We start from the raw sequence: 228,020 nt of genomic DNA on the forward strand, positions 1-228,020 counted from the left end.
CCATCTGCGATATTAACTGTACATTCGTACAGTATCTGTAAAAGGCTGCGTCATGAGCTTCTCAATTTTAGGTCCTATCGCCGAGGGTGGCACGAAGCTGCCCTTTTGCTCTTTTCGGGTACCCGCCGGCTTTCCATCGCCGGCGGCCGATCACATCGAGCAGCACATCTCATTGGATGAGGTCTTAAATATCAGGGCTCCGCACGTCTATCTGATCGCCATCACTGGCGAGAGCATGCAGGGCGCGGGTATTTTTGAGGGTGACTTGGCGGTCGTGGACCGATCTATTGAGCCGGCCCACGGGCACGTGGTCGTGGCGCTGCTGAACAATGACCCCATCTGCAAACGCCTGTGTAAGCGCGGGAAAGAGGTGATCCTTCTGTCGGAGAACCCGAAATACCCGGCGCGGTACATTTTGGAGGGCGACGAGCTGTCGATCTGGGGCGTAATCACCAGCACCGTGCGCAGCCATGTCTGAGTCGCCACCTGTCTTTGCGCTAATCGACTGCAACAGCTTTTATGCAAGCTGCGAGCGTGTGTTCCGCCCCGACTTGGCGAAGGTGCCCATTGTGGTGCTCAGCAACAACGACGGCTGTGTCATCGCCCGAAGTTACGACGCAAAGCCTTTCATTAAGATGGGCGAGCCGTATTTCCAGATCAAGCACAAGCTCAAGCAGCACGGCATTGTCCCATTTTCCTCAAATTACGCCCTGTACGGGGACATGAGTGAGCGGGTCATGACGCTGATCGAGAGCATAGTGCCCGCCGTCGAGATCTACAGCATTGATGAGGCCTTCGCCGACCTGACCGGTATTGGTGGCCTGGATGTCCTCGGGCGCCAGATCCGCGCACGGGTCTTTCAGTGCACTGGAATCCCGGTGGGCGTCGGAATCGCCCATACAAAGACCTTGGCCAAGCTGGCCAACCACACAGCGAAGCACCTGCAGGCCCAGACCGGCGGCGTGGTGAATATCACCGACCCGGTAAAGCGTGACTGGGTATTGCGCAACACCGACGTTTCGGAGGTGTGGGGTGTCGGCAGAAAGATGAAACTTCACCTGGACACCATGGGCATCAAGACAGCGATGGACTTGGCCAAGGCCGACCCCTGGACGCTCCGCAAAAAATTCAGCGTGGTAATCGAGAAGACCGCCCGCGAACTGGCCGGCACCTCATGCCTGGAGCTGGACGAGCCCGACCCACCCAAGCAGGAAATCTGCTGTAGCCGGATGTTCGGAAAGCGCCTGACCGAGCTGCCGCCGATCAAGGAGGCGGTGGCTACCTACATGATGCGTGCCTCTGAAAAGCTGCGAGCCCAAAACTCGCTGTGCAAAAAGGTCCGTGTCTGCATCCGCACAGGCATGTTTAACCCCGAAGAAGCCAAGTATGCCAATGGGGTAGTGGTGGACATGCCGTACCCGACCGACGACGTGCGGCTGCTGACCAAAGCAGCCGTCGATGCGCTCGACCACATCTACCGCCCAGGATTCAAATACAGCAAGGCCGAGGTGATGTTGCTCAATCTGTGCCAGCCAGGCGAATACACAGACGATCTATTTGCGGTGTCTCAGCCAGAGGAGGCCACCCGGGTGATGACCGTGCTGGACCAGATCAACGACAGGTGGGGAAGAGGAACGCTGCGGTCGGCCAGTGTGCCGACGAACCCCGACTGGGGGATGCGCCGGGAAATGATGAGCCAGAGCTACACCACGAAGCTCGATCAGCTGTGGTCGGTTGCTTGCAAGTAGTGAAGCGCTCAGCGCCAGATCAACTTCACTCGGGCGACATGAGGACGGCCAGGATCAGCTTTATGAACTCTTCATTCTCGTCGATGGTGTGCAGAGCGCCGCGCACGTTCTCGGCTACATCGGCGGAACCACGCTGCTCGACCCAGTTAGATAGCTCCATGATGGAGGCTTCGAGGGCCAGCTGGTTTTCGTAGAGCTTGGAGAGCAGGGAAGGGAGCAGGTCTGAGTTGGGCATCGGCGTTCCTCTGGTGGAGTGAACAGCGTAGCAGCAGGCGAACTATGCTTTACCTTCTAAGCTCCATGGCCATACGACGGGCGGCTACGATGCGTGAACCACGTCTCAAAAACTAAACTAACATGTACTAACTTGAACGTTTTTACATTTAGGGTCCCTAAGCCACATCGCCGCGCCGAAAGGCCTCTATCCATTGGTTTAAAGGGTCACCTGATGATCTCTACCTTAGAGTTACGCCATATAATTGAGACGGCGTTCCTTCCCACCAGGTGCGTGTGCTCGATCAGGTATGACTCACTCAACATTCAGCTGATCGACCCTATGACTCAGCAGGAATTGTTGACGGTCGCCGGGGTTGATCCAAAAACGTTGGGATCAAGCCGCGCAATCGCCAGGCTCGTTGCGGAGATAAAAGAAGAGGTCAGACTTCGAGGGGATGCTGCGCTGGAGGAAGTTGGCCAAGCCTGAAAAGGCAGCCCGCTCTTGTTCAGAGTTTTTGGGTATGTGTTCGATCGGCAGGACGCCGGGGAGGGGTTAATTCCTTTCCGCAAAAAAATGCCGGCCCTTGAATTTGCTGGGCTGTAGAGGGTCATTTTTATCTCTGATGCGGAAAGGAATTTCTTCTATGTCTATGTATTTAAAGGATTAGTTTCCGGACTTAAAATCCCCCGCTCGTAAGGGCGTGCCGGTTCGATTCCGGCTTCGGGCACCATCTAAAACCAAGGGTTTGCGGGCGAAAGCTGATGCAAGCCCTTGTTTGTTTCCGGTCGGCAATTGTTCAACAGGTCCGCAATCCACTTCGTTTGCGAGGCTTCCTTGCCTTCTGCGTTGCAGATGCACCGCCCGGTCATCGCAACAGTACTGCGCTACCTCAACCTCAGTTCTTCGCGCGGTTCAATAGAAATTCGTACCGGCGCTTATCGATAAAGATCGAATAACGTAATCCTCCGTCGCCGCTCGGCTGAAGAATGCTGTGGGTCTTGGATTTATGGAAAGGGTGGCTGTAAAGAGAGGGAAGGTCTGAATAGGCATAGCTTTCAAAATGCAGTTCGTCGCCTACCCAATGCACCTCGTTGTACAGGAAGTGCCAGTTTTTGCTGGAAGCCATGTAGAGGTAGGCACTGCCGTTGGGACCCATGATGACTTCTACCTCCAGCTCACCTTTGTCATTTGCCCACTTGCCAATATATTGCTCCATACCGGAGTGGGCAGGTATCCCGGGATCCGCTACAAAATCACTGGCCTTGAAAGGGGTTTTGCGCGCAGCTTCAGCGGCGGCGTTTGGATAAAGGGCACACAGCGGTGCGACGTTACTGACTTTTACGTAGTTGAAGGTCAGGCTCGTATCCGAAACATCCATGCTCAGCGTCATGGTCTGCGGGTCGAATGCCAGGACCTTCAGGTCGAAGTTGTCTGAAGGTGATTTGAGATGGATGACCTTTCCATCGTCGGACACCTTGAAGTCGCTCACTTCCTTTTCCTGGTGCTTCCCGGGTTCAGCGCAGTTGAATGGATGCAAGGTGGCTTTGGCATCAGCGCTGTATTCGACCACGTTGGCAATTCCGTTGCGCAGAGGAACCATGGCCCAGATGCCAACTACGTTATCTTGAGTCGCCAGCGCGTGCGTCGAAGGCTTGGCGCCATGGTTGGCACACCCGGTCATCATCAAGGTGGCCAGGGAAATTGTCAGAACGTTGATCCGCATCGGGCTTATCCATAAGAGTGTTCGCATTGATCCATCTGTCGCGGTTGGCGACCTTCTGGCAGGCAAGCATCATAAGGGATCGTTACGCCACAGTGCAGACCCAGAGGTGATTCTGCCGATAGGGCGCGCGGGTGAAGTGAACATCTGAAACCAGATGCATGCCTCGCTCTTGCAGGGCTTCGGTCAGTTGTACGAGTGTCTCTGCCTGGATAGTCATTGCTGTTACCTCGTCAGATTTACTGCGTTCATAATTCTTGACCGGCCGGGCAACTGGCTAATTCAAATTTTCTACAACGTTGATTGACGTGTGGTTGCTTCAGTTCTTTTGCTCCCGATCCCAGGATAAGCGCGACCTGAAAATACGCGGGCAGTGGTGCTCACGCACTCGAGGTGACCTACAGTGAAACATCGCGCCGGTATGACATGAGGAGATCCTATGTCCACTTTCAAGCTGACTTCGCGCATCTTCAGTACGCCCCGTCACACAACGCATTATCTGGAATCGGGACCTGCCGATGGGGCATTGATGATGTTCCTGCATGGCTGGCCCGAACTCGGTTTGATCTGGCGTGCACAGATGGAAGCGTTCGCTGCCCAAGGCTGGCACTGCGTCGCACCCGACATGCGCGGCTATGGCGGCTCTTCGGCGCCGGCCGCGATCAATGCGTACACGATTGAAAACATCGTGGCAGACATGACAGAGCTGCATGACCATCTCGGTGGAACGCCCGCCATCTGGGTGGGCCACGATTGGGGCAGCGTCGTGGCCGGTGAACTGGTCGCCCATGAACCTTGGCGCAGCCGCGGCGTTGTGCTGGTTTCGGTTCCGTACTTTCCTTCCACGAACGCGCTGGCGACGCTCATACCGCTGGTTGACCGAGGGATTTACCCGGTCGACCAGTATCCAGACGGCCAATGGGACTATTACCGCTACTACAACACGCATTTTGCGTCCGCCGTGGCTGATCTTGACGCGGACAAAGCAGCATCGCTGGCGTCGATTTATCGAAGAGGCGACCCTGCAAGCATCGCCAGGGTCGCCTCCAATGCCGAAGTGACCCGCAAAGGCGGGCGGTTTGGCGAAGCGCACCGGGCTCCCCCGACCCCACCAGACTCGGCGCTCTGGCCCGAGACGGACTTCGCGGCACTGGTGCGCACGTTCGAGGAGCATGGTTTCCGCACGCCCTGCGCGTGGTATCTGAACGACGATGCCAACATCGAATACGCCCATCGCGCACCCAATGGCGGCCGCCTGTCCATGCCCGTCCTGTTTGTGAACGGTGATTACGACCCGATGAATACCATCAACGGCAATCAGTTGGGCGATCCAATGCGCGCGGCCTGCGCAGACCTCACAGTGACGAGCCTGCCTGGCGGGCATTGGCTGCCGGTGGAGTGCAAGACCGAACTCGTTGCGGCCATAAGTCGCTGGCTGATGCTCGCGAAATTCGTGCCCCATCAGTAAGCCCGGATCACACCTTGGGATGGGTGAGTCGGGTACCGGCACGTGTGCCGGTAGTCAGCGTCGTGGCTTGTGATCAACTGCGTTTTGGCTTCTTTCTTGACCGGGTTTGCCGTGATGAGATCTCGATCCACGTCGGCGCATGATCACTGGCATGCTCTTCACCCCGTACCCATGCATCTACGCCGACGTTTTTCAGGTACGGGGCGAGTACCGGGTTGAGCAGCAGATGGTCGATGCGCAGCCCGGAATTCTTCTGCCAATGCTGACGGAAATAATCCCAAAACGTGTACACCCGCTCTTCCGGGTACAGGTGCCTCAGCGAGTCGATCCAGCCCTGGGAAAGCAGCCTTTGAAAGCACTCACGGCTTTCTGGCTGGAGGAGGGCATCCTTGAGCCATGAGCGGGTGTTGTAGATGTCCAGGTCGGTGGGCACCACGTTGTAGTCACCCGCGAGGACCACCGGATGTTCGCTGGCCTGCAGTGTTGCAGCGTGGGAGATCAGGTGTTCGAACCACGCGAGCTTGTAATCAAATTTTGGCCCGGGTTGCGGGTTTCCGTTGGGCAGGTACAGGCATCCGACAATCACGCCATGGACAGCCGCTTCCAGGTATCGAGACTGCGAGTCGTCCTTGGCTCCCGGCAGGCCCTTATGGATCAAAAGGGGTTCGGAATCCCGCGCGAGAATTGCCACTCCGTTCCAGGATGCCTGGCCATGGTGCAATGAGCCATAGCCCGCCGCCTCAAGTTCTCCAGCGGGGAACGCGTTGTCTTGCGCCTTCAGTTCCTGCAGGCAGACGATGTCCGGGCGCTCCTTTTCCAGCCACTGCAGAAGGTTGGGCAGTCGCGTCTTTATGCCGTTGACGTTGAATGTCGCGATCTTGAGGTTCTGCATGGCGTCGGTCCTTCAATGTGCCGGGTGCGCCGGGTGTTCGGCCACCGTGGGGGTAGGGGGCCTACCCTTGCTCATTTGGCGATGTCCCCTATACCGGTTTAGTCGCAAAGCCTCTTTTCGACTACACCAAACCTGTGTTGCTCCATAAATAACAGGAACCGGTCTTTGAACGACCATTGGTGTCATTCGTGAACCGCCTGGGCAAGTCCCGCAGCAATCACCTGCCTGTGTGAAACGCCCGGCGGTCGACTTTACCCGACCTTGATGACCACTTTGCCAAAGGCGCCCCTGGCCAAGTGTTCGTATGCCTGGCGCGCTTGATCGAAGGCGTACACACGGTCGATTACCGGGCGAATCCTGTGCTCGCTCAGGAACGCGTTCATGCGGTCGAACGATGAGCGCGGCGCTACGGCAATGCCGCGAATGGTTGTTTGCCGGAATATCATCGGCATCAGGTTCAATGCAGACGTCTGGCCCGTCAGGAATCCGATCTGGGCGATACGTCCACCGACCCTGGTCGCGGCGATCGATTGATTGATGCCATCTCCGCCTGCGACGTCCAGGAGCAGGTCCACGCCCTTGCCATCGGTGAGTTTCAGGACTTCCTCTGCCCAGCCAGGATGCGTGCGATAGTTCACACTGGCGACCGCCCCCAGTTTTTTCATAGCCTCCAGATTTTCATCCCGACTGGAGGTGACAATAACCTTGGCGCCGAGGGCGGTTGCGATTTGCGCAGCGAAAACCGAAACCCCACCGGTACCTTGAACCAGCACCGTTTGGCCCGCCTCGACCTGGCCGAAATCAACCAGCGCGTACCAGGCCGTCAATGCGGCAATCGGAAGAGTCGCGGCTTCCTCATCCGACAGGTTGTCGGGGACACGTACTGCGCTGTCCTCATGGATGATCATGTATTGCGCCAGGCCGCCGGGCAAAGGCGAGCCGAAGCAGTAGTCGGGTTCATCCGGCCCAGGCATGCCGTCCAGCCAGCGGGAGTAGAGATGCGAGTTGACCCGGTCGCCAATAGCGAAACGGCTGACACCGTCACCTGTTGCTACGACAACGCCTGCCGCGTCGCTGACGGGAATCAATGGCTTGGGCACCTTGTGGGGCTCGTAGATGCCATCGACGATGGCCTTGTCCCGGAAGTTCAGCGAAACGGCCCCCACCTTTACCAGCAGCTCTCCCGCCTTGGGGACGGGGGTCTCGGCGTCCCCTTGTACCAGGTTGTCCAAACCGAAATCTTTCAGAAGCCACGCTTTCATTTTCTGTCTCCAGCAACGGTGAATGGGCAGGGGAGGCAAGTGCCTCCTTGTTGTTGGGGCCATTGTTGAGGTTTCGCAGCGCGGCATAAATGGGCAGAATCCAACAGCATTGTTATTCTGGAGAGTAACAATCAACCCTTCACCGGCTTCCCGGGGACAGACGTATGGCGCTTCTACAGTCGATGCAGGTATTTGCCAAGCTGGCGGAGTTGGGCAGCTTCACAAAAGTCGCGGAGGCGACGCAGACCGGCCGTCCCTATGTCACGCGCACTATTCAGGAACTGGAGGCGTCCCTGGGTGTGCGCCTGTTCCAGCGCACGACGCGTAAAGTCAAGCTGACGGCTGAGGGCGAACGATTTTACGAGCGTGTCAAAGAGATTCTGGCCACCATCGCAGAAACCACTTCCATGTTCGACCGCAGTGGCTCGACGCTGAGTGGGCGGCTTCGGATTGATATTCCCACAGCGTTTTCCCAGCACGGGTTCATGGAAAGCCTCAGGCAATTTACCGAGGCATTTCCCGAGATCGAACTGGCACTCGGCGTGACCGACCGCAGGGTAGACCTGGTGGCGGAAGGCATCGATTGCGTATTGCGAATCGGTGATCTCCCGGATTCCAGCCTGGTAGCCAGGGAAATAGGCAGCGCAATCATGGTGACCTGTGCATCTGCAAGTTATCTCCAGGCCTACGGGGTACCGGAAACCCTGGCGGACCTTGCCGGCCACCGGTGCGTCGGCTTTCTTTCGGGTCAAAACAACAGGCCGCTGCCTTGGCACTTCTCGATGGCGGGCGAGGACCATCCACACACTCCACGCGGCGGTATCACCGTGAACGAGTCCAACGCATACGTTCAATGCGGCGTTGCAGGCTTCGGCATTATTCAAGCACCGGGGATTACCGTCGGGGCGTACCTCGCCAGTGGAGAACTGGTTGAAGTACTCGGCGCACTTCGTCCGACACCGCGCCTGGTTTCCGTGCTTTACCCCAGCCGATCCCATCTTGCACCCCAGGTGAATGCATTTGTGGATTGGCTGAAAAAGCACTTTCCGGTTGTGCACCCCGACTGGTTCAACGCTCACTGATCCTGCAGAAGCACTTCGCGGCAGACCGAGAGGGGGCAGGTTGTTCAGGCGGGCTGTCGGAACGTATGATCGCAGCGAGCGCTCTTTTCCGGGCGCTGAGACTCACCCTTTGAAGGACATGAGCATGGAAAAGCACTTCGGTAATTCAGGCCTGTTCAAGGCTGCTTCGTATCACTGCATCACGCTCCTTGGCAGCGGCATTGCTCGCTGGGAGCTGAAAAATATTGCGTTGAATACGAAGGAGTTTTTGATATGTCCAAAGAACTACTCGGAGTTTCTGCTCTAGGGTTGATGGTGGTGGGGGAGTTTTGTGCAATCTACAGCGAGGTGGTAACCGCCAGGCTTGCCCAGACAGGGCATGGTTCATGGGAGGCGTTCGTCCTTCCCGTTGTGCTGATGTGTTTTGCCGGGCTTTGCCTGTTGGGTGCGTATTGGCTGGGGTACGTGGCGGTCGGTGATATCTGGGTCGTCACCGTGGTCTCAGTCACCTCCCTGTTGCTGCTTGAGCCCGTGGTGGTCTGGGCGCTGTTCCATGAAGCACCAGGGCGTGGCGCACTCATCGGGTTTGTCCTCGGCGCCTTGGGCATGCTTGCTACTGTATTGCTTTGACTCCGCCCTCTGGCCCGCCATCAAACGCCGGGCCAGCTCGCCTCAAATGGTCACAGCTTCATCTTGAAGCCTGTGTGGGTTGGCAAGAACCCCAGGGACTCATAAAACCTATGAGCATCTGGCCGCGTACGATCACAGGTAAGCTGGATCAGTTGGCAGTGGCGCTGACGTGCTTGCTCAAACGACCATTCGAAGAATTGCCGGCCCAATCCGCTCCCACGCATTCGCTCGTGCACGCGGACGGCTTCGATTTGAGCTCGCCATGCGCCCCGATGAGAAATATTCGGAATGAAAGAAAGTTGGAGAGTACCGACCACCTCTTCATCAGCCACAGCGACGGCAAGAAACTGGTTCGGGTCTGCGTCGATGGCCTCAAACGCTCGTGTGTAGGAACTCTGAAGCGGAAGACTGCTATCTTCTCGAACAGCCCCCAGGGAGTCATTTGCCAGCAGCAAAACAATGAAAGGCAAGTCGTCGATACTGGCGCGTCGTATGGTCAGATTCGTCACAACGGTTTCCTGAGGTGCGGTGGTATAGAGGAACCCAGCCGATGGGGGCATTCGCATCCAAACATAACATTCATCCACGGAGCAACGAGCCCATGTCAAATACCGCTGGCATGTTCATCCGTCAGTTCTTTCACGGCACCCGGGCCGACCTGGAGCCCGGCGATCTGATCCGCGTCGGCTACCCGTCCAACTTTACAGAAGGTAAAGCACTGTCCTGGGTTTACTTTGCGGGCACGCTGGATGCCGCCATCTGGGGGGCTGAGCTGGCGCTCGGCAGTGGGCGGGAACGGATTTATGTTGTGGAGCCAACGGGGGCAATCATGGATGACCCCAACGTGACGGATAAGAAGTTTCCCGGCAATCCCACGCTTTCCTATCGCTCCACTGACCCTTTGCGCGTCGTGGCGGAGGTCACGAAATGGCACGGGCATCCGCCTGAACGGTTGCAGCAGATGAAGGACAACCTCGCGCGCTTGAAGGCCGAGGGGCGCGATGTGATCATCGACTGATATCATCGGGAACAAGCCGGCGTCACCCGATCGCCAAGTGGCTTTCCTTAACTGTTCCAGCAGGTGCTCCCATGCAGAATTCCCCTCCTGAAGGCCTACCTACCTATCGGATCCTGACAGGCAAGGACGATGCCTCCTTCTGTCACCGGGTCTCTGAAGCGCTTGCGCTGGGTTACCAGCTTTACGGCTCGCCAGCGGCAACCTTCAATGGCGAGTACGTGGTGGTGGCACAGGCTGTCGTTTGGAACGCCGATAACAACGCTACTGTCAGGAACTGACGCGGGCTTGAATTAAGGTGAGTTCCCTCACTCCTGTCAGGTCAAATGATGAAATTCTCGTCTGTTCGCCTCGTTACCAACCACTTTGAACGGCTCGTTCAGTTCTATCACAACCTCTCGACTGTCGAGCCAAGGCACCTGGCTGACGGGTTCGCTGAAATTCACCTCGACGGCGTCGTCCTGGCCATAGCCGATGAGCGCCTGGTCCGCCTTCACAACGATGGACTGGCAGTCGCCGCCAGCAACCGTTCGGCGATCCTGGAGTTTCAAGTGGATGATGTGGAGGCCGTCCTGCTGCGTATCGGTCGGGCTGATGTGGTGATGCCGGTGACAGTCATGCCATGGGGCAACACTTCGGTATTGCTGCGTGATCCGGATGGAAGCCTGGTCAACGTCTTTTCGAGACCTCGCCGCTGAATCGGTCCGTCGCTGTAGCAAGGTTCGGTAGGGTCGATAACGGGTTAAAGTAATCAGCTTAAGCGCCGATCAATTAACATCGATACCGGAATTGGATATTTGACATGATCACTAACGTCAGCAGTCTCGCTTCAGTACCCGCCAACCCAAGTCCGGCCAGCGTCAGCGATAGCTCCAAGACCGAAGACTCTGGAACCCTGAGTCTCAACCCGGACACGGGTGCCAAAAGTGCGCCCGCTGCAGGTGGCGGCCAGGCGGCATCCACGTCGCAGGAGTCCGACACCGTCAAGGCGCTGAAAAAGCAGATTGCGGAGTTGCAAAAGCAGCTTCAAGAGCAACAGCAAAACATGCAAAAGGCCCAGGCCAGCAATCAAAGCGCAGACGCCAAAGCGGCCGCCGTGGCTGCCGCCCAGGCGCAGATTGCCGCAACGGCAGCTGCATTGCAGTCTGCGTCTTCGGCGTTGTTGCAGGCACTGACTTCCGACGGTGGAAGCGGTACCGGTTCCATCGTCAGTACCACCGCCTGAGAGGCAGATTTGGTTTTCCACAAGAAGCATTCGTGTACCCACGGGCCATTCTGTTCGACCTGGATAACACGCTGACGCACCGAGCCTTGATTAGCCTCACCTTGCACACCAAACGTCAACGGAACTGCGTTTATGAAATACAGCTGGATCGCACTTGTCTTACTGCTTTGTGCCTGCACGAGCGGCCCCACCCGGGAACAACTGGCAGAACAACGCTTATGGGAATACCAGTTGCTCACTCACCTCAATCACTTCAAGTCGTACCCCGAAGAAGCTCGCCTGCAAGGATTGACCGGCCTGGTCAGGGTTGAATTCGTGGTCGACGCTAAAGGCAACCTGATACGCCACAAAGTCATCAGCCATACAGGTTCGGATCTGTTCGTCAGCGCCGTGGAGCGATTCGTTCCGGCGGCGTCGCCAGTGCCTGCGCCTCCACCCTCAATGCTGCTCAAAGGCGAAATTCAAGTGGTAGCCCCGTTTGTATTCTGCCTGGAGGGCGTGGCCTGCGCCGGCGCACCGCCACGCCGGCTGTAGATGACCTGCGGATAAATTCCGGGCAAAGAAAAGCCCGCGATGGGGAGCGCGGGCTTAAAGGTTTTCACCAGGAGCTGAGATGACCATAGGCGCCCGACTGTGAAAGGGTTGTGAAAGGGCGCCAGCGCTGCACTCAACTCAGTAGGCGCCCGCGGCCGCCTTTGCGCCGCTGACGATGGCGATCCCGGAGCTGCTGCCCAGGCGCGTAGCACCGGCTTCGATCATCGCCTGGGCCGTCGCCAGGTCGCGCACGCCGCCCGACGCTTTCACGCCTATCTGCGCCCCCACCACGCCGCGCATCAGGCGCACATCCGCCAATGTCGCGCCGCCATGGCCGAAACCGGTGGAGGTCTTGACGAACGCCACGTTCAGCTCGCGGCACAGGCTGCAGGCATGGGTTTTCTGCTGGTCATCGAGCAGGCCGGTCTCGAGGATGACTTTCAGCGGTACCGCGCCGCAGGCCGCCAGCACCTGGGCAATATCGTCGCGTACCTGGTCCAGCAGGCCATCCTTCAGCCAGCCGATGTTCAGCACCATGTCGATCTCGCCTGCACCGGCCTCGATCGCAAGCTTTGCCTCATAAGCCTTGGCCGCACTCAAGCCCGCACCCAGGGGGAAGCCGACGACGGCACAGACCAACGGCGCGGCGTCGCGCAGGCATTCGGCGGCCAGCGGCACGTTGGCGCTGTTGACGCACACGGACTTGAAGCCATGCTCGCGGGCCTCGGCGCACAGTTGGCGAATGCTCGCCTGGGAAGCATCGGCGGCCAGCAGGGTGTGGTCGATATAGGCCGCGAGCGGCAACGGGTCAGTCGGCATGGCAAGTGTCCTGTAAGGATGAGGTGCTGGGAAAAGGCGGTTTGTGTTAAGTTGGATGCATTAAATGTGAAATAAATAACATTGTAAATGGAATTTGTGACTGCCCTGATCAAGGGCACGCATTCAACGAGGGTTGGAACGCAGTGGATTCAAAGAAAAGCGAAAGATTTCGGGCCATGCACAAGGCCTTGCAGGGCGAGTCGGCGATTCACTTGCGTGACATGGCCGCATTGCTGGGCGTATCGGAAATGACCCTGCGCCGCGACCTGGCAGACAGCCCCCAGGGCCTGCGCCTGTTGGGCGGGCACGTAACCCGCAGCGGGCCGCCGGAGCCCGATTACCAGGTCGCCGAACAGGACCAGCGCCACGTCGCCGAGAAGCGTCAGATCGGCGTGCTGGCCGCCAGCCTGGTGCGCCCCGGCGACACGGTGTTTATCGATTGCGGCACCACCACGCCGTTCATTATCGAGGCGTTGCCGGATGACCTGGAGTTCACCGCGCTGTGCAATTCCCTCAACGTATTGCTCAAGCTCCAGCAAAAGCCCCACTGCACCATCATCCTCTGCGGTGGCACCTTTCATCGGCGCAACATGGTCTTCGAGAGCCATGCCGAGGCGGGCATCCTGGATGGCATCCGTGTGGCGTGGGCGTTCATTTCCGCGGCCGGCGTCAGCGCCGCCCACGGTGTGACCTGCTACAACCTCAACGAAGTGGAGGTCAAGCGCCGGGTCATGGCGCGGGCGCAGACCTGCGTGCTGGTGGCCGACCACAGCAAGTTCGACGAAGTACGTGCGGCACACTTTGCCGAGCTGTCGGACTTCCAGCGGGTGATCAGCGACCCCGGGCTCGAGGCGGCACAGCAGCAGGTGATCAGGGACAGCGGGGCGATCCTGCTGATCTGACTCAAACAGCATTGTGATTTTTATTTCATTTGTTTGGAATTTAACAAATTGGCCTTGACACTCTCGGGAGCAAGGCATAGTTTTTCAAATGTGATCGCGGTTCACATTTGTGAGCACGGCCTCCCTGAAGGCCGTGCCCGAATCCTGACAACAATAAAAATAGGAATCACCATGCTCCAGATAGCCCGTAAACCTGTTCATGTGCTGGCCCTTGCACTGGCTGTCGCGGCCTCGGCGCTGGCGCTGAACGCCCAGGCCAAGGATCTGAAGATCGGTTTCAGCCAGGTCACCCTGCAATCTCCCTTCTACGTACAACTGCGCGACGGCGCCAAGGCTGCAGCGGCCAAGGGCGGCGACGAGCTGATCTTCCTCGACGCCAACGGCGATATCAGCAAGCAGAACAACGATATCCAGGACCTGCTGACCCGCAAGGTCGACATCCTCATCATCAATGCCGTGAACCCCGACGCCGTGGGCGCGGCCCTCGACGCCGCCAAACGCGCCAAGGTGCCGGTGATTGCCGTCGACCGCGCAATCAATGCCCCGGTCGCCACCACCATTGGCCGTAACAATGCCGAGATGGGCGAGCTGTCCGGCAAGGCGCTGCTCGCCGCGCTCAAGCAGCGCGGTGTGACCAAGGGCAAGATCATCGAGATCCAGGGCGACGCCGGCGGTACGGTAATGAAAGAACGCCGCAAGGGCTTCCACACCGCTTTGGCCGGCACCGACTTCAAGATCATCGACGGCCCCTACAGCGAGTACATGCGCGCCAACGCAGTCACGGCAATGCAGGATTTGCTGCAAGCGCACCCGGACCTCAAGGCGGTGATCGCGCATAACGACGACATGGCCATGGGCGCGCTGCAAGTGCTCACCGAAAGCGGCAAGAAAGACGTACTCGTGGCCGGGATCGACGGCTTGTCCGAGGCCTTGAATGCCATCCAGAGCGGCGATCAATACGTGGCCACCGCCCTCAACGACCCACGCTACCTGGGCGAGGTCGCCATCGAGGCGGCGCGGGCCCTGGCGGCCGGCAAGTCGGTGCCGAACTTTGTCGACGCCGGCACCCAGGTGGTGACCAAGGCCAACGTGGCCGAGGTCAAGCATGACTCTACCTTCGGCGAATACCGCCCCGGCGCGCTCTGACGGATCTGCGCCGCCACGCTATGGATTTTTGCGGGCACCTCTTGCGGGAGGTGCCTGGTCGAACGCACTCGTCACTCAACAGAGGAATTCACTGTGAAAGCTGCCGTCATGTACCAACCGGGCGATATCCGGGTCGAAGATGTTCCAAAACCTGCGGTCAAGGCCGGCCACGCGCTGGTTCGGGTCGCCGCCTGCGGCGTGTGCGGCTCGGATATCCCGCGCATGCTGAGCAAGGGCGCCCATGTGATGCCTCTGATTTGCGGCCATGAATTCGCAGGCTTTATCGAAGAGATCGGCAGCGGCGTCGACGGCTATGCCATCGGCGAACTGGTGACTGTGCCGCCGATGATCCCGGACGTCAGCAGCGACCAATATGCCCGTGGCTTTCCGTCCCGCTCGGAGCGCTACGATTACTTCGGCAGCCGGCGCGACGGCGCGTATGCCGAGTACGTCAATGTGCCCCTGAGCAACCTGATCAAGGTGCCCCAAGGCATGGACCCGATTGCCGCGTCCCTGGTGGACCCGGCGGCGATTGCCCTGCATGCGATCTGGAAAGCCGACTTCAAGGCCGGGCAGAGCGGGGCAGTGGTAGGTTGCGGGCCGATCGGCCTGTTTGCGATCCAGTGGCTGCGGATCATGGGGGCCAAGGACATCGTCGCCATCGACATCGCCGAAGAGAAACTCGCCATGGCCCGCGAAGCCGGCGCCACCCACACCCTGCTCAGCGGCGCGGCGGATGCCGAGTTGCCCCGTTGCCAACTGGTGATTGAAGCGGCAGGCCATCCCAGCTCGATCAACCAGGCCGTGCAACTGACCAAGGCTGGCGGGCATGTGGTGTTTATCGGCATTCCCACCAGTGACGTGGCCCTCAGCACTGCGACGTTCTCGCACTTCCTGCGCCAGGAAATCTCCCTGCACGGCGCCTGGAACTCGTTCTCGGCACCGTTCCCGGGCGATGAGTGGACGGCCTCCATCGACAAGCTGGCTTCCGGTGAATTGCAGTGGCAGTTCATGATTACCCACGACTTGCCGCTGGATGAATTGCCGGCGATGTTCAAGCGCTATGCCGATCGCAGCGAAGTCGCGGCCAAGGTAATTTTCCGTCCCTGAGCCGCGTCAGCTGTGTGTCGCCAAGCCCGACGACGCTGTGCGTTGCCGGGCTTAAAACAAAAAGCGTTGTTACAAGACGCAGGAGAACTACCGATGACCTTGTTGTTGGGACTGGATTTCGGAACAGGTGGGGTGCGGGCTGGTTTGTATGACCTGCACAGCCACAAACTGGTACACGTCGCCGAGGCGCCGTATGCCACGCAATACCCGCAGTTGGGTTGGGCCGAGCAGGCGCCGGCGGACTGGTGGTCGGCGCTGGGCAAGGCCTGCCGGCAGTTGATGGCCCAGGCCGGGCACCCGCAGGTGGCGGCGGTGTGCGTCGCCACCACAGCCTCCACCGTGGTGGTTGCCCAGGCGGACGGCCAACCCCTGGCCCCGGCGTTGTTATGGATGGATTGCCGCGCCGCTGCCGAGTCGGCGCGCACCGCCCACGTCAGCCACCCGATGATGAACCAGGGCGGTGACGCGGTGGAATGGCTGGTGCCCAAGGCCATGTGGCTGGCCGAGCACGAGCCTCAGGTTTACCAGCGCGCCGAGCGTATTTGCGAGGCCGTGGACTGGATCAACTTTCAGTTGACCGGGCGCTGGGTCGCCTCCCAATTGAATGCCAGTTGCAAGTGGAATTACGACACCCTGCAGCAGCGTTTTCCGGTGGAGTTGTACGCCGAACTGGGCGTGCCTGAACTGGCGCAAAAACTCCCTCAGGAAGTGATCAAGGTTGGTGGGCGGATCGGCCCATTGAGCGCCGATGCCGCCAATCATCTGGGCCTGAGCCGCGACACCCTGGTGGCTCAGGGCGGAATCGACGCCCACATGGCAATGCTCAGTGCCGGCACCACTGGCGCCGGCGAGCTGTTGTTTATCGGCGGTACCTCGGTGGTGCAACTGATGCACACCCCGCAACGCATCGACGTACCGGGCATCTGGGGCCCGTACCCCGGCGCCTTGCTCGACGGCCAATGGTTGATGGAAGGCGGGCAAGTCTCCGCCGGTTCGATCCTCAACTGGCTGGCGCAAAAGATGTTCGGCCTCGACGATGCCGGGCACCAGCGCCTGATCCGCCAGGCCGCAGAGCTGCAGCCCGGCTCCACCGGCTTGCTGGTGCTCGATTACTGGATGGGCAACCGCACACCGTACCGCTCGCCGGACATGCGCGGGGCGATCATGGGCCTGTCGCTTAACCATGACCGGCATGACCTGTACCGCGCCTCGGTGGAAGCGATTGCCCTGGGCTCGGCGAACATTTTTCACACCTGGCGCTCCGAGGGCATCGAGATCACCCGGGTGGTCGCCGCCGGTGGTTTCCAGAAGAACCCGTTATGGTTGCAGGCCACGGTGGATGCCACCGGTGTGCCGTTCGAAATGGTGCCCCACGATAACCTCACCCTGATCGGCACTGCCGCCGCTGCCGCCTGCGCCCTCGGCGAGTTCGGCACCTTGCAGGAAGCCGCTACCGACTTCACCACCATCGGCCGGCTGATCGAGCCCGACCCTTACGCCCACGAGCAATACATCGAGCTGTTGGGCCGCTACCGCGCCGCCACCGACAGCGTCGCGCCCATCAGTTGCAAGCCACCGGCGAACCGCACGCTCGGCGTAAGGCCGGCAGCATGAGCGCCCATTCTGAAGAAACGTTTGCCACACGGTTGTCGGCCGATTCCCAGCGCGATGACTTGATGGTCCAGGTGGCCAAGCTGTATTACGACCTGGAAAAGACCCAAAGCGATATCTCCCGAGAGACCGGCCTGACCCGCTGGCAAGTCAGCCGCTTGCTGCGCGAGGCGCGGGATTGCGGGGTGGTGCGCATCGATATCGTCGCCCGCTCGGCGCGCTTGCCGCAGCTGGAAGTAGCCTTGCAACGGCGTTTCGGCCTGCGTGAAGCATTGGTGCTGGATGTGGAAGATGCCGACACCGCGCTGAACGTGGTGACCCAGGCCGCCGCCCGTTACCTGTGCAACTTGCAGCCGATGCCGGCGCTGATCGGCGTGTCGTGGGGCCGCACCCTGACCAAAATGGCCCAGTGGCTGGTGCCGCGCTGGAACGAGGGGGTCAACGTGGTGCTGCTGAACGGCGCGATCAATACCCGTTCGATGGGCGAGTCCAGCCATAACGTCGCCGAGCGCTTCGCCCAGGCTGCCCGTGGCCAGGCCACGTTGCTGCCGGTGCCGGCGATTCTCGGGCATGCGCATACCCGCGAGGCGCTGGAGCAGGACCCGGTGATCGCCCAGGTATTGCGCCTCGGGCAACAGGCGCCGGTGGCGTGTTTCAGCCTGGGGGAGTTGTCTGATCATTCGGTGTTGATGGAGTCGGGTTACATCGACCGGCCATTGCTCGAAGAGCTGGAACGCCTGGGCGCCGTCGGCGACATCATGGGCCGCTTTATCGGCATGGACGGTGAACCGGTGATGCCCGAACTCGACGCCCGCACCCTGGGCCTGCCGTTGGCCGCCTTGCGCGACAAGGCCTGGTCCATTGCCGTGTGCGTCGGCGCGCAGAAGCACCGCATCGTCCACGCCAGCGTCAAGGCCGGCTATGTCAATGTGCTGGCCACCGACGCGGCCACCGCCCGCTATTTGCTGGAGCAGGATCATGAGTGAGTTGGCCCTGGATATCCGTCATGTCAGCAAGCGTTTTCCTCCCAATGTGGTGGCGCTGACCGATGCCTCCCTCGACGTTCGGCCCGGTGAGGTGCATTGCCTGCTGGGTGCCAATGGCGCGGGCAAAAGTACCCTGTTGAAAATCGTCGCCGGCGCCCATCGCCCGGATGGCGGCGAAATGTCGGTGGCGGGCCAGCGGGTGGAACTGAAGAATCCGCAACAGGCGCGCCAGGCCGGGATCGCGATGATCTATCAGGAGCTCGACCTGATCCCGCAGATGACCGTCGAAGAGAACCTGATGCTCGGCTATGCGCCCCAGCGCTTCGGGATTATTTCCCGGGGCAAGCGCAGTGCGTTGGCCAAGGCCGCACTGTTGCGGGTCGGGGCCAACTTCTCGAGTTCCGACCGGGTGGGCAGCCTGTCGATTGCCAACCAGCAATTGGCGGCCATCGCCCGGGCACTGACCTGTGAGGCCCGGCTGGTGGTGATGGATGAGCCTTCGGCGGCGCTGAACGAGACCGAACTCAAGCGGGTGTTCCAGGTGATTCGCGAGATCACTGCGGCGGGTGTGGCGGTGCTGTATGTCAGCCACCGCTTGAATGAAATTCGCGAGATCGGCGACCGGGTCACGGTGCTGCGTGCCGGGCGAACCCTGCAAACCCACGAGCTGGCGCAGATCGACGACCAGGCGCTGATCGCCGCCGTGGTCGGCGAGCACCGCGACCTGCTGGAACGCAGCCCGCGTCAGGCGCCGCGGGACAACCTGGCGCTGAATATTCGCCGGCTGCAAGGCGAGCAGGGCCTGGACGTGCAGGGGCTGGAAGTGCGTCAGGGCGAAATTGTCGGGCTTGCCGGGCTTAACGGGGCAGGGCGCAGCACGTTGCTCAAAGCCTTGTTTGGCGTGGGGCGCAACGACAGCGATGTTGAACTGTTTGGCCAGCCTTATCAGCCGCAAACCTCGCGCCAGGCGATCCGCCAGGGCGTCGGGTTGGTGCCGGAAAACCGCAAGACCGAAGGCCTGCTGCTGGATGCGCCGATCTACCGCAATGCCTGCCTGGTGCACACCCGGCACTTGAACTGGTTTTCCCATCGCCAGGCCAAGGACCGCGCCGGCCCGGTGCTGCAGCGCTTGCAGACCAAGCTCGACAACCTTGAGCAACCGGTACGCCAGCTCTCCGGCGGCAATCAACAGAAGGTGGTCATGGCCAAGTGGGTGATCGACGGCGCGCGCCTGTTGCTGCTGGACGAGCCCAGTCGTGGCCTGGATGTCGGCGCCAAGGCCGACCTCTATGCCCTGGCCCGCAGCCTGGCGCAGGAAGGGGCGGCGGTGCTGGTCGCCAGCAGCGAGCTGGACGAGTTGTACGTCAATTGCGACCGCATCTGGGTGATGCATGAGGGGCGCAACGCGCTGTGTTTCGACCCCTTGACTGCCAGTCGCGACCAGATCGACCAGGCCATCCTTATCGGTAGAACGAGTGTAGAACCATGACTATTGCAAGCAACCCAAGCCCGGTTTTCGATAAGCCCGTCACCCTCACCAGCCGCCGTCGCAGTGCGGTGCTGGAGTGGGTGATGCGCTACAACTTTGTGTTCATTTTTCTGTTTGCGGTGGTGGTGGCGACGTTCCTGTCGGACGACTTCCTGACCTTCGGCAACATCGCCAACCTGTTCCAGCAGGGGGCGATTGTCGGGATCATCGCCATCGGCATGACCTTCGTTATCCTTACGGCCAATATCGACCTGTCGGTGGGCAGCCTGTGTGCCTTCGGCGGGATCCTGGTGGCGGTGCTCCTGCAGCAGCAGGTCAGCGGCTGGCTGGCGGTGCCGGCCACGTTGCTGGTGGGACTGGCCATCGGCACCTTGATGGGCAGCCTCACGGTCTTTGGCAAGGTGCCGAGTTTTATCATCACCCTGGCCGGGCTGGTGTCGCTGCGCGGGGCCACCTTCCTGGCATCCGACGGTGCGCCGATTGGCGGATTGCCGGCCAGCTTCACCTCGTTCGGCTCGGCCATGATCGACATCTGGCCCAGCGCTGGCATTGCGTTTCCGGTGCTGGGGCTGATCTTTATCCTGATCACCGTCATCGCCTGGCTGGTGCTGCGCTACACGGTGTTTGGCGAGTATGTGCTGGCCACCGGCGGCAACCTGGAGGCTGCGCGGCTGTCCGGCGTGCCGGTGCGGGCGGTGACGATTGCGGTGTTCGCCATCTGCGGCGGCCTGGCAGCATTCGCCGGCTTGTTGATGACCTCACGCCTGCACGTCGGCCAACCGACCGCTGCCCAGGGCCTGGAACTGGATGCAATTGCCGCCGTGGTGCTGGGTGGCACCAGCCTGTTCGGCGGGCGCGGCAGCGTGGTAGGCACGGCGGTGGCGGTGATGCTGCTGCAGGTGTTGCGCAATATCTTCAACCTGCTGGGGCTGGGCTCGTTCTACCAGATGGCGATCACCGGGGTGATCATCGTGCTGGCGATTTTGCTCAACCGCTTGATCGACCATTACGCCGGGCGCACCTGAGGACACCGTGATGAATGCACCGCTACCCGCGCCGATCAAGGCCGTGATCTTCGACATGGACGGCCTGCTGCTCGACACCGAAGGCATCTACACCGAAGTCACCCAGCTGATTGCCGACCGCTACGGCCGCACGTTTGACTGGAGCATGAAGCAGAACACCATCGGCCTGGGGGCTTATGAACTGGCCAGCTATATCGTGCAGGCCGTGGGCTTGCCGATGAGCCCCGAGACGTTCTTGCAGGAACGCACACCATTGATGAATGCGCGGTTCCCCCAGGCGGCGGCCATGGCCGGGGCCCAGGCGCTGGTGCGGCATTTGTCGGCCCACGGTGTGCCGATTGCGGTGGGTACCAGTTCGTCGCGGCACTATTTCGAACTGAAAACCACCTTGCACCGCGACTGGTTCTGCTTGTTCGATGCCATCGTCACCGCCGATGACCCTCAGGTAGGCGCTGCCAAGCCGGCGCCGGATATCTTCCTGGTGGCTGCCGAGCGACTGGGAGTGACGCCCGCTGAATGCCTGGTGTTCGAGGATTCGCCATTTGGCATCACTGCGGCCAAGGCGGCCGGGATGTACGCCGTGGCCATCCCGGACCCGGCGATGCCGCAGGAGAAGTTCCTGCATGCGGATGGAAGACTGCTGAGCCTGGAGGCGTTTGACCTCGCGCGATGGGGGTTGCCAGCCTACCGCTGACTCGACGTTCGGTAGGCTGCCTCGTCGTCAGCGGGTGTATGGTAGACCGGGCAAACACCTGGATTATCTCTGGAGAGAGAGGTGACTATGAGCACTCCCATGCTGAACAAGCTGCATCTCAACGGTTATGACATCGTGCAGGTCAACAGCGGCCCGTGGCGCGTCTGTACCAAGGCTGATCGCCTGGCATCCTTCGGTTCCCGTGAGCAGGCGCTGGCGTATGCCGCGGCGCTACCGGGTTACAAGGCAGGGTCTAGGCCGGTCGCCAATGATGCATGAGCCCTCAACAGCCTCGGTCAATCCGGGGCTTTTTATTGGCACCCAATTGAGCAATACATTACCGGTGGCGAGGGAGCTTGCTCCCGCTGGAGTGCGAAGCGCTCCCAGGATTTTGGGGCCGCTACGCAGCCCAACGGGAGCAAGCTCCCTCGCGACACAGAGGATATTTTGGGATGATTCGCAGCTGATCAGCCCGTAGGAACCTGTCATGTCCCTGGCAACCTTATTTCTGTTCGTCATGATGAGCGCCGCGATTATCGCGATACCTGGCCCGACGGTTCTGTTGGCCCTGCAAAATGGTTCGCGCCATGGTTTGCAGGCGGCGCTCTGGGGCATGGCCGGGGCGGTGTTGGCCGACGCGTTGCTGGTGACGGCGGTGGCGTGTGGCCTGGGATTGCTGCTCGCGGCCAGCGAAGGGTTGTTTCAGGCGCTGAAATGGATCGGTTCGGCGTACCTCATCTGGATCGGCTGGCAGATGTTGCGATCACCCCAGGCGGCGTTGCCATCGGTGGGCGAAGGTGAGGACGGCGGCACCCGCTCGGCGAGTATTTTCACCCGCAGTTTCCTGGTGGCGATTTCCAATCCCAAGGCGTTGTTGTTCATGTCGGCATTCCTGCCGCAATTTGTCGACAGCACCCAGGCGCAACTGCCGCAGTACGCGTGCCTGTTGCTGGCGCTGTGCGTGCTCAATGTCAGCATCATGATGTTCTACGCGGTATGCGGGGCACGCTTGCTCAGTCGCCTGCGGCCCGCACATTTGCAGCATTTCAACCGTGGGGCGGGTGGGTTGTTGATGACGATGGGCGTGCTGTTGGCCGCTTACCGTCGTGCCCCGGCTGCGTAACTTAAACGAATGGCTGGCCGTGGAACCCGCGTGGCAGGCGCTGACGGCCTGGCAGGTCGGTCAGGCGCTGGGTCCAGGCACTGCGCCAGTCACCGGCGGCATGGGCGGTTTTGGACTTGCGCGCGGCACGCCGAGCGGCGTTGCGTTGGGTGCGGCGGGCTTCCTTGAAGACTTCGGTGTTACGGCAGGTACGGCACTTGACCCGATTCAGCTCGGTGCTGGAAGGGAGGTTGTTGCCGTGATGACCGCAGGCAAGATGCCCGGCGACCTTGAAGTGAATGACCATGTAAGCGTCTCCTTCTTGGGGGATGCGTCGCATCGGTAATCTGCTGATGCGCGCGGGCAGGGCGGGGCAGCCATTGGCTGATGTTCACCGCTCTGTCTTTTATGACAGTTCGCTGCTCCATGCGTTCGTTTGAGGGTATTGCGCCTCCGTCGACACCCGTAGCGCCTGCTGGTAATGCAACGGCGAGCGCCCGATCTCACGTTTGAAGGCATGGCTGAATGCGCTCTGGGAGTTGTAGCCCAGCGAGAGCGCGAGCTCGATCAACGAGCGTTTGCCCTCAGCCAGCGCCCGCGCTGCCAGACGCATGCGCCACTGGGTGAGGTAGGCCATCGGCGAGACCCCGGCGACGTCCTTGAAGTAGGCCGCAAAGCTGGCTCGCGACATTGCACACGCCTTGGCCAGTACCTCCAACGGCCTGGTTTCGCCCGGCTCGCCATGGATAAGGCGCAGCGCCGGCGCCAGGCGTTTGTCGGTCATGGCGCGCAGCCAACTGCCGGACAGCGGCGGTGCGGTTTCGAAATGCAAACGCAGAATTTCGATGAACATTAGGTGCGCCAGTTGCGATGAGGCCACTGCTGCACCCGGACGATCATGCTCCCGTTCACGCACCAGTTGATTGAGCAACCAATGCAGTGTTTCGAGCGCATGGGTCCTGGCATTCAAATGGATGAAGGGCGCCAGTGCTGCACGTAGCAGGTGTTCGGAGTCAGGGCTGAGTTCCACCTTGCCGCCAATCATGAAGAACTCATCCCCATCGCCGTGATACGCCAGGGCACCCACTCGCTTGTCGAGGATCTGTTGCAAATCCACCGGTGTTGCACTCAGGTCGCTGGCCATGACATGGGGCCTTTCGGCCGACAGTAGAAACACATCGCCTTCGTTTACCGCAATGGGCGTGCTTTCGCCTTTGATCTTCAGCCAGCACGTCCCTCGCAACACGCCCCAGAACTTCAATTGGGTAGCCGGTGGAAAGGCGATCGCCCAGCGTCCGCCCGCCACCAGGCCGCCGGACATCACGGAGCGGGCTTGCATGAAGGTGAGCAACTCGGAAAATGGATCAGTCATGATTTAGACGATTGCTTATAAAAATTGGAGTCTAGCGCATTCATCGTCTAGGTCGGATGGATATGCTGGGGTCTCCAACGTCACTACAGAGGGTTTGATCATGACATCACGCACTTGGTTGATCACCGGAGCCAACAGTGGCTTTGGACGCGAGATGACCGAGCAATTATTGGCACGGGGGGAGCGCGTTGCGGGCACGGTCCGGGATTTGGCGAGCATGGCGGACCTGCGAGCGCTTCATGGCGAAAGGCTGTGGCTGGCCGAGTTGGATCTGACTGATACCCCGGCGATTCGCCGGGTGGTCGATCAGGCATTCAAGGCGCTGGGGTCCATTGAGGTGGTGGTCAGTAACGCAGGCTACGGCCTTTTCGGCGCCGCAGAAGAGATGACCGATCAGCAGATCGAGCATCAATTGGGTACCAACCTGCTGGGTTCCATTCAATTGTTGCGCGCCGCGCTGCCCCGCCTCAGGGCCCAGGGTGGCGGGCGGATCCTGCAACTGTCCACCATGGGCGGGCAGGCCGTTTTCCCGGGTGGTTCGCTGTACCATGCGAGCAAGTGGGGAATTGAAGGCTTTGTCGACGCCTTGGGCGAGGAAGTGGCTTGTTTCAACATCGGCTGCACCCTCATCGAACCCGGTAGCGCCCGCACCGGTTTTCGCTACCGCAGCGCGCAACTGGCGCCACGCCTGGAAGACTACGACCGTTCTCCTTCCAGCCACGCACGGCGGATGATCGAAGGCGGCACGACGGTGTCGTCGGGTGACCCGGCCAAGATGGTTGCGATCATGCTTGCCAGCGTCGACCAGCACCCTGCGCCCAAGCGCATTGCCTTGGGGCCAGACGCCTACACCGTGATGCACAAGCAGCTCAGCGACCGTCTGGCAGCACTGGAAGCGCAAAAGGACCTGGCATTTTCGACGGACTTCTTTGTGCCGTAACGAAACCGGCATCGCTGTTCGCGACGCACCCGCTCGTTTATCCTCCGGTCACACACACAATGTGACTGGAGTGGAAGATGAGCAATCAAGAGTCCCAGGAAGGCGGCTGCCGTTGTGACCGGGTGCGTTTTACCGTAACCGAAAAACCATTGATCACCATGGCGTGCCACTGCACCGGGTGCCAGAAGATGTCATCCAGCGCGTTCTCGCTGAGCGCGCTGATCCCCAGCCACGGATTCACCATCACCCAGGGCAACCCGGTGATCGGCGGGTTGCATGGCGTAGACCGCCACTACTGCTGCCCCCACTGCATGAGTTGGATGTTTTCCCGCCCCAATGGCGTGGAAGATCTGATCAACCTGCGTCCCACCATGCTGGATGACGCCAGCGGTTATGTGCCATTCATTGAAACCTGGACCAGTGAAAAGCTGCCGTGGGCGACTACCCCGGCGCAGCACAGCTTTGCGCAGCTCCCGGAGAGGGAGAATTTCCCCGCGCTGATACAGGCGTACGCCGAGTACAGCGGCGGTTGAACTAGTCCATCAGTGCCAGCAGGTCGGTGTCGCCCACGTCGCGCCCGGCCTGGGTCAGCAGCGTTGTCACCTGGCCCCGGTGGTGGGTCTGGTGATTGAAGAAGTGCACGAGCAGTGCATGAAAATTCTTGTTCATGGGCGTGCCCGCCATGTTGTGGTACTGCAGGGGCTGATCCAGGTCCGGCTCACTGATCGACTGCACCCAGTCGATGATGAGCTGGTCGAGCCAGGCGCGGTGGGCCGACAGTTCACGGATATCGGCGAAGGCCAGTTGATTCAGGCGTGGCGGCAACCCCAACGCGTCTAACGGTACCAGCGCGGCAAAGCCTGCCGGATGCTCGGCGAAACGCTTGAGCCAGACGCGATCACCCAGGGCGAGGTGGTTCAGCGTGCCAAGGATCGATCCGAAAAACGCGCCACGGTCGGCAATCAAGTCTTCGTCGCTCAGGCCGTGGGCCGCTTCATACACCTTGCGGTTCATCCACTGGTTATAGGTCGCCATCAAGGCAATCTGCTCGGTACGGGTCACGTGAGGTTCCTCGATGGGGGCGCGTCGCCATGATAATGCGAGCCTGCCGGGCGGTCATGGTGTTCTCGCGCAGCGCAGCTATTGTTGTTGATCTGGAACTCTGCGCCCTGGGAGGGTGACACCATGAATACCGGCGATCTACTGGAACAATTGCTGCGGGCGGGCCAGGCCTCGTCCAGCCAGCAGGGCGGCGCTGCACCCGGGTCTCAGGGCGGGCTCGGTGGTTTGGGCGGCTTGCTTGGCGGTTTGCTGGGCGGCAGCGCTGCTTCGGCTTCCGGCGGTGGCGGCCTTGGTGGCTTGCTCGGTGGCCTGGGCGGCATGCTCGGCGGAACCCGTGCGGCGCCTCAGGGGCGCACCGGCGGCACCAACTACGCGGCGCTGGCGTCGTTGGGGATGATGGCGTTCCAGGCGTATCAGGCCTGGCAGCGGCAACAGGCGTCGGCGCCGCAGCAGGCGTTGCAGACGGTTGACCAGTTGTCTGGCGCGCAGGTCGAAGAACACAGCCACGCCGTGCTGCGTGCATTGATCGCGGCAGCCAAGGCGGATGGCGAGATTGATGAGCGGGAGCAACAGATGATCTCGGCCGAGATCGGCAAGCACACCGATGATCCGCAATTGCAGGCGTGGCTGGATGCCGAGGTGGCCAAACCGCTGAATGCGGCGGATTTTGCCGAGTTTTCCGGCGATCCGGCGGTGGCGTCGGAGGTGTACCTGGTCAGTGTGCTGCTGGTGGATGACCAGCGGGACGCGGAGCGCAATTATCTGGATGAGCTGGCGGCGCAGTTGAAGATTGATCCTGCGTTGCAGGTGCACCTGGAGCAGCAGGCCAAGGGGCAGGTTTAAATCGCTATTACGGTCATACCAAGCCTGTGGCGAGGGAGCTTGCTGTGGCGAGGGAGCTTGCTCCCGCTGGGCTGCGTAGCGGCCCCGGAAATTTTGGGAGCGCTTCGCACTCCAGCGGGAGCAAGCTCCCTCGCCACAGCAAGCTCCCTCGCCACTGGGATCATCGTCTGCGGGTTAGAACCGCAGTGTGGCCCCCGTCGTGAGCCATTGATGCTGATCCCCGATCAAACTGCGTCCTACCACCAGGTCCACGTCCACATTCTTGCCGATATGCATCCTCGGCCCGGCTTGCCAGGCCTGGTCACCGCCTTGTTGGCCGTAGCGTTCGGCGATCAGTGTCAGTGAGTCCATCAGGCTGTATTCAAACCCGGTGCCCCAGGTCGGCCGATGGGTCTGGTCGCCGTCGTTATAGGCGTGGCTCCAGCCGGCGTTGAAGTTAAGCCGCAGGGCCTCCATGGGCTGCCAGGTAAACGGCACATTCAAGTCCGCGCCATCAAACGAGTGCCGGCGGTTCAGCGCGTAATGTACGCCGGCAGACGCGGCCAGTTCCAGGCCCAGGTCTTCCCGGGCCCACAACTGCGCCTTGAGCTGCGGATTCACTTGGGTTTCGCCGTCGCCATCATGGTTGGCCCGGGACACGGCGGCAGTCCACTGCAACCACGCAATGGCAGCGGAGGTGCAGGCCGGCGCCAGGGTTTCACTGTGGGTTGAGCCAGCGTGCCGGTTGGCGGTGAACCAGGCGTCGACATTGCATTCGCCCGGGGCGTTGATTGCGCCGTCATCGACCACGTAGGAGCCGCCGGCCGCATGGGCATTCGACATCAGGCTGAGCACCAGCACGATGCCCGCGGTCACACCGACGAAAATCAGGTTGCGCCGCACTGCCCGAAGCTTGGAGGCGGGCAGGGGATGGAAGGTAACGTGGGTGGTGCGGTTGCGGTATTTGGCGAAACCGTCAGGGGTGTGTTTCTTGTACATGGTGAACCTCGATCAACAGCCGGTGGCGCGCCCCGACCGGACTTGGCAGGGACGCGCCGTGTTTCAAATAGAAAAAAGTGTGCAACGGGGTACCGCTACAACGGGGTTCTTCGTTCATGCCTGGATACTCCAATAAGGGTTGATTCAGCTGTCTACAGTCAGCACATGGATGCCACTGGCCCTGGCCTGGCTCACCAGTTCCGAGGTGTCGTCGCCACCGGGCAGCGCGATGATCACGTCGGGCCGGCTGTCGGTGAGCATGAACTGGTTGCGATGGCGTTCGGCCTGCTTGCCATGGCGTTGCCAGTTGGGTGGGTAACGCACCACATCCACTCCGGTTTCCCGGGCCCAGTCTTCCACGTCGCTGCCCAGGAACTGGCTGCCACCGTGGATCAACACCTGCACCGGGCGCAGGCGGTGGTAGGCGTCCAGCACCTGGCGGGACATTTTTGTATCGGCGTAATGACGACCTGCACAGATCAAGACGCGCATGGTGATCTTTCCTTGTAGTGCGTATTGCCATTTATCGACGCGGGCGCAGCAAGCGGATGCACGTACTGTTCAAGCTGCTGGAAAAACCCAGCATGAAGCGCATTTCCACGGCGCTGAGCACGTTGCGCACGTACAGCCGTACGCCCAGCACCATCACCGCCTTGGCCGCCTGGGCGAGGGCGAACACCAGCAGCGCGCGAGCAGCGTTGTCGAGGTAGCTCATAAGTGTGTTCATTGTCTGTCTCCGCGTGCGCTGGCTATCTACCGATAGCCAGCGCTTTCAGGGGCGGTTGATCAGTACCACTGCTTGAAGCGGCGGATGTAGAGGGTTTTCATCAGTTGTGCCACGCAGCAGTAGGCGACCAGGGTGCCCACCAGCCATGGGAAGTACGCAAGTGGCAGCGGCTCCAGGCCAACCATCGCGCCCAGCGGCGAGAACGGTACGTAGATGCCCAGCCCGATCACGATGCAGGTCATCATCATCACCGGCCATGCGGCGTTGCTCTGGAAGAACGGGATCTTGCGGGTGCGCAGCATGTGCACCACCAGGGTTTGCGAGAGCAGCCCCTCGATGAACCAGCCAGACTGGAACAGGGTCTGCATTTCCACGCTGTTGGCCGAGAACACGTACCACATCAGGGCAAAGGTGGTCATGTCGAAGATCGACGAGGTCGGCCCGATCCAGATCATGAAGCGGCCAATGTTTTTCGCGTCCCACTTGCGTGGCTTGGCCAGGTATTCCTTGTCCATCTTGTCCCACGGCAAGGCCAGCTGGGAGATGTCGTACATCAGGTTTTGCAGCAGCAGGTGGATCGACAGCATTGGCAGGAACGGGATGAACGCACTGGCCACCAGCACCGAGAACACGTTGCCGAAGTTGGAACTGGCGGTCATGTTCAGGTACTTCATGATATTGCCGAAGGTCTCGCGGCCTTTCAGCACGCCTTCTTCCAGCACCATCAGGCTCTTTTCCAGCAGGATGATGTCGGCGGATTCCTTGGCAATGTCCGTCGCGCTGTCCACCGAGATGCCCACGTCGGCATCCCGCAAGGCCGGAGCGTCGTTGATGCCGTCGCCGAGGAAGCCCACGGTATGGCCGTTGGACTGCAAGGTCTTGAGCACCCGCGACTTCTGCAGCGGCGTCAGCTTGGCGAACACCGTGCGCTCCTCGACCCGCAGCTTGAGGGTGGCGTCGTCCATCGCTTCGATTTCCGTCCCCAGCAACGGTACGCCTGGCTCCAGGCCGACCTGGCGGCAGATCTTGCTGGTGACGATGGCGTTGTCGCCGGTGAGCACTTTGACCGCCACGCCAATTTCGCGCAGGGCAGCGATCGCCGGGCCAGCGGTTTCCTTTGGTGGATCAAGGAAGGTCAGGAAGCCACGGATCACCAGGTTGCGCTCATCGGCCGTGGTGTACTGCTTGCGGGCGAGTGCCTGGGGAATGTTGCGGGTGGCCAGCACCAGCACCCGGAAGCCGTCCTCGTTGTAGTCCTGGGCAATCGACAGCAACTCGTTGCGACGCCGATCATCCAGCTCGACGGCCACGTCGCCTTCCATCACGTGGGTGGAAATGCTCAGCATCTCCTCGACCGCACCCTTGCACACCAGCAGGTGATCGTTTTGCGCGTCCTTGACCACGATCGACAGGCGACGGCGAATAAAGTCGAACGGCAACTCATCCACCTTGCTGTAGGCAAACGGCACCTGGAACTTCGGATTCTGCTCGGAGAACTGTACGACCGCCTGGTCCATCAGGTTCTTCATGCCGCTCTGGTGATGGCTGTTGAGCCAGGCGAGGGTCAGCACCGAATCATCACGGTTGCCAAAGGCGTTGACGTGGTGCTCGAGGATGATCTTGTCCTGGGTCAAAGTGCCGGTCTTGTCGGTGCACAGCACGTCCATCGAACCGAAGTTCTGGATCGCGTTGAGGCGCTTGACCACCACCTTGCGCTTGGCCATGGCGGTTGCACCCTTGGCCAGGTTGGCGCTGACGATCATCGGCAGCATTTCCGGGGTGAGGCCTACCGCCACTGCCAGGGCGAACAGCAACGCGTCGCTCCAGTCACCCTTGGAGAAGCCGTTGAGGAAGAACACGATCGGCGTCATTACCAGCATGAAGCGGATCAACAGCCAGCTGACGCTGTTCACCCCGCGGTCAAATGCGGTTTGCACCCGGGAGCCGACAATCGCCTTCGCCAGGGAGCCAAAGTAGGTGCGCGGGCCGGTGGCAACCACCACGGCTTTCGCCCGGCCGCTGACCACGTTGGTGCCCATGAAACAGATGTTCGGCAGGTCCAGCAGGTTGCCCTGGTCGGCCGCCGTGGACGTGGCGGATTTTTGCGTCACATCCCCGAGGGTGTCGTACTTCTCTACCGGCAAGGCTTCGCCGGTCAGCACGGCCTGGCTGATGAACAGGTCACGGGACTCGATCAGGCGGATGTCGGCCGGGATCATGTCGCCGGCAGACAGTTGCACGATATCGCCGGCCACCAGGTCGCGCATCGGCACTTCCCGCAGGGTCGGCTTGGAGCCCACTTGCTCGCGACGCAACACCGTGGCGGTGGTGCGCACCATGGCCTTCAAGGCCTCGGCGGACTTGGCCGAACGATGCTCCTGCCAGAAGCGCAGCAGGCTGCTGAGCATGACCATGGTCATGATAATGATGACCTTGGTCAGGTCGGCTTCTTCACCGGCCTGCAGTGGCAGCCAGTAGTCAGTGAAGAAACTGATGGCGCCGAGGGTCAGCAGCACATAGATGAACGGGTTGTTCAGGGCCTGGAGGAATTGCACGATGGCGTGAGGCGGCTTGTCGTGGGCCACCTCGTTGTAGCCTTCACGTTGCAGGCGAGCAGAGGCATCCAGTTCGGTCAGGCCATCCTTGGTTGCCCGGACATTGGCGAGGGTTGCCGAGAGGCCGTTCTGGGCTTCGCGGGCGGCACGCATCGACAGCTTGGTGTCGGTATCCGTGCCGTTTTTCTTGTGCAGTTTCGGGTTTTTTACTGCGCTCATTGTGTGTACTCCTGTCGCCAATTTTTCGACAAAACATACCCGGTACTTACCTGATGACAGGCGAGCGAAAGCATGCCGAGTCGCTGACTTCGCGATCGGTTTAAATAAAGTGTTGGGTAACTTTCTACAGGCCCGCTAACAGCGCGTTAGTTAACTAGCGCGCAGCGGGCTACTACTGGCTTCGTCCATAGAGAACTCCAGCTAATCAATCAACGGATAATCAGGAAGTTGCTGTTTCCAGCTGGCTTATGCCGCGCGAGCGTCCACGTAGAGGCTCAGCATCAGGCTCGCTTGCGCGACCAGGCTGGAAACGTCCCGTCTCTGTGGGTCTTGAGGGTCGGCGTGATCCCATTGCTGGACCAGGTGGCCGGTGGTGGGGCAGATACGCCAGTGTGCTCGGGGAGTCGGGCACACGCGGGGGGATGAGGTCACAAAGGTGCTGCGGGTAGGGGAGAAGCCTACGGGCTCGCGGCACAATTTGGCACGCAGGGCGTTAGCCAGCGTACGCAGATCAGGTAAAACAATCAGTTGAAAGGTCATAACACACCTCGGGACCGGACTGGCATCCGGTGAGGCAGTTACGTTGGAGCGTCAGGCTCTAGCGCAGCTTACTCGGCCGGAAAGGCGAGTCCCGTCATTTTTTCTGGGTTTGGCGCCCGATTCGCCGCATTCACGGTGATCGGACAACGACTAGATACTGTGTCCATTGGCTTCTTTTGTGAGGTTGAAAAATGGCCCTGAGTTGCAGGCACGGGGAATTTACTCAGGCAGTTACCGGATGTCAACGTTTAATGACTTAAATTGTTACTGGTTCAGAGTTTGTTCAGATAGAAGGTTGGGGGAAGTTGCAATATCAAGTGTGCTTATTGATAAGTGGCCGGTGTGTGGAAGGTAGGTGAAGTAACAATAGCCGGATAACTTATCGCGGGGTTCCAAAGCCTGCGTTCGGCCAGCGTGGTTTAACGGGGCGCCCAAGATCAACAGCAAGAGCACAGCGGCCTACCGGCCGGCTTGAGTGTTGAAGAGCAAAATCAAAAGCTAAAGCGGGCACGGTTCAAATGTGGGAGCGGGCTTGCTCGCGAAGGTCGTTAACGATGACGTGGGTATTCTGGATGAACGCGGCGCTCTCAGGTTTTTCGCGAGCAAGCCCGCTCCCACAGAAAGCAGATCTGTTTTCGCTCTGGTCTTTGCTTTTGCTTTTAACACTCAGGTCGGCTTTCAGGCCGCCGTGCTCTTGCTTTTGATCTTGATCTGACTGCCCCAATAAGCCCGAGGCCGAACGCAGGTATTGCGGAGCCCTTTGCCCACTTTGGGCTGGGCCGGCATTCCGGCTTTTCCAAAGTGAGCCGCTGTAAGAGCGGAACCAAAGGCCGCCGTTACCCAAATAACGGATATGCCCCCTCAAATCCCCCGCAACGCCAAAATCGCCAAATACAGCAGCACCACCCCACAAGCCCCATAGCTAACCCTCTGCCACATGGGCGAAGCATTCCGCCGCAGCAAATTGACCAACCCCGCAATCAAAAAACACGACAACACCGAAGCCAGCATAAACCCCGCAAAAAACATCAACGTCTGCCCATGGCTAGGCGCCGCCCCGACTATCCCCGATAACGCACTCCCCAGCGCCCCCCAATAGACAATGTTCTTCGGATTGGCCAGGGAAATCGCCGCCCCCACCACCAGCGCATTCTGCCCGGACCTGGCCGGCGCACTCCCGGCCTCTGGCAAGCGCCAGGCATCCATCAGGCTGCGAATCCCGAGCCAGGCCAGATACAGCCCACAAACGGCCGTCAGCGGCACCCGCACCGACTCATGCTGGATCAACAACGCCATGCCCGTAAGCCCGATCACCGCCCACACGGCATCGCCCACCAGCGAACCGATCTGCACCAACAGCGCAGGGGTAAACCCATGCAGCAGCCCACGGCGCAGCGTCTCCGCCAGCACCGCCCCCGGCGACAGGCAAAACACAAACCCAAACACCAGCGCCGAAAAAAAGATCGTCAACATGCCTGCCTTCCTTCAAGTGATGGCCGGCATTTTAGGGAAGGGTGTGTAAGTCGTCTTGAACCAGATTGCGCTTTTCAGCCCTTGAGCACGCGTTGATAGCGCCCCGGTGTGATCCCGTAGGCCGCCCGGAAATGCCGATTCAGATGGCTCTGGTCAGCAAACCCCAAGGCATGGGCAACCTGCGACGCCGCAACGCCTGAGCGCAACAGCCCCTTGGCGCGCCGGGTACGCAGTTGCATCGCCCACTGGCGTGGACTCAGCCCGGTTTCTTTCTGAAAAGCCCGCAGCAGATGGAATTTCGACAGGCCCAACTCGTCACCAAGGGTCTCGAGTGCCACCGCCTGGTGCAGGTTTTCAGCCAGCAATTCCTGGGCCTTGATCACCAACCCGCGTCCCACCGCAGTGCTGCCAGGCAAGCGGACGCCGCTGCAACCGACGACTTCGCCGAGCAGCACCACCAGGGCTTCCTCACTCAGCTCACGGGCCAGCGGATCGGCACTCAACGCACCTTCAATCGCCCCGGCGAGTTTCATCGCCAACGCCGGCTGGAAGCACAGCGAACGGTCGAACTCCAGGTGCGCCAGACCCAGATCAGCCGCCAATTGCTCGGCAGTCGCATACAAGCTGACAAACCGCCACGGCTGCCCTTCGGCCGCGCCGCCGCCTTGAATCTGCCCCGGGTTGTACAGGGTGATGCTGCCTGGGCCGGCCTCGAAGGTGCGACGATCCAGCCACACCTGTTCCTCGCCGAGCAGGTTGACGCCGATCACGCATTCATCATGGCTGTGGCGGGCAAATGTCAGGCCGGTGCAGGTGGTGCTGCTGACTTCGTAGTTGCCCAGCCAGGCGTGCTGCATGGAACTCATTGAGGGGGCTCGCTGTGACCGTTGCCCGCGAGCATACGCCGGAAAAGGGCTTCAGATCGACTACTCGCCCGGCTCTTCGGTTACGGCGTGGCGATGCGATCAAGCTCGGCCTTGATTTCGATGGGACTGAGGCTGGCGAACGGAATCTCGAAAAAAGCCCGGCAGCGCCGTTCAATGATTTCCAGGGTGGCGCGGAACGCGGCGTCGACCTGGGCTTCATCGCCTTGAACATCCGACGGGTCCTCCAACCCCCAATGTGCCTTCATGGCCGGGCCGAAATACACCGGGCAAGCTTCTCCAGCAGCCTTGTCGCATACGGTGACGACGATGTCTGGCGGGCTGCCTTCAAAGGCGTCGTTGCCCTTGCTGTACAAGCCTTCGGTGCTGATGCCGGCGGCTTTCAGCGTGGTCAGGCTGCGTGGCAGCACCTGGCCCTTGGGGAAGCTCCCGGAGCTGATGGCCTGGAAACCGTCCGGCGCCAGATGGTTGAACAAGGCTTCCGAGAGAATGCTGCGGCAGCTGTTGGCGGTGCACATGAACAGGACTTTCATCAAGCGAACTCCGTCAGAAACTCAGGCGCAAGGCCAGGGCGGCGAGGGTGATCAACAGTACCGGCAGGGTCAGCACGATCCCGACCTTGAAGTAGTAACCCCAGGTGATGGTGATGCCTTTGCGTGCCAGGATGTGCAGCCAGAGCAAGGTCGCCAGGCTGCCGATAGGGGTGATTTTGGGGCCGAGGTCGCTGCCGATCACGTTGGCGTAGATCATCGCGTCCTTGACCACGCCCACGGCGTGGCTGGCCTCGATGGAGAGCGCGCCGATCAGCACGGTTGGCAGGTTGTTCATCGCCGAAGACAGCAGCGCGGTGAGTACACCGGTGCCCAAGGCCGCGCCCCATACGCCATAGCTTGCGAAGGTGTCGAGCCAGGTCGCGAGGTAGTCGGTCAGCCCGGCGTTACGCAGGCCGTAGACCACCAGGTACATGCCCAGGGAGAAAATCACGATCTGCCAGGGCGCTTCCTTCAGCACCTTGCGGGTGGAGATTTTGTGGCCCTTGGCGGCGATCACCAGCAGTAATATGGCGCAGGCGGCAGAAATTGCGCTGATGGGAATACCCAGCGGTTCCAGGGCAAAGCAGCCCACCAGCAGGATGCCCAGCACCCACCAGCCGGCGCGGAAGGTGGCGCGGTCGTGGATCGCACTGGCAGGGTCGTCGAGGTCGGCCGGGTCGTAGGTTTGCGGAATGTCCCGGCGGAAAAACCATAGCAATACGGCGAGAGTCGCGGCGACGCTCACCAGGTTCACCGGCACCATCACTGCGGCGTATTCGTTGAAGCCGATCTTGAAATAGTCGGCCGAGACGATGTTCACCAGGTTGGAGACTACCAGCGGCAGGCTCGCGGTGTCGGCGATAAACCCGGCGCCCATGACGAACGCCAGGGTGGCTGCCGGGGAAAAGCGCAACGCCAACAGCATCGACATCACGATGGGCGTGAGGATCAGCGCCGCGCCGTCGTTGGCGAACAAAGCCGATACCAGCGCGCCCAGCAGCACCATGTACGCGAACAGTCGCCGACCGCGCCCACGGCCCCAGCGCGCCACATGCAAGGCAGCCCAGGCAAAGAAGCCCGCCTCATCCAGCAGCAGGCTGATGACGATCAACGCGACAAAGGTCCCGGTGGCGTTCCAGATGATGTGCCACACCACCGGGATGTCGGCCAGGCTGATAACCCCACAGGCCAGGGCCAGGATCGCACCCATCGTGGCGCTCCAGCCCACGCCCAGGCCCTTGGGCTGCCAGATGACCAAAATGATGGTGAACAGAAAGATAGCAACGGCAACAAGCATGAAAAGCTCTCCGCAGGATCAGCAGCAGGCGCTGGCCCGTTGTGGTCGGTCACCCATGGTTTCCAGACGCTGGGCGTCTGTTTTTAACCAGGCTTGGTTGGCTTGCAGGGTGGTGTCGAGCACTGCCGTCACCCACTCCGGCAAGGCCGGGTTGAGGCGGTAATAAATCCACTGGCCCTGGCGACGGTCCAGCAGCAACCCGCAACTGCGCAGTTGCGCCAGGTGGCGGGAGATTTTCGGCTGGCTGTCGTCCAGAGCATGGATCAATTCGCACACGCAAAGTTCGCCTTCACGCAGGATCAACAACGTCAGCCTGGCGCGGGTGGCGTCGGCCAGGCATTTGAAGACGTTGGGCGGGGAGAAAAGATCTGACATGGTCAGTGCCTTGATACATATGGAAATACGAATATACGGATTTCCATATATATTAGTCAAACCTTGTTTCGATTGACCTGCGTCAAGTGCCCGACAATCGATGACAAGTGGTTGAAATTAAACTGAAACACAAATGTCCTAAAGTGCCTGCCCATTGGTGATGAAGGAAGAAAACGTGTGACCCGTGCCACTCGCAACCTGCGCAAGACCCTGGATTCCGTCGCGGACAATAACGAAACCGCGGCGTTTGACCTGATGCGCGCCGTCGAAAAGCTCAGCGATGAAGTGCTGCGCCAGCGCCTGCTCAATACCATCCACCGGCTCAACCAGGACGCCCACGAACTGCGCGAAGCCCGGGACGCGGTGGAGCGGGTGTCGGTCAAACTGGCTTGAGCACGATCGTTCAAGACAATCCCTGATACCGCTGGCATGCTTGTCGACTGACTGTCGATGAGCTTGTTGTGTATGCCTAACGCTCTGCCTCTGAATGCCTTTTCCCGTGGCGCGATTGCGATCATTCCATTGTCCCTGGCGTGTGCGCCGTGGGGATTGCTGGCCGGTTCGACTGCAATTGATGCCCAATTCACGCCGCTGGAAGCCCAGGGGCTGTCGACCATCGTGTTTGCCGGTGCCGCACAATTGGTGGCCATCGGTATGGTCAAGAGCGGCGCCAGCCTGATTTCGATCCTGCTGACCACCTTGCTGCTGACCTCCCAGCATTTGCTCTACGGCATGCACATGCGTCCCACGCTGTCGCCGCTCAAGCCAAGGTGGCGCATGAGCCTGGGCTTTTTGCTGACCGACGAATTCTTCGCCCTGGTCAGCCAGTACGACCGCCAGACCTTCAATCGCTGGTACGCCCTGGGCGTCGGCCTGACGTTCTATATCATCTGGAACGTCTTTACCTTCGCCGGCATCGTGCTCGGCAAAAGCATTCCCGGGCTGGATCAACTGGGCCTGGAATTCTCGATCGCAGCGACCTTTATCGCCCTGATCACCCCGGTAGTGCGCGACGTGCCGACCATCGTCTGCGTAGCCGTGTCGTTGCTGTGCTCGGTTTGGCTGAGCTACCTGCACTGGGAATCGGCGGTGGTGGTGTCCGGTGTGTTGGGGATGAGCGCAGGGTTTGCCTGCAAGCGGCTGGGAGTAGGGCAGCAATGATCTTCGTGATGATTTTTGGCATGGGTTTGATCGTGTTTCTCAACCGCTACCTGTTTCTCGAGCCGCGCCTGCCGGTGCGCCTCAATCGCGGGGCGCGGGAGTTTCTCGGGTTTGCCGTACCGGGGATGCTCACCGCCATCTGCGGCCCGATCATTTTCCTGGCTGATCACAAGCTCAACCTGAGTGTGGGCAACCCCTACCTGCTGGCCGGAATCAGCGCCGTGGCGTTGATGTTCTGGACCCGTAGCGTGCTGATCACCGTGTTGCTGAGCATGGCGCTGTTCTATCTGTTCCGCTGGCTGCTCTGACCAACAAACTCCTGCTACGGGGGGAGCAAAACCAAGGCAAAAAAAAGCCTGCGGGAGGGCAGGCTGGAAGGGAGACTTCTTAAAAATGAGCCTGCCGACTATAGGCGGCGAGGCCTTCCTTCACAGTGAAACAAAGTTCATGAATCTGTCAGCTATTCGATAACCGGGGCGGCGGCTTTCTTGTTGGCTTTCGCCTCGGCCGCCAGGCATTCCAGGGCAAATTGCTCGGTGTAGGTCATCTGGATCGGGGTGCTTTCGCCCTTCACGGTGCGCTCGCCGTCAAGGATGTAGCGGATGCGCTTGTCGGTCACGCCGATGCGTTTGGCGATCCACGAAGGCGTCTGGCCGATGCGGCTGATCAGCTTGTCGGCGTAGTCGGTGGAGGGGTTGTAGCGCTCGGCATTGGGTGTCATGGGGTTTCCGGGTAAAAGCGGGTTCGTAAGTAGGCGGCAGGGTGACGCAATAATCCTTCGGTGTCGCCTGCTAATGGTACAGTCGCGTTTTTTCCAAGGAAGCTTCGGTATGCGGATGGTGGTAATTGGCGCTTTGGTCCTGGCATCGCTGGCCGGTTGCGCGGGCTCGAAGATGAAAGAGGCGCGTACCGGCGCGCCCTACAAAACCCTGGCCTCGGACAAGGCTCCGCTGGTGGTTGCCCAGTGCATCCAGTTCGGCTGGCAGGATGAAGCGGTGTTCGGGGTGGATGCCGGTGGTTTCATGGAGCCTGCACAGGCTGGTGGCTTCACCATCTACACCACGGCAGGTGACTATTTTGTCGACGTGCGCAGTGCCGGCGCCGGCGCCTCCGTCAACTATTACGCGGCCCAGGATGACTATCCGGCCAAGCGCCGCCTGGCGGCGCTGGCGACCTGCCTGTAATCCATTCCGTTAGAAAAGTTCAGAAATGCCCTGCGGACAGTCCCGCAGGCATTGTTTTAGTATTTTCCCGCTCACCCGGCGTGACGGCTCTTTACCGGTACAGGGATGTCGAGGCCGGAGCGTCGGGAGGGCAACTGTTTTCTAGCGGGGCATGTACCCCAGGTGCCAGCGCCGCGGAATCTTCAGCGACACCAGCCCCAACAGCGCCGACAGCACCCCGCTGACCAGCAGCGCACGAATCCCCATGTGGTGCTCCAGCAACGCACCGATCACCGCACCCACAAACATCCCGGCCCACGGGATCAGTTGCACGCGCCAGCCGTTGCGGCGTTCACCGAGCATCCAGCGGCCCAGTCCGCGACCAAAGCGTGACAGCGCCCCGGTGACATAGGTAAGCCCCACGGGCAACCCGTTCACTTCTTCGACGGCGGCATTCAGCATGCCCATGGCGATGATCGCTGCCAGCAACGCCGGCAATTGATCGGCAAACGGCCAGGCCGCAGCCCCGCACAGCAGGGTGGCGATGCACAGCAACAAGGGCAGGGCGTGGCGCCGGCTGACGCGGCTGACCATCACGCCCAGCGCATTCCCGGCGATAAACGTCGCCACCAGCAACGTCAGGCGCCCGGTAAGGCCCAGGTCGCCTTCGCTGATCGCCACGGCGAGGCGCGTGGTGTTGCCGCTCATGAACGACACAAAATCCCCGCTGGCCATGAAACCAATCGCATCGGTCATGCCCGCCAGCACGGAAAGGCTGGCCACCAGCAGCAACCCGACACGCCCGCGCCATTTGTGGCGATGCAGCAAGGCGGCGTTGGTGTAGGGCTTCAGGGATGAAGGCAGCATGGGGCCGGGTTCCTCGGTGAGATTATCCGGCCACTACCGTAGGGCGCTTCGTGCTCCGCTGCAATGACTTGGCGCACTTACAGGCGTTCGGCCAGTTGCTCCAGAAACATCGCCAGCCCGACTTCCTCGGCCTTCAAGCCTTTGCGCACTCGGGGCTTGGGCAGTTTCGCCAGTTCGCCCAGGCTGAAATGCTCCAGCACCGCCGGGTGGATGTAGCACTTGCGACACACCGCCGGCGTGTTGCCCAGTTGCTTGGCAACGTTCTTGACCATCTCCACCACATGTTTCCTGGCGTCGGATTCCGGCTGCCACTCAAGCTCGCGCAGCACTGCCAGCGCCAGGGCGCTGCCGGCCCAGGTGCGGTAGTCCTTGGCGGTAAAATCCGCGCCGGTCAGGGTGTGCAGGTAGGCATTCACATCGGTGGAACTGACGGTATGGCGCTCGCCGTTCTCGTCCAGGTACTGGAACAGGTTCTGCCCCGGCAACTCCAGGCAACGCTTGATCACCGTGGCCAGGCGCCGGTCCTTGACGCTGATCTGGTGCTCGATGCCGCTCTTGCCACGAAACTGGAACAGGATCTCGCTGCCCTTGATGTCCACATGGCGGGTGCGCAGGGTGGTCAGGCCGTAGGAGCGGTTGTCGCGGGCATATTGGGTATTGCCGACGCGGATCAGGGTGGCGTCGAGCAGCAGCACCACCGTGGCCAGGACCTTTTCCCGATTGAACCCTGGCGCCTCGATCTGTGCTTCCAACTGTTTGCGCAACTTGGGCAGCGCGCTGCCGAACTGTTGCAGCCGGGAATACTTGTCGGTGTCGCGCACCTCGCGCCAGCGCGGGTGGTAGCGGTACTGCTTGCGCCCCCGGGCATCCCGCCCGGTGGCCTGCAGATGGCCGCGCGGGTCGGCGCAGATCCACACATCGGTATAGGCCGGCGGCACTGCCAGTGCGTTGATGCGTTTGATTTCGTCGGCATCGGTTATGCGTGTGCCGTCGGCCTTGAAGTATTGGAATTTGCCCCGCAGCTTTTTGCGGGAGATCCCGGGCTGGGTATCGTCGACGTAATGCAGGTCGCGGGGCAGGTCGGCAAGCAACGCAGGATCGGGCATGGCGCAAATTCCTTGGCAGGTATTTCTGATTGACCGCAGGGTTTTGCGGTCGTGCCAACAAGTTTGCTCCCCCGTAGCAGCTGTCGGGCAGTCAGGCCAGTACCGCCACCGCCTTGATTTGCGCCCACAGCGTCTGGCCGGGATGCAGCTGCAACTGGTCCCGCGAGTAACGGGTGATGCGCGCCAGCAGCGGCGTGCCGGCGGCGTCCAGGCTTACCAGCACGTGGGCTGCGTTGTCCGCCGGGATTTCCTGGGTCACCGTCACCGGCAGGCGATTGAGGATGCTGCTGTGTTCCTCGGCCTGCAGGCTCAAGCTGACGTCCCGCGCCTGGATCTTGAAACGCAACTGTTTGCCCAGCGCCAATGGTGCATGGGCCACGCGCATCTGCAATTGGCTCGCGGGCAATTGCAGGGTGAGCAACTGGTAGTGCGCGTCGTAGGCGCTGACGGTGCCGTTGATCACCACACCGGCGTCGTCGCCCAGGGCCATGGGCAGGTCCAGCCGGGCCAGGGTTTCGCCGATAGGACCGCTGGCCAGGGCCTTGCCGTCGCTGAGCAACACGATGTGATCAGCCAGGCGCGCCACTTCGTCCTGGGCATGGCTGACGTACAGCACCGGAATCTCCAGTTCGTCATGCAGGCGTTCGAGATACGGCAGGATCTCGCTTTTGCGTTTGCTGTCCAGCGCGGCCAACGGTTCATCCATCAGCAACAGGCTCGGGCTGGTGAGCAGGGCGCGGGCGATGCCGATGCGCTGGCGCTCACCGCCGGAAAGGTGCTGCGGATGGCGCTCCAGCAGGTGGCCGATGCCCAATAGTTCGGTGGCGTGGCTCATCTCCACCCGGCGTTGCTGGCGCGGGATGCGCTTGAGGCCGAACTCCAGGTTGGCCAGCACCGACAAATGCGGGAACAGGCTGGCTTCTTGAAACACGTAGCCCAGGGCGCGTTTGTGGGGTGGCACGAACAATCCTTTGCGGCTGTCTTGCCAGACCTCGTCGTTGATCTGCACGAAACCCTCTTCAGCCCGCTCCAGCCCGGCGATGCAACGCAGGCAGGTGGTCTTGCCGGAGCCGGAGTGGCCGTACAGCGCCGTCACCCCGCGACCGGGCAGTTGCAGGTCGACATCCAGGGCAAACCCGGAATACTTCAGTTGCAGGCGTACCTCGATCATCGACATCAGCTCCAGCCCGCCTTGGTTTTACGGCTGGAGTAGAGCGCCAGCAACACCAGGAAAGAAAACACCACCATGGACCCGGCCAGCCAGTGGGCCTGGGCATATTCCATGGCTTCGACGTGGTCGTAGATCTGCACCGAGACGACCCGGGTCTTGTTGGGAATATTGCCGCCGATCATCAGTACCACGCCGAACTCGCCGACGGTGTGGGCAAAACCGAGAATCGACGCGGTGATAAACCCCGGGCGCGCCAGGGGCAGGATCACCGTGAAAAAGGTGTCCCAGGGATTGGCCCGCAAGGTCGCGGCCACTTCCAGCGGGCGAGTGCCAATAGCGGAGAAGGCGTTTTGCAACGGCTGCACCACAAACGGCATCGAATAGATCACCGAGCCAATCACCAGCCCGGCGAAGCTGAAGGTCAGGGTGCCCAGGCCCAGCCATTGGGTGAACTGGCCGAAGTAGCCGTTGGGGCCCATAATCAGCAGCAGGTAGAAGCCGATCACCGTGGGTGGCAACACCAACGGCAAGGCCACCACCGCGCCAATGGGGCCGCGCCACCACGAGCGGGTGCGCGACAGCCAGAGGGCTATCGGAGTGCCGATGATCAGCAGGATGACCGTGGTCAGCGATGCCAGTTTCAGGGTCAACCAGATCGCGGAAAAATCGGCACTCGACAGCGGCATTTACAGCTCGTAACCGTAGGACTTGATCACCGCGGCGGCTTTCGGACCTTTCAGGTATTCAACCAGGGCCTTGGCGGCGGCGCTGTCCTTGCCCTTGTTGAGGATTACCGCGTCCTGCTTGATCGGGTCATGCATCGAAGACGGTACGATCCAGGCCGAACCGCTGGTGACTTTGCCGTCCTTGTAGATCTGCGACAGCGCTACAAAACCCAGTTCGGCGTTGCCGGTGGAGACGAACTGATAGGCCTGGGTGATGTTCTGGCCTTCAACGAGCTTGTCCTTGACCTTCTCGGTCAGGCCTTCCTTCGCCAGCACCTGGGTGGCGGCCAGGCCATAAGGCGCGGCTTTCGGGTTGGCGATGGACAGGTGCTGGAACTGGTTTTTCTTCAGCACTTCGCCCTTGGCATCGACGTAGCCTTCCTTGGCCGACCATAGCGCCAGGGTGCCGATCGCGTAGGTGAAGCGCGAGCCCTTGACGGTGTCACCTTCGGCTTCGAGCTTCTGCGGGGTGGTGTCGTCGGCGCTGAGGAACACTTCAAACGGCGCGCCGTTCTTGATCTGGGTGTAGAACTGGCCGGTAGCGCCGTAGGCAGCGACCAGTTTATGGCCCGTATCTTTTTCAAAGTCGGCGGCAATCGCCTGGATCGGTGCGGTGAAGTTGGCAGCCACGGCCACCTGTACTTCATCGGCATTCGCCGAGGAGAAGGCAAACGCGGCGATCAGGGTAGCGAGGGCCGTGGGGGCCAGGCGTGAGGCGCGAATCATCATCAAGAAGCTCCTTGGGGTTTGCGGCTTGTTAGGCAGAGGGGGGCTACCGCTATGTATGGGAATATATAGCGGTTGGCCACTGCCGGTACAGCGCAAAGTTGTCCCGGGAGTTCAGGTTCAGCGTCGGCCGAGTTTTTCCAGGGTTTGCGCGGCCAGTTGCAGCGTCAGGTCATAGCTGGAGATGTCTTTGCCGAGGCGCAGCGCCTGGCCCGACCACAAGTTGCTGAAGCCGGCTTCGTCCTTGGCCTTGAGCGGCATCAACGCACCGCCGGACAGCGGGAACGCCGGCGCCGTGGGGTTGATCGCGCCCAACTCACGCATTACGCGGTTGATGATGCCCCGCGCCGGGCGCCCGGTGAACAGGTTGGTCAGCGCGGTTTCACTGGCCTGGGCAGTGCGCAAGGCGTGGTGGTGTGACTTCGAGACGGTGGCCTCGGGGGTAAACAGGTACGCGGTGCCAATCTGCACCGCTGACGCGCCAAGGGCGAAGGCCGCGACAATGCCCCTGGCATCCCCGATGCCGCCGGCCGCAATCACCGGCACGCGCACGGCATCGACAACCTGTGGCACCAGCGCCATGGTGCCGATCTGGCTATTCAGGTCGTCGCTGAGGAACATCCCGCGATGGCCACCGGCTTCGCTGCCCATGGCGATGATTGCATCGCAGCCGTGCTGTTCCAGCCAGATGGCTTCTTCGACGGTGGTAGCCGACGACAGCACTTTCGCCCCGGTGGCCTTGACCCGGTCCAGCAGGGATTTTTCCGGCAGGCCGAAGTGAAAGCTCACCACTTCCGGGCGGAACTCTTCCACCACTTCACAGGCGGCGTTGTTGAACGGTGCGCGGTTGGAGACGGGCGTCGGCGCGTCAAAATCGGCGCCCAGCTCGCGGTAGTAGGTTTCCAGCAGGTTCTTCCACTGAAGGTCGCGGTGAGCATCCGGCGTCGGTGGCTGATGGCAGAAGAAATTTACGTTCAGCGGCCGCGAACTGGCTTGGCGAATCGTGGTGAGTGCTTCGCGCAGTTGCTCGATGCTGAGCGCCGCCGCCGGCATTGAACCGAGGGCGCCGGCCTGATTGGCCGCAATCACCATGGCCGTGCTCGTGGCATTGGCCATGGGCGCCTGAATGATCGGTAACTCGATGCCCAGCAGGTCAAGAATTCGGGTGTCTGGCCAGGTGCTCATGGGACGCTTCTCCAACGGTGGAATGCTGTTCCGTCGTTTTAGCAGGGCCAGGCAGCACCAGGCCAGTCTGTATTATTCACTGGACGAATCCAGTGTTTCATGGGCGGTTATCAGTTGATGGCGTCACCCAGTACTGCATGAATCCGCTGGGCAATATGCGCGGCGTGGGTTTCCAGGGCGAAGTGGCCGGTGTCGAGTGATTCCACCACGGCATTGGGGTTGTCGCCTTTGTAGGCATGGGCGCCCGGCGGGATGAAGAAGGGATCGTTCTGGCCCCAGATCACCAGCGCCGGCACTTGCGTGGCCTTGAAAAACGCCTGGAACGCCGGGTACAGCGTCAGGTTGTTGCGGTAGTCGAGGAACAGGTCCAACTGGATCTCGTCATTGCCGGGACGCTGCATCAGGAGCACGTCGAGCATGTAGGACTCCGGCGCCACCAGCTCCGGTTGCGACACGCCATGCAGGTACTGATAGCGCGTGCCTTCCAGGCTGATGACCGCGTTGCGAATCACCTCGCGATTGGCCTGGCTTGGCTCGGCCCAGTAGGCCCGGATCGGATCCCAGGCGTCACCCAAACCTTCCAGGTAGGCATTGCCGTTTTGCGATATCAGCGCGCTGACCCGTTCCGGGTGGGCCACGGCGAGGCGCAGGCCCACCGGTGCGCCATAGTCGAACACATAGAGGGCATAGCGACTGAGGTTCAGGGCGTCGACGAAGTGGCCGACGGTAACCGCCAGGTTATCGAAGCTGTAGTGGTAATTGCGTTCGGCGGGGACTTCGGTGAAGCCGAAGCCTGGCAAGTCCGGGGCGATGATCCGGTAACGGGTGGCAAGCAGCGGGATCAGGTCACGGTACATATGGGACGAACTGGGAAAGCCATGCAGCAGCAACAACACCGGCGCGGAGGGGTCGCCGGCTTCACGGTAGAAAATGCGCACACCATCGGCATCAACGTGCTGATAGCGAACAACCGGGGCTGAAATCGACATGATAGTAGTCCTCTTTGTAACTGGTTAAATTGATTTGTTGGGTTACTGGTTTTGCAGGCTGCGCTTGAAAATGTAACCTGTCAAATTAATTTAATGGGTTACGGATCGGCGAATTTAGTAACTATTCAAAAGCGAAATCAGCGGTTACGATGGCGCGGACTTGAAGAGGATTTGCCATGCCCGCCATCACCCCATCCCCGTTGGAACCCTACGTTCTGGCTGATCATCCCGTGCTGGACATGCTCAATACCCGGGCGAATGTCGACGGTGTGCCCTTTGAATTCTGGCAAGGCGATGCCGATGTCGAGCGCTGGCTGGTGCGGCTTGGCTGGGCCGAGGAGGGCGCAGTACCGGTATTCGAGGAGGGGGCACTGCTGGGCGCGGCGCGGGGATTGCGGGAAGTGATCCGCGTGTTACTGGAACAGCGCAAGGCCGGCCAGCAGGGCGATCCCGGCGCGCTGAATGCGTTCCTGCGCAAGGCGGTCAGTCACCCGCAACTGGCTTGGCCGGCGCCTGGCGAGTTGCGGCTGGAGCGCCAGCGCAAGGTGCAGACTGCCGAGCAGTTCCTGGCGCCGATTGCCGAAGTCGCCGCGACGTTACTGGTGGAAGGGGATTTCGGCCTGGTCCGCACCTGCGAACATCCCGAGTGCGTGCTGTGGTTCTACGACCGCACCAAGGGCCACAAGCGCCGCTGGTGCAGCATGGCGCTGTGTGGCAATCGGCATAAGGTGGCCGAGTTTCGCAAGCGCAAACTGGTGTAGACGTCCTCAGGATTCTGCCGGGCTTTCGCGCTCCAGCAACTGCCGCTTGCGCTCGACACCCCAGCGGTAGCCCGACAGATTGCCGTCGGCGCGCACCACGCGATGGCAGGGAATCGCCACCGCCAGGCTGTTGGCACCACACGCCTGGGCCACGGCGCGATAGGCGGTCGGCGCGCCGATGCGCTGGGCGATCTCGGCGTAGCTGGCGGTGCACCCCACCGGGATTTCCCGCAAGGCTTGCCACACGCGTTCCTGAAACGCAGTGCCGCGCAAGTCCAGGGGCAAGTCCAGGCCCAGGGCCGGCGCTTCGATGAAGCCCACCACCTGGGCGATCAATTGTTCAAAGTCGTGATCGGCACCCAGCAGATTGGCGCGGGGAAACTGGTCCTGCAGGTCGCGCACCAGTTTGTCCGGGTCATCCCCCAGCAGGATCGCGCACACACCGCGATTGCTCTGGGCCACCAGAATGGCGCCCAACGAACATTGGCCAACGGCAAAGCGAATATCCGTGTTGGTGCCGCCGGCTTTGTAGTCGCGGGGCTTCATGCCGAGCAATTGGTCGGCAGCCTCATAAAAGCGGCTGTTGGAATTGAAGCCGGCGTCGTACAGCGCATCGGTCACCGAGTGCTGGTCCTTGAGGCCGTCGCGCACCTTGCGCGAGCGATGAGCGCTGCCGTAACGCTTTGGCGTCAGGCCGGTCACCGCCTTGAACACCCGATGAAAATGGAACGGGCTCAAGCCGGCAAGGGCGGCCAGATCTTCAAGGGGCGGCAGGGTTTCGGCCTGTTCGATGTGCCGACAGGCCGCTGCCACCAGTTGCGCATGGCGTGCGGCCACCTGGGTCTGGTCCCCCGACGCGCGCTTGTTGGGCCGGTAGCCCGCCGCTTCAGCCTGTTGCGGGGTGTCGAAGAACTCGACGTTCTCCGGGCGCGGGCGCCGTGCGGAACTGCTGGGGCGGCAGTACACACCGGTGGTTTTCACACCATAGACGAAGGTCAAGTCGGCCTTGGCGTCACGGGCGACAATCGCGGCCCAGCGCGGGTCTTGTTCGGTGGCGTGGCGCGCGGTCATGGTGGTGGCTCCTGGTTGAAGAATGCCAGGTTAGTCCCGTGGGGCATTCCCATCACTCCGATGCTTGCGGTCAAATTCATCCGGCCGTGCGAAACGTCAGGTTGATGCGCTGCGGCCCCATGACCGGATGCGTGCCGGGCTTGATCGGCATCACGCCGTGAAAGCGCAGGCGGTCCACGCCGCCCCATACCACTACGTCGCCATGGAACAGCGAGACTTTTTGCGTCTTGTCGCTGCGCTCATGGCCGCCGAACAGGAAGATCGCCGGTAAACCCAATGACACGGAGACCACCGGGGCCGCATAGCGCCGCTCGTTCTTGTCCTGGTGCAGGGACATTTTCGCGCCTGGCACATAGCGGTTGATCAGACAGGCATCCGGCTCGAAATCGTCGAAACCTGCATCTGCTGCGGCCATCATGGCCAGTTCGCGCAATGCGGCCGGCAGGGCTGGCCAGGGTTGTTGGTTATTCGGGTCAATCGGGGAGTAGCGATAACCGGTGGAGTCGGTCGTCCAGCCCAATTCACCGCAACTGCTTAACGCCGCCGACATGGTAAAACCACCGGGCGTGACCATTTGCCGGAAGGGCGATTGAGCCAATACCCGTCGCAGTTCCGGTAGCAAACGCTCGAGCCAGGGCAGGGCATAGCCCCTGAGGACGTAGGATTGTTCACCGATTTGCTCGCGCCCCGGGGGCTGTTGCAGCGCCTCATCGGCGAACAAATCGGCGGTTGATCCGGGAAGGGTCTTACTGCGCATCGTGAAAAATCACTCCCAAGGTATGCCGGGTACCACTGTGCAGAACACTGACCCCATGGCGCAAGGTCACCCGATGAAACCCCCTCACACTCGGCATGGGTCGCTGATTGACCGCGAAGATTACCGCGTCACCCTGGTTAAGAGGGACGACCTGAGCCCGGGATTGCATTCTTGGCCGCTGCTCCGTCAGCACCAACTCCCCGCCACGAAAGTCCTCTCCCGGCTGCGACAACAGGATGGCTACTTGTAGGGGAAACACATGTTCCCCGTACAGATCCTGATGCAGGCAGTTGTAGTCGCCTGGGCCGTATTGCAGCAATAACGGGGTAGGGCGTTGCTGCCCGGCAGCGTGGCAGCGGGCAATGAAGTCGGCATGGTGCGCCGGATAGGTGATCGGCAGGTTCATCTGTTCGTTCCAGCGATTGGCCTGGGGCGCCAGGAACCCATACAGCTGTTCACGCAGCGCGCAGATCGGCGCTGGCAGCGGGTAGCGGAAATATTTGTATTCGCCGCGGCCAAAGCCGTGCCTGGCCATCATCACATGGGAGCGAAACAGTTCGGGTCGGGGGTAGTGGCCGCTCAGTTCAGCGCATTCCTGCTGATCCAGCAGGGCTGGAATCAGTGCGTTACCCTGTTCATCAAGGGCTTGCTCGATGGCGGCCCAGTCCAGCTTGGCCAGGCGTTCATGCAGTGGAGTGGAAGGCATCGACAAGTTCCTGTGGCAGCGCATTAGGGCTGCCAGTCTAGAAAGTCGTCAGGGTCAGAACACTCCGATACTTGCGCTCGAATTACAGCGCCTTGCTCACATTGATGTCGGTAATCTCATCGCTGGCATCGTGGATTTTCGCCAGGGCTTCCTTGGCTTCCTCCACGCTGCCTGCTTGCAGTTGGGCGAACTCGAAGCGGCGCTCACCGTTGAGTTTGTACTTGATCACATATTTGGTGGTAGTCACGGGCATTCCTGTCAGCTCAGTTTCGAATTGGTGCGGCGCACAATGCGGATCTTGTGGGACAACGTCGGCTTTTTGGTCACGCTGATGGCGCGGCGGGTCACGACGTCCAGGGTGATGTTCCAGAACCCGGTGCTGGGCGCAGTGATTTTTGCCGGGAACTTGTCGAACGCGCCGCCGTGGTAAGTATGGCGGCCGCCGTTCTTGAAGCTGCGAAAGTTGGCATCGCTCATCAGGCGGATGTTGCAGGTTTGCGAGCATTCAATGACGACAATATCTCCTTCATTGAGGTGCTCACGCTGGTGGATGAATTTCATAAGGTGTCTCCAGAAGGGCTTTTTCTGAAAAATCAGAACGATACGTAGGTTAAGATGGAGTTTATCAGCCCCAGCACGTTTATTATCGGACCGTCGTCGACGACTTCGACAATTTAAAACAGTTATTTACCGAGTTATCAGGGATAAATCCTACGTGGGCGGGAGAAAAATACCTTCTTCGCTGTCGTAGGGTCTTTATCGGAGGTTTTTATATGAAGTGGAGTGTGTTGGTTCTGGCCCTGGCGTTGGGTGGATGTGCTTCGGTGGCGGATATCAAGCAGACCCCACCAACGCTGGCAGTGATCTCCGGGAAAAAACCACAGGAATACGCGGCGTGCGTTGTCCAGAAATTGTCTAAAACCCGCAGGCCTTCGCAGATCGAGCCTCACAAGGATGGTGTTCAAGTTATCGTACCGCAGAAGTTTTCTGCCGACCCGTCGGCCATTTTTGAAATTGAAGAGCGCTCCAGCGGGAGCAGTATCAAGCTCTACGAGAGCATGTCCAATGTGCCTATTCGTCCAGGTGACGTGAAGGCTGCGGGGGAAGCGTGCATTTCCGGCTGAGTCTGTAGCCGCCCACCTCGAATCCGATCAAGAAGCTCGACCCTGCTGCCGCAGCGTCGGGCTTTTTTGTGCGCGATGTTCAGTACACCGTCCTTTTGCTCGCGGATGAGTGTTGTCGCGACCGGGCCATTGCCCTACCATTTGTAGGCTTATGCCTAATTCGCCTAAGCATATAACTATAAAAATGGAGTCGTGATGATGTCTCTGGAACGAGTTCTGATGGGTAGCGCGTTGTTGCTGATGTTGGGCAATGCCCACGCGCTGGAGGGGAAAAACGTTTATATGCAGGGCGGCTCGCAGCCGGGAGCTGCGCCGTGCGTGGCCTGCCACGGGGCTGATGGCCTGGGGCTGGCAGCCGCGGGTTTTCCGCGTTTGGCCGGTTTATCGGCGGGGTATTTGCGTAAGCAACTGCACGATTTTAAAAGTGGCGCCCGGAACAGCCCGGTGATGCAGCCACTGGCCAACGCCCTCACGGAAGAGGAAGTCAGCGCTGTAACCCGGCAGCTGGCGGCAATGCCTGCGCCCGCACCTGTGCCGGTGCACCGCAGCGAGATGCCTACTGACGCTGCGCAAAAGATTGCCCTGCAAGGTGCGTGGGAGCGCCAGATTCCGGCCTGTGTCAGCTGTCATGGCCCCGCCGGCGTGGGCGTCGGCGACGGGTTTCCACCCCTGGCCGGACAATCTGCGGCCTACCTCGCGGCGCAGTTGAACGCCTGGCGCAGCGGCACGCGCCATAACGATCCGAATGCTCTGATGGGCCATATCGCCAAATCCCTCAGCGCTGAAGAAGTGCAGGCCGTGGCCACCTATTTTGCCTCGTTGAGCGGCCAGGAGGCCAAGCCATGAAGCGCTTCTTGTTTGCTCCGCTGCTGGGAAGCCTGATCGGCGTACCCGTCCATGCCGCCCCTATTGCCATGGAAGACCAGTCACAGTTGCAGCCAGCCGGCGCTCATGGGGCTGCCGTGCAGTTCCAGCCGCCCAAAGAAAGCGAGCTGCCGGACAACGCCTACGGCAAGCTGGTGAAACAGGGCTACGCGCTGTTTGTCGACACCAAGCGCCTGGCGCCGCAATTTGTCGGTAATGGCCTCAATTGCAGCAATTGCCACCTGGACCAGGGTCGCCTGGCCAATTCGGCGCCGCTGTGGGGTGCCTACCCGATGTACCCGGCGTATCGAAAAAAGAACGACAAGGTCAACACCTTCGCCGAGCGTTTGCAGGGCTGTTTCCAGTTCAGCATGAATGGCGGCACGCCACCGGCTGCAGACAGCCCGGAGATTACCGCGCTGTCGGTGTATGCCTACTGGCTGGCGAGCAAGGCTCCCTTGGGCGTCGAACTGCCGGGCCGTGGCTACCCGGACGTGCCGGCACCCGCCAAGGGTTACGACCTGGCCCAGGGCGCAGAGGTCTACAAGGGCCAGTGCGCGGTGTGCCATGGCGCCGAAGGCCAGGGCCAGAAAGTGGGCGACAACTACGTGATGCCGCCGCTCTGGGGTAAAGACTCCTACAACTGGGGCGCCGGGATGCATCGAATCAATACGGCAGCGTCCTTCATCAAGCACAACATGCCCCTGGGCCAGGGCGGCAGCCTGACCGACCAGCAAGCCTGGGACGTGGCGGCCTACGTCAACCGTCACGAGCGTCCTCAGGACCCGCGCCTGGTGGACGGCTCCGTGGAGAAAACCCGGGTGAAGTTCCACGCCAATGACGGCGTCAATCTTTACGGGCAGACGGTCGATGGCGTACTGATTGGCCAAGGCATCCGTTAAACTGTCGATAACCCATAAAAAATGCCGCTGAATCAGCGGCATTGTCTTTTCGGAAACTCAGTCATGAAACGTGAGCAAGTCAGGGAACAGCATGCAGGGGGGCATATTTCTGCGACCCATGTGATTCAAAATCCCGCGGATACGGGCGAGTGGATCGTGTTCTTCAAGAAGAGCGGCGGTCGCAGTTACTTCCTGGTGGATGACCAGGATGAAGTCGAATCCTTCTCCCGCCTGGACGACTTGATCGAGACCATTCGCGGCCTGGGCATCAAGTTCGCCGAAATTCACATGTAATTATTTGCAGACCACCGTCACGCTGCGGGTCTTGTAGTTGCCGACATCCTTGCCCAGGGTCTTGTCGCTTTCTTTCAGGGCCGGTGTGCCTTCGGTGCCGACAATCCGGTAGCCGGTGCCCGCGCAGGACGCATCAGCCTTTTCATAACAGCTGGCCCAGGAGTTGGCTTCGCCGGAGCAGTCGATGGCCAGTCCTTGTTCGCCGTTCTTCAGGACCGTGTCGGAAGTGGTGGTGCAGCCACCGGTAAGCGCCAGTACCGCAATCAGTGCCAGGATCTTGTTCATGTAGGAGTCGTCATCAGGGTGTTGGAGGGGAGCGCTGACACTGTCGTGGGGCGTTACAGGCGAGATTATAGCGAACCGCCATCAACGTACAGACAAACACAAAAAAGCCCCGTCAAACGAGGCTTGATTGGCGTTACCGCGGTGTTACTTGGTTTTCGGACGCTTGCTCGACGCGTGGCCGGCCTCATCCACAAACACTTCGGCCACGGCACAGGCTTGAGCTTCGGTAGCGAATGCGCCGGCAACGCTGTCGCCATGGAAGTTGATCAAGTGCCAGCCGTCCGCTCGCTTGGTGATCAGGTAGCCGTTCACGCCTTTTGGTTCTGACATCTATCAATCTCGTTGTCTGGTTCAAGGGCGTAATGATAGCGCCAAACGGCGTGGGGCGGCGCAAGTTGTTGCAGGTCAGTGCCGATCGCGATAAAGCATGCTAAAAAGGTTGGAGCCCTTTGAATGACGGGCACAAGCCGACGATTTCTAACAGCGGCGAAGGTACTTGATTGAATGCCGGCGGAACTTACGCCGACATTTTTTCTCTATGTTGACATCGCAACGCCAGCAGGACCCATTGTAAGGTGACTGCGGCCTGATTAGACTGCGCCGAATTTCGTACGCACAGCCCTTTGTAAGGACTCATATGATCAAGAAATGCTTGTTCCCAGCAGCCGGTTACGGCACTCGCTTCCTGCCAGCGACCAAGGCCATGCCCAAAGAAATGCTGCCGGTGGTGAACAAGCCACTGATCCAGTATGGCGTGGAAGAAGCACTGGATGCCGGCCTGAACGAAATCTCGATCGTGACCGGCCGTGGCAAACGCGCCCTGGAAGACCACTTCGACATCAGCTACGAGCTGGAAAACCAGATCAAGGGCACCGACAAGGAAAAATACCTGGTCGGCATCCGTAAGCTGCTCGACGAGTGCTCGTTCTCCTACACCCGCCAGACCCAAATGAAAGGCCTGGGGCACGCGATCCTGACCGGTCGTCCGCTGATCGGTGACGAACCGTTCGCCGTTGTACTGGCCGATGACCTGTGTGTAAACCTGGAAGGCGACGGCGTCCTGACCCAGATGGTCAAGCTGTACCAGAAGTACCGTTGCACCATCGTCGCGGTTCAAGAGGTCGATCCTCAGGAAACCAACAAGTACGGCGTGATTGCCGGCGACGATATCGGTGATGGCCTGATCCGCGTACGCGACATGGTTGAAAAGCCAGCGCCGGAAGATGCTCCGTCGAACCTGGCGATCATCGGCCGCTACATCCTGACCCCTGACATCTTCAAGCTGATCGAAGAAACCGAGCCAGGCAAGGGTGGCGAGATCCAGATCACCGACGCCCTGCTGAAGCAGGCAAAAGACGGTTGCGTGATTGCCTACAAGTTCAAGGGTCGTCGTTTTGACTGCGGTGGCGCTGAAGGCTACATCGAAGCGACCAACTTCTGCTACGAGCACTTCTACAAGACTGGCAAGGCTTACTGATTCATCGTTGCCAGCCCGTTGAAAAAGCCTGCGAGTCGAAAGACCGCAGGTTTTTTTATGCCTTGCCCAAATAGCGGCTGGGGGCTTCGCCCAGTACCCGCTTGAACATTGCACCAAACGCATTGCCGTTGGCATAGCCCATGTCCCGTGCAATAGCCCCCAATGGTCGGCCTTGGGCTAACTGGCAAACGGCTTCGGCAATCCGTAGCTGCTGGCGCCATTGGTTGAAGCTCAGCCCGGTTTCATCCCGAAACCGCCGGCGCAGGGTGCGCACGCTGGCGCCGATGGATTCACTCCAGTCTTCCAGGGTGGCCGGGTTCGCCGGGTCTTCCAGAAGCATTTCACACACACTGAGCACGCGTTTGTCCCGGGGCAATGGCAGGCTGCAGCCTTCGGTTTGAGTCGCGGATATCAACTGGTGCAGCAGCAATGGCGTGAGCAGGGCAGTGTGGGCGTCGGGTGCGAGCATGCCCAGAATCAGCTCCCGCAGCAGCGGCTCTACCCTGATCAATCGGCAGGATTGCCACGCCGTGGGTAATTGATCGCTTTCCACGTACAGTGCGCGCATCGCAACCTCACCGACCATGTGCAATTCATGGTCGACACCCGGCGCAATCCAAAAGCCGTATGCCGGCGGGACGGTCCAGGCGCCCATGCGGGTCAACACCCGGATCACGCCTTGGGTGGCGTGCACCAGTTGGCCATATTCATGGCTGTGCCAAATCTCTCGTGCGCCATCGACATAGTCATGGGCCCGAACCCGTAATTCCTCGCTGGTGCTGCGAGCGGGCGCCCCAAAGCGTTTACGCCAGATGTTGTCCAATCAAGAATGATTCCTGAGATGTAGGTTGGAACGGTCATTAATTGACCCGTGCGCGTAGAAGAATGACCGGATCTTTAACGCGATTCAATATTAAATAAGAACGATTAACAAAAAGACTTTTCAAGGAATCGTCATGTCCGGTGCGTTGTCTTCTCCTCCGTTTTACCTTTCCAGGCTGGCGCTGGTGGTGTTGGCGCTTGCTCCTGTTGTGTGGGCCGATGACGCGCCCATCGTGTTGAAGGACACCGCGGTGACAGCCGCCGAGGCCGAGCCGGCAGACGGCGTGGTGCCAGGCTATGTGGCGCGCAACACCACCGTGGGCACCAAAACCGGCGCGCCGATCGTGGAGACGCCGCAATCGATCTCGGTGGTCAGCCGCCAGCAGATGGATGACCAGGCGGCGCAAACCGTCGACCAGGCATTGCGCTACACACCAGGGGTTTACTCCCAGGATAACGACCTGCGGTTTGACCAGTTGAGCATTCGCGGCTTCGATGCCGACTCCTACCTCGACGGGCTCAAGCTCAATCGCACGACCTGGTTCGCTACGCCTCGGGTCGACCCTTGGTTTCTGGAGCGCATCGACGTGCTGCGCGGGCCAGCTTCCGTGCTGTACGGCCAGAGCGGGCCGGGCGGCCTGGTGGACATGCAGAGCAAGCGGCCGACGGATGAGCCACTGCACGTGTTGCAAATGAGCGTGGGCAATGACAACCGCTATCAGGCCGGCTTCGATTTTGGCGGGCGCCTGGACGAGCAGGGCGATGTGACCTATCGGCTGACCGGGCTGGGCCGCATGGCCGATACCCAGACCGATCACATCAAGGACCAGCGCATCGCCATCGCGCCGGCCATCACCTGGAACATCGACGACGACACCAGCCTGACCCTGCTGGCCAACTATCAATACGACCCGGAAGGTGGGCTGTTCAACCCGGTACCCGCGTATGGCACCGCGCTGCACAACCCGAATGGGCGCTTGCGCCCCGATGATTACCTGGGCGACCCGGACCGCGATCGCTTCAAGCGCAATCAGTTTTCCCTGGGCTACGCGTTCAGCCACCGGTTCAACGACACCTGGAGCTTTCGCCAGCACCTGCGCTATATGCATGATGACGTCGACTACTACCAGACTTCCCTCACCGGGCCGCTGGACGCCAACCTTGCCACCGCGCCGCTGTGGGCCAACGTCAATCATGAGCACCTTGGCCAGTTCGCCCTTGATAACCAGTTGCAGTCCGACTTCAGCACCGGCCCGGTCAAGCACACTGTGCTGATGGGGGCGGACTTCCAGCGGCTGTTGCAGACCATCAACCGGGGCGCTCAGTATTTCCCGAGTGCGATCAATATCTACAACCCCGACTTCAGCGCCTTGCCGAGGGTGCCGGTGTCCATCAACCAATACACCACCCAGAGCCAGTTTGGCGTGTACCTGCAGGACCAGCTCAGCTTCGACCATTGGCGCTGGCTGATCGGTGTGCGGCAAGACTGGGCGCGTACCTACGACAATCAGGACAGCGCGTTGACCGGCGCCAACCTGAGCAACACGCGCCAGCACGACGAGAAACTCACCTGGCGTTCGGGCCTGAGCTACGTGTTTGATAACGGCGTTGCGCCGTATGTCAGCTACAGCGAATCGTTCCAGCCGCAACTGGGCACTGACCGGCTGGGCGCGACATTTGTGCCGACCACCGGCAAGCAGTACGAAGCCGGCGTTAAATACCAGCCTGTGGGCTCCCGCAGCCTGTACAGCGCGGCAGTGTTCGACCTGCGTCAGCAAAACGTCCTGACCACCGACGATGTCGACCCCAATTTTGCCACCCAGAAAGGCGAAATCCGCTCCCGCGGCATCGAGCTGGAAGCCCATGCCGAGGTCACCTCGAACCTCAGCCTGATCGGTTTTTACACCTGGATGGACCAGCGCATCCTCAAATCCAATGACGGCGACCAGGGCGAACACCCGACCGGCATCCCGGGCAAGAGTGCCTCGCTGTGGGCGGACTACACCTTCCACGACGGCCCGCTGCAGGGCGTCGGTTTCGCGGCGGGTGCGCGCTATTTCGGGCCGAGCTACGGCAGCGCCGACAACACGCTGGAGGTGTCATCGCGCACGCTGTTTGATGCCGCGGCGCACTATGACGTGCAGAACTGGCGCCTGGCCCTCAACGCCAGCAACCTGTTCAACAAGGAATACCTGGCCTACTGCAGCAACGGTTTCCTTTGCTACTGGGGCGCAACCCGTTCGTTGCAGGCCAGCGCGACGTATCGCTGGTAAGGCGCTGACCTCTGGCGCGGCAGCAGGTATGCTGTTGTCCTGCCGAGGAGAGTGAAATGGCCTACGATTTTGACCTTTATGTAATTGGTGCCGGTTCCGGCGGTGTGCGCGCTGCACGATTCGCTGCGGGTTTTGGCGCCAAAGTGGCAGTGGCTGAAAGCCGCTACCTGGGCGGTACCTGCGTGAATGTGGGCTGCGTGCCGAAGAAGCTGTTGGTATACGGCGCGCATTTCGCCGAAGACTTCGAGCAGGCCAGCGGTTTTGGCTGGTCCCTGGGTGAGGCGAATTTCGATTGGGCGACCCTGATCGCCAACAAGGATCGTGAAATCAACCGTCTCAATGGCATCTACCGCAACCTGCTGGTCAACAGCGGCGTGACCCTGCACGAAGGGCATGCGCGGCTGGTGGACCCGCACCAGGTAGAAATCAACGGCGAGCGTTTTACCGCCAAACACATTCTGGTAGCCACCGGTGGCTGGCCGCAGATCCCGGACATCCCGGGGCGCGAGCACGCCATTGGCTCCAATGAGGCGTTTTTCCTCAAGGAGCTGCCCAAGCGTGTGCTGGTAGTCGGCGGTGGCTATATCGCCGTCGAGTTCGCCGGGATTTTCCATGGCCTGGGCGCACAGACTTCGCTGCTGTATCGCGGCGACCTGTTCCTGCGCGGTTTTGACGGCTCGGTGCGTACGCACTTGAAGGAGGAGCTGACCAAGCGTGGCCTGGACCTGCAGTTCAACGCCGACATCGAGCGTATCGACAAGCAGGCCGATGGCAGCCTCAAGGCCACCTTGAAAGATGGCCGCGTGCTGGAAGCCGATTGCGTGTTCTACGCCACTGGCCGACGCCCGATGCTCGATAACCTGGGGCTGGAAAACACTGGCGTCAAGTTGGACAAGCGCGGCTTTGTCGAAGTGGATGAGCTGTACCAGACCGCCGAACCGTCGATCCTGGCGATTGGTGATGTGATCGGCCGCGTGCAACTGACGCCAGTGGCCCTGGCTGAAGGCATGGCCGTGGCACGTCGCTTGTTCAAGCCTGAGCAATATCGTCCGGTGGACTACGCGATGATCCCGACGGCGGTGTTCAGCCTGCCGAATATCGGCACCGTGGGCCTCAGCGAAGAGCAGGCCCGTGAAGACGGGCACAAGGTGCAGGTGTTCGAAAGCCGCTTCCGGCCGATGAAACTGACCCTGACCGACTGCCAGGAAAAGACCCTGATGAAGCTGGTGGTCGACGCCGAGACCGACAAGGTCCTGGGTTGCCACATGGTCGGCCCCGACGCTGGCGAGATCGTGCAGGGCCTGGCGATCGCGCTCAAGGCGGGCGCGACCAAGCAGCATTTCGATGAAACCATCGGCGTGCACCCAACAGCGGCGGAAGAATTCGTCACCATGCGCACGCCAGTGGCGCAGTAATCAGCCCTCGGTAGTTGCTTCCGGCACCGTCGCAACGACGGCTGCCAGGCGCAGCGCATCAATACTGGCCTGGGCCTTGACCAGGTCCAGTTCCAGGGTTTTGTTGGCCTTCTGATGCTCGGCCAGCGTTTCCTGGCGCGCCTGATTCTCCAGTTGGGCAACCCGCAAGCGCTCCTGCAGCAGGGTGCGCTCGCTGTCGATCACACTCACTTGTTCGCTTAATTGGCGCTGCTGTTCACGGTCCTGGCGAGCCTGTTCCTGCAGTGCGCTCAATTCCTTCACGGTCACCCGATGCTCGATCAGCAGGCGCTCATTATCGCGGTGCAACTGAGTGATTTCATCCTGGCGCACCATCGCGCTCTGCTGGGCCTGGCGCAGCTCTGCCTGGACCTGCTGCAACTGGCCTTCATGGCGACGCTGTTCCTGCTCACGCTGGTCCTTGATCGCATTGCGGTAATGCTCCAGGGCGTCCCGGGCATGCAGGTGCTTTTCTTCCAGTGAGCGAATCTGCTCGTCCTTGTCGTTGATCCGCAACTCGTAATCGCTGCACGCCTGGCTCAGCCCGGCGTTGCGGGTTTGCTCGGTTTGCAGGCTGGAGCGAGTGCTTTGCAAGGCCGCGCTTTCATCGGCCAGGGCGGCGGACTGGATATCGAACTGCTGCTTGAGCTGGGAGTGGGCCGCTTCCAGCTCCTCAACCTGGGCGAGCAGGGCGGTTTTCTGTTGCTGGAACTGCGCCAGGGCCAGGTCGATAGGCTCCTGGGCCTTCTCCTTCAGGCGCTGGGCCAGTCGCGCCACCAGTTCACCCAGTTCGTCGTCAATGGGCGCTTCGGTGATGGTCTGGCGGGTTTCGCTTTCGTCCAGCTCCTTCAGATAGCGATGAATCGTGGTTTTCGAGCCGGTATTGCCCATCTCGATGCGTACTGCATCGATGCTCGGGTTTTCGCCACGGGCAAGGATCGCCAGGCGTGCCGTTTGAACTACTGCTTTATTGATGCCGCCGCGAGCCATGGAGTCTCCGTCGATTTAGTACTGTGGTACGTAGTATGTATATACGTACTATATCACGATTATTTTAAAGTCGAAATTGATGATTTATCAGATGGGATATTGGCGTATTATCCCGTGTGATACAGGTTTTGAAATGGACAACAGCCAATGGCAGTACAGGCATGAGTGAGCTGGACCGTTATCTGAATGCGGCCACCCGCGATAACACCCGCCGCAGCTATCGAGCGGCAATCGAGCATTTCGAGGTGAATTGGGGTGGATTCCTGCCGGCGACCAGCGACAGCGTGGCGCGCTATCTGGTGGCGCATGCGGGCGTGCTGTCGGTCAACACGTTGAAGCTGCGGTTATCGGCGCTGGCCCAGTGGCACACCAGCCAGGGGTTTCCTGATCCGACCAAGGCGCCAGTGGTGCGCAAAGTCCTGAAAGGCATTCGCGCCCTGCACCCGGCTCAGGAAAAACAGGCGGAGCCATTACAGCTGCAGCACCTGGAGCAGGTCATCCAGTTCCTCGAACAGGAAGGCCACGACGCCCGAGGCGCAGAAGACCATCCCCGATGGCTGCGGGCCAAGCGTGACGCAGCGTTGATCCTGCTGGGTTTCTGGCGTGGCTTTCGCAGCGATGAGTTGTGCCGGCTGAATATCGAGCACGTGCAGGCGGTGCCCGGTTCGGGCATCACCCTGTATCTACCGCGCAGCAAAAGTGATCGGGAAAATATCGGCCGCACCTACCAGACGCCGGCGCTGCTGCGGCTGTGCCCGGTGCAGGCCTACAGCGAATGGCTCAGCGCTTCAGCGCTGGTGCGCGGCCCGGTGTTTCGCGGCATTGATCGCTGGGGCAACCTGGGCGAGGAGGGCTTGCACGCCAACAGCGTGATCCCGCTATTGCGCCAGGCGCTGGAGCGCGCCGGGATTGCGGCCGATCAGTACACCAGCCACTCCCTGCGCCGGGGCTTCGCTACCTGGGCTCATCGCAGTGGCTGGGACTTGAAGTCGTTGATGACTTACGTCGGCTGGAAAGACATGAAATCGGCCATGCGCTATGTTGAAGCGACGCCCTTTCTCGGCATGACCCGGGCATCCCTCGAGTGATTCAAGGTTTCTTCTATTAATACAGTCTCTTGATAGTGAAAACCAATCGTCAGCATCAGGTTTGCCAATGAGCCATCGGCCAGGAGAGTGGGTAGGATTCACCTCATCAACTTACTAAGCCCTTCTACAAACCTGACGGAGAGTCAACGATGCCTATCATCAACAGCCAAGTAAAACCGTTCAAAGCTACCGCCTACAAAAACGGCAACTTCGTAGACGTGACTGATGCTGACCTGAAAGGCAAATGGTCTGTCGTCTTCTTCTACCCAGCCGACTTCACCTTCGTCTGCCCAACCGAACTGGAAGACCTGGCTGACAACTACGCCGAATTCCAGAAACTGGGCGTCGAAATCTACAGCGTTTCCACCGACACCCACTTTGCCCACGCTGCCTGGCACAACACCTCGCCAGCCATTGGCAAAATCCAGTACACCATGATCGGCGACCCGACCCTGACCATCTCCCGCAACTTCGACGTGCTGATCGAAGAAGCTGGCCTGGCAGACCGTGGCACCTTCGTGATCAACCCTGAAGGCCAGATCAAAATCGTTGAACTGAACGATGGCGGCGTTGGCCGTGACGCTTCCGAGCTGCTGCGCAAAATCAAGGCGGCCCAGTACGTTGCTGCTCACCCGGGCGAAGTCTGCCCAGCCAAGTGGAAAGAAGGCGAGGCCACCCTGGCTCCGTCCCTGGACCTGGTCGGCAAGATCTAAGTCTGTGAAATGCCAAGGGCGGGTTACCGCACCTAAGTAAGCTGCATCCGCCCTCGAAACGCCCGGGCGAGATTCGCTCGGGCGTTTTTTTGTCTGCAATAAACCGAATTAATAGGAAATCGCCCGTATGTTGGACGCCAATCTTAAAGCTCAGTTGAAGTCATACCTGGAACGGGTCACCCAGCCGATCGAGATCGTCGCCTCCCTCGATGACGGTGCGAAATCCCAGGAAATGCTTGCCCTCTTGCAGGATGTAGCCAGCCTTTCGACGCTGATTACCCTGAAAAGCGATGGCAATGATGCGCGCAAGCCATCGTTCTCCATCAACCGCCCGGGTGCCGATATCAGCCTGCGTTTTGCCGGCATCCCAATGGGCCATGAATTCACTTCGCTGGTGTTGGCGCTGCTGCAAGTCGGCGGCCACCCCTCGAAGGCCAGTGTCGAAGTGATTGAACAGATTCGCGCCCTTAAAGGCGAGTTCAGCTTCGAGACTTACTTCTCGCTGTCGTGCCAGAACTGCCCGGACGTGGTCCAGGCGCTGAACCTGATGGCAGTATTGAACCCGAACATCCGCCACGTCGCCATCGACGGTGCGCTGTTCCAGGCAGAAGTCGATGATCGTCAGATCATGGCCGTGCCCAGCGTTTACTTGAATGGTGTGAACTTCGGCCAGGGCCGCATGGGCCTGGAAGAAATCCTCGCCAAGCTCGACACCAGCGGTATCGAAAAAGCCGCCGAGAAAATCAGCGCCAAAGATGCGTTCGACGTACTTGTCGTCGGCGGTGGCCCAGCGGGTTCGGCAGCGGCTATCTACGCTGCACGTAAAGGCATCCGTACCGGTGTTGCAGCCGAGCGCTTCGGCGGGCAGGTGCTGGACACCATGTCGATCGAGAACTTTATCTCGGTACAGGAAACCGAAGGGCCGAAACTCGCCAGCGCCCTGGAGGCCCACGTGCGTCAGTACGACGTGGACATCATGAACCTGCAGCGTGCTACTGCGCTGATCCCGGCGAAAAACAACGGTGAGCTGCACGAAATCCGTTTCGAAAGCGGTGCGACCCTCAAGTCCAAGACCGTGATCCTGGCCACCGGTGCCCGCTGGCGCGAAATGGGTGTACCGGGTGAGCAGGAATACAAGGCCAAGGGCGTGTGCTTCTGCCCGCACTGCGACGGCCCGCTGTTCAAGGGCAAGCGCGTGGCGGTGATCGGCGGCGGTAACTCCGGCGTTGAAGCAGCCATCGACCTGGCCGGTATCGTCAGCCACGTGACCTTGCTTGAGTTTGACAGCAAGTTGCGCGCCGACGCCGTGTTGCAGCGCAAGCTGTACAGCCTGCCGAACGTTGACGTGATTACCAGCGCGCTGACCAGTGAGGTCAAGGGGGATGGCCAGAAAGTTACCGGCCTGGCCTACAAGGATCGCGACAGTGGCGAGTTCAAGACTATCGACCTGGAAGGCATCTTTGTACAGATCGGTTTGCTGCCCAACACCGACTGGCTCAAAGGCACTGTGGAGTTGACTCCACGTGGCGAGATCATCGTCGATGCACGTGGTGAGACTTCGCTGCCAGGCGTTTTTGCCGCCGGCGACGTAACGACTGTGCCGTACAAGCAGATCGTGATTGCAGTAGGCGAGGGCGCCAAGGCTTCCCTGAGTGCTTTCGATCACCTGATCCGCACTTCCGCCCCGGCGTAAATTCCGGCCCGGAAATGAAAAACCCCATGAGTGATCATGGGGTTTTTTATTGCCGGCGGAACCTTACAGCGGCGTTGGCTGAATGATTTCAACCCAGTACGCATCCGGGTCTTTCACGAAGGCCAGGCTTTTCATGCGGCCGTCACTCAGGCGCTTCTGGAAGTCGCAGCCCAGTTCTTCAAAGCGCGCGCAGGCAGCAACGATGTCCGGCACCGAGATGCAGATATGGCCAAAGCCACGCGGGTCGGTGTTGCCGTTGTGGTAGGCAAAGTCCGCGTCGTTTTCGGTGCCGTGGTTGTGGGTCAGTTCGAGGATGCCCGGGATCGACTTCATCCACTGGGTGCGGGCGGCAGCGTCGGCCGGGATCTGGGCCTTGTCGACCAGGGCCAGGAAGTACAGGCTGAATTCGGCTTCCGGGAAGTCACGTTTTTCAACCAGGGAAAAACCCAGTACGCGGGTGTAGAAATCCAGCGACTTGGTGATGTCCTTGACCCGCAGCATGGTGTGGTTGAATACGAAGTTCGTGGTGGCGGCGTCAGGCTGGGCGGTGACGCCCGGGAAAGTGTTCAGTTCGTGCAGGCTCATGGGCCCTCCAGAGAAAAATGGGGCAAACGTGGCTCCGGTTGGAGCATCCCTTGGCTTGCGGCTGGCATCCGTGCAGCCGGTCCATGATACGCAGCCCTGCCGGTTGCGCCAAATGAAAAAGGTCACGCAACCCTTGCGGCCAGCGGGTGCAGGGGCCCAAACTTTGTCGCTTGAACCTTGAGTGTTTTTCGTAATGACCGGATTTCGCGCACCGTTGTTGAGTACCCTGGGCCTGTTGCTGGGCAGCACCGCTGCATGGGCGGCTGACCCGGAAATTCATTGGCCCAGCGGCTGGCAGGTAGAGGAAGTGGCGCCCGACGACCAGGCCCCGGCGCAACCGTCGGCGGTGTCCCGCCAGCGGGCCATAAAGAATGATGAGAATGGCGCGACCTTGATGGTCATGGAGTTGACGGGCACGCCAATCGAAGCGGGGCATACGGTCAACCTGCAAGGCGTGCTGCTGGAAATGCGCAAATCCATCCAGAAGGACTTTGCCCAGGGTGGTTATCAAAGTGTGTGCACCAAGATGCACCCCACAACATTGAGCCGGCTTGAGGCATTGGAAACTACCTGTGTAATCACCGAGAACGGTCGGCATGTGCTGTCGCAAACGTTGGTGGGGGCTGTCGATACCGATAAGGCCTATGTTTTTTCATACGCAGGCCAGGCCGACGCTTACGAATCAAGCAAGGATGAAGTCAGTTCGGTGCGTGACAGCCTTAAACTTTGAGCGTTGTAGGCATCGCGACAAATAAGTCGATTTGAACAAAGTGAAATGTTTTTTAAAGTTCGCTTTTGAAAGTGCCAGCGTCCTGATTTGTTTCACTATCGATGCCTGTAAACAAAAAAGCCCTGCATGTGCAGGGCTTTTCTTAGTGCGTTTGTACTAGCCGCAAAGCATTAGCCGCGAAGCCAGGAGTCTACAGTGGCTGCGCCGTACTGTTCTTTCCACGCCTTCAGGCCGCGATGGTTGCCGCCCTTGGTTTCGATCAGTTCACCCGTGTGCGGGTTGTGGTAAACCTTGACGACGCGGGCACGGCGCTGTTTGGGTGCGGCAGCGACGGAAGCGCCGGACTTGCCCGGGTTAGGATCCAGGATGGAGATGATGTCGCGCAGGCTTTTGCCGTAGGTCTTCATCAGCCCTTGCAGCTTTTCTTCGAATTCGATTTCTTTCTTCAAACCAGCATCGTTCTTCAGGGATTCCAGCTGGGCAAGCTGCTCTTGAAGGGCTTTTTCTGCTGCGCGAAATTCGGCGAGTCTGGACAAAATCTATACTCCAATAGTGTATTTGGCTGATATCTACTGCAAACAAAGCGATAAGCCAAGAGCCTTAAGGCGACTCAATGAAAGTGGCCTTCCTGCCAATTCAGCACAGGCAGGAAAAATTGTAGTAGTTAATCAGTCATGAGTAAATCATGTCTTTTGTATAAATAACAATATTTCCGTTGAAGTGGCTGGCTATTCAATGGCTGTTCAGGAATCTAATGAACTCGTCGCAAGGTACAGGCTTGCCAAACAGGTAGCCTTGCAAGAAATCAACGCCTTGGGCCGCCAGATAGTCGCATTGTTCTTGTGTTTCGACGCCTTCGGCAACGATGCCCAGGTCCAGCTTGGCAGACAGTTCAATGATGCTGTCGAGTATATGCCGCGAGAGTGCATCAACACCGATCATTGCCACGAAGCTTTGATCTATCTTCAAGTAATCGACATTGAAGTTGCGCAAATAACCCAGGCTGGAGTGGCCGGTGCCAAAGTCGTCGATCGCGATCATTACCCCCATTTCATGCAGCGCCTGGAACAGCTGGCGGGTGATATCCGTGGGTTCGATCAACTCGCGCTCGGTCAACTCCAGGACCAGGATCACCTTGCCCGGCGGGAAGGCAGCGAGGAACTCCCGGCAGTCCTCCACCAGCTCCAGGTCGTGACAATGGCGAGCGGTAATGTTGATGCCCACGTGAAAATTGTCGGCAAACTGCGCGGTGTGGGGCGCCAACTGTGCGGCGGTCTGGCGCATCAGGGCGCGGGTCATCGGTACGATCAGGCCCGAATGTTCGGCCAGGGGAATGAACAGGTCCGGGCGCACCAGACCTTCCCTGGGATGATTCCAGCGCATCAGCACTTCACAGCCGGCCCACTGCCGGATGTTGTCGCCACGCACCACTGGCTGGTAATAGGGCACAAATTCATTGGCGCCCAGGGCCCGTTGCAGTTCCAGGGTCGGTGCCGATGAGCGCTTTTGCAGCCAGTGGGCGAGGATGCCTGCCAGCACGCCGAAAAACACCACCAGAACGAACAGCGCGGGATACCGCGCCCGCATGTAGCGCCAGGTTTCACCCTCCGGCATCCCGGCTTCCACGCTGTAGGTATACCGCGTGGAGTCGAGATGATGATGCGCGACGGAAAATGTCGGCAGCGCTGTGCTGTGCACCTTGCCATCCGCCGCCAGCCAGTTAGGCCCCACCTGCAACACCAGGTCGGTATATCGGCTGATCAGGCGCAACGCGTTGGTCAAGTGGTAGCCATCAATGGAGGCGAAGGCCCCCCGGTCTCCCTCGGTGAGGCGATACACCAGCAATGCGGTGTCGGGTGTCACCGGGTTGCCTTTCATCAGCCAGAGACGACCGCCGACGTAGTCCTCAGGGTTGACCGGTGACTGGTAGTTGCCACCAAACAACGAGCTGCAATAGATGTTGCGCTGCCAGGACAAGGTGGTGGCGCGCACGAACGGCCGGCGGGTGACCTGTTCCCGCAGCTTCAGTTGAGTCGGGTTATCACATTCATGGCCGGCCAGTGGCAGCAGGTCCTGGGCGGCGAGGGCGGTGTTGTCGAGCATCAGGTCAAACTGGCGCACGGCCTCCTGGGCGGTTTGCGCGGTGCTGTGCTCGAGGGTGCGCCCGGCTTGCCAATACAGGATAAGCACACCCAGCAAAATGGGCAGCGCGCCACTGAGCAGGGTGATCAGATGGCGAGTAGAGGCCTTTCGGGGGCCTTTGACGGTCAGTGGCATTTGCGCAGCCTGTAGCGGGAGAGGGCAATAGGACGCTCAAATGCGGTCGGGACAACCTCGGTGGCCTTCCAACAAAGCGTATCGGTATTGGCCATGATAGATGGCGGCAGGCGTCTGTGCATGTTCAATAAAGCTTCAACCGTGTGGCCAGTTGAATAAATGCCAGGGTTGCCGGCGAGGACTGCCGACGGTCCAGTACCGCCAGCCCCACCTGGCGTTTGACGGCAGGCTTGAGCGGTTTGATCAGGTAATCCGCCTGCGTGGATTCAGGCAGCGACAACTCGGCAACAATGGTCACGCCGTCGCCCCGGCGCACGGTGTCCAGGGTGCTGAGCAGCTGTGAGCAGCGGTAACGCACATCCGGCTGCAACCCTGCACCGACGAACAGCCTTGAGACCAGTTCGGCCGAACCGGCCTGGGTCAGGATAAAAGGTTCACCACACAGCGCTTTCAGGCTGACACTTGGCTGCGCGCCCAAGTGATGCCCCAAGGGCAGCAGCGCGACCAGTTGGTCCTCAATCAACGGGAACGTATCGAAGCGCTCTTCAGGCAGCACCACAAACCCAACGTCGACGCGCCGCTCTTCCAGCCACTGCGTCACCTGGCGATCGGGGCCTTCGTCGACATGCACCTCGATGCCCGGATGCTGCTCGCGAAAATGCTGCAGGATCGCGGGCAACAAGCGAATCGATGAGGTCGGCCCGAACGAGCCGATGCGCAGCGTGCCGCGCTTCATCCCGCGGGCATCGGCGGCTTCCTGTTGCAGCGTGTTGGCCAACCCGAGCATGGCCCGGGCGCGCAACAGCAGTTGTTGGCCGATATCGCTGAGTTCGACCTGGGACTGATGACGTCGGATCAACTCCACACCCAGTTCCTGCTCCAGGGATTTGATCGCATGGGACACCGCCGATTGGCTGATGCCCAGGCGATTGGCGGCGCTGGTGAAACCTTGCAGTTCGGCCACCAGGGAAAAGATTTCCAGTTGGGTAAGGGTCATGAGTATTTACTCATTTTACGATGATCGGGGATTAGCCAAACAATAAGCCAATCCCGTGTCTTGTGAGTAGAAATCTGATGAACCCGAGCCCTGACCGTCTGACATATCTGAAGCTGGCGGCCGTGACCATGATCTGGGGCGGCACCTTCGTTGCCGGGCGCTATCTGGCGGCAGGCCTGGACCCACTGTTGGCGGCGACCGTGCGCTTTGCACTGGCCAGCCTGGCGCTGCTGGCCTTCCTGGGCGCCGCGCGTATTCGCCTGGTGCGTCCGACCACCGCGCAATGGGTGCAATTGATGGTGCTGGGCTTTTTCGGGATCTTTTTCTACAACCTGTGTTTTTTCTACGGCCTGCATTACATCAATGCGTCCCGGGCGTCGTTGATCGTGGCGCTGAACCCGGCAGTGATTGGCCTGGCCTCGTGGCTGCTGTTCAAGGAACGCCTGGGCTGCTTCAAGCTGGTGGGGATCGCGCTGTGCCTGGGTGGCGCAGGGCTGGTGATCGTCAGTCGCAACCCGCAGTTGCTGCAGGGCACGGCAGATGCGTGGGTCGGCGACTTGCTGATTTTCGGCTGCGTGGTGGGGTGGGGCGTGTACTCGCTGTTTTCCCGGGGTCTGAACCAGCGCCTGGGGCCGTTGCAAACCGTGACCTGGTCGATCCTGCTGGGCACGCTGATGCTGACGATCACCACGCTGGTGACGGGTCGGCTAACGATGGCCGCATTGGGCCGGATTGATCTGCCCCAACTGATGAGTTTGCTGTACCTGGGCGTGCTGGGCTCGGCACTGGCCTACATCGGCTACTACGATGGCCTGCGCCGCATCGGCGCCACCCGTGCGGGTGTATTTATCGCCCTCAATCCGCTCACGGCAGTGATCTGCGGCGCATTGCTGCTTGGCGAGCAACTGACCGTGCCGATGCTGCTGGGTGGGGCGGTCATCCTGCTGGGCATCTATCTGTGCAACAAACCCCTTGCGCGGGCCAGGGCAATGGGGATTTGATAAGAGTACGGACAAATCTGTTTACGCTGTGTAGAATCGATTTACGCATACAAGAATAAGGACTTGCGCTAACGCAAGCCTCGCCCGTCAGAGACTGATGTAACCATGAAGCTACTCGGGTCCCCCCTCATCTTTGGTGACTTCCTCGCCCGCAGCGTGCGGGGTATCTCCTGTGCGCCACCCGCTGACCTCATCCTTGCTCGCAAATAAACATTTGTTAATTACAAGAATGATGATGAGGCACCGAAAATGGCAGACCTGTACGAAAACCCAATGGGCCTGATGGGCTTTGAGTTCATCGAATTCGCATCGCCAACCCCGGGCACCCTGGAGCCGATCTTCGAGATCATGGGCTTCACCAAGGTCGCGACCCACCGTTCCAAGAACGTACACCTCTACCGGCAGGGCGAGATCAACCTGATCCTCAACAACGAACCCAACAGCATCGCCTCCTACTTTGCGGCCGAGCACGGCCCGTCGGTGTGCGGCATGGCGTTTCGCGTCAAGGACTCGCAACAGGCCTACAACCGGGCCCTGGAACTGGGCGCCCAGCCTATCCATATCGAAACCGGCCCGATGGAGCTGAACCTGCCGGCGATCAAGGGCATTGGCGGCGCGCCGCTGTACCTGATCGACCGCTTTGGTGAAGGCAGCTCGATCTATGACATCGACTTCGTGTACCTCGAAGGTGTCGAGCGCAACCCGGTGGGCGCGGGCCTCAAGGTCATCGACCACTTGACCCACAACGTGTACCGCGGCCGCATGGCCTACTGGGCGAACTTCTACGAGAAGCTGTTCAATTTCCGTGAGGCGCGCTATTTCGACATCAAGGGCGAATACACCGGCCTGACCTCCAAGGCCATGAGCGCCCCGGACGGCATGATCCGCATCCCGCTGAACGAAGAATCGTCCAAGGGTGCCGGGCAGATCGAAGAGTTCCTGATGCAGTTCAACGGCGAGGGCATCCAGCACGTTGCCTTCCTCACCGATGACCTGGTCAAGACCTGGGATGCGTTGAAGAAGATCGGCATGCGCTTCATGACCGCGCCGCCAGACACCTACTACGAGATGCTCGAAGGCCGCCTGCCGAACCACGGCGAGCCGGTGGATCAACTGCAGGCACGGGGCATCCTGCTGGACGGCTCGTCAGTGGCGGGGGACAAGCGCCTGCTGCTGCAGATCTTCTCGGAAACCCTGATGGGCCCGGTGTTCTTCGAGTTCATCCAGCGTAAGGGTGACGACGGCTTTGGTGAAGGCAACTTCAAGGCACTGTTCGAATCCATCGAGCGCGACCAAGTGCGTCGTGGTGTGTTGACCGCTGACTGATCGCCTGGGCGACACACAAAAAAGCCCGACCGGGATTGCACCCGGCCGGGCTTTTTGTTGCCCGGCAGAAACATCGGGACACAGGCGGTTGCTAGCGGCCAGGAACGGAATTCACTGCCAGCGTTACTCAGTGTCATATGCCCAGTTGAGGTTCATGTATGACAGTCATTGCGCACACCGGTAGTCCACCTCCAGGTTTGAATCAGGCAGCAGCCGTCAACGACGAACCGGCCATCAGTCCCTTGGCCCCAACTGTTCCCTCCCCATTAAGTCCTGCCACTGTCGCCCGCGTGACGTTTTCCTCGAACGTGGAATGGAGCAGTGCGCAGGGCGAGCTGACCGCCGCAGGCGTCGAACTGGCCAATGCCGTATTGGCCCCGGGTACCTCATCAACCGTCGGCGCGCAGGTCTGCACGTTCGCGGTGGACGGGATCCAGTCGAGCGACATTCTGGTGGTCAAACGCGTACCCGCCTCTGAAACCGGAACGAATGTCCTGTTGTATATTCCTGACGTTGAGGGCAATTCGTTCTTCGAATTCAATAACCTTGGAGAAATGAACGCCTGGCTCAAAGAGGTCGCCACCGACCCTGACAAGTTGGATGTATTTGCCGGGCATTTTTCCCGCAATGCACCTGCCGATCAGACAAAGCGGGTAAAAGACACGATGACGCGCTTCGCAGCAGGCGATATCAATGCCGTGGTCGGGCCTTTTGGCTACGAAAAGGGCGATATCTTCAATCGCCTGGACAAGCACACAAGCGTGCCGCCGGTACCGGTCAACGGGCTGACGGGGACCTACCTGAAAGTTGAGACCCGTGATGGCCGGGTGACTTTCGCAGGCACACGTCCGGACGGAGAAACCGTACTCTATCAGTACGATGCCTACGGCAACTTCCATGGAGGAGGTAACAAGGGCAACTTCTACTTTGTGAAAAACGGCCTGAACAATGACCAGCCGCTGTCGCCTGTCTCGCGAGAGCAATACTTGAAAACGGTCGTCAGTGTCAGCCTGGATAATGTAGGTGCCAACGATTTATGGGGGCTGTTCGACGAGTTCATCCGCCAACTGAAGAACCCGGGTTCAGGCATTGGGACGGCCTTGATCGCACTGGGCGTGCCTGCGGATGTGGCGCAGTCCATCGAAAAAATCGTCAAAAACCCCGTCACCGGCACCTTGCTTGAACTCAACCATGGCAACCGGCTCGGTAAGCTGTTTGGCGTTGAAAAGGCGCAAATGGACGCCGCACTGACGCAAATAGGCGACGAAATCCAAGGCAGGATTCCGTATTACGGGGCCATCCGAGGGGGGTTGTCGCAAACGGCTGTAATGCTCGAAATGGCAGCAAAAAAAAGCGCTGTCAGGCCTTCTGCTGACGCACCAAATGCTTGAAGCCTTCAAACACCAGCACCATCACCGCGAGCCAGATCGGAAGATACGTCAGCCATTCCCCCTCCTTGATGCTTTCGCCCAACAACAAGGCCACGCCGAGCAGCAGCACCGGTTCTACATAGCTGAGCAGCCCGAACAGGCTGAAGGCCAACAAGCGGCTGGCGACGACGTAGCACACCAGCGCCGACGCACTGATCAAGCCCAGCATCGGGATCAAGGCGTACAAGCCCTTGTGGGCGTCGAGCACGGCAAAACCCTGTTCGCCGCTTTGCACGAACCACAGTGCCACCGGCAACATCAGCGCCATATCGAGCCACAGCCCGCCGAGGTGGTCGGTCTTCAGGCGTTTGCGCAGTACGAAGTAAACCGGGTAGCCGATAATCACTACCAGGGTTGCCCAGGAGAATCCGCCCACCTGATACAACTCGTTCAGCACACCAGCACCGGCGAAGAACACCGCAATCTTTTGCAGGCGTGACAATTGTTCGCCATACACCAGCCGACCGGTCAGCACCATCGTCAATGGCAGCAGGAAATAGCCCAGCGATACATCCAGGCTGCGACCGTTGAGCGGCGCCCACATGAACAGCCACAACTGCACCCCCAGCAGCGCCGAAGACACCACGACCCCGCCGATCAGCGCGGGTTTGGCCGCAACCAGCCGAACCAGTTCCCACACCCGTCGCCACTCGCCGCTGACAATCATGAACACGGTCATGCAGGGCACCGTCAACAACATGCGCCAGCCGAAGATCTCCAGGCCGCTCAAGGGCGTCAGCAGCGACGTGAAGTAATACATTACGGCAAACAACACCGAGGCCAAGACCGATAACACAACACCTTTAGACACACTGTCCTCACGAAAGCCGATTGATACAAAAGAAGGGGGGATTTCAGGGAGGGAATATAGTGCTTTTGAGGTGAGATGTTTGCTCTGTTTTGGAGCGGTTTATGGGAGGATTTCTCAGGTCCCCCCATAAAAGGGACTTATGGCCGGGCAACTCGCCCCGACACAAAGTGGCTCACATCATTGAACCCTGGCGTCGACGCATGCCCTGGCGTGACCAGCGAGTCGATGAATGCTTCGTCCTCCGCCGTGATCTTCACCTCCAGCGCGCCGGTGTAGGCATCCCACTGCGCCTCGGTGCGCGGCCCGACAATCGCCGAACTGACCGCCGAGTTGTTCAGGACCCAGGCAATCGCGAACTCGACAATCCCCACGCCACGGCCCTGGGTGTATTGCTGGATCTGCTGGGCGATGCGCAGGGATTCAACGCGCCATTCGGTTTCCAGGATGCGCTTGTCCTGGCGCCCGGCACGGCTGCCGGCTTCAGGCGTTACGTCCGGCGCATATTTGCCGCTGAGCACGCCACGGGCCAGCGGGCTGTAAGGCACCACGCCCAGGCCATACGCGGCGGCGGCGGTGATCTGCTCCACCTCGGCCTGACGGTTGACGATGTTGTACAGCGGCTGGCTGATGATCGGTTTGTCCACCCCCAGGCGCTCGGCCACGCGGATCACTTCGGCGATCCGCCAGCCGCGGTAGTTGGACAAGCCCCAGTGGCGGATCTTGCCCTCGCGGATCAAGTCGCCAATCGCTGAAATCGTGACTTCCAGTGGCGTGTTGTGGTCTTCGCGGTGCAGGTAATAGATGTCCAGGTAATCGGTGTCGAGGCGCGTCAGGCTGGCTTCCAGCGCATTGAAAATCCGCTTGCGACTCAGGCCGCTGCGGTTCGGCAGGCCATCCGCCGGGCCGATGCCGACCTTTGAGGCCAGCACCCAATCCTGGCGCTGGCGGGCGATGGCTTCGCCGACGATTTCCTCGGAGCGCCCGCCGGTGTAGACGTCGGCGGTGTCGATAAAGTTGATGCCTTGATCCCAGGCCTTGTCGATGATGCGCAGCGAGTCCTCGGTGTTGGTCTGCTCGCCAAACATCATGCTGCCCAGGGTCAGTGCGCTGACCTTCAACCCGGACTGGCCCAGTGTGCGGTAAATCATCGTGAACACCTCAAAAGGGGGAGACAGGCCCTATCCAATACCAGAGAGCAAGGCTCTGGAACAAGCCCCGCGACGGTTATTGCGGTAATAGTTCGGCGCAGCGCAGTTGCAGGAAGCGGTGCAGTACCTTGACCCGCTCCGACACCTGCAACCGATGGGGACACATCAGATTGAACGGGGTCGGTTCGCCTTGCCAATCGGTGAGCAACGGCACCAGGCGCCCGGCCTTGATATCGCGCGCTACATCCAGCCGCGCTTTATAGGCGATGCCGTGCCCGGCCAATGCCCAGCGCCGCACGATCTCGCCGTCATCACTGAGGTAGTCGCCGCCGACCTCGACTTCCTGCAACACCTCGCCCTGGCGAAAGTACCAGGTGTTGTTCGCCCGACCCTGGCGCATATAGCGCAGCGTGCTGTGTTGTGCCAGGTCCTGGGGGAGGCGTGGCGTACCGTGGCGCGCGAGGTAGTCGGGGCTGGCGCACGCCACCCGCGTGTGGTCGGGCACCACCGGCAACGCGACCAGGCTGGAGTCCCGTGGTACGCCGAAGCGCAGGGCGATGTCGACGGTTTCGCGGAACAGGTCGGCATTGCTGTCGTTGAGCAGCAACTGAAGGCGCACGTTCGGGTGTTCGAGCTTGAACTCATCCAGCCAGCCCAGCAGCACATTGCGCCCGAAATCCGAGGGCGCGGCCAATTGCAGTAACCCGCTCAGGCTCTGGCCTTGCTGCTTGACCGCCTGTTCGCCTTCCGACAGCGCCTCCAGTGCCACGCGCACACTGTCGAGGTAGCGCCGGCCTTCTTCGGTCAGGCGCATGCTGCGGGTGGAACGCGCCAGCAGCCGGATGCCCAGGCGGGTTTCCAGGCGCTTGAGGGCAATGCTCGCTGCGGCCGGGGTCAGGCTGAGGCTGCGGGCGGCTGCCGACAGGCTGCCGGTGTCAGCAGTGCGTACGAACACTTCAAGGTCGAGGATTGAGCTCATTTGTAAAAATCCTTTAAAGATCTTGTCGTTTTACCGGGATTTTTCAACGATTGCCAAGCTGGGAAGATGAAAGCTCATTTTCTCAGCCAGGTATTTCCCCATGACATCTCCCCTCAACGGCACAACCATCATCGTCATTGGCGGCAGCAGCGGCATTGGTGCCGCGGTGGCCAAGCAGGCCGTGGCACGCGGTGCCCATGTGGTGCTGGCCGGGCGGCGCTTGTCTTCAACCGTGGAGAACGGGGTGCGCAGCGAGCAGGTGGACGTGACCGACGCAGCCTCATTACAGCGCTTGTTCGAAACCGTGGGGCCGTTTGACCATCTGGTCTACACCGCAGGGCCTGCGGTGCAGGCCAAGGCGTTGATCGAGACCGACCTGAACCTGGCGCAAGACAACTTCAACGTGAAGCTCTGGGGTTCGCTGCGGGCGATCCAGTCGGCGCTGCCATTTCTCGCCGAGCGCGGCAGCATCACCCTGACGTCGGGGCAGTTGGGGCGCAAAACGGTTGCGGGGCAATTCATCAAGACCGGCATCAATGCGGCGACCGAAGCGCTGGGCAAGCAACTGGCCAAGGAACTGGCGCCACGGCGGGTCAATGTGGTCAGCCCGGGGGTGATCGACACCGAGGCGTATGCCGGATTGTCCGATGAGCAGCGACTGGCAATGTTTGCCAAGGCGGGCGGGGCGTTGCCGGTGGGGCGCGTGGGGCAGGCCGAAGAAGTGGCTGCCGGGTATGTGCTGGCGATGGAGAACGGGTTTATCACCGGTAGCGTGATTGATGTCGACGGCGGCGGATTACTCTAAAGGCAGCTGAATAAAAAAGGTCCCGCTTTCAGGCGGGACCTGCATTATCAGTAATAGGGCCGTGCTTAATAACGTGGCACCGGAACCGGTTGTGGCGGGTAGTAATAGCCTGGAGGCGGCGCCTGGTAATAGACCGGCGGCGGCTGTTGGATGTACACCGGCTGCGGTTGCACGTAAACCGGTTGCTGCTGCACATAGACCGGAGGCTGGGAGTTGGCGACCACCGAACCCACTACGAGACCGCCGACAACCGCACCCAGCAAAGCCGGGCCACCCCAGCCCCAACCACCGCCATGCCCGTACCCATAACCGTGACCCCAGCCATAGCCATATCCTCCACGGGCTTCTGCTTGCCCTGCGATGGCGAGGGTGGCAATGAGCAACATGGCTACTTTCATTTTTGAGAGTCGACTGATCATGATAAGTCCTCTACGTATGCACCGAACCGGTCTTGATAATATCCCCGGGCATAGGCTTCAGACAGCGGTTTCGGACGGGATGATGGAGTACGAAAGTAAAGGCTGGGTAAAGGTTGTAGCCTATTTGTTACCTGGAATGGGCGTAGAGGTTAATACGGCTGTCAGGCAGTTGTTTGCCTATAAAAACACGCCTTTATATGAGCAGATAGATGACCGGCGCCGCCCTTGATATCACGGCACCGGTCAGCGCTGATTCAAGCCTTGAGTGTGCGCGTCATGCGCAACGCCAGCACACTGCCCGCGACGATCACCGCCGCCAGCAGGTACAGCGCCAGGTCCGTAGACCCGGTGGCATCTTTCACAAACCCGACGATATACGGGCTGAGGAACCCCGCCATCTGGCCCATGGAGTTGATCAACGCCAGACCACCCGCTGCCGCACCTGCGCTGAGCATCGCGGTTGGCACCGGCCAGAACATCGGCAGGCCGGTGAGGGCACCCATGGTGGCGATGGTCAGGCCGAGGATCGCAATGGCCGGCGTGGTTGCAAAGTTCACCGCAATCACCAGCCCGATCGCGCCCATCAGCATCGGCACCACCAGGTGCCAGCGACGCTCCTTGCGCAAGTCGGCAGAGCGGCCCACCAGCAGCATGAACACCGCCGCCAGCAGGTACGGGATCGCACTCAGCCAGCCAATCACCAGGTTATCGCTGAAGCCCATGTTCTTGATGATCGATGGCAGCCAGAAGTTGATGGCGTACACACCGCTCTGGATGCAGAAGTAGATCAGGCCGAACGCCCAGATCGCCGGGTTCTTGAACACTTCCAGCAGCGAGTCGCTGGTAGTCTTCGGCTTGTTGGCCAGGTCGGTCGCCTGGTCGGCTTCCAGCACCGCGCGCTCATGGGGCGTGAGCCACTTGGCGTTGGCAAAGCTGTCGCTGAGCAGGAAGTAGGCGAGGGCGCCGAGGATCACCGTCGGCACGCCTTGCAGCAGGAACATCCACTGCCAGCCCGCAAGCCCGCCCTGGCCGGCGGCGAAGTGGTTGAGGATCCAGCCGGAGAACGGGCTGCCGAGCAGGCCGGATACCGGAATCGCCGACATGAACAGCGCCATGATCCGCCCACGGCGGAAGGTCGGGAACCACTGCGAGAGGTACAGCACCACGCCCGGGAAGAACCCGGCTTCAGCGGCGCCGGTCAGCAGGCGCAAGCCGTAGAAGTGCGTCGGTGTGGTAACGAACAACAGGCAGGTGGACAGGGCGCCCCAGACGATCATCATCAGCGCAATCCAGCGCCGTGGACCGAATTTGGTCAACGCCAGGTTGCTCGGCACGCCGCACAGCACGTAGCCGATAAAGAAGATCCCGGCACCGAGGCCGTACACGGTCTCGCTGAATTTCAAGTCGTCGAGCATCTGCAACTTGGCAAAGCCGACGTTGACGCGGTCGAGGTAGTTGAACAGGTAGCAGATGAAAATGAAGGGGATCAGGCGCAGGGTGATGCGCTTGTATACGGCGTTTTTATCGTCATCGGTGGCCTGGGTAACAGCGGCGCTCTGTGACATGGCAGTCTCTCTTTATTATGATTTTTTGCGATGCGAGGGTAACGTTGATCGCCCAACGAGTCTCGGCCACCTCAAGGGGTGCTGTCTTTGTGCTCGCGCACAGTGAAGCATGGTTTGCGCTGTGCCTATGAACAACCGGTTTTTTTCAGGAATTTAGCCCCATGTTCGAGCTGGATCATGACCTGGCGCAGGATATCGTCAATCGCACCATGGCGATCCTGCCCTATAACGTCAACGTCATGGACAGCCAGGGCCTGATACTGGGCAGCGGCGAACCCGAGCGGATCAACACCCGCCACGAAGGCGCGCAGTTGGTGCTGGCCAACGGGCGGGTGGTGGAGATCGACGGCCAGACCGCCAAGCACCTCAAGGGCGTGCAACCCGGGATCAACCTGCCGCTGCTGCACGACCAGCGCCTGATCGGCGTGCTGGGCATTACCGGTGAGCCGGAATTGCTGCGCACCTATGCCGAACTGGTGCGCATGACTGCCGAAATGCTGGTCAGCCAGCGTCACCAGCAAGCCGAGCAGCAATGGCGGCGCCAGCGCTGCGATGATCTGCTGGCACTGCTGCTGGCCGAGACCGGTGATTCGCCGCGCCTGGTGGATGAAGCCCAGCAACTGGGCCTCAAGCCGCAGCTGGCGCGCACGCCGTACCTGTTCGAGCTGGGCAGCGGCCAGTCGGCCGAGGCCTTGAGCGCCTGGCTGACCTCGCGCTACCCCGACAGCTGGTGCGTCAGCTCCGCGCAGTTTTCCCTGCTGTGGTGCCGGCCTGCGTCGGTGCAGGTCGATAACCCGCGCCTGCTGGAAAAGCTCGACGGCCTGGGCTGGAACATCCTGCGGGTCGCCGTCGGCGGGCAAGCGGACGGGTTGGCCGGCCTGCGCCGTTGTTACCGGCGAGTCGGCGACCTGCTCGCCTATGGCCGTGATGTGCTGCCCGAATCGCGGTTGCTGACCCTCAATCGCTACCGCCTGCCGGTCATGCTCTGGCGCCACCGCAACGACGACGCCCTCGACGAACTGCTCAACCCGCTGCGCAAGGTACTGGCCAAGGACAGCAACGGCCAGTTGCTGGCGACCCTGCGCAGCTGGTGCGACCACGACGGCCAAAGCCAGGCGTGCGCCGATGCCCTGGGGATCCACCGCAACAGCCTGCGCTACCGCATGGAACGCATCGCCGAGCTGAGCGGCGTCGACCCGCTGACCCTCGACGGCATGCTCGCGTTGTACCTGGGCGTGCAGCTATTGCCGCAAGCTTTGTCCAAATGAACAACAAACCCCAGCCACTCTTGTGCAATGGACCGGCGTTATTGCCGGTGCCAACTGGCAGCATGGGCGTTATAAAAACCGGAGAAAGCCCATGAAAATCATCATCGCCCCTGACTCGTTCAAGGACAGCCTGAGTGCCGAGGGCGTGGCGAATGCCATTGCCGAGGGGTTGGCCAGCGTGTGGCCCGACGCCGAGCTGATCAAGTGCCCGATGGCGGACGGTGGTGAGGGCACGGTGGAGTCGGTACTCGCCGCCTGCCAGGGCGAGCTGCGCACCAGCCGTGTGCAAGGGCCATTGGGCGGCAGTGTCGACGCGCATTGGGGCTGGTTGGCCGAGAGCCACACCGCAATCATCGAAATGGCCGAAGCCAGCGGCCTGCAACTCGTGCCACCGGGTCAGCGAAATGCGTGTTCCAGCAGCACCTTCGGCACTGGCGAACTGATCCGCGCCGCCCTGGATGCCGGCGCCCAGCGCATCATCCTGGCCATTGGCGGCAGCGCCACCAACGACGGCGGCGCCGGGGCGATGCTAGCCCTGGGTGTGCAGTTGTTTGATGCCGAGGGAGCAGCGCTGCCCCTTGGCGGCCTGGCGCTGGGCAAGCTATCGCGCATCAGCCTTGAACAACTGGATCCCCGCCTGAACGAAGTGCGCTTCGAAATCGCCGCCGACGTGAACAACCCTTTATGCGGTCCTCACGGGGCCTCGGCGATTTTTGGCCCGCAAAAGGGCGCCAATCCCCAGCAAGTCGAACAACTGGATGCGGCCCTCGGCCATTTCGCCGATCACTGCGCCAAGGTATTGCCCAAGGATGTACGTGACGAACCCGGCAGCGGCGCCGCCGGTGGCTTGGGTTTCGCCGCCAAGGCGTTCCTTGGCGCGCAGTTTCGCGCGGGTGTTGAAGTGGTCGCAGAGCTTGTTGGGCTTGAGCAAGCCGTGCGTGGCGCCGACCTGGTGATCACCGGCGAAGGCAGGTTCGACGCCCAGACCCTGCGCGGCAAGACCCCGTTTGGCGTGGCGCGAATCGCCAGGCAGCACAACGTGCCGGTGATCGTGATCGCCGGCACCCTGGGGGATGGCTACGAGCAAATGTACGCCCACGGTGTGGATGCCGCGTTCGCCTTGCCGTCCGGCCCGACTACCCTGGAACAGGCCTGCAGCGACGCACCGCGCCTGTTGCGCGAGCGCGCCTCGGACATCGCGCGGGTCTGGAAATTGGTGGCTTCGCGTTCCCGATGAGTGCAGTGCAGGGCTCGCCATTCTGAGGCTTTGCCGCCTACACTGGTCGGCCACGTGTTTTTCAAAGGACGAAACACCATGCACACACCTGAACCCAAGATCGTTATCACGCGCTTCACCGAGGCCCACCTTGAAGGCGTCGCTGCGCTCTACAACGACCCGGCTGTCTGCCGTCAGGTGCTGCAAATGCCTTTCCAGTCAGTCGAGGCCTGGCGCAAACGCCTGGTGCAGGACAACGAGCGGCGGCTACAGCTGGTGGCGCTGCATGCCGGTGAAGTGATCGGCCAGCTGGGTTTGGAACAGTATTTGCGCGTGCGCCAAAGCCACGTCGGTTCATTCGGCATGGGCGTCGCCACCGCCTGGCAGGGCAAGGGCGTGGGCTCCCGGCTGCTGGGCGCGGCGCTGGAGGTGGCGGATAACTGGATGAACCTGCACCGGGTGGAACTCACGGTGTACGCCGACAACGAAGCCGCCCACCGGCTGTACCACAAGTTCGGCTTCGAGACCGAAGGCCTGCTGCGCGACTACGCCGTGCGTGACGGCGCATTCGTCGACACCCTGACCATGGCGCGCATCCGCAAGCCGGCCTAGTCGTCCTGCAACGCAAACGCCACCGCAGCCTGCGCATGCAGCTCGGTGGTGTCCAGCAAGGGCAGGTCGCTGTGCTGCGGCTTGATCAACAGGCTGATTTCCGTACAGCCGAGGATGATGGCCTGGGCGCCACGGGCGGCCAAAGACTCGATCACCCGCTGGTACACCTCGCGCGATGCGTCGCTGATCACCCCGACGCACAACTCTTCGTAAATGATCCGGTGCACGGCCTGGCGCTCTTCAGCGTCCGGCACCAGCACGGTCAGCCCCTGTGCCGCCAGGCGTGACTTGAGAAACTCCTGCTCCATGGTAAACGCGGTACCCAGCAGGCCAACGCTCAGGGTGCCAGCTTCCACGGCCGCCGCGCCGGCAGCGTCTGCAATATGCAGAAACGGTATCGACACCGCCGCTTCAATCCGCGGCGCTACCAGGTGCATGGTGTTGGTACACAGCACGATGCACTCGGCGCCCCCGGCTTGCAGGCGGCGGGCGGCGTCTTCGAGGATCAGCGCCGCATCGTCCCAGCGCCCGGCGTGCTGGGCCTGCTCCACCGGGCCGAAGTCGACGCTGTACATCAACAGTTGTGCCGAGCGCAGCGGCCCGAGCTGGTCGCGCACGTTCTGGTTGATGATGCGGTAATACTCGGCGCTGGACTCCCAGCTCATGCCGCCGATAAGGCCGATGGTGCGCATGCGATGCTCCTGAATTGGACGGGCGAGGGCACCACATTACCCGCGCGCTGCGCTTTAGTCATACGCCGGTGTGCGGCATCTGCCATGATCAAGGCTCGCAACATGGGTCACCCAAGGAACACGGCAATGGACGATGTACAACAACTGGGCGAGATGCTGCGTCATTACGCCGACAGCGAAGCCCACAAGAAACAGCAGTTCGAAGTGCAGTCGGCCCATTGGGCGCAGAAGATCGGCGAGTTGTTCGGCCAGATCGAGCAGTGGCTTGCGCCTGTGAAGACGGTCGGTTTGCTGGAAGTGCAGCGCGAGGCGTACGTGGCTTCCGGCCCCAGCGTGCCGGTGGAGACCTCCACCTTCAAGACCGAGAAACTGACCATCCATATCGCCGGCAAACCGGTGGAGTTCGTGCCGGATGTGATGGGCGCCGGCGGTTTGATTTCGCTGTCGGTGATGGGCTTGACCGCCGCCCGCTACGGCAGCATTTCCCTGGTATTGCTGCCGGGGAAAAACGACTGGCTGTGGAAGAAAACCAACGGTTTGAAAGACCCGGATACGTTCGGCTTCGATGCCAACTTCCTGGCGTTGCAGTTGCAGAGCCTGATTCCCCGCGAACGCGGCTAGTCGCTCAATGTGGTGCTTGTGTGGGAGCGGGCTTGCTCGCGAAAGCGGTGTGTCAGTCGCTGTATATGTTGACTGAACCACCGCATTCGCGAGCAAGCCCGCTCCCACAATTAGATCTCTATATTGCCCCAGTCCTGCTTTGTTTCCTCAGGCGCCACCGCGTTGACCCGCTTGCCCGTGGCCAGCTCCACCCGCCGTGCCACTTCCGGGTCATCGGCGAACGGCGTCAGGCTGGCCTCATCCAGGCTCTCCTTCGACTGGCCCCGCAGGCAATACTCCACCGCGCCATACAGGCCGATCACCGCCGCCAGGTTCAGCGCTATCTCCCACATCAGGCGATCTGCGCGTCAAGCTGCGCTACCATCAAATCCGCCACACGCACGGTGCGCCAGGTGTTGTACGCCATCAGCAACATGCCGCTGAGGAAGAACACCCCGCCGACGAATCGCACCACAAATCCCGGATGGCTGGCCTGTAACGCTTCCACAAACGAGTAGGTGAGGGTGCCGTCATCGTTCACCGCCCGCCACATCAGGCCCTGGGTGATGCCGTTGACCCACATCGACGCGATGTACAGCACCGTGCCGATGGTCGCCAGCCAGAAGTGCATATTGATCAGCCCCACACTGTGCATCTGCGCGCGCCCGAAGATTTTCGGGATCATGTGGTACAGCGAGCCAAACGTGATCATCGCCACCCAGCCCAGGGCGCCGGCGTGGACGTGGCCGATGGTCCAGTCGGTGTAATGGGAGAGGGCGTTGACGGTCTTGATCGCCATCATCGGCCCTTCAAAGGTCGACATCCCGTAGAACGCCAGCGACAGCACCAGGAAGCGCAGGATCGGGTCGGTGCGCAATTTATGCCAGGCCCCGGAAAGCGTCATCATGCCGTTGATCATCCCGCCCCAGCTCGGCGCCAGCAGGATCAGCGACATCGCCATCCCCAGCGACTGCGCCCAGTCCGGCAGCGCGGTGTAGTGCAGGTGGTGCGGACCGGCCCAGATGTACAGGGTGATCAGCGCCCAGAAGTGCACGATGGACAGGCGATAGGAATACACCGGTCGCCCGACCTGCTTCGGCACGAAGTAGTACATCATCCCCAGGAAACCGGTGGTCAGGAAGAACCCCACGGCGTTGTGCCCGTACCACCACTGCACCATCGCGTCGGTGGCCCCGGAATACACCGGGTAGGACTTGAACCAGTCCACCGGGATCGACAGGTGATTGACCACGTGCAGCATCGCGATCACCACGATAAATGCACCGAAGAACCAGTTGCCGACGTAGATGTGCTGGGTCTTGCGCTGCACCACAGTGGTGAAAAACACGATCGCATAGGCCACCCACACCACGGTCATCCACACCGCGCCGCTGAACTCGATCTCGGCGTATTCCTTGGTGGTGGTGTAACCCAGTGGCAGGCTGACCAGCATGATCACGATCACCGACTGCCAGCCCCAAAAGGTAAAGGCAGCGAGCTTGTCCGAGTACAGCCGTACCTGGCAGGTGCGCTGTACTGCGTAGTAGCTGGCGGCGAATTGCGCGCTGCCGGCAAAGCCGAAAATCACCAGGCTGGTGTGCAGCGGGCGCAGGCGGCCGAAGGTGGTCCACGGCAGGTCGAGGTTCATCTCGGGCCACACCAGTTGCGAGGCGATCCACACGCCCATGGCCATGCCGACCACGCCCCAGACGATAGTTGCAATGACGAATTGACGCACGACCTTGTAGTTGTAGGCCTGTGCGGTTGATGGTGGTTGCATGCTTAGTCCTCCCACGGTTCCAAGTGGGCGGCACTGTAGGAAGTATGGGTAGAACAATACAGACTCAGACCCGGGTCATTAATACGGATCAGCCACTAACCTGCATTTTTCGCACGTTACCCCCGTCAATAAATCGTTTGTCCAACCCCCGCCCAATGACAAAACTGCAAGTCACTCGCAAAACAACAACGATTGGGCAAAAAACCATATGCAAATCGAGCGCAACTTTTACAACGGCCACTTCGCCGAACCTGCCAGCACCGCCCAAATCGCGGTCTACAACCCCGCGACCGAGGCCCAGGTAGGCCGGGTGTCCGCCGCCACCCCTGATGAAGCCATTGCGGCCGTCGATGCCGCCGCCAGCGCACAGAAAACCTGGGGCAAGCTCACCAGCATCCAGCGCGCCGAACACCTGCGGGCTTTCGCCGCCGCCCTCGAAACCTGCGCTGAAAGCATAGGCCGGGCGCTGGCCAGCGAATCCGGCAAAAGCCTCGACGACGCCAGCAACGAAGCGCGCTACGCCGCCCAGATCACCCGCTACCACGCCGAATGGGCGCGCCGCATCGAAGGCGAAATCATCCCCAGCGACACCCCGGACGAAAACCTGTTCCTGCAACGCGAGCCCATTGGCGTCGTGGCTTGCCTGATTCCGTTCAACTACCCGGTCTATACCCTGCTGCGCAAAATCGCCCCGGCGCTGATTGCCGGCAACACCGTGGTGGTGCGCCCGAGCAACAACACGCCGTTGTCCGCCTTTGAAATCGCCCGCGCCGTCGAGCAGTCGGGCATGCCGGCCGGCGTGATCAACATCCTGACCATGGACCACGCCACCGCCGCCGCCCTGTGCACCCACAAGGCCGTGGGCCTGATCACCCTGACCGGCAGCGTCAACGCCGGGCGCATCGTGCTCGACTACTGCAAGGCCAACATCGCCAAGCCGTCCCTGGAGCTGGGCGGCAAGACCCCGGCGATCATCGAGGCCGACGCCGACCTGGAAAAAGCCGCCAGCGACATCATCGCTTCCAAGACCACCCACTGCGGCCAACTGTGCACGGCCGTCGAGCGGGTGTATGTGCAGGAAAGCGTCTATGACCGATTCCTGGCCCTGCTCAAGGCCAAGATCGGCGCCGTCAAATTCGGTGACCGTGCCACGGATGCGGGCCTGATGGGCCCACTGGTCAACGCCAGCTCCCGGCAGAATATTCACGCCATGGTCGAGCGCGCCATCGCCGACGGTGCTGTACTGGAAACAGGCGGCGTACTCCCCGAAGGTCCGGGCCATTTCTACCCGCCGACGCTGCTAAGCGCCTGCCGCCAGGACATGGAAATCATCCAGGAAGAAATCTTCGGCCCGGTGCTGCCGGTGCTCAAGTACCGCGATATCGACGAAGCGCTGGCCATGGCCAACGATCACCAGTTCGGCCTGTCGTCGGTGCTCTATACCGAGAACTACCGCACGGCCATGAAAGTCGCCAACGCCATCGAGGCCGGCGAGTTGTACGTCAATCGCACCCCGGCCGACCCTTACCAGGGTTTCCACGCCGGCTGGAAACGCTCAGGGCTGGGCGGCGATGACGGCAAGCACGGGATGCTTGAATTCACCCAGACCCGTTTGGTGGTCATGAAGTACTGATTCACCGACCACCGGCTTCACCTCAATAAAAACAATTATCGGGGCACCTGCTCAGTGGGTGCCCGAGGTCTACAAGATGTCCAAGCCTGCACCCGTTGCCCAGGGTTTCGATGCCGTGTCCGCGGCTAAAAGCGACAAGGCCAGTCGCTACTTCCAATTGATGTTGCTGGTACTGGCTGCCGGGGCGATCTACCCGATCCTCTACCTGCGCCAGGTCTACCAGACCACCATGCTCGAGGTGTTCCAGATCAACCACAGCCAGCTGGGTTATCTGTACTCGATGCTCGGTACGATCTTCCTGCTCAGCTACCTGCCGAGCGGCTGGTTGGCCGATCGCCTGCCGCCACGCTTCCTGATCTTCTTTTCGTTGGTGGCCACCGGGGCCCTGGGTATCTGGTACTCCACTGTGCCGTCGATGACCGGCCTGATGATCATCTTCGGCTGCTGGGGCCTGACCACCGGCCTGACCTTCTGGGCTTCGGTGCTCAAGCGGGTGAAGATGATCGCCCATCACAGTGAGCAGGGCCGCTTCTTCGGCATCCTCGACGGCGGCCGTGGCCTGGTGGAAGCCTTGCTGGCGACCGTGGCCCTGGGGCTGTTCGCCTACGCCACCGAGACCCGCAGCCAAACTGCGGCCGAAGGCTTCAAGCACGTGGTGTACCTGTATTCGTTCGTGTGTATCGCCATTGGTTGTGTGCTGGTGCTGCTCAAGGACCCCAAGTCCATGGCCGAAACTGCGGCGGTCGAGAAGGGCAAGTTCAACCTGATCGCCGACCTCACCACCCTGGTGAAAATCCCCGAGCTGTGGCTGGTGACCGCCATCGTGTTCTGCGGTTACCACATGTTCTGGGCCACCTACAGCTTCTCCGATTACCTGCAAGGCAGCGGCATGACCGCCGTGATGGCCGGCACCATCACCACCATCAAGTTGTGGATGCGACCCATCGGCGGGATCGGCGGCGGCTGGCTGGGGGACAAGTTTTCGAACATCTCGGTGCTGATCGTCGCGCTGATGCTGGTGACCCTGGCGATGGTCGGCCTGATCGTGTTCCCGGCCATTGGCAGCCTCGGCTTGCTGATCGGCACGGTGATCTTTATCGGCCTGATGACCTACGCGATTCGCGGCCTGTACTGGGCGATCCTCGACAGCTGCAACATCCCGCTGCGCATCACCGGCCTGGCCATCGGCATCGTCTCGGTGGTGGGTTACCTGCCGGACACCTTTATCCCGCTGATCAATGGCTACCTCACCGACACATACCCGGGGCAGGTCGGCTACAACCTGTACTTCGGCTACATCGCCTTCATCGGCGTGCTCGGGACCCTCGCGGCCCTGACCTTGCGCGCCCGGATCAATCGTAAAAAATTCAACCAGACAGGTGCCTGAGATGAAAATCGTCGCCCTTGAAACCCATATTGTCGCCGTACCGCCGCCGCACATCGGCGGCATGTACTGGCTGTTCGTCAAACTGAAAACCGACTGCGGCATCGAAGGCGTGGGCGAGATCTACGCCGCCACCTTCGGCCCCAAGGCCATGCTGCCGATCATCGAGGACGTGTTCGAGCGCTACCTGCTCAACCACGACCCGCACCATATCGAGCGCTTCTTCCGCCAGGCGTACTCCAGCGGTTTCACCCAGCGCCCCGACCTGACCATGATGGGCGTGGTCAGCGGCCTGGAAATGGCCTGCTGGGACATCATCGGCAAGGCCGCCAACAAACCGGTCTATGAGTTGCTGGGGGGCAAGGTCAACGAACGCCTGCGTTCCTACACCTACCTGTACCCGGTCAACAGCAAGGGCGAGTACGACTACGACGACCCGGACCTGGCCGCCGAATGCGCGATCGAGAACATGAACAAGGGTTTCACCGCCGTGAAGTTCGACCCGGCAGGCCCGTACACCGCGTACTCCGGCCACCAGATCTCCCTGGAAGTGCTGGAACGCTGCGAAACCTTCTGCCGCAAGATTCGCGAGGCGGTGGGCGACAAGTGCGACCTGCTGTTCGGCACCCACGGGCAGATGGTGCCGTCGTCGGCGATTCGCCTGGCCAAGCGCCTGGAGAAATACGACCCGCTGTGGTTCGAAGAACCGGTGCCACCAGGCCAGGAAGAGGCCATGGCCCAGGTCGCGGCGAAGACCAGCATTCCCATCGCCACCGGCGAGCGCCTGACCACCAAGTACGAGTTCTTCAAGCTCTTGCAGGCCGGTGGTGCATCGATCCTGCAAATGAACGTGGCCCGCTGCGGCGGCCTGCTGGAAGCCAAGAAAATCGCGAGCATGGCCGAGGCCTACTACGCGCAGATCGCCCCGCACCTGTACAACGGACCGATCGGCGCAGCGGCGAGTTTCCAGTTAGCCACGTGCACGCCGAACTTCCTGATCCAGGAAAGCATCATGACCTGGGGCGGCTTCCATGCCGAAGTGCTGACCAAGCCGCTGCAATGGGAGGACGGCTACATCATCCCGTCCACCGAGCCGGGCCTTGGGGTGGAGCTGAACATGGACGTGGTGCGCAAGCACACGCCGTACACCGGCGAGCGGCTGCACCTGCAAATGGCGCCCACGCCTGCTGACGTGAAAGACACTTCGCCCGCCAAGGGCTAAAAAAAACGACTTATGCGGTAACCGTGAATGACATACGACTACATCATCGCCGGTGCCGGCGCCGCAGGTTGCGTCCTGGCCAACCGACTCTCCGCCTCGGGCGAGCATTCGGTATTGCTGCTGGAAGCCGGCGGCAAGGACAGCTCCTGGTGGTTCAAGATCCCGGTCGGTTTCGCCAAGATGTACTACAACCCGACCTTCAACTGGATGTACTACAGCCAGCCGCAAAAACAGCTGGCCGACCGTGCCATCTATGCCCCGCGGGGGAAGGTGCAGGGCGGTTCCGGCTCGATCAACGCCATGATCTACGTGCGCGGCCAGGCCCATGATTTCGATGACTGGGCGGCCAATGGCAACGACGGCTGGGGCTTCAAGGACGTGCTGCCGTACTTCCGCAAGCTGGAAAATCACCCCCTGGGCGACACCGAATACCACGGCAGCAGCGGCCCCATCAGCATCACCCCGATGAAGGGCCAGACTCACGCCATCTGCGATGTATTTCTCAAGGGCTGCGAGCAATTGGGCTATGGCCTGAGCGATGACTTCAACGGGCCGAACTTCGAAGGTGCGGGCCTCTACGACGTCAACACCCGCAACGGTGAGCGCTGCTCCAGCAGCTTTGCGCACCTGCACCCGGCGTTGGGTAGGCCGAACCTGACCGTGGAGTTGCATGCGCTGGTAGACCGCGTGCTGTTCGACGATCAGCAGCGCGCCACCGGCATCAGCGTGACCCAGCACGGCGTGGTTCGCACCTTTACCGCGCGCAAGGAGGTGATCCTGTGCGCCGGGGCGGTGGATACGCCGAAGATCCTGCAACTGTCGGGTGTGGCGGACAAGCAATTGCTCGCCGAACACAACATCCCGCTGGTCAAGGACCTGCCTGCAGTGGGGCAGAACCTGCAGGACCACCTCTGCGCCAGTTATTACTACAAGGCCAATATCCCGACCCTGAACGACCAGCTCAGTTCGCTGTTTGGCCAGTTCAAACTCGGCCTCAAATACCTGCTGACCCGCAAGGGCGCGCTGGCCATGAGCGTCAACCAGGCCGGCGGGTTCTTTCGCGGCAACGAAGGGCAGGCGCACCCCAATCTGCAGCTGTACTTCAACCCGCTGTCGTACCAGATCCCGAAAAACAACAAGGCCAGCCTCAAGCCCGAGCCGTATTCAGGCTTCCTGCTGTGCTTCAACCCGTGCCGGCCTACCAGCCGCGGGACGATCCGCATCGCCTCGAAAAACCCACGGGACGCGGCCTTGATCGACCCCAACTACCTGAGCACCCAAAAGGACATCGACGAGGTGATCCAGGGCAGCCGGCTGATGCGCAAGATCATGCAGGCGCCGGCGCTCAAGGGCGTGACGGTGGCCGAGGTATTGCCGGGGCCGGCGGTGCAAACCGATGAGCAGATGCTGCAGTACTTCCGCGAGAACAGCGGCTCGATCTATCACCTGTGTGGCTCTTGCGCCATGGGCTCGGACCCGCTGGTGTCGGTGGTGGACAAGCGCCTGAAGGTGCACGGGATGCAAGGGCTGCGGATTGTCGATGCGTCGATTTTCCCCAACGTGACCTCGGGCAATACCCATGCGGCGGTGTTGATGGTGGCGGAGAAGGGTGCGGATCTGATCCTGCAGGATGCCTGAATTGATCGTTCCCACGCTCTGCGTGGGAATGCATCCTGTGACGCTCCGCGTCACGACTTCAAGAGCAGACGCGGAGCGTCCAGGGCGGCGTTCCCACGCGGAGCGTGGGAACGATCATAGAGAGACCGTGTTCTGCCACTGGGCAACCGTTTCGGCACTGATGCTTACCCCACCACACACAATCACCACCACATCCTCAACCCCGGCAATCGCCCCATGCTCCAGATACGCCACGGCCAACGAAACCCCACATGCCGGTTCCACCAACTGGCGTAAATCATCGGCGTACCGCGCCACGCCTATCATCGCGTCGGCATCACTCAACACCACGCATTGATGGGCAAACCTGCCGATATGCTGCACCGGCCACGTCGCCACCTGGGTCGCGGCCAACGACTTGGCCACGGTATCGATCTTCGCCAGCCGCACGGGCTTTCCAGCCTCTACGGCAGCAGCAAACGAAGCCGCGCCCGCCGTTTCACACGCAATCACCTTGCAGCCGAACCGCCCATGACGCTCCAGGCCCGTCAGAACGCCCGCGAGCAGTCCACCGCCGCCCACCGAGGTCACGATGGCGCCCACCTGAGGGCAGTCCTCGAGAATCTCATCGATCATGCTGCTGTGGCCTTCCCACAACAGCGGGTGATCAAAGGCCGGCACATACAGTGCCTCAGGTGATTCGGAGAGTTGCAGCGCCAGCTCATTGGATTGATCCCACAGATCACCGTGCACCACCACCTCGGCCCCGGCCTGGCGGATGCGTGCGCGGGTGGCTTCGGGGGTGGTGGTCGGCACCACGATCCGCGCCTGTAACCCCAGGCCGCGCGCCGCGAAGGCCGTGGCCAGCCCGGCATTGCCGCCGGAGGGGCATACCACCGTGGTCTTGCCCTGGCTCGCCGCGTAGGCGCACAGCGTGGTCATGCCGCGCAACTTGAACGAGCCACAGGGTTGCAGGTTCTCGAGCTTCAGCCAGACCCGCCGGGTAGCGGTAGACAAGCCGGGGTGCAGGATCAACGGGGTGCGAATCGGCAGCATTTCACAAGTTCCTTTTGGGTGAGGCTGCCATCCTACCTCAGCTCGTGGCTGCCACCAGGGGTTCGGCCGGTGTCCTGCGGCGCGTCACATGGCTGATGCCCATGATGATCAACGGCGTGAACAGGGCGATGTAGGCGTTGTCGATGCCCCACGGATTACCGGCGAGGAACCAGCCGACGGTCGCGAGCAACGAGGCAATGATGCTCAGGAATGCCCCGGCCGCCGTGCCGAATTTCGGCGCGTAGAACACCATCAACACCAGCACGGCCAGGGAGGCGCGTAACGCCTTGCCGAGGAAGGCGATCATCAGCACCTTGTCCGAGGTCAGTGCCATGGCAATCGGCAACAGGCCGACAGCGATGGTCGCCAGGCGCACGAAGCGCAGGGACTTGGCGTCGCTTTTTTCCGGGTTGAACCATGGCTCGTAGAAGTCTCGCAGCAACAACGTCGCCGAGCCCATGCTCACCGCCGAAATGGTGCCGAACAGCGAGCCGGCAAGGCCTGCCACCACCAGCCCGGCCGTCAGTTGGTCCATGCTGGCGATCAGGGTGGGGAAGGCTTGCAGGGAGTCGACATGGGGGAACAGCACCGCGCTGCACATACCGATCAGTGCTGCGCCGATGCCGAACGGCACCATCAGCACCGCCACGTAGAAGCAGGCGCGCTGGGCCTTGCCTGCGTGGCTGACGGTGTTCACCGCCTGGATTACGTATTGGGTGGAGAAGATCGAACCGATCCCGGCGATCATCCAGGCGATGATCTGGCCCCAACCCACGGCGGTCCAGTCAAACATGCTGGCAGGCAATTGCGCTTGCAGCTGGCCGATGCCGCCCACCTGCTTCAGGCCGAACCACAAGGCCAAGCCGACGCCCAGGTATTTCAGGGCGGCGTGGACGAAGTTGGTGTAGATCACTGAGCGCATGCCGCCGATGCTGACGTATGCCACCGAGACTACGCCGACGATCACGATCGCCAGGGTTCGGTCTACTTGCATCACGCTGGCCAATACGGCGCCGCCGCTGGCGTAGATCGAGACGGCGACGATCTCCAGGGCAAAGATGGTGATGATCGACGTGGCGAAGCGGGTGCGTTGGCCGTAGTTGCGCGCGAGTACGCCGGAGATGGTGTTGTCGCCCAGGTCCTTGTATTTGCGCGCCAGTAGCCAGGCGAAGAGTACGAAGCCCAGGGCCAGGGCGAACAGGTTCCAGGCGGCGGAGATGCCGACCTTGAAACCGGTTTGGGCGGTGCCGATGCTGACTGCGGTGCCGATAAATTCCGAGAGCATCAGGAAGCCGATCAGGAACGCCGGGAAGTGGCCGCCGCCGGTGGTGTAGTTGTTGGCGCTGCGGGAGTGGCGGCGGACGCCGTAGCTGATCAGTGCCAGGCTGAGCATGTACAGGCCGGTGATGGACAGTACGATCCATGAGGAGTGGGTGGGCATTTTTTATACTCTTTAGGTATTTTTGTAATTGTGGGTAGTTTCCTCTGCTGGTTTTGCTTTCGTCTAATATCGGGTTGGTATGGTTTGATACTCTTTTGGTATGGGTGTATATCCGTTATCTGGGTAACGGCTACCTATGGTTTCGCTCTTACAGCGAGGGCCGCTGCGCAATACCTGCGTTCGGCCTCGGGCTTATTGGGGCAGTCAGATCAAGATCAAAAGCAAGAGCACGGCGGCCTGAAAGCCGACCTGAGTGTTAAAAGCCAAGCGCTTTTCTGTAGGAGCTGGCTTGCCGGCGATGCAGACACCTCGGTGCATCAGGTACACCCAGTTGATGCCATCGCCGGCAAGCCAGCTCCTACAGTGGACCGTGCCCGCTTTAGCTTCTGATTTGGCTTTTAACACTCAAGCCGGCTTTCAGGCCGCTGTAAGAGCGGAACCAATATCGGCCATCACCCAAATAACGGATATGCCCCCGATCTACCACCCCCGCAACCGCTCCCAAACCTGCACCTCACCATTCTCCAGCAGCGCGCCATAGCTGCCGAACTGCGTCCCCGTAGCACACGCATGGTTAGGCAAAACCCTCAGCCGCGTCCCCAGCGGAAACCGCTCAACCACATCCACCGCCACCCCGTCGAACCAAGCCACCCCATGCTCCTGATTCGCGCTGCCCACCAGCAACCCCTCGATCACCTCACCACCCTCGGTACACACCTGCCCATAACCAAAATCCCGCTTCTGCGACTGCGTCCCACGATCCCGACTCATCGCCATCCACCCCGCGTCGGTAATGATCCAGCCCTTTTCCACCTGATGCCCGATCACCGTAGTCAGCACACTCAACGCCAGCTCATCAATGCGGCACACCCCAACGTTATGCATCACCAAATCAAAAAACGCATAAACCCCAGCCCGCAGCTCAGTCACACCCTCCAGGCTCACCGCCGACAGCGCCGTGGGCGTCGAACCCACACTCACCTGCAAGCAAGGCAACCCCGCCCCCCGAATCACCTCGGCCGCTGCAACACAGCGCGCCCGTTCCTGCTCGGCAATCGCCCGCAACGCCTCAGGCGTATCCAGCCCGTAACTTTCCCCGGCATGAGTCAACACCCCGGCAAGCATCCCGCCGCCATACAGCAGCCTGGCGATCTCCAGCAACAGCGGATCCTGAGGCTTCACCCCGGACCGGTGCCCATCACAGTTAATCTCAATCAGCACCGCAAAAACCTCACCCTGCAGCGCACCAAACTCGACAATCGCCCGGGCCCCGGCAAGGCTGTCGGTGATCAGCGTCAGCGCACACCCCTGACGACGCAACGCCAACGCCTGAGGCAATTTATGCGGCGCCATCGCCACCGCATACAGAACGTCCCGAATGCCGAGGTCGAAAAAATACTCGGCCTCCTTCAACGTCGAAACCGTAATCCCCGTGGCCCCGGCGGCGATTTGCGCCGCCACCACCTCGGCACATTTATGGGTCTTCACATGGGGCCGCAAGCGCACACCCAAGTCATCGGCACGCTGCTGCATACGCAGGATATTGCGCTGCATCCGGCTCACATCCAGCAAAGCTGTCGGGGTTTCCATCGTGCACACTCCAAAAGGTAAATTGACGGTCTATCCAGTACTGGATATGTTGTCTGAATGAAAAAACACACTCCCGAACAAGCGGCCTTGATCAGCCAGCTCGAACAGATTGCCGAAGGCCTGAGCAAGACCTTCAGCCCGTTTTGCGAGGTCGTGCTGCACGACCTGCGCGACCCGCAGCACGCAATCATGGCCATCCACAACAACCTCTCCGGGCGCCAGCCGGGTGACCCGGCCACCGAGCTGGGCCTGGCGCGGATTGCCGATCCCGAGTACCCGCAGGTGATCGCCAACTACCAGAACCAGTTCGCCGACGGGCGTCAGGTCAAGAGCACTTCCATCGGCATCAAGGACTCCACCGGCAAGTACGTGGCGGCCTTGTGCATGAACGTCGACCTCTCGTTGTTCCGTGGCTTGCAGGGCATGCTGGAACAGTTCGGCTCGGTCAGCGGCGATCGGCCCGCCGAGTCTCTCGACCCGTCCGGTGCGGACGCCATTCGTGCGCGCATCGACCAGTTCGCCGCACGCCTGGCGACCACCCCACGAGCCCTCAAGGCCGCCGACCGGCGCCTGCTGATGCAAGAGCTGAAAGAAGCCGGCGTGATGGACATCCGGCGTGCCATGGAAACGGTTGCCTCACACCTTGGGGTCTCGCGGGCGGCGGTCTACACCTACGCCAAATGACCTATGCCGAGCGCGCCACGGCTTCGATTTCAATCAGATAGCCGTGGTGCAGTTCCGGCACCGGCACCACCGCGCGGGCGGGGCGGTGATCCCCCAGCGCAGCGGCGTACAAGCCATCAAATTCAGGCCAGTGTTTTACCCCCACCACGTACACCGTGACTTTCACCAGGTCTGCGGGTGAGCCGCCTGCGGCCTTCAAAATCGCCAACAGATTGTCCAGGGCCACTTGAGCCTGTTCGGCAAACGAAGCCTCGAGGTTATGACGCCCGTCAGGGCTCACCGGCAATTGACCGGAGATGTACAGCGTGCCCTGGTGGCTTACGGCCTGGGAGTAGTGACCGGCAGGCGCCGAGGCCGCGGGGGTGTGGACGAAGTTCATTGTGGAGCGCTCAGCAACTGCGCATACGTTTGGAGGTCGACGTTGCCGCCGGTCACGATGACGCCCACGCGCTGGCCCCGGAACTGATGCTTGAGGTTTCGCAGGGCCGCGAGGCCAAGGCAGCCGGTGGGCTCCACGACCATCTTCATGCGCTGCATGAAGAACTTCATCGAGGCCACCAACTCGGCGTCCGAGACAGTGAAAATGTCAGTGACCTGCTCGCGAATGATCGGGAAGGTGTGCTGACCCAAATGCTGGGTCTGGGCGCCGTCGGCGATGGTGACGGGCGTGTCGATGTGCACGATGCTGCCGCTCTGGAAGGAGCGCTGGCCGTCGTTCCCGGCTTCGGGCTCGACCCCGTACACGAGGCAATCGGGCGCCAGCGCATGGGTGGCCAGCGCGGTGCCGGAGAGCATGCCGCCACCACCCAGGCCGACAAACAGCGCGTCCAGCGGGCCGGTGAACTCCAGCAGCTCCTTCGCGGCAGTGCCCTGGCCGGCCAGCACGTCCGGGTGGTCGAAGGAGGGGATCAGGGTCATGCCGTGTTGCTCGGCGAGTGTGCGACCGATCTGCTCGCGGTCTTCGGTGATGCGGTCATAGAACACCACGCTTGCACCGTATTCCCGGGTAGCGGCGACCTTCGCGGCGGGGGCGTCGGTGGGCATCACGATGGTTGCCGGCATCTGCAACAACCGCGCGGCCAGCGCGATGCCTTGCGCATGATTACCCGAGGAAAACGCCACGACGCCAGCCTTGCGCTGCTGCTCATCAAAACGCGACAGCGCATTGAAGGCGCCGCGAAACTTGAACGAGCCGGTGCGTTGCAGGTTTTCGCACTTGATAAACACCTGGGCGCCGGTCTCGGCATCGAGGGTACGCGAGGTGAACACCGGCGTGCGGTGGGCGAAGCCTTCCAGGCGCTCGGCGGCTTTGATTACGTCATGGTAGGAAGACGGTGGCATGGGAGGGACCTCTCGAATGTCGTTAGATGGATAAAATATCCATATCTATACAAACTGTAAAGTTGCATTTCATGCTAGCGTTTCGGGCTTCTCTGATCTGTAGAGGGCTCGACGTTGATTCGACTGACCGATTACATCGCTGATTTTTCCCGTTCGCCGCTGGCACCCTGGGTGGATCTTGCGCCGTGGGAGTTGGTGACCCAGGCGCCGGAAATCGTTCGCAAATTGCTGGCGGGGCTTTCTGATGATGACTATGAGATTCATGACGAGATTGCCGTGCACCGTACTGCGGTCGTGGAGGCGGGCGCTGTTTTGAAATCGCCGCTGATCATCGGCGCCCACTGTTTTATCGCTGCCGGTGCCTACCTTCGCGGCGGTTGCTGGGTGGATGAATATTGCATCTTCGGACCGGGTGCAGAGCTCAAGACATCCTTTGTCTTCAGCGGCAGCAAGTTGGCGCATTTCAACTTTGTCGGTGATTCGGTATTGGGCCGCGGGGTTAACCTGGAAGCCGGCAGTATCGTGGCCAACTACCGGAACGAGCGTGACGACAAGGAAGTGCAGGTGCGCATTGACGGGCAGTTGCAGCGCACCGGCTGTGACAAGTTTGGCGCGCTGCTTGGGGATCAGTGCCGGGTGGGAGCCAATGGCGTGCTGGCGCCGGGTGCGGTGCTCGGTTCAGGTCGTGTGGTGGGGCGCGGTCAACTGTTCGATGGAGAAGTGGGCAACGGTTAGTCGAAAAGAACGTGGTACGCCGGCAGGTTATTAAATAGAATGAATCTCATTTGAGACTGACTCGCGCCGCGCAGGTTACTTGCCATGAATGATGCTGTAGTGCCGACGCACCTCGCTGAACCCAGCCTTCACACGTTCTATCGCGACCACCGCAGCTGGCTCGAAAGCTGGCTGCGGCGCCGCTTGGGCAACGCCTGGGATGCGGCCGACCTGAGCCAGGACACGTTCCTGCGGGTGCTGGCCAGCGCGCAGCCGATTGCGCAATTGCAGGAGCCCCGGGCCTATCTGGTGACGGTGGGCAAGCGCTTGCTGGTGAATTTTCACCAGCGGCGCAGTCTGGAACGGGCGTATCTCAATGCGTTGATGCAGTTGCCGGAGGCTTGCGTGCCGTCGCCGGAGCAACGCTGGTTGCTGCTGGAAACCCTACAAGCCCTGGATGAATTGCTCGACGGTTTGCCGGCGGTGGTGCGCCGCGCGTTTCTCTGGAGCCAGCTGGAAGGACTCGGCTATCGGGAGATTGCCGAGCGGCTCAAGGTGTCCGAGCGTACGGTCAAGCGCTACATGGCCCAGGCTTACGAGCATTGCCTGCTGGTGGAACTGTGAGCCGTGCTGCGCCGGATCTCGCCCGGGCGGCGGCGCAATGGCTGGCGTTGCTGGAATCCGGCAGCGCCACCGAACGTGATCACGCCCGCCTGCAGCAGTGGCGTGACAGCCATCCCCAGCATGAGCAGATCTGGCAAAAAGCCCAATCGCTGCGCCAACGGTTTACCGACTTGCCGCCAGCGTTGGCCATGGCCAGCCTTGATCGTCCGCAACCGGGACGGCGTGCAGTACTCAAGCGTGCCTTGGGTGTCGCCGCGTTGTTGCCAACCGCGTGGTTGCTCAGCCGGCAATTGCCTATCGACGTGTGGCGCGCCGACCTGCACACCGCCACTGGCGAACGCAAGCGAGTGCCGCTGTTGGATGGCAGCAGCCTGCAACTGAATACCGCGAGCGCGGTGGACGTGGATACGGCCCGGCGCCGTGTGACGCTGGTGGAAGGGGAGATGGCGTTGACGGTGCCGGGGGCTGGTGCGCTGACGGTGCAGACGCGTTATGGCCAGGTGATCGTCAGCCAGGCTGAAGTGTGTGTGCGGCAGTTGTCTTCCGGGTGTTTGGTGTCGGTGTTGAAGGGCGCGGTGCAGGTGCAGGACCTGCGTGGGCAGGTGGCGACATTGCAGGGGGGGCAGCAGGCACGGTTGCAGGCGTCGGGGATGGGCGCTGCGGTGGGGTTTGATGCGTTGCAATTGGGTTGGCGCGACGGTGTGCTGACTGCGCAGAACCAGCTGTTGGGTGATTTTTTGCGGGAGCTGGAGCGGTATCGGCCGGGTGTGCTGCGCTGGGACCCGAGCCTTGAAGCGCTGCGGGTCACTGGGAGTTTTCAGTTGGCCGATACCGATCGAATTCTTGCGTTGCTGGCGTCGACGATGCCGCTGCAAGTGCAGTCCCGTACGCAGTATTGGGTGACGTTGACGCCGCGTAAATCGGCTGCTTGATGCGATCCTTGTGGGAGCGGGCTTGCTCGCGAAGAACCTGAGAGCGCCGCGTTGAATCAGGATGCCCGCGTCATCGTTAACGACCTTCGCGAGCAAGCCCGCTCCCACATTTGAACCGTGCCCGCTTTAGCTTTTGATTTTGGGCGGACTCAACACGTGCCTTTCAGATCACATGCGCCCGCTGCAGCTCAGTCAACGCCAGTGCCTTGAGCCGCGCCAACTGCGGATCCCGCCGATCCCGCGGATGCACCAGCTCCACCGCCAGCTCCTGGCGAATACTGCTCGGCCGGTTATCCATCACCAACACCCGGTCACTCAGGTACAGCGCCTCGTCCACATCGTGAGTCACCAACAGCAGGGCGATCCCGTGGTGCTCGGCCAATTGCAGCAGCAGGTCCTGCAGCTTCATGCGGGTAAACGCATCCACCGCGCTGAACGGTTCGTCCAGCAACAGCACCTGCGGCCGTGAATACAGCCCGCGAGCAATCGCCACCCGTTGCGCCATCCCGCCAGACAACGCCTTGGGCAACGCCTGGCCAAAACCCGTAAGCCCCACCTCATCGATCAACTGCGCGACCCAGGCCTTGTCATAGCCATCGTCATCGCTGAAACCAATGTTTTGCTCCACCGTCAGCCACGGCATCAGGCGTGGCTCCTGAAATACAAACGCGACCTCACCACCGCCTTGCAACAGTTCCCCCTGATAGTCCTTTTCCAGCCCGGCGACGATCCGCAGCAAGGTGCTTTTGCCGCAGCCACTGGGGCCCAGCAAACTGACGGCTTCCCGCGGCTGCAAGGCCAAATGGACGTTGGTCAGCACCGTCGTTGCGCCGAAGTTTTTCCGCTCGACGCGAATGTCCAGTAGCGCTTCACTCATGCTCAATTCTCCGGGCCTTGGCCGTTGAAGGTATCGCGCCAGGCCAGGCAGCGTTTTTCCAGGGCCGCCAACAGGCCGTCGCTGATCTTGCCCAGCAGCGCCAGCACGATGATCGCCGCCAGCACAATGTCAGGCCGTGAGGTTTCCCGGCCGTCGCTGAGCAGGTAACCCAGGCCCTTGGTCGCGGCGATCAACTCGGCCGCCACCAGGAACATCCACGCCAGGCTCAGGCCGCTGCGCAAGCCGGTGAACAGGCCGGGCAGGGCGGCAGGCAACAGGATGCGACGCACCAGGCGCGTGCGGCTGAAGCCATACATCTGCCCGACTTCCACCAGCTTGCGGTCGATGTCGCGAATGGCCGCGACGCCATTGAGGTACACCGGGAAGAACGCGCCGATGGCAATCAGCACGATCTTCGAGGTCTCATCAATGCCCAGCCACAGCAGCAACAGCGGCACCCAGGCCAGGCTCGGGATAGAGCGCAGGCCGGCGAAGGTTGGTTCCAGGTACGCCTCGGCCTCGCGGCTCAAGCCGACCCAGGCGGCAAACACCAGAGCCAGGCCGGCGCCGATGGTGAACCCCAGCAGCACCCGCAACAGGCTGGCGCTGATGTGTTTCCACAGCGCGCCTTCGGCGAGGTCGGTGAGGGTCACGGCGATCTCGCTGGGCGCCGGCATCTGGTAGGACGGCAGCCAGCCGATGCGCACCACCACTTCAAGGATCACCAGGATCAACACCGGCAACGCCAGGCCCTTGAGCCGCCGCGGCCAGGCGCTGCGCTGCACGGTGAGCGTTGGCGCGAGTGCGACGGGCAGGGTTTCGCTTTTGCTGCTCATGACGCTCCCCTTATGGACGAGGCAAAGCCTGGCCAAAGCTTGGGTCGATCAACTGGTCGATCACCTGATCCACATTCACCCCACGGCGCACCAGTTCTTCCGACACCAGGATCGGCGCGGCCGCCTTGGACGACACCACGTCCTGGGCAGTGAGCAATGGGCTGCTAAGGTCGGTACGCGACAATTGCAGCTTGGCCACGTCCAGGGGCAGGCCGGATTCGTCGGCCAGCAGCTTGGCGAATTCGTCGGGGTGTTTCACCGCCCAGTTGCGGGCTTTTTCATAGGCACCGAGCACCTTGGCGACGGTCTGTGGATGCTCCTTGGCGTATTTGTCGGTCACGCTGACCACGCCGTAGCTGTTGAAGTCCTTGTTGCGGTACAGCAGGCGCGAACCGGCCTGGATTTCGCTGGCGGCCATGTGCGGGTCGAGACCGGCCCAGGCATCCACATCACCTTTCTCCAGCGCGGTACGGCCGTCCGGGTGTTGCAGGTGCACCAGCTCCACGTCGTCCTTGCTCAGGCCGGCTTTCTGCAGGCTGCGCAGGGTGAACAGGTACGGGTCGGTGCCTTTGGTGGCGGCGATTTTCTTGCCCTTGAGGTCGCTGACGCTGTTGAACGTCGAGTCCTTGCGCACCACCAGTGCAGTCCACTCGGCGCGGCTGTACACATACACCGACTTGATCGGGCTGCCATTGGCCCGGCTGAGCACCGCCGACAGGCTGGCGGACGAGGCGAAGTCGACGCCGCCGCTGTTGAGGTATTCCAGGGAACGGTTGCTGCCCTGGCTCAACACCCAGCCGACCTTGGTTTGCGGCAGCGCTTCTTCAAGCCAGCCGAAGTGCTTGAGCACCAGGCTCACCGGGGAGTAGTAGGCGTAGTCCAGGTTGACTTGCGCAGGGTCGGTTTCCGCTGCTTGGGCCAGGGGTTGCAGGCTGAAGGCGAGGGCGCAGGCGCCCAACAGGGTATTGAAGAAGGGTTTCATGGAACAGCTCCGGACAAGGCGGGATAAGAGAAGGCTTTTCTTATATTTAGAAAATTCATATGGCATGTTCCATCATGCGTTATAGGAATATGCAGTCTCTGTGCCAGCGTCTTTGCAGGGCAGGGCAACACCCTGGCGTAGCAGCTGTCGAGCCCAAGCGAGGCTGCGTTCGCGGTGTGTCAGACAGACCGCTGACGCAGTATCGCTTGGGCTCGACAGCTGCTACGTGGGGAGTGGTTGGGAGTGGGGAGGCGGGCACTTTGTTGAATCACTGTTGGCTGTGCAACAGCTTGCATATGTTTTTATGGAATAAATAAAGAGTTATATATTCCTTTTGTTGGTTTCACGAATAGGGCACTTTGAGTGCCTGCGCATTCGTGCGGATTGACCCAACCGACCAAAGGAAAGCCGACATGACCATTAAAGCGATCAACGTGCGCAACCAGTTCAAAGGCGTGATCAAGGAAATCCTGATCGGCGAAGTGGTGTCCGAGATCGACGTGCAAACCGCGTCGGGGATCGTGACGTCGGTGATTACCACACGCTCGGTGCGTGACCTGGAATTGAAGGTGGGCAGTGAAGTGATTGCCTTTGTGAAGTCGACTGAAGTGTCGATCGCCAAGCTGTAAACCCGAGTCCAGTTGTGAACCCAATCCAAATGTGGGAGCGGGCTTGCTCGCGAAGGCGGTGTGACAGTCGACATCTACAATGACTGATCCAGCGCTTTCGCGAGCAAGCCCGCTCACACATTTTGTTTTGCATACAGCCGTTGGAGGGTTAGTTGAGCCGAGGCCCGCCTCCCGATGGCCGGGACCCAGGCTTCTCATCCGAAGCATCCGGCAGTGCCTTGGGCGTTTCGCTTGGGTCCTTGTAGTCCTTGTGCAAATCCCCATCCAGCCGGTTGCTCGACGAGCCGCCGCTTTGTGGTGTGGAGTCGAAATGCTCCCACTCCGATTGCTGGAAGCGGAACAGGCTGTCATCGGTCGGCGTGTCGCGGCCGTGGTAGTGGTGGATCTCGTAGTGGGCGTATTCGACCTTGTCGGCCCAGTTGTCCTGCAGCAAACCGTCGCCGGCCAGGTCGCGGTACCAGTCGTTTTCCTTCTCGGTAGCCTTCTGTTTTTTATTGTGGTCGACGAAGTAACCGATGATCCCGCCTACCACCGCCAACACCACGCCCACCAGGAACAGCGGCCCGGTCAGCGCCGCCGCCGTGCCTGCGCCAAACAGCGCCGCCGCACCCAATACCCCGGCCGACGCGCCGAACGCACCGCCCGCCACTTGCAAGCCACCTGCGGCCTGAGCCAACGGGTCTTTGCTGTCCACGCCGCTTTTGATCGCCAGGGCGCCGAGCACAATGTCGGCAAAACCACCGGCAATGTCCGTCGCCGGGCCCAACACCTTGATCACGGAACCGGCGATCTTCGCCGATTGGGAGGCGCCAAGCTTGGCCGCACCGGCTGCCTTGAGGCCGTCATCCAGGTGAGTGGCGAGGCCTTCGGTGGCTTCGGTTACCGCCTTGTCGCCCTCGCCAAACAGCTTGGCCACGCCGTCGTACTGGCTGTCGGGAACCGCGTCCAGGGCCGCAGCGATTTCCTTGCTGACCTTTGAGTCGATTTCGGTGGGCTTGCTGAAGTCGATGACTTTGCCGGCCGCACCTTCCTTGCCCCAGATTTCCGGCAGGGTCTTGTCCAGGCCGAGGAAGTCCACCAGGCCGCCCTTGCCCAGGGCTTCGCCGATCTTGTCACCGAGCTTGACGAAGTGGCTGGCGCCGCCGGCAAAACTCAGGAAGTCCTTGGCGATGGTCATGCGTTGGGCCGGGGTTTCGCCGAGCTTGCCGCCTTTGCCCACCAGTTGGTAAATCCCCGAGAACAGGCTGACGCCGGCGCCCATCGAACCGAGGATGCCTTTGCTGTTGAGGGTGTTGAACACCTCGCCGAGCATGCCGCGATCCGCCACCGGGATATACGGTTTGCTCAGGGCGGTTTTCACGTCGGCTTCGCTGATGGTGCCGCTGTTCTTGTAGACGTCGCCGAGTTCTTCCAGGGCCTTGGTCACGGCCGAGGATTTCTCCTTGCCTTCCAGGCCCTCGTTGAGGAATTTCTCCAGCACTTCCTGGCTGCGGCGCGGCAGGTCCAGCAGGTTGCCCTTGAGCACGCCCTTGAGCAGGCCGAACAGGTCCTTGGTGGCCAGTTCCTTGTTGTCGTCGGAGATCTTGCTCGGGTCCGAGAGAATCTCGTTGAGGTCGGTGGTGAGGCCGTCGGCCTGGATATTCTGCGCGGCCTTGGTGGCGGCTTCCGGGTCGAACAGCGACAGCGAGGTCAGGGTGTTGCTCAGGTCTTGCTGGGCTTCGTGGCTCTTGCCCTGTTTTTGCAGGTCCTTGAGGTACAGCACATAGTCGGGGTTGCTGGTCAGGTCGAGAAGCTTCTGCTTGATCTCGTCCTTGTTGGGCAGGTGACTGATGGCGTCGTCCATCTTGGTCTTGTAGTCGGCCTGCACCGTCGGGTCCTTGAACAACTCGCCGATCTGCTCCTGCACCGCCTTGCCGTCGATGATGTCGTGCATGTCGGCGGAGGTGAGCTCGGTCTGCTTGTCATCGAACTCGCGCCAGGTGGTGTTGAACGGGCGCTTGGATTCTTCGTAGCCGGTGATGCCATGGCCGTTCTGGTAGGCGGCCTGGGCTTCCAGGGCGCGGACCAGTTTGGCCCGTGGGTCGTCTTTGGGAATCGAGCCGTCCTTGACGCCGGCGCGGTAGGTGTCGATCAGTTCGGTGGTGGCCAGTTCGCTGACGCTCTGGGTCGGCGACTTGTCGTCGTCCTTGTCGGCATGCACGCCGGTGTCGAGGTTGAGCACGTCGAGCTCATCGTTGCTCGGCAGGTTGTACTTGGCGCGGGTCTCGTCGACGGTGCCGGCGCTCCAGGCTTCCCATTTCGCCACCACTTCGTCGTAGAGCTGCGGGCTGAGCTCCTTGGAGACGATGACCTTGCCTTCGCTGGTTTCATAGCGGATCAGGCCGTCCCCCAGCTCGTCGGGGGAACCGAAGGTGATCTCGGTGTTCTTCAGGAAGTCATTCGGCCCGGCCAGCTTGTAGCCGGCGTCTTCACTGGAGTGGATCTTGCTCCAGGTGTCCTGGGCGGTGGCCACGCTCTTGAATAGTTCCGGGCTGACGTCGGCCGATACGACGACCTTGGTGCCGTCTTGGGTTTCATAGGTCAGCACATTGCCTTGCTGGCCTTCGATCCAGCCGAAGCCCTTGTAGTCGTTCAGCTCCGGCGCCTTGGTATTGGCGTCTGCCAGGGTCGAGCCGTCGTTGAGCGCGGACTCTACGGCGGCCTTTTTGTCGGGGTTGGTGTAGACCTCGTGCAGGCCTGCCAGGTAGTCGAACAGCTTGGGATTGTCGTCGCGGGCCACGACCATTTTCTGACCGTTGCTTTCAAAGCGGATCAGGCCGGGGCCGACTTCATCCTTGGGGCCGACGGTGGTGCCGGCGTAGGGCGGCCACACTTCGTTGTCGCTGGCGCGCTTATAGCCGGCGTCTTCGCTGCTGCCCAGGCCGGTGAAGCTTTCATAGGCTTCCTTGGCTTTCTGGAAGGCCTCGGGGTTGTCGCGCTGGCTGATGACGAATTTGTTGCCGTCCTGGGTCTCGTAGCGAATCACGCCGGGGCCGGTTTCGTCGGGCGGGCCGAGGGATTTGTAGTCGCCGAGCTTTTCCGGGGCCGTGGCGTCGCCGCCCAGGCGCTGGTAGCCGGCGGCTTCGCTGGCGTTGACGCCGGAGAGTGCCTTGAAGTCGGCGCTGACTTGCTTGAACAGCTCGGGGCTGTCTTTTTCGCTGACGATGACTTTCTTGCCGTCCTGGGTTTCATAGCGGATCAGGCCGGGGCCGACTTCGTCCGCCGGGCCGATGGCCTTGTAATCCCCCAGAGTGGTGGGCGGTGCGGCGTCCTTGGCGGCCAGTTCATAGCCTTGTTCCTTGCTGGCAGCGAGCCCTTGCGCGGTTTTGTCGCCGGCCTCCACCTTCTTGTTGTTGGCGCTGTTCTTGAGCAGCACGTGGAACGCCGCGCCGGACTTGGGCGGTGTGAGAGGAAGGGCTTTGGGGGCGGTCGAGCGGTTGAGCGGCTGGGTCGTCATGCCATGGAACTCCTGCTGTTACCGGTGGGACGAATCGGCAAAAACAGTAACAGCAGGGGTTCGGCGGTCGTTGCGAAAAGTTGTGAATTGCGCCTTAACGGTGACGCAGGCTGCGTTCCAGGCGGGCGATGCCTTCTTCCAGCATGGCCCGTGGGCAGCCGAAGTTCAGGCGCACGAATTGCTGGCTGTCATCGCCGAATTCAATCCCGGCGCTCAAGCCGACCCTGGCCTGTTCGAGGAAGAACCGTTGCGGGTCGTCCAGGCCCAGGGCGCTGCAATCCAGCCAGGCCAGGTAGGTGCCTTGAGGCGCATGCATGACCACGCCGGGCAGGCGGGTTTGCACGGCGTTCAGCAGGTAATCGCGGTTGGCTTGCAGGTAGGCCACCAGCGCCTGCAGCCAGTCGCCGCAGTCGCTGTAGGCCGCACGCGTGGCTTCCAGGCCCAGGGGGCTGACGCTGTCGACCATGCCGCAGCGGGCTTGGTTGAAGCGCTCGCGGATCTCGGGATTCTGGATCACCGCGAAGCAGGTCTTCAACCCGGCGACGTTATACGCCTTGCTCGCCGACATCAGGGTGATGGTGCGCTGGGCAATCTCGGGGCTGAGGCTGGCGGTGGGAATATGCCGGCGGCCGTCAAAGCACAGCTCGGCGTGGATTTCATCGGAGACGATCAGCGCACCCTGGTCCAGGCAGGCGCTGGCCACGGCCAGCAGTTCCTCACGGGGGAAGACCTTGCCCATCGGGTTGTGCGGGTTGCTCAACAGCAGCGCCCCGGCGCCGGTGAGGGCTTCACGCATTGCCGGCAACGGCGTGAGGTACTCGCCTTCGGCGCTCAGCTCAAATGGCACTTCGATCTTCGGCAGGTTCCAGTGGCCGGGCGCCAGGCGGATCGGGCGATAGTTGGGGGTTTGCAACACCACCGGTTGGCCGGGCTGCACAAATGCGTGCAGCGCCATGTTGAAACCAGGCTCGACCCCCGGCAGGAACAGCAACTCATCCGGCTGTACACGCCAGGCGTACTTGGCCCACAGGTCGGCGACGATCGTCTCGCGCACGCCATCGCAGGCCACGCTGTAGCCGAGGATCTGTTGACCGAGGCGCTGGTGCAGCGCCTGAAGCACAGCCGGTGGTGCGGCGATGTCCATGTCGGCAATCCACATCGGCAGAACGTCTTGCGGGTAACGACTCCACTTGGTGCTGCCGGTGCCGAGGCGGGAGTGGATCGTGTCGAAATCAAAGCTCATGGGTGGCTCGTATCAGGGAGGCGGGCGTAGAAATGGCGCTGATTCTAGCGCCATTAATTTTACGCGCCAGCGCTGATTGCCGCCCGGGCGCCCGCTTGCCGGTCAAATGCCTCGGCCAACTGCGTGTGGGCCTGTTCCAGGCTGCGCTGCACGGCGGCTTCGCCACGCACCATGGCCCCCAGATAGACGAAATCCACCGCGTGAATGCCCACGGTTCCAAGGATCGCCTGCAGGTAGGGCGTGAGGAAGTCGGGCTCGCGGTTTTTTCGCGAACTGCCGGAGCTGACCAGTACAAAGGTGCGCCGGTCCTTGAGCAAGCCGACTTTCTCAAACTGCGGATTCACCGTGAAACTGCGGTGGATGCGCACCACATGGTCGATCCAGCACTTGAGGGCCGCCGGCACCGTGAAATTGTGCACGGGGGTGCAGATGATCAACAGGTCACAGGCTTCCAGCTCGACAATCAGTTGCTCGGAGCGCTCGGTTGCCGGGCCGCTCAGGCCGCCGGGCGTGGTCAGGGCGTTGGCGTATTCCCGGGTCAGCGCCGGCAGGGCCTGGCCGCTGTAGTCGCGTTCGACCACTTCGGCCTCGGGTGCCTGTTCGCGGAGCAGGGCGCGGGCCAGGCGGAAGGTCTGGGCGGCCTTGCCGTGGGGGCTGAAGCTCAGTAGCAGGGCGCGGGTCATTGGCCGAGGTCCTGTGAAAAGTGCATCCCCAGTGGCAGCAGGCCCTGGCGAAAATAGAAGCGTTGGGCCAGGGCCATGTGCATGCCGGTGTCCAGCACCAGGTAGCGATAGCCCAGGCGGCGGGTGTGCTGGCGTACCTCGTCCAGCAGGTGCGCACCCAGGCGTCGGCGTTGCAGGGAGGCGTCCACCACCAGGTCATCGACGTAGATAAAGCGCCCATACAGCAGGTTTTCCGTCAGGCGATAACCGGCCAGGCCCAGCACCTGGCCGTTTTCCCGGGCGGCCAGCAGGCGGTAGCCGGTTTCGCGCTGGCGCTGGATCTGCTGGACGAAGGCGTGCGGGCCTTCGAGCTTTGGCCGCAGTTGCTGCATAACGGCAAAGCAGGCCAGGCAGTCGGCGTCGCTTTCGATGTGCACAAACTCAACAGAGTCATTCATGGTTGCCGTGCTCCATGTGCGCTTTTACGGCGGCAGGGACTTTGCGAAAGCTGATGGCGACGCGGTTCAGGGCGTTCATCAGGGCGATAGCCAGGGTCAGGTCGGCAATTTCCTTGTCATCGAAGAGGGCCTTGGCCTCGGCATAGTGTTCGTCCGGCACCTCGGTTTGTGCGACCTGGGTGACCGACTCGGCCCAAGCTAACGCGGCGCGTTCACGCGGGCTGAACAACGGCAACGCTTCGCGCCAGGCGGCCAGCAGCATCAGCTTTTCCAGGCTCACGCCCTGTTTGAGCAGGTCGCGCGAATGTGAGTCCAGGCAGTAGGCGCAGCCGTTGAGTTGCGAGACCCGCAGGTACACCAGGTCAATCAATTCCTTCTCCAGGCCGCAGCCGTGGATGTAGCTGTGCACCGAGCCAAGGGCCTTGTAGCCGACGGGCGCCGCCAGGGCGTAGTCGAGACGGTGTTGCATGGGGTGCTCCTTGTTTCGTGAAGTGATGCCGTCAGTGTGGCGGCCGGGTCGCCGGCTCAATAGGGCCAAGAATGGACAAGCGGGTTGGGACAAGATCAGACTTCAGGGCTGATTCACTGTGAGCCGGATAACCATGTCGTCACTGCCCAAATACCAGGAGATCTACCGGCGCTTTCGCCAGGCCATCGACCAGGGCCAACTGCGCCCCGGTGAGCGGGTGCCGTCGGTGCGCAGCCTGGCCCAGGAACTGAAGGTGGCCCGGGGCACGGTGGAGACGGCCTACCAGTTGCTGGTGAGCGAAGGGTTCTTCCTGGCGCGGGGCCAGGCGGGAACAGTGGTGGCCGAGGCGCTGCCGCAGCGCTCGATCAAGTCGTTGCCGGTTGAACCCGAACCCGTGGCGCCGGCGTCGGCCCCGCGCCTGTTGCAGTTGGGCTTGCCGGCGCTCGACAGCTTTCCGCGCAAGCTGTGGGCGCGGCTGGTCACCCGGCAAGTGCGCCGAGTCGATGTGAACAGCCTGGCCATGGGCGATGTGCGTGGCGCCCGCTCGCTGCGTGTGGCGATCGCGCAATACCTGGCGCTGTACCGGGGCGTGGAGTGTTCGCCGGAGCAGGTGTTCGTGTGTGCCGGTTACTCGGCGTGCCTCGCGCTGGTGTGTGATGCGCTGCAGATGGCCGGCCAGCCATGCTGGTTCGAAGACCCGGGCTACCTGCATGCGCGGCAACTGCTGCTGCACCTGGGGGTGCAGTTGGTCCCGGTGCCGGTGGACCACGACGGGCTTGATGTGGAGGAGGGCATACGGCGTGCGCCCGGCGCCCGGCTGGCGATTGTCACCCCGGCCCACCAGAGCCCGCTGGGGGTGGCCCTCGGTACTGCGCGGCGCCATCGCTTGCTCGATTGGGCACAGGCCCACGGCGGCTGGGTGGTGGAAGACGACTACGACAGCGAGTTCCGCTATAAGGGCCAGCCCCTGGCCGCGCTCAAGAGCCAGGACACGGCCGACCGGGTGATCTACTCCGGCAGTTTCAGCAAGATGCTCTTCCCGGGGCTGCGCCTGGGTTATCTGGTGGTGCCTCGGGCGCTGCTCCCGGCCTTTGAGGCCAGCGCCGGCGTGCTGCAAAACCGCAGCGCCGAATTGTTGCAAGCCACCACGGCGGACTTTCTCGACCAGGGCCATTTCACCCGCCACCTGAAAAAAATGCGCCAGCTCTACACCGTGCGGCGCGGCTTTCTGGTGGAGGCACTGGCCAGTCATTGCGGGGCGCTTTTGCAGGTGGATGAGCAGTCCGGCGGGATCAACCTGCTGGCGCGGCTGCGGGTGGACGTCTGCGATCAGGCCGTCGCTGCGGCCGCCGCACGTGCCGGGCTGGGGATACAGGCCGTGTCGGGCTGGAGCATCGAGCCCGGCGGTCAGCAAGGCCTGTTGATGGGCTTCACCAACCTGGCGACTCGCCAGCAAGCGGTGGAAGCGGCGCTGGTGTTGCGCGAGGTCATCGACGGCGCTTTATGAACACCGGTTGAACATCTTCATTCGCCACATCGGCCCCGAGCTTCTACCCTGAAGGCATAGCCCTCAGGACGCCAAGCGCTCATGTACAAAGACCTGAAGTTCCCGGTTCTGATCGTACACCGCGACATCAAGGCCGACACCGTTGCCGGCGACCGCGTCCGGGGCATCGCCCGGGAGCTTGAGCAGGAGGGCTTCAGTATCTTTTCGGCGGTGGACTACGCCGAGGGTCGCCTGGTGGCTTCGACCCATCACGGCCTGGCCTGCATGCTGATTGCCGCCGAGGGGGCCGGGGAAAATACCCATCTGATGCAAAACATGGTGGAGCTGATCCGCCTGGCGCGGGTGCGGGCGCCAAACCTGCCGATCTTCGCCCTCGGTGAGCAGGTCACCCTGGAAAACGCCCCGGCCGATGCCATGAGCGAGCTGAACCAGTTGCGGGGCATTCTTTATCTGTTTGAAGACACCGTGCCGTTTCTTGCCCGGCAAGTGGCCCGTGCGGCTCGCGCCTACCTGGATGGCCTGTTGCCGCCATTCTTCAAGGCCCTGGTGCAGCACACGGCGGATTCCAATTATTCCTGGCACACCCCCGGTCACGGCGGCGGCGTGGCCTATCGCAAAAGCCCGGTGGGGCAGGCGTTTCATCAGTTCTTCGGGGAAAATACCCTGCGTTCGGACTTGTCGGTGTCGGTGCCGGAGCTCGGCTCGCTGCTGGACCACACCGGCCCGTTGGCCGAAGCCGAGGCGCGGGCAGCGCGCAACTTCGGCGCCGATCACACCTACTTCGTGATCAATGGCACTTCCACCGCCAACAAGATCGTCTGGCACTCGATGGTGGGCCGGGATGACCTGGTGCTGGTGGACCGCAACTGTCACAAGTCGGTGTTGCATTCGATCATCATGACCGGCGCCATCCCGCTGTACCTGTGCCCGGAGCGCAATGAACTGGGGATCATCGGGCCGATTCCCCTGAGCGAGTTCAGCCCCGAGTCGATCCGCGCCAAGATCGACGCCAGCCCGCTGACCCGAGGCCGACCGGCCAGGGTCAAGCTGGCGGTGGTCACCAACTCCACCTATGACGGCCTGTGCTACAACGCCGAGCTGATCAAGCAGCAACTGGGCAACAGCGTCGAGGTGCTGCACTTCGACGAAGCCTGGTACGCCTACGCGGCGTTTCATGAGTTCTTCGCCGGGCGCTACGGCATGGGCACCTCGCGCACGGCCGACAGCCCGCTGGTGTTCACCACGCACTCCACCCACAAGCTGCTGGCGGCGTTCAGCCAGGCGTCGATGATCCATGTGCAGGATGGCGGCGTGCGCAAGCTGGACCGCGACCGCTTCAACGAAGCGTTCATGATGCATATTTCCACCTCGCCGCAGTACAGCATCATCGCCTCCCTGGATGTGGCGTCCGCAATGATGGAAGGGCCGGCGGGGCGTTCCTTGCTGCAGGAGATGTTTGACGAAGCCCTGAGCTTCCGCCGTGCCCTGGCCAACCTGCGCCAGCACATCGCCGCTGAAGACTGGTGGTTTTCCATCTGGCAGCCGCCGCTGGTGGCGGGCATTGACCGGGTGGTGACCGCAGACTGGCTGCTGCAACCCCAGGCCGACTGGCATGGCTTTGGCGATATCGCCGAAGACTACGTGCTGCTGGACCCGATAAAAGTCACCCTGGTGATGCCTGGCCTGAATGCCGGCGGGGCTTTGAGCGAGTGCGGAATTCCCGCTGCGGTGGTCAGTAAATTCCTCTGGGAACGTGGGCTGGTGGTGGAAAAGACCGGGCTGTATTCGTTCCTCGTGCTGTTTTCCATGGGCATCACCAAAGGCAAGTGGAGTACCCTGCTCACCGAACTGCTGGAATTCAAGCGCAGTTATGACGCCAACGTGAGCCTTGCTGTGTGTTTGCCATCGGTGTTTCAGCAGGGCCCGGCGCGGTATCAGGGATTGGGTTTGAAGGATCTGTGCGACCAGTTGCACAGCTGTTACCGCAGCAATGCCACGGCCAAGCACCTGAAGCGGATGTACACGGTACTGCCGGAAATCGCGATGAAACCGGCCGACGCCTATGACCTGTTGGTCAAGGGCGAAGTCGAGGCGGTGTCCATCGACGCTTTGCCAGGTCGGGTCGCAGCGGTCATGCTGGTGCCTTACCCGCCGGGCATTCCGTTGATCATGCCGGGTGAGCGCTTTACCGAATCGACTCGCTCGATCATTGATTACCTGGCGTTTGCCAGGACGTTCGATAGCAGTTTCCCCGGCTTTGTTGCCGATGTTCATGGACTGCAACACGAAGATGACGGCAGTGGTCGTTGTTACACCGTCGACTGCATCAAGGGTTAAGGATGTTTATGCAAGCTGTAATGAACCCGAAGTACCCGGGCCTCAGTGTTCGGGTGGCTGACGAAGGATTTGACGCCTACGTGTGGGGGAACGACTTCAGCTTTGAAGTCAACGCCTACGGCAAGCCGGAAATGGGCAAGCGCGTCGACCAGTGGGCGGTGGAGCGTATCGTGCCGTACCGCAAATGCTACGGCATCGACCCCGAGGAGTTCGCCAGCTTCCGTGACGCGGCCGACAGTGCGGTGTTCATGGCCTACCTCGATGACCGGCCCGTGGGGCATATCGTGGTCAGCACCAACTGGAACGGCTTTGCCCACGTGGATGAACTGGCGGTGGTCTTGCCCGCGCGGCGCCACGGGGTGGCCAAGGCGTTGCTGGACGTGGCGCAGTTCTGGAGCCGCAAGAAGAACCTGCCGGGGATGATGCTGGAGACCCAGAACAACAACCTCGGTGCCTGCCGGCTGTATGAGCGCTGCGGGTATGTGATGGGCGGGATCGACCACCTGCGCTATCGCGGGATTGATCCGCAGACGCGCGAAGTGGCGATTTTCTGGTATCGGTTGTTCAAGACAGAATTGGAAGCAGTCTGAGCTGCACCGATCAACTGTAGGAGCCGTCGAGCCCCAGCGAGGCCGCGATGGCGGTGTGTCAGGCAACCTCTTTATCGACTGTGCCGCCGTCTTCGCAGCCTCGCTGAAGCTCGACAGCTCCTACATTCGATTTGCGCAACCCAAGTACTTGCGACCGAACACACAACTCCCAGACTTCCCCCGATCCCCTGTGGGAGCCGTCGAGCCCCAGCGAGGCCGCGATAGCGGTGTATCAGGCAACCTCTTTATCGACAGTGCCGCCGCCTTCGCAGCCTCGCTAAAGCTCGACAGCTCCCACATTCGATTTGCGCAACCCGAGTGCTTGCGACCGAGCACACAACTCCCAGACTTCCCCCGATCCCCTGTGGGAGCCGTCGAGCCCCAGCGAGGCCGCGATAGCGGTAGGTCAGGCAACCTCTTTATCGACTGTGCCGCCGCCTTCGCAGCCTCGCTGAAGCTCGACAGCTCCCACATTCGATTTGCGCAATTCAAGTACTTGCGACCGAACACACAGCTCTCAGACTTCCCCCGATCCCCTGTGGGAGCCGTCGAGCCCCAGCGAGGCCGCGATGGCGGTGTGTCAGGCAACCTCTTTATCGACTGTGCCGCCGCCTTCGCAGTCTCGCCAAGGCCCGACAACTCCCACATTCACGGCAATGTGCTTGTCAGCAGGTTTTCAGCCTTCTCGGTGACAATCTCAAGCAGCGCATTCAAGGCGGGCGATGGCTCGCTGCCCTTCAGGGTCAACGCATACAAGGTCACCACAATCGGCGGTGACAACGGGCACGCATCCAGCCCGGCTTCCCGTGCTCCGCTGGCGGTGAACGGGTCGACAATCGCCAGGCCTTCCCCGGCTTCTACCATGCTGCGCATCATCTGGTACGTCTGTACCCGCGTTTGCACCACCGGCAGCGGGCGCAGGGCTTGCAGTTTGCTGTCCAGCAGGCGACTCAGCGGGTCCTGGCCTTCAAGGCCGATCATCGACTGCCCGGCCAGCTCCTGTAGCGCAATGTATTTCTGCCGCGGCTTCAGCCAGCCATGGGGCGCGAGCAATTGCAGCTTGCCGTGGGCCAGCGGTTGGCTGTGGATTTGCGGATGGTCCGGGTCGTGCAGGCTCAGGCCGAGGTCGGCTTCGTGCAGCAGCAGGCTTTTGACGATATCCCGGGTGGAATGGCTGGAGAGGTTGCACGGCGTGTCTTGGAAACGTCGGCGCAGCACGGCGATCGCCTGGGGCAGCAGTTGATTGGCCAGCGGCGGGGTGCACAGTGCGCGCAAGGGCGGGGCATGGTGGTGCTTCAGGCTGCTGGCCAGGCGTTGCACCGGCTCAAGGGCTGCATAGAGGTGGGCGATTTCGGCCTGCAGCTCAAGGGTTTCCCGGGTGGCCTGCAAGCGTCCGCGCACACTGGCGAACAGCATGAAGCCCAATTGCAGCTCGGCATCCTTGAGGGTAGCGTCCACATCGGCCACGGGCAGTTGCAACCATTCGGCGGCGGTGCCGAGGTGTCCGGTCTGTAAAATCGCTTGAATGACTTCGATATGACGTAAACGCATGGCCGGAGTCTATGTTCAGCGCGACGTGGATTCAATGGCTCAGGCCCGGGCGTGGAAAAAAGACCCGCCACGGCAGCGCCCCAACTAGACTTGCACGATCAAGTCCCTTGGCGCCTGCAACCAGCAGGTCATACAAAGGGCGTATCAACCAGAGGATCCACGGGGGAGCCTTATCGATGCTCGGTAAAACAGACACGCGCGGGTTTTCGTTGTGGGACCTGCTGGTGGTGGTGCTGGTGGTCGGTGTGTTGGCGGTTGCGGTGGGGCCGCGGATCTTCGGCGACGTGACCCAATCGGAAATCGCCACGGCCAAGGTCCAGTTGAAAGAGCTGGGCAAGGCGGTCGAGCAGTTTCATCAGGATGTAGGGCGTTATCCTACCGACGACGAGGGTCTGGCGGTGTTGACGGTTCAGCCAGCGGGAGAAGGGAAGTGGCGGGGCCCCTATCTCAAGGATCAGGACATGCTGACGGACCCTTGGGGCGTGGCCTATCAGTACCACTATCCTCCCAGCCAGGCCAAAACCAACTTTGATCTGTTCTCGTTCGGCAAGGACCGGACACTGGGAGGCGTCGGCGATAATGTTGATATCGCCTATGGGGAATAACGTTTTATGAAGCGTGGATCGTGGCGGATTCGCGGGTGATGATAGTGCCCGACTGAATCAGCCTGAACTCATCGCCATCCAGTTTTTCTACGCGGTCGCCAATGGCCAGCTTGTAGGTGGTGGTGGGCGCCGAGCCAGCCAGGCCGTCGAGGGGCGGGTTGGATTCCTGGAACTCATGCACCGAATAAACGCGACCTTCCGCGTCTCTGGCATGGAACTGTCCGACAAGTACTGCTGCCATCTGTTTAGAACCTCTGGAGATAAACACTCGATTTGCGGTTCTGTAGACCGTAGGAGAGCGGGGTAGTTTACCTATTGAAAAAAAATACTATTCGTTGACTTTTTCAGACATTACTTACAAATCCATCTGCGGTGTAAACGTCCCTGGGGATTGCAAAAACGCGCTGGTGATAGCGTCGCGCAGGCTCTATAACTACAAACTCCTTAAGTCAGAAATCGGGAAACCCCAATGAGCAAGGTCTACACGATTGCCGTACTGGTCGGCAGCTTGAGAAAAGAGTCGATCAACCGCAAGGTCGCCCTGGCACTGGCCGAGTTGGCGCCCGCCAACCTCAAGTTGAACATTGTCGAAATTGGCGATTTGCCGCTCTACAACGAGGACATCGACGGTGCTGCACCGCCGGCAGCCTACAGTACTTTCCGTCAACACGTGCGTTCATCCGACGCGGTGTTGTTTGTGACCCCCGAATACAACCGCTCCGTGCCGGGTGTATTGAAGAATGCGATTGACGTCGGTTCACGTCCTTATGGCCAAAGTGTCTTCAGCGGCAAGCCGGGTGCGGTGATCAGTGTGTCTCCCGGAGCCATCGGCGGTTTTGGGGCCAATCACCATTTGCGCCAGTCGCTGGTGTTCCTCGATGTGCCGTGCATGCAGCAGCCGGAAGCCTACCTGGGCGGTGCGGGCAGCGTGTTCGATGAGTCGGGCAAGGTCTCGGAAAAGACCAAGCCGTTTTTGCAGGCGTTTATTGATGCCTACGGCAAGTGGGTGGAAAAGCAAAGCGCATAAGTAACCTGTAGGAGCGAGCTTGCTCGCGAAGAACGTCCAGGCGACGCGAGCTTTCAAATAGCCCGCGTCATCGTTAACGATCTTCGCGAGCAAGCTCGCTCCTACAGTGGCGGGACTTATCTGAGCCAGTTGGTTTTCGCCAACTCGATCACCTCATCACCGCGTCCGCTCATCACCGCCTTGAGCATGTACAGGCTGAAGCCCTTGGCCTGCTCCAGCTTGATGCTCGGCGGCATCACCAGTTCCTGGGTGGCGGTGACCACGTCCACCAGCACCGGGCCGTCGTGGGCCAGTGCGCGGCGCAGGGCCGGTTCAAGGTCTTCGGACTGCTCTACGCGAATACCGAGGATGCCCATGGCGTTGGACATGGCGGCAAAGTCCGGGTTTTTCAGCTCGGTGCCGGTATCCAGGTAGCCCGCCGCTTTCATCTCCATGGCGACGAAGCCCAAAGAAGAGTTGTTGAACACCACCAGCTTCACCGGCAGGTTCAGCTGCGCCAGGCTGATGAAATCACCCATCAGCATGGTGAACCCACCGTCGCCGGACATCGAAATCACCTGGCGCCCGGGAAACGCGGCTTGCGCCCCGATGGCCTGGGGCATGGCGTTGGCCATCGAGCCATGGTTGAACGAGCCGATCAACCGGCGCTTGCCGTTCATTTTCAAGTAACGCGCCGCCCAGACTGTCGGCGAGCCAACGTCGGCGGTGAAGATTGCGTCGTCGTCCGCCAGTTCGCTGAGCAGGCGCGCAACGTATTGCGGGTGAATTGGCCGGCCGGCCTTTGACGGTTCCGCCAGGTCATCCAACCCTTGGCGGGCTTTTTCATAATGCTTGAGCGAGGTTTCGAGGAAGCTGCGGTCCGTCTTGCGGGTCAGGCGCGGCAGCAGCGCCTGGATGGTCTCGCTGACGTCAGCTGCAATGCCCAGGTCCAGCGTGGCACGCCGGCCCAGTGCCTGTGGGTTGCGGTCGACCTGGATAATTTTTGCGTCGGTCGGGTAGAACTGGCGATACGGGAAGTCGGTGCCGAGCATGATCAGCGTGTCGCAGTTGAGCATGGCGTGGTAGCCGGAGCTGAAGCCGATCAGGCCGGTCATGCCGACGTCGAACGGATTGTCCCACTCCACATGTTCCTTGCCGCGCAGGGCATGCACCACGGGCGCGCCGAGGGCGTCAGCCAGGGCCACCACCTCATCGTGGGCGCCGGCACAGCCGCTGCCACACAGCAGGGTGACTTTGCCGCTGTGTTCGAGGATGTCGGTGAGGCGTTGCAGGTCCTGTTCCGCCGGCAACGTGCGCGGTGCCAGCAGGGCCGGCCACGGTTTGAATTTATCTTCTACTTCCAACAGTGACACATCCCCCGGAATCACCACCACCGCTACGCCGCGATTGAGGATCGCCGAGCGCATGGCACGGTGCAGCACGTGAGGCATCTGCTCGGGGTTGGTCACCAGCTCGATAAAGTGGCTGCACTCCTTGAACAGCTCCTGGGGATGGGTCTCCTGGAAGTAGTTCAGGCCGATCTCGGAGGAGGGGATCTGTGCGGCAATGGCCAGCACCGGCACGTGGTTGCGATGGCAATCGAACAGGCCATTGATCAAGTGCAGGTTGCCGGGGCCGCAGCTGCCGGCGCATACGGTCAGCTCGCCGGTGGCGGCGGCTTCGGCACCGGCGGCAAACGCGGCCACTTCTTCGTGGCGCACATGCATCCACTCGATGCTGTCCATGGTGCGCAGGGAGTCGGTCAGGCCGTTGAGGCTGTCGCCGGTCAGGCCCCAGATGCGCTTGATGCCCGCCTGTTCAAGGGTGGTCGCCAATTGCTGGGCCAGGGTGATTTTCGCCATGAAGAACTCCAATCGTCAGTGAGGGTAAAAAGCTGCTGATCAGTTAAGGACAGTTCCATGGCGCTGAATGCTCCCCGCTCAATGTGAAGAATTGGTCATCGCGGCGCGATATTGCCGAGTGCGGCGGGCGATAAACAGTTGGTCTTTTATCAACGCCAGCAGCGGCGTCACCCCGGGTTTCGGCTGGCGGCCACGGCTCAGGCGGCGAAGCTGATAGCGCACCACTGCCATGCTCGCCAGGCTGGCCAGGGGTTTGCGCTTCCAGCGGATCGGCGGCAGTTGCGGGTTGAGATCGCGGCCAGCGCGCCACTGCTTGATCAGGTGCGGCTCCAGGGTCAGCGCGGTGGCGATCCCGGCCATGGCGATGCCGCTGTCCAGGACTTGCTGCACGATCGGCAAGCGCCGGATGCCGCCGGTGACCATCACCGGCATGTTGGCGACTTTCGCCAGGTCGCTGGCCATCTCGATGAAATAGGCTTCGCGGGCCAGGGTGCGTCCGTCGCGAGCCTCGCCTTGCATGGCCGGGGCTTCGTAGCTGCCGCCGGACAGTTCCAGCAGGTCGATGGCCAGCGGGTTGAGCAGCTCGACCACGGCATGGGCGTCGGCGGCGTCGAAGCCACCGCGCTGGAAGTCGGCGGAATTGAGTTTCACCGCCACGCAGAAATCCGCGCTCACGGCGGCGCGCACGGCTTTGATCACTTCCAGCAACAGCCGCGCGCGGTTTTCAACGCTGCCGCCCCAGCGGTCTGTGCGCTGGTTGCTCAAGGGCGAGAGAAACTGGCTGAGCAGGTAGCCGTGGGCCGCATGTATCTGCGCACCGCTGAAGCCGGCCTTTTCGGCGAGACGCGCGCTGGTGGCGAAGCGCGAGATGACGTCCTGGATATCGTCCTCGGTCATGGCCTTGGGTTGGGCGAACATCTTCGAAAAGCCGCCGAGATCGAGGGCCACCGCCGAAGGTGCCAGGGCCTGCTGGCCGAGGTTGGCCATGGTCTGGCGACCCGGGTGGTTGAGCTGCACCCAGAACTGCGCGCCCTTGGCCCGGCCAATCGCGGCCCATTGGCGAAACTTGTCCAGGTGACGTTCGTCTTCCAGCACCACGCCGCCGGGGCCGGTCATGGCGTGGCGGTCGATCATCACGTTGCCGGTCAGGATCAGGCCGGGCTCGCCGTCGGCCCAGGCTTGATACAAGCGCATCAGGGCCTCGGAAGGCGCCTGGTTCGCATCCGCCATGTTCTCTTCCATCGCCGCCTTGGCGATGCGGTTACTGATGAGCTGGCCGTTGGGCAATTGCAACGCTTCAAAGGGCGACATGCTTGACTCCTCACATTGGGAGCGCTCAGGCTAAGCTTAAAGGTCACTTTAAGGTCAATGGGGTTGGCGATGAATATTGGTGAACTGGCGGGACGCAGCGGCTTGGCAGCCTCGAAGATTCGTTTTTACGAAGCCCAGGGGCTGATCCAGGTCGAGCGACAAGGTAATGGCTATCGCCGTTATCCCATGCAGACGTTGCAGACGCTGCAATTGATCCAGGGCGCTCAGCGCGCCGGTTTCAGCTTGCAGGAGTTGAAGGCGCTGATGCCCGACGATTCGCCGAGCGAGGCGAAACGCGCCGATATCGTCTTGAGGCTTGAGCGCAGGATTGCGCAGATAGAAGAGCTTCAAGCCCGAATGGACCAGAGCAAGGCAGAGTTACGCGCGGTGATCGCCACGATCCAGGCACACCCGGAAGGCACGCCGTGCACCCAGGCGCAGGACAAGGTCTGGGCCTCAATCGAGGCGCATAAAAAAACGCCGCGTATCTGACGATACGCGGCGTTCGTTTACAGCAACAAAACCTTAGGCTTGAACCACAGGGATGTTGGCGCTTGCAGCAATTTCACGGAACTCGGCGATCTGGTCAAAACTCAGGTAGCGATACACGTCGCTGGCCATGGTGTTGATCTTCGCGGCGTATTCCATGTACTCCTCGACGGTCGGCAGGCGACCCAGGATGGAAGCCACCGACGCCAGCTCGGCCGAAGCCAGGTAGACGTTTGCGCCGTCACCCAGACGGTTCGGGAAGTTACGGGTCGACGTCGACACAACGGTCGAGTTCGGCTCTACACGTGCCTGGTTACCCATGCACAGCGAGCAGCCCGGCATTTCCATGCGCGCGCCAGCCTTGCCGTAGATGCCGTAGTAGCCTTCTTCGGTCAGTTGGTGAGCGTCCATCTTGGTCGGCGGCGACAGCCACAGACGGGTTGGCAGCTGACCCTTGACCTGATCCAGCAGTTTACCGGCAGCGCGGAAGTGACCGATGTTGGTCATGCACGAACCGATGAACACTTCGTCGATCTTCTCGCCAGCAACGCTGGACAGCAGACGGGCGTCGTCCGGATCGTTTGGCGCGCAGAGCACAGGCTCCTTGATGTCGGCCAGATCGATCTCGATGATTTCCGCGTATTCGGCGTCAGCATCGGCAACCATCAACTCAGGGTTGGCAACCCAGGCTTCCATCGCTTGGGCACGACGTTCCAGGGTACGCGCATCGCCGTAGCCTTCACCGATCATCCAGCGCAGCAGGGTGATGTTGGAGTTCAGGTACTCGGTGATGGATTCTTTCGACAGCTTGATGGTGCAACCGGCAGCCGAACGTTCAGCCGAGGCGTCGGACAGCTCGAAGGCTTGTTCGATGCTCAGGTTGTCCAGGCCTTCGATTTCCAGGATACGGCCGGAGAAAGCGTTCTTCTTGCCTTTCTTCTCTACGGTCAGCAGGCCAGCCTGGATCGCGTAGTAAGGAATGGCGTGAACCAGGTCACGCAGGGTGATACCAGGCTGCATTTCACCTTTGAAGCGCACCAGGATCGATTCCGGCATGTCCAGCGGCATGACGCCGGTGGCGGCGGCGAACGCTACCAGGCCGGAACCGGCCGGGAACGAAATGCCCATCGGGAAACGGGTGTGGGAGTCACCACCGGTACCGACGGTGTCTGGCAGCAGCATGCGGTTCAGCCAGCTGTGGATGATGCCGTCGCCCGGACGCAGCGATACGCCGCCACGGGTCATGATGAAGTCAGGCAGGGTGTGGTGGGTGGTCACGTCGATCGGCTTTGGATAGGCCGCGGTGTGGCAGAACGACTGCATTACCAGATCGGTGGAGAAGCCCAGGCACGCCAGGTCTTTCAGTTCGTCACGGGTCATGGGACCGGTGGTGTCCTGGGAGCCGACGGTGGTCATCTTCGGTTCGCAGTAGGTGCCTGGACGAACGCCAGCCACGCCGCAGGCCTTGCCGACCATTTTCTGCGCCAGGGTGTAGCCCTTGTCGCTTTCAGCCGGGGCTTCCGGCAGCTTGAACAGGGTCGAAGGTGGCAGACCCAGTTCGGCACGTGCCTTTTCGGTCAGGCCACGGCCGATGATCAGCGGGATACGACCGCCGGCACGGACTTCATCCAACAGGACCGGAGTCTTCATTTCGAAGGTGGTCAGGACTTCATCGCTGTTGTGCTTGGTGACTTTGCCAGCATGCGGGTACAGGTCGATCACGTCGCCCATGTTCATGTTGGTAACGTCGAACTCGATTGGCAGTGCGCCGGCATCTTCCATGGTGTTGTAGAAGATTGGAGCGATCTTGCTGCCGAAGCAGAAGCCGCCAGCGCGCTTGTTCGGCACGTAAGGCACGTCGTCGCCGAAGAACCACAGTACCGAGTTGGTGGCCGATTTACGCGACGAACCGGTACCGACCACGTCACCGACGTAGGCGATCGGGAAGCCCTGGCCGCGCATTTCTTCGATCTGCTTCATCGGGCCGGTCTTGCCTTGCTCATCCGGCACGATGCCTTCACGGGCCATTTTCAGCATGGCCAGGGCGTGCAGCGGGATGTCAGGGCGGGACCAGGCGTCCGGGGCAGGGGACAGGTCGTCGGTGTTGGTTTCGCCGGTGACCTTGAACACACGCAGGCTGATCTTGTCGGCCAGGGTCGGGCGGTTCTTGAACCACTCGCCGTCGGCCCAGGACTGGATCACGGCTTTGGCGTGTTCGTTGCCGTTCCTGGCTTTTTCCGCGACGTCGTGGAAAGCATCGAACATTAGCAGGGTGTGCTTGAGTTGGGCGGCTGCGACGGGGGCCAGGGTGGCGTCGTCCAGCAGCTCGACCAGGGTCACGATGTTGTAGCCGCCTTGCATGGTGCCGAGCAGTTCAACAGCGCGTTTCTTGTCGATCAGGGGAGAAGTGGCTTCGCCCTTGGCCAGGGCAGACAGGAAACCGGCCTTGACGTAGGCAGCTTCGTCAACGCCTGGTGGAATGCGGTTGGTGATCAGGTCAACGAGGAATTCTTCTTCGCCAGCCGGGGGATTTTTCAGCAGCTCGACCAGGCCTGCGGTTTGTTCGGCGTTAAGCGGCTGGGGAACGATACCCAGGGCTGCACGCTCTTCGATATGTTTGCGGTAGGCTTCAAGCACAGTTATTACCCTCATCAGTGGTCCCACGGGACGCTCATCCAGAAATGCACGGCACGCATGCGCTCAGGGGCTTTTTGGGCCGTAGAGCCAGCGCTGCCGGCAATCCTCACAGAAGCTGCTTTCAAAGTTTTACGCCTGCAGAACGGAGCTGATGAGGGTTGGCGCTGGCTATTTACCGGGTAAATAACCATCGCCAACACCGTTCTTTAGGAACGACTGTGCTCGTGACGCTTTGAAAACAGCTTCCAACGGATTATTGGCGCCTTACAAGGCCGGATGATTCTACGGCAAAAAAATTCTAAACGTAAGTTGCCGCGCCAAGTTTGCAGGGTGATCAACCTTAGACAAAGGGCTAACATGTGCAACTGTTTCGCTGATTTGTGCGTTGTCGACCATGTCTAACCAAACCATCAAGACCCCCTGCGTAGGCCTGTGCTCCACGGTTTACGGCGATCTTGTGTGCCGGGGGTGCAAGCGGTTTCACCATGAGGTGATTCAGTGGAACGGGTATAACGAGGAAGAAAAACGTGCGGTGTGGCTGCGGCTGGAGCAGTTGTTGGTGCAGGTGATGGCCGGGAAGCTTGAGGTGTTTGACCCTAAAATGCTGCGGGGGCAGCTGGAGCAGCGCAAGATTCGGTTTGTGCCGCATCAGTCGGAGTACTGCTGGGCCTATCAGTTGATTGCCCGGGGGGCGCGGGTGATCAGCAATCTTGAGGCTTACGGGATGGTGTTGATGCCGGAGTTTCGGGAGTGGGGTTTGCCTGAGTTGCGGGATGCGATTGATCGGGAGTTTTTTATTTTGTCCGAGGCGCATTATCAGCGGTATATCGCTCCGGGGTTTCTCAGGGATGCGTTTGGGGGGTGATTGAGTACATATCCGTTATTTGGGTAACGGCCGCTTATGGTTCCGCTCTTACAGCGGCTCACTTTGGAAAAGCCCCAAAGTAAGCAAAGGGCTCTGCCCCGCCTGTCGGCACCTCGCCTAGGCTCGGTGTTCCCTCACTCCGGCACCGCGAAGCGGGCCGCCGCGACGGGCCATCCATGGCCCGGCGCGGGTAAACCGGCGTCCTGCCGGTTTACCCGCTCCGCACTGCCTGCGTTCGGCCTCGGGCTTATTGGGGCAGTCAGATCAAAATCAAAAGCAAGAGCACAGCGGCCTCCCGGCCGGCTTGAGTGTTAAAAGCCAGATCAAAAGCCAGAGCGAAAACAGATCTGCTTTTCTGTGGGAGCGGGCTTGCTCGCGAAAAACCTGAGAGCGCCGCGTTCATCCAGAATGCCCGCGTCATCGTTAACGACCTTCGCGAGCAAGCCCGCTCCCACATTTAGACCGTGCCCGCTTTAGATTTTGCTTTTGCTCTTCAACACTCAAGCCGGCCGGTAGGCCGCTGTGCTCTTGCTTTTGATCTTGATCTTAGGCGCCCCGTTAAACCACGCTGGCCGAACGCAGGCTTTGGAGCGTGGGTAACCCGGCAGGACGCCGGGTTAGCCGCGCTGGGCCAAGGATGGCCCATCGCGGCGGCCCACGGTCCAAAGCCGGAGTGAGGGCACACCGAGCCTAGGCGAGGTGCCGAGTGGTGGGGCAAGAGCCTTTTGGTTACTTTTGGGCTCCTTTCAAAAGTGACCCGCTGTAAGAGCGGAACCAATACAAGCCATCACCCAAAAACGGATATGCCCCCAAAAAGAAGCATCACCCATTAGCCAGCTCTTCCAGATGATCCATCAACTCCTGCGGCTTAAGCACCAACACATCACTGTCCACCGCATCCAGCACCACCTCCGCCGTATTCCCGATCAACGCCCCGGTAATCCCCGTACGCGCCACGGTACCGATTATGGTCACCGCCGCCTGCCACTTATGCACCGCATGAGGAATCAACACATCCGCCGGCCCTTCCTCGATATGCAGATGCGTGTCGTCAATATCAAACTCCGCCTGAAACGCCTTGCACTGCTCACGATAGCGCGCCTCGATCGTCTCCTTGAGCTGAAACACCGGATCCGCCGCCGACAACATCGGCGACGGATGCGCACTGATCACATGCAACTGCGCCTTGGCCAGGCTCGCGATATCAAACCCGTGATCAATGATCGAGTTATGCAACGCCTGATGCTCCGCATCGGAATTCCCTACATCAATCGCTGCCAGAATCACCCCGCCAGCCCACGGCGTGGACGTCTTCACCAACAACACCGGAGTAGGGCAGTAACGCATCAGCTTCCAGTCCGCAGGCGTCAACAGCGCTTTTTTCAGCGGACTATCAGCAAAGTGCTGCTTGACCACCAACCCACACCCCTCTGCCTGCTGCACGTCGATGATGGTTTCATGCAGGCTGTCATTCCACGCCTGTTCGGTGGTGACGCTGTAGCCATCCTCCTGCAAACCGGCCTTCAGCAGGCTCAACATCGCCGAATGCTCATGCCGCTTGTCACACACCAACAAATGCAAATGTGCCCCGGTGACGCCGGCAATCAGCTTGGCGCGCTTGAGGGCCAGGCTTTCCGAATGCTCAGGCTCGATGACCACCAGGATGCTGCGTATGGCTTGCATGGTCGGGTTCTCCAAAAAAGGGTGGGCGTGGAACAACTATAGTTGCTGCCCGGCACACGTCATGTTGATGCACATCAAGCCCGGTAGCTGGCGGTCTGCGGCGCGGTCGGTATAATCGCCGGCCTTTTGTGAATCTTTGCCCGTGAGCCCGATGAACCTGCCAGAAATCCACGAATTCCTCGGTTGCCGCACCCCCGACGGCTGGGTCCAGGCCGCGTTGGCCGACCAGGAAACCCTGCTGATCGACCACAAGAACTGTGAATTCAAGGCCGCCAGCACCGCGTTGAGCCTGATCGCCAAGTACCATTCCCACGTCGACCTGATCAACCTGATGTCACGCCTGGCCCGGGAAGAACTGGTGCACCACGAGCAAGTCATGCGCCTGATGAAGAAGCGCAAGATCGAGCTGCGCCAACTGTCCGCCGGCCGCTACGCTTCGGGTTTGCGCAAGGTGGTGCGCAGCCATGAACCGGTCAAACTGGTGGATACCCTGGTGGTCGGCGCGTTTATCGAAGCCCGCAGTTGCGAGCGTTTCGAAGCGCTGGTGCCGCATTTGGACGAAGAACTCGGCAAGTTCTATTTCGGCCTGCTTAAAAGCGAGGCCCGGCATTTCCAGGGTTACCTGAAACTGGCTTACCAGTACGGCGACGCCAAGGACATCGCCCAGGTCATCGACCGTGTACGCGCCGCCGAGCAGGAACTGATCGAGTCACCGGACGTCGAGTTCCGCTTTCACAGCGGCGTGCCAGCCTGACGCAACCGCTGCACCGAGCAACGCGGTGATCCCGGCGAGTATCAGGATCACCGCCTGTGTCCCCAGCGGCGCCGCCAGCAGTGCGATCAGCAACCCGGCCAGCGGCTGCGAGAGGTTGTTGAGCAAGGTCAGCACGCCCACCGTCTTGCCAAAGTCCCGGGCCGGGATTACCCGTTGTCGGACACTGCGGATGTACACGTTGAACATCTTGTCGAAACCGGTCAGCAGCAGGAAACCCACGGCATAAGCCCACACATTCGGGCTGATGGCCGTGATCAACGCTCCCACGGCAATCATCGAATACGACAAACCGCCCAGCACCTTGAGCGGCAGGGACGCGCGCGCCAGGAAAAACAGGATGGCGATGGTCACCAGCGCGCCGGCCGCCTGCAACCCGGCGTAGGTGTCCTTGCCGGCGGCGTATTGGCCAATGACCATCGCGGCGGAAGTGGCGAGGGTGACGCCGATGATCAGGTTCACACCCACCGCCAGGGCGATAATCCTTTTCAGCTCCGGCAGGTCGCGGATATGCCCGAAGGCAACGCGCAACGGCTGCAGCCAGATGTCGTTGTGCTGCTCGAAGGTTTCAAGATTGACCGTGGTGTGGCGTTGCCAGATGCGCATCGTCAGGTCCGCCAGCAGGAACAGCCCGGCAACCCCCAGCACGACCCAGTGCCAGGCCCAGACGCCCAACATCAGCGCGGCCACCAGTGGGCCCAGCACCAGCCCGGTCTGGTCGGCAATCTGCGAGTAGGACAAGGTCTTGGCGTAGGTGTAATGCTTGAAGATATGCGGCAGCAGCACTTCCCGGGCCATGATGCCCTGGGTGGTCAACACGCCGCACAGCGCCGAAAGCATGACAATCCAGTAAATCCCGTCGAACATTCCATACAGCAGCACCGCCGCCACACACGCCAGCGCCCGGTACACCTGGCTGATATGCAGGACGCGCACGGCGGGATATTTGTCGCACAACGCCCCGCACACCGGGAACGACAGGTACCGCGGCAAGGATTCGACAAAAAACGCCAGGCCCGCCCACGACACACTGTTGGTGGTCTGGAACACGATCAGCGGCACGATGAACAACAGAATCTGGTCGGCCAGGCGTGACAGAAACAACGAAATGAAGAAAGCCAGGTAATCCTTGCGCATGGTGTGCTCGTGTCCGTGAGTCAAATCGTCGTCAGTAGCCGGAGCCGGATTTATCCGTGAGATTGTGGCGCTCGTCGCCCTTGAGCGGCGGGTTGAATACGCTGACCAGCACCAGGTCCTGCTCCTTTCCGCCTCTTAGATAATGGCAGTCGTGTTGGTCCAGCGCATAAATATCTCCGGGGCGGATCGGGTAGACGTTACCGTCCATATCTTCGACTTCACCCTCACCGGCGATGCAGTAGCAAGCCTCCAGGTGATTACGGTATTGCAGCAGTGACTCGGTGCCGGCACGCACGACGGTGTGGCAGACGGTATAACCCATCCCGTCCTTTTCCGTCAGCAACCGATGGCTGGTGCCAGCGCCCCATTCGACAAAGTGCGCGGTGTTTTCTATGTCTGATTTGTGACGAACGAACATGGTTTTCTCCCGCTATGTAGGTAGAGGGCCATGATTCTCTTGTGTTTGTGGTGTTGTCATCAGCGACACTTCCGAAAAGCGTGTGGGGCGCATCTGGCGGACGGTACCGAGTTAAAGACTGCGGTGAAACTGTTAAAAACTCTTAAAAGCATGAAGCTTCGTCGGCCAGTGATGGCCAGCTGCTTTAGTCTGCCGGCTTGCCACCTATAATGCGCACACTTCAATCCGCGCGTGCACTGGAAATTTATGGATAACTTGGGTCTCGGCAAGGTCTTGCTCGTGGAGGACGATGAGAAGCTGGCAGGGCTGATCGCCCATTTCCTGTCCCAGCATGGCTTCGAGGTGCTGGCCGTGCACCGCGGCGATCTGGCGCTGGCGGCGTTCCTGGAGTTCAAGCCGAAGATCGTCGTGCTCGACCTGATGCTGCCCGGCCAGAGCGGCCTGCATGTGTGCCGTGAAATTCGCAACGTGTCCGACACGCCCATCGTGATCCTCACCGCCAAGGAAGACGACCTCGACCACATCCTCGGCCTGGAGTCCGGCGCCGATGATTATGTGATCAAGCCGATCAAGCCGCCTGTGCTGCTGGCTCGCCTGCGCGCCCTGCAACGTCGCCAGGCGCCGGAACCCACGGTGCGCGGCGCCCTTGAGTTCGGCCGCCTGGCCATCGACCGCAGTTGCCGGGTGGTGAGCCTGGGCGGGGAGAAGATCGACCTGACCACCATGGAATTCGAACTGCTGTGGTTGCTGGCCAGCGCCGCCGGGAAAATCCTCTCCCGCGATGACATTCTCAACCGCATGCGCGGTATTGCCTTTGACGGGCTCAACCGCAGCGTCGACGTGTACATCAGCAAGCTGCGCGGCAAGCTCAATGACAACCCCCGGGAACCGGTGTGCATCAAGACCATCTGGGGCAAGGGCTACCTGTTCAATCCGTTCGCCTGGGAGGTCTAGATGTTAAGGCTGTTTCTGCGTCTGTATATCATCCTGGCCATTGGCTTGGCCGGGGCGATCTGGCTGGTGAACTACACCTTCGATGAGCTGTTGCCGGAAGCCAACGAAACCTACAACCGCGAAGCCCTGCGCGGCCCGGCGTATGGGGTGGTGGAACAATTGCGGCCGGTGACGGGGGAAGCGCGCGCCGCCCGCCTGGCCGAGTTGCAACCGCACTATGGGCTGCGCCTGGCGCTGGTGCAGCGGGACAGGCTGAAACTCACCGAGCGTGAACAGCAACTGCTGGCCAGTGGCGAGTTGGTGGTGCGTGGGGATTTCATGGAGTTCATCTCCAACATCGACGGCGGCCACCAACTGCTGGAAATCAAACTGCCGGAAGAGCCCAAGTGGCTGTACATGTGGGCCTATGGCTTTCTCGGCCTGTGCCTGGCGATTGTCCTGTACTTCTGGGTTCGGCCCCATTGGCGTGACCTGGAGCATATCCGCCTGGCCGCGCAACGTTTCGGTGACAACGATCTCGGCTCGCGCATCCTGCTGCCGCGCCGTTCTACCGTGCGCGAGCTGGCGGGGCACTTCAACCAGATGGCCGAGCGCATTGAAAGCCTGATCGCCAACCAGCGCGAGTTGACCAACGCCGTGTCTCACGAGCTGCGTACGCCGATTGCGCGGCTGTCGTTTGAGCTCGACCAGCTCAAGCAACAGGCCGATCCACGGGAGAGCCGCGCACTGATCGCCGACATGTATGCCGACCTCGGCGAGCTGGAAGAAATGGTCTCGGAACTGTTGACCTACGCCAGCCTGGAACGCGGCGCCACGCAGATCACCCGTGAAAGCATCGAGGCCCACAGCTGGCTCGACAGTGTGATCGGCAGCGTCGCCCTGGAGGCCGAGGCGGCAGGCGTGCAGTTGCTGCTGCGCACCTGTGAAGTCGATTACATCCGTATCGAGCCGCGCTTTATGGCACGGGCGGTGATCAACCTGTTGCGCAATGCAATTCGCTACGCCGACCGGCGTGTGGAAGTGTCGCTGGTGAAGTTTGGCACCGGCTATGAAGTACGGGTCAATGACGACGGGCCCGGTGTGCCGGTGGAAGGGCGAGGGAAGATTTTCGAGCCGTTCCTGCGCCTGGACGCCAGCCGTGACCGCCGCACCGGTGGCTTCGGCCTCGGCCTGGCGCTGGTGCGGCGGGTGTGCCAATGGCATGGCGGGCAGGTTGAAGTGCTGGATTCGGAGTGGGGCGGGGCATCGTTCCGGATGACCTGGGCGTATGCCGAGTAATCATCCAGGAGCCATGGAGATCAAATGTGGGAGCGGGCTTGCTCGCGAAGGCGGTGAATCAGTCGCCGGATACATTGACTGAAACACCGCCTTCGCGAGCAAGCCCGCTCCCACATTTTGATTGGGTTACCAAAGTTAGAACGTGTACTCGACCATCCCCATCACCGACGTCTGCAAGCGTCTCTCCACAATCGGGCTTTGCCCGGCCTTGTCTGCCAGGTACTGCACATCCAGCAGCGTCGAAAACTGTGTGTGCTCGCTGATCGGCAAGCTCCACACCAGATTCATCCCGTTGCTGATGTTGCCGCCGCTGGCCTTGTAGGCCTTGAAGCGACTCTGTGCGGCCTGGCCGGTGGTCACGCCGTACCAGGTCTGCAGGTAATTGCTGTCGCCAAAATGGCTGCTGAGGCTGGCATCCAGCGAACCGTAGTCGCCGTCGTACAGGTTGGTGCCCAGGCTCAGTTCCAGGTGGGTGAACGCCTTGCCGGAATCCTTGTGATCATCTTCCTCAAGCGCATGCTCCAGGGTTGCGCCGAGAATCACCCCGCCCAGGTTATAGCTGCCACTGACACCCACCTGGGCGCGAGTCTTGATCTCGCCCATACCCTTGAGTTTCTTCGAGCCCGGGCGCCCGGTCTTGCTTTCGTCCTTGCGTGAGCCGCTGGCGCCGACGTAGGCGCTGAAGCTCGCGCCGCCGCCGTCATAACCCCAGCCCAGGCCCTTGTCGGTGTCGAGGAAAATCCCCCACGGGCTGACGATGGCCACCCCCAGCACCGGCGCGGTGACTCGCTCGTCGCTGCCGCTGTAGCGGGGCAGGTTGGCCACGCCGGCCTTGAGGGTGTATTCCCAGTCGTCGGCCAGCAGGGTGTCGGCGCTGGCCAGCAGGCACAGCGACGTCAGGGACAGGCACAGGTGTTTTGAACGCATGATGGTCTTCATGTGAGGTCAGAGACTCAAGGGGTTGTGGGGAGAATCGGTACGTTTGAAGTGGTAGCCGGAGGCGCTCAGGCCATTGACCTGGCGACTCACGGTATCGCCCAGGCCATAGCCGTTGCCGGCCAGCACCGCGTGGGCGTTGTCCACGGGCAGCAGGATGTAGTCGGTCAGCGGCTCGTCGTGCAGTTGGCCGCGGATCACCAGGAAGCCGTTCTCCAGGCGCACGCTGATGCCGCTCAGGGGCGCGTCGGGCTCATGGGTGTTGAGCACTTGATAGGTACCGATGGTGTCGGCCCAGGCATTGCTCAGCGGGGTCGGTTCGATGCGTTCGCCCACCGGGACGCGTTGGCCGTGGCTGCGGGCGGTGAGCATCTGGCGCCCTTGCACCGTTACCACATCCAGCTGCACACGGCCCAGTTCGCCGAGGTCCTTGAGCCAGAAGCCGAGGAATTTCTGTTGTGCCCGCAGCCAGCCCTGGCCGTCGCGCAGCAGTTCGAAACGGGTGTCGGCCAACTCGCCATACAGCTGGCCGTTTTCGTCCTTGATACGGAAGACACCCCAGGCCGTGGCGTAGAAACCCGCCAGGCGCCTGCGGTCGATCGCGGCGGGCACCTGGCGGATTTTCAGGCCGTGGGCGGGCGCCTGGCAGTTGTCGGCACACACCGGGTCGCCGGTCTGGGCCTGGAGCATCAGGCGCAGAGTGTCGGTGGTCAGGGACACCACCATCTCTTCGGCGTTGCTGTCGTTGGCCATCACGATCACGGCCAGTTGCTGGTCCGGCAGCATCGTCAGTTGCGCCGCGAAATCATCTCCGCCACCGCTGTGCTGGAAGGTGCGAATGCCGGGGCCCACCGGCTCATCGCCGCAAGGGGCGAGAAACCACCCCAGGCCCATCTGGCAGTCGAAGTCCAGGGCGTTGCCGGTGTTTTGCTGGGTGAACATCTCATCAATCGACTGGCTGCCCAGTAGCTGTCTGTCTTTATAGAGGCCCCGGGCGAAGAGCATGCGCACGTAGTGGCTGAGGTCCTTGGGGCTGCTCCACAAGCCACCGGCCGCAAGGTCGCGCACCTGGGCGTCGGCGCTGACGGTGCCGTCTGCATAACCCCGGGCGCGAAAGCCCGGTTGCGCGCCGGTGCCGACGAAGCTCGACTGGTTCATCTCCAGGGGCTTGAGCAGGCTGCTTTGCAGTCGGGTTTCGAAATCCTGCCGACTGCTGCGTTCGATGGCGGCGCCGACCAGGGCGTAGCCGAGGTTGGAATAGGCCACCTGGGTCCCCGGTGGCGTGCTCAGCCAAACCCCTGAAATACGCATTGGCATCTGGCCCATGGCGAAGGTGTTGCGCACGTCCCGCAGGTGTTCGCTGGGCAGGCCGGACTGGTGGCTGAGCAGGCGGCGCAGGGTGATGTCGCGGTCGGCGGCAGCCTGGTCGGAATGAAAGCGCGAGCGTACGTAGAACTCCCGCAGGGTGTCCTGGATCGGGGCGTCGAGGGCCAGGCGCTGTTGCTCCACCAGTTGCAGGGCGGCGGTGGCGGTCAGCAGTTTGGAGAGGGCGCCGGCGCGGAATGCGGTGTTGGGGGTGACGGGTTTGCCCAGGGCCTTGTCGGCCAGGCCAAAGCCCTGGGCCCAGATCAGTTCCTGGCCGTTGACCAGGGCGATGGACAGGCCGGGTATGTTTTGCCTGGCCATTTCGCTGGGAATGCGTTTTTGCAGGTAGCGGATGATTGCGCTGTAGTCGCCCTTGGGAATGGGCGGCGGGGCCGGCGGCTGGCCGTGGCAGCCGAGGCTGCCCAGCAGGCAACCCAGCAGCGGAATACTGCGCAATGTGCGAAACATGATGAGCACCCGAGGGGTGGTTTGGATGCTCGAATGCTAGGGGCGGGCCGTCGATGAGTCTTTGTGAGCTTTGTCGGGAAACTGTCAAAGACTGTTAATACAGGCCGCCCCTAGCGGGTTTGCTCCATTGCCGCAGCTCCAGCATCAGCTATACCTAATGCTCAACGCTTCCTCAACGTCAGCCAAGGAGTCTCGCGATGAAACTGGGAATAATGATCAGCACCGTGTGTATTGCCACGATCGGGGTGATGGGGTGTTCCAGCAAGGTGACGCAGCCGGACGAATACTCCGGGTTTCTCTCCGACTACAGCAACCTCAAGGAAGCCAAGTCGCCATCGGGCGCGCAGGTGATGCGTTGGGTGGACCCCAACCTGAGTCTGAGCCGCTATAACGCGGTGTACATCGAGCCCACCCAGTTCTACCCCAAGCCGCAAGCCAGCACCAGGATCCCTGAAAGCACCTTGCAGGGCATCAGCACCTACTACAGCCAGGCGCTCAAGCGCGAACTGGAAAAGTCCTTGCCGCTGGCCGACGGACCAGGCCCGGGCGTGATCGTGGTGCGCGCGGCGATCACTGCCGTCAGCAGCAAGACCGAAAGTCTCAAGCCCTATGAGTACATTCCTGTCGCCCTGGTGGTCGCCACGGTCAGCACGGGCGCCGGGATTCGTGACCAGGAAACCACCTTGGGCACCGAAGCCCAATTCCTCGACGGTGCCAGTGGCAAGGTGGTCGCCCAAGTCGTGCGCAAAGGCACCGGTAAACCGTTGGCAAACGACTCCCAGGTGATGAAAGCCGATGACGTGAAAAGCGTCATCGACGGCTGGGCGTCGGACCTGCATCAATCGTTTTTGAAGCTTAAAAAGGGCTAAGCCTCAAACGGTGCGCGACTTGAGCGGGTGCTATTTGATCGGTGTGAGCGGTGGCTGCTTCCATTGCCCGTTACCCACTTCAGGCTTGGGCAGGTAAATGCGCAATAGGGCATAGAACGGGCCGGGTGGTGCTGGCAGCCAGTTGCTTTGTTCCGCCTTCGGTGGCTCGTGGTGCGCGACCAACAGCGTCAGGCCGCCATCGGCGTCGAGCTTGAAGTTGGGCAACATCCCCGACGTGAGCACGTAGCGCTTCTTCAGGTTGGGGGTCAGCAGATTGGTCTTGGCGTTGTACATGGTCAGTGACCAGAATGCGTCGGTCGGTGGCAACTGGTCCTTGGCGAAGTGCAGGGTGTAGCTGTGGCGTGCGCCGTTGGCGGGTTTGCCCTCGCTGTCCACGGAGTAGCGCAGGTAGGCCGTTTCATCGCCGGAGTTGCCAAACAGGTGCAGGTTGGCGCCAGCGTAGCGGTACAGGTAGTTGTTTTGAAGGTGGTCGCGATTGCCGAACAGGTCTGCACTGGATACTTGATGGGTATCGATCTTGTCTTTTTTGAAGGCTGCATACTCGGCTTTGCCGTCGGCGATGCCGTCATCCAGCGCTTTGCGTTGCTCAACCGTCAGGGCCTTGAGGTCGAACGGTTTACCCGCCTCGACGCCGATCCTGGCAAAACGCGCGAGCACGTCTTTCTCACTGTCCTGCGGTGCTGCGTAGGCCAGCATGAAGTTCAGATAGCGGAACAGATGCACGCTGTCGCTCATGTTCGGCGTAGGCTTGGGCCAGGCAATTTTCGGCGGCTTGATGGGTTTGGGCTGCTTCACGTAGCTGCTCAGGGTCTGGACCTTATAGCCGCCCTGGATCTGTCTGACTTTGCCCAAGTCCTTTTCATCGAACAATTGAGTGCGGTACAGGGCGTAGGCGATGTTGCTTTCGCTGTACACGACGCGGTCGATATCGGTTGGCTGCTGGCCTTTCCAGCCCGGGCCGGCAATCATGTAGTGGCCACCGTTGTTACCGGTGCTGCGGGTACCCAGATAGCCGAAGTTCTGCGTGTAGAGGTCGACCAACTGCACGGCGTAGTAGCGGTTGTCTTCGATCCTGGGCAGGGTCAACACCACGGGCTCGGCCCGCAGATCGAGCCAGACAAAGGAGTTGGGCGTGTCCGGGTTGGGGGTGGGAATCGCTGTATCTTTAGGGGTTATCGCCTGCGCGGTGTTCCCGATGTGGTTGAACGGCGCCTTGAAGTTCGCCCCGGTCTTGTCGACAGCCTGGGTGTAGAGAGTCTTGTACATCTCCACCACCGGGAAGCCATAAAGATAGGCTTCCTTGGCGATGGCCCGGGCTTCACTCGGCGTGGCGGTGAAATCGGCCCAGGCGCCGGTACTCATGAAAATCGAGAGGCTCGCCAACAGCAGGCGCGTCGGTGTTCGAATCATGTTGTTGCGTCCTTACTGAGTCAGTCGGATATCGTCGAGTTTTCAGCTGTTATAAAAGCAGGCTCCGGTGGGCGCGTACAGTCGCAACTAGCTGAACCTTTGCGTGTCAGGCAGAGTTTGCACTCAGTTGCTCGGGAAGTCTTTTGGCACGTGAGGTTCAACGCAAAGATCTATCGATCAGTTGACATCAACGAGATCAAGTGCCGCCTGTGAAAGGCGGCATCGGGGGGCAGTCAAGGCAGTATGGACTTTACCTTGTCACGCAACTGATCAATCGAGAACGGCTTGCCGATCACCTGCATGTCGGCTGGCGAATCGATATTTTCGGCATAACCGCTGGCGAACAGGATGGGCAGGGCGGGGCGTATTTCACGGGCCTTGAGGGCCAGTTGCTTGCCGTCCATGTCCGGCAGGCCGACGTCGGTCATCATCAGGTCGATGGTCTGGTCGGTGTCTTGAACTATTTTCAAGGCTTCTTCGGCATCGGCCGCTTCAAGCACTTGGTACTCCAGCTCTTCGAGGACATCGACGATCAACATGCGCACGATGGCGTCGTCTTCGACTACAAGGATGGTGGAGGGGGCGGCTGACATAGTGGAGGTTCCCGAACAGTGGAAGGGGCAGGTCTTGGGCGATGGGAAGACCGTTTTCATCCTGAGTATTGTCGGTCCCGGCAAGTTCCCCAGATAAGCAAAACATTGTGCCGGTAACGGCTACAAATGTCGCGTATCACCGCCACTCACTTGCCAGGGGCTTGCTGGAACAACCAGCAAGCCCCGGCCATGGTCTCAAGCTGCCGGTTTTATCGGTTAAAGGGATCCGTACACCAACCCATGTACCCGGCTCTGGTTCTCGCTTGCCTTGAAGGTGCTGACCGTATATTCCGGGTTTGTCGGCGTCCCAAACGCTCCCGGGATGAGCGGCGTCTTACTGTTGGCCAGCGATTCCTTCATTCCTTTCTTCATGGCGTCCTCGGTCGGAAAATTGACCAATCCGAAATTGGGGTCGAAATAGAACCATTTTCGCGTGCCGCCTTCCACGATCACTCCCGCTGTCATCGCGTGGACGGGCGTGGCGATGATGAGTGTCTTGGACGTCGTCGCGTTGGCCAGGTCATCGATGATGGCCTGATAGGACTTTTGCGTGACGACTTCAGCCGAGTGCGGTCGCTTTCTGAAGTGATCCTGGGCTTCGCTCATGTCCTTGATGAACCTCGCCGATTTTGGGTTGGTTTCCTTGGTTGCCGCTGCAATGAAAAGCTTGTCGATGTACTCGTCCTGTTTTCCAACGGACACGGCGTAGGCCATTGCGTTGGCTAACACGCCACATTCGCCTCCGGTCACCGTGTCCACCTGGCTCAAATAGAAATTCTGGGGCATGCCCCGGAGCTTGATGCCGGGGATGCGCTCAATTTCGGCTTTGTAGAACTCATAGTTTTTAAGGCCGACTTCTGATCGCTTTTTGCCTATTGACTGTGCCAGGGCGCCGATTTCTTCGGGGCTTCGATTCGGCTTAAGTGCCAGTTCCATGAGCTCTGCGATATCCATGGAGCCCGAGTAGCCCGGGATGTCATCCACTACCCCGTTGTTATAGCCACGCATATACGCATCGTGGCTCGTTGTTCTGGCGTGTTCCTGCGTAGCCTTGAATGAGTTGGATAATTGCTTGGAGGGTGTGTTTTGCGCCTTGGTGGCCGGCCCTCCGACAAAGTACTCCCAGAAGCTTTCAACGTTGTCCTGGACCGACACGGTCTGTGGCGTGAACCCCTTCAGCGGTGGGCCATAGGGTTGTTTCTTGAGGGCGTCGTACGCGTACCATTCGCCCTTGTTCAATACAGCGGAGGCTTCGACGGTTTGATCCGCCAGCTTGATGGTGCCGATTGCCGCGACGCCATGTTCCTTGCCGGCGGCTTTCAACAGGTCATGGCTGCCGGCTGCCCCCTTGAGTTTGTTTAGCCCGTTAATGCTTTTTTCGACTACAAACTTGCCGCCCCGGTTAATCAGTCCTGCGCCTCCCAGAAGCAAATCGCCCAAGCCGCCCACCGGGTTCAAGGCGCCGATGGTGGCGACACCGATCTTTTTGGCAACATTCAGCGCCTTGGCGCCTGCACTGAGGGCTTTTGTGCCCGCCTGTGCCGCTTTGGACGAACTCAGGCTGACAAAGCCCAGCAGGTCCAACTGGAGGTCAATCGCCCCCTCCAGGTAATTACCCTTGGTAAAGTTGGCAATCGCTGACTTGAAGGGAATGAGGTCGAGGAAGAAATGGGTCACCTTCAACTCGGTTTCCATTTGCTTGTCGTAGGTCGTGGCGCCTTTGGCTTGCTTGACGACATCCTCGTTGCCCAGGTCGAGGTTTTCGACAAATGCCTCCGCGATGTACTGGGTACGGGCGGTGGCAAAGCTGTTGGGAGGCAGTGGGTTCGTGTCTGTACTGGCTGAGCGCTCGGGCTCACTGGCCTCTGAAGCGTCGAATTTTTTTATTCTGTTTTCCTCGATCGCCAGTTCCCATGTACTCGCAGAGAAATCCTGGGGCGTTACTTTTTTGATGCTGCCGTTTTTTATGTCCAGCCTATAGGTAACAGGTTCCGTGCCACCCTCTACCTGTATCAGCAGCTCATTTTTAATCGGTTTGAAAAGCGAGGTGACCAGGTTTGGGCCCAATTGATAAACAGAGGGCTGGTAAAAAGTGAGGTTGCCCTGCTCGATGTTTTTTCGATCTTCCAGCGGCAGGCTGGCGATCAGGTGCTTTACGGTGGTGGCAACCCCGTCGTTCAACGACTTGATCGACGCTTCAAACTGCTTTTGAAATGTCGCGTTTACGTCGAACTTGAGCGACTGGCCTTCCAGTGCCTGGGTGATGTCTGGATCCTTGGATTCCCAGGTGTAATCGCCCAAGCCACTCATGGCGATGTCCAGCAACGAATGCAGGCCCGCAGGTGCGCGGTTTGGGTCGTAGAGCGGTACGCCAAACTGTTGTTGGCGGGTGTCCTTCACCGTCAGGGCCTTTTTTTCAAACGGCACATCCTCGCCAAATCGCTCTTTGAGCTGGGCCAGTGCAATGGCCTTGCGGCTCGGGATATCGGTCTCCAGCAGGGTGGAGGCCTTCATGCGTTCATCCACCTGCTGAGTGAACTCGACGCGTATCGCTTCCAGCTGGTCGGGGCTGTAGGCATCGTTGGGTTGTTTGCTGATAACGCCGTTGGCCACTGCCCAATCAATCAGCGCTGCCCTCTGTGCGCTTTGGGTCACGGCGGGCTCGGCGAGTGCAGCGCTTTCGGCCTTGAGCATCACTTGTGCGAAAGTCATGTTCGGTACCGAGCCCGGCGACTGCGCTTCAATCGACGCCGCCGCAACCGCCAGGTTGACCCAGGCCGGGCTGCCATAGGTCACGCTGGCCGGGATGTCTTTGATCAGGAACTCCGGGGATGTTCTTGCCAGCAATACGTAAGCACCCGCCTGGGCCATTTCGGGGCTCGTTCTGCCCTTGCTCGACAGGTGTGCGCTCAGCCCGTTGACGATGGCAGAGGCCGGCTTGCCCCAATGTTCTTCACTGGCCACGTCGAAACCGGCCAGTTTGTTCCGTTGAGGCGCCTGGATTGACTCGGGATCCATCTGTGCACTGATGGCGGCCAGCAGGTAGTCGTAATGGCTGTTCTTGGTCTCGATACCATTGAGCCCGCGCTGCAGGGCCTGGCCCATCAGTTGGCCTTCGGGCGAGCTTAAAAGAAACTCGAGGATCTTCGCCGGGTCGTTCAAGGCGGCCACAGGAATGGGATTCTGGTACGCGAGAAAGTCCAGGACGCTCTTTGTCTGCGTGACTTGCGGCTGATCGCCGAGGTGGTGGGCGTGGTTCATCGCAAGCAGGCGCAACTGAGTTTGCTGGTTCTGGTCCAGCGGTGCAGGCCAGGACAAGGCACCGCCCAGGTCACCGAAAGGGTGGGCGGCGATCCTGACGGTCGCTTCCAGTTTCAGCTTGAGCAACTCGGCCTTGGAGGTTGGCAGAGGCACCCCGTTGGCATTCAGGAATGCCTCCAGGCTTTGGTTGACCCTGGTCCCCATGTCCAGGGTGTTGTGATGGGACGAGTCCGGATGAATGGCCATTTGTGTGAGCTTCAGGACGGACTGTACATAGGGGGCGGTGTCGTAGTCTTGCAGGGCCGGGGCTGCGAGGTTGATGGCGTCCAGCAGGTTCTGCCAGTTCTGCCGGTCGGCCATGGGCTGTTTCAGCACATCGGAGCGGCTGGCGGCTGATGCTGGCGCTGCTGCAACGGCAGGGGGCGTGGCTGGCTGGGGGCTCAGGGACGATGCCCCGGAAGCAGGGGAGGAAGAGAATTGGGGCGCAGGCTGTTGCACGGAGAGGTGGCTGACATTTTGCATCGGTGGGTACCTGTTTTATTAGGAGATACGCGCCTTTTCCGAGGAGGTTCCCTGTTCCCCACGGCACCCCTTTGGGTGGGGCGGCCCACACACAACGTTCCAGGCTCACTTCGGTTCCCATGTAAGAAGGAAAGTCAATTGCCGAGTGTTAAAAACACATCCATTCGTCTATTTATCAATGGGTTATGTAATCCATGTCGCTACGGGTAGCAGAAAAATAGCGCTCAGGCGCAACTTTGGGGCAAACTCCTCGTTTTTCCGTATTGGCCAAGGCATGCCCATGACTCCCGCGTCGTCTGTCGATGAGAAAAGCTTCCGTAAATTGCTGGGCCGCAACGTCGCACTGCCGTTGGGCGTTGGCGTGCTCAGCGCGGTGTTTTTCGTCGTTCTGATCACCTACCTGTTGTCGGTGATCCAGTGGGTCGAACACACCGACCGGGTAATCAACAATCTCAACGAAACCTCGAAACTGACCGTGGACCTGGAAACCGGCATGCGCGGCTTCCTGATTACCGGTGACGAGCATTTCCTCGACCCGTACGAAGTGGCCAAGCCGCGGATCATTTCCGACTTGCGCAACTTGCAGGCACTGGTGGCGGACAATCCGGAGCAGGTGGACCGGCTCAAGCGTCTGGAATCGTTGCAACAGGCGTGGAACACCTACGCCCAGTCGATGATTGACATGCAGCGGCAAAACGGCGATTACCGCACCGCCGTGAAAGCCGGGCGTGGCAAGAGCCTGACGGACGAGATTCGCAAGGAGTACGACCGGGCGGTGGCGATGGAGCAACAGTTCCGCATCACCCGCAATGAAGACGTTACCCGTACCACGATCATCAGCGTCACCTTGTACCTGGTGTTTGTGCTCGGCCTGAGTGGCTTCCTGGCGTATGTCGGCCGAAAGAATCTTTTAGAACTTTCAAACAGTTACAGCGAAAACCTGATGTCGCAGCAGAGGATCGCCAAGCGCCTCGAGCAGCAAGCCTGGTTGCGCAACGGCCAGACCGAGCTGGCCGAGCAGGTCCTTGGCCAACTGACGCTGAACCTGCTGGGGCGCAACATTTTGCAGTTCTTTGCCCAGTACATGGGCTCGGCGGTGGCGGCGTTGTACGTGCGTGAAGAGCACGGCGGCCTCACACGCGTGGCGACCTATGGCTTCTCCCGCGAGCAGGAGCAGCAGGAACAGTCGATCTACAACGACGAAGGCATCGTCGGCCAATCGGCCCGGCAGGACCGCCTGATTCGCCTGGACGATGTGCCGGTGGATTACTTCAAGGTCAGTTCCGGCCTCGGCGAAGGTGCGACCCGCAGCGTGCTGGTGGTACCGACCAGCGATGATGGCCGGGTCAACGGGGTGATCGAACTGGGTTTCCTTCGTGCACTCGATGACCGTGATGTCGAACTGCTGGAGTTGATTGCCGACAACATCGGCACCTCCATCGAAGCCGCGCGTTATCGCCAGCGCCTGCAGGAAGTGCTGGCCGAAACCCAGCAGCTCAATGAAGAGCTGCAAGTGCAGCAGGAAGAGCTCAAGACGGCCAACGAAGAGCTGGAAGAACAGTCGCGCATCCTCAAGGAGTCCCAGGCCCACCTGGAAACCCAACAGGCGGAGCTGGAGCAGACCAACGAACAATTGGCCGAACAGACCCAGACCCTGGCCGAGCAGCGCGATGCCATGGACCAGAAGAACGTCCAGCTCAACCGCGTACAGATCGAGCTGGAAGAGCGTGCCGACGAGTTGCAGCGCTCCAGCAAGTACAAGTCCGAATTCCTCGCCAACATGTCCCACGAGCTGCGCACGCCGCTGAACAGCTCGTTGATCCTGGCCAAGTTGCTGGCGGAGAACCCCCAGGAAAACCTCAGCGCCGAACAGGTCAAGTTCGCCGAGTCGATCTACTCGGCCGGTAACGACTTGCTCAACCTGATCAATGACATCCTCGATATCTCCAAGGTCGAAGCCGGTAAGCTGGAAATGCGCCCGGAGAACACCAGCGTTGCGCGCCTGGTGGATGGGCTGCGCGGCATGTTCGAGCCGCTGGCGGCCGACCGCAAGCTCGGGTTCCAGGTGGAGGTGCAGGAAGGCTCGCCACACATGCTGTTCACCGACCGCCAGCGCCTGGAGCAGATTCTGAAGAACCTGCTGTCCAACGCCATCAAGTTCACCGAGAAAGGTGAGGTCAGCCTGTCGGTATCCCGGGCACCGGGGGAGGGCATCGCCTTTACCGTACGCGACTCGGGGATTGGCATCGCTCCGGACCAGCAGGAAAGCATCTTCGAGGCCTTCCGCCAGGCCGATGGCACCACCAACCGTCGTTACGGCGGCACCGGCCTGGGCCTGTCGATTTCCCGGGACCTGGCGAACCTGCTGGGCGGCTATATCAGCGTCACCAGCGAACCTGGCCAGGGCAGTATCTTTACCCTGGTGGTGCCTGAGCACTATGTAGAGCGTGACGAAGACACCCCGGCGCTGGAACAGCCGCGCGCGGTAGTCCCTGTGCCTGCACCGGCGCCGATCAAGGTGTCGCCGATGCCGATCGCCCACGAAGCGCAGATCCCGCGCTTTATCGATGACCGCGACAAGGCTCCGTTCGCCACGCGTTGCATCCTGGTGGTGGAAGATGAGCCCAACTTTGCCCGCATCCTCTTCGACCTCGCCCATGAACTGGGTTACCACTGCCTGGTGGCCCATGGCGCAGACGAAGGCTACGCCCTGGCGGAACAGTACATTCCCGACGCGATCCTGCTGGACATGCGCCTGCCGGACCATTCCGGCCTGACCGTGCTGCAACGGCTCAAGGAACATGCCGGGACCCGCCATATCCCGGTGCACGTGATTTCCGTGGAGGACCGCGTCGAAGCCGCCATGCACATGGGCGCCGTGGGCTATGCAGTCAAGCCGACCACCCGCGAAGAGCTCAAGGACGTGTTCGCCCGCCTGGAAGCCAAGCTGACGCAGAAGGTCAAGCGTGTGCTGCTGGTGGAAGACGATGACCTTCAGCGAGACAGCATTGCCCGCCTGATCGGCGACGATGATATCGAGATCACCGCCGTAGGCTTCGCCCAGGAGGCCCTGGACCTGCTGCGCACCCACATCTACGACTGCATGATCATCGACCTCAAGCTACCGGACATGCTCGGCAACGAGCTGCTCAAGCGCATGTCCATCGAGGACATCTGCTCGTTCCCGCCGGTGATCGTCTACACCGGGCGCAACCTGACCCGCGATGAAGAGGCCGAACTGCGCAAGTATTCGCGCTCGATCATCATCAAGGGCGCGCGTTCCCCCGAGCGCCTGCTGGACGAGGTGACACTCTTTCTGCACAAAGTCGAATCGCAGTTGTCCCATGAACGCCAGACAATGCTCAGGACTGCCCGCAGCCGCGACAAGGTGTTCGAGGGCCGCAAGATCCTGCTGGTGGATGACGATGTACGCAATATCTTCGCCCTGACCAGTGCCCTGGAGCACAAGGGCGCGATTGTCGTGATCGGCCGTAATGGCCGCGAGGCGATCGAGAAACTCAATGAAGTCGATGACATCGACCTGGTACTGATGGACGTGATGATGCCGGAGATGGACGGGTACGAGGCCACCGCCTTGATCCGCCAGGACCCGCGCTGGCGCAAGCTGCCGATCATCGCGGTGACGGCCAAGGCCATGAAGGACGATCAGGAGCGCTGCCTGGCGGCAGGCTCCAACGATTACCTGGCCAAGCCCATCGACCTGGACCGGTTGTTTTCATTGATTCGCGTGTGGCTACCCAAGATGGAACGGATTTAATTGGAACGAAGCACTGACATCGAACTGCGCTTGTTGATTGAGGCGATTTACCTCAAGTACAGCTACGACTTTCGCGACTACTCCGGCGCTTCGGTCAAACGCCGCGTGGCCCATGCGTTGCGTCAGTTCGACTGCGCCACCATCTCGGCCTTGCAGGAACGGGTGCTGCATGACCCGACGGCGTTCATGCAGTTGCTGCAGTTCCTGACGATTCCGGTCAGCGAAATGTTTCGCGACCCCTCGCACTTCCTGGCGATTCGCAAGGAAGTGGTGCCACTGCTCAAGACCTACCCGTCGATCAAGATCTGGATCGCGGGCTGCAGTACCGGGGAGGAGGTGTATTCCATGGCCATCCTGTTGCGTGAGGAAGGCCTGCTGGAACGCACCATCATCTACGCCACCGACATCAATCCCCGGTCCCTGGAAAAAGCCAAGCAGGGGATCTTTTCCCTCGAGAACATCCGCGCCTACACCCACAACTACCAGCAGGCCGGTGGCCAGCGTTCGTTTGCCGATTACTACACGGCGGCTTACGATCATGCGATCTTCGACAAGACCCTGCGGGAGAACGTGACGTTTGCCGATCACAGCCTGGCGACCGACAGCGTATTCTCCGAAACTCAATTAATTTCCTGTCGCAACGTATTGATTTACTTCAATAAAAAGTTGCAGGATCGGGCGTTTGGACTGTTCCATGAGTCGCTGTGTCATCGCGGCTTCCTGGTGCTGGGCAGCAAGGAAACCCTGGATTTTTCCGCCTACAGCAAACAGTTCGAACCCCTGGTCAAGCAAGAACGGATCTACCGAAAATTATGAATGAAGCTACTGCCAGCCCGGTATCCGGGATCGAGGCCATTGTGATCGGCGCTTCCGCGGGCGGTGTCGAGGCATTGCTGAGCATTTTTGGCGAGCTGCCGGCGAGCTTCGGCCTGCCGATCATTACCGTGCTGCATTTGCCGGACGAGCGCCGCAGCCAGTTGGCGGAAGTGTTTGACCGACGCGTATCGATGAAGGTGGTGGAGGCCCGCGACAAGGAAGTGATCCAGCCCGGTACCCTGTATTTTGCCGGCCCCGGTTATCACCTGTCGGTGGAGCACGACCGCAGCCTGTCACTGAGCCAGGAGGACCGCGTGCACCATTCCCGCCCGGCAATCGACTACCTGTTTGATTCAGCCGCCGATGTCTACGGCAAGGGGTTGCTGGCGATTTTGCTGACGGGGGCCAACCAGGACGGCGCCCGGGGCCTGGCCCACGTCAAGCAGAGCGGCGGTACCACGGTGGTGCAGGACCCTTTGGAGGCCCGCGTCGCCGTGATGCCCCGGGCCGCCCTGGCGCTGCATGAACCTGACCATATCCTCACCTTGAGCCGCATCGGCACCTTGCTGGCTTCCCTGGAATCCTCCCCATGTTAAGTACTGTCCAGGCCAAACTGCTGATCGTCGACGATCTGCCGGAAAACCTGCTGGCCCTTGAAGCGCTGATCAAGCGCGAGGACCGCCAGGTCTATAAGGCATTGAGCGCCGACGAGGCCTTGTCGCTGCTGCTGGAGCACGAGTTCGCCATGGCCATTCTCGACGTGCAGATGCCGGGCATGAACGGATTCGAGCTGGCCGAGCTGATGCGCGGCACCGAAAAGACCAAGAACATTCCCATCGTGTTTGTCAGTGCTGCCGGCCGTGAGCTCAACTATGCGTTCAAGGGCTACGAAAGCGGCGCCGTGGATTTCCTGCACAAGCCGCTGGATATCCACGCGGTCAAGAGCAAGGTCAACGTATTCGTTGACCTGTACCGCCAGAGCAAGGCGATGAAGCAGCAGGTTGAAGCCCTGGAGCAAAGCCGGCGCGAGCAGGAAGCCTTGCTCACGCGCTTGCAGGCCACCCAGGCCGAACTGGAGCAGGCCGTGCGCATGCGCGATGACTTCATGTCGATCGTCGCCCACGAAGTGCGCACGCCCCTCAACGGGCTGATCCTGGAAACTCAGCTGCGCAAGATGCACCTTGCCCGGGGCAACGCCGCGGCGTTTACCCTGGACAAGATGCACGCCATGGTCGACCGCGATGAGCGGCAGATCCAGAGCCTGATTCGCCTGATCGAAGACATGCTCGACGTGTCGCGCATTCGCACGGGCAAGCTGTCGATCCGCCCCGGTCGCTTTGACCTCACGCAACTGGTGCACAACCTGCTGGAAAATTTTGCGCCGCAGGTGGCGGCGGCGGAGTCTTCGGTGGCCTGGGTCCAGGAAGGGCCGGTGGTAGGCAACTGGGATGAATTCCGTATCGAGCAGGTGGTGTCCAACCTGTTGACCAACGCCTTGCGCTACGGGGCCAAGAGCCCGGTGGAAGTGCGGGTGTACGCCGAGCATGGCGAAGCGCGGGTAGAAGTACGTGACCACGGGATCGGCATCAGCGAAGACAACCAGAAACGTATTTTCCAGCAGTTCGAGCGCGTGTCGGCCAACCATGCCGTGGCGGGCCTGGGCCTGGGGTTGTTTATCTCCGAGCAGATTATCGCGGCCCACGGCGGGACCATTGAAGTGGAAAGCCGGATAGGCGAGGGCGCGTTGTTCCGCGTCTGCCTGCCCCTGGAGGCCGGGGCATGAAATCAATCGCAAATCCGACGCAACCTCTGCGTGACCCCATGGTCGTATCAGCAGCAATTGACCGGACAAAGGCTTCCCATGAGTGAAGATGCACAAGATGTTGTACTGATCGTCGAAGATGACGAATCGATTATGTTTGTGTTGGGCGAGTACCTGGCGGGCCTGGGGTATCGGGTGTTGAAGGCGATTGACGGTGAGCAGGCGTTTGAAATCCTGGCCACCAAGCCGCACCTGGACCTGATGGTGACCGACTACCGCCTGCCTGGCGGCATTTCCGGGGTGCAGATCGCCGAGCCTGCGATCAAGCTGCGACCGGAATTGAAAGTGATCTTCATCAGCGGTTACCCGCAGGAGATTCTCGACTGCAACAGCCCGATCACGCGCAATGCGCCGATCCTGGCCAAACCGTTTGACCTGGATACGTTGCAGGAACATATCCAGCGGCTGTTGGCTTAACGTCTTGAGAAGAGGGAGCACACTCCCTCTTCAAGCCTTGATCATCTCCCTCACCTTTGCCGTCAACAGATCAAAGGTGAACGGCTTGGTGATCATCTGCATGCCCGGGTCCAGAAAACCGCCCCGTACAGCCGCATGCTCTGCATAGCCGGTAATAAACAACACCTTCAACTCGGGCCGCACCTGCCGGCCGATCTCCGCCAGTTGCCGGCCGTTCATGCCGGGCAGGCCAACGTCGCTGATCAGCAGGTCAATGCGCTGGCTGGACTCGATGATCGGCATGGCACTGTCGGCATCACCGGCTTCGACGAAGGCATAGCCCAGTTCACTCAGCACGGCGCTGACCAGCACCCGCACGGCCGGGTCGTCCTCGACGATCAGCACGGTCTCGCCGGCGTTGGCGAACGGCAGCAATGCCGGGTTGAGCGGTTCATCTGCAATGACCTCGCCGACATACCTCGGCAGGAACAGGCTGACGGTGGTGCCTTGGCCCACCACACTGTGGATCGACACATGCCCGTGGGATTGGCGCGCAAACCCGTAGATCATCGACAACCCCAGCCCGGTGCCCTGGCCGATGGGTTTGGTGGTGAAGAACGGGTCAAATGCACGGCTGATCACGCTCTCGGGCATGCCGCAGCCGGTGTCGCTGACGCTCAGTTCCACATAGTCGCCAGGGGTGAGGGTGCCGTAGGCTGCGGTAAACACACTGTCCAAGTGGCGGTTGGTGGTTTCCACCACCAGTTTGCCGCCGTTGGGCATCGCATCCCGGGCATTGATGGCGAGGTTGAGCAGGGCGCTTTCCAGCTGGTTGGGGTCGGCTTCGGCGGTCCAGAGTTGCTCGGTCAGGCGGATATCCAGGGCAATGCTTTCATTCAGGCTGCGTTGCAGCAGCTCACCCATCGAACTCACCAATTGATTGATCTGTACCGGTTTTGAATCCAGCGACTGGCGACGGGAAAACGCCAGCAAGCGGTGGGTCAGGGCGGCCGCGCGGTTGGCTGAAGTGACACCCAGGTCGATCAGGCTGTCGAGGTCTTCGGTGCGGCCTCGAGCCACGCGCCTGCGCAGCAGTTCCAGGCTGCCGATGATGCCGGTCAGCATGTTGTTGAAGTCATGGGCGATGCCGCCGGTCAATTGGCCGACGGCTTCCATTTTCTGTGACTGGCGCAACGCTTCTTCGTTATTGCGCAACTGCGCCGTACGTTCTTCCACCTGTTGCTCAAGGGTTTCCAGGGTGCTTTGCAGGCGCTGCTCGCTCTGGCTCAGGTCGATCAGCCGGTCGCGGGCCTCGTATTGCCGACGACGTCCGCGCAGCGCCGTGGTCACGAGGCTGATCAGGGTGATCGGGTGGAACGGGCGCTCCAGGAACGTCACGTTGCCCAGCAAGGTGCTCAGGTGCGACGAGCCATTCTGTTCGCTGCCGCCGTGGTGCGTCATCAGCACAATCGGCAGGTCTGACCACGCCGGTTGTTGATGCAGGTGCGTGAGCAGGGGTTCCAGGTCGATACCGCGCAGGGCTTCGGCAGCAATGACCAGCAAGCCGGCACCGTGCTCCAGCTCCTCGCAGAGCATCTGCAAATGGCTGGCGATGATGCCGTTGAAACCAGCCTCATTGAGCATCATCAACGCCAGGGAGCTGTCGCGACCCAGGGGCGCCAGAATGATCGCCCGTTCGAAAATGGCCGGCAGGCCACTCATGAACTTTCATCCTTGAGCAGCGGGTTGTCGGTGCCCATGTAGGTCGGTACGCCGCGCAATACACCCTGGAACGCATCAAGCGGTTCGCCGATGGTCATGCCACGACTGCCGATGCGGTATTCGCGAATGGTCGATTCGTGGCTGCCGGTGCGTTTCTTGATGATCGAAATCGCACGCCGCACCTTGCCCAGCGCTTCGAAGTAACGCAGCAGGATCACGGTGTCGGCCAGATAGGTAATGTCCACCGGCGCCTGCATGTCGCCCACCAGCCCGTGCTGGGCGACGGTCATGAAGGTCGCAGCGCCACGGCGGTTGAGGTACAGCAGCAGTTCGTGCATGTGCAGGATCAACGCGTTCTCTTCCGGCATCGCGGCCTGATAGCCATTGACGCTGTCGATCACCACGGTCTTGATCCCGCGTTCGTCCACACAGCGGCGTACCCGATGGGAGAACTCGCCGGGGGACAACTCGGCGGCGTCTACCTGTTCGATCAGCAGGTTGCCGGTGGCTTGCAGGGCCTCCAGGTCGATGCCCATGTTCTTCATGCGCTCGAACAGCAGGCCCAGCTCTTCGTCAAAAATGAACAGCGCGGCTTTTTCGCCCCGGGAGACGGCTGCCGCGGCAAAGATCATCGATATCAGCGATTTGCCGGTACCGGCCGGGCCCAGGATCAAGGTGCTGGAACCTGTCTCGATCCCGCCGCCCAACAGGGCGTCCATCTCGCGGATGCCGCTGGTGAGGGTCTGGCGGTTGTAGCCGCCACGGTGCTCGGCTGCCACCAGGCGCGGGAACACATGTACGCCGTCTTCCATGATGGTGAAGTCGTGAAAACCGCCGCGGTATTTCTGGCCACGGTACTTCACGATCCGCACGCGGCGGCGCTCGGCGCCGTAGTTGGGGGTCAGTTCTTCGAGACGAATCACGCCGTGGGCCACGCTGTGTACGGTCTTGTCGAGAGACTCGGTGGTCAGGTCGTCCAGCAGCAGCACGGTGGCGTCGTAGCGCACGAAGTAGTGCTTGATCGCCAGGATCTGCCGGCGATAGCGCAGGGAGCTTTGCGCCAGCAGGCGGATTTCCGAAAGGCTGTCGATCACGACGCGGGTAGGCTTGACCCGTTCCACCACTTCGAAGATCTGCCGGGTGGCTTCGCCCAGCTCAAGGTCCGAGGAATACAGGAGGCTTTGCTGGTGCTCGGCATTGAGCAGGCTTTCGGGGGGAGTCAGTTCAAAGATGTGAATGTGTTCGTCCAGGTCCCAACCATGGGACTTGGCACCCTGGCGCAACTCGCGCTCGGTTTCCGACAGGGTGATGTACAGCGATCGTTCGCCGTTTTTTGCGCCGGCCTGGAGGAAATGCAGGGCCACGGTGGTTTTACCGGTGCCGGGTTCACCTTCCAGCAGGAACAAATGGCTACGGGAAAGCCCTCCGGCAAGAATGTCGTCCAGACCTTCAATACCGGTGGCCGCCTTTGCTGTGAACAGCTCTTTGGATGTAGACAAGAAGTGCCCTCGGGTCACAAATAAGTAGTCGGCAGCGCCGTCTGGGGCGCGCCATATTTACTTGACCTTGCCGCCGTGTGGCGGTTCAACGTTTTGTATCAAATACCGCTTTTACAGACCCTGTTGCAGCGCCGGGTCGTCCGGATTCTGCTGTTCAAGCTGTGCCAGCAGCACCTGCACATTCTGCAACTGGCCGGTTTCCTTCCAGTAATTGACCAGCAGCACCCTGGCTTTGCGATTGGCCGGGTTGCGCTGGATGATTTCTTCCAGCTGGCGCTGGGCGGCCTCCAGTTCCTGCTGGGCGTGCAGGGTGGTGGCCAGGTCGTAGCGGTAATCCTGGTTGTTCGGTTCGAGCTCCACCGCTCGGGACAGGCTGAGCAGGGCAAAGGCGCGCTCGCCATGGTGCAGCAGCCACATGCCCAGGGCATGTTGCAGGTAGGCCGAATCGGGGTGGGCCTGCAACTGTTTGGCCAGGAGTTGGCGGGACTCGTCGACCTTGCCCTGCTTGTCCAGCAGTTCAATTTGCGCGACCACGGCTTGCAGGTTGTCCGGTTGCAGGCGCATCGCCTGCTCCAGGGCGTTTTGTGCGTCGGGCAGCAGCGCGCTGTGAATGTACAGGCGTGCCAGCTGGATCCAGCCTTCGGGGCTTTCGGGTTGGCCCTTGAGCAGCTTTACGTATTCGTCGAGCACTTGCTGCAACGGGCCGAAGTACAGGCCCAGGGTATCCGGGGACAGCCCGAGCAAGGCATTGGCCGCGGCAAACCTGACGCTTTGCTCGGGGTCATCCAGCAGTGGCCCGAGCAACAGCGTGCGCTGGCCGCTGGGCACCAGGCCGACAATGCTGTGAATCGCCGCCTCGCGCACCATTGGCGCGTCGTTGGCCAGGTCCTTGTCCGCCAGCTTGAGGGCCTGGGGGCTGGGGTAGTTGGGCAGTTCGGCATGCAGGGCGGCGCGGCGCACATCGGAGAGGTCCGGGCGGCCCAACTGTTGATACAGCACCCGGGCAGCGCCGGGTTCACCGTTGTGCGCCTGTTTCAAGGCCTTGGCGTAACCATGGGCGATGGCCGGGGGTACCACCACCGGCGTGGTGCGGGTGAAATACCAGGTGATCAGCACAATAAACAACAGGGCGCACAGGCCGACGATGGAGTAACGGCGTGACTTTGACATGCAGGCGTCCGAAAGCTGGGCAGCTAGTGCAAAGCCATCAGCTTCGGTCAGGTTATCGCGAGTGTCAAACCCGCATCACGTCAGCACGAACTCAATCGGCTCAAGGGCCGGCGGCAGCGTGGTTTCGCCGAGGGCGGCGAGAATCTCGCGCTCCAGGGTGCGCACGATGGCGTTGCAGGGCAGGTCGTTTTCGTCGAAGCCGAACGGGTCTTCGAGGTCGTCGCCGATTTCGTCCAGGCCGAAGAAGGTGTAGCTGACGATGGCAGTGAACAGTGGGGTCAGCCAGCCCAGCGGCTCGGCCATGGCGAAGGGCAGCAGGATACAGAACAGGTAGATGGTGCGGTGCAGCAGCAAGGTGTAGGGGAAGGGCAGCGGGGTGTGTTTGATCCGCTCGCAGGAGGCCTGGACCTGGCTCAGGCCGTACAGCCGGGTTTCCAGTTGGGTGTAGCGCCAGTCGCTGATGTGGCCCTGTTCGGCGAGGTTCGAGCAGCGGGCGCCGAGGTCTTGCAGGATGCTGTCGGGCAGGTTCGGGTGGCCGGGTTCTGGGTTGGCCCACGGTTTGATCGCCTGGCTTTCGTCTTCCAGGCGCAGGCGGGCGATCAGGCCGTGGGCGAAGCCGCACAGGCTGCGCAGGACGTGTTTGCGCTCGGCAGGGTTGAGGACCTGGGTTTCGCGGATCAGTGAGCGGATCTCGATGATCATCTGGCCCAGTTGTTTGCGGCCTTCCCACCAGCGGTCGTAGCAGGCGTTGTTGCGAAAGCTCATGAAGATGGACAGTGACAGCCCCAGCAGTGTGAAGGGTGTGGCGTTGACCTTGGAAAAGTAGGCCGGGTGCAGGGTTTCTACCAACACGATGACTGAGGCCAGGAGGGTGACCAGCAGGCTGCGCAGCGCAATGCGTTTGGCGATCGAGCCCTTGAGGGAGAACAGGATGCCGAGCAGGTTGGGTTTGGGACGGACGATCATGGGCGGGCTTCTTGGGTGGCGCAGGCTGTCAGGTTAGAAGCATGTTTGCGTTGCGTCCAATTGCTTGGGCTGACTGGGTGATTGGTGGGGTCTATCGGGATTGAGTACATATCCGTTTTTTCGGTGACCAGAGCGAAAGCAGATCTGCTTTTCTGTGGGAGCGGGCTTGCTCGCGAAAAACCTGAGAGCGCCGCGTTCATCCAGAATGCCCGCGTCATCGTTAACGACCTTCGCGAGCAAGCCCGCTCCCACATTTGGACCGTGCCCGCTTTAGCTTTTGATTTTGCTCTTCAACACTCACACACACCAAACAGCGCCCCCCCATTGGCCAAACCAGTCAACCAAGTTGAAAGCTTTGACCATTGCCCCCCCACCGCTCTAGAGCGACTATTTCACCGGTCTACGTACCCATCCTGAAAATAAAAAACACACAGGGATTTGAAGCGATGCGTGATTACTCGGCTGCCACCACCCAGTTCAACTACCAACACACCGTCGACGCTGCCTTGTCGGGCAACCTGCAGGCCCTCAACGCCTGCGTCGAATGCTGCGACCGCCACGCATTACCTGGCCGCATCGCACTGTTCTGGGAGGGCAAGGACGGCCGCAGCGCCACCGTCACCTTCACCCAACTGCAAGACCAGGCCGCACGCTTCGCCAACTTCCTCCTGGCCCAGGGCGTCAATCGCGGCGACAAGGTGGCAGGCCTCCTGCCACGCACCGCCGAGCTGCTGGTGGTCGTCCTCGCCGCCTGGCGCATCGGCGCGGTCTATCAGCCGCTGTTCACCGCCTTCGGCCCCAAGGCCATCGAACACCGCCTGAACAGCTCCGGCGCCGCGCTGGTGGTGACCGATGCAGTAAACCGTCCCAAACTGACGGAAGTGGCCGACTGCCCGACCATCGTCACCGTCGCCGGCCCCAACGGCGAAGGCATCGTGCGCGGCGATTTCAGCTTCTGGGCCGAGTTGCCCAACTATGTCAACCTCTGCGAACCCGTATTGCTGGGCGCCGACGACCCGTTCCTGCTGATGTTCACCTCAGGCACCACCGGCCCGTCGAAAGCCCTGGCCGTGCCGCTCAAGGCAATCGTTGCGTTCCAGAGCTACACCCGCGACGCCGTCGACCTGCGCCCCGAAGACGCATTCTGGAACGTCGCCGACCCGGGCTGGGCCTACGGCATCTATTTCGGCGTGACCGGCCCCTTGTCCATGGGCCACCCGATCACCTTCTACGATGGCCCGTTCACCCTCGAAAGCACATGCCGTGTCATCAACAAATACGGGATTACCAACCTCACCGGTTCTCCCACGGCCTATCGCCTGCTGATCGCCGGGGGCGAGCAGTTCGCCAAGTCGATCAAGGGCAAGCTGCGTATTGTCAGCAGCGCCGGCGAGCCATTGAACCCGGAAGTGATCCGCTGGTTCGCCGATAACCTCGGCGTGACCATCCACGACCACTACGGCCAGACCGAGCTGGGCATGGTGCTGTGCAATCACCATGGCCTGGAGCATCCGGTGCACGTCGGCTCCGCAGGCTTTGCCTCGCCGGGCCATCGCATCGTGGTGCTGGACGACAACCATCAGGAGCTGCCCGCCGGCCAGCCAGGCATCCTGGCTATCGACCGCGAGCAATCGCCGATGTGCTGGTTTGCCGGTTATGACGGCGTCAAGACCAAGGCCTTCGTCGGCAAGTACTACCTCAGCGGCGATACGGTGGAGCTGAACCCCGATGGCAGCATCAGCTTTGTCGGGCGCAGCGACGATGTGATTACCACTTCCGGCTATCGCGTGGGGCCGTTCGACGTAGAGAGCGCCTTGATCGAGCATCCGGCCGTGGTGGAGGCCGCCGTAGTGGGCAAGCCATGTCCGGAACGCACCGAGATCGTCAAGGCGTTTGTGGTGCTCAGCGAGCAGTACCGCGCCGAGCCGGCCCTGGCCGAAGAGCTGCGCCAGCACGTGCGCAAGCGCCTGGCCGCTCACTCGTACCCGCGGGAAATCGAATTTGTCAGCGAGCTGCCCAAGACCCCGAGCGGCAAGCTGCAACGCTTCATTTTGCGTAATCAGGAAATTGCCAAGGCCCAGGCGGCCACGGCGTGACCCATTCTTCAAGGAAACAATGATGCAGATTGAGAACAAGGTTTTTCTGGTCAGCGGTGGCGCTTCAGGCCTCGGCGCGGCAACCGCCGAGATGCTCGTGGCGGCCGGTGCCAAGGTGATGCTGGTGGACCTGAACGCCGACGCAGTGGCCGCCCAGGCGCAAAAGCTCGGCGCGCAGGCCCGCAGCGCGGTCGCCGATATCAGCCAGGAAGCCGCTGCCGAAGCGGCGGTACAGGCCACCGTCGCCGCCTTTGGCGGTTTGCATGGGTTGGTCAACTGTGCCGGTGTGGTGCGGGGCGAGAAAATCCTCGGCAAAAATGGCCCGCACGTGCTGGCCAACTTCGCCCAGGTGATCAACGTCAACCTGATCGGCAGTTTCAACCTGCTGCGCCTGGCTGCAGCGGCTATCGCTGAAACCGAGGCGAATGCCGATGGCGAGCGCGGTGTGATCATCAATACCGCTTCAGTGGCAGCGTTTGACGGCCAGATCGGCCAGGCGGCCTATGCCGCTTCCAAGGGCGCGATTGCCAGCCTGACCCTGCCGGCGGCCCGCGAACTGGCGCGCTACGGGATTCGGGTGATGACCATCGCCCCCGGTATTTTCGAAACTCCGATGATGGCAGGCATGACGCCGCAAGTGCGCGAATCCCTCGCCGCCGGCGTGCCATTCCCGCCGCGCCTGGGCAAACCGGGCGAGTACGCCGCGCTGGTGCGGCATATCATTGAAAACAGCATGCTCAACGGCGAGGTGATCCGTCTCGACGGGGCCTTGCGCATGGCAGCCAAATAAGGAGATTTTCATGACTGATCCAATCGTTATTGTCAGCGCGGTACGCACCCCGATGGGCGGGTTCCAGGGCGATCTCAAAGGCCTCACCGCTCCGCAACTGGGCGCTGCGGCGATTCGTGCAGCGGTCGAACGCGCCGGTATCGCTTCCGATGCCGTGGATGAAGTGCTGTTCGGCTGCGTGCTGCCCGCCGGCCTCGGCCAGGCGCCGGCACGCCAGGCGGCGCTGGGTGCTGGCCTGGACAAGTCCACGCGCTGCACCACCCTCAACAAGATGTGCGGCTCGGGCATGGAAGCCACGATCCTGGCCCATGACGCGTTGCTGGCAGGCAGCGTGGAGGTGGTCATCGCCGGTGGCATGGAAAGCATGTCCAACGCGCCGTACCTGCTGGACCGCGCCCGCAGCGGCTACCGCATGGGCCACGGCCGGGTGCTCGACCACATGTTCCTCGACGGCCTTGAAGACGCCTACGACAAGGGCCGCCTGATGGGCACCTTTGCCGAGGACTGCGCCGAGCACAACGGCTTTTCCCGCGAGGCCCAGGACGCGTTCGCGATTGCGTCCCTGACCCGTGCGCAACAGGCGATCACCGACGGCAACTTCATCGCCGAAATCGTCCCGGTGCAGGTCACCGTGGGCAAGGAACAGAAAACCATCATCCACGACGAACAGCCGCCGAAAGCCAAGCTGGACAAGATCGCCACCCTGAAGCCGGCCTTCCGTGAAGGCGGTACGGTGACGGCAGCCAACTCCAGTTCGATTTCCGACGGTGCGGCGGCGCTGCTGCTGATGCGCCAGTCCGAAGCGCACAAGCGCGGGCTCAAGCCTCTGGCGGTGATCCATGGCCACGCGGCGTTTGCCGATGAGCCTGGCCTGTTCCCGGTAGCGCCGGTGGGGGCGATCCGCAAGCTGATGAGCAAGACCGGCTGGAACCTCGACGAAGTCGACCTGTTTGAAATCAACGAAGCCTTTGCCGTGGTCAGCCTGGTGACCATGAGCAAGCTGGAGATTCCCCACAGCAAGGTCAACATCCACGGCGGTGCCTGTGCCCTGGGCCATCCGATTGGCGCGTCCGGCGCGCGGATCCTGGTGACCCTGCTTTCGGCCCTGCGCCAGAAAGGCCTCAAGCGCGGCGTTGCAGCGATCTGCATCGGCGGCGGTGAAGCCACGGCCATGGCCGTTGAATGCCTGTACTAAGGAACACCTATGCTGCCGAATGACGAACAACTGCAAATCAGCGAAGCCGCCCGGCAATTTGCCCAGGAACGCCTTAAACCGTTCGCTGCCGAGTGGGACCGCGAGCATCGCTTTCCCAAGGAAGCCATTGGTGAAATGGCCGAGCTGGGCTTTTTCGGCATGCTGGTCCCGGAGCAATGGGGCGGCTGTGATACCGGCTACCTGGCCTACGCCATGGCCCTGGAAGAGATCGCTGCCGGTGACGGCGCCTGCTCGACCATCATGAGCGTGCACAACTCCGTGGGCTGCGTGCCGATCCTCAAGTTCGGCAATGATCAACAGCGCGAGCAGTTCCTCAAGCCCCTGGCCAGTGGTGCGATGCTCGGTGCGTTTGCCTTGACCGAGCCCCAGGCCGGTTCCGACGCCAGCGGCCTGAAAACCCGTGCCCGGCTGGAGGGCGATCACTACGTCTTGAATGGCTGCAAGCAGTTCATCACCTCCGGGCAAAACGCCGGGATCGTGATTGTGTTTGCAGTCACCGATCCGGCTGCCGGCAAACGCGGCATCAGCGCCTTTATCGTGCCCACCGACTCGCCGGGCTACAGCGTCGCGCGGGTCGAGGACAAGCTCGGCCAGCATGCTTCCGACACCTGCCAGATCCTGTTTGAGGATGTGAAGGTGCCGGTGGCCAATCGTTTGGGCGAGGAGGGCGAAGGCTACCGGATCGCCCTGGCCAACCTCGAAGGCGGGCGTGTCGGCATTGCTTCGCAAGCGGTGGGCATGGCGCGGGCGGCATTTGAAGCGGCCCGGGACTACGCCCGCGAGCGGGAAAGCTTTGGCAAGCCGATCATCGAGCACCAGGCCGTGGCCTTCCGCCTGGCGGACATGGCGACGCAAATCGCCGTGGCGCGGCAGATGGTGCATTACGCCGCCGCCCTGCGTGACAGCGGCAAGCCGGCGCTGGTGGAAGCGTCCATGGCCAAGCTGTTTGCTTCGGAAATGGCCGAAAAGGTCTGCTCGGCAGCCTTGCAAACCCTCGGCGGTTACGGTTACCTGAGCGACTTTCCCCTGGAGCGGATCTACCGCGATGTGCGGGTCTGCCAGATTTACGAAGGCACCAGCGATATTCAACGCATGGTCATTTCACGCAATCTCTGAGGAGTCTCTATGAGTTACGAAAGCATTTTGCTGGACGTGCAGGGCCGGGTCGGGCTGATCACCCTCAATCGCCCGCAAGCGCTGAACGCCCTGAACGCGCAACTGGTCAGCGAGCTGAACCAGGCGCTGGACAGCCTGGAAGCCAACCCGGAAATCGGCTGCATCGTGCTAACCGGCTCGAAAAAAGCCTTTGCCGCCGGTGCCGACATCAAGGAAATGGCCGAGCTGACCTACCCGCAGATCTACCTCGACGACCTGTTCAGCGACAGCGATCGCGTGGCCAACCGCCGCAAGCCGATCATCGCGGCGGTCAACGGGTTTGCCCTGGGTGGCGGTTGTGAACTGGCCTTGATGTGCGACTTCATCCTGGCGGGCGACAACGCCAAGTTTGGCCAGCCGGAAATCAACCTCGGCGTGCTGCCGGGCATGGGCGGCACCCAGCGCCTGACCCGCGCCGTGGGCAAGGCCAAGGCCATGGAAATGTGCCTGACCGGGCGCTTTATCGATGCGGTGGAAGCCGAGCGCTGCGGGATCGTCGCGCGCATCGTGCCGGCGGATGAGCTGTTGGACGAAGCATTGAAGGTCGCGACCCTGATCGCCGGCAAGTCGGTGCCCATCAGCATGATGGTCAAGGAAAGCGTGAACCGTGCGTTTGAAGTGAGCCTGTCCGAAGGCGTGCGCTTTGAGCGCCGGGTGTTCCACGCGGCGTTTGCCACGCTGGATCAGAAGGAAGGCATGGCGGCGTTTGTGGCCAAGCGTGCGCCGGAGTTCAAGGACAAGTAAACACTGTCCTGTAACGCTGAAGATCAAAAAATGTGGGAGCGGGCTTGCTCGCGAAGGCGGTGTTACAGTCACCCGATGTATCGACTGATCCACCGCCTTCGCGAGCAAGCCCGCTCCCACATTGGTTCTGCGAAATACCTGTTACAGCTGGTAGTTTTTCAATTCTCTGGCAATCACCATCCGCTGAATCTCGCTGGTGCCCTCGTAAATCTGGGTAATCCGCGCATCCCGGTAGTAACGCTCCACCGGGTAGTCCTCCAGATAGCCATAACCCCCATGAATCTGCATGGCTGAAGAGCACACCTTCTCGGCCATTTCCGAGGCAAACAGCTTGGCCTGGGAGGCCTCCGACAGGCATGGCTTGCCCGCACTGCGCAATCGGGCGGCGTGCAGGATCAGCAAGCGCGCCGCATTCAGGCGGGTTTGCATGTCGGCCAGCAAGTTGGCCACGCTCTGGTGCTCGATGATCGCCTTGTCGAACTGCACCCGGTCACGGGCATAGGCCAGCGCGGCCTCAAAGGCGGCACGCGCAATACCCAGCGCCTGGGCGGCAATCCCGATGCGTCCGCCTTCGAGGTTGGACAGGGCGATGGCCAGGCCCTTGCCGCGTTCACCCAGCAGGTTGGCTTCCGGTACGGTGCACTGGTTGAGGGTGACGGCACAGGTGTCCGAGGCACGAATGCCCATCTTGTGTTCGGTACGGTCCACCACGAAGCCCGGGGTGCTGGTCGGCACCAGGAACGCCGAGATGCCTTTCTTGCCCAGGTCAGGGTCGGTCACTGCAAACACGATCGCCAGCTTGGCGCGCTTGCCGTTGCTGACAAACTGCTTGGCGCCGTTGATCACCCACTGGCCGTCCCGCAGTTCGGCACGGGTGCGCAGGTTGTGCGCTTCGGAACCGGCCTGGGGTTCGGTAAGGCAGAAGCAACCGATGGCCTGGCCGCTGGCCAGTTCCGCCAACCAGGTTTCCTTTTGTGCTTGTGAGCCGTAGTTGAGGATTGGCCCGCAACCCACTGAATTATGGATACTCATCAGTGCGCCGGTAGCGCCGTCGCCAGCGGAAATCTCTTCCACTGCCAGGGCGTAGGCCACGTAGTCGACGTAGGTGCCGCCCCATTCTTCGGGCACCACCATGCCCAGCAAACCCAACTCGCCCATCTTGGCGACCAGGGCATCATCGATCCAGCCGGCCTTTTCCCAAGCCTGGGCGTGGGGGGCGATTTCGCCACGGGCAAAGTCCCGCGCCATGTCGCGGATCATCACTTGTTCTTCTGTAAATTCAATATCTTGCATGACTTAGTTCCCGTTCTTGTCGAAGTCGCGGAAGAAGCTTTCGACATGATCAGCCTCCAACGCCTGCAGGGTTGGAGGGTTCCAGCGAGGGGTTTTGTCCTTGTCGATCAGCAGGGCGCGGACGCCTTCGATCAGGTCGCCACGGGCAAACCATTGGCGGTCCAGGTGCAGTTCCAGGGCAAAGCATTGCTCCAGCGGCAGGTGGCGCCCGCGACGCAGCATCTGCAGGGTCACGGCCATGGCCAGGGGGGAGCGCGTCTGCATCAGGCTGGCGGTGGTCAATGCCCAGTCATGGCTGTCGGCGACGGTGACTTGCTGCAATTGCTCGACGATGCTCGGCACGTCCGGCAAGGCAAAGAAGTGATCGATGGCTGGGCGTAGCGCCGCCAGGGGGGCGTCGGGCAATTGTTGCACCGCGAGGCTGGCCAGCAGGCCTTGCAGGTCCTTGAGGGGAGAATCGTGCCATTCCAGGCGGTCCAGGCGCTGGTCGAGGTCGGCGAGCCGGGCGCTGTCGAGGTACCAGTCCGCCAGGCCGCAATACAGGGCGTCGGCGGCACGAATCTGCACGCCGGTCACCCCGAGGTAGATCCCCAGTTCCCCGGAAATGCGCGGCAGGAAATAGCTGCCGCCCACGTCAGGGAAATACCCGATGGCCACCTCGGGCATTGCCAGGCGGCTGCGGTCGGTGACCACCCGCAGGTCGGCGCCTTGCACCAGGCCCATGCCACCGCCAAGGACGAAGCCGTCCATCAGTGCCAGGACCGGTTTGCGATAGTTGTGAATGGCGAGGTCGAGGGCGTATTCCTCGACGAAGAAGTCTTCGTGGAGGGTGTCGCCGCTCTTGAAGCTGTCGTACAGCGAGCGAATGTCGCCGCCGGCGCAGAAGGCTTTTTCACCGGCACCGCGCAACACCACGGCATGCACCTGGGGATCGTCCGCCCACGCCTGCAAATGCCGGCTGAGGCTGCGGACCATGTCCAGGGTGAGGGCGTTAAGGCCTGCGGGGCGATTGAGGGTCAGGTGGCCAATATGGTTGCGTACGTGCGCCAGGACCTCGTCTTGCACAATCCCGGCGCTGCTTGCCTCGGATGAAACCTGAGCAGTCATCTCTAACTCCCTGCTTTTATTGTTCTTTATCAAGATGTTCGCGGGCGAACCATCTCGCGATCGTACCAGTGCAAATTTGCCCAGTACAAGTCGGAATCATGCAGGTCGTTTTTGCATTTTTGCCTTATGGAGGAGGCTGGCCCTGGTGCTGGAAAACCGCGCCGATGGTGCGCCGCCGGGCATACCGCTCGCTGGCCTGGATCAGCTCTTCCAGCTCCTGCGGGGTAACGTCCAGGAACTGCTCGCGCTCGGCGAGGGCCTGCTTGAGGTCCTCGGCGCTGATCCCGGGGTTTTCGGTGGCGATTGGCATAAAGATCGGCGCAGCCGGTTCGCGGGTGCCCTTGGGGTAACGCGTGCGCGTGGCGTTGTTGTAGGCCAGCGCGCAGGCCAACAAGGCTGTGGCTCCCAGCATGACTGCGGCAAGTTCGTGCCAGCCCATGGCAATCGAGGCAGGGTCAGCCAGCACCAGGCTCATGGCCAGGCCGCCCGCCGGTGGATGCAGGCAGCGCAGCCAGCAGATCAGGATCACGGTCATCCCGGCAGCCAGGCATGCGCTGCCCAGCGTTCGGCCCAATACCCGGGCCACCAGCAGCGCAACGATCCCGGCACACAGGTAGCTGCCGATGATCGACCAGGGCTGGGCCAGCGCGCCGGAGGATACGGCAAACAGCAGCACCGCCGAGGCTCCCAGCGGGCCTATCAGGTGCAGGGCCACCTCGGTGCCGAACACCTGGGCGCACACCCAGACGCTGAACAGTGTGCCCAGGGCCATGCCGATGGCGGCACGACTCCATTCGGCAGGGCGGGTATTGATGGCAGCGGGTAACCAGCGAGCGAGCATTGACAGACGATCCGTGAAAAGCGGGCGAAAAAAAAGGCTTGCCTGGTTTCCCGGAAAAGCCCTTTAAAGAAGTTCCTGCATTTGGGGGAGGAACCTGCGCAGTGTGCCAATCGATGAAGACTGCTGCCAATGCATATTAATGCAGGTCAAGTGCAGTATTTTTGCAGTAAAACGTGTCAGCCAAACGGTATCAGGCGGGTTGGCGGTGGCATGGGGTTGCTGATCTTGCCCAGCACACGGTCATCGGTTTCCTCGTTGATCAGCAGGTTTTGTACATTTTCCCGCAGCGATGGATTGTTGGCCAATGGCCCCTTGAGCACCACCAGTGCATCACGCAGTTCCATGAGCCGATCCAGTTTTGGCAGCGGGATGTAACCCGCATTCACTCTGTCGCGGGACAAAGGCGCGACAGCGTCAGAGGTTGAGGGGGCGGGCAATCGACGGTCGGACACAAAACATTCCTCTAAATGAAATAAACGGCAGCGCTGAATGCTGTTTAAAACGTCTTTATTGTTATTTCGACTGTTCGTTTAAGCGGGGCATGTCTTGATTGATGGCTTGCTGCTACGTTCGTCGAGTTTCTTTCGAAAGTAACAGGAATGCCTTACACCGCACCTTTGGAACTTCTGAAAATAGTTAAAAGGTATTAAATAATTAACTCGCTTGGCAGGCGAGTCTACAGTCGAGGGCTAGGGGCGGGAAGAGGGCGTCTTATCGGTAGCAGCGTATAGATGCGTAGGATGTTTCTCGATAGTTGCTACGCTAAAAGTTTCGAAGTTGAAGGGGCAAAGAAGTTTCTTACATACACTTGGATTTATAACTACTGAATGTACTGGCGCGGGATAAGCGGTTGGTTCCGCTTATCCCGCGCCCTGTATCAAGGTTGTGCGGGTTTGATCAAATGCAGCAGTACGTAGGGGTTCTTGTCGAACTGGCCGGTCAGTACCGGCTGCAGTGAACGAAAACGCGGGTCGCTCAACGCTTCATAGTCCGACTGGCTCATGATCAGCCATGCAGGAGCCTGGATCGGCGCCAGATCGGCAGGCAACTGGGTAAACAACGGCACCCGGTCGCAATCGAGGTTGACCATGAACTTGATGGCTTTTGCGTCCTTGCCCAGTGCGTGCAATACCAGCGGCGCCGGTTGTTGCTGGGTCAGCGCATGGGCCTGGAGGGTAAAGGTGCGCGTGTCATACAGCCGGCGCTCCAGCGGCTCGACCATCACGATATACGCCAGCCACACCGCCAATACCGCGGCGAAGGCCGGGCCCACGTAGCGAAGCCGCCGGTTGAACAGCAAGCCCAGCACCAGTACCTGGATCGCGATCAGGATCCCGAACACCGGATTGAGGCTGCCAATCTGCTCGGGGAAGCGGTGACGCGCCACGAACAAGCCTGCGATCAGCAGCCCCGGAATGACCGTCCACAACCCCAGCATCAGCCAGCGCAGCCCGGCGAACAGTCTGCCCCGCGACACCTGGAACGGATACGCGGCGATGATCGCGGCCAGGGGCAGCATCGGCAGCACATAGCGCGCTTTTTTCGCCTGGGGCACCGACAAGCCGATCATCACGATCAAGCCGGCGGCGAGGCAGTACAGCACCAGTTTCAGCGCCGGGCCCTTGTCCTCGCGGCCACCGGCGACAATCGCAATCAGCGCGAGTATTGCCAACGGATACGCCGGCGCGTAGTTACCCAGCGAACTGCTGAAGTAATACAGCGCGCTGCCGGAGCCTTCGGTGCCGTCCATGCGACCCAGGAACTGCATGCGGATCACGTCCTGCATGAACGTTTCACCGCCACTGAGCTTGGCCAGCAGCAACAGCAGGCCCACGCACGCCGCCAGTAACGCCAACGCGAGCAGGCCGAAACTGAAGAGCTGGCGCCATTGCCGGTTGATCAGGTAATAGCTGCACAGCATGCCGGTGGGGATCACCAGGCCGATCGGCCCACGGATCGCGAACCCCACGATCAGCAGCGCAAACAGCCAGTGCAGGCGCTTGCCGGCGCCGAAGTGGTCGTGGGCGTAACCCAGGTAGAAGACTGTCAGGGCCACTGCCGCCAACATCTGGTCGAGGGACACCGCGCGGGTTTCGCTGATGAAGGTGCTGCTGAGCAGCATCACCGCGATGCTCAGCAGCGCCCAGCGCCGGGAGTAGGGCGCGGTCAGCCGGTAGACCAGCACCACGAGCAGCGCCGAAGCGATGGCCGTGGGCAGCCAGGCCGTCAGGCTGGTGACCTGCCCCAGGGGCAGGGACAGCAGCCAGGTCAGCAGCGTCGAGGTGGCCAGGTAATCGGCATAAGGTTGCCCGTACGTCGTCGGGAAGAACCCCGGCCCATGGCGCAGCATCTCCTGGGCGAACAGCACGAAGCGCGAGTCAAAGCCGATGATTGCCTGGTTCCAGTTGCCTGCGATAAACAGGACCAGTGCCAGGAGCCCCAGCACCCATGAGTGTCGGCGGATCGTCGGGCTGAGCAGGGGCCGATGAGCTTTGTCCACGTCTCAGGCTTCCTCGGCCTGAGGCGCCCAGTTTTGCTGGGGGATCGGCAAGTTGCAGGAATCGCCACGGCCCATCGGGAAGTACTGGATGCCTTTGCGTGCCAGGCGTTCGCCGTCGTACAGGTTGCGGCCGTCGAAGATCACCGGGGTTTTCAGGCGTTGCTGGATCAGGTCGAAGTCCGGTGCCTTGAACTGTTGCCATTCGGTGCAGATGATCAAGGCGTCAGAGCCACTCAGGGTGGATTCCGGGGTGCCCATCAGCATCAGGCGCGGGTCATCACCGTAGATGCGCTGGGTTTCCTGCATGGCTTCCGGGTCAAACGCACGTACATTGGCGCCGGCCGCCCACAAGGCTTCCATCAGCACCCGGCTTGGCGCATCGCGCATGTCGTCGGTGTTGGGCTTGAACGCCAGGCCCCACAAGGCGAAGGTCTTGCCACGCAGGTCGCCCTTGAAGAATGCATTGGCGCGTTCGAACAGCTTGCTCTTCTGGCGCTGGTTGATGGCTTCCACGGCTTCCAGCAGGTCGCTGGAGCAGTTGGCGGCCTTGGCGCTGTGGATCAGGGCGCGCATGTCCTTGGGGAAACACGAGCCGCCATAACCGCAACCTGGGTAGATGAAGTGGTAGCCGATACGCGAGTCGGCACCAATGCCCAGGCGCACGGCTTCGATGTCGGCGCCCAGGTGTTCGGCCAGTTCGGCGATCTGGTTGATAAAGCTGATCTTGGTGGCCAGCATGCAGTTGGCGGCGTACTTGGTCAGTTCGGCGCTGCGCAGGTCCATGAAGATGATGCGGTCGTGGTTGCGGTTGAACGGTGCATACAACTCACGCATCACCTCGCGCACTTCCTCACGTTCGCAGCCGATGACGATCCGGTCCGGGCGACGGCAGTCGGCAACGGCCGAGCCTTCCTTGAGGAATTCCGGGTTGGAGACGATATCGAACTCCAGGTGGCGGCCGGCAATGCGCAGGGCTTTTTCCATGTGCGCACGCAAGGTGTCGCCGGTGCCTACGGGTACGGTGGATTTTTCCACGAGGATCACCGGGTCGATACGGTGGCGAGCCACTGCATCGCCCACGGACAGCACGTATTTCAGGTCGGCCGAACCGTCTTCATCGGAGGGGGTGCCCACGGCGATGAACAGCACTTCGCCATGTTCGACGGCGAGTTTTTCATCATAGGTAAACGTCAGGCGTCCGCCTTCGAGGTTTTCCTTGACCATGGCCGCCAGCCCCGGCTCGAAGATGCTCACGTGGCCCTGTTGCAGCAGCTTGACCTTGTTCTCGTCAACGTCCATGCAGATGACATCGTGACCGACTTCGGCCAATACGGTGGCCTGCACCAGACCGACGTAACCACTACCAAATACACTGATTTTCATGGGGCATTCCTGGGACTTGTGGTGCTAGCACGACGAGAGTTGATAGTCAGGACTCCGAGGATGACCAAGGCCACTCCCGCAGTTTTTGAAAGCGAAAAATGTTCGTTGAACACCGGCAGGCTGGCGGCCAGCAGGTAGACCAATGCGTAGCTGATGCTGAGCAGCGAGTAGGCACGGCCCAGAGGCAGGTCTTTCAGTGCGCCAAGCCAGCAGAGCATCGACAGGGCATAGGCGATGATCGCCAGGATCACCACGCCCAGTGCGCCGAGGTCGATGGCACCCGTGTCGAGTGCTGTCAGCCATTCGGTGGGCAATGGCAGGCGCGTCATGCTCCAGCGCATGCCCAACTGGGCACCGCTGACCAGTGCCACGCTGCCCAGGGCCAGGGCAAAACCGCGAGCGCGACTCATACCTGACGCCCCAGCAGCACCACACCGGCAATCACCAGCAGCACGCCGAACCAGTGGCGACCATCGATGTGTTCATGGAACACAAAGCGCGCCACCAGGGTGACCAATACAAAGTTGAGGCTCAGCATCGGGTAGGCGATGCCGACTTCCAGGCGTTGCAGCACCAGCAGCCACACCAGCAAACCCAGGCCCAGGCACACCAGCGCCGACCACAGCCACGGCGAGCGCAGCTTCAGGGCCCAACCGTCGGGCTGGTCACGCCAGCCTTCCACGGCAAACTTCTGGGACACCTGGCCCATGCAGGTCAGCAGGCAGGCACCTAACAACAGCAACAGAGTGGTCATGGCGCGCTCTGCGGGAAGATCAGAATCACGATATTGCCCTGCTCGTAACGATTGCCGTCTTTGGGCAGCAGGTCCACTTCCTGGCGTTCGTCGTCACCCTTGACCCGCATCACCACGCCCACCGAGCCTTGCTTGCGCGCCTCGCTCATCCATTGCTGGACGCTGGCGGCATCGATCTTGCGGTAAGCGGTGTCCGGGAAGGCGATGCCGTATTTCACTTCGCCAACGGTGTTGTAAAGCATCACTTCAGGACGCTGCAGGCGCCATGACAAGGCCGATGCGGCGCCGAGGTCGTTGCTCAGCAACGCAGTGGCCGGCTGCAGCTCCTGGAGGTGGTCGATGATGAACTGGTCGGGGGTCTTGTTATAAACCACCGAGTGCGGCAACGCGGCCGGCACCAGCGCCACCAGCAACCAGCTGCCCATCACCGGTGCGGCCCACATGTGCAACGGGCGGGCGGCTTGCAGCAGGTTGGCGATGATCCAGCCGAACAGGAAGACGAACACCAGCACCAGGCTGAGTGTTTCCTGGCCGTGCTCGTACACCGGTTTTTTCAGCTGGAACCAGGTCAGGGCCAGCAACGCCAATATGCCAATGACCAGATTCACCCAGCCGTTGATGCGCAGTACGCGGCCACGGGCCTGGGCCAGTTTGTCGGCGAGGGTATGCCCCATCAGCAGCGCCAGTGGCAGCAGGCACGGCATGATATACGACGGCAGCTTGCCCTTGGCCAGGCTGAAGAACGCCAGCGGCATCAGCAGCCACAGCAGCAGGAAGGCGACCTTGCTGTTGCGTTTTTCCAGCCATGCCTGCTTCACGGTGGACGGCAGCAACGCCATCCACGGCAGGGTGAACGCAACCATCAGCGGCAGGTAATACCAGAAGGGCTCGGAGTGCTGGGCGTCGTCGCCGGCAAAGCGCTGGATGTGCTCGTGCCAGAAGAAGAAATTCCAGTAGTCCGGTTCCTGGGCATGCACCATCAGCGCCCAGGGCAGGCTCACGACAATCGCCACCACCACGGCCACCAGGCCATAGGTGAGCAGTTCACGAATGCGTTTTTGCCAGAGCACGTAGGGCAGGGCGATCAGCACCGGCAGCAACCAGGCAAGGAAACCCTTGGTCATGAACCCCATGCCGCAGGCGAACCCGAGTAAGGCCCACGACCACAGCCGGCCGCGGGTGGTGGTGCTGTCGAAGCAGAACCACAGCGCCGCCCCGGTCAGGTTGACCCAGAAGGTGAACTGCGGGTCGAGGTTCGCATAGCCCGCCAGGAACGCGACGCTGACAAAACTCATGTACAGCACGGCGCTGACCAGGCTCTTGCGCGGGTCGTTCCACAAACGCCGGGCCACGAAATACACCAGCAGGATGCTCAAGCCGGTGCTCAAGGCCGAGGCAAAACGCACGCCGAACAGGTTCTGCCCGAAAATCGCCTGGCCCAGCGCGATGATCCAGTACCCGGCCGCCGGTTTCTCGAAGTAGCGAATCCCCATGAAGTGTGGCGAGGCCCATTTGCCGGTCAGCAGCATTTCCTGGCTGATCTGCGCATAGCGGGTTTCGTCGGGGATCCACAGGCCGTGGGTGGCCAACGGGATCAGGTAGAACACCCCGAAGGCCAGCAGGAGCAGGGGCAGGGCCCGGCGCCGGATCATGCCTTTTGCACTCCGAGCCAGCCTTCACGGCCGCTCAACGCACCACGCACCAGCTGTTGCTGGGGCAGGGTGGTGAGGTCGGCGGGCAACAGGTCGCCCAACGGTTTGAACGCGATGCCGCGCTGCCCTGCCTGGGCGAGCAACTGGCGAAAATCATTGGCCATCAGAATCCCTTCTACTTCTGCGTGGATCGTATAGACGTTGAGCTTCGACGGCTTGAAGCGGTCGAGGATGTAGCTATTGAAATCCTTGGCGGCCACCACCGGTCCCACGACTTCGTCGAAGGTCGGCATGTCCACCGGAATTTGTGGTGTGCCGGCACTGCCATCCGCCAGGGTCGGCCGGAACAGGCTGGTACCACGGCAATCGCTGTTGTAACGGAAATTGAACTGTTGCTTGGCTTGCACCACGCGCTCATCGGCACGCCAGCCCGCGGCGGCTGAGCAGTCGATGGGTTCACCGAGGATGTCGCTCAAGGTGTCGACGCCACGGCGAATCTGCTCGATCAGCTGTGCATCGCTCCAGCGCCCGGTGTTGGCTTGCCAGCCGTGATGATCCCAGGCGTGCAGCCCGACTTCATGCCCGGCGGCCTTGGCCTGGCGCATCAGGTGCCCCAGGTCGCGGCCAATGGGTTTGCCCGGCCAGGCGGTGCCGGCCAGCAAAATGTCCCAGCCGTACAAACCGGCCGCGTTGGAGCGCAGCATCTTCCACAGGAACTGCGGGCGGATCAGGCGCCACAAGTGGCGCCCCATGTTGTCCGGCCCGACGCTGAAGAAGAAGGTCGCCTTGACCCCGGCTTCATCAAGCGACTCCAACAACCTTGGCACCCCTTCACGGGTGCCTCGGTAAGTGTCGACGTCGATGCGTAGACCCGCTTGCATCAGCGCTTGTCCGCGATTTCGAGCATGGCTTCACGCAGGAAGAAATCCAGGGTGTTGCCGATGGTTTCGCTCATCTCCACGGTAGGCTCCCAGTTCAGCAGGCGCTTGGCGTTGTCGATGCTTGGCTTGCGGTGCGCCACGTCCTGGTAACCGGTGCCGTAGAACGCCTTGCTCTCTACGTCGCGGAAACCGGCAAACGGAGGGAAGTTGCTGCGCAGCGGGTGAGCTTCGAACTGGCGCAGCAGTTCTTCGCCCAATTGACGGATGCTGGCTTCGTTTTCCGGGTTGCCGATGTTGATGATCTGGCCGTTGCAGTTATCGTTGTCGTTATCGATGATGCGCGCCAGGGCTTCGATACCGTCGGCGATGTCAGTGAAGCAACGCTTCTGCTCGCCACCGTCGAACAGACGGATCGGCGTGCCTTCCACCAGGTTCAGGATCAGCTGGGTGATGGCGCGGGAGCTGCCGATACGGGCCGAGTCCAGGCGGTCGAGGCGCGGGCCCATCCAGTTGAATGGACGGAACAGGGTGAACTTCAGGCCTTTGTCGCCGTAGGCCCAGATCACGCGGTCCAGCAGTTGCTTGGAGACCGAGTAGATCCAGCGCTGCTTGTTGACCGGGCCCACCACCAGGTTGGAGGTGTCTTCGTCGAAGTACTGGTCCTGGCACATGCCATACACTTCGGAGGTCGACGGGAAGATCACGCGCTTGTTGTACTTCACGCAGTAGCGAACCAGTTTCAGGTTCTCTTCGAAGTCCAGTTCAAATACGCGCAGCGGGTTGCGGGTGTATTCGATCGGGGTGGCGATGGCCACCAGCGGCAGGACCACGTCGCACTTCTTGATGTGGTACTCGATCCACTCGGAGTGGATGCTGATGTCGCCTTCCACATAGTGGAAATTCGGGTGGCTGCGCAGGCGCTCGATGGCGTCGGAGCCGATGTCCAGGCCGTAGATTTCGTAACGGTCGTCACGCAGCAGGCGCTCGGACAGGTGGTTACCGATGAAACCGTTCACACCCAGGATCAGCACGCGGGTACGACGGGGCTTGCGGCCAGACTCGGCGCCGCGCAGTACGGAACCGTCCACCAGGCCCAGTTCATCCGCCAGGGACGGGCCGGCCAGGTACAGGCCGTTCTCGTTGCGCTGGCCGAACTTGACCACCAGGGAGTCTTCACCGCAGGCGATGCGCAGCGGGTTGACGCTGATCACGCGGCCTGGCGCCAGGCCTTCGTTGCCCTTGACGACTTCGGCGTTCCAGACGATCAGCTTGTGCTCGCCCACGGCGCAGAAGGCACCCGGGTATGGTTGGGTAACGGCGCGAACCAGGTTGAACAGCTCTTCAGCCGGTTTTTTCCAATCCAGTTTGCCGTCAGCGGCGGTGCGACGACCGAAGTAGGTGGCCTTGCTTTCGTCCTGGGCGGTTTCGGCCAGCTTGCCTTGAGCCAGTTGCGGCAGGGCATCGCGCAGCAGGTTGGTGGCGGCGTCACGCAGTTTGGCGTGCAGGGTCAGGCCGGTGTCGGTGCGCTCGATCACGACTTTCTGCTGGGCCAGGATCGCGCCGGCATCGGCACGCTTAACCATGCGGTGCAGGGTCACGCCGGTTTCGGTTTCGCCGTTCACCAGCACCCAGTTGGCCGGTGCGCGGCCACGGTACTTAGGCAGCAGGGAGCCGTGCAGGTTGAACGCGCCTTTCTTGGCGGTGGCCAGCAGGGCTTCGCTCAGCAGGTTGCGGTAGTAGAACGAGAAGATGTAGTCCGGGTTCAGCTTGGCGATGCGCTCGATCCACAGCGGGTGGTTGGCGTCTTCCGGGGCGTGCACCGGGATGCCATTGCGGGCGCACAGCTGGGCGACGGAACCGTAGAAATTGTTTTCCTTGGGATCATCGGCATGGGTGAACACGGCAGCAATTTCGTAACCCGCATTGAGCAGGGCTTCAATGCCAGCACAGCCAATATCGTGGTAAGCGAAGACAACAGCTTTTGAATTCATGACGAAACCTGATCGGAAGGAGAAGTAGAGGTGTGGGAGGACGTTAGGCCGTCGACCGTAAAGGTCTCGGCCGGTGCTGCCGGTTGGTTGCGCAGCACTTTTTCGATAAAGAACCGTGGGCGGGCCCGCACATCGCTGTACATGCGGCCCAGGTATTCACCCAGGAGGCCCATGCCGATGAACTGGCCACCGGTGAACACGAACAATACGGCGAACAGCACGAACATGCCGTCGCCAGCCCAGCCGGAGCCGAAAGCGATACGCAGCACGATCAGTGCAAAGGCGAAGAGCATGCCCAGGGCCGCCAGGCTGAAACCGACGATGCTCAACAGGCGCAATGGCGTGGTGGTCATGCAGGTCAGCAGATCGAACATCAGGCTGATCAGGCGCATCGGGCTGTATTTGGACTCGCCGTGTTCACGCTCGGCGTGATGCACCAGGATTTCCGTGGTGTGGCGCGCAAAGCTGTTGGCCAGGATCGGGATAAAGGTGCTGCGCTCGCGGCAGGCCAGCATGGCGTCGACGATGGTGCGGCGATAAGCACGCAGCATGCAGCCGTAGTCGCTCATGGCCACGCCGGTGGAGCGTTGCACGGCGAGGTTGATCAGGCGCGACGGCCAGCGGCGGAAGGCCGAGTCCTGGCGGTTGTTGCGCACGGTGGCAACCACGTCATAGCCCAGGGCGGCCTGTTCGACCAAACGCGGGATTTCTTCCGGCGGGTTTTGCAGGTCGGCGTCCAGGGTGATCACCACGTCGCCCCGGCAATGCTCGAAGCCGGCCATGATCGCGGCGTGCTGGCCGTAGTTGCGGTTGAGGATCACCGCCACCACATTGCTGCCTTCGAGCGCGGCGGCGTCTTCCAGCAATTGCGCGGAGTTGTCGCGGCTGCCGTCGTCCACCAGGATGATTTCGTATTCGTAAGCCAGTTGTTTGCAGGCGGCCATGGTGCGGCGCAGCAGTTCAGGCAGGCTTTCTTGTTCGTTGTAGACCGGGATAACGATCGACACGCAATGAATTGGATAGGGTTTCAAAGATTCATTACCTCGGGGGTTAGAGCAACTTGGAGCGTAAAGACAGCAGTTATCGTCAGCCTCGGATGCCGGGCATCCGATCAAAGATAGCGTTGATTTGTGGCATTCATTCGACAGTCCTGACAGGTCACAGTGGGTCTTCCATGGCATACGTGAGTAAAGACTAAAATGCTCAAAGGTAAAGCGGAATCAACGAGTTAACCTGCAAAGTACGGTTCGTTCTCAAGTCGTGCCGCCAAGATTAAGCGCAAAAATGTTCAACGAATATGAAACGCAGATGAAAAAGTCGTTTTTTTGGCAGGTAGACAGCTAGGGTTCAGGTAAACAGCAGAAGCACGGACAACGCCGTGCCGATGAGGGGAGAAGGGCCGGTAGGCTTTTTCCGCGCGCGGGCAGGTTCCTGAAGAATCTTCTCTGCAATGCCACGCAAGTGCCGGTAAAGTAAGCCATCTCTTGCCAGGGCAGTCGGATGAATAGCGTGCAGCGTTTACGGCCAATGTTGATGGTGTTGTTGATGACGGTGGCCTGGGCCACGAGTGTGCGGGCCGATGACGGCGTGGCACTGACGTCCATCGACCAGGTGCCCGATGGCGTAGAAGTGCGGGGTAAACAGGTCGGCGCCTTCGTCTGGAGCGACAAACAGGGCAAGAACCTGTTGGTACTCGCAGAGCAAGTCAGCGAACGCGACGACGACGGTGCGCAGTCGGCCTTTGTCTACGCCGCCCAGTACCTGCTCGACGGTGACCGGCCCAAGCGCCTGTGGATGCTCTACGACGACGTGCAGCATTGCGAGTTCGATGCCGGCGCGCACTTCAACAGCGACGCCACCCGGGTCACCGACCTGCTGGGCGATGGCATCAGCCAGGTCACCGTGGGGTATAGCCGCACCTGCACCAGTGACGTCAGCCCCAATGATTTCAAGCTGATCATGCACATCGGCAAGTCGCAGAAGTACCGCCTGCGTGGCATCGACCGCTATGGCGCCAGCTGGTGGGATGAAGACGCCGGCGCCCTGCAGGGCATGCCGTTGCCCAAGGATTGCAGCATCGCCGCCCAACAGGCGCTGGTCAGTCAGTACAAGGAGCAGGGTACCGAGCTGCCGCTTCCTGGCTGTTACGGCGACGAAGAAGATTTTGCCAAGGCGCCCAAACCGTACCTGGAGTTCATGCGCCAGCACTGGTTTGCCTTGATGCAGAAGCAGGACACCGACTGGAGCCAGCAGCAGACGCCAGCCCCGGCGGAAGACGATCAGGAATAGCCCCGGGGATTGACCTGCGCTAGACTCGGCGCTCGCCAATTCACTAAATATGTCGATTAAACAGATGGTTAGCCGATATATTTAATCCAAAGGCTGATCTACCTTGACTGAGTCTACCCGCAACCCGCTGACCCTCTATCTCACCCGCCTGGCGCCCTCCAGCCAGCTGACCATGCGCTACGTGCTGCAGGACGCCGCCGACCGCCTGGGTTTTGAAGACATCAACCTCGAAGACATCGACTGGCACCTGCTGCAGCCCGAACACGTCATGGCCCTGGTGGCGGTGCTGCGGGAAGACGGGTATGCGCCGAATACTTCATCGCTGTACGTCAACGCCGTGCGCGGGGTGATGAACGAAGCCTGGCGCATGAGCCTGATCAGCCAGGACCACCTGCTGAAGATGCGCTCGGTCAAGGCCATGGCCGGCACCCGCCTGAGCCAGGGGCGCAACCTGCGGCGTACGCTGATTCGTGAGTTGATGGAAGTCTGCGCCGCCGATCCGCGCCCGCAGGGCCTGCGGGATGCAGCGGTGATCGGGATTCTGTATGGCTCGGGCATGCGCAAGTCGGAATCGGTGAACATCGAGCTGGGCCAGGTCAACTTTGACGAGCGCAGCCTGCAGGTTACCGGCAAGGGCAACAAGCAATTGATCAAGTACGCACCGGCCTGGGCCTTTGCCAAACTGGAGGCATGGCTGGAGTTTCGCCGCAGCCAGCTGAAACCGGGGGAACAGGACGACGGTTTCCTGTTCAACCGGATTCGCCGGGGCAGCCATATCACCCGCGAGCGCATCACCAAACACGCGATTTACTACATCGCCCGCCAGCGTGGGGAACAGGTCGGCGTGAAAATCATGCCCCATGATTTCCGCCGTTCGTTTATCACGCGGGTCATTGAAGAGTACGACCTGTCGATCGCCCAGAAGCTGGCGCACCACACCAATATCCAGACCACCGCCACCTACGATGTGCGCGACGACAATGAGCGGCGCAGGGCCGTGGATCGGTTTGACCTGTAGGGCCGCCCGTAACCTGGCCCGCCAACTGCCTTGAACTCTGCCCGGCAGCCGCGCTCGCAATAGTAGGGCGCGGGTTTTGCCGCGTGCCGTGTTTATTCAGTCGAAGGAGCAGACCATGGATACCTACAACATCAACAAGACCGGCACCGGTTGGGCGTTGACCAAGCAGGGCTCGGCACGGCCGTCGAAAACGGCAGAGACCAAGGAGGCGATCGTTGAGTTGGCGAAGGAGTTTCTCAGCGACAAGACGGCGTCGCTGAGGATTCACAGCATGGATGGGCGGATTCAGGAAGAAAGAACCTACCCCGCAAGGCTGACCCGACACGATCTAAGGGCTGACCGAGCACCCAATGTGGGAGCGGGCTTGCTCGCGAAGGCGTTGGATCAGTCACAGATGCATTGCCTGACACTCCGCCTTCGCGAGCAAGCCCGCTCCCACACTGGATTTGCATCCGACCCTAGAGAATCGGCTTGCCGCCCGTCACCGCATACCGCGAGCCCGAGATGTAACTCGCCTCATCCGACGCCAGCAACACATAGATCGGTGCTACTTCCACCGGCTGGCCGGGGCGGCCCAGCGGTGTTTCGCTGCCAAAGCTGTTCACGTCTTCGTCCGGCATCGTCGAGACAATCAATGGCGTCCAGATCGGCCCCGGCGCCACGCTGTTCACGCGGATGCCCTTGCTGCCCAGCAGTTGTGCCAGGCCACCGGTAAAGTTCGCAATCGCGCCCTTGGTGGCGGCGTAAGCCAGCAACGTTGGCTTGGGCATATCGGAATTCACCGAGCTGGTATTGATGATCGACCCGCCGGCCTTCATATGCGGCAGCGCCGCCTTGCAGATGCGAAACATCGCGGTGATGTTGATATCGAAGGTCTTGACCCATTCCTCGTCGGGTATCTCTTCGAGGGTCTCGTGGGTCATCTGGAATGCGGCGTTATTGACCAGCACGTCGATCCGCCCGAACTGCTCGACGGTCTGGTCGACAATCGCCTGGCAGTTGGCTTTTTGCGCGAGGTCGCCGGGCAGCAACAGGCATTGGCGGCCGGCTTCTTCCACCCAGCGTGCGGTTTCCTTCGCGTCCTCGTGTTCGTCCAGATAGGCGATAGCGACATCGGCACCTTCGCGGGCAAAGGCAATCGCCACGGCGCGGCCGATACCGCTGTCGGCGCCGGTGATCAGGGCGATCTTGTTGGCCAGGCGGCCGGAGCCGGTGTAGCTCTTCTCGCCGCAGTCGGGATAGGGGTCCATCTTCTTCTGCGAACCGGGAACGGATTGGGCCTGGCTGGCGAAAGGTGGGCGTGGGTAGTCAGTCATCTCAATCTCCATAGATCACAACGGGTTCTATGGATTAGTGATTTTCAGCTGCCGGATAGTTGTAATCGATGCCGGCCGAGCCCGACGAATGGTTTGCGCTCAACCGTGCTGGCAGGCATCGCCCAGGCGCATGTAGTCCAGTTCATGGCGCACGCCGTGGCTGTCGATGTAGACCATGTGACCCTTGACCGGCCCGCACTCGGTGGAGGATTCGGTACTGACGCGCACCACCTTGGCGATGTCCAGGTCCTGGGAATAGTCGTACGCCTCGCTGGCGGGGGTGTTGGCACTCACAGTGGGTACCGGGGTTTCGCCCTGGGCGAAGGCAAGTGTGCTGAACAGGCCCAGCACGGCGATAAGCAGATAACGCATGAGAACCTCCGACACCACGAAGGTGGTGGCTTGACTGTGGGGTTCATTCTACAAAGCACCTGGCGCGGGGATGAACGCTTGCGGGCCAATAGAAGACATCAGCCAAATCGATGCAGCAAGCCTCTTATAACCGGTTATAAACTCATAGCATCTTCGCCTAAACGCAGCCCTATAAATATCCGTCTGCCGTTGCTCATCCCTGTAGACACATACAACAGGGAGTTCCTCGATGTTTTTATTCAAACAACAACTACCAAGGCTGACGCTGACGGCGGCGCTGGCGATGGGAGTGTGCACGACATCGGTGATGGCCCAGGAAGTGGCCGGCCAGGTGTTCACCTTCGATATCGCTGGCGGCCCGCTTGATACGGTGCTGCTGGATATCTCCCGGCAGACCGGGGTGATGATTTCGTTCAATCAACAGTGGGTGCAGGGCAAGCGCAGTGCCGCCATCCGCGGCGATTTGGGCAGCCTGCAAGCGGTGGACAAGGCGTTGCAGGGCAGCGGCCTGCAAGTGAGCGACAGCGAACAGGGGCTGACGGTGCATCCAGCACCCGTGACGTCCACCAGCGTCGCACCGGCCGAGGGCAAAAGTACTGATTACCGCCTGGAAAAAGTCACGGTGACCGGCTCGGCGATTCGCCGGGTGGACGCGGAAACGGCAGTGCCGGTAACCATCCTGCGGGTCGAGCAATTGCGCGAGCAGGGTGTGAGCACCACCGAGGAGTTGATCAACCGCATTTCGGCCAACCAGTCTGCCGTTGGCTCCGGGCGTTCGGTGGGCTCCAGCAGCGGCGGTGCGGCGTATGCCGACTTGCGCGGGATTGGCGCGAACAAAACCCTGGTGCTGCTCAATGGCCGGCGCCTGAGCAACAACGCCGTCAACACCACCAACGGTTCCGGGGTGGACTTGAACACCATCCCGTTCGCCGCCATCGACCGCGTGGAAGTCCTGCGCGATGGCGCCTCGGCACTGTACGGCACCGATGCGATTGGCGGGGTGATCAACTTCATTACCAAGACCAGCCTCACCGGTGGGCAACTTTCCACCAACTACGATTCGCCCACACGCTCCGGGGGCGGCGACAGCCATAACTTCAGTGGCAGCTACGGTTTCGGCGACCTTGAAGAGGACCGCTTCAACGTGTTCGGCGTGGTCAGCTACGACAAGCAGACGCGCCTGGCGGCCAAGGACCGTGACTTCACCTACAACTACCAGCCAGGTCGCGGCCTGGATTTCACCTCCGGCACCGCCGCGCCGGCCAACTGGAGCCAGGGCAGCAACGCGACCAACCCGCTGGCCGGCTCCGGTTGCAATTCCCCCGGGCTGCTGTCACGCAATGGCATCTGCCGCCAAAGCCTGTGGAGTTACCTGGACCTGGTGCCGGAAACCGAAAAAACCTCGGCCTTTGCCAAAGCCACCGGCAAGCTGGCCGATGACCATACCGTCAGCCTCGAATACTTCTGGGCGCGCAACGAAAACCGCACGCAGATTGGCCCAGGCACCCTGATGGGCGCCCAGGTCAATCCGGGTACGCCTTTCTATCCGGGCAACGGCATCACCCCGGGCCCCACGGGTTTCGCCCTGGACCCGACACAGCCGGTAGACGTGAACTGGCGTGAAACCGATGCCGGCGCGCGCAAGCACGAAGATGACAACACCAGCCAGCGGCTGCTGCTGAGCTTTGAAGGCAATGTGGCGAACTGGGACTACAACGTCGGCGCGTCCTACAACCAGAACAAAGTGGTGCAAACCATTCTTGACGGCTATGTAAACGACCAGACCATCAGCCAGGGGATTGCCAACGGTGTGATCAACCCGTTCGGGCCGCAGAGTGAAGCGGGCAGGGCGTTGCTCGCCTCCAGCCGCGTCGATGGCGATTACGCCACTGCCGTGGGCCGAGTGAAGAGTATCGACGGGCGCGTAAGCCGTGAAATCGGTGACTGGTTCGGTGCGGGGCCGACGGGCCTGGCGCTGGGCGGTGAATATCGCAAGGAGGATTTCCACCAGGATTTCGCCCAGTTTGCCGAGACCGTGCAGAGCCTGGGTGTAGACCCCAATGGCGCGGTGCGCGGCAATCGCAGCGTGTCGGCCGAGTACGCCGAGGTCAACGTGCCGGTGCTCGAAAGCCTGGAACTGTCTGCCGCCGTGCGTCATGACAAATACAGCGACTTTGGCAGCACCACCAACCCGAAATACTCGTTCCGCTTCCAGCCGTTCAAGGAACTGGTGGTGCGCGGTGCCTACAGTGAAGGCTTCCGTGCGCCGTCGCTGTACGAGTTGTACAACCCGACCTACACCAGCTACACCGTGGCCAACTACAACGACCCGCGCCTGTGCCCGGGCGGCACCCCGGCCAATGGCGGGATCGGCAACCGCGACTGCGCCCAGCAGTTCCGCCGGCAAAGCGGGGGCAACGGCAGCTTGAGCCCGGAAACCGCACGTAACGTGACCTTTGGTTTCGTGTTCCAACCGATCGAGCGCCTCAGTGCCGGCCTGGATTTCTGGTGGATCACCATCGCCAACCAGATTGCCGAATTTCCTGAATCGTCGGTATTCGACGACCCGGATGCCTACGGCGACCGCCTGATTCGCAAGGCGGATGGCTCCATCGATCACATCGTTACCGGCCTTGCCAACCTGGGTAAGACCAAGACCAACGGCGTGGATGTGAGTTTCGACTACCGCTTCCCGAGCACCGCCATCGGTGACTTCGGCATCGGCCTGCAAGGCACCTACGTCAACGAATACAAATACCAGCAGGAGCTCAAGGGCGACTACATCGACAAACTCGGTGATTTCCGTGGCGGCGAGTTCTCCACCGCGGGCGCCGTTGCGCGTTGGCGCCACAGCCTGACCGGTACCTGGGCGCGGGGACCGCTGGGCGTCAGCCTGACCAACCGCTACACCAGTGGCTATCACGACTCGGACCCCGACACTCACGACTCTGTAGGCTCTTACAACGTCTGGGACCTGGCGGGTACCTACAACTGGAGCAAGTCCCTGGCCGTCACGCTGGGCGCGAAAAACCTGTTTGACCGCGCGCCGCCGTTCAGCAACCAGACCTATGCGTTCCAGAGCGGGTACGACCCGAAATACGCCGACCCGTTTGGCCGCATCCTCTATACCCGAGTCAGCTATAACTTCTGATTGTTCATCCGCTTCAGACACTGCGCTATAAAACCGACGGATCCGCTGCGCCTGCCTCGCAGGTGCAGCGGGTTTCGCCGGTCCATAACCTTATTCCAAAACGGTATTTCCAGGCTTTTCATAAGACTCCTTATGATCACGTCATAACTCGTTATGACAAGTGGTCCTGATGAACGAATCAACCGTCGCCTTATCCCCTCTGTCCAGCGTTCCGCTGCATGCCCAACTGCGGGACCTGCTGCGCAGCCGCATCCTTGATGGTGAGTACGCGCCGAACACCCAGATGCCTTCCGAGAGCGAACTGGGCACGCGCTTCAAAGTCAGCCGCATCACCGTGCGCCAGGCCCTGGGTGATCTGCAAAAGGAAGGCCTGATCTACAAGATCCACGGCAAAGGCACCTTTGTTTCCAAACCCAAGGCTTATCAGAACGTCAGCACCCTGCAGGGGTTGGGCGAGTCCATGACCGAGCGCGGCTATGAAGTGATCAACCGCCTGCGCAGCTACCGCTTCGTGCCCGCCGACAAGCTGGTGGCCGAGCGCCTGGGCGTGGAGGAGGGCAGCACTGTCGCGCAGATCAAGCGGGTACGGCTGATCAACCGCGAGCCGGTGTCGCTGGAAATCACCTACCTCAGCCAGGCCCTGGGCGAACGCCTGGAAAACGCCGACCTGGTGACCCGCGACATCTTCCTGATCCTGGAGAACGACTGCGGCTTGCAACTGGGTCACGCCGACGTGGCGATTGACGCGGTACTCGCCGACAGCGAGCTGACCCAGGCGCTGAACGTCGAGGCCGGCTCGCCGATCATGCGCATCGAACGCCTGACCCACACCGCAGGCGGTCAGCCCGTGGACTTCGAACACCTGTATTACCGTGGCGACGCGTTTCAGTATCGCCTGCGCATCGACCGTCAGCGAGGTAGCCGCCCGTGAGCCGCCAAACCCTGGAACTGGAATACGACATCGTGGTGATCGGCGGCGGCACTGCCGGCCCCATGGCGGCGATCAAGGCCAAGGAGGCCAACCGCGATCTGCGCGTATTGCTGATCGACAAGGCCAACGTCAAGCGCAGCGGCGCCATCAGCATGGGCATGGACGGCCTCAACAACGCGATCATTCCCGGCCACTCCACGCCGGAGCAGTACACCAAGGAAATCACGATTGCCAACGACGGCATCGTCAATCAGGCGGCGGTGTACGCCTACGCGACCCACAGTTTTGAAACCATCGAGCAGTTGGACCGCTGGGGCGTGAAGTTCGAGAAGGACGAAACCGGCGATTACGCGGTGAAAAAAGTCCATCACATGGGCGCCTACGTGTTGCCGATGCCTGAAGGGCACGACATCAAGAAGGTGCTGTATCGCCAGCTCAAGCGCGCCCGGGTCAGCATCACCAACCGCCTGGTGTGCACCCGCTTGCTGACCGACAGCGAAGGCGCGGTGAATGGCGTGATGGGTTTTGACTGCCGCACTGCGGACTTCCAGGTGATCAAGGCCAAGGCGGTGATCCTCTGCTGCGGCGCGGCCGGCCGCCTGGGCTTGCCGTCCTCGGGTTACCTGATGGGCACCTATGAAAACCCGACCAATGCCGGCGACGGCTACGCCATGGCCTACCACGCCGGAGCCGAACTGGCGAACCTGGAGTGCTTCCAGATCAACCCGCTGATCAAGGATTACAACGGCCCGGCGTGCGCCTATGTCACCGGCCCCTTGGGCGGCTATACCGCCAACAACAAGGGTGAACGCTTCATCGAGTGCGACTACTGGAGCGGGCAGATGATGTGGGAGTTCCACCAGGAACTGGAAAGCGGCAACGGCCCGGTGTTCCTCAAGCTCGATCACCTGGCGGAGGAAACCATCCAGAACATCGAGCAGATCCTGCACAGCAACGAGCGCCCCAGCCGTGGCCAGTTCCACGCCAACCGGGGCACCGACTACCGCAGCCAGATGGTCGAGATGCATATCTCCGAGATCGGCTTTTGCAGCGGGCATTCGGCGTCGGGCGTGTGGGTCAACGAGCGCGCGGAAACCTCGGTCAAGGGCCTGTATTCAGCGGGCGACATGGCGGCGGTGCCACATAACTATATGCTCGGCGCGTTCACCTATGGCTGGTTTGCCGGCACCAACGCGGCAAGCTTTGTGGCCGGGCGCGAATTCAGCGCGGTGGATGCCCGGCAAGTGGCCGCCGAGCAGGCTCGGGTCTATGCGCCACTGGACCGCGAAACCGGTCTGCCGCCGGCCCAGGTCGAGTACAAGCTGCGGCGCTTCGTCAACGATTACCTGCAGCCGCCCAAGGTCACCCGCAAGATGGAAATCGGCTTGCAACGCTTCGCCGATATCGAGCGCGACCTGGACCAGATGAAGGCGCACAACCCCCATGAATTGATGCGCGCCATGGAAACCAGCGTGATCCGCGACTGCGCCGAAATGGCTGCCCGCGCCTCGCTGTACCGCGCCGAAAGCCGCTGGGGCCTGTACCACTACCGGGTCGACCACCCGCAACGCAACGACGCCGACTGGTTCTGCCATTGCCACCTGAAAAAGGGCGAGGACGGGCAGATGGTCAGCTTCAAGAAACCCGTCGAGCCCTATGTGATCCCGCTGGATGCCGAAGAGATGCAGGCTTACGACCGCCTGCGCGTAGGGGCTGACGCCGCCTGAATGTGCCCCCCAAGCTCGCTCACCACAGGACACCGTGAAATGGCCTATCAGCCCCAGGAAATATTCTTTCGCTCCAACGCCCCGGTAACGGTGGACGAGGACAAGTGCATCGCCGAAAAAGGCTGCACGGTCTGCGTCGACGTGTGCCCGATGGACCTGTTGGCGATCAACCCGGCAACGCAGAAGGCGTACATGGCGTTCGATGAATGCTGGTACTGCATGCCCTGTGAAAAAGATTGCCCCACCGGCGCAGTCAAGGTCGAGATTCCGTACCTGTTGCGCTGAGACCTGCCGCAAACGCCATCCGCCAACCCCGGACGCAGCCCTAGCCACACCCCCTCGTTTCCCACCGCGCCAGACCGTGGCGGAGACGATTCCTTCAACCATGATTCGAGGGGAACTACCCAATGTTATTGCGCGCAACCCTGGCCGGCCTGGTGCTGGCTTGCTTGAGCCTGTCGGCCCAGGCACAAACGATCCGGGTGGCCATCGGCACCCAGGACACCACCATCAACTGTGCCGCGGGCGGCTTGCTGATCCGCGAGCTGGGGCTGCTGGACAAATACCTGCCGCACGACGGCAAGTACAAGGACGCGACCTACGACGTGCAGTGGAAAAACTTCACCAGTGGCGCGCCGCTGACCAATGAAATGGTCGCCGGCAAACTGGACTTTGGCGCAATGGCCGACTTCCCCGGTGCCTTCAACGGCGTAGCGTTCGAGGCGGCGGGCAAGCACAGCCTGTTCATCAGCGTGTTGTCGGGCAACATCAAGGGCAGCGGCAACGGCATTGTGGTGCCGGTCGCTTCCAGCGCCCAGTCCCTGGCGGACCTCAAAGGCAAGACGATTTCCGTGCCGTTCGCCTCCACGGCCCATGGCATGTTGCTGCGCGCTGTTGCGGCCCAGGGCTGGGACCCGCTCAAGGACGTCAACATCATTGCCCAGGCTCCCGAAGTGGCAGGCTCGGCGTTGCAGGCCAACAAGATCGACGCCCATGCCGACTTTGTGCCGTTCGGCGAACTGTTCCCCAACCGTGGTTTCGCCCGCAAGATCTACGACGGCTCGCAATCCAACACCCCGACGTTCCACGGCGCGCTGGTGGACGAAAGTTATGCCAAACAGTATCCGGAAGTGGTCGTCGCCTACCTGCGCGCGAGTATCGAGGCCAATCAGTTGCTGGCCGCAGAGCCGGAGAAGTACAGCGAGCTGATCGAAAAAGTCACCGGCGTCGAAGCCGAGGTCAACTACCTGTTCCATGGCCCGCTGGGCGTGCAGACCCGTGACTTGAGCTGGAAGCCCGAATACCGCCAGGCCGTGGGCACCGCGATCGACACCCTCAAGCTGCTGAAAAAGGCCGACCGTGGCCTGGACCTCAATACCTTTATCGATGACCAGTACATCCGTGCCGCGTTCAAGGCCTCGGGCCTGGACTATGCGGCGCAATTGGGCAACTACGCCCAGGCCCCGCTGAAGGCCAACGACGCTCTGAGCGGCGCGCCGATCACTGACTGGAAGCACGTCGCGCAAATCTGGGTCAAGGGTGAGCCCAAGGTGCGCGATTACGCGTCGGCCGAGGCGGCGTTCACCGCGCTGGACAGCCTGAACAAACAAGGCAAGGCGGTGCGCGCCGTGTATGCCCAGGCCGAAGACAGCGGCATCAAGCTGCTGGCGAGCCAGGCCTGGTTTGCCACCAACCAGCACGGCCAACTCAGTGCATTCCTGCTCAAGGGCCAGGCGCAGCAATTTGCCCAGGCCCAGGGCGGCAAGGTGTTCAATTTCACCGACGCCGGCGCGCAGGCCGTTGCCGGTCGCTGAGGGAGCGTGTTCATGACAAGCACCCCATGGCGCTGGCTGCCCAAGGCCGCTTCCTTGCTGTTGTGCCTGCTGTTCTGGCAGTTGGCGGCCAGCCAGCACTGGAACCTGTGGCTGGTGACGTTTGCCAATGTGCCCACGCCGGGCTCCGTGGTGCAGGCGGCCCTGGGGCTGGCGGACTCGGGCAAGCTTGTGCGGCACTTGAGCGCAAGCCTGACCCGGGTGTTCGAGGGCTACCTGGCGGCCGCGCTGGTGGGGATCGGCCTGGGCATCGCGATTGGCCGCTGGAAGTGGGCGGAAGACCTGCTGTTGCCGCCGCTGGAGGTGATCCGGCCGATCCCGGCGGTGGCCTGGATTCCGCTGGCGATCCTGATGTTCCCGTCGTCGGAGCTGTCGATGATCTTCATCACCTTCACCGGCGCGCTGTTTCCGGTGCTGCTCAATACGGTGCATGGCGTGGAAGGCGTCGATCCTCGGCTGATCGCCTCGGCGCGCAGCCTGGGGGCAGGGCGCCGGGCGATCCTGCTGGAGGTGATTTTGTCGGGCGCCGCGCCGAGCATCATCACCGGCCTGGCGATTGGCATGGGCACTTCGTGGTTCTGCCTGGTGACAGCGGAAATGATCTCCGGTCAGTACGGCATCGGCTATTACACCTGGGAGTCCTACACCATCCAGAACTATGCCGACATTGTCGTTGGCATGCTGTTGATCGGCGTGCTGGGCATGGGCAGCAGCCTTTTGGTCAAGCGTCTCGGCGCACTGTTCACTCCCTGGCATCGACCACGAGGTAAAGCCTGATGAGTCATCTTGAAGGCCGTGTCGACATACGCGGCTTGTCCATTGTATTGGGCGAACAGCAGCAGGCATTCGAGGCGGTGAAAGCCCTGGATTGCAGGATCGAGCCGGGGCAGTTCGTGTGCATCCTCGGCCCGTCCGGGTGTGGCAAGTCGACCTTGCTCGGCGCGCTGGCCGGGCATCTCACGCCAAGCCAGGGCACGCTGGAAATGGATGGCCGGCCGGTTGCCGGGCCGTCCCAGCAACGGGGCATGGTGTTTCAGCAACACACACTGTTCCCTTGGCGTACGGTGCGCGAAAACGTTGCCTTCGGCCTGAAGATGCGCGGCGTAGGCAAGGCCGAGCGCCTGGCCGCCGCCGATGAGATCCTTCACCTGGTGGGCCTGGAAGGTTTTGCCGAGCGCTGGCCCAACCAGCTGTCGGGTGGCATGCAGCAGCGGGTGGAAATTGCCCGGGTGTTGATCAATCGTCCCGGCCTGCTGTTGATGGATGAGCCGTTCGGCGCGCTGGATGCCCTGACCCGCATGAAGATGCAGGCCTTGCTGCTGGACATCTGGACGCGCATCCGCACAACTGTTGTGTTTGTCACCCATGACATCGACGAAGCGCTGTTCCTGGCCGACCGCATCCTGGTGATGAGCCCGCGCCCCGGGCGCATCATCGAGGATTTCCAGCTGACTTTCCCAAGGCCGCGCAGCACCGAACTGATGACCTCGCCGGAATTTACCCACCTCAAGCGCCATTGCCTGGAACTGCTGCACCACGAAGATGGTCGCCAGTTACCACGGCTGAACCCGCTCGGGCTACCCAACGATCACCCAAGACCGCGATTTGCCATATGACCTATGAAACCGAAAACCCCGACATCCAAGCCCTGCGCCCCCGGCTACAAGCGCCGGATGCCGGCATGCGCCGGATCGCCCTGATTGACCTGGCTGACCTGGAAGACCCCGACGGCCTGGTGTGGCTGGTGGACAGCCTGCGCCACGACCCGGCCACCGACGTGCGTGCCCAGGCTGCCAGCCTGCTGGAGGCGTGGGAAGAAGACGCAGTGGTCGAGGCGCTGTGCCAGGCGCTGACCGACACTGAAGCGTCGGTACGTGATGCCGCCGCCCAGAGCTTGAGCGTACTCAAGTCGACGCAGGCGGGCCGGCTGTTATTGCCATGGGCCACCCACGCCGACGTCAGCGTGCGCACGGCAATCTTCCGTGCCCTGCGCGAGTTGCGCCTTGAAGCGGCGGCGCCGTCGGCAATGCTGGCGCTGAACGATACCGATGCGGGGGTGCGCCGCGAAGCGGTCGGTGTGCTCGGCTGGCTCAAGCACCTGCCGGCATTGGACGCCCTGGCGAGGTTGGCCAGCAGCGATCCGGACACCGAAGTCCGGCGTGCCGCCACTGGCGCCCTCGGCCTGGCCAGTGATGAGCGGGTACTGCCGGCGCTGTATGAAGCGTTGCAGGACGCCACCTGGCAAGTACGGGAAGAGGCCGCGACCACCTTGGGCAAAGTCGGTAGCACCCGCGCGGGCGACGCCTTGATCACGGCGCTGGCCGATGACTACTGGCAAGTCCGCCTGCGCGCTACCCGCAGCCTTGGGCGCCTGCGGTATGCACCGGCGTTGTCGGCGCTGCTCCTGACGTTGGGCCACAGCATCAGCAACCTGCGCAAGGAAGCCGCCCTGGCGCTGGGCGAGTTGGGCGACCGACAGGCCCTTGGCCCGCTGCGTGATGCGGCCGACGATGGCGACCCGGAAGTACGCAAGGCGGTGCGCATTGCCCTGGCACAACTGCAATGAACAGTGCACCGAACGGCATTGGCCGCGATGATGATGGGCGCTTGAGGCTGGAATGGCGCGACGGCGTGCAATGGATCGACCACGCTCGCCTGCGCCGTGAATGCCCGTGCTCGCAGTGCCGGGCCTTTCGGTTGAGAGGCATGCCGCCGCTGGTGTCGGACCGTGTCCGGGTGCTGGAGGTCCATCCCCAGGGGTATGGCGTGCAGTTGATTTTCAGCGATGGGCACCAGCGGGGGATTTACCCGTGGGCTTATTTGGCACAGATGGAGCCCCAGGCCGGGGCTCCGTCGGACTAAAACAACGCGGCGGTATAACTTCCCGTCACACGGTCCGGATCAAACCAGCCCGGTGAGGTAGTACACGCCAATCACGAAAAACGCCGCCAGTACCTTGAAGATCGTCATGCCGAAAATGTCTTTATAGGCCTGGCGGTGAGTCAGGCCGGTGACCGCCAGCAAGGTGATGACCGCGCCGTTGTGGGGCAGGGTGTCCATGCCCCCGGCAGCCATGGCGGCCACACGGTGCATGACTTCCAGCGGGATATGCGCGGCGTTGGCGGAGGCGATGAAGGTGTCCGACATCGCCGCCAGGGCAATGCTCATGCCACCCGATGACGACCCGGTAATACCCGCCAGCAAGTTAATGGTGATGGCCTGGTTGATCAGCGGATTGGGGATCACCTTGAGCGCTTCAACCACTGCAACGAAGCCAGGCAACGCCGCAATCACTGCGCCAAACCCATATTCCGAGGCGGTATTGAGCGTAGCGAGCATGGCCCCGCCGACGGCGGTGCGGCTGCCTTCGGCGAGTTTGCTGACGAGGGTGCGCCAGGCGAATGCAAAGACCGTGACGATGCCTACCAGCAAGGCCGCCTGGACCGACCAGATGGCGATCATCTTCGATACCTGGGTCTGGATCGGTGCCTTCAGTCCGGGCAGGTCAATTTCATAAATGCTGCCGTACCACTGTGGAATCCAGTGGGTGAAGGCCAGGTTCATCACGCCTACCAACAGCAACGGCAGCAACGCCACTAACGGGTGGGGCAGGGCGATGTCCTGGGGCGTTTCGGGCTCATTGCGCAGGTCGGTGCCATAACCCTCGCCCGCGCGCCGGGCTTTGCGTCGCTGGCGCTCCAGGTACAGCATGCCGCCGATCAGTACGAACAACGAACCCAGGACTCCCAGCCAGGGCGCCGCCCAGGACGTGGTACCGAAAAACGTGGTGGGAATGATGTTCTGGATCTGCGGCGAACCAGGCAACGCATCCATGGTGAAGGTGAAGGCACCCAGGGCGATCGTTGCGGGCATCAGGCGCTTGGGAATGTTGCTTTGGCGGAACATTTCCGCGGCAAACGGATACACCGCAAACACCACCACGAACAGCGAAACACCGCCGTAGGTGAGCAGCGCACAGACCAGCACAATCACCAGCATGGCCTGGCTGCTGCCGAGCACCTGGATCACGGCTTTGACAATGGAGCGGGAAAAGCCGGACAACTCAATCAACTTTCCAAACACGGCGCCGAGCAAAAACACCGGAAAGTACAGTTTGATAAAGCCGACCATCTTGTCCATGAAAATATCAGTGAACGCCGGCGCAACGGCGCCGGGGTCAGTCAGTAGAACGGCAGCGAGTGCGGCGAGAGGCGCGAAGATAATGACGCTGTATCCCCGATATGCAGCGAGCATTAACGCGAACAACGCCAGCAAGGCGATGATGACACTCATGGGATGTCCTTCGAGGCTGGGCCTTTGGCGCAGAGGGCCAGTGTTGGGCTGCGCGATGGCTATGATTTTTGTTGTTGTCGGGCCGCGCACGTGGCGCGACCCGTTGTAGCCAAGCTGTTTTTATTCTGCGATACCGGCGTAAGGGACATGCTTGTGGCCGTAGCGACGCACGCGGATGTTGGCCTGTTCGCCATGCCCGGAGAACCCTTCGAGGGCACACAGGCGTGAGCAGTATTCGCCGATGAGGGAGGAGGCTTCGTCGGTCATCACTTTCTGGTAGGTGCAGGTCTTGATGAACTTGCCGACCCATAGCCCACCGGTGTAACGCGCGGCTTTTTTGGTGGGCAGGGTGTGGTTGGTACCAATCACCTTGTCGCCGTAGGAGACGTTGGTGCGAGGGCCGAGGAAGAGGGCGCCGTAGTTGCGCATGTTGTCCAGGAAGAAGTCCGGGTCACGGGTCATGACTTGTACGTGTTCGAACGCCAGGTCATTGGCAATGGCGAGCATCTCCTGTTCGTCTTCAACGACGATCACTTCGCCGAAGCTTTCCCAGGCCTGGCGCGCAATCCCGGCGGTCGGCAGGATCGTCAGCAAGCGCTCGATTTCAGCCATCGTCTCGCGGGCGAGTTTTTCCGACGTGGTGAGCAGGATCGCCGGGGAATCCGGGCCGTGTTCGGCTTGACCGAGCAGGTCCGTGGCGCAGATTTCACCGTCCACGGTTTCATCGGCGATTACCAGGGTCTCGGTCGGACCGGCGAACAGGTCGATACCGACGCGGCCGAACAATTGACGCTTGGCTTCCGCCACAAACGCGTTGCCCGGCCCCACCAGCATGTCCACCGCAGCAATCGACTGGGTGCCCAGGGCCATGGCGCCGATAGCCTGGATGCCGCCCAGGCAGTAGATCTCGTCGGCACCCGCCATGTGCTGTGCGGCGACAATCGCCGGTGCCGGCTTGCCATGGAACGGCGGGGCGCAAGTGATGATGCGTGGAACCCCGGCGACCTTGGCGGTGATCACCGACATGTGCGCGGAGGCCAGCAACGGATACTTGCCACCGGGTACATAGCAGCCCGCCGCGTTAACCGGAATGTGCTTGTGGCCGAGCACTACGCCCGGCAGGGTTTCGACTTCCAGGTCACGCATACTGTTGCGCTGGTGCTGGGCGAAATTGCGCACCTGGGTCTGGGCGAATTCGATGTCGGTGATGTCGCGCTTGGTCAACTGCGCCATGCAGGCATCGATCTCGGCGCTGGAGAGCCGGTAGTCATCCCGGTCCAGGTTGTCGAAGCGGATCGACAGCTCACGAATCGCGTCATCACCCCGTTCTTCGATGTCTGCCAGGGTCTTTTCGACGGTGTCACGCACCTCACGCGCTGCTGATTTGATGACGGACGCTTCTGCGCCTTTTTTGAGCCAAATTGCCATGGGATGAATTCCTAGCGTTGTTGTTTTAGATATTGCATACGTATGCAATTGAGCCGATGCTAAGCCATTCCCGGACGAGATGAAAAGGGGGAGGGCGAAAAAAGACCGAGAAATTTGCGCGAGACGGGCGAGCATGGGACGGGCGACACACCTCGCTTTAAATGGCAGGTATGATCGGCATTTGAAATGTGGATGCAGACTCAATGGCAGACTCCAACGACCCTTCCAGACACCCGATCACTGCCCATGATGTGGCCCGGTTGGCCGGTGTCTCGCAGTCTGCGGTCTCGCGAACGTTCACCAAAGGCGCGAGTGTTTCGCCGAAGACCCGGCAGAAGGTGGAGGCGGCGGCGGCAGCATTGGGCTACCGTCCGAACCAGTGGGCGCGCTCGTTGATCAAGCGGCGCTCCAACCTGATTGGCGTGGTCGCGCCAAGTATGGAAAACCCGTTTTATTCTGCAGTGCTGGAAGCCTTGTCGGCGGCGTTCGAAGAGCTTGGCTATCGAGTACTGTTGTTCTCCACGGCCAACCACGAAGACTCTGACCCGGTGCTGGAAGAGATTCTGGGCTACCGCGTGGAGGCGCTGGTGCTGGTGTCGGCGAGCCTGTCTTCGCGGTTTGCCGAGGAGTGCAAGCAAACCGGGTTGCCAGTGGTGCTGGTCAACCGTCGAAATGACAGCACCAGTATCTCCAGCGTGACCAGCGACAACGCCCAGGGCAGCATGGAAATTGCGCAGTTCCTGGTGGCTGGCGGGCATCGCGAGCTGGCTTATATCGCCGGCAAGGAAAGCTCCTCGACCAGTCGTGACCGGGAAATCGCCTTTGTCGACGCACTGCAACGTCTGGGGCATCCGGTACCGCAACGCGCCGTGGGTGACTACACCTTTGAAGGCGCGATGGAGGCCGTACGCCGGCTGCTGTCGAGTGACAGTCCGCCTGACGGGATTTTTTGTGCGAATGACATCATGGCCCTGGGCGCCATCAATGTCGCACGCGAAGAGTTCGGGCTCACACCGGGCAAAGAGATCTCGATTGTCGGGTTCGATGACATCGGCCTGGCCGCCTGGCCAGTGTTTTCGTTGACCACCTACGTTCAACCGGTGAGCGATATGGTGAGTCGTGCGGTTGGGATCATCTGCGCGCAATTGGAAAACCCCGATACGCCTGCCATTCAGGAAGTCGTAAGGGGGCGGTTGATCGTACGCAAAAGCGCGAAAGTCCCGGACAGCGGGGTAGAGCAGGGGCCCGACTGCCGGGTGTGGCAACCCCAGGAACAGGCGTGAGCCATTCGGTCGAAGGCTGGCGACGACCTACCCGGCGTCGCTATGACCCCGCGCGGGCCAGGTGCGGTGGCAATCGGTTGAGGGTCCACCACGCAGTCAGCATCGCCGCCACCGCGCTCAGGGCGATGCCGATCAACATCGGTGCCGGGGTGTGGTCGGCAAACACACCCACCACCGCCATGCACACGGCGGCGGTGATCATTTGGATCGCGCCCAGCAACGCTGATGCAGAACCGGCCACTGCGCCATGGTCTTCCAGGGACAATACCCCGGCCGCCGGCAACAGCAGCCCGAGAAAACCGAAGCCGATAAACAGCAGCGCCATCATCAACGGCAGGCTATTGACCCACAGCGTGGTAAGTGCCAGCAAGGTCATGACGGTCGCCACGCCCGCTACCGACCAGCGAATCAACGGTGCGAGGCCGAAGCGTGCACTCAAGCGCGCGGTCAACTGGCTCAGGGCAAAAAACGACGCCGCGTTGAGGGCAAAGCACAGGCTGAATTGCGTTGGCGTGAGCCCGTAGTACTCGATGTAAACGAATGGCGCGCTGCCGATGAACACGAAGAACGTCGCAAGGCCAAAACCGCCCACTACCGACAACCCGGTAAACACCGGATCACGCAGCAACGCGCCGTAGCTGCCGAACGCATTGCCCAGGGTCTTGCCCAGGCGGCGTTCGGCGGGGTGGGTTTCCGGCAATTGCACGGCGGTCATGATCAGGCACAGCACTGCAGCCACACCCAGTACCCAAAACACTTCGCGCCAGCTCCACACGGCAATGATCACGCTGCCGGCCAGCGGTGCGAGAATCGGTGAAATGCTCACCACCAGCATCAGCAACGCCATCAGGCGCGCGGCTTCATGGCCGGTGTACAAGTCACGCACAATCGCCCGTGGAATCACCATCCCGGCGCAGGCGCCAAAGGCCTGCAACGCCCGGAAGCCGATCAGCACCTCGATGGAGGGGGCGAGGGCGCAACCAATGCTGGCCACGATGAAAATCGCCAGGCCGGCATAGATCGGCGGCTTGCGCCCGAACACATCGCTGATCGGGCCGTAGAACAGCTGGCACACACCGATGATCATGAAGAACACCGTCAGGCTCATCTGCACCGCGGCAGGCGAGGCATGCAGGCTGGCGCCGAGTGTCGGCAACGCCGGCAGGTAGCTGTCGATGGCAAACGGGCCGACGGCGGTGATCAACCCCAGCAGCAGGGCGAGGTGGGCGATACTTCGAGACATGGTGGTTCCGGGCGGCGGTAAAAAAGAGGGGCCAGCTTAGTGATCGCCCTCGGCGCATACAAGCCGGTGTTTACAGACTCGCTACATAGTCACCAGCGGCAGGGTGTCGTGAATAGGCAATGGATACGGGAGATAGACGTAAAGTATTGATTTAACTCAACTAAATATCCATTTAGTCGAGTTGGATATTTCGCGAATTTAAGGCTGGGCGAGGGCGGTCGCTCGGCGCTCACTGATGCGTTCAACCGCCAGCATATGGTCGGTGCCCCATTGGCAAAGCGGCCCCAATGCCTGGGCCAGCGAGCGTCCGAAGGGAGTCAGGGAGTATTCGACCTTTGGCGGTATCTCCTTGTAGTCGATGCGCGCGATGATCTCATCGCGTTCCAGCTCCTTCAATTGCTGGATCAGCACCTTGTCCGTCACGCCGCCAACGGCGCGCCGCAGTTCGCCATAACGGTGAACTTCATGGGCCAGGTGGTACAGGACCAACGGTTTCCATTTCCCGCCAATCACCGCCAAGGCGGCGTCGAGCCCGCAGTTAAAGGTGCTGTTTGACATGTTTTTGCCCTCAGGCTGAGGTACTTACCAAAAGGTGCATACTATTCAAAACAATAGCGCAGATCTACGCTTGGGCCTCAACATTTGAGGGAAACACTCATGAACAGGCTCAACGGGAAAATCGCCATCGTCACCGGTGGCAACAGCGGGATCGGCTTGGCCAGCGCCATACGCTTTGCGGCCGAAGGTGCACAGGTCGTTATCGTGGGACGCCGCCAGGATGAACTGGACAAAGCCTTGGTCCTGATCGGGCATGACGCGATCGCGATCCAGGGCGACATTTCAAACCTGCGTGATCTTGAGCGGGTATTCGCGCAGATCAAGGCTGACAAAGGTCGTGTTGATGTGTTGTTCGCCAATGCGGGCCTTGGGGATCTGGAGCCCATTGGTGCGATCACGGAGGAATCGTTTGATCGCACCTTTGGCGTGAACGTGAAAGGCACGTTGTTCACCGTACAGAACGCGTTGCCATTGATGAGCGCCGGTGGCTCGATTGTGCTGACAGGTTCGACGACGGCCTCGATGGGCACCGCAGCGTTCAGCGTCTACAGCGCGTCGAAAGGCGCACTGCGAAACTTCGCAAGAAGCTGGGCGCTGGATCTGCAAGGCACAGGTATTCGCGTGAACGTGCTTTCACCTGGGCCGACAACGACACCAGGTTTGGACAGAGCGCTATCAGGTACCGGCCAGAAGGATGCGATTGTCGATTCGATGGTTACGCGTGTACCGCTGGGTCGTATGGGGCAGCCAGATGAAGTGGCGAATGCGGCATTGTTCCTGGCATCGGATGAGAGCAGCTTCATGACGGGCAGCGAGATGTTCGTGGATGGCGGTTTCGCTCAGGTGTGATCCAGGCTCATCGACCAAATCGAGACAGGCTGGGTTTGGTCGATGAGGAGCGTGGTGCACTGGTTGAAATCTGGCTGGCACTGACCCTGATAACGGATCATATGATTACGCATAATGTATATTATGTTAAACGACAGGTCATGTCATAGATGTTCATGAGCTACCTAAGGCGCTGATTCGACAAACCCACTTCTGGTGTCCATTCTCTCAACGGGCCATGTCCTTCATGTTCATGGCAAGTTATTCAATGAGGTGGCTGCCGATGAAGCTGATTCAGTGCCGTTTCTCTTCTGGTCAGCGTGTACCGATGCTCGTGCAAGCTGGTAATGCGGCTCCGTTGCCCAAACTCGTTCCGTTCATCTACGTCCAACTCAAACTCAGGCACCGCGCTTACAATACGGCTGCAGCGCATCTGCGAGCGATCCAGGCTTTCTATAGCTGTAGCTACTGACTGGAAGCTACCGCTGTGCCCTATCGGCAGCTAGTGCACTACCAATGATAACCAAGCCCCAACGTAAGTCCGAAATCTCCCTGCGCGGTGCCCGCACCTGTCGCGCGATAGGTCCACTTCCCACCCCTGGAGCGCGCCGTCAACCCGATGGCCAAAGCGGGCTCACCCTCGTACACAGCCGTTGCCATTGCCACCATCGACTTGCCCGGCGAGGACGCAACCGGTAACCCGGCGGTGGCCATCACCGCCGCAATACCGGCGTACACGTCCTGCCGCAGGCTGCCGACGCGGCGGTCGGTATAGTCGTTGGCCTCCGTTAGCGACCGATTGGCGGCTTGGTTCGAAAGCCGAGTTGCCTGGCGGAAATTGACAGCGTCCGTGCCTTGCACAGCCTCGGCTGCATGGCTGATCTGACGCTCGGCGCCATACGCACCGACTGCCACGCTACTGGCACGTGTGGCTTGGGACCCCGCCCCCAGCGCCACGCTATTTTTCGCGTTGGCGCCTGCTTGCGAACCCAGCGCAGTACTCTGTTTCGCCTGAGCAGTGGCACCAGCACCGGTGGCGACACTGCGCTCGCCTTCGGCCTGAGTCTGCACCCCGATCGCAACCGATTGGCTATCCGGACGCGTGGATACGTTGTCGCCGGCTTCGCTCGCATCCACGGCAATGCCGGAAGACTGCTGGCCCAATTGCCTGGCCTGCTGATTCACTGCCTCCAGTTGGCGCCCGTTGACGGCGTCGAGGCTGGTGGAACTGACCTCGCCGTCATCAACGCCACCCACCGTGCGCGAGCCTTGGCTGCCACTGATGTCGACCTGGGCCCCATCAGCAATGCCGGCCAACTGTATGTCACGACTGACCGGATCCTGGCGGACATGCCCCACCTCACCGCTGTCCATTTGTTTGCGCAGTGTCTCGGCTTGCGCATTGATGGCATTCGATTGGTCGTCGGTAGCCACCATACGGTCATCGAGTAGACCGAATGCCTGCCCGATGGAGTCGACCTTGATCAACTGAGCCTCGGCACCGTTCTGGCCAGACTGCGTCACTGCATAGGTGGAAGGGCTCGTCGAACCGTCGGCGTTCACGTTCGCGCCGCCGCCCATGGCGGTAGCCAGGAACTGGTCATGTGCTTTAGCGGAGACCTGGATGTGCCCGAGAACCGTTTCGCCTTGGGCGATACCTTGCAGCCTGGCGGCTGACTGGTCCGCGACCTGGCCGGCAAGAGTTGCACTGGCGTGCGCTGCGCTGGCGCCATCACGGGCAGTAGCAGCAGCGGATTGTGCGGCCTCGGCACTGCCCCTGGCCGCCTCCGCGCGGCTCTGTGCAATGGCAGCGACGCCTGTCGCACCGACGGCTACGCTTTGCGCCTGGTCAGCCATGGTTTTCCCAGCCAGGGCAACACCCTGAGCTGCCACCGCCGCGCGATCAACGTCATCCAACTGACCCTTGTTCACCGCATCAGCCTGTGCGCTACCGGAAGCCAACCGGGCGATGCGGGCCGGCTCGCTGGCTGAACCGCGGCCTGCGTTGTAGACCCCGTCGATACCACTCCACTGCAACGTGTCATCGCGCAGGCCCTGGATGTTATCCACCAGCGCGTCCAGCTCAGTGGCCTGGGTACGCACGGCATCGTTGAGCGTGGAGAGATTGCCCGCCACCGCGTGCAGCGCCTCACCTGCATTGTCGTGGCTGGTTGCAGGCTGAGCACTGCCAGCGGCTGCGATCAGGGGGATGTTATAGCCAGGTGCCGTAGGCTGGCCTTCAGCGTCCACGGTAGCGCCACCTCCGAGCAGCCGAGTGATGGTCTCGCGACCCACGCCCGCAGCGGCTTTTACCGCCGAGTCCAGGCGCTCTACCACCGTTTGCCCGCCGTCCAGGCCGCCGAGCTGAATCGCAGCCACATCAGCGGTGGACCGGGCGGCGTTGGCAGTGCCCTGGGCATTATCGGCCGTTCGCTGAGCGACCGACGCGACGCTTAACGCCGTGCCGGCTGTCGTTTGTGCTGCAGCGGCTCGATGACTTGCCTGCGTCGCTACGCCTTGCGCCTGGTCGGCGTCGGACTGCGCTACGACGGCGACACTCATCGCATCGATGCTGGCGCTGTTCGCTTGCTGTGCTGTGGTGTGGGCCGTGTCGGCCGAACGCTGTGCCGTGTTTGCCGCATCCAGAGACGCATTGGCGCGGCTCTGGGCAGTCAGGGCCTTCTGATTGACCTGCGAGGCGCTCAGCAACGCATGGTCGGCGGCGCTCTGCGCGGTCTGCGCAGCCGTCTGAGCGGTGGATGCCGCACCCAACGCAGCTTCAGCGTTGGCTTGAGTCTCCAGCACGGCATGCTGTGTGCCGGACGCCGCGTCGGAAGCGGTGTCGGCACGGCTTTGAGCCGCCTGCGCAGAAGCATGCGCGACGGTGGCGAGGCTCAGCGCCCGGCTGGCGGTAGTGTCGGCAGCGCTGGCTGCTTCTCGTGCTGTCGACGCGACGCCCAATGCGGTATCGGCGCTGTTGCGTGCGGCCATGGCAGTGATATTCGCACTGGCAGCCGAGCCCTGCGCAGCGCCTGCAGTGTTTTGCGCGGCATCCGCAGACCGCTGCGCCTGCAAGGCTGAAGACAACGCGAGGTCGGCAGTGCCTTGGGCCCCGTCGGTGATGGCCTGAGCGTTTTCCAGCGCACCCAACGCGCTGTCTGCACCACGCTGGGCGACATCGGCCAGGTCTTGAGCAGAAGCGGCGGTTTCGTGAGCGTTTTTTGCGGTCCCTTGGGCATTCTGCGCATCGGTTTGCGCTGTGACGGCCGCTGCACCTGCCGTGTCAGCTGTTTGCCGGGCGGTGGCTGCCGTTGTCTGGGCGGCGGTCGCCGCGTTCAGTGCGGCGTTGGCTGAAACCTGCGCCGAGTCGACCGCACTGAGTGCGCCCGCAGCCGTGTCCTGAGCTCTGTCAGCCATGTCCTTGGCGACCTTACCGGCAGCCTGGGCGGTCGACGCGAGCCCCGCAGCCCGATCGGCGATTTCACGAGCGGTAGCCGCTGCATCCTGTACCGCGTTCGCCGCGTTCAGGGTCTGGCCGGCAGTGGCTTGCGCGGTTTCAGCGGCCACGTCGGCCTCCCTGCCCACAAGCAAGGCCGCATCCGCAGCGCGCTGTGCACCATCGGCCCTCTCCTGTGCACTTGAAGCCGCAGTGGCAGCCTGGTCCGTCCGGTCTTGTGCATCCGCTACAGCAGCCTGCGCCGAAGTGACCGCATCCGAGACGGCATCAGCCGAGCGCAGGGCAGCTGTCGCGGCAGTTGCAGCCTTGTCCACGACATCTCCCACTTCCTTGACACGGGTTTGCGCCGCGCTGGCCAGAGCCTGCGCCGTCGTAGCGCTGGCGTGTGCCTGCGTGGCGGCGCCTTGGGCGGTCTGGGCCGAATGCTGAGCGCTTGCGGCAGCAACGTCGGCACGCTCAGCTACCGCTTGCGCGTTGGCGGCGGTCGTACCGGCCTTGCTGGCGGCGCTTGCCGCCGCGCTGGCGCTGCCCTGGGCTTGATTGGCGGCGGCAAGGGCACCCGCTGCCTCCTGGGAGGCATTGTTGGCCTGTGCCAACGATGAGTCGGCGGCATCCTTTGCCGCCAACGACACCTGATGAGCCTTGTCCACAGCAGCAGTGGCGGTGCCGGCCGCCTGTTGTGCACGCAAGGCACTGCTTTCAACGCTGTCCAACTGACCTTTGTTGACAGCATCCGTTACCGCCACGCCGGCAGCCATATTGATAATCGACGTGGGCACGCCAGCGTCCCTGTCGGCGTCATACGCACCCGTCTGGGGGTTCCAGTAGAACCTCCTGGTCGCCCTCAACACCTGGGATTTTTCCGAGATATCCATGACGGAATCGAACACTTCACCCATGCGGTCATCAGTGACGTTGTGCGCTTTGTCCAAGGCCGACAGAGCCCCCAGCAGCGTGGTGGGCGACGGTGTTTCCGGGGCAAGGCTGGTCAGTACAAGTGGTATCGGTACTATCCGATTGCCCTGGGCGAGCGGGCCGGTTCCCAAGGCCTGTGCCATCGATTCACCGGCCGTGGTCTCACGTGTTCCAAGACGGCGGATCGCCTCATATCCCGAGAACAACTGGGCACCGTTAATGGCATCGGTACTTGTGGCGTTCACCGCCCCTGGAGCTACAAAAATCCATTGGCGCAATCGCGCCGCACTGCCGCCGCTGACCGTGCCGACCGCGCTGTTGCGCTCGAAGGAGTAGACGCGTCCATTGAGGGTCACGGGCGTAACTTCGCGCAGATCGTCAGTGGCCGAGAAGCTGCCGAGCGCGACACTCGCCCTCTGGGGGGCCTGGGCGCTGTAACCAAGTGCCAGGCTTTCCAAGTTCGATGCGCTCGCGTTCCTGCCGATCGCTACCGAGTTGTCCCCTCGTGATACTGCGAATCGCCCGCCGGCGAACGAACTCGCACCGCCCGCCTGCGCGCTCGCGCCGAGTGTAGTGGCATACTCACCTGAAGCAGTGGATGCCGAACCGAATGCAGTACTGAATGTATTGGAGGCCGTAGCGGTATTCCCGAACGACAGTGCATAGGGGTTCCGGGCCCTGGCGGTAAGACCTAAGGCCATGGTCCAGGCGGCTGTACTCTGGGCACCGCGGCCGAAGGCAAAGCCGTTATCAGTGGCAAGCGGGGCGCCAACCTCAATGCCGGAATGGCCAATCGCGATGCTGCCGTTGACACCTCCCAACATCAGCCGCCCACCGTTGATATACAGCTCCCCGCCCAAGGAAAGCGAGGTTGCACCAACACCCGGTGTTCCTAACGGCCGATAGAACATCACGCTCTCGGTTTGGCCATCCTTGGCGTTCGAGTCACACTGCCCCGACTGACCATCCTTGAAATTCAAGTTTTCGTTCAAATAGGCTCTGTCGGCCCCGGTGCCTGCAGTATAAGTATTTTGGGGGTCATTGAGACTGACGCATTCGCCGCTGTCATTCGCATTGATGTGTACACCGTTGCCTGCACGGGCATCAGACACGCCCAGCAGCGCCGAAACCCCGGTAAGGGTCAGCAGGCCGAGAGTCGGCCAACCGGGTGATGTGACCGCAAACTCGGGGCAGTAGAAGCCGCGAATGAGGGAGCGAAGTGAGTTGAGAGGAACAGCATGCGGACAAGCGACCTGCGAATCGAAACGCAATGTGACTTTCACGATGACTTACCTGAGACATTGACGGATGCGTCGAACCGAAACAAGGCACCACGGCAATCCGATGGCTGAGACGGGTTCCACGAGTGGTAGCCGCTACGACAGCGGGCAATGATTACTGAGGGTTATTGTGGACAGTGAGGCTGGTGGAGAACATCGGACTGCTCCTAAATCGGCAGGGAGGGTCAGACCCTCGACCTGCCGATATCAGGACCTACCATTCGTAACCCACGCCAACCGCCAGCCCGACACTTCCTTGGGCACTGCCCGAACCATTGGCCTTGTACGCCCAACGACCATCCTCGGTGCGCCCCGAGAGGCCGACGGCCAAGGCTGATTGCCCCTCGTAGACCGACGTTCCCATGGCCACCATGCTCCTGCCCGGTGTCGACGCCACAGGTAAGGCTGCCATGGCCATCGCTGACGCGATGCCGGCGTAGGCATCCTGACGCACTGCACTGATCTGGCTGTCGGTATAGGCATTGGCCTGTCGTAGGGTACGGTCAGCGGCCTGGTTGGAGATCTGCGTGGCCTGGCCGAGATTGACGACATCGGTCGCCTCGCTGGCGGCTGCTACGTTGGTGATTTGCCGCTCCGCACCCGGCGCACCCACTGAGACGGTATTCGCCCGCTGGGCCTGGGAGCCGGCGCCAAGCGCGACGCTGCTCGGCGCATCGGCCTTGGCACCAGCCCCCAGTGCAGTGCTGCGAGGCGCTTGGGCCACAGCACCTGCCCCCACCGCAACGCTGCGCTCACTGCCGGCCTGGGCGTTGGCCCCGATAGCCACGGCCTTGCTACCCGGCGACACCGTTGCCTTTTCATTGCCTTGGGTGTCAACGGCGATGCCGGAGGCTCGTTGCATCAACTGCTTGACCTGCCGGTCGACGGCGTGGAGTTGTCGGCCATTGACGACATCGGTGCTGTCGACGCTCAAGGCACCCTCCTTCACACCCGTCAGAACACGAGGTCCCTGCGTACCCGTGAGATCGACACGAACGCCGTCAGTGTCCCGCGCCACCTGGATGTTCCGGTTGAGGGAGTCCTGGCGAACCAGGCCGACCTGTCCGTTGTTCACCTGCTCGCGCAAGCTGGCCATGTTCGCTGTGGCCTTGTCGGCCTTGCCGTTGACTGCATTCAGCGACGCGTCGAGTGTTTCGATAGCCTGCCCGACGTTGCCGGCCTGGACCTGGCCAACGGGGCCACCCTCAGAGTCGATCCGGGTCACAGCGTAGGCCGGTGCTTTCAACGAACCATCCGCGTTGACGGCAGCGCCACCGCCCAGCGCATCAGCCAATGCCTGTCGGCCTGCGTGGTTCGCTGACTGTATGCGATCAAGCACGGTTTCACCCTCCTCCAGCCCCTGCAATTGTGCTGCTGCGCGCTCCGCCACCTGGCCAACCTGACTAGCGAAAGTGTGAGCAGCGTTTGCGGCCTCACGTGCGTCAGCAGCAGTGCCGCCAGCGGTATCGGCAGCATATTGCGCGGCATCAGCGGCGGTCTGGGCGAAGGCAGCAGCATCCATCGCGCCATCCGCCGTCCCCTGGGCCCGAACCGCTGCCGCCCGGGCTGCGTCAGCGGCGCTGCCGGCCTGCGATGCGGTGGTCGCGACGGTATCGAGTTGCCCCTTGTTGACGGCATCGCTTGGTGCAACACCGGCCGCCAGGTTACCGATGCGTGCCGGCTCATTGCGATCCGCGCCACGACCCGCGGTATAAGCGCCGCTGGCCTCGTCCCACACAACGCTATCGTCACGCAGGGCCCGGACGCCCTCACCCAACGCGCCGAGTGCTGCGCCCTGGCGGTTCACGGCGGCGTTGACCGTGCCGACATTGTGGTCCAAAGCCGTTAGGGCAGCGCCCACGTTGTCATGGAGTTGAGGAGCGGGCTGGATGCTGCCATCGGCATTGATCTGATTGATGGCATAGGCCGGCGCCGTCGGCTGGCCATCGCTACCCACGATGGAACCTCCTCCCAGAGCCTTCGCAACGAACTCACTGGCTACACCTGCGGCGCTTCGGATAGCCGCGTCAATGCGCTGGACAACCGTCTGGCCGTCGTCTAGGCCCTTGAGCTGGCCGGTGGCGATATCGGCGGTGGCCTTGGCCGCATCAGCGGTGTGTTGGGCGGCGACCGCCCCTTTCTGGGCATTGCTTGCGGCGTCCAAAGCGTTGTCGGCGCTGGCCTGTGACGTTGTCGCGGCCTGCAGAGCATCGTTTGCCGAGCGACCAGCGGCGTCCGCCGTGCTCTGGGCCTTGTCCGCCACATTGCGTGCAGACGTGGCCGAAGCCAGGGCGGTATCGGCGGAGCTCTGCGCGGTTTCAGCGGTTTTCTGCGCGCCGGAAGCCGAGCTCAATGCCGTGTCAGCCGTGCCTTGGGCAGCATCTGCGGCGTGCTGTGCCCGGGCCGCCGAAGCCAATGCGCCGTCAGCGGTACCCTGGGCGTTACCGGCCGCGCTTTGAGCGCTGGCTGCAGCGATCAGCGCTTCATCGGCCGTGCCTTGGGCCTTCTCGACCGCCTGATGCGCCGTGGAGGCCGTGCTCAGTGCCTGGTCTGCGGTGGATTTGGCGGCGTCGGCCGTGCGCTGTGCCGTGGAGGCAGCACCAAGGGCGGTATCCGCCGTGCCTTGCGCGGCATTTGCGGCCTGTTGTGCACCAGCCGCCGAACTGACGGCGGCATCCGCGCGATCCTGAGCCGATTGAGCGGCAGTCTGCGCCCCTGTCGCCGTTGCCAATGCCGAATCCGCCACGCTTTGGGCCGCGTTGGCGGATTGCCCGGCACCCTCGGAGGCGCTGAGCGCCTGATTGGCTGTAAGCTGCGCGGCATCGGCGCTTTTCTGCACCACGGCGGCCTTGTCCAGCGCCGTATTAGCGGTGCCTTGGGCCACGTCGGCAGCCTTGTGAGAGCTGGCGGCTGCAGCCAAGGCGGCATCGGCGGAGCCCTGGGCGGCCGTAGCGGTTTCGCCGGCCCGAACAGCCGTGTCCAACGCCTTATCGGCAGAGCCCTGCGCAGCATTCGCGGCTTGTTGGGCGCTGGAGGCCGTGATCAGCGCGGTATCGGCAGTGCCTTGGGCTGTCGCGGCGCTTTTTTGCGCTTCAGACGCCGTACTCAGTGCTGTGGTGGCTGCCCCTTGTGCGGCTTCGGCCGTCTTCTGGGCAGTGGCTGCCGAGCCCAGGGCCGTGTTGGCGACACCCTGTGCGGTTTCGGCCGTCTGTTGTGCAGTCGCAACGGCCCCTTGCGCCCGTTCGGCGATTCCCCGGGCGGATTCGGCAGTTTTTTGGGCGTCAGTTGCGGAGTCCAGCGCGGTACTGGCCGTCCCTTGCGCCACACCTGCGCTCTTTTCGGCGCTGTCGGCCTTGGCCAAAGCGGCATCGGCAGCAGCTCGCACATCGTCCGCAGTCTTACGGGCATCATCTGCGCCGGCCAACGCCGAGCTCGCCTTGCCTTCTGCGGTCTCTGCAGTTCGCTGCGCCGTCGTTGCAGAATTCGCCGCCACGTCCGCAGCCGCCTGTGCGGCCTGAGCCAGTTGCTGCGCGCCGCTTGCCGACCCCAGTGCCGAGCTGGCGGTGGCTTGGGCAGCATCAGCTGTCGCCTGCGCGGTTGATGCCACCCCCATCGCGGCAGTGGCAGAACCTTGCGCGGCTTCTGCAGCTTTCTGTGCGGTTTCGGCCGAGCTAGAGGCGTCCTTGGCGGTGCTCTGCGCACTATCTGCCGTTGCCCGTGCTCCCGCCGCCGTTTGGAGGGCTGCGTCGGCACCCTCTTGCGCCGCGCTTGCCGTTTTGCGGGCATCGTCAGCGGTGGCCATCGCTGCGTTGGCACCGGACAGCGCGCTGGCAGCAAGGCTGTTCGCGTTATTGGCCATACTTTCCACTGCGTTCAACTGGCCCTTGTTCACCGCGTCGGTAGCAGCCACACCTGCGGCTACATTGGCAATTCGGCTCTCAGGGCGGGCGTCTTCGCTGGCCGTGTAGGCCTGCTGGTCCTCGCTCCATCGCAGGTATTTCTCAGCCATCGCCAAACGAACTTGCCCTGCCGTTGCGTTGGCCAGTTGATCAACATCATTCAAGGCTTCCTGCGTACCTTTATGGGCCTGATCCAGGGCCTTGATCGCCCCCACCACCGATGTGGGCTGTGCCACGCCAGTACCCAGGCTGGTCAGGGAAAAGGCCGGCAGCACCACCTTGCCGTCCTTGACCGCAGTACCCTCACCGAGGGCATCCGCCACCGACTGAGTGGCCGCCAACTCCCGATCCCCGAGCTTCTGGATCGCATCGTAGGCAACGAATAACTGGGCGCCATTGACGCCATCGGTGCTGGTGTTGCTTACCGCTCCGGGGGCCATGTTGATCAGTTGGCGAGTCTGGCTGGCATTACCCAGGCTGACCACGCCCATGGCCGACGTACTATCGACACTGTATGCAGTGCCATTGATCGTCACCGGCGCAACCGCCTTCAGGTTTTGCGTCGTTGAGCCACTGCCCAGTGCAACGCCGTAATTGTGTTGCGCGCTGGCCTTGTTGCCCAAGGCAACCCCTTCATTACTGCTGGCCGTCACGCTGGCCTCAGAGCCCACCGCAACGCTGTGGGTGCCGTCAGCCCTGGCGTCGCGACTCGCGGCAAAAGCCCCGCCGCCACTGGCCGATGCACCGGCGCCCACAGCCGTGGCCCGTTCTCCCGCCGCCGTCGTATTTGCGCCGATAGCCGTGGCGTACTGATTCGAGGCCTGGGCGTTATAACCAAATGCGTGGGCATAGTCAGCCAGGGACTTGGCCTGGAACCCCGCCGCCATGCCCCAGCGGCCGAGGCCTTGGGCCCCATGACCAATGGCAGCCCCGTCGGCGTTGGCTTGAGTGCTCTCGTTACCAATCGCCATATTGCCGCCGGGCTGCCCGAGGATAACCCGGCCGCTGTTGACGAACAGTTCGCCACCCAGGGTCAGAGAGGTCGCCCCTACGCCAGAAACGCCCCCTGGACGGTAAAACAGTACCGAATCGGTCTGCGAACCTTTAGTCGCGGAATTGCACTTGCCCCCGGCCTGATCCTTGAAGATCAGGTTTTGCGCAAGATACGTCGCGGCATTGCCATCGTTGTTCTGCGGGTCATTCAAACTTACGCACTGGCCGTCCGCATTCGCGTTGATGTGCACACCATTGCCGGCATGGGCAGTTGCACTCAGCAATGCCGTTATGCCGGTCAGGGTCATCACCCCCCATATCGCCCAATCCAGTTGACGGTGTCGGGACTGACAAGCATCAGGCGCATGACAATAACGCATGCGAACCCCGTGGCGAATTGGATTAAGCGGGGCTGATCGCAGGAACGCAAACGGCAAGACTGAACGCGACGTGACTTTCACAATAACTCACCCTGTAGCACACACATCGTCAGGTATGAGGCCTCACGAAGTGGCATTGAAGCGCAGAAGCAACAGCTGTTGGCGACAGCGTGCGTGCACTCGTTCTGTAATGCCCGCACATGCTGCGAGCCGCCATGAATCGGGGGGAATTCTGTCGAGCGCTCGCCAATGCCGATATCGGACTGCTCTTAAATTTCGGATCAGCACAAGCCGGGACCCAGACAGGGTCCAGCCGCGATTTAGTCCCAGTCTTATATTTCTCTCACATTGCCTTTGCTCAAATGTGACCTCACCACAACCACCGAGCATCAGCTGATGGCAGCCCAAGTCATCGTTCCCTCCGAGCGCGCCCTGCAAAGCCTGGTCATCCTGGCCAGTGACGAGCAGTACGCCCACCGCGTAGCCACGCTGCTCAACGGGAGCCCCCTTTTTCATATCGAACACATAGATTCGTTGAGCGAGTTGATGACCCGCCTGCGCAAGCAACCTGTCGACATCATCGTCGCGCAGGTTCATGCCGACCATGTCGACAGCTTGATGTTGCCGTGCTGTGTCAGCGACCTGAATGCTTCCGGGCTGCTACACAGCATTCCGCATATAGTCTGGACCGCACAGCCACAATCCGAGCATGCGCTCCCCCCCGGCTTACTGACCGCAGGCCTTGAGCAGGGCTGGACGCACACTCTCAATGGCGTCTCGACGGCAGCGCTGGCTTCCCATGCGCGCCTGGCCAGGGCTTCAGGTATCCGGGTAGAGATCGCGGTGGAGCAACAACCCGAGAAACTCTTGGCAGTGATCAGTCAATTGGCGCATACCGCCCATCCGGCACCGCGCAGTCCACATGAGGAAAAACTGGAGCAACTGCTCAATGACGATGAGGTGGTGGCGGCCCTCGCCACCGGCGAAGGATTAAGAGTGGTCTACCAGCCCCAATATGACCTGGCGACACGAGAGATCGTCGGCGCGGAAGCCCTGATCCGCTGGCACCATCCACGGCATGGGGATGTGCCACCCTCGGTCCTGATCCCGATGATCAACCAGCTCGGGCTGGATCTGTTGTTGTTCAGCTTTATCGAGAAGACTGTGATCGACACCCTGGGCAAGTTAAACCGTGGAGGCATTGATATCCCCATCGCCATCAACGCTTCGGCACGCACGCTCTGCGCCCATGGCCTGGCCACGAGACTTGCGCAAAAGATGCATCGGGCGGGGTTGCCTTGCAAACGCCTCAAGATCGAGCTGACCGAAGACTTGGCGCCCGACAGCGAGCTGGCCCTTTCAGCCTCGATCACTGCTTTGCGCGCCAAAGGCTTTCCGGTGTCCCTGGACGACTTCGGTGCCGGCGCCGCGACGTTGTCCTTGCTGTCACGCATGCCATTCGACGAGATGAAGATTGACGGAGCCCTGGTGCGTGCGGTGGGCCAGTTTGCCCACTCTTCAGAAATCATCTCGGGGATCGTCGCTCTGGCGCAGTTGTTCAATATCAACTTGATCACCGAAGGTATTGAAGATACCGAGAGCATCGAGTTGCTGAGCAGGCTGGGCTGCAACACCGGGCAGGGTTTCGCTCTGGCCCGGCCCATGGAGAGCGATGTATTCCTGAGCATGATCACCGCCTAGGGATGCGCTTACGTCCATTGTTCCTGCAAACATTGCCTCGCGTGTGCTGAAACAATCACGGCGGGGTTAAACGGTATCTTCACCCCTGCTGGAGCCGAATTGAGAGATGGTCTTTAATCAATTAATTATCCGGCTACTTTCGAGTGTCCATTGGCATCCATGAAAACCATACGCATAGCGATCCTTGATGATCATGCAGTGGTACGCCACGGCCTTGTCAGCCACCTCGCCGAAGAGTTATCCATCGAGATTGTTGGCGTCTATGAAACCAGTCGCGAACTGATACGCGGCATGGCGACGATGCCCGCCAACGTCTTGCTGCTGGACTTTGCTCTGGGACGGGATGAACTCGACGGCGTATCCCTGATTCGCGCCTTGCGAAGCCGCTTCCCTGACTGTCGTATTCTGGTGCTATCAAGCCATCATGAGTCGGCTACCGTCTCGCTTGCCTTGCGTGTAGGAGCGCGCGGTTTTGTAGGCAAAGATGAGGGACTGGGAAGCCTGGTGAAGGCGATTCGTACCGTTGCTTCGGGCGCCATTTACTTGAGTGCCGATATGTCTTACCAAGTGGCCGATGCGGCCAGGCCAGACGAATCGACACAAATATCGATCAGTGATAACGCCTTGCAGCGCGCGGCCTTGTCGGCGCGGGAGCAGGAAGTGATCCGCTGCTATCTGGAAGGCATGACCGTGACGGAGATCGCCGAGAAATTCAATCGCAGCATCAAGACCATCAGTACGCAGAAGGCCACCGCTTTTCGCAAGCTTGGGGTCACCTCTAACAACGGCTTGTTCAAGATCATGAAAACCCTGGACTAGACATGATGACGAGGAACCGCGTTCGTTGGGGCACCAGCCTGTGCCTGTTGATGGCCGCAACATGGGCTAACGCCGGCGCGCGGCCTCCCGGACCTGATTTAAGCGTCGAGGAAAGAGTCTGGATCGAACATCATCCGGTATTGCGTGTCGCCGTAGTGGGCAGTCTTTCTCCAATCGAATACGTGGAGAACGGCCGCCTCAAGGGGCTGTCAGCTGAATATTTGCAGCTGATTGCTCACAAGACCGGCATGAAGATCGACTACGTTTCCGCTCACTCGATCCAGGATCGCATAGAGCTGCTGATGACCGGTAAGGCAGACCTTATCTCCACTGTCAGGCTTAATGGGCCCGGAGGTAAAAATCCCCGGTTGCTGCTGACTTCAGCCTATTTGAATACCACCACGGTCATCATCACCCGCATCGGGCGCGCGCCTCTTTTCGAGGCCGAACAGCTGGACCGGTTGACCGTGACCTTGCCCTACTTCGACCGCTACAGTGATTTCCTTGCAACGAAGGCACCCGGGGCGAAACTGATCATAGGTGGCAGCGCCCTGACGATGCTGCAGCAAGTTGCCGAAGGGACCGCTGATGCTGCAGTGGCCACCGAAGCCTATCTGCTGCCGTTCCTCTATCGACAGTTCCAGGGCCAATTGCAGATTTCCGGGGTGCTCACCGGCATGGCGTCGCAAATTGCCATGGGCACTCGGAAAACCGAGCCTTTACTGCACTCAATCATCCAGAAGACGCTCGACTCGGTCACCCCTGACGAAGTTCGCGTCCTGCACGCCAATTGGCTGCGCGAGCATGCCACCCCGGACCTGCCACTCAGAGAAGTTGTGTCCCACTACCCTCATGAGATCGCGTTAATTGTCCTAGTGGTAGTGCTATTGCTCATCACGATTTACCAAACCCAGCGCATGCGCCAGCGCGCCGAGCGCAACGAGCGGGAAAAGGCGATGTTCCTGGCAGTCATGAGCCATGAAATCCGCTCGCCGATGAACGCAGTGGTGGCTGCAGTCGAACTGTTGCGCAATACGCCGCTGGACAAGCAGCAACAGCACTTTGCCGACCTGGCCAATCACGGCGCGCAATCATTGTTGAGGCTGCTCAATGACGTGCTGGATATATCCAAGCTCGATGCGGGGCAGGTCAAGCTCGAATACGAGCCGGTGAGCATCAGCACCCTGGTGCATAACGTCGTTGATCTGCATCGCTTGCGGGCCCGGGAGAAGCATTTATCGATCTGCGTCAATGGCGAATCCCACCTGCCACTGTTGATGCTCGACAGCACACGTATTGGGCAGGTGCTGCACAACCTGCTGTCCAATGCCATCAAGTTCACCGAAATCGGCGGAGTGGAAGTTACCTATGCGATCAGTGACCTGGCTTCGTCGCGCAACAAGGAGCTGCGATTGACCGTCACCGATACCGGGATCGGCCTGAGCCAGGAAAGCCAGGCGCGCCTTTTCCAGCCTTACAGCCAAGCAGCACAATCCTATAAGCGCTCAGGTGGCACCGGCCTGGGGCTAGTCATCTGTCGCGACCTGCTCAAACTAATGGGCGGCACCCTCACACTGGACAGTTCGCCGGGCAAGGGAACGCGTGTTGAATTGTCATTGACCGCGGAGTTGGCACCGCCCGACTCGACAGAGGCCGAAACCGTGCTCCCCGCCACGAACTGGTCAGCGACATCCGCACCAAAGGCATTGCGCATTCTGGTTGTGGAGGACACCGTCGCCAACCAAGCGGTATTGCAGGCACAGATCGAGGGGTTCGGCTGCACACCGGTGATCGCCAGGGACGGCGCCCAGGCCGTGGATTGCTTCGAACAAGGCACATATGACCTGATCTTGATGGACTGTGACCTACCGGACCAGGACGGCTATTCGCTGACGCGCCTGTTCCGCATGATCGAACAGGATGCCGCGCAAACGCGCTGCCCCATCATTGCGATCTCCGCCTCTACGGGCAACCAGCATGTCGCCCGATGCTTTGATGCCGGCATGGATGGCATCCTCAGCAAGCCGATCAGCCTTGGCAAGTTGCAGGATGCAATCGAGTTATGGTGCGGCGTGACCCTGACTTTACTGCCACACCCCTTCGCCCTACGGCAACCTGTGGGTCACCAGCAGATCCTTGAAGCATTGGAACGGGACCTACTGGCGCTACTTGAAGGGATGGTTCTGCGCAACCTGGAACCGGCCCTCCACGCAGCCCACCGTCTACACGGCGCAGCACTCAGTATCGAATGGCCAGATGTGGCCCGCCAAGCGGGACAGCTGGAGGCCCTTCTCAGGACTGCCACGCCATGGAGCGACCCAACCTGCGCCACGACCTTACAGGCACTGCTTCATGGGTTTCGCTCCACGAGCTTCAGCCATCCCGTTTTCGACCCGCCCGTCCCTCCCGCGGCAGATTGAGATTCGGGTCTGTGAATTAAGAGCAGTCTGATGTGATTCACCGCCCTGCCCCCCTGAAAATCGGTCTTGTCAGCTAAAGACTAACTCAACCGCTCCCAAGGTTTGAATGATGGATCCTTTGCACGAGATTCAAAAACGGCAACTAAGGCTGATAGAGTCAGCCTCCGTTAACGAAGCCTGCGCCGTTGACTTGCTGAGTCTATTGCGCAAGTTGACCGCGGCCGAAGCCAGTAATGTCCTAAATATCGTCACGCTGCTGCAAAGCGAGGCGGAATTTTTGCGCGAACTTTCAAAGGAAATGGCCACGCGAGAATATGAGGCACTGTGAATCGCCCCGGATTCTCTAGACACCTTGCAAGCTCATTGCGTAACGCTTTTTAAACTCTACCGGTGACAGCTGATTGTTGAAACCATGGCGGCGTTTTACGTTGTAGAACATCTCGATGTAATCGAACACATCACTACGAGCGTCTTCCTGCGTGGTGTAGATTCTCCGCTTGATCCGTTCCGTTTCAGAAGCTGGAAAAAGCTCTCGGCCACGGCGTTGTCATGACAGTTGCCTCGGCGACTCATGCTGGCAACCAAATTGTTTGCCTTCAAAAAGCTGCGCCAATCATAGCTGCTGTACTGGCTACCTTGGTCGTAGTGAACCATCACCTCCTGGTTCGGTTTACGCCTCCAAACCGCCATCAATAACGCATCAATGGCCAAATCACTGGTCATCTGCGACTTCATTGACCAGCCGACGACCTGACGAGAAAACAGATCCAGCACCACCGCCAAATACAGCCAGCCTTCATACGTGCGAATGTAGGTGATATCGGTGACCCAAACTTTGTTGGATTCTACGACATCGAACTGGCGCTTCAGTAAATTGGGTGAAGCGACCGCTGGCTTATCGCCGTACTTGCCAGGGCGGAGTCGGTACCCTGTCTGAGAGCGCAGACCTTCAAGACGCATCAGCCTCGCCACACGATGCCGACCACAATCCTCACCGACCTCGCGCAGATCGTCATGGATTTTTCGATAGCCATAAACGCCACCGCTTTCCAGCCACGAATGCTTGATCAAACCCAGTGATCGTTGATCGTCTTTAGCACGTGCAGATTGCGGTTCAGACAACCAAGCGTAATAACCACTGGGATGGACTTTCAGCGTCAGGCAAAGCCGTCGAATCGAATAGTCGCCCGCTCGCTGCTTGATAAAGGCGTACTTCAACCGCACTCCTTGGCAAAGTACGCGGCGGCCTTTTTAATATGTCTCGCTCTTCAGTGACGCGCTTAAGTTCCGCTCTCAGGCGACGCAGTTCAGCGTGCTGATCATCATCCTGCTGCCGTTCTTCTTGGGGTTTGCTGTAGCGCTTTATCCAGGCATAGAGGCTATGCGTCGACACGCCGAGACGGGCGGCTACCTCAGCGACAGGCAGCTTCTTTTCGGTCACTTGATTGACTGCTTGGATTTTGAATTCTTCGGAGTAACGCGGGTTGCTCATGGCACCTCCTAATTGGCCTCAGTTTAAGGCAAAGAGGTGTCTATGAAACCCGGGGCGATTCACACGTTAGACAAAAGGGCCGCCGTTCAGGCCCTCGCCGCCAGCCACCGCTTAAGTAGCTGCCAAAGGTCGGATCGACCAGACGAGCGGAAAACCTCGTCCATGAACATTAATCGATGAACAAGCACATTCATTTTGAGCGCATTGAGCCCAGCGGAGTGGGCTTACGAGCAGCTTGTGAACATCTGGCATCGCCCACTTGTTAAATGACGTATAGCGCCCGGGATTTGCTTGAGCAGGAAATGCGCTCGAGTGGCTAACGCACCTTGCCCTTTCAGATCAAACCGACCGGCCATGTACTTGGGGACAGTCAGTGCCAGCGCGACGACAGCCAACACCAGCGGTAAAAGCGAAACCCACAGCACTGTATTCCAGCCATAAGCCGACAGCAGCCCACCCGACGAAAAAGACCCGACCGCCATTACGCCGAACACTCGGATCTGGCCTACTACGTCATTTATCGGCCTGAGTGCGCCAGCCTGCCCAAACTGACGACGTTCCGGGACTGGTTGTTGGCAGAAGCACTGCAGACGGTAAAGCGTGAGATCAGCGCCCACTAGGCTGTACTACTCGCGATTCCTCAACGACGACGCTACCAGCAAATCCCGCGTATAGGCATGCTCCGGTGCGTCGAACAATTGCTCGGTACTCCCCGCCTCCACCACCACGCCATCCTTCACCACGATCAAGTCGTGAGCCAACGCCCTTACCACCGCCAGGTCGTGGCTGATGAACAAGTACGTCAGCCCATGTTCCTCCTGCAACCTGCGCAGCAAGCTCACCACCTGCTTTTGCACGGTGCGGTCGAGGGCTGAGGTGGGTTCGTCGAGCAATATCAAATCCGGCTTGATCACCAGTGCGCGGGCGATCGCGATGCGTTGGCGCTGGCCGCCGGAGAATTCGTGGGGGAAGCGATGGCGCGTATCGGGGTCGAGTCCGACGTCGCGCAACACGGCAATCACTTGAGCTTCGCGCGCGCAAGCATTGAGGTCCGTGTGTACGCGCAGGCCTTCTTCGATGATTTGCTGCACGCTCATGCGCGGACTGAGGCTGCCGAACGGGTCTTGAAACACCACCTGTAGTTTGCGCCGCCACGGACGCAGGGCCTTGCCTTTGAGCGCGTCGAGGGCCTGGCCCTGGAAGCGAATGCTGCCTTGGGCGTCGATCAACCGCAGGATCGCCTGGCCAAGGGTGGATTTGCCCGAGCCGGATTCGCCAACAATGCCCAAGGTTTTGCCACGTTGCAGGCACAGGTCGATGCCGTCCACCGCCTTGATCGGCGGTTTGCGCCGCAGCAGGCCGCCTTGCGGGAACCAGACCTTGAGGTTGTCCACTTCCAGCAGGTTGTCCGCCGTCTCACGCACCACCGCCCTGCCCTCGGGCTCGGCCTCGAGCAACTGCCGGCTGTAGGCGTGCTGCGGCGCGGCAAACAGTGCCTGGCAGTCGGCCTGTTCGACGATCTGGCCGGCGCGCATCACCGCCACGCGCTGGGCGATGCTGCGCACCACGTTGAGGTCGTGGCTGATCAACAGCAGCGCCATGCCCAGGCGTTGCTGCAGGTCTTTGAGCAGCGCAAGAATGCGTCGCTGCACGGTCACGTCCAGGGCCGTGGTGGGCTCGTCGGCGATCAACAGCAGCGGTTCGCAAGCCAGGGCCATGGCGATCATCACCCGCTGGCGCTGCCCGCCGGAGAGCTGATGCGGGTACGCCGCAAGGCGCTGGCGCGGCTGCTGGATGCCCACCAGTTCGAGCAACTCCAACACGCGCTCACGCGCCGCCGCACCGCCCAGGCCTTTGTGCAGCAGCAGGGTTTCGGACAGCTGCCGTTCCACGCTGTACAGCGGGTTGAGCGAGGTCATCGGCTCCTGAAAGATCATCGCGATGCGATCGCCGCGAATCTGCCTTAAACGCTCCGGCCGCGCGCCGAGCAGCTCTTCGCCCTGGTAGCGAATACTGCCCTGGGTACGCGTGGTGTGGGGCGGCAGCAATTGCAGGATCGAGTGGGCGGTCACCGATTTGCCGGAGCCCGACTCGCCCACCAGCGCCAGGCACTCGCCCGGGTGAATATCCAGGTCGATGCCACGCACCGCTTTGTGCCCGTCGAACGCCACTTTCAGGTTACGAATTTCAATCAACGCGTCAGTCACGGCACAGCTCGCTTATCAGGATCGGGGGTCGAAGGCGTCGCGGCAGGCTTCGCCGATAAACACCAACAGGGACAGGATCAACGCCAACGCAAAAAACGCGGTCAGCGCCAGCCACGGGGCTTGCAGGTTGTTTTTTCCCTGGCCGATCAACTCACCCAGGGACGCACTGCCCGTGGGCATGCCGAAGCCAAGAAAATCCAGGGCGGTGAGGGTCGAAATGGCCCCGGTCAAAATGAACGGCAAGTAGGTCAAGGTGGCAGTCAGCGCGTTGGGCAGAATGTGCCGCAACATCACCTGAACATCACCCACACCCAGGGCTCGCGCGGCCTTCACGTACTCCAGGTTGCGCCCGCGCAGGAACTCGGCGCGCACCACATCCACCAGGGTCAGCCAGGAAAACAGCGCCATGATCCCCAGCAGCCACCAGAAACCCGGTTCGACAAATCCGGACAAGATGATCAGCAAGTACAGGACCGGTAGCCCCGACCAGATCTCGATCAGGCGCTGCCCCAACAGGTCGACCCAGCCGGCGTAATAGCCTTGCAGTGCGCCGGCGGCAACCCCGATCAAAGTGCTTACCACGGTCAGCGCCAAGGCAAATAACAGCGATACCCGGGTGCCGAAAATCACCCGCGCCAATACATCCCGGGCTTGATCATCGGTGCCCAGCCAGTTGCTCGCGCTGGGCCGCGCCGGCGAAGGGGTCGTGAGGTCGTAGTTGACCGTGTCGTAGCTGAACGGAATAGGCGCAAACAGCATCCAGCCGCCCTGCCCTTCAATCAGTTCATGCACGTAAGGGTCACGGTAATCCGGCTGAAACGGCAACGTGCCGCCGAAATCCTGCTCGGTGTAGCGCTCGAAGGCCGGGAAATACAGCGAGCCCTGGTACGCCATCACCAATGGCTTGTCGTTGGCCAGCAGTTCGGCACCCAGACATACGGCGAACAGCGCCAGGAACATCCACAGCGACCACCAGCCGCGGCGATTGCGCTTGAAGTGCAGCCAGCGGCGACGAGTAATCGGAGTAAAAACCGGCATCAATGCGACCTCGCGGAAAAATCCAGCCGGGGGTCCAGCAGGCGGTAGCACAGGTCGCCCAGCAACTTGATGACCAACCCGACCAGGGTAAAGATAAACAGCGTGCCGAAGACCACGGGATAGTCCCGTGCCACTGCCGCTTCGTAGCTCAGGCGACCGAGGCCGTCGAGGGAGAAAATCACTTCAATCAGCAACGAGCCGCCGAACAACATCGCGGTGAGCGCCTGGGGCAGGCCAACCACGATCAGCAGCATGGCGTTGCGAAACACGTGTTTGTACAGCACCTGTTTTTCGCTGAAACCCTTGGCCCGCGCGGTCACTACGTACTGGCGGCTGATCTCGTCGAGGAAGCTGTTTTTGGTGAGGATGGTCAGTGTGGCAAAGCCGCCAATCACCAGCGCCGATACCGGCAAGACAAGGTGCCAGAAGTAGTCCACGACTTTGCCCGCCCATGACAGGCTGGCAAAGTTCTCCGAGACCAGGCCGCGCACCGGAAACCAGTTCAACAGGCTACCGCCGCCGAATACCACGATCAGCAGCAAGGCGAACAGGAACGCGGGCATGGCGTGGCCGATAATGACCGCCGCACTGCTCCACACATCGAAGCGGCTGCCATGGCGCACGGCCTTGCGGATGCCCAGCGGGATCGACACCAGGTAACTGATCAGCGTGGCCCAGAAGCCCAGGGACAAAGTCACCGGCAGTTTTTGCAGGATCAGGTCGGTGACCTTGGCGCCGCGAAAGAAGCTATCGCCAAAATCCAGCCGCGCGTAGCTGCTGAGCATCAACCACAGCCGCGCGCCAAGGGGCTTGTCGAAGCCGTATTGGCGCTCGATATCGGCCACCAGCGCGGGGTCCAGGCCACGAGTTGTGCGCGATTCATTGCTGCCGGTTTCCACCCGTGTGCCGGCCACCGACGCTTGGCTGCCGATGCCTTGCAAGCGCGCGATGGCTTGCTCAACCGGGCCACCCGGGGCGGCTTGCACGATAAAAAAGTTGACCAGCAGGATGCACACCAGCGTTGGTACGATCAGCAATAAACGGCGCGCGCTATAGGCCAGCATGTTGGGAAGCCTCAGTCAGTTGACGCATCTGTGCGGTGGTCAGCGGTGTCGGGCTCACTTCCCACCAGGTGTCGATGCCCACGTCATTGAGCGGCGCTGTGCGGGGCCGACCAAAACGGTTCCACCACAGCGAGGACGAGCCCGGCGGGTAATAGTTGGGAATCCAGTAGAAGCCCCACTGCAACACGCGGTCGAGGGCATGGGCGTAGCGCACCATGGTCGGGCGGTCGTTGGCGCGGACAAGGCCATCGATCAAGGCGTCCACCGCCGGGTTGCGCAGTGCCATGTAATTGTTGGAGCCAGGGTCATCGGCACTCTCGGAACCGAAGTAGTTGGTCAGCTCGCGGCCCGGCGATGGGCTGACCGGGTAGCCGTTGACGATCATGTCGTAGTCCCGTGCGCGCACGCGGTTGGCGTATTGGGCCGAGTCGATCATGCGGATCGTGAAGCCGATGCCGATCTGCGCCAGGTTGCGTTTGTAGGGCAGCAGCAAACGCTCGAAGCCTTTCTGGGCATTCAGGAAGGTGAACTGCAACGGCGTGCCCTCGGCGTTAACCAACTGGTCGCCGCGCGGCGTCCAGCCCGCCTCGGCCAGTAACTTCAGCGCTCGCGCCTGCTGCGGCCGAATGCGCCCGCTGCCATCGGTGCGCGGCGGCTGGTAGACCTGGGTGAACACCTCCTCCGGCACTTGCCCGCGCCAGGGTTCCAGAATGGCCAGCTCCTGGGCATCCGGCAGCTGGGTGGCCGCCAATGCGCTGCGGGAAAAGAAGCTGCGCTGACGCAGGTACAGGCTGTGCATCATCTGCCGGTTGCTCCAGTCGAAATCCCACAACAGGCTCAGCGCCTCACGCACGCGGCGGTCCTGGAACTGCGGTTTTTGCAGGTTGAACACAAAACCCTGGGTGCCCTGCACGGCATTCGGTGCCAGTTGTTCACGTTGCAGACGACCGTCGCGCAAGGCCTCGCCGTCGTAGCCCACCGAATAACTGGTGGCGGAAAATTCGCGATTGAAGTCGTAACCCTGGGCTTGCAGGATCTGGCGCGACACGTCGCCGTCGGCAAAAAACTCAAGCCGCAGGGTGTCGAAGTTGTACTGCCCCTGCGTCACCGGCAGGTCTCGCCCCCACCAGTCCTTGACCCGTTCGAAGGTGACACTGCGGCCGTTGTCCACGCTGCTGATACGGTACGGGCCGCTGCCCACCGGCGGTTCAAAGCCGCCGCCGTTGGCGAAATTGCGCCCCTGCCACCAATGTTCCGGCAGCACCGGCAGTGAAGCGAGGTCCAGGGGCAAGGTGCGATTGTCGGCGCTTTTGAAGGTGAACCGCACTTGGGTCGGCGATTCCACCAGCACCTGGTCCACATCGGCAAAGCTTTGGCGATACGCCAGGCTGCCTTCGGTGGTGAACAGCTTGAAGGTGTAGGCCACGTCCTGCGCGGTGATGGGCGTGCCATCGGCAAACCGCGCCTTGGGATTGAGGTAGAAACGCAGCCATGAATGGTCATCTGCCAGCTCCATGCCTTGCGCGACCAACCCGTACACGGTGTACGGCTCATCCTGCGAACGGTACGCCAACGGGCTGTAGAGCCAACCCTGGATCTGGGTGATGCCGGTGCCTTTGTCGACATACGGGATCAGGTGATCAAACGCCCCGCCTTCCATGGACGAACGACGAAAACTGCCGCCCTTGGGCGCGTTCGGGTTGACGTAATCCAGGTGTTTGAAGTTGGCCGGGTACTTGGGCGCTTCGCCGTATACCGTCAAAGCGTGCGTCGGTTGAGCGAGCAGTGACGGGGCCCAAAGCCCCGTCAGCAGCGCCCACACCATGAAGCGAAACAGGCTCACAAACTCAACTCCTTTTCCAAAAACACTGAAGGCTCACTTATGCAGGGTTGTGCGTCGACGCCAGGGTTTTTATAGAGCACCGGTTAGACCGTTAGCGCATGTGCTTATGCGCTACTTGCCGAAGTGGTAACTCACGTCCAGCCAGACCTGGCGGCCATAGGGGTCGTAGTTGCCGCTGGGGTAATACGGCCAGCCGGCGGAGTCATCGTGCTTGACCTGATTGAGCAGGTTGTTGACGGTCAGGCCGACACTCGCCTGCTCGTTCACCTGGTAACGGGCGCTGGCGTTGAAGGTGGTCCACGGCGACAGGCGCCCATCGCCGGCGCCATTGGTCACGCTGCCGTAGCGAATGCCGGTCAGCGTGGTGGTGAGGTGCTGGTAGTCCCAGGTCAGGCTCGCGTTGACCTTGCTGCGCCAGTCGTGGTTGTCGGTGCTGGAGCGCAGGTTCTGGGTTTGCGCATCGTCCGATTCCTTGAGGTAGTGGGACAGCACCAGGCTGTAGCCAATCGCCGAACTGAACGCGCCGTACTGGCCTGCGCCCCAGCGAATATTACTCTTGAGGTCCAGGCCGCTGACCCGCTCGCTGGCGGCGTTGATCGCATTGACCTGCACCCGTTGCAGCACGTTCGGGTCCACTGCCGCCGTGCTGGCATTGCGCTGGATGCGTGCCAGGACGTCGGCGCAAGTGGTCGCATCAAGCTGGCCGTTGCGGCACTGGTTTTCCTGTTGCAGCAAGCGGTTGATGTCGACGGTGGTCAACAGGTCCTTGATTTCAACGCGCCAGAAGTCGGCGGAGAAATCAAACTGATGCGAAGGCGACCAGACAAAGCCGTACGTCCAGGACTTGCCACGCTCGGAGGCGAGGTCCGAATTACCGGTCTGGGTGTAATCCACGCGGCCTCGGTCACACGCCCCCTCTACGCCCTTGCTGCAACCGTAATAGTCGATCTGGTCAGGCGTGTAGCCATTGGTCGCGGCCTGGTAGAGGTAGTTGAGGTCGGGTGCGCGAAAGCTGGTGCCGTAGCTGCCACGAAACAGCAGGCTGGTCACCGGGCGCCATTCCAGGCCCAGGTTGTAGGTTTTTTGTTGCTCGGTGCGGCCACTGAATTTGTATTGGTCCCAGCGCCCGGCCGCCGAGGCGAGCAAGGTGTCGGTAACGGGAATGCTCAGCTCGCCACCCGCGGCGTAGCGGTCACGCGAACCGCCTGAATTGGAGGCCGGCGTGGTGTTGTAAAACGTGCCGTCATTGAGTTGGTCGTCGACATCGACGCTGTAGGATTGCCGCCCCACTTCGGTCACACCGGCAAAGCCCACCGGCCCGGCGGGCAGCTCGAACAGGTCGCCGTTGATGTTGGCGCTGAAGGTTTGGGAAACCGATTTACTCTTCTGCACCAGGTTGCCGCGAAACTGATCCCACTGCTCCGGAGTCAGCGGCTGGTCCAGCCGCGAAGGGTCTGGCGCGAAGACCGGGTGCCCGTCCTGTGTGCCCAGTTGCGGCCCGAGGTAGTAATCGCGGATGCCGCTCAAAGGCGTGTAGCGGGTGGTGCGGTCGCTGGTGTACTCGGAGCGGTTCGCCGCAATCTGATAACCCCAATCACTGTTGGTGAACTTGTCTTCCAGGCCCAGGGTGCCGGTCCAGGACACTTCGCGCCATTTGCTGTTGTTGCTGGTCTTGCCACCGATTTCCTCGCTGGAAAAGTTGCGTGACCAGCGCTCCAGGTTACCGGTGTTGCGGTTGATAAAGTCCGGCGAGGTGAAGCTTGGGCCGCGCGTGTTGTTCTGCGTGTGATCAAAGCCAAACATCAAGTCGGCAAACACTTTGCCGGTGTCGCTGAAATGCCAGGTGCCGCGCGTGTAGCCGTCATAGTTTTCCTTTTGCGCCTGCAAGGTCCAGTAGTCGTTGTAGTACTGGTTGGTGGTGCAGCGGGTGCTGCTGCCACCGAGCTTGCCGTTGTAGATACCGCCATAGGCGCCGCAGCCGGGGCCGAGGTAGGCGCCGCTGTCGAGGTTACGGCGGTAGCCCACATCCTTGGCCGGGCCGTCGCTCATAAAGCCGCGCTGGTTGGCCCAGATCGGTTGGCGCTGGGTCAGCTCCAGGCCGAATACCCCGTCAAAATCGCCCCAGGTGTCGCCGCCGCTGATCTGCAGGCGCTGGTTGTCTCCGCCGCCACGCTCGGCGGCGCCACCACGCAGATTGACGTCCACGCCGCTGATTTTGTCTTTGAGGATGATGTTCACCACCCCGGCAATCGCGTCGGAGCCATACACCGCCGAGGCGCCGCTGCTGAGGATCTCGATACGCTCGATCATCACCGCCGGGATGTTCGCAAGGTTGGTGAAGTTGACCGCGCCATCGTACGCCGTGGGGTAGTCGGCCACGCGCCTGCCGTTGATCAGCACCAGCGTGTGGTTCGGCCCCAGCCCTCGCAGGTTGAGGGCACTGGCGGCCGGCTGGAAGGTGTTGCCGTAGTCTTCGCCCTGGGTCATGCCGGTGTTCTGGGTTTGCGAAGCGATGGCGTCGTAGACGTTTTTGTAGCCCCTGCGGGTGACTTCGTCAGCGGTGATGACCGTGACCGGCGACGGCCCTTCAACCTGGGCACGGGCAATGCGTGACCCCGTGACCACGACCTTTTCCAACGCCACATCACCCGGGACTTTCTCCGCCGTGGGCGCAGCCTTGACCGCCGCTGCAGGTGGCTTGGCCGCCCGGCGCAGGGTCCAACCGCCGTCGCCACTGGGCACGGCGTCAAGGGCTGCACCGCGCAGTGCCTGTCGCAGCGCTTGCTCGGTGGTGAAGGTGCCCCGCACCGGCGCGCTGGTCAGGCCTTGCACAAGGTCTTGCTGGAAGGAAATGATCTGCCCGCTGCTGCGTGACAGGGTCAACAGCGCTTGGTCGAGGGGGCCGCTGGCGATATCAAAATCAAAAGTCTGGGTGGTCGATATCGCAGACAGCGGCTGTGCCAGCACCGCCGTGCCATGTCCCGCCAAAGTCAGGCCAATCGTCAGAGACAGTGCCGCCAGAGATGCGCGACTGAGAGGTTTGAGTTGCATGGTTGAGGTTCCCATCATTGATATGCCGTTGATGGGTTGAACAACAGATCGGGGTTTTTTATAGGCGGCCGTTAGGCTAAAAAAGCATGGGTTTATAACGCCTCGAAACAACACTCCCAGGCAGATACACCCTGGCCTGTATTGGGTTGTGCAACAGTGGCGGGGGTTTTATAGGGCTGGGAAAATTATTTTTATCGGCGCTCGATACTGACCCAATAAGGGCTGTGATAATCGATCTGCACCGGCAGGGATTTGGCCAGCAATTGCAGGGCGCCCTGGCTGTCGTCCAGCGGGAAAATCCCGCTCAGCCTCAGGCTCGCCGTCTCGGGGCTGACGCGGATGATGCCGCGCCGGTAGTCACGCAGGGCTTGCACCACTTCACCCAATGAGCGGTCACGCACTTCCAGCAAGCCGTGGGTCCACGAGGCCTCGCCGCCGCTGGCGGTTTCCAGGTCGAGGATGCCATGGGCATTGAACGTGGCTTTCTGGCCGGCACTGATCACCTGCACAGCGCCGTCGCGCGTGGTGATTTCCACCTGGGAATGCAGCATCGTGATTTGGGTTCGATCCTCGCCCTGCTGTACCAGAAACCGCGTACCCAACGCGCGCATGCGGCCGTGTTCGGTCTCGACGATAAACGGTCTGAGACTGTCCTTGAAAACGTCCACCAGCAGCTTGCCGTCGAGCAACTGCAACAGCCGTTGCCGAGCATCGAAATGCGTCAGCACCTTGCTGCGCGCATCCAGGGTCAATGCACTGCCATCCTCCAGCGTGAGGTTCAGGCGCTCGCCCGTACCGGTGCGCAAAGCGCCCAACGGCAACCAGGTGTCGGACAGCCGCGTGATCAGACTTCCAAACGACACAACGCCAACCAGCGCCAGGGTATTGCGCAAGAAGCGCCGGCGGCCCGACGGTGCGTTGAGGGTGTGCAACAGGCTGTCGCGGGGCATGCGGCGCAGTTCGTCATTGTTCAGCACGGCCGGAACGCCGCCCATCATGTTGAAGATTTCGGCACGCCGTGGGTCGCCCTCACTCCAGCGACGGAACGCCTGGTGCTCCTGAGCGCTGGCGTGCCCGGATTGCAGCAACGCCATCCACTGTGCTGCCTCGTCGATGATCGCCTCATCCGGCGCGCTGTGGCTCATGGCTGTGTCATCGCCAGGTAGCAGCGCTTGAACGCATCGGCCATGTACTGCTGAACCCGGCTGACCGAGACCTGCAGGCGCTCGGCGATCTGCGCATAGGTCAAACCGTCCAGCTGGTGATACAAAAACGCCGCCTTGGCCTTGGCCGACAAACCGTCGAGCAAGCGGTCGACTTCCAGCAGCGTCTCGATCAACAGCAAACGCTCCTCGGGCGACGGGTGCACCATCATCGGCGCCTGGGCCAATGCTTCCAGGTAGGCACGTTCCAGGTCCTGGCGACGCCAGCCCTCATACATCAGGCGCCGCGCGATGGTGGTCAGCAACGCCCGCGGCTCGCGGATTTGCGAAGGGTCGGGCAATGCCAGTACCCGCAGGAAGGTCTCCGATGCAATGTCCTGAGCCCCATGGGCGCAACCCATCGCCCGGCTTACCCGCGTGCAAAGCCAACTGTAGTCACTTTTGAACATCTGCCCAATCAGACCGAAATGTGGGTTCTGATTCACACCCATTGCATGCTCCATGCGAATAAAGGCCATTCAGCCTGGCGGTTGATGAGCAATGGAAAGCCATCGCTGGAGGCGGACTTTGCATGAGGGGAGCATAGGTTAGGAAAGAATAAAAAATAACAATAGCCTGTCAAATTGGCATATGCAGAAAAATCAGATACGGGGCAGCGCCCTGGCTGTCAGGTCAGTGCGAAGACACATAGACAGAAGGCTGCGCCGGCGCTGGCAGCGAATAGGTTGCTTTCATCCATTCGACTTCAGCATGGGGTGTGCGGCCGAAGTAGCGCTTGAACTCTCGGCTGAACTGCGATGCGCTTTCATAGCCCACGTTAAAAGCCGCAGATGAGGCCGACATGTCGTCGCGGAGCATCAACAACCTTGCCTGGTGCAGACGAGTCGATTTCAGGTACTGCATGGGTGAGGAGTCGGTGACTGTTCGAAAGTGCAGATGAAAGCTGGGTACGCTCATACTCGCCTCCTGGGCCAGGCACTCGACGTCCAGCCGCTCCTGGTAACAGCTGTGTATCTTGCGAATGGCGCGGGTCACCTTTGCGAAATGGCCTTGCTTGCCAAGGGCCGCCCGCATGGACCCTCCTTGTTCACCTGCGATGATCCGGTAGTAAATCTCGCGCACCAGCGAGGGGCCGAGGATCGGGCCGTCGACCGGATGGCTCATCGCTTCGAGAAAGCGCAGTGTGGACTCGCGCAACATCTCGTCCATCGGCGAGGAATACATGCCTTTGGGACGTTCGTGGGTCGGACCGGATTTTTCGTCAATTTCCAGGATCAGTTCGCCAGCGAGTTTGAAATCCAGGCGCATGTATACCGCCAGCATCGGTTCCTCTTCGCTGGCGTCGGTTTCCATGGTGAAAGGCACTGGCACAGACACCACCAGGTAGTGCTGGGCGTCGTAAAGGTAGACCTCATCGCCCAGATAGCCGAGCTTGCGCCCCTGGCACAGGATGACGATGCCAGGCTCGTAGAGCACTGGCGTGCGGGTCAGCGGGCGATTGGAGCGCAGGAAGCGTATGTCTTCCAGTGCGCTCAGGTTGTAGCCCTCCAGGGGGGCCAACTGCTCCATCAGTTGGACCATGCGCCGGGTTCGCGCTGCAAAATGATTCATAGGCCCCTCTTGCGGTTTCACGAAGCGTGACCATCCGTAGAGCGTGTCAGTGCTTCCCATTGGTCGATGTCACGCAGGGATTGCGTCAGCTTTTCGCGCACAAAGCCTATGGCATCGCTGCCGAGCAGCAGGTGGGCCGGTGGGTTGTCGCTGGCGATCAACTGCAGCATGGCTTGCGCAGCTTTTTGCGGGTCCCCCAACTGGTGGCCGCTTTTCGCTTCGCGCGCCTGGCGTACCGGATCAAAGCTGGCATCGTAGTCGGCGATGCTGCGGGGCGTACGCTGCATCGAGCGGCCGGCCCAATCAGTGCGAAATGAGCCTGGCGCCACAGCGGTGACAAAAATGTTGAATGGCTTGAGTTCTTTGCTCAGGGTGTCGGAGATGCCTTCCAGCGCGAACTTGCTGGCGCAGTAGTAGGCGATACCCGGCATCGTGATGGTGCCGCCCATGGACGTGATGTTGATGATGTGCCCGCTGCGGCGCTGGCGGAAGTACGGCACAAACGCCTTGGTCACGGCAACGGCGCCGAACACGTTGACGTCGAACTGACGACGCATTTCTTCCAGCGGCGACTCTTCGAAAATGCCCTCATGGCCGTAACCTGCGTTGTTCACCAGGACATCCACCGGGCCGTAGCGGGTCTCGATCTCGGCAACGACGCTGTCGATCCGCTCAAAGTCGGTGACATCCAGGATCACGCCATGAGCACGCTCCGCTGATAATGCCTCGAACGTTTGCAGCGCGGCTTCGTTGCGAACGGTACCAATGACACGGTGGCCTGCAGCCAGTGCCTCGGTCGCGAGGGCTTTGCCAAAGCCGCTGCTGATGCCGGTGATGAACAGGGTTTTGCGAGTGCTCATGGAAATTCCTCTCGGTTACTGAGTGCTAATGGTAGCCAAGCCACCGCTGGCGACCTATGCCGGATCATCTATGAGGCTTGCCTATTCCTATTCGCTTCTACTCGTACTCTCAATTGTCCCGATGTGGCTCGATTGACGCAGGCTGATGCGTGGTCCGGCCCGCCCCAGTGGGTGTCACTGAGGCGGTCGGCACCACTCCACGTTACGTCAGCCAGACATCGACCTGCCGCTCCGCGCCCTCTATAAACACCAAGGCCTCGACCTGCCCCGCCTCTATCAGGTCTTGGCTGACGCCTTTTATCAGTTCAAGCTGCGCGGCGCTGTCGACCAGCTCAACACGTGCTACCGGAGCCTTCATGGATTGGCTGGCGTCAGACTTTGCTTTGCGAATCGCAGACAGCACGCTGCTCAGGCTCATCAATAACTGTTCAACAGCCGCGTCAGGGCAAGCGTCCCCTTGCGGCCAGGGCGCCTTGTGCACTGAGCCGCAATTCCAGGATTGCCAGACCTCCTCACACACAAAGGGTAGAAATGGCGCAAACAGTCGCTGCTGCACGCTCAGCGCATGTGCCAATGCATTACGCGCCGAGTAGCCGTCGGGTCGATAGGCACGACGCTTGACCAATTCGACGTAGTCATCGCAAAACCACCAGAAGAATCCTTCGATACGCGACAACGCCCCGCTGTAGTCGTATGCCTCCAGCGCAACGGTAGCGTCCTGGACTACGCCACCCAAGCGTTCAAGCATGGCTTGATCCAGCGGTTGGTCGATATCCCCGGTGTCATCCTTCGCAAAGCCTTGAACCAACCTCGAAAGATTGAACAGCTTGACGGCCAGGCGGCGGCCGATTTTCATCTGCTGCTCTTCAAAGGCTGTGTCACTGCCGAGCCGCGCCGAGGCCGCCCAATAGCGCACGCCGTCACTTCCATACTGGTCGAGCAAGGCTTGAGGGGTGACCACATTCCCCTTGGACTTGGACATTTTCTTGCGATCAGGATCAAGGATCCACCCGGAAAGCGCGACGTTGCGCCATGGCGCGCAACCGTGTTCAAAATGGCTGCGTACCAGTGTCGAGAACAGCCAGGTTCGGATTATGTCGTGACCTTGGGGCCTGAGGTCCATCGGGTATATTTTGGCAAACAACCCATCGTCCTCTCCCCAGCCGCCGGCAATCTGAGGCGTCAGGGAACTGGTGGCCCAGGTGTCCATGATGTCTTGTTCACCGATAAACCCGTTGGGTTGACCACGTTGTTCGGATCGATAGCCCGGTGGCGTATCCAGGCCCGGATCAACAGGCAGGCTTGCCTCACTGGCGATAATCGGAGCGCCATGCTCGGCTTCGCCTTGTGCGTCCAGGCGATACCAGAACGGAATCGGCACGCCGAACGTACGTTGGCGACTGATTAGCCAGTCTCCATTCAACCCCCCTACCCAATGCTCGTAACGCCTGAGCATGTGCGGCGGATGCCAGTCCAACGCCTGGCCAGCGTCGAGCAACACGTCCCTCAGGTTCGCGTCGCGTCCGCCATTGCGCAAGTACCATTGCCGCGTCGCGAGAATTTCCAAAGGCCGGTCGCCTTTCTCGAAGAACCTTACCGCGTGGTTAATCGGTCGTGGTTCATCTCGCATGGCGCCGCAGTCACGCAACATCGAAACGAGCTGCGTACGAACCTGGGACAGGGTACGGCCGGCCAGGCCTGCGTAGGCCTGTTGGCTGCGCGGAGTCGTCAACCAGGAGGGCGTCTCAAGTAACAGGCGCCCGTCCTTTCCCAGGACTGACCGTGTGGGCAGCTGTAACTCCCGCCACCAAATCACATCGGTTAGATCGCCAAAGGTGCAGACCATCGCCAACCCGGTGCCCTTGCCGGGGTCACCCAAAGGGTGGGCCAGCAGCGGAACGTCCAGGTCAAAAATCGGCGCGCGCACGGTCTGCCCGAACCTCGCCTGATAACGAGCGTCGTCCGGGTGACCCACCAGCGCCACGCATGCCATCAGCAACTCAGGTCGAGTCGTAGCAATCTTCAGTTTGGCACCATCAGCCGCGTCGAAGCCGAGTTCGTGATACGCACCCGCAACCTCGCGCTCCTCAAGCTCTGCCTGGGCTACGGCCGTCTGGAACGTCACATCCCAGAGACACGGAGCCTCCTGGCTATACAGTTCGCCACGCTGGTAGTTACGCAGTAACGCGCGCTGACTGGCTCGTTGGGAGCGTTCATCAATGGTGGCGTATGAAAGACTCCAATCAACGGACAAGCCCAGTTGCACGAACAGTGCACGGAACGCTTGCTCATCGATGGCCGTCAGCTCATGGCACAACTCGATAAAGTTGCGCCGACTGATGACTGCAAAGTCAGCCCGTTTTAATGGAATTGACTCGGAGGGTTTGAAGCCAGGCTGGTAAGCGGCCAACGAGTCGCAACGTACGCCGTAGAAATTCTCGACCCTGCGTTCGGTCGGCAAGCCATTGTCGTCCCAACCCATGGGGTAGAACACAGCCTTGCCGCGCATCCGCTGGAACCGGGCGATGATATCGGTGTGGGTGTAGCTGAAGACATGGCCAACATGCAACGAACCTGAGGCTGTCGGTGGCGGCGTGTCGATGGAGAATACAGCGTCGCGTTGGGCGCTGTGGTCAAAGGCATACGTGCCTTCGAGCTGCCAATGCTGAGACCAGCGTGTTTCGAGGTTTTCAAGCGAGGGGGTGACGGTTTGATCGTTTAGAACTTCATCACGTTTAACGGTGACATAGCTTCCTCCTGTCAACATCATGGGGCGCAACAACGGTTGTGCGCCGAAGCAAACTTTATATTCAATCGCCTGCGGAAAGTAAAGCCCTTGAACCAGGCCATTTTTTCCACAAAATAGCGTAAAAACAGTCCGGAAGATTTCTCACATTCAACAGGTACCCTATGCACACCCCCGTCACAATCATCGGTGCTGGCCTGGGCGGTCTCATCCTGGCCCGCGTGCTGTACGTCCACGGTATTGCCGCCACCGTCTATGAAGCAGAGCCGTCGGCAACCGCACGCGCCCAAGGCGGGATGCTCGATATCCACGACTACAACGGCCAACTGGCCTTGCAGGCCGCGGGCCTGACGGACGAGTTCCGCGCGCTTATCCTGAAAGGTCGCGAGGCGACTCGGGTGCTTGATTGGCAGGGTGCCACTCTGTTGGATCAACCCGACGACGGCACAGGCGGCCGTCCCGAGGTCATGCGTGGCGAACTGCGCAAGATGCTCCTCGATTCACTGCCCGCCGGTACTGTGCGTTGGGGCCACAAGGTCAAGAGCGTGCGCGCCCTCGGCGAGGGTCGCCACGAAGTGACCTTCGCCGACGGTACTTGCGTTGCTACCCTCCTGCTGGTTGGCGCGGACGGAGCCTGGTCAAAGGTCCGGCCGCTGCTCAGCGACGCTGCCCCCGAGTACATGGGCCGCTCGTTGATCGAAACCTACCTGTATGACAGCGACGCCCGGCACCCGGCCACCTCCAGGGCGGTAGGTGGCGGTGCGATGTTCGCACTTCAACCGGGAAAAGGGATCCAGGCGCACCGTGAGACGGGCGCCACGCTGCACACCTACGTAGTGCTCACCGAATCCCAAAGCTGGTTTGCCGCCATCGATTTCACCGACACGCCAACGGCGGCGGCACGGATCGCGCAGGAATTCGCAGGCTGGTCCCCTGCCCTCACGGCATTGATCACCGACAGCGACACCGAACTGGTATGGCGCCCGCTCTTTATGCTGCCGGTTGAGCACCGCTGGGAGCGGGTGCCGGGCGTAACGCTGATCGGTGATGCCGCACACCTTGCGGCCCCGAATGGCGAAGGTGCCAACCTGGCCATGTACGATGGTGCCGAACTCGGCAAGGCCATCGCCTCATACCCTGATGACGTCGAAGCCGCCCTGGGCGAATACGAACAGGCCATGTTCCCGCGCAGCGCGCAAATGGCTGCCGAGGGGAATGAACTGCATGAGTTGCTGTTTGGTGACGATGCCCCCTATAGCCTGGTCAGCATGTTCAACGGGGCAAGTGCCTGAACAGGGCTCGATAGCCGACCGTATCGGCGGGGTCAATCACACTGGAAGGACTCAAGGACGTTATAAATTTCGGAAACCACCTGCCGTGTCGCGCCCTCGATGGTTCCTTCATTCCGGCATAACACCCAGCCGTGATCCGCAACCGCTCGCTCGAACGCCCGGGTACAGGCGACATGTTCTGCCAGCGTGTGGATCACGGTACTGCTCAGTCCGCGCCGGCGTGCCGCGGCCCGTGCCCATGAAATATCAGGGTCGGTGACGACCCCGATATGCAGGTCCGGCACTTGCACGTTTCGATCAATGTTCAACTGCAGGATTTCTGCCAGCGGGACTTCCCGGCGAAACGCGGCATCAGACGGGTACCAGCGGTCGATCAGGACGATGCTGCCTGGAGGCTGTCTAGCCAGCACGTGCCGGGAAATCCACGCGCGGCTATCAGCGAAGCGTTCACAAACCTCCCACTCCAGATCCAGGCCGGGATGCCTGGCGAGTCTGTTAACGAGGGTCATTGTTTCACTTCTGAAGGGATCGCTTTTTCTCTCGCAAAGCCGGATCACCATTCTGTTGTCAGCCCTAAGCGCTTTTGTTACGGACTCCAGCAATGTGGTTTTGCCAGTACCCTTGGGGCCATCCATGGAAACAAACAACGGACGGCCAGCCGCCTGGCTCAACACGGCTTGTCGGCCCGGCTGCGCATGGTTTCGGCGATCACCTTGGCCAGTGCAGATTGATCGAATGGCTTGGGTAAGCGCGTCAATGTGGTCTTGAGGTCCAGGGAGATTTCCGCAAAGCCCGAGGAAAGAATGATGGGAAGGTTGGGATACAACGACTCGATGTTGCCGGCAAGCTCGATCCCGGTCATGTCCGGCATTGCCATGTCTGTCACGACCAGGTCAAAGCACGCGCCTTGCGCCAGGAACGCCAACGCAGCATGGCCCTCTCCTGCCGACACAACATGATGGCCCAGGTCTTCAAGCATCGCCCCGGTGCTGATCAGCACCAGCGGGTCGTCATCTACCAGCAGAATCTCGAGGCATTGCTGATGGGCTGCATCGGGTGTATCTGCAGTTGATGCCAGCGCCGCAGACTGTGTGGTGTCGGTCACCGCCACCGGTAACCAGAGCTCTGCGGCTGTGCCCTCTCCTACCCGACTCTTCAGCACAAAGTGGCCCTGTGACTGTGCCGCCAGGCCATGCACCATCGAAAGCCCAAGCCCGGTGCCTTTTCCCGCGCCCTTGGTGGTGAAGAACGGCTCCATGGCCCGTTGCAAGGTCGCGTCATTCATCCCGGGGCCGGTGTCGGTGACAGAGATGCAAATCAGCCTTTGCGAGTCATTCGCCCCGCCGGGAAACGAATCCTCCCGCGCTGAAATCAGGATCCTGCCCCGACCTTCCATTGCGTCCCGGGCGTTGATCACCAGGTTCATCACAGCCATTTCCAGTTGGCTCATGTCGACCAATACCGGCCGCAGGATCAATGGGAACTGTGTGTCGACGTTGATGCCTGCGCCCAACATGCGGGACAGCAGGTCTGACATGTTGCGGATCAGATCGCCCACATCCACAGGCTGAGGGTCAAGCTCCTGGCGACGGGCAAAGGCCAGCATCCGCTGAGTCAGCGTTGCGCCCCGCTGGGCGCCCGCGATGGCATTATTCAGTAAGGCGCAGGTTCTCGAGTCCTGCGGGACACGCTTCTTGGCGAGTTCAAGACTCCCCAGAATCACCATCAGGAGGTTGTTGAAGTCATGGGCGATGCCGCCGGTGAGCTGGCCCAGGGACTCCATTTTCTGGGATTGGAATAACGCCTCTCGGGTTTCCTTGATCTCCTGTTGAGCCTGCACGCTTTCGGTAACGTCCCGGGTGATCTTCGCAAACCCCACCAGCTCACCCAGTTCATTCTTGATCGGGTCGATAACCACATGGGCGAGGAATCCCGTGCCGTCCTTGCGCAGGCGCCAGCCCTGCCCTTCGTAACGACCTTCCCTGACCACCGTTTCAAGGGCGCGCTGCGGGACGTTGTGGTCTACGTCCTCACGCTGGAAGAACATGGAGTAATGCCTGCCGATGACTTCTGCCGGCTGATAACCCTTGATGCGCTGGGCGCCGGCGTTCCAGGTGGTGATCACGCCGTTGGGGTCCAGCATATACAGCGCGTAGTCGGTGACGCCTTGCACCAGCAGGCTGAATTGCTGCTCGCTCTGGCGCAGCGCCTGCTCCGCGGCCTTACGCTCGGTCAGGTCCCGTGTGACCTTGGCGAAGCCAATCAACGTGCCGTCGTCGGCGCGTATCGGGTCGATGATCACCAGTGCCCAGAGACGAGTCCCATCCTTGCGGATGCGCCAACCTTCGCCCTCGAAGCGCCCTGACTGCTCGGCGCTCTTGAGTGCCCGGCCCGGCAAGTCCGAGGCCAGGTCTTCCGGGGTGTAGAACAGCGAAAAATGCCTGCCCAGCACTTCACTCTGTTCGTACTGCTTGATCTTTCTCGCCCCGGAGTTCCAACTGCGAATCAAGCCGTTCGTATCAAGCATATAGATGGCATAGTCGACCACTGCGTCGACGAGCAGTCGATACCGGTCGTCCTGATTGAAAGGCCCTTGCGCAGGATGGGATGGCATCAGGAAAGTCTCGGGACAAATGAGTGGCTTGAACCCTCAGTATGTCTAAAAAAATCCCCGGCTCACCAATTTATTCATCTGGACAGTTGTTTTGAGTCAACCGCCGCCGTTGCGCGCAAACCGTGGAATCTTCAATCCCAGGCTTTCCCGCAAGGTCGTACCTTCATAAGCCGTGCGATACACGCCGCGCTCCTGCAACAACGGGATGACCTCGTGCGTGAAGCGCTTGAACTGCTCCGGATGGCCGATGTAGATGTTGAAACCATCCACCGCGCGGGCTTCAAGCCAGTCAGCCATTTTCCGAGCGACGGTATCCGCCGATCCGACAAACGCTCCCGGGCGCAGTTGCCGCCCAAACTCCACCGCCTGGCGCAATGTAAAACCTTTCTCCCGTGCCTGATCGGCAATGCGTTTGGCCGCGGTAAAAAAGCTGCTGCGTGCCGCCTCCAGGCTCTCCTGCGGGAACGGCGCATCAAGGTCGTACTGGCTGAAATCATGCCAGCCGAAATTGCGTCCGAACTCCTTCAGCGCCAGCTCGAAACTGTGGTCGGCCTGATGGTAGTGCCGCTCGGTTTCACGCGCCTGTTCATCGGTATCGCCTACATAAATCTCGGCGCCGGGCATCACCAGCAATTGCTCCGGGTCACGGCCATGTTGCAGCGCCCTGCCCTTGATATCCCGATAGAAAGCCTGGCCCTGCTCGATGCTGGCCGCATGGGTAAAGATCACATCGGCCGTGGCCGCACCGAGGTCGCGGCCTTGTTCCGAATCGCCAGCCTGGAAGATCACCGGTTGGCCCTGGGGTGAGCGCTGGATATTCAGCGGCCCGACCACGGAAAAGTGCTCGCCCTTGTGATTCAGGCTGTGGAGTTTGGCGGGGTCGAGAAACCGGCCGGTGGCGCGGTCACGCACGAAGGCATCTTCCTCATAGGAGTTCCACAGGCCCTGCACGACCT

208 protein-coding genes and 2 pseudogenes (1 of these 210 cut by a window edge) are annotated in these 228,020 nt (G+C 61.1%); 98 read left to right on the forward strand and 112 right to left on the reverse strand.

Annotated features, from left to right (window positions below):
* Window positions 1–52: 52 nt before the first annotated feature.
* Together C0058_RS15235 and umuC are read left to right on the forward strand one after the other, a co-directional pair.
* On the forward strand, window positions 53–478 hold the full coding sequence (locus C0058_RS15235; RefSeq protein ID WP_102368983.1) for a LexA family transcriptional regulator: 426 nt from the start codon (window positions 53–55) through the stop codon (window positions 476–478).
* Window positions 471–1,748 (forward strand): translesion error-prone DNA polymerase V subunit UmuC, encoded by a 1,278-nt coding sequence (gene umuC, locus C0058_RS15240; protein WP_102368984.1) that lies wholly within the window; start codon window positions 471–473, stop codon window positions 1,746–1,748. Before C0058_RS15235 ends, umuC begins: the two co-directional genes overlap by 8 nt.
* Window positions 1,749–1,773: 25 nt before the next feature.
* Here the strand turns inward: umuC and C0058_RS15245 are convergent, their stop codons facing one another.
* On the reverse strand, window positions 1,774–1,983 hold the full coding sequence (locus tag C0058_RS15245) for a hypothetical protein (protein WP_102368985.1): 210 nt from the start codon (window positions 1,981–1,983) through the stop codon (window positions 1,774–1,776).
* 213 nt (window positions 1,984–2,196) lie between these two features.
* On the opposite strand from C0058_RS15245, the gene C0058_RS15250 reads away from it, so the two are divergent.
* Complete coding sequence (locus C0058_RS15250) at window positions 2,197–2,451, forward strand: DUF1652 domain-containing protein (RefSeq protein ID WP_102368986.1); 255 nt, start codon at window positions 2,197–2,199, stop codon at window positions 2,449–2,451.
* 409 nt (window positions 2,452–2,860) lie between these two features.
* On the opposite strand, the gene C0058_RS15255 is transcribed toward C0058_RS15250, so the two are convergent.
* Window positions 2,861–3,688: a hypothetical protein gene (locus tag C0058_RS15255; RefSeq protein ID WP_102368987.1), complete on the reverse strand. Its 828-nt coding sequence runs from the start codon at window positions 3,686–3,688 to the stop codon at window positions 2,861–2,863.
* A gap of 436 nt (window positions 3,689–4,124) precedes the next feature.
* Here C0058_RS15255 and C0058_RS15260 point away from each other — a divergent pair, with 436 nt between their 5' ends.
* Window positions 4,125–5,153: an alpha/beta fold hydrolase gene (locus C0058_RS15260; protein WP_102368988.1), complete on the forward strand. Its 1,029-nt coding sequence runs from the start codon at window positions 4,125–4,127 to the stop codon at window positions 5,151–5,153.
* A 73-nt stretch (window positions 5,154–5,226) separates the two neighbouring features.
* On the opposite strand, the gene xth is transcribed toward C0058_RS15260, so the two are convergent.
* Window positions 5,227–6,045 (reverse strand): exodeoxyribonuclease III, encoded by an 819-nt coding sequence (gene xth / locus C0058_RS15265; RefSeq protein ID WP_102368989.1) that lies wholly within the window; start codon window positions 6,043–6,045, stop codon window positions 5,227–5,229.
* Between the two features lie 251 nt (window positions 6,046–6,296).
* Window positions 6,297–7,307: an NAD(P)-dependent alcohol dehydrogenase gene (locus C0058_RS15270; RefSeq protein ID WP_102368990.1), complete on the reverse strand. Its 1,011-nt coding sequence runs from the start codon at window positions 7,305–7,307 to the stop codon at window positions 6,297–6,299.
* A 182-nt stretch (window positions 7,308–7,489) separates the two neighbouring features.
* Between C0058_RS15270 and C0058_RS15275 the strand changes: the two genes are divergently transcribed.
* The 3 genes from C0058_RS15275 to C0058_RS15280 all read left to right on the forward strand — a co-directional run bounded on the left by C0058_RS15275 (window position 7,490) and on the right by C0058_RS15280 (window position 8,998).
* Window positions 7,490–8,389, forward strand: a complete 900-nt coding sequence (locus C0058_RS15275; protein WP_102370266.1) for a LysR family transcriptional regulator — start codon at window positions 7,490–7,492, stop codon at window positions 8,387–8,389.
* A gap of 124 nt (window positions 8,390–8,513) precedes the next feature.
* On the forward strand, window positions 8,514–8,675 hold the full coding sequence (locus C0058_RS32800; protein ID WP_023658806.1) for a hypothetical protein: 162 nt from the start codon (window positions 8,514–8,516) through the stop codon (window positions 8,673–8,675).
* Between the two features lie 5 nt (window positions 8,676–8,680).
* Complete coding sequence (locus C0058_RS15280) at window positions 8,681–8,998, forward strand: hypothetical protein (RefSeq protein ID WP_032899360.1); 318 nt, start codon at window positions 8,681–8,683, stop codon at window positions 8,996–8,998.
* Between the two features lie 50 nt (window positions 8,999–9,048).
* Here C0058_RS15280 and C0058_RS15285 read toward each other — a convergent pair whose 3' ends face one another.
* Window positions 9,049–9,507, reverse strand: a complete 459-nt coding sequence (locus C0058_RS15285) for a GNAT family N-acetyltransferase (RefSeq protein WP_003207728.1) — start codon at window positions 9,505–9,507, stop codon at window positions 9,049–9,051.
* 92 nt (window positions 9,508–9,599) lie between these two features.
* On the opposite strand from C0058_RS15285, the gene arr reads away from it, so the two are divergent.
* The 5 genes from arr (at window position 9,600) to C0058_RS15310 (ending at window position 11,772) form a co-directional block, all read left to right on the forward strand.
* Window positions 9,600–10,016 carry an NAD(+)--rifampin ADP-ribosyltransferase gene (gene arr / locus C0058_RS15290; RefSeq protein WP_023658807.1) on the forward strand — a complete coding sequence of 139 codons (417 nt, stop codon included), beginning with the start codon at window positions 9,600–9,602 and terminating at the stop codon, window positions 10,014–10,016.
* A 71-nt stretch (window positions 10,017–10,087) separates the two neighbouring features.
* Window positions 10,088–10,294 (forward strand): DUF1737 domain-containing protein, encoded by a 207-nt coding sequence (locus tag C0058_RS15295; RefSeq protein WP_003207731.1) that lies wholly within the window; start codon window positions 10,088–10,090, stop codon window positions 10,292–10,294.
* Between the two features lie 48 nt (window positions 10,295–10,342).
* The gene (locus C0058_RS15300) at window positions 10,343–10,711 is read left to right on the forward strand and encodes a VOC family protein (protein WP_102370267.1); all 369 of its coding nucleotides are present in this window, start codon (window positions 10,343–10,345) and stop codon (window positions 10,709–10,711) included.
* Between the two features lie 104 nt (window positions 10,712–10,815).
* A complete protein-coding gene (locus C0058_RS15305; RefSeq protein ID WP_003207738.1) occupies window positions 10,816–11,238 on the forward strand; it encodes a hypothetical protein in 423 nt (140 codons plus the stop codon).
* Between the two features lie 132 nt (window positions 11,239–11,370).
* Window positions 11,371–11,772 (forward strand): TonB family protein, encoded by a 402-nt coding sequence (locus C0058_RS15310; RefSeq protein WP_102368991.1) that lies wholly within the window; start codon window positions 11,371–11,373, stop codon window positions 11,770–11,772.
* A gap of 138 nt (window positions 11,773–11,910) precedes the next feature.
* Here C0058_RS15310 and deoC read toward each other — a convergent pair whose 3' ends face one another.
* Window positions 11,911–12,591 (reverse strand): deoxyribose-phosphate aldolase, encoded by a 681-nt coding sequence (gene deoC / locus C0058_RS15315; RefSeq protein ID WP_003207741.1) that lies wholly within the window; start codon window positions 12,589–12,591, stop codon window positions 11,911–11,913.
* Window positions 12,592–12,734: 143 nt separating this feature from the next.
* Between deoC and deoR the strand changes: the two genes are divergently transcribed.
* From deoR to C0058_RS15370, 10 genes are all read left to right on the forward strand, one after another.
* A complete protein-coding gene (deoR, locus tag C0058_RS15320) occupies window positions 12,735–13,493 on the forward strand; it encodes a DNA-binding transcriptional repressor DeoR (RefSeq protein ID WP_008435058.1) in 759 nt (252 codons plus the stop codon).
* A gap of 171 nt (window positions 13,494–13,664) precedes the next feature.
* Window positions 13,665–14,639: a substrate-binding domain-containing protein gene (locus tag C0058_RS15325; RefSeq protein WP_003207745.1), complete on the forward strand. Its 975-nt coding sequence runs from the start codon at window positions 13,665–13,667 to the stop codon at window positions 14,637–14,639.
* A 93-nt stretch (window positions 14,640–14,732) separates the two neighbouring features.
* Window positions 14,733–15,749, forward strand: coding sequence for a galactitol-1-phosphate 5-dehydrogenase (locus C0058_RS15330; RefSeq protein ID WP_256579610.1), 1,017 nt, complete (start codon window positions 14,733–14,735; stop codon window positions 15,747–15,749).
* 93 nt (window positions 15,750–15,842) lie between these two features.
* Window positions 15,843–17,363 (forward strand): ribulokinase, encoded by a 1,521-nt coding sequence (locus tag C0058_RS15335; protein ID WP_087693921.1) that lies wholly within the window; start codon window positions 15,843–15,845, stop codon window positions 17,361–17,363.
* Window positions 17,360–18,346 carry a sugar-binding transcriptional regulator gene (locus C0058_RS15340; protein WP_102368993.1) on the forward strand — a complete coding sequence of 329 codons (987 nt, stop codon included), beginning with the start codon at window positions 17,360–17,362 and terminating at the stop codon, window positions 18,344–18,346. Before C0058_RS15335 ends, C0058_RS15340 begins: the two co-directional genes overlap by 4 nt.
* Window positions 18,339–19,835 carry a sugar ABC transporter ATP-binding protein gene (locus C0058_RS15345; protein WP_102368994.1) on the forward strand — a complete coding sequence of 499 codons (1,497 nt, stop codon included), beginning with the start codon at window positions 18,339–18,341 and terminating at the stop codon, window positions 19,833–19,835. Before C0058_RS15340 ends, C0058_RS15345 begins: the two co-directional genes overlap by 8 nt.
* Window positions 19,832–20,860, forward strand: coding sequence for an ABC transporter permease (locus tag C0058_RS15350; protein ID WP_003207754.1), 1,029 nt, complete (start codon window positions 19,832–19,834; stop codon window positions 20,858–20,860). The genes C0058_RS15345 and C0058_RS15350 overlap by 4 nt, the downstream gene beginning before the upstream one ends.
* A 10-nt stretch (window positions 20,861–20,870) precedes the next feature.
* Window positions 20,871–21,554, forward strand: a complete 684-nt coding sequence (locus C0058_RS15355) for an HAD-IA family hydrolase (RefSeq protein ID WP_102368995.1) — start codon at window positions 20,871–20,873, stop codon at window positions 21,552–21,554.
* An 87-nt stretch (window positions 21,555–21,641) separates the two neighbouring features.
* Complete coding sequence (locus tag C0058_RS15360) at window positions 21,642–21,833, forward strand: DUF2188 domain-containing protein (RefSeq protein WP_168197509.1); 192 nt, start codon at window positions 21,642–21,644, stop codon at window positions 21,831–21,833.
* 208 nt (window positions 21,834–22,041) lie between these two features.
* Window positions 22,042–22,677 (forward strand): LysE family translocator, encoded by a 636-nt coding sequence (locus tag C0058_RS15370; RefSeq protein WP_102368997.1) that lies wholly within the window; start codon window positions 22,042–22,044, stop codon window positions 22,675–22,677.
* A gap of 1 nt (window position 22,678) precedes the next feature.
* On the opposite strand, the gene C0058_RS15375 is transcribed toward C0058_RS15370, so the two are convergent.
* Entirely contained in the window at window positions 22,679–22,963 is a 285-nt protein-coding gene (locus C0058_RS15375; RefSeq protein ID WP_003207761.1) for a hypothetical protein, read from the reverse strand.
* 99 nt (window positions 22,964–23,062) lie between these two features.
* Window positions 23,063–24,028 carry an AraC family transcriptional regulator gene (locus C0058_RS15380; protein ID WP_102368998.1) on the reverse strand — a complete coding sequence of 322 codons (966 nt, stop codon included), beginning with the start codon at window positions 24,026–24,028 and terminating at the stop codon, window positions 23,063–23,065.
* A gap of 100 nt (window positions 24,029–24,128) precedes the next feature.
* On the opposite strand from C0058_RS15380, the gene C0058_RS15385 reads away from it, so the two are divergent.
* Together C0058_RS15385 and C0058_RS15390 are read left to right on the forward strand one after the other, a co-directional pair.
* Entirely contained in the window at window positions 24,129–24,968 is an 840-nt protein-coding gene (locus C0058_RS15385) for an SDR family oxidoreductase (protein ID WP_102368999.1), read from the forward strand.
* A 77-nt stretch (window positions 24,969–25,045) separates the two neighbouring features.
* Complete coding sequence (locus C0058_RS15390; RefSeq protein WP_003207766.1) at window positions 25,046–25,501, forward strand: GFA family protein; 456 nt, start codon at window positions 25,046–25,048, stop codon at window positions 25,499–25,501.
* A gap of 1 nt (window position 25,502) precedes the next feature.
* Here the strand turns inward: C0058_RS15390 and C0058_RS15395 are convergent, their stop codons facing one another.
* Window positions 25,503–26,030 (reverse strand): DinB family protein, encoded by a 528-nt coding sequence (locus C0058_RS15395; protein ID WP_087693914.1) that lies wholly within the window; start codon window positions 26,028–26,030, stop codon window positions 25,503–25,505.
* Between the two features lie 123 nt (window positions 26,031–26,153).
* Here C0058_RS15395 and C0058_RS15400 point away from each other — a divergent pair, with 123 nt between their 5' ends.
* Window positions 26,154–26,873: a tellurite resistance TerB family protein gene (locus C0058_RS15400; protein ID WP_102369000.1), complete on the forward strand. Its 720-nt coding sequence runs from the start codon at window positions 26,154–26,156 to the stop codon at window positions 26,871–26,873.
* Between the two features lie 174 nt (window positions 26,874–27,047).
* Here the strand turns inward: C0058_RS15400 and C0058_RS15405 are convergent, their stop codons facing one another.
* From C0058_RS15405 to C0058_RS15455, 10 genes are all read right to left on the reverse strand, one after another.
* The gene (locus C0058_RS15405; protein WP_102369001.1) at window positions 27,048–27,851 is read right to left on the reverse strand and encodes a hypothetical protein; all 804 of its coding nucleotides are present in this window, start codon (window positions 27,849–27,851) and stop codon (window positions 27,048–27,050) included.
* A 144-nt stretch (window positions 27,852–27,995) separates the two neighbouring features.
* Window positions 27,996–28,343, reverse strand: a complete 348-nt coding sequence (locus C0058_RS15410; RefSeq protein ID WP_003217865.1) for a DUF2493 domain-containing protein — start codon at window positions 28,341–28,343, stop codon at window positions 27,996–27,998.
* 31 nt (window positions 28,344–28,374) lie between these two features.
* Window positions 28,375–28,578, reverse strand: a complete 204-nt coding sequence (locus tag C0058_RS15415; RefSeq protein ID WP_256579611.1) for a hypothetical protein — start codon at window positions 28,576–28,578, stop codon at window positions 28,375–28,377.
* Window positions 28,579–28,637: 59 nt separating this feature from the next.
* Window positions 28,638–31,352 (reverse strand): magnesium-translocating P-type ATPase, encoded by a 2,715-nt coding sequence (mgtA, locus tag C0058_RS15420; protein ID WP_008435039.1) that lies wholly within the window; start codon window positions 31,350–31,352, stop codon window positions 28,638–28,640.
* A gap of 246 nt (window positions 31,353–31,598) precedes the next feature.
* Window positions 31,599–31,892: a hypothetical protein gene (locus tag C0058_RS33060; RefSeq protein WP_003219143.1), complete on the reverse strand. Its 294-nt coding sequence runs from the start codon at window positions 31,890–31,892 to the stop codon at window positions 31,599–31,601.
* An 861-nt stretch (window positions 31,893–32,753) separates the two neighbouring features.
* Window positions 32,754–33,365 carry a LysE family transporter gene (locus C0058_RS15435; RefSeq protein WP_003212608.1) on the reverse strand — a complete coding sequence of 204 codons (612 nt, stop codon included), beginning with the start codon at window positions 33,363–33,365 and terminating at the stop codon, window positions 32,754–32,756.
* Between the two features lie 74 nt (window positions 33,366–33,439).
* On the reverse strand, window positions 33,440–34,231 hold the full coding sequence (locus C0058_RS15440; protein ID WP_174717782.1) for an AraC family transcriptional regulator: 792 nt from the start codon (window positions 34,229–34,231) through the stop codon (window positions 33,440–33,442).
* An 80-nt stretch (window positions 34,232–34,311) separates the two neighbouring features.
* Window positions 34,312–34,782 carry an arsenate reductase ArsC gene (locus C0058_RS15445; protein WP_087693911.1) on the reverse strand — a complete coding sequence of 157 codons (471 nt, stop codon included), beginning with the start codon at window positions 34,780–34,782 and terminating at the stop codon, window positions 34,312–34,314.
* Between the two features lie 13 nt (window positions 34,783–34,795).
* Window positions 34,796–36,079 carry an arsenic transporter gene (locus C0058_RS15450; protein ID WP_003212605.1) on the reverse strand — a complete coding sequence of 428 codons (1,284 nt, stop codon included), beginning with the start codon at window positions 36,077–36,079 and terminating at the stop codon, window positions 34,796–34,798.
* An 18-nt stretch (window positions 36,080–36,097) separates the two neighbouring features.
* A complete protein-coding gene (locus C0058_RS15455) occupies window positions 36,098–36,454 on the reverse strand; it encodes a metalloregulator ArsR/SmtB family transcription factor (RefSeq protein ID WP_003212604.1) in 357 nt (118 codons plus the stop codon).
* A gap of 177 nt (window positions 36,455–36,631) precedes the next feature.
* Here C0058_RS15455 and C0058_RS15460 point away from each other — a divergent pair, with 177 nt between their 5' ends.
* The 3 genes from C0058_RS15460 (at window position 36,632) to C0058_RS15470 (ending at window position 37,923) form a co-directional block, all read left to right on the forward strand.
* Window positions 36,632–36,847 (forward strand): hypothetical protein, encoded by a 216-nt coding sequence (locus C0058_RS15460; protein WP_003212603.1) that lies wholly within the window; start codon window positions 36,632–36,634, stop codon window positions 36,845–36,847.
* A gap of 72 nt (window positions 36,848–36,919) precedes the next feature.
* Window positions 36,920–37,615, forward strand: a complete 696-nt coding sequence (locus C0058_RS15465) for an AzlC family ABC transporter permease (protein WP_003212602.1) — start codon at window positions 36,920–36,922, stop codon at window positions 37,613–37,615.
* On the forward strand, window positions 37,612–37,923 hold the full coding sequence (locus C0058_RS15470; RefSeq protein ID WP_008432487.1) for an AzlD domain-containing protein: 312 nt from the start codon (window positions 37,612–37,614) through the stop codon (window positions 37,921–37,923). The genes C0058_RS15465 and C0058_RS15470 overlap by 4 nt, the downstream gene beginning before the upstream one ends.
* A gap of 152 nt (window positions 37,924–38,075) precedes the next feature.
* Here the strand turns inward: C0058_RS15470 and C0058_RS15475 are convergent, their stop codons facing one another.
* Window positions 38,076–38,336, reverse strand: coding sequence for a hypothetical protein (locus tag C0058_RS15475; RefSeq protein ID WP_003212600.1), 261 nt, complete (start codon window positions 38,334–38,336; stop codon window positions 38,076–38,078).
* Between the two features lie 109 nt (window positions 38,337–38,445).
* On the opposite strand from C0058_RS15475, the gene C0058_RS15480 reads away from it, so the two are divergent.
* On the forward strand, window positions 38,446–38,799 hold the full coding sequence (locus C0058_RS15480) for a hypothetical protein (RefSeq protein ID WP_087693907.1): 354 nt from the start codon (window positions 38,446–38,448) through the stop codon (window positions 38,797–38,799).
* A 141-nt stretch (window positions 38,800–38,940) separates the two neighbouring features.
* Here C0058_RS15480 and C0058_RS15485 read toward each other — a convergent pair whose 3' ends face one another.
* From C0058_RS15485 to C0058_RS15515, 7 genes are all read right to left on the reverse strand, one after another.
* Window positions 38,941–39,645, reverse strand: coding sequence for a YoaK family protein (locus C0058_RS15485; protein WP_003212598.1), 705 nt, complete (start codon window positions 39,643–39,645; stop codon window positions 38,941–38,943).
* A gap of 77 nt (window positions 39,646–39,722) precedes the next feature.
* Complete coding sequence (locus C0058_RS15490) at window positions 39,723–40,751, reverse strand: DNA topoisomerase IB (RefSeq protein ID WP_102369005.1); 1,029 nt, start codon at window positions 40,749–40,751, stop codon at window positions 39,723–39,725.
* Between the two features lie 91 nt (window positions 40,752–40,842).
* Window positions 40,843–41,922: a molybdenum ABC transporter ATP-binding protein gene (gene modC, locus C0058_RS15495; RefSeq protein WP_102370268.1), complete on the reverse strand. Its 1,080-nt coding sequence runs from the start codon at window positions 41,920–41,922 to the stop codon at window positions 40,843–40,845.
* Between the two features lie 5 nt (window positions 41,923–41,927).
* Window positions 41,928–42,608, reverse strand: a complete 681-nt coding sequence (gene modB, locus C0058_RS15500) for a molybdate ABC transporter permease subunit (protein WP_102369006.1) — start codon at window positions 42,606–42,608, stop codon at window positions 41,928–41,930.
* Window positions 42,609–43,376 carry a molybdate ABC transporter substrate-binding protein gene (gene modA, locus C0058_RS15505; RefSeq protein ID WP_102369007.1) on the reverse strand — a complete coding sequence of 256 codons (768 nt, stop codon included), beginning with the start codon at window positions 43,374–43,376 and terminating at the stop codon, window positions 42,609–42,611. It abuts the gene before it with no gap.
* A gap of 117 nt (window positions 43,377–43,493) precedes the next feature.
* Window positions 43,494–44,558, reverse strand: a complete 1,065-nt coding sequence (locus C0058_RS15510; RefSeq protein WP_102369008.1) for a nitronate monooxygenase family protein — start codon at window positions 44,556–44,558, stop codon at window positions 43,494–43,496.
* Window positions 44,559–44,668: 110 nt separating this feature from the next.
* Complete coding sequence (locus C0058_RS15515) at window positions 44,669–45,547, reverse strand: alpha/beta fold hydrolase (protein WP_102369009.1); 879 nt, start codon at window positions 45,545–45,547, stop codon at window positions 44,669–44,671.
* Window positions 45,548–45,723: 176 nt separating this feature from the next.
* Here C0058_RS15515 and C0058_RS15520 point away from each other — a divergent pair, with 176 nt between their 5' ends.
* A complete protein-coding gene (locus C0058_RS15520) occupies window positions 45,724–46,308 on the forward strand; it encodes an ABATE domain-containing protein (RefSeq protein ID WP_102369010.1) in 585 nt (194 codons plus the stop codon).
* A 6-nt stretch (window positions 46,309–46,314) separates the two neighbouring features.
* On the opposite strand, the gene ada is transcribed toward C0058_RS15520, so the two are convergent.
* The 5 genes from ada to C0058_RS15540 form a co-directional block, all read right to left on the reverse strand.
* On the reverse strand, window positions 46,315–47,379 hold the full coding sequence (gene ada / locus C0058_RS15525; RefSeq protein WP_008432501.1) for a bifunctional DNA-binding transcriptional regulator/O6-methylguanine-DNA methyltransferase Ada: 1,065 nt from the start codon (window positions 47,377–47,379) through the stop codon (window positions 46,315–46,317).
* Between the two features lie 76 nt (window positions 47,380–47,455).
* Entirely contained in the window at window positions 47,456–48,136 is a 681-nt protein-coding gene (gene alkB, locus C0058_RS15530; RefSeq protein ID WP_102369011.1) for a DNA oxidative demethylase AlkB, read from the reverse strand.
* The gene (locus C0058_RS15535; protein WP_008432503.1) at window positions 48,126–48,842 is read right to left on the reverse strand and encodes a 2OG-Fe(II) oxygenase; all 717 of its coding nucleotides are present in this window, start codon (window positions 48,840–48,842) and stop codon (window positions 48,126–48,128) included. The genes alkB and C0058_RS15535 overlap by 11 nt, the downstream gene beginning before the upstream one ends.
* Window positions 48,843–48,924: 82 nt before the next feature.
* Complete coding sequence (locus C0058_RS32805; protein WP_166742130.1) at window positions 48,925–49,089, reverse strand: hypothetical protein; 165 nt, start codon at window positions 49,087–49,089, stop codon at window positions 48,925–48,927.
* Between the two features lie 11 nt (window positions 49,090–49,100).
* Window positions 49,101–49,403 (reverse strand): DUF1883 domain-containing protein, encoded by a 303-nt coding sequence (locus C0058_RS15540; protein WP_003212586.1) that lies wholly within the window; start codon window positions 49,401–49,403, stop codon window positions 49,101–49,103.
* 212 nt (window positions 49,404–49,615) lie between these two features.
* Here C0058_RS15540 and C0058_RS15545 point away from each other — a divergent pair, with 212 nt between their 5' ends.
* The 4 genes from C0058_RS15545 (at window position 49,616) to C0058_RS15560 (ending at window position 52,026) form a co-directional block, all read left to right on the forward strand.
* On the forward strand, window positions 49,616–49,966 hold the full coding sequence (locus tag C0058_RS15545) for a hypothetical protein (RefSeq protein WP_003212585.1): 351 nt from the start codon (window positions 49,616–49,618) through the stop codon (window positions 49,964–49,966).
* A gap of 195 nt (window positions 49,967–50,161) precedes the next feature.
* Window positions 50,162–50,812, forward strand: a complete 651-nt coding sequence (locus C0058_RS15550; RefSeq protein ID WP_102369012.1) for a c-type cytochrome — start codon at window positions 50,162–50,164, stop codon at window positions 50,810–50,812.
* A complete protein-coding gene (locus tag C0058_RS15555; RefSeq protein WP_003212583.1) occupies window positions 50,809–51,732 on the forward strand; it encodes a c-type cytochrome in 924 nt (307 codons plus the stop codon). The genes C0058_RS15550 and C0058_RS15555 overlap by 4 nt, the downstream gene beginning before the upstream one ends.
* A gap of 63 nt (window positions 51,733–51,795) precedes the next feature.
* Window positions 51,796–52,026: a hypothetical protein gene (locus C0058_RS15560; RefSeq protein ID WP_003212582.1), complete on the forward strand. Its 231-nt coding sequence runs from the start codon at window positions 51,796–51,798 to the stop codon at window positions 52,024–52,026.
* Here C0058_RS15560 and C0058_RS15565 read toward each other — a convergent pair whose 3' ends face one another.
* Together C0058_RS15565 and C0058_RS15570 are read right to left on the reverse strand one after the other, a co-directional pair.
* Window positions 52,027–52,311 carry a hypothetical protein gene (locus C0058_RS15565; protein ID WP_003212581.1) on the reverse strand — a complete coding sequence of 95 codons (285 nt, stop codon included), beginning with the start codon at window positions 52,309–52,311 and terminating at the stop codon, window positions 52,027–52,029.
* A 144-nt stretch (window positions 52,312–52,455) separates the two neighbouring features.
* Entirely contained in the window at window positions 52,456–52,641 is a 186-nt protein-coding gene (locus C0058_RS15570; protein ID WP_003212580.1) for a hypothetical protein, read from the reverse strand.
* A gap of 307 nt (window positions 52,642–52,948) precedes the next feature.
* On the opposite strand from C0058_RS15570, the gene galU reads away from it, so the two are divergent.
* On the forward strand, window positions 52,949–53,788 hold the full coding sequence (gene galU / locus C0058_RS15575; RefSeq protein ID WP_003212579.1) for a UTP--glucose-1-phosphate uridylyltransferase GalU: 840 nt from the start codon (window positions 52,949–52,951) through the stop codon (window positions 53,786–53,788).
* A 55-nt stretch (window positions 53,789–53,843) separates the two neighbouring features.
* Here galU and C0058_RS15580 read toward each other — a convergent pair whose 3' ends face one another.
* Window positions 53,844–54,611 carry a helix-turn-helix domain-containing protein gene (locus C0058_RS15580; protein ID WP_102369013.1) on the reverse strand — a complete coding sequence of 256 codons (768 nt, stop codon included), beginning with the start codon at window positions 54,609–54,611 and terminating at the stop codon, window positions 53,844–53,846.
* 133 nt (window positions 54,612–54,744) lie between these two features.
* Between C0058_RS15580 and C0058_RS15585 the strand changes: the two genes are divergently transcribed.
* Window positions 54,745–56,883, forward strand: a complete 2,139-nt coding sequence (locus C0058_RS15585; RefSeq protein WP_102369014.1) for a TonB-dependent siderophore receptor — start codon at window positions 54,745–54,747, stop codon at window positions 56,881–56,883.
* 56 nt (window positions 56,884–56,939) lie between these two features.
* A complete protein-coding gene (gene gorA / locus C0058_RS15590; protein ID WP_102369015.1) occupies window positions 56,940–58,298 on the forward strand; it encodes a glutathione-disulfide reductase in 1,359 nt (452 codons plus the stop codon).
* Here gorA and C0058_RS15595 read toward each other — a convergent pair whose 3' ends face one another.
* The gene (locus tag C0058_RS15595) at window positions 58,299–59,306 is read right to left on the reverse strand and encodes a DNA-binding protein (protein ID WP_102369016.1); all 1,008 of its coding nucleotides are present in this window, start codon (window positions 59,304–59,306) and stop codon (window positions 58,299–58,301) included.
* A 161-nt stretch (window positions 59,307–59,467) separates the two neighbouring features.
* Between C0058_RS15595 and C0058_RS15600 the strand changes: the two genes are divergently transcribed.
* The 3 genes from C0058_RS15600 to ahpF all read left to right on the forward strand — a co-directional run bounded on the left by C0058_RS15600 (window position 59,468) and on the right by ahpF (window position 62,800).
* Complete coding sequence (locus tag C0058_RS15600) at window positions 59,468–60,394, forward strand: site-specific integrase (RefSeq protein ID WP_102369017.1); 927 nt, start codon at window positions 59,468–59,470, stop codon at window positions 60,392–60,394.
* A gap of 149 nt (window positions 60,395–60,543) precedes the next feature.
* The gene (ahpC, locus tag C0058_RS15605; protein ID WP_003173835.1) at window positions 60,544–61,107 is read left to right on the forward strand and encodes an alkyl hydroperoxide reductase subunit C; all 564 of its coding nucleotides are present in this window, start codon (window positions 60,544–60,546) and stop codon (window positions 61,105–61,107) included.
* A 127-nt stretch (window positions 61,108–61,234) separates the two neighbouring features.
* Window positions 61,235–62,800 carry an alkyl hydroperoxide reductase subunit F gene (gene ahpF / locus C0058_RS15610; protein ID WP_003212573.1) on the forward strand — a complete coding sequence of 522 codons (1,566 nt, stop codon included), beginning with the start codon at window positions 61,235–61,237 and terminating at the stop codon, window positions 62,798–62,800.
* Window positions 62,801–62,863: 63 nt separating this feature from the next.
* Here ahpF and gloA read toward each other — a convergent pair whose 3' ends face one another.
* The gene (gloA, locus tag C0058_RS15615) at window positions 62,864–63,385 is read right to left on the reverse strand and encodes a lactoylglutathione lyase (RefSeq protein WP_008432524.1); all 522 of its coding nucleotides are present in this window, start codon (window positions 63,383–63,385) and stop codon (window positions 62,864–62,866) included.
* Window positions 63,386–63,578: 193 nt separating this feature from the next.
* Here gloA and C0058_RS15620 point away from each other — a divergent pair, with 193 nt between their 5' ends.
* Window positions 63,579–64,115 carry a DUF4946 domain-containing protein gene (locus C0058_RS15620; RefSeq protein ID WP_008432526.1) on the forward strand — a complete coding sequence of 179 codons (537 nt, stop codon included), beginning with the start codon at window positions 63,579–63,581 and terminating at the stop codon, window positions 64,113–64,115.
* A gap of 170 nt (window positions 64,116–64,285) precedes the next feature.
* Here the strand turns inward: C0058_RS15620 and C0058_RS15625 are convergent, their stop codons facing one another.
* The 3 genes from C0058_RS15625 to C0058_RS15635 all read right to left on the reverse strand — a co-directional run bounded on the left by C0058_RS15625 (window position 64,286) and on the right by C0058_RS15635 (window position 67,389).
* On the reverse strand, window positions 64,286–64,651 hold the full coding sequence (locus C0058_RS15625) for a histone-like nucleoid-structuring protein, MvaT/MvaU family (protein ID WP_003212570.1): 366 nt from the start codon (window positions 64,649–64,651) through the stop codon (window positions 64,286–64,288).
* A gap of 196 nt (window positions 64,652–64,847) precedes the next feature.
* Entirely contained in the window at window positions 64,848–66,392 is a 1,545-nt protein-coding gene (locus tag C0058_RS15630) for an EAL domain-containing protein (RefSeq protein WP_102369018.1), read from the reverse strand.
* Between the two features lie 124 nt (window positions 66,393–66,516).
* Window positions 66,517–67,389 carry a LysR family transcriptional regulator gene (locus tag C0058_RS15635; protein ID WP_003212568.1) on the reverse strand — a complete coding sequence of 291 codons (873 nt, stop codon included), beginning with the start codon at window positions 67,387–67,389 and terminating at the stop codon, window positions 66,517–66,519.
* A 77-nt stretch (window positions 67,390–67,466) separates the two neighbouring features.
* Between C0058_RS15635 and C0058_RS15640 the strand changes: the two genes are divergently transcribed.
* The 3 genes from C0058_RS15640 to C0058_RS15650 all read left to right on the forward strand — a co-directional run bounded on the left by C0058_RS15640 (window position 67,467) and on the right by C0058_RS15650 (window position 71,107).
* Window positions 67,467–68,390: a DMT family transporter gene (locus C0058_RS15640; protein WP_102369019.1), complete on the forward strand. Its 924-nt coding sequence runs from the start codon at window positions 67,467–67,469 to the stop codon at window positions 68,388–68,390.
* A 249-nt stretch (window positions 68,391–68,639) separates the two neighbouring features.
* Window positions 68,640–69,716 carry a 4-hydroxyphenylpyruvate dioxygenase gene (gene hppD / locus C0058_RS15645; RefSeq protein ID WP_003212566.1) on the forward strand — a complete coding sequence of 359 codons (1,077 nt, stop codon included), beginning with the start codon at window positions 68,640–68,642 and terminating at the stop codon, window positions 69,714–69,716.
* Window positions 69,717–69,874: 158 nt separating this feature from the next.
* A complete protein-coding gene (locus C0058_RS15650; RefSeq protein ID WP_256579613.1) occupies window positions 69,875–71,107 on the forward strand; it encodes a dermonecrotic toxin domain-containing protein in 1,233 nt (410 codons plus the stop codon).
* Here C0058_RS15650 and rarD read toward each other — a convergent pair.
* From rarD to C0058_RS15665, 3 genes are all read right to left on the reverse strand, one after another.
* Complete coding sequence (gene rarD, locus C0058_RS15655; protein ID WP_102369021.1) at window positions 71,076–71,957, reverse strand: EamA family transporter RarD; 882 nt, start codon at window positions 71,955–71,957, stop codon at window positions 71,076–71,078. The genes C0058_RS15650 and rarD overlap by 32 nt on opposite strands.
* A gap of 137 nt (window positions 71,958–72,094) precedes the next feature.
* Window positions 72,095–73,105 carry an aldo/keto reductase gene (locus tag C0058_RS15660; RefSeq protein ID WP_008432538.1) on the reverse strand — a complete coding sequence of 337 codons (1,011 nt, stop codon included), beginning with the start codon at window positions 73,103–73,105 and terminating at the stop codon, window positions 72,095–72,097.
* A gap of 76 nt (window positions 73,106–73,181) precedes the next feature.
* Complete coding sequence (locus C0058_RS15665) at window positions 73,182–74,084, reverse strand: LysR family transcriptional regulator (RefSeq protein ID WP_008432540.1); 903 nt, start codon at window positions 74,082–74,084, stop codon at window positions 73,182–73,184.
* Window positions 74,085–74,184: 100 nt separating this feature from the next.
* Here C0058_RS15665 and C0058_RS15670 point away from each other — a divergent pair, with 100 nt between their 5' ends.
* The gene (locus C0058_RS15670) at window positions 74,185–74,889 is read left to right on the forward strand and encodes an SDR family oxidoreductase (protein ID WP_003212561.1); all 705 of its coding nucleotides are present in this window, start codon (window positions 74,185–74,187) and stop codon (window positions 74,887–74,889) included.
* A 65-nt stretch (window positions 74,890–74,954) separates the two neighbouring features.
* Here C0058_RS15670 and C0058_RS15675 read toward each other — a convergent pair whose 3' ends face one another.
* A complete protein-coding gene (locus C0058_RS15675; RefSeq protein WP_023658819.1) occupies window positions 74,955–75,308 on the reverse strand; it encodes a hypothetical protein in 354 nt (117 codons plus the stop codon).
* A gap of 254 nt (window positions 75,309–75,562) precedes the next feature.
* Window positions 75,563–76,873: an MFS transporter gene (locus C0058_RS15685; protein ID WP_003212559.1), complete on the reverse strand. Its 1,311-nt coding sequence runs from the start codon at window positions 76,871–76,873 to the stop codon at window positions 75,563–75,565.
* 161 nt (window positions 76,874–77,034) lie between these two features.
* Between C0058_RS15685 and C0058_RS15690 the strand changes: the two genes are divergently transcribed.
* From C0058_RS15690 to C0058_RS15700, 3 genes are all read left to right on the forward strand, one after another.
* The gene (locus C0058_RS15690; protein ID WP_003212558.1) at window positions 77,035–78,141 is read left to right on the forward strand and encodes a sugar diacid recognition domain-containing protein; all 1,107 of its coding nucleotides are present in this window, start codon (window positions 77,035–77,037) and stop codon (window positions 78,139–78,141) included.
* A 91-nt stretch (window positions 78,142–78,232) separates the two neighbouring features.
* Window positions 78,233–79,378, forward strand: a complete 1,146-nt coding sequence (locus tag C0058_RS15695) for a glycerate kinase (protein WP_102369023.1) — start codon at window positions 78,233–78,235, stop codon at window positions 79,376–79,378.
* 78 nt (window positions 79,379–79,456) lie between these two features.
* Window positions 79,457–79,969: a GNAT family N-acetyltransferase gene (locus tag C0058_RS15700; protein WP_003212556.1), complete on the forward strand. Its 513-nt coding sequence runs from the start codon at window positions 79,457–79,459 to the stop codon at window positions 79,967–79,969.
* Here the strand turns inward: C0058_RS15700 and C0058_RS15705 are convergent.
* Window positions 79,966–80,661 (reverse strand): aspartate/glutamate racemase family protein, encoded by a 696-nt coding sequence (locus tag C0058_RS15705; RefSeq protein WP_003212555.1) that lies wholly within the window; start codon window positions 80,659–80,661, stop codon window positions 79,966–79,968. The two genes, C0058_RS15700 and C0058_RS15705, sit on opposite strands and share 4 nt — an antisense overlap.
* Before the next feature lie 126 nt (window positions 80,662–80,787).
* Here C0058_RS15705 and C0058_RS15710 point away from each other — a divergent pair, with 126 nt between their 5' ends.
* Entirely contained in the window at window positions 80,788–81,282 is a 495-nt protein-coding gene (locus tag C0058_RS15710; protein ID WP_003212554.1) for a hypothetical protein, read from the forward strand.
* Window positions 81,283–81,392: 110 nt separating this feature from the next.
* On the opposite strand, the gene C0058_RS15715 is transcribed toward C0058_RS15710, so the two are convergent.
* Window positions 81,393–81,614, reverse strand: a complete 222-nt coding sequence (locus tag C0058_RS15715) for a CcoQ/FixQ family Cbb3-type cytochrome c oxidase assembly chaperone (RefSeq protein WP_102369024.1) — start codon at window positions 81,612–81,614, stop codon at window positions 81,393–81,395.
* Window positions 81,614–83,041 (reverse strand): cytochrome-c oxidase, cbb3-type subunit I, encoded by a 1,428-nt coding sequence (gene ccoN / locus C0058_RS15720; RefSeq protein ID WP_102369025.1) that lies wholly within the window; start codon window positions 83,039–83,041, stop codon window positions 81,614–81,616. The genes C0058_RS15715 and ccoN overlap by 1 nt, the downstream gene beginning before the upstream one ends.
* A 208-nt stretch (window positions 83,042–83,249) precedes the next feature.
* Between ccoN and aldA the strand changes: the two genes are divergently transcribed.
* The 4 genes from aldA to C0058_RS15740 all read left to right on the forward strand — a co-directional run bounded on the left by aldA (window position 83,250) and on the right by C0058_RS15740 (window position 88,918).
* Window positions 83,250–84,674 carry an aldehyde dehydrogenase gene (gene aldA / locus C0058_RS15725; protein ID WP_003212551.1) on the forward strand — a complete coding sequence of 475 codons (1,425 nt, stop codon included), beginning with the start codon at window positions 83,250–83,252 and terminating at the stop codon, window positions 84,672–84,674.
* Window positions 84,675–84,750: 76 nt separating this feature from the next.
* A complete protein-coding gene (locus C0058_RS15730) occupies window positions 84,751–86,061 on the forward strand; it encodes a nitrate/nitrite transporter (protein WP_102369026.1) in 1,311 nt (436 codons plus the stop codon).
* Between the two features lies 1 nt (window position 86,062).
* Window positions 86,063–87,280: a mandelate racemase/muconate lactonizing enzyme family protein gene (locus tag C0058_RS15735; protein WP_008432553.1), complete on the forward strand. Its 1,218-nt coding sequence runs from the start codon at window positions 86,063–86,065 to the stop codon at window positions 87,278–87,280.
* Window positions 87,281–87,307: 27 nt separating this feature from the next.
* Entirely contained in the window at window positions 87,308–88,918 is a 1,611-nt protein-coding gene (locus tag C0058_RS15740) for a GMC family oxidoreductase (RefSeq protein WP_003212548.1), read from the forward strand.
* Window positions 88,919–89,032: 114 nt separating this feature from the next.
* On the opposite strand, the gene C0058_RS15745 is transcribed toward C0058_RS15740, so the two are convergent.
* The 3 genes from C0058_RS15745 to C0058_RS15755 all read right to left on the reverse strand — a co-directional run bounded on the left by C0058_RS15745 (window position 89,033) and on the right by C0058_RS15755 (window position 92,984).
* Complete coding sequence (locus C0058_RS15745) at window positions 89,033–89,953, reverse strand: pyridoxal-phosphate dependent enzyme (RefSeq protein WP_102369027.1); 921 nt, start codon at window positions 89,951–89,953, stop codon at window positions 89,033–89,035.
* Window positions 89,954–89,990: 37 nt separating this feature from the next.
* Entirely contained in the window at window positions 89,991–91,394 is a 1,404-nt protein-coding gene (locus C0058_RS15750) for a sodium:solute symporter family protein (protein ID WP_102369028.1), read from the reverse strand.
* Window positions 91,395–91,874: 480 nt separating this feature from the next.
* Complete coding sequence (locus tag C0058_RS15755) at window positions 91,875–92,984, reverse strand: DSD1 family PLP-dependent enzyme (RefSeq protein ID WP_102369029.1); 1,110 nt, start codon at window positions 92,982–92,984, stop codon at window positions 91,875–91,877.
* A 57-nt stretch (window positions 92,985–93,041) separates the two neighbouring features.
* On the opposite strand from C0058_RS15755, the gene C0058_RS15760 reads away from it, so the two are divergent.
* Window positions 93,042–93,668 carry a transcriptional regulator gene (locus tag C0058_RS15760; protein ID WP_003212543.1) on the forward strand — a complete coding sequence of 209 codons (627 nt, stop codon included), beginning with the start codon at window positions 93,042–93,044 and terminating at the stop codon, window positions 93,666–93,668.
* Window position 93,669: 1 nt separating this feature from the next.
* On the opposite strand, the gene C0058_RS15765 is transcribed toward C0058_RS15760, so the two are convergent.
* Together C0058_RS15765 and C0058_RS15770 are read right to left on the reverse strand one after the other, a co-directional pair.
* Window positions 93,670–94,047, reverse strand: a complete 378-nt coding sequence (locus C0058_RS15765; RefSeq protein WP_102369030.1) for a RidA family protein — start codon at window positions 94,045–94,047, stop codon at window positions 93,670–93,672.
* Window positions 94,044–95,009, reverse strand: coding sequence for a threo-3-hydroxy-L-aspartate ammonia-lyase (locus C0058_RS15770; protein ID WP_102369031.1), 966 nt, complete (start codon window positions 95,007–95,009; stop codon window positions 94,044–94,046). The genes C0058_RS15765 and C0058_RS15770 overlap by 4 nt, the downstream gene beginning before the upstream one ends.
* A gap of 114 nt (window positions 95,010–95,123) precedes the next feature.
* Between C0058_RS15770 and C0058_RS15775 the strand changes: the two genes are divergently transcribed.
* The 3 genes from C0058_RS15775 to C0058_RS15785 all read left to right on the forward strand — a co-directional run bounded on the left by C0058_RS15775 (window position 95,124) and on the right by C0058_RS15785 (window position 97,279).
* Window positions 95,124–95,744, forward strand: coding sequence for an LpxA family transferase (locus C0058_RS15775; RefSeq protein ID WP_003216998.1), 621 nt, complete (start codon window positions 95,124–95,126; stop codon window positions 95,742–95,744).
* An 84-nt stretch (window positions 95,745–95,828) separates the two neighbouring features.
* Window positions 95,829–96,347: a sigma-70 family RNA polymerase sigma factor gene (locus C0058_RS15780; protein WP_102369032.1), complete on the forward strand. Its 519-nt coding sequence runs from the start codon at window positions 95,829–95,831 to the stop codon at window positions 96,345–96,347.
* Window positions 96,344–97,279, forward strand: a complete 936-nt coding sequence (locus C0058_RS15785) for a FecR domain-containing protein (protein WP_102369033.1) — start codon at window positions 96,344–96,346, stop codon at window positions 97,277–97,279. Before C0058_RS15780 ends, C0058_RS15785 begins: the two co-directional genes overlap by 4 nt.
* A gap of 163 nt (window positions 97,280–97,442) precedes the next feature.
* Here C0058_RS15785 and C0058_RS15790 read toward each other — a convergent pair whose 3' ends face one another.
* Genes C0058_RS15790 through C0058_RS15800 form a run of 3 tightly spaced genes read right to left on the reverse strand, consistent with a single transcriptional unit; the run spans window position 97,443 to window position 99,974 of the window.
* Window positions 97,443–98,156: an ABC transporter ATP-binding protein gene (locus C0058_RS15790; RefSeq protein WP_102369034.1), complete on the reverse strand. Its 714-nt coding sequence runs from the start codon at window positions 98,154–98,156 to the stop codon at window positions 97,443–97,445.
* A gap of 2 nt (window positions 98,157–98,158) precedes the next feature.
* Entirely contained in the window at window positions 98,159–98,992 is an 834-nt protein-coding gene (locus tag C0058_RS15795) for an ABC transporter permease (RefSeq protein ID WP_087693846.1), read from the reverse strand.
* Between the two features lie 10 nt (window positions 98,993–99,002).
* On the reverse strand, window positions 99,003–99,974 hold the full coding sequence (locus C0058_RS15800; RefSeq protein WP_102369035.1) for an aliphatic sulfonate ABC transporter substrate-binding protein: 972 nt from the start codon (window positions 99,972–99,974) through the stop codon (window positions 99,003–99,005).
* Between the two features lie 413 nt (window positions 99,975–100,387).
* On the opposite strand from C0058_RS15800, the gene C0058_RS15805 reads away from it, so the two are divergent.
* Window positions 100,388–100,603 (forward strand): molybdopterin-binding protein, encoded by a 216-nt coding sequence (locus C0058_RS15805; RefSeq protein ID WP_003217010.1) that lies wholly within the window; start codon window positions 100,388–100,390, stop codon window positions 100,601–100,603.
* Window positions 100,604–100,751: 148 nt separating this feature from the next.
* Here the strand turns inward: C0058_RS15805 and C0058_RS15815 are convergent, their stop codons facing one another.
* From C0058_RS15815 to C0058_RS15835, 5 genes are all read right to left on the reverse strand, one after another.
* A complete protein-coding gene (locus C0058_RS15815) occupies window positions 100,752–104,099 on the reverse strand; it encodes a hypothetical protein (RefSeq protein ID WP_102369037.1) in 3,348 nt (1,115 codons plus the stop codon).
* A gap of 94 nt (window positions 104,100–104,193) precedes the next feature.
* Window positions 104,194–105,342, reverse strand: a complete 1,149-nt coding sequence (locus C0058_RS15820) for a MalY/PatB family protein (RefSeq protein WP_102369038.1) — start codon at window positions 105,340–105,342, stop codon at window positions 104,194–104,196.
* 59 nt (window positions 105,343–105,401) lie between these two features.
* Window positions 105,402–106,025: an FMN-dependent NADH-azoreductase gene (locus tag C0058_RS15825; protein WP_102369039.1), complete on the reverse strand. Its 624-nt coding sequence runs from the start codon at window positions 106,023–106,025 to the stop codon at window positions 105,402–105,404.
* Entirely contained in the window at window positions 106,022–106,462 is a 441-nt protein-coding gene (locus C0058_RS15830) for a GNAT family N-acetyltransferase (RefSeq protein WP_102369040.1), read from the reverse strand. Before C0058_RS15830 ends, C0058_RS15825 begins: the two co-directional genes overlap by 4 nt.
* Complete coding sequence (locus tag C0058_RS15835; RefSeq protein WP_003217021.1) at window positions 106,455–106,931, reverse strand: carboxymuconolactone decarboxylase family protein; 477 nt, start codon at window positions 106,929–106,931, stop codon at window positions 106,455–106,457. Before C0058_RS15835 ends, C0058_RS15830 begins: the two co-directional genes overlap by 8 nt.
* 133 nt (window positions 106,932–107,064) lie before the next feature.
* Between C0058_RS15835 and C0058_RS15840 the strand changes: the two genes are divergently transcribed.
* From C0058_RS15840 to C0058_RS15850, 3 genes are all read left to right on the forward strand, one after another.
* On the forward strand, window positions 107,065–108,438 hold the full coding sequence (locus tag C0058_RS15840; RefSeq protein ID WP_102369041.1) for a PLP-dependent aminotransferase family protein: 1,374 nt from the start codon (window positions 107,065–107,067) through the stop codon (window positions 108,436–108,438).
* 81 nt (window positions 108,439–108,519) lie between these two features.
* Entirely contained in the window at window positions 108,520–110,775 is a 2,256-nt protein-coding gene (locus tag C0058_RS15845; protein WP_087693840.1) for an arginine/lysine/ornithine decarboxylase, read from the forward strand.
* A gap of 20 nt (window positions 110,776–110,795) precedes the next feature.
* A complete protein-coding gene (locus tag C0058_RS15850) occupies window positions 110,796–111,365 on the forward strand; it encodes a GNAT family N-acetyltransferase (protein WP_003217028.1) in 570 nt (189 codons plus the stop codon).
* 648 nt (window positions 111,366–112,013) lie between these two features.
* Here the strand turns inward: C0058_RS15850 and C0058_RS15855 are convergent.
* Complete coding sequence (locus C0058_RS15855; RefSeq protein ID WP_102369042.1) at window positions 112,014–112,916, reverse strand: LysR substrate-binding domain-containing protein; 903 nt, start codon at window positions 112,914–112,916, stop codon at window positions 112,014–112,016.
* 176 nt (window positions 112,917–113,092) lie between these two features.
* Here C0058_RS15855 and gspG point away from each other — a divergent pair, with 176 nt between their 5' ends.
* Window positions 113,093–113,521, forward strand: a complete 429-nt coding sequence (gspG, locus tag C0058_RS15860; RefSeq protein ID WP_102369043.1) for a type II secretion system major pseudopilin GspG — start codon at window positions 113,093–113,095, stop codon at window positions 113,519–113,521.
* Between the two features lie 4 nt (window positions 113,522–113,525).
* Here gspG and C0058_RS15865 read toward each other — a convergent pair whose 3' ends face one another.
* Window positions 113,526–113,762 carry a hypothetical protein gene (locus C0058_RS15865; RefSeq protein ID WP_003209248.1) on the reverse strand — a complete coding sequence of 79 codons (237 nt, stop codon included), beginning with the start codon at window positions 113,760–113,762 and terminating at the stop codon, window positions 113,526–113,528.
* Between the two features lie 228 nt (window positions 113,763–113,990).
* Here C0058_RS15865 and C0058_RS15870 point away from each other — a divergent pair, with 228 nt between their 5' ends.
* Entirely contained in the window at window positions 113,991–114,548 is a 558-nt protein-coding gene (locus tag C0058_RS15870) for an NADPH-dependent FMN reductase (protein ID WP_076013377.1), read from the forward strand.
* A gap of 116 nt (window positions 114,549–114,664) precedes the next feature.
* Here the strand turns inward: C0058_RS15870 and poxB are convergent, their stop codons facing one another.
* Window positions 114,665–116,389 (reverse strand): ubiquinone-dependent pyruvate dehydrogenase, encoded by a 1,725-nt coding sequence (gene poxB, locus C0058_RS15875; RefSeq protein ID WP_008431335.1) that lies wholly within the window; start codon window positions 116,387–116,389, stop codon window positions 114,665–114,667.
* A 78-nt stretch (window positions 116,390–116,467) separates the two neighbouring features.
* Window positions 116,468–117,700 carry an NADH:flavin oxidoreductase/NADH oxidase family protein gene (locus tag C0058_RS15880; RefSeq protein ID WP_102369044.1) on the reverse strand — a complete coding sequence of 411 codons (1,233 nt, stop codon included), beginning with the start codon at window positions 117,698–117,700 and terminating at the stop codon, window positions 116,468–116,470.
* Between the two features lie 69 nt (window positions 117,701–117,769).
* Between C0058_RS15880 and C0058_RS15885 the strand changes: the two genes are divergently transcribed.
* A complete protein-coding gene (locus C0058_RS15885) occupies window positions 117,770–118,192 on the forward strand; it encodes a MerR family transcriptional regulator (RefSeq protein ID WP_023658822.1) in 423 nt (140 codons plus the stop codon).
* Between the two features lie 33 nt (window positions 118,193–118,225).
* Here C0058_RS15885 and acnB read toward each other — a convergent pair whose 3' ends face one another.
* Window positions 118,226–120,826, reverse strand: coding sequence for a bifunctional aconitate hydratase 2/2-methylisocitrate dehydratase (gene acnB, locus C0058_RS15890; RefSeq protein ID WP_003209239.1), 2,601 nt, complete (start codon window positions 120,824–120,826; stop codon window positions 118,226–118,228).
* Window positions 120,827–121,220: 394 nt separating this feature from the next.
* Here acnB and C0058_RS15895 point away from each other — a divergent pair, with 394 nt between their 5' ends.
* Window positions 121,221–121,691: a DUF1289 domain-containing protein gene (locus C0058_RS15895; protein ID WP_003209237.1), complete on the forward strand. Its 471-nt coding sequence runs from the start codon at window positions 121,221–121,223 to the stop codon at window positions 121,689–121,691.
* An 822-nt stretch (window positions 121,692–122,513) separates the two neighbouring features.
* On the opposite strand, the gene C0058_RS15905 is transcribed toward C0058_RS15895, so the two are convergent.
* Entirely contained in the window at window positions 122,514–123,374 is an 861-nt protein-coding gene (locus tag C0058_RS15905) for a universal stress protein (RefSeq protein WP_076013383.1), read from the reverse strand.
* 151 nt (window positions 123,375–123,525) lie between these two features.
* On the opposite strand from C0058_RS15905, the gene C0058_RS15910 reads away from it, so the two are divergent.
* Window positions 123,526–124,128, forward strand: a complete 603-nt coding sequence (locus tag C0058_RS15910; RefSeq protein WP_008431008.1) for a tRNA-(ms[2]io[6]A)-hydroxylase — start codon at window positions 123,526–123,528, stop codon at window positions 124,126–124,128.
* Here the strand turns inward: C0058_RS15910 and C0058_RS15915 are convergent.
* The gene (locus tag C0058_RS15915) at window positions 124,084–125,283 is read right to left on the reverse strand and encodes an MFS transporter (RefSeq protein ID WP_102369045.1); all 1,200 of its coding nucleotides are present in this window, start codon (window positions 125,281–125,283) and stop codon (window positions 124,084–124,086) included. The two genes, C0058_RS15910 and C0058_RS15915, sit on opposite strands and share 45 nt — an antisense overlap.
* 31 nt (window positions 125,284–125,314) lie before the next feature.
* Window positions 125,315–125,701 carry an ectoine synthase gene (locus tag C0058_RS15920; RefSeq protein WP_003217559.1) on the reverse strand — a complete coding sequence of 129 codons (387 nt, stop codon included), beginning with the start codon at window positions 125,699–125,701 and terminating at the stop codon, window positions 125,315–125,317.
* Window positions 125,702–125,947: 246 nt separating this feature from the next.
* On the opposite strand from C0058_RS15920, the gene C0058_RS15925 reads away from it, so the two are divergent.
* Both C0058_RS15925 and C0058_RS15930 read left to right on the forward strand, forming a co-directional pair.
* Window positions 125,948–126,655 (forward strand): winged helix-turn-helix domain-containing protein, encoded by a 708-nt coding sequence (locus tag C0058_RS15925; RefSeq protein ID WP_003217561.1) that lies wholly within the window; start codon window positions 125,948–125,950, stop codon window positions 126,653–126,655.
* Window positions 126,656–127,933, forward strand: a complete 1,278-nt coding sequence (locus C0058_RS15930) for an ATP-binding protein (protein ID WP_087693018.1) — start codon at window positions 126,656–126,658, stop codon at window positions 127,931–127,933. It abuts the gene before it with no gap.
* A gap of 135 nt (window positions 127,934–128,068) precedes the next feature.
* Here C0058_RS15930 and C0058_RS15935 read toward each other — a convergent pair whose 3' ends face one another.
* Both C0058_RS15935 and C0058_RS15940 read right to left on the reverse strand, forming a co-directional pair.
* On the reverse strand, window positions 128,069–128,872 hold the full coding sequence (locus C0058_RS15935) for a MipA/OmpV family protein (RefSeq protein ID WP_102369046.1): 804 nt from the start codon (window positions 128,870–128,872) through the stop codon (window positions 128,069–128,071).
* A 6-nt stretch (window positions 128,873–128,878) separates the two neighbouring features.
* On the reverse strand, window positions 128,879–130,702 hold the full coding sequence (locus C0058_RS15940; protein WP_102369047.1) for a serine hydrolase: 1,824 nt from the start codon (window positions 130,700–130,702) through the stop codon (window positions 128,879–128,881).
* Between the two features lie 197 nt (window positions 130,703–130,899).
* Between C0058_RS15940 and C0058_RS15945 the strand changes: the two genes are divergently transcribed.
* Window positions 130,900–131,571: a DUF3313 domain-containing protein gene (locus tag C0058_RS15945; protein WP_102369048.1), complete on the forward strand. Its 672-nt coding sequence runs from the start codon at window positions 130,900–130,902 to the stop codon at window positions 131,569–131,571.
* A 30-nt stretch (window positions 131,572–131,601) separates the two neighbouring features.
* On the opposite strand, the gene C0058_RS15950 is transcribed toward C0058_RS15945, so the two are convergent.
* The 3 genes from C0058_RS15950 to C0058_RS15960 all read right to left on the reverse strand — a co-directional run bounded on the left by C0058_RS15950 (window position 131,602) and on the right by C0058_RS15960 (window position 137,378).
* Window positions 131,602–133,002 carry a DUF1254 domain-containing protein gene (locus tag C0058_RS15950; RefSeq protein ID WP_003217572.1) on the reverse strand — a complete coding sequence of 467 codons (1,401 nt, stop codon included), beginning with the start codon at window positions 133,000–133,002 and terminating at the stop codon, window positions 131,602–131,604.
* Window positions 133,003–133,235: 233 nt separating this feature from the next.
* On the reverse strand, window positions 133,236–133,595 hold the full coding sequence (locus tag C0058_RS15955) for a response regulator (RefSeq protein ID WP_003217574.1): 360 nt from the start codon (window positions 133,593–133,595) through the stop codon (window positions 133,236–133,238).
* Window positions 133,596–133,811: 216 nt separating this feature from the next.
* Window positions 133,812–137,378 (reverse strand): hypothetical protein, encoded by a 3,567-nt coding sequence (locus C0058_RS15960; RefSeq protein WP_256579617.1) that lies wholly within the window; start codon window positions 137,376–137,378, stop codon window positions 133,812–133,814.
* Between the two features lie 280 nt (window positions 137,379–137,658).
* Here C0058_RS15960 and C0058_RS15965 point away from each other — a divergent pair, with 280 nt between their 5' ends.
* The 5 genes from C0058_RS15965 (at window position 137,659) to C0058_RS15985 (ending at window position 144,211) form a co-directional block, all read left to right on the forward strand.
* Window positions 137,659–141,156, forward strand: a complete 3,498-nt coding sequence (locus tag C0058_RS15965; protein ID WP_008431024.1) for a response regulator — start codon at window positions 137,659–137,661, stop codon at window positions 141,154–141,156.
* Window positions 141,157–141,972, forward strand: coding sequence for a protein-glutamate O-methyltransferase CheR (locus tag C0058_RS15970; protein ID WP_003217583.1), 816 nt, complete (start codon window positions 141,157–141,159; stop codon window positions 141,970–141,972). It begins immediately after the preceding gene.
* Window positions 141,969–142,568: a chemotaxis protein CheB gene (locus tag C0058_RS15975; protein ID WP_008431027.1), complete on the forward strand. Its 600-nt coding sequence runs from the start codon at window positions 141,969–141,971 to the stop codon at window positions 142,566–142,568. The genes C0058_RS15970 and C0058_RS15975 overlap by 4 nt, the downstream gene beginning before the upstream one ends.
* The gene (locus tag C0058_RS15980) at window positions 142,562–143,755 is read left to right on the forward strand and encodes a hybrid sensor histidine kinase/response regulator (RefSeq protein ID WP_102369050.1); all 1,194 of its coding nucleotides are present in this window, start codon (window positions 142,562–142,564) and stop codon (window positions 143,753–143,755) included. The genes C0058_RS15975 and C0058_RS15980 overlap by 7 nt, the downstream gene beginning before the upstream one ends.
* Before the next feature lie 78 nt (window positions 143,756–143,833).
* Window positions 143,834–144,211 carry a response regulator gene (locus tag C0058_RS15985; RefSeq protein ID WP_003217591.1) on the forward strand — a complete coding sequence of 126 codons (378 nt, stop codon included), beginning with the start codon at window positions 143,834–143,836 and terminating at the stop codon, window positions 144,209–144,211.
* Window positions 144,212–144,241: 30 nt separating this feature from the next.
* On the opposite strand, the gene C0058_RS15990 is transcribed toward C0058_RS15985, so the two are convergent.
* The 4 genes from C0058_RS15990 to C0058_RS16005 form a co-directional block, all read right to left on the reverse strand.
* On the reverse strand, window positions 144,242–145,912 hold the full coding sequence (locus C0058_RS15990) for a response regulator (RefSeq protein WP_008431031.1): 1,671 nt from the start codon (window positions 145,910–145,912) through the stop codon (window positions 144,242–144,244).
* Entirely contained in the window at window positions 145,909–147,411 is a 1,503-nt protein-coding gene (locus C0058_RS15995) for an ATPase domain-containing protein (protein WP_102369051.1), read from the reverse strand. Before C0058_RS15995 ends, C0058_RS15990 begins: the two co-directional genes overlap by 4 nt.
* A gap of 111 nt (window positions 147,412–147,522) precedes the next feature.
* Window positions 147,523–148,581 (reverse strand): lipopolysaccharide assembly protein LapB, encoded by a 1,059-nt coding sequence (locus tag C0058_RS16000; protein WP_102369052.1) that lies wholly within the window; start codon window positions 148,579–148,581, stop codon window positions 147,523–147,525.
* A gap of 75 nt (window positions 148,582–148,656) precedes the next feature.
* Complete coding sequence (locus C0058_RS16005; RefSeq protein WP_102369053.1) at window positions 148,657–149,547, reverse strand: bestrophin family protein; 891 nt, start codon at window positions 149,545–149,547, stop codon at window positions 148,657–148,659.
* Between the two features lie 446 nt (window positions 149,548–149,993).
* Between C0058_RS16005 and C0058_RS16015 the strand changes: the two genes are divergently transcribed.
* Genes C0058_RS16015 through C0058_RS16035 form a run of 5 tightly spaced genes read left to right on the forward strand, consistent with a single transcriptional unit; the run spans window position 149,994 to window position 155,548 of the window.
* Window positions 149,994–151,643, forward strand: coding sequence for an AMP-binding protein (locus tag C0058_RS16015; RefSeq protein WP_102369054.1), 1,650 nt, complete (start codon window positions 149,994–149,996; stop codon window positions 151,641–151,643).
* A 22-nt stretch (window positions 151,644–151,665) separates the two neighbouring features.
* On the forward strand, window positions 151,666–152,433 hold the full coding sequence (locus tag C0058_RS16020; RefSeq protein ID WP_003217603.1) for an SDR family NAD(P)-dependent oxidoreductase: 768 nt from the start codon (window positions 151,666–151,668) through the stop codon (window positions 152,431–152,433).
* A gap of 10 nt (window positions 152,434–152,443) precedes the next feature.
* Window positions 152,444–153,628 carry an acetyl-CoA C-acyltransferase gene (locus C0058_RS16025; protein ID WP_087693007.1) on the forward strand — a complete coding sequence of 395 codons (1,185 nt, stop codon included), beginning with the start codon at window positions 152,444–152,446 and terminating at the stop codon, window positions 153,626–153,628.
* Between the two features lie 9 nt (window positions 153,629–153,637).
* Window positions 153,638–154,765 carry an acyl-CoA dehydrogenase gene (locus C0058_RS16030; RefSeq protein WP_008433455.1) on the forward strand — a complete coding sequence of 376 codons (1,128 nt, stop codon included), beginning with the start codon at window positions 153,638–153,640 and terminating at the stop codon, window positions 154,763–154,765.
* Window positions 154,766–154,774: 9 nt separating this feature from the next.
* On the forward strand, window positions 154,775–155,548 hold the full coding sequence (locus C0058_RS16035) for an enoyl-CoA hydratase (RefSeq protein ID WP_003217608.1): 774 nt from the start codon (window positions 154,775–154,777) through the stop codon (window positions 155,546–155,548).
* Between the two features lie 141 nt (window positions 155,549–155,689).
* Here the strand turns inward: C0058_RS16035 and C0058_RS16045 are convergent, their stop codons facing one another.
* From C0058_RS16045 to arnC, 12 genes are all read right to left on the reverse strand, one after another.
* Window positions 155,690–156,841 (reverse strand): acyl-CoA dehydrogenase family protein, encoded by a 1,152-nt coding sequence (locus C0058_RS16045; protein ID WP_087693006.1) that lies wholly within the window; start codon window positions 156,839–156,841, stop codon window positions 155,690–155,692.
* Window positions 156,842–156,844: 3 nt separating this feature from the next.
* Window positions 156,845–157,948, reverse strand: a complete 1,104-nt coding sequence (locus C0058_RS16050) for an enoyl-CoA hydratase/isomerase family protein (protein ID WP_087693005.1) — start codon at window positions 157,946–157,948, stop codon at window positions 156,845–156,847.
* 124 nt (window positions 157,949–158,072) lie between these two features.
* Window positions 158,073–158,789, reverse strand: coding sequence for an HPP family protein (locus tag C0058_RS16055; RefSeq protein ID WP_102369056.1), 717 nt, complete (start codon window positions 158,787–158,789; stop codon window positions 158,073–158,075).
* A gap of 176 nt (window positions 158,790–158,965) precedes the next feature.
* Window positions 158,966–159,145, reverse strand: coding sequence for a type VI secretion system contractile sheath small subunit (locus C0058_RS32895; RefSeq protein WP_256344058.1), 180 nt, complete (start codon window positions 159,143–159,145; stop codon window positions 158,966–158,968).
* Between the two features lie 521 nt (window positions 159,146–159,666).
* Window positions 159,667–161,289, reverse strand: a complete 1,623-nt coding sequence (locus C0058_RS16065; protein WP_102369057.1) for a glycosyltransferase family 39 protein — start codon at window positions 161,287–161,289, stop codon at window positions 159,667–159,669.
* Between the two features lie 3 nt (window positions 161,290–161,292).
* Window positions 161,293–162,672 (reverse strand): UDP-glucose/GDP-mannose dehydrogenase family protein, encoded by a 1,380-nt coding sequence (locus tag C0058_RS16070; protein WP_102369058.1) that lies wholly within the window; start codon window positions 162,670–162,672, stop codon window positions 161,293–161,295.
* On the reverse strand, window positions 162,669–163,082 hold the full coding sequence (gene arnF / locus C0058_RS16075; protein WP_102369059.1) for a 4-amino-4-deoxy-L-arabinose-phosphoundecaprenol flippase subunit ArnF: 414 nt from the start codon (window positions 163,080–163,082) through the stop codon (window positions 162,669–162,671). The genes C0058_RS16070 and arnF overlap by 4 nt, the downstream gene beginning before the upstream one ends.
* On the reverse strand, window positions 163,079–163,426 hold the full coding sequence (gene arnE, locus C0058_RS16080) for a 4-amino-4-deoxy-L-arabinose-phosphoundecaprenol flippase subunit ArnE (RefSeq protein ID WP_003217625.1): 348 nt from the start codon (window positions 163,424–163,426) through the stop codon (window positions 163,079–163,081). Before arnE ends, arnF begins: the two co-directional genes overlap by 4 nt.
* Window positions 163,423–165,078, reverse strand: coding sequence for a lipid IV(A) 4-amino-4-deoxy-L-arabinosyltransferase (gene arnT / locus C0058_RS16085; RefSeq protein WP_102369060.1), 1,656 nt, complete (start codon window positions 165,076–165,078; stop codon window positions 163,423–163,425). Before arnT ends, arnE begins: the two co-directional genes overlap by 4 nt.
* Window positions 165,075–165,959, reverse strand: coding sequence for a 4-deoxy-4-formamido-L-arabinose-phosphoundecaprenol deformylase (arnD, locus tag C0058_RS16090; protein WP_023658828.1), 885 nt, complete (start codon window positions 165,957–165,959; stop codon window positions 165,075–165,077). The genes arnT and arnD overlap by 4 nt, the downstream gene beginning before the upstream one ends.
* A complete protein-coding gene (gene arnA / locus C0058_RS16095; RefSeq protein WP_102369061.1) occupies window positions 165,959–167,950 on the reverse strand; it encodes a bifunctional UDP-4-amino-4-deoxy-L-arabinose formyltransferase/UDP-glucuronic acid oxidase ArnA in 1,992 nt (663 codons plus the stop codon). The genes arnD and arnA overlap by 1 nt, the downstream gene beginning before the upstream one ends.
* Window positions 167,947–168,981, reverse strand: a complete 1,035-nt coding sequence (gene arnC, locus C0058_RS16100; RefSeq protein WP_003217633.1) for an undecaprenyl-phosphate 4-deoxy-4-formamido-L-arabinose transferase — start codon at window positions 168,979–168,981, stop codon at window positions 167,947–167,949. Before arnC ends, arnA begins: the two co-directional genes overlap by 4 nt.
* 469 nt (window positions 168,982–169,450) lie before the next feature.
* On the opposite strand from arnC, the gene C0058_RS16105 reads away from it, so the two are divergent.
* From C0058_RS16105 to C0058_RS33260, 3 genes and pseudogenes are all read left to right on the forward strand, one after another.
* On the forward strand, window positions 169,451–170,239 hold the full coding sequence (locus C0058_RS16105; protein WP_023658829.1) for a M949_RS01915 family surface polysaccharide biosynthesis protein: 789 nt from the start codon (window positions 169,451–169,453) through the stop codon (window positions 170,237–170,239).
* Between the two features lie 103 nt (window positions 170,240–170,342).
* Window positions 170,343–171,257, forward strand: coding sequence for a tyrosine recombinase XerC (gene xerC / locus C0058_RS16110; protein ID WP_008433427.1), 915 nt, complete (start codon window positions 170,343–170,345; stop codon window positions 171,255–171,257).
* A gap of 115 nt (window positions 171,258–171,372) precedes the next feature.
* Window positions 171,373–171,501 (forward strand): annotated as a pseudogene (locus C0058_RS33260) (DUF2188 domain-containing protein); the annotation flags it as partial.
* 214 nt (window positions 171,502–171,715) lie between these two features.
* On the opposite strand, the gene C0058_RS16120 reads toward C0058_RS33260, so the two are convergent.
* Entirely contained in the window at window positions 171,716–172,573 is an 858-nt protein-coding gene (locus C0058_RS16120) for an SDR family oxidoreductase (protein WP_003217640.1), read from the reverse strand.
* 99 nt (window positions 172,574–172,672) lie between these two features.
* On the reverse strand, window positions 172,673–172,945 hold the full coding sequence (locus C0058_RS16125) for a DUF2790 domain-containing protein (RefSeq protein ID WP_102369062.1): 273 nt from the start codon (window positions 172,943–172,945) through the stop codon (window positions 172,673–172,675).
* A 229-nt stretch (window positions 172,946–173,174) separates the two neighbouring features.
* Between C0058_RS16125 and C0058_RS16130 the strand changes: the two genes are divergently transcribed.
* The 9 genes from C0058_RS16130 (at window position 173,175) to C0058_RS16170 (ending at window position 183,448) form a co-directional block, all read left to right on the forward strand.
* Window positions 173,175–176,096 (forward strand): TonB-dependent receptor, encoded by a 2,922-nt coding sequence (locus C0058_RS16130; protein ID WP_087692995.1) that lies wholly within the window; start codon window positions 173,175–173,177, stop codon window positions 176,094–176,096.
* A 169-nt stretch (window positions 176,097–176,265) separates the two neighbouring features.
* Window positions 176,266–177,027, forward strand: coding sequence for a GntR family transcriptional regulator (locus C0058_RS16135; RefSeq protein ID WP_102369063.1), 762 nt, complete (start codon window positions 176,266–176,268; stop codon window positions 177,025–177,027).
* On the forward strand, window positions 177,024–178,754 hold the full coding sequence (locus C0058_RS16140) for a fumarate reductase/succinate dehydrogenase flavoprotein subunit (RefSeq protein WP_003217648.1): 1,731 nt from the start codon (window positions 177,024–177,026) through the stop codon (window positions 178,752–178,754). Before C0058_RS16135 ends, C0058_RS16140 begins: the two co-directional genes overlap by 4 nt.
* A 39-nt stretch (window positions 178,755–178,793) precedes the next feature.
* The gene (locus tag C0058_RS16145; RefSeq protein WP_003217650.1) at window positions 178,794–179,039 is read left to right on the forward strand and encodes a ferredoxin family protein; all 246 of its coding nucleotides are present in this window, start codon (window positions 178,794–178,796) and stop codon (window positions 179,037–179,039) included.
* A 122-nt stretch (window positions 179,040–179,161) separates the two neighbouring features.
* Complete coding sequence (locus C0058_RS16150; RefSeq protein ID WP_087692993.1) at window positions 179,162–180,568, forward strand: ABC transporter substrate-binding protein; 1,407 nt, start codon at window positions 179,162–179,164, stop codon at window positions 180,566–180,568.
* A gap of 12 nt (window positions 180,569–180,580) precedes the next feature.
* Complete coding sequence (locus C0058_RS16155; protein ID WP_102369064.1) at window positions 180,581–181,363, forward strand: ABC transporter permease; 783 nt, start codon at window positions 180,581–180,583, stop codon at window positions 181,361–181,363.
* Entirely contained in the window at window positions 181,363–182,202 is an 840-nt protein-coding gene (locus C0058_RS16160) for an ABC transporter ATP-binding protein (protein WP_102369065.1), read from the forward strand. Before C0058_RS16155 ends, C0058_RS16160 begins: the two co-directional genes overlap by 1 nt.
* Complete coding sequence (locus C0058_RS16165) at window positions 182,199–183,152, forward strand: HEAT repeat domain-containing protein (RefSeq protein ID WP_102369066.1); 954 nt, start codon at window positions 182,199–182,201, stop codon at window positions 183,150–183,152. The genes C0058_RS16160 and C0058_RS16165 overlap by 4 nt, the downstream gene beginning before the upstream one ends.
* The gene (locus tag C0058_RS16170; protein ID WP_003217658.1) at window positions 183,149–183,448 is read left to right on the forward strand and encodes a DUF971 domain-containing protein; all 300 of its coding nucleotides are present in this window, start codon (window positions 183,149–183,151) and stop codon (window positions 183,446–183,448) included. The genes C0058_RS16165 and C0058_RS16170 overlap by 4 nt, the downstream gene beginning before the upstream one ends.
* 39 nt (window positions 183,449–183,487) lie before the next feature.
* Here C0058_RS16170 and C0058_RS16175 read toward each other — a convergent pair whose 3' ends face one another.
* Window positions 183,488–184,879: a GntP family permease gene (locus C0058_RS16175; RefSeq protein WP_003217660.1), complete on the reverse strand. Its 1,392-nt coding sequence runs from the start codon at window positions 184,877–184,879 to the stop codon at window positions 183,488–183,490.
* A gap of 120 nt (window positions 184,880–184,999) precedes the next feature.
* Window positions 185,000–186,307: a histidinol dehydrogenase gene (hisD, locus tag C0058_RS16180; protein WP_102369067.1), complete on the reverse strand. Its 1,308-nt coding sequence runs from the start codon at window positions 186,305–186,307 to the stop codon at window positions 185,000–185,002.
* A gap of 203 nt (window positions 186,308–186,510) precedes the next feature.
* On the opposite strand from hisD, the gene C0058_RS16185 reads away from it, so the two are divergent.
* On the forward strand, window positions 186,511–187,590 hold the full coding sequence (locus C0058_RS16185) for a LacI family DNA-binding transcriptional regulator (protein WP_003217664.1): 1,080 nt from the start codon (window positions 186,511–186,513) through the stop codon (window positions 187,588–187,590).
* Window positions 187,591–187,630: 40 nt separating this feature from the next.
* On the opposite strand, the gene C0058_RS16190 is transcribed toward C0058_RS16185, so the two are convergent.
* Together C0058_RS16190 and C0058_RS16195 are read right to left on the reverse strand one after the other, a co-directional pair.
* Window positions 187,631–188,833 carry a multidrug effflux MFS transporter gene (locus C0058_RS16190; protein ID WP_102369068.1) on the reverse strand — a complete coding sequence of 401 codons (1,203 nt, stop codon included), beginning with the start codon at window positions 188,831–188,833 and terminating at the stop codon, window positions 187,631–187,633.
* A 198-nt stretch (window positions 188,834–189,031) separates the two neighbouring features.
* Window positions 189,032–189,391, reverse strand: a complete 360-nt coding sequence (locus C0058_RS16195; RefSeq protein WP_008433396.1) for a helix-turn-helix domain-containing protein — start codon at window positions 189,389–189,391, stop codon at window positions 189,032–189,034.
* A gap of 99 nt (window positions 189,392–189,490) precedes the next feature.
* On the opposite strand from C0058_RS16195, the gene C0058_RS16200 reads away from it, so the two are divergent.
* The gene (locus C0058_RS16200; protein ID WP_102369069.1) at window positions 189,491–190,240 is read left to right on the forward strand and encodes an SDR family NAD(P)-dependent oxidoreductase; all 750 of its coding nucleotides are present in this window, start codon (window positions 189,491–189,493) and stop codon (window positions 190,238–190,240) included.
* Between the two features lie 489 nt (window positions 190,241–190,729).
* Here the strand turns inward: C0058_RS16200 and C0058_RS16210 are convergent, their stop codons facing one another.
* Together C0058_RS16210 and C0058_RS16215 are read right to left on the reverse strand one after the other, a co-directional pair.
* Window positions 190,730–195,874 carry a YadA-like family protein gene (locus C0058_RS16210; RefSeq protein WP_102369071.1) on the reverse strand — a complete coding sequence of 1,715 codons (5,145 nt, stop codon included), beginning with the start codon at window positions 195,872–195,874 and terminating at the stop codon, window positions 190,730–190,732.
* Between the two features lie 211 nt (window positions 195,875–196,085).
* Window positions 196,086–201,071: a YadA-like family protein gene (locus tag C0058_RS16215; protein WP_158660297.1), complete on the reverse strand. Its 4,986-nt coding sequence runs from the start codon at window positions 201,069–201,071 to the stop codon at window positions 196,086–196,088.
* Window positions 201,072–201,539: 468 nt separating this feature from the next.
* Here C0058_RS16215 and C0058_RS16220 point away from each other — a divergent pair, with 468 nt between their 5' ends.
* The 4 genes from C0058_RS16220 to C0058_RS16235 all read left to right on the forward strand — a co-directional run bounded on the left by C0058_RS16220 (window position 201,540) and on the right by C0058_RS16235 (window position 206,411).
* On the forward strand, window positions 201,540–202,844 hold the full coding sequence (locus tag C0058_RS16220) for an EAL domain-containing protein (protein ID WP_102369073.1): 1,305 nt from the start codon (window positions 201,540–201,542) through the stop codon (window positions 202,842–202,844).
* Window positions 202,845–203,003: 159 nt separating this feature from the next.
* Window positions 203,004–203,663: a response regulator transcription factor gene (locus C0058_RS16225; protein ID WP_087693819.1), complete on the forward strand. Its 660-nt coding sequence runs from the start codon at window positions 203,004–203,006 to the stop codon at window positions 203,661–203,663.
* A gap of 2 nt (window positions 203,664–203,665) precedes the next feature.
* A complete protein-coding gene (locus tag C0058_RS16230; RefSeq protein WP_102369074.1) occupies window positions 203,666–206,083 on the forward strand; it encodes an ATP-binding protein in 2,418 nt (805 codons plus the stop codon).
* A gap of 109 nt (window positions 206,084–206,192) precedes the next feature.
* A complete protein-coding gene (locus C0058_RS16235) occupies window positions 206,193–206,411 on the forward strand; it encodes a hypothetical protein (RefSeq protein ID WP_087693821.1) in 219 nt (72 codons plus the stop codon).
* A gap of 15 nt (window positions 206,412–206,426) precedes the next feature.
* On the opposite strand, the pseudogene C0058_RS16240 reads toward C0058_RS16235, so the two are convergent.
* The 11 genes and pseudogenes from C0058_RS16240 to valS all read right to left on the reverse strand — a co-directional run bounded on the left by C0058_RS16240 (window position 206,427) and on the right by valS (window position 223,182).
* Window positions 206,427–207,575, reverse strand: a pseudogene (locus C0058_RS16240) (IS3 family transposase).
* A gap of 626 nt (window positions 207,576–208,201) precedes the next feature.
* Window positions 208,202–209,782 (reverse strand): ABC transporter ATP-binding protein, encoded by a 1,581-nt coding sequence (locus C0058_RS16245; RefSeq protein ID WP_102369075.1) that lies wholly within the window; start codon window positions 209,780–209,782, stop codon window positions 208,202–208,204.
* 15 nt (window positions 209,783–209,797) lie between these two features.
* Complete coding sequence (locus C0058_RS16250) at window positions 209,798–210,820, reverse strand: ABC transporter permease (RefSeq protein WP_003217674.1); 1,023 nt, start codon at window positions 210,818–210,820, stop codon at window positions 209,798–209,800.
* A complete protein-coding gene (locus tag C0058_RS16255) occupies window positions 210,820–211,884 on the reverse strand; it encodes a microcin C ABC transporter permease YejB (protein ID WP_008433386.1) in 1,065 nt (354 codons plus the stop codon). The genes C0058_RS16250 and C0058_RS16255 overlap by 1 nt, the downstream gene beginning before the upstream one ends.
* Entirely contained in the window at window positions 211,871–213,709 is a 1,839-nt protein-coding gene (locus C0058_RS16260; RefSeq protein WP_102370269.1) for an extracellular solute-binding protein, read from the reverse strand. The genes C0058_RS16255 and C0058_RS16260 overlap by 14 nt, the downstream gene beginning before the upstream one ends.
* 129 nt (window positions 213,710–213,838) lie before the next feature.
* Window positions 213,839–216,778 carry a TonB-dependent receptor gene (locus tag C0058_RS16265; RefSeq protein WP_102369077.1) on the reverse strand — a complete coding sequence of 980 codons (2,940 nt, stop codon included), beginning with the start codon at window positions 216,776–216,778 and terminating at the stop codon, window positions 213,839–213,841.
* 191 nt (window positions 216,779–216,969) lie between these two features.
* Entirely contained in the window at window positions 216,970–217,923 is a 954-nt protein-coding gene (locus tag C0058_RS16270; protein WP_102369078.1) for a FecR domain-containing protein, read from the reverse strand.
* A complete protein-coding gene (locus C0058_RS16275; protein WP_003217684.1) occupies window positions 217,920–218,432 on the reverse strand; it encodes a sigma-70 family RNA polymerase sigma factor in 513 nt (170 codons plus the stop codon). Before C0058_RS16275 ends, C0058_RS16270 begins: the two co-directional genes overlap by 4 nt.
* 181 nt (window positions 218,433–218,613) lie before the next feature.
* Window positions 218,614–219,552, reverse strand: coding sequence for an AraC family transcriptional regulator (locus C0058_RS16280; RefSeq protein ID WP_003217685.1), 939 nt, complete (start codon window positions 219,550–219,552; stop codon window positions 218,614–218,616).
* 17 nt (window positions 219,553–219,569) lie between these two features.
* Window positions 219,570–220,412, reverse strand: a complete 843-nt coding sequence (locus C0058_RS16285; protein ID WP_003217687.1) for an oxidoreductase — start codon at window positions 220,410–220,412, stop codon at window positions 219,570–219,572.
* Between the two features lie 202 nt (window positions 220,413–220,614).
* On the reverse strand, window positions 220,615–223,182 hold the full coding sequence (gene valS / locus C0058_RS16290; protein ID WP_174717783.1) for a valine--tRNA ligase: 2,568 nt from the start codon (window positions 223,180–223,182) through the stop codon (window positions 220,615–220,617).
* Between the two features lie 140 nt (window positions 223,183–223,322).
* On the opposite strand from valS, the gene C0058_RS16295 reads away from it, so the two are divergent.
* A complete protein-coding gene (locus C0058_RS16295) occupies window positions 223,323–224,450 on the forward strand; it encodes an NAD(P)/FAD-dependent oxidoreductase (RefSeq protein WP_102369079.1) in 1,128 nt (375 codons plus the stop codon).
* A gap of 32 nt (window positions 224,451–224,482) precedes the next feature.
* Here the strand turns inward: C0058_RS16295 and C0058_RS16300 are convergent, their stop codons facing one another.
* From C0058_RS16300 to C0058_RS16310, 3 genes are all read right to left on the reverse strand, one after another.
* Window positions 224,483–225,085 (reverse strand): dTMP kinase, encoded by a 603-nt coding sequence (locus C0058_RS16300; protein WP_102369080.1) that lies wholly within the window; start codon window positions 225,083–225,085, stop codon window positions 224,483–224,485.
* 32 nt (window positions 225,086–225,117) lie between these two features.
* Window positions 225,118–227,064 (reverse strand): PAS domain-containing sensor histidine kinase, encoded by a 1,947-nt coding sequence (locus C0058_RS16305; protein ID WP_102369081.1) that lies wholly within the window; start codon window positions 227,062–227,064, stop codon window positions 225,118–225,120.
* Window positions 227,065–227,160: 96 nt separating this feature from the next.
* Window positions 227,161–228,020 carry the 3' portion of an LLM class flavin-dependent oxidoreductase gene (locus tag C0058_RS16310; protein ID WP_102369082.1) on the reverse strand. It continues 472 nt past the right edge of the window, so 860 of the gene's 1,332 nt are visible here — the last part of the coding sequence; its start codon lies off the right edge, out of view; the stop codon is at window positions 227,161–227,163.

The organism is Pseudomonas sp. NC02 (genome assembly GCF_002874965.1).
GTDB lineage: Bacteria > Pseudomonadota > Gammaproteobacteria > Pseudomonadales > Pseudomonadaceae > Aquipseudomonas.

Bases quoted from the DNA above. Each gene is read 5' to 3' on its own strand.
- C0058_RS15235 (WP_102368983.1), top strand. From the start codon at position 53: ATGAGCTTCTCAATTTTAGGTCCTATCGCCGAGGGTGGCACGAAGCTG.
- umuC (WP_102368984.1), top strand. From the start codon at position 471: ATGTCTGAGTCGCCACCTGTCTTTGCGCTAATCGACTGCAACAGCTTT.
- C0058_RS15245 (WP_102368985.1), bottom strand. From the start codon at position 1,983: ATGCCCAACTCAGACCTGCTCCCTTCCCTGCTCTCCAAGCTCTACGAA.
- C0058_RS15250 (WP_102368986.1), top strand. From the start codon at position 2,197: ATGATCTCTACCTTAGAGTTACGCCATATAATTGAGACGGCGTTCCTT.
- C0058_RS15255 (WP_102368987.1), bottom strand. From the start codon at position 3,688: ATGCGGATCAACGTTCTGACAATTTCCCTGGCCACCTTGATGATGACC.
- C0058_RS15260 (WP_102368988.1), top strand. From the start codon at position 4,125: ATGTCCACTTTCAAGCTGACTTCGCGCATCTTCAGTACGCCCCGTCAC.
- xth (WP_102368989.1), bottom strand. From the start codon at position 6,045: ATGCAGAACCTCAAGATCGCGACATTCAACGTCAACGGCATAAAGACG.
- C0058_RS15270 (WP_102368990.1), bottom strand. From the start codon at position 7,307: ATGAAAGCGTGGCTTCTGAAAGATTTCGGTTTGGACAACCTGGTACAA.
- C0058_RS15275 (WP_102370266.1), top strand. From the start codon at position 7,490: ATGCAGGTATTTGCCAAGCTGGCGGAGTTGGGCAGCTTCACAAAAGTC.
- C0058_RS32800 (WP_023658806.1), top strand. From the start codon at position 8,514: ATGGAAAAGCACTTCGGTAATTCAGGCCTGTTCAAGGCTGCTTCGTAT.
- C0058_RS15280 (WP_032899360.1), top strand. From the start codon at position 8,681: ATGGTGGTGGGGGAGTTTTGTGCAATCTACAGCGAGGTGGTAACCGCC.
- arr (WP_023658807.1), top strand. From the start codon at position 9,600: ATGTCAAATACCGCTGGCATGTTCATCCGTCAGTTCTTTCACGGCACC.
- C0058_RS15295 (WP_003207731.1), top strand. From the start codon at position 10,088: ATGCAGAATTCCCCTCCTGAAGGCCTACCTACCTATCGGATCCTGACA.
- C0058_RS15300 (WP_102370267.1), top strand. From the start codon at position 10,343: ATGAAATTCTCGTCTGTTCGCCTCGTTACCAACCACTTTGAACGGCTC.
- C0058_RS15305 (WP_003207738.1), top strand. From the start codon at position 10,816: ATGATCACTAACGTCAGCAGTCTCGCTTCAGTACCCGCCAACCCAAGT.
- C0058_RS15310 (WP_102368991.1), top strand. From the start codon at position 11,371: ATGAAATACAGCTGGATCGCACTTGTCTTACTGCTTTGTGCCTGCACG.
- deoC (WP_003207741.1), bottom strand. From the start codon at position 12,591: ATGCCGACTGACCCGTTGCCGCTCGCGGCCTATATCGACCACACCCTG.
- C0058_RS15325 (WP_003207745.1), top strand. From the start codon at position 13,665: ATGCTCCAGATAGCCCGTAAACCTGTTCATGTGCTGGCCCTTGCACTG.
- C0058_RS15335 (WP_087693921.1), top strand. From the start codon at position 15,843: ATGACCTTGTTGTTGGGACTGGATTTCGGAACAGGTGGGGTGCGGGCT.
- C0058_RS15340 (WP_102368993.1), top strand. From the start codon at position 17,360: ATGAGCGCCCATTCTGAAGAAACGTTTGCCACACGGTTGTCGGCCGAT.
- C0058_RS15345 (WP_102368994.1), top strand. From the start codon at position 18,339: ATGAGTGAGTTGGCCCTGGATATCCGTCATGTCAGCAAGCGTTTTCCT.
- C0058_RS15350 (WP_003207754.1), top strand. From the start codon at position 19,832: ATGACTATTGCAAGCAACCCAAGCCCGGTTTTCGATAAGCCCGTCACC.
- C0058_RS15355 (WP_102368995.1), top strand. From the start codon at position 20,871: ATGAATGCACCGCTACCCGCGCCGATCAAGGCCGTGATCTTCGACATG.
- C0058_RS15360 (WP_168197509.1), top strand. From the start codon at position 21,642: ATGAGCACTCCCATGCTGAACAAGCTGCATCTCAACGGTTATGACATC.
- C0058_RS15370 (WP_102368997.1), top strand. From the start codon at position 22,042: ATGTCCCTGGCAACCTTATTTCTGTTCGTCATGATGAGCGCCGCGATT.
- C0058_RS15375 (WP_003207761.1), bottom strand. From the start codon at position 22,963: ATGGTCATTCACTTCAAGGTCGCCGGGCATCTTGCCTGCGGTCATCAC.
- C0058_RS15380 (WP_102368998.1), bottom strand. From the start codon at position 24,028: ATGACTGATCCATTTTCCGAGTTGCTCACCTTCATGCAAGCCCGCTCC.
- C0058_RS15385 (WP_102368999.1), top strand. From the start codon at position 24,129: ATGACATCACGCACTTGGTTGATCACCGGAGCCAACAGTGGCTTTGGA.
- C0058_RS15390 (WP_003207766.1), top strand. From the start codon at position 25,046: ATGAGCAATCAAGAGTCCCAGGAAGGCGGCTGCCGTTGTGACCGGGTG.
- C0058_RS15400 (WP_102369000.1), top strand. From the start codon at position 26,154: ATGAATACCGGCGATCTACTGGAACAATTGCTGCGGGCGGGCCAGGCC.
- C0058_RS15405 (WP_102369001.1), bottom strand. From the start codon at position 27,851: ATGTACAAGAAACACACCCCTGACGGTTTCGCCAAATACCGCAACCGC.
- C0058_RS15410 (WP_003217865.1), bottom strand. From the start codon at position 28,343: ATGCGCGTCTTGATCTGTGCAGGTCGTCATTACGCCGATACAAAAATG.
- C0058_RS15415 (WP_256579611.1), bottom strand. From the start codon at position 28,578: ATGAACACACTTATGAGCTACCTCGACAACGCTGCTCGCGCGCTGCTG.
- mgtA (WP_008435039.1), bottom strand. From the start codon at position 31,352: ATGAGCGCAGTAAAAAACCCGAAACTGCACAAGAAAAACGGCACGGAT.
- C0058_RS33060 (WP_003219143.1), bottom strand. From the start codon at position 31,892: ATGACCTTTCAACTGATTGTTTTACCTGATCTGCGTACGCTGGCTAAC.
- C0058_RS15435 (WP_003212608.1), bottom strand. From the start codon at position 33,365: ATGTTGACGATCTTTTTTTCGGCGCTGGTGTTTGGGTTTGTGTTTTGC.
- C0058_RS15440 (WP_174717782.1), bottom strand. From the start codon at position 34,231: ATGAGTTCCATGCAGCACGCCTGGCTGGGCAACTACGAAGTCAGCAGC.
- C0058_RS15445 (WP_087693911.1), bottom strand. From the start codon at position 34,782: ATGAAAGTCCTGTTCATGTGCACCGCCAACAGCTGCCGCAGCATTCTC.
- C0058_RS15450 (WP_003212605.1), bottom strand. From the start codon at position 36,079: ATGCTTGTTGCCGTTGCTATCTTTCTGTTCACCATCATTTTGGTCATC.
- C0058_RS15455 (WP_003212604.1), bottom strand. From the start codon at position 36,454: ATGTCAGATCTTTTCTCCCCGCCCAACGTCTTCAAATGCCTGGCCGAC.
- C0058_RS15465 (WP_003212602.1), top strand. From the start codon at position 36,920: ATGCCTAACGCTCTGCCTCTGAATGCCTTTTCCCGTGGCGCGATTGCG.
- C0058_RS15470 (WP_008432487.1), top strand. From the start codon at position 37,612: ATGATCTTCGTGATGATTTTTGGCATGGGTTTGATCGTGTTTCTCAAC.
- C0058_RS15475 (WP_003212600.1), bottom strand. From the start codon at position 38,336: ATGACACCCAATGCCGAGCGCTACAACCCCTCCACCGACTACGCCGAC.
- C0058_RS15480 (WP_087693907.1), top strand. From the start codon at position 38,446: ATGCGGATGGTGGTAATTGGCGCTTTGGTCCTGGCATCGCTGGCCGGT.
- C0058_RS15485 (WP_003212598.1), bottom strand. From the start codon at position 39,645: ATGCTGCCTTCATCCCTGAAGCCCTACACCAACGCCGCCTTGCTGCAT.
- C0058_RS15490 (WP_102369005.1), bottom strand. From the start codon at position 40,751: ATGCCCGATCCTGCGTTGCTTGCCGACCTGCCCCGCGACCTGCATTAC.
- modC (WP_102370268.1), bottom strand. From the start codon at position 41,922: ATGATCGAGGTACGCCTGCAACTGAAGTATTCCGGGTTTGCCCTGGAT.
- modB (WP_102369006.1), bottom strand. From the start codon at position 42,608: ATGCCGCTGTCGAGTGCCGATTTTTCCGCGATCTGGTTGACCCTGAAA.
- modA (WP_102369007.1), bottom strand. From the start codon at position 43,376: ATGATGATTCGCGCCTCACGCCTGGCCCCCACGGCCCTCGCTACCCTG.
- C0058_RS15510 (WP_102369008.1), bottom strand. From the start codon at position 44,558: ATGAGCACCTGGCCAGACACCCGAATTCTTGACCTGCTGGGCATCGAG.
- C0058_RS15515 (WP_102369009.1), bottom strand. From the start codon at position 45,547: ATGTCGATTTCAGCCCCGGTTGTTCGCTATCAGCACGTTGATGCCGAT.
- C0058_RS15520 (WP_102369010.1), top strand. From the start codon at position 45,724: ATGCCCGCCATCACCCCATCCCCGTTGGAACCCTACGTTCTGGCTGAT.
- ada (WP_008432501.1), bottom strand. From the start codon at position 47,379: ATGACCGCGCGCCACGCCACCGAACAAGACCCGCGCTGGGCCGCGATT.
- alkB (WP_102369011.1), bottom strand. From the start codon at position 48,136: ATGCGCAGTAAGACCCTTCCCGGATCAACCGCCGATTTGTTCGCCGAT.
- C0058_RS15535 (WP_008432503.1), bottom strand. From the start codon at position 48,842: ATGCCTTCCACTCCACTGCATGAACGCCTGGCCAAGCTGGACTGGGCC.
- C0058_RS15540 (WP_003212586.1), bottom strand. From the start codon at position 49,403: ATGAAATTCATCCACCAGCGTGAGCACCTCAATGAAGGAGATATTGTC.
- C0058_RS15545 (WP_003212585.1), top strand. From the start codon at position 49,616: ATGAAGTGGAGTGTGTTGGTTCTGGCCCTGGCGTTGGGTGGATGTGCT.
- C0058_RS15550 (WP_102369012.1), top strand. From the start codon at position 50,162: ATGATGTCTCTGGAACGAGTTCTGATGGGTAGCGCGTTGTTGCTGATG.
- C0058_RS15555 (WP_003212583.1), top strand. From the start codon at position 50,809: ATGAAGCGCTTCTTGTTTGCTCCGCTGCTGGGAAGCCTGATCGGCGTA.
- C0058_RS15560 (WP_003212582.1), top strand. From the start codon at position 51,796: ATGAAACGTGAGCAAGTCAGGGAACAGCATGCAGGGGGGCATATTTCT.
- C0058_RS15565 (WP_003212581.1), bottom strand. From the start codon at position 52,311: ATGAACAAGATCCTGGCACTGATTGCGGTACTGGCGCTTACCGGTGGC.
- C0058_RS15570 (WP_003212580.1), bottom strand. From the start codon at position 52,641: ATGTCAGAACCAAAAGGCGTGAACGGCTACCTGATCACCAAGCGAGCG.
- galU (WP_003212579.1), top strand. From the start codon at position 52,949: ATGATCAAGAAATGCTTGTTCCCAGCAGCCGGTTACGGCACTCGCTTC.
- C0058_RS15585 (WP_102369014.1), top strand. From the start codon at position 54,745: ATGTCCGGTGCGTTGTCTTCTCCTCCGTTTTACCTTTCCAGGCTGGCG.
- gorA (WP_102369015.1), top strand. From the start codon at position 56,940: ATGGCCTACGATTTTGACCTTTATGTAATTGGTGCCGGTTCCGGCGGT.
- C0058_RS15595 (WP_102369016.1), bottom strand. From the start codon at position 59,306: ATGGCTCGCGGCGGCATCAATAAAGCAGTAGTTCAAACGGCACGCCTG.
- C0058_RS15600 (WP_102369017.1), top strand. From the start codon at position 59,468: ATGAGTGAGCTGGACCGTTATCTGAATGCGGCCACCCGCGATAACACC.
- ahpC (WP_003173835.1), top strand. From the start codon at position 60,544: ATGCCTATCATCAACAGCCAAGTAAAACCGTTCAAAGCTACCGCCTAC.
- ahpF (WP_003212573.1), top strand. From the start codon at position 61,235: ATGTTGGACGCCAATCTTAAAGCTCAGTTGAAGTCATACCTGGAACGG.
- gloA (WP_008432524.1), bottom strand. From the start codon at position 63,385: ATGAGCCTGCACGAACTGAACACTTTCCCGGGCGTCACCGCCCAGCCT.
- C0058_RS15620 (WP_008432526.1), top strand. From the start codon at position 63,579: ATGACCGGATTTCGCGCACCGTTGTTGAGTACCCTGGGCCTGTTGCTG.
- C0058_RS15630 (WP_102369018.1), bottom strand. From the start codon at position 66,392: ATGCCACTGACCGTCAAAGGCCCCCGAAAGGCCTCTACTCGCCATCTG.
- C0058_RS15635 (WP_003212568.1), bottom strand. From the start codon at position 67,389: ATGACCCTTACCCAACTGGAAATCTTTTCCCTGGTGGCCGAACTGCAA.
- C0058_RS15640 (WP_102369019.1), top strand. From the start codon at position 67,467: ATGAACCCGAGCCCTGACCGTCTGACATATCTGAAGCTGGCGGCCGTG.
- hppD (WP_003212566.1), top strand. From the start codon at position 68,640: ATGGCAGACCTGTACGAAAACCCAATGGGCCTGATGGGCTTTGAGTTC.
- C0058_RS15650 (WP_256579613.1), top strand. From the start codon at position 69,875: ATGACAGTCATTGCGCACACCGGTAGTCCACCTCCAGGTTTGAATCAG.
- C0058_RS15660 (WP_008432538.1), bottom strand. From the start codon at position 73,105: ATGATTTACCGCACACTGGGCCAGTCCGGGTTGAAGGTCAGCGCACTG.
- C0058_RS15665 (WP_008432540.1), bottom strand. From the start codon at position 74,084: ATGAGCTCAATCCTCGACCTTGAAGTGTTCGTACGCACTGCTGACACC.
- C0058_RS15670 (WP_003212561.1), top strand. From the start codon at position 74,185: ATGACATCTCCCCTCAACGGCACAACCATCATCGTCATTGGCGGCAGC.
- C0058_RS15675 (WP_023658819.1), bottom strand. From the start codon at position 75,308: ATGATCAGTCGACTCTCAAAAATGAAAGTAGCCATGTTGCTCATTGCC.
- C0058_RS15685 (WP_003212559.1), bottom strand. From the start codon at position 76,873: ATGTCACAGAGCGCCGCTGTTACCCAGGCCACCGATGACGATAAAAAC.
- C0058_RS15690 (WP_003212558.1), top strand. From the start codon at position 77,035: ATGTTCGAGCTGGATCATGACCTGGCGCAGGATATCGTCAATCGCACC.
- C0058_RS15695 (WP_102369023.1), top strand. From the start codon at position 78,233: ATGAAAATCATCATCGCCCCTGACTCGTTCAAGGACAGCCTGAGTGCC.
- C0058_RS15700 (WP_003212556.1), top strand. From the start codon at position 79,457: ATGCACACACCTGAACCCAAGATCGTTATCACGCGCTTCACCGAGGCC.
- C0058_RS15705 (WP_003212555.1), bottom strand. From the start codon at position 80,661: ATGCGCACCATCGGCCTTATCGGCGGCATGAGCTGGGAGTCCAGCGCC.
- C0058_RS15710 (WP_003212554.1), top strand. From the start codon at position 80,788: ATGGACGATGTACAACAACTGGGCGAGATGCTGCGTCATTACGCCGAC.
- C0058_RS15715 (WP_102369024.1), bottom strand. From the start codon at position 81,614: ATGTGGGAGATAGCGCTGAACCTGGCGGCGGTGATCGGCCTGTATGGC.
- ccoN (WP_102369025.1), bottom strand. From the start codon at position 83,041: ATGCAACCACCATCAACCGCACAGGCCTACAACTACAAGGTCGTGCGT.
- aldA (WP_003212551.1), top strand. From the start codon at position 83,250: ATGCAAATCGAGCGCAACTTTTACAACGGCCACTTCGCCGAACCTGCC.
- C0058_RS15730 (WP_102369026.1), top strand. From the start codon at position 84,751: ATGTCCAAGCCTGCACCCGTTGCCCAGGGTTTCGATGCCGTGTCCGCG.
- C0058_RS15735 (WP_008432553.1), top strand. From the start codon at position 86,063: ATGAAAATCGTCGCCCTTGAAACCCATATTGTCGCCGTACCGCCGCCG.
- C0058_RS15740 (WP_003212548.1), top strand. From the start codon at position 87,308: ATGACATACGACTACATCATCGCCGGTGCCGGCGCCGCAGGTTGCGTC.
- C0058_RS15745 (WP_102369027.1), bottom strand. From the start codon at position 89,953: ATGCTGCCGATTCGCACCCCGTTGATCCTGCACCCCGGCTTGTCTACC.
- C0058_RS15750 (WP_102369028.1), bottom strand. From the start codon at position 91,394: ATGCCCACCCACTCCTCATGGATCGTACTGTCCATCACCGGCCTGTAC.
- C0058_RS15755 (WP_102369029.1), bottom strand. From the start codon at position 92,984: ATGGAAACCCCGACAGCTTTGCTGGATGTGAGCCGGATGCAGCGCAAT.
- C0058_RS15760 (WP_003212543.1), top strand. From the start codon at position 93,042: ATGAAAAAACACACTCCCGAACAAGCGGCCTTGATCAGCCAGCTCGAA.
- C0058_RS15765 (WP_102369030.1), bottom strand. From the start codon at position 94,047: ATGAACTTCGTCCACACCCCCGCGGCCTCGGCGCCTGCCGGTCACTAC.
- C0058_RS15770 (WP_102369031.1), bottom strand. From the start codon at position 95,009: ATGCCACCGTCTTCCTACCATGACGTAATCAAAGCCGCCGAGCGCCTG.
- C0058_RS15780 (WP_102369032.1), top strand. From the start codon at position 95,829: ATGAATGATGCTGTAGTGCCGACGCACCTCGCTGAACCCAGCCTTCAC.
- C0058_RS15790 (WP_102369034.1), bottom strand. From the start codon at position 98,156: ATGAGTGAAGCGCTACTGGACATTCGCGTCGAGCGGAAAAACTTCGGC.
- C0058_RS15795 (WP_087693846.1), bottom strand. From the start codon at position 98,992: ATGAGCAGCAAAAGCGAAACCCTGCCCGTCGCACTCGCGCCAACGCTC.
- C0058_RS15800 (WP_102369035.1), bottom strand. From the start codon at position 99,974: ATGAAACCCTTCTTCAATACCCTGTTGGGCGCCTGCGCCCTCGCCTTC.
- C0058_RS15805 (WP_003217010.1), top strand. From the start codon at position 100,388: ATGACCATTAAAGCGATCAACGTGCGCAACCAGTTCAAAGGCGTGATC.
- C0058_RS15815 (WP_102369037.1), bottom strand. From the start codon at position 104,099: ATGACGACCCAGCCGCTCAACCGCTCGACCGCCCCCAAAGCCCTTCCT.
- C0058_RS15820 (WP_102369038.1), bottom strand. From the start codon at position 105,342: ATGAGCTTTGATTTCGACACGATCCACTCCCGCCTCGGCACCGGCAGC.
- C0058_RS15825 (WP_102369039.1), bottom strand. From the start codon at position 106,025: ATGACCCGCGCCCTGCTACTGAGCTTCAGCCCCCACGGCAAGGCCGCC.
- C0058_RS15830 (WP_102369040.1), bottom strand. From the start codon at position 106,462: ATGAATGACTCTGTTGAGTTTGTGCACATCGAAAGCGACGCCGACTGC.
- C0058_RS15835 (WP_003217021.1), bottom strand. From the start codon at position 106,931: ATGCAACACCGTCTCGACTACGCCCTGGCGGCGCCCGTCGGCTACAAG.
- C0058_RS15840 (WP_102369041.1), top strand. From the start codon at position 107,065: ATGTCGTCACTGCCCAAATACCAGGAGATCTACCGGCGCTTTCGCCAG.
- C0058_RS15845 (WP_087693840.1), top strand. From the start codon at position 108,520: ATGTACAAAGACCTGAAGTTCCCGGTTCTGATCGTACACCGCGACATC.
- C0058_RS15850 (WP_003217028.1), top strand. From the start codon at position 110,796: ATGAACCCGAAGTACCCGGGCCTCAGTGTTCGGGTGGCTGACGAAGGA.
- C0058_RS15855 (WP_102369042.1), bottom strand. From the start codon at position 112,916: ATGCGTTTACGTCATATCGAAGTCATTCAAGCGATTTTACAGACCGGA.
- gspG (WP_102369043.1), top strand. From the start codon at position 113,093: ATGCTCGGTAAAACAGACACGCGCGGGTTTTCGTTGTGGGACCTGCTG.
- C0058_RS15865 (WP_003209248.1), bottom strand. From the start codon at position 113,762: ATGGCAGCAGTACTTGTCGGACAGTTCCATGCCAGAGACGCGGAAGGT.
- C0058_RS15870 (WP_076013377.1), top strand. From the start codon at position 113,991: ATGAGCAAGGTCTACACGATTGCCGTACTGGTCGGCAGCTTGAGAAAA.
- poxB (WP_008431335.1), bottom strand. From the start codon at position 116,389: ATGGCGAAAATCACCCTGGCCCAGCAATTGGCGACCACCCTTGAACAG.
- C0058_RS15880 (WP_102369044.1), bottom strand. From the start codon at position 117,700: ATGTCGCCCTTTGAAGCGTTGCAATTGCCCAACGGCCAGCTCATCAGT.
- C0058_RS15885 (WP_023658822.1), top strand. From the start codon at position 117,770: ATGAATATTGGTGAACTGGCGGGACGCAGCGGCTTGGCAGCCTCGAAG.
- C0058_RS15895 (WP_003209237.1), top strand. From the start codon at position 121,221: ATGTCTAACCAAACCATCAAGACCCCCTGCGTAGGCCTGTGCTCCACG.
- C0058_RS15905 (WP_076013383.1), bottom strand. From the start codon at position 123,374: ATGCAAGCCATACGCAGCATCCTGGTGGTCATCGAGCCTGAGCATTCG.
- C0058_RS15910 (WP_008431008.1), top strand. From the start codon at position 123,526: ATGAACCTGCCAGAAATCCACGAATTCCTCGGTTGCCGCACCCCCGAC.
- C0058_RS15915 (WP_102369045.1), bottom strand. From the start codon at position 125,283: ATGCGCAAGGATTACCTGGCTTTCTTCATTTCGTTGTTTCTGTCACGC.
- C0058_RS15920 (WP_003217559.1), bottom strand. From the start codon at position 125,701: ATGTTCGTTCGTCACAAATCAGACATAGAAAACACCGCGCACTTTGTC.
- C0058_RS15925 (WP_003217561.1), top strand. From the start codon at position 125,948: ATGGATAACTTGGGTCTCGGCAAGGTCTTGCTCGTGGAGGACGATGAG.
- C0058_RS15930 (WP_087693018.1), top strand. From the start codon at position 126,656: ATGTTAAGGCTGTTTCTGCGTCTGTATATCATCCTGGCCATTGGCTTG.
- C0058_RS15935 (WP_102369046.1), bottom strand. From the start codon at position 128,872: ATGAAGACCATCATGCGTTCAAAACACCTGTGCCTGTCCCTGACGTCG.
- C0058_RS15940 (WP_102369047.1), bottom strand. From the start codon at position 130,702: ATGTTTCGCACATTGCGCAGTATTCCGCTGCTGGGTTGCCTGCTGGGC.
- C0058_RS15945 (WP_102369048.1), top strand. From the start codon at position 130,900: ATGAAACTGGGAATAATGATCAGCACCGTGTGTATTGCCACGATCGGG.
- C0058_RS15950 (WP_003217572.1), bottom strand. From the start codon at position 133,002: ATGATTCGAACACCGACGCGCCTGCTGTTGGCGAGCCTCTCGATTTTC.
- C0058_RS15955 (WP_003217574.1), bottom strand. From the start codon at position 133,595: ATGTCAGCCGCCCCCTCCACCATCCTTGTAGTCGAAGACGACGCCATC.
- C0058_RS15960 (WP_256579617.1), bottom strand. From the start codon at position 137,378: ATGCAAAATGTCAGCCACCTCTCCGTGCAACAGCCTGCGCCCCAATTC.
- C0058_RS15965 (WP_008431024.1), top strand. From the start codon at position 137,659: ATGACTCCCGCGTCGTCTGTCGATGAGAAAAGCTTCCGTAAATTGCTG.
- C0058_RS15975 (WP_008431027.1), top strand. From the start codon at position 141,969: ATGAATGAAGCTACTGCCAGCCCGGTATCCGGGATCGAGGCCATTGTG.
- C0058_RS15980 (WP_102369050.1), top strand. From the start codon at position 142,562: ATGTTAAGTACTGTCCAGGCCAAACTGCTGATCGTCGACGATCTGCCG.
- C0058_RS15985 (WP_003217591.1), top strand. From the start codon at position 143,834: ATGAGTGAAGATGCACAAGATGTTGTACTGATCGTCGAAGATGACGAA.
- C0058_RS15990 (WP_008431031.1), bottom strand. From the start codon at position 145,912: ATGAGTGGCCTGCCGGCCATTTTCGAACGGGCGATCATTCTGGCGCCC.
- C0058_RS16000 (WP_102369052.1), bottom strand. From the start codon at position 148,581: ATGTCAAAGTCACGCCGTTACTCCATCGTCGGCCTGTGCGCCCTGTTG.
- C0058_RS16005 (WP_102369053.1), bottom strand. From the start codon at position 149,547: ATGATCGTCCGTCCCAAACCCAACCTGCTCGGCATCCTGTTCTCCCTC.
- C0058_RS16015 (WP_102369054.1), top strand. From the start codon at position 149,994: ATGCGTGATTACTCGGCTGCCACCACCCAGTTCAACTACCAACACACC.
- C0058_RS16020 (WP_003217603.1), top strand. From the start codon at position 151,666: ATGCAGATTGAGAACAAGGTTTTTCTGGTCAGCGGTGGCGCTTCAGGC.
- C0058_RS16025 (WP_087693007.1), top strand. From the start codon at position 152,444: ATGACTGATCCAATCGTTATTGTCAGCGCGGTACGCACCCCGATGGGC.
- C0058_RS16030 (WP_008433455.1), top strand. From the start codon at position 153,638: ATGCTGCCGAATGACGAACAACTGCAAATCAGCGAAGCCGCCCGGCAA.
- C0058_RS16035 (WP_003217608.1), top strand. From the start codon at position 154,775: ATGAGTTACGAAAGCATTTTGCTGGACGTGCAGGGCCGGGTCGGGCTG.
- C0058_RS16045 (WP_087693006.1), bottom strand. From the start codon at position 156,841: ATGCAAGATATTGAATTTACAGAAGAACAAGTGATGATCCGCGACATG.
- C0058_RS16050 (WP_087693005.1), bottom strand. From the start codon at position 157,948: ATGACTGCTCAGGTTTCATCCGAGGCAAGCAGCGCCGGGATTGTGCAA.
- C0058_RS16055 (WP_102369056.1), bottom strand. From the start codon at position 158,789: ATGCTCGCTCGCTGGTTACCCGCTGCCATCAATACCCGCCCTGCCGAA.
- C0058_RS16070 (WP_102369058.1), bottom strand. From the start codon at position 162,672: ATGAAAATCAGTGTATTTGGTAGTGGTTACGTCGGTCTGGTGCAGGCC.
- arnF (WP_102369059.1), bottom strand. From the start codon at position 163,082: ATGAGTCGCGCTCGCGGTTTTGCCCTGGCCCTGGGCAGCGTGGCACTG.
- arnE (WP_003217625.1), bottom strand. From the start codon at position 163,426: ATGACCACTCTGTTGCTGTTGTTAGGTGCCTGCCTGCTGACCTGCATG.
- arnT (WP_102369060.1), bottom strand. From the start codon at position 165,078: ATGATCCGGCGCCGGGCCCTGCCCCTGCTCCTGCTGGCCTTCGGGGTG.
- arnD (WP_023658828.1), bottom strand. From the start codon at position 165,959: ATGCAAGCGGGTCTACGCATCGACGTCGACACTTACCGAGGCACCCGT.
- arnA (WP_102369061.1), bottom strand. From the start codon at position 167,950: ATGAATTCAAAAGCTGTTGTCTTCGCTTACCACGATATTGGCTGTGCT.
- C0058_RS16105 (WP_023658829.1), top strand. From the start codon at position 169,451: ATGAATAGCGTGCAGCGTTTACGGCCAATGTTGATGGTGTTGTTGATG.
- C0058_RS16120 (WP_003217640.1), bottom strand. From the start codon at position 172,573: ATGACTGACTACCCACGCCCACCTTTCGCCAGCCAGGCCCAATCCGTT.
- C0058_RS16125 (WP_102369062.1), bottom strand. From the start codon at position 172,945: ATGCGTTATCTGCTTATCGCCGTGCTGGGCCTGTTCAGCACACTTGCC.
- C0058_RS16130 (WP_087692995.1), top strand. From the start codon at position 173,175: ATGTTTTTATTCAAACAACAACTACCAAGGCTGACGCTGACGGCGGCG.
- C0058_RS16135 (WP_102369063.1), top strand. From the start codon at position 176,266: ATGAACGAATCAACCGTCGCCTTATCCCCTCTGTCCAGCGTTCCGCTG.
- C0058_RS16145 (WP_003217650.1), top strand. From the start codon at position 178,794: ATGGCCTATCAGCCCCAGGAAATATTCTTTCGCTCCAACGCCCCGGTA.
- C0058_RS16150 (WP_087692993.1), top strand. From the start codon at position 179,162: ATGTTATTGCGCGCAACCCTGGCCGGCCTGGTGCTGGCTTGCTTGAGC.
- C0058_RS16155 (WP_102369064.1), top strand. From the start codon at position 180,581: ATGACAAGCACCCCATGGCGCTGGCTGCCCAAGGCCGCTTCCTTGCTG.
- C0058_RS16160 (WP_102369065.1), top strand. From the start codon at position 181,363: ATGAGTCATCTTGAAGGCCGTGTCGACATACGCGGCTTGTCCATTGTA.
- C0058_RS16165 (WP_102369066.1), top strand. From the start codon at position 182,199: ATGACCTATGAAACCGAAAACCCCGACATCCAAGCCCTGCGCCCCCGG.
- C0058_RS16170 (WP_003217658.1), top strand. From the start codon at position 183,149: ATGAACAGTGCACCGAACGGCATTGGCCGCGATGATGATGGGCGCTTG.
- C0058_RS16175 (WP_003217660.1), bottom strand. From the start codon at position 184,879: ATGAGTGTCATCATCGCCTTGCTGGCGTTGTTCGCGTTAATGCTCGCT.
- hisD (WP_102369067.1), bottom strand. From the start codon at position 186,307: ATGGCAATTTGGCTCAAAAAAGGCGCAGAAGCGTCCGTCATCAAATCA.
- C0058_RS16185 (WP_003217664.1), top strand. From the start codon at position 186,511: ATGGCAGACTCCAACGACCCTTCCAGACACCCGATCACTGCCCATGAT.
- C0058_RS16190 (WP_102369068.1), bottom strand. From the start codon at position 188,833: ATGTCTCGAAGTATCGCCCACCTCGCCCTGCTGCTGGGGTTGATCACC.
- C0058_RS16195 (WP_008433396.1), bottom strand. From the start codon at position 189,391: ATGTCAAACAGCACCTTTAACTGCGGGCTCGACGCCGCCTTGGCGGTG.
- C0058_RS16200 (WP_102369069.1), top strand. From the start codon at position 189,491: ATGAACAGGCTCAACGGGAAAATCGCCATCGTCACCGGTGGCAACAGC.
- C0058_RS16215 (WP_158660297.1), bottom strand. From the start codon at position 201,071: ATGACCCTGACCGGCATAACGGCATTGCTGAGTGCAACTGCCCATGCC.
- C0058_RS16220 (WP_102369073.1), top strand. From the start codon at position 201,540: ATGGCAGCCCAAGTCATCGTTCCCTCCGAGCGCGCCCTGCAAAGCCTG.
- C0058_RS16225 (WP_087693819.1), top strand. From the start codon at position 203,004: ATGAAAACCATACGCATAGCGATCCTTGATGATCATGCAGTGGTACGC.
- C0058_RS16230 (WP_102369074.1), top strand. From the start codon at position 203,666: ATGATGACGAGGAACCGCGTTCGTTGGGGCACCAGCCTGTGCCTGTTG.
- C0058_RS16235 (WP_087693821.1), top strand. From the start codon at position 206,193: ATGGATCCTTTGCACGAGATTCAAAAACGGCAACTAAGGCTGATAGAG.
- C0058_RS16250 (WP_003217674.1), bottom strand. From the start codon at position 210,820: ATGCCGGTTTTTACTCCGATTACTCGTCGCCGCTGGCTGCACTTCAAG.
- C0058_RS16255 (WP_008433386.1), bottom strand. From the start codon at position 211,884: ATGCTGGCCTATAGCGCGCGCCGTTTATTGCTGATCGTACCAACGCTG.
- C0058_RS16260 (WP_102370269.1), bottom strand. From the start codon at position 213,709: ATGGTGTGGGCGCTGCTGACGGGGCTTTGGGCCCCGTCACTGCTCGCT.
- C0058_RS16265 (WP_102369077.1), bottom strand. From the start codon at position 216,778: ATGCAACTCAAACCTCTCAGTCGCGCATCTCTGGCGGCACTGTCTCTG.
- C0058_RS16270 (WP_102369078.1), bottom strand. From the start codon at position 217,923: ATGAGCCACAGCGCGCCGGATGAGGCGATCATCGACGAGGCAGCACAG.
- C0058_RS16275 (WP_003217684.1), bottom strand. From the start codon at position 218,432: ATGGGTGTGAATCAGAACCCACATTTCGGTCTGATTGGGCAGATGTTC.
- C0058_RS16280 (WP_003217685.1), bottom strand. From the start codon at position 219,552: ATGAATCATTTTGCAGCGCGAACCCGGCGCATGGTCCAACTGATGGAG.
- C0058_RS16285 (WP_003217687.1), bottom strand. From the start codon at position 220,412: ATGAGCACTCGCAAAACCCTGTTCATCACCGGCATCAGCAGCGGCTTT.
- valS (WP_174717783.1), bottom strand. From the start codon at position 223,182: ATGATGTTGACAGGAGGAAGCTATGTCACCGTTAAACGTGATGAAGTT.
- C0058_RS16295 (WP_102369079.1), top strand. From the start codon at position 223,323: ATGCACACCCCCGTCACAATCATCGGTGCTGGCCTGGGCGGTCTCATC.
- C0058_RS16300 (WP_102369080.1), bottom strand. From the start codon at position 225,085: ATGGATGGCCCCAAGGGTACTGGCAAAACCACATTGCTGGAGTCCGTA.
- C0058_RS16305 (WP_102369081.1), bottom strand. From the start codon at position 227,064: ATGCCATCCCATCCTGCGCAAGGGCCTTTCAATCAGGACGACCGGTAT.